Annotated in this window: 235 protein-coding genes, 2 tRNA genes and 3 pseudogenes (2 of these 240 only partly in view); 105 read left to right on the top strand and 135 right to left on the bottom strand. The window is 33.0% G+C overall.

Going from position 1 to position 230,686, the window contains the following annotated elements; genetic code table 11:
* The 3 genes from fmt to ACXGQW_RS08470 all read left to right on the top strand — a co-directional run.
* Positions 1-312, top strand: the end of a protein-coding gene (fmt, locus tag ACXGQW_RS08480) for a methionyl-tRNA formyltransferase (protein WP_457821930.1). 633 nt of this gene lie to the left of the window's left edge; only the last 312 of its 945 coding nucleotides appear in the window; the start codon falls outside the window, past its left edge; it ends in the stop codon at positions 310-312.
* Between the two features lie 163 nt (positions 313-475).
* Positions 476-748, top strand: a complete 273-nt coding sequence (locus tag ACXGQW_RS08475) for an HU family DNA-binding protein (protein WP_457821928.1) — start codon at positions 476-478, stop codon at positions 746-748.
* Between the two features lie 91 nt (positions 749-839).
* On the top strand, positions 840-1,397 hold the full coding sequence (locus ACXGQW_RS08470; protein ID WP_457821926.1) for a YqgE/AlgH family protein: 558 nt from the start codon (positions 840-842) through the stop codon (positions 1,395-1,397).
* On the opposite strand, the gene ACXGQW_RS08465 is transcribed toward ACXGQW_RS08470, so the two are convergent.
* The 3 genes from ACXGQW_RS08465 to ACXGQW_RS08455 all read right to left on the bottom strand — a co-directional run bounded on the left by ACXGQW_RS08465 (position 1,394) and on the right by ACXGQW_RS08455 (position 3,416).
* On the bottom strand, positions 1,394-2,203 hold the full coding sequence (locus ACXGQW_RS08465) for an aminotransferase class IV (protein WP_457821924.1): 810 nt from the start codon (positions 2,201-2,203) through the stop codon (positions 1,394-1,396). The two genes, ACXGQW_RS08470 and ACXGQW_RS08465, sit on opposite strands and share 4 nt — an antisense overlap.
* Positions 2,204-2,289: 86 nt before the next feature.
* Positions 2,290-2,673 (bottom strand): START-like domain-containing protein, encoded by a 384-nt coding sequence (locus tag ACXGQW_RS08460; protein ID WP_457824197.1) that lies wholly within the window; start codon positions 2,671-2,673, stop codon positions 2,290-2,292.
* 68 nt (positions 2,674-2,741) lie between these two features.
* Positions 2,742-3,416, bottom strand: a complete 675-nt coding sequence (locus tag ACXGQW_RS08455) for a DUF4294 domain-containing protein (RefSeq protein WP_457821922.1) — start codon at positions 3,414-3,416, stop codon at positions 2,742-2,744.
* 263 nt (positions 3,417-3,679) lie between these two features.
* On the opposite strand from ACXGQW_RS08455, the gene ACXGQW_RS08450 reads away from it, so the two are divergent.
* Positions 3,680-4,789 (top strand): M42 family metallopeptidase, encoded by a 1,110-nt coding sequence (locus tag ACXGQW_RS08450; protein ID WP_457821920.1) that lies wholly within the window; start codon positions 3,680-3,682, stop codon positions 4,787-4,789.
* Between the two features lie 74 nt (positions 4,790-4,863).
* On the opposite strand, the gene ACXGQW_RS08445 is transcribed toward ACXGQW_RS08450, so the two are convergent.
* Genes ACXGQW_RS08445 through ACXGQW_RS08435 form a run of 3 tightly spaced genes read right to left on the bottom strand, consistent with a single transcriptional unit; the run spans position 4,864 to position 8,694 of the window.
* On the bottom strand, positions 4,864-6,291 hold the full coding sequence (locus ACXGQW_RS08445; RefSeq protein WP_457821918.1) for a CCA tRNA nucleotidyltransferase: 1,428 nt from the start codon (positions 6,289-6,291) through the stop codon (positions 4,864-4,866).
* Entirely contained in the window at positions 6,291-6,827 is a 537-nt protein-coding gene (locus ACXGQW_RS08440; protein WP_457821916.1) for an L-threonylcarbamoyladenylate synthase, read from the bottom strand. Before ACXGQW_RS08440 ends, ACXGQW_RS08445 begins: the two co-directional genes overlap by 1 nt.
* Positions 6,828-6,861: 34 nt before the next feature.
* Positions 6,862-8,694: an ABC transporter ATP-binding protein gene (locus tag ACXGQW_RS08435; protein WP_457821915.1), complete on the bottom strand. Its 1,833-nt coding sequence runs from the start codon at positions 8,692-8,694 to the stop codon at positions 6,862-6,864.
* 568 nt (positions 8,695-9,262) lie between these two features.
* On the opposite strand from ACXGQW_RS08435, the gene ACXGQW_RS08430 reads away from it, so the two are divergent.
* Both ACXGQW_RS08430 and ACXGQW_RS08425 read left to right on the top strand, forming a co-directional pair.
* Complete coding sequence (locus tag ACXGQW_RS08430; protein WP_457821913.1) at positions 9,263-10,270, top strand: glycosyltransferase family 2 protein; 1,008 nt, start codon at positions 9,263-9,265, stop codon at positions 10,268-10,270.
* Complete coding sequence (locus tag ACXGQW_RS08425) at positions 10,267-11,253, top strand: hypothetical protein (protein ID WP_457821911.1); 987 nt, start codon at positions 10,267-10,269, stop codon at positions 11,251-11,253. The genes ACXGQW_RS08430 and ACXGQW_RS08425 overlap by 4 nt, the downstream gene beginning before the upstream one ends.
* A gap of 447 nt (positions 11,254-11,700) precedes the next feature.
* Here the strand turns inward: ACXGQW_RS08425 and ACXGQW_RS08420 are convergent, their stop codons facing one another.
* The 3 genes and pseudogenes from ACXGQW_RS08420 to ACXGQW_RS08410 all read right to left on the bottom strand — a co-directional run bounded on the left by ACXGQW_RS08420 (position 11,701) and on the right by ACXGQW_RS08410 (position 15,173).
* A complete protein-coding gene (locus ACXGQW_RS08420) occupies positions 11,701-12,903 on the bottom strand; it encodes an IS256 family transposase (protein WP_457821909.1) in 1,203 nt (400 codons plus the stop codon).
* Positions 12,904-13,019: 116 nt separating this feature from the next.
* Positions 13,020-14,175, bottom strand: a pseudogene (locus tag ACXGQW_RS08415) (IS256 family transposase).
* A 116-nt stretch (positions 14,176-14,291) separates the two neighbouring features.
* A complete protein-coding gene (locus ACXGQW_RS08410; RefSeq protein ID WP_457821907.1) occupies positions 14,292-15,173 on the bottom strand; it encodes a glycosyltransferase family 2 protein in 882 nt (293 codons plus the stop codon).
* 102 nt (positions 15,174-15,275) lie between these two features.
* Here ACXGQW_RS08410 and ACXGQW_RS08405 point away from each other — a divergent pair, with 102 nt between their 5' ends.
* Positions 15,276-16,289 (top strand): hypothetical protein, encoded by a 1,014-nt coding sequence (locus ACXGQW_RS08405; RefSeq protein WP_457821906.1) that lies wholly within the window; start codon positions 15,276-15,278, stop codon positions 16,287-16,289.
* Between the two features lie 2 nt (positions 16,290-16,291).
* Positions 16,292-17,152: a glycosyltransferase family 2 protein gene (locus ACXGQW_RS08400; protein ID WP_457821904.1), complete on the top strand. Its 861-nt coding sequence runs from the start codon at positions 16,292-16,294 to the stop codon at positions 17,150-17,152.
* Positions 17,153-17,647: 495 nt separating this feature from the next.
* Here ACXGQW_RS08400 and ACXGQW_RS08395 read toward each other — a convergent pair whose 3' ends face one another.
* Positions 17,648-18,379 (bottom strand): glycosyltransferase family A protein, encoded by a 732-nt coding sequence (locus tag ACXGQW_RS08395; RefSeq protein WP_457821902.1) that lies wholly within the window; start codon positions 18,377-18,379, stop codon positions 17,648-17,650.
* Positions 18,376-19,116: a glycosyltransferase domain-containing protein gene (locus ACXGQW_RS08390; RefSeq protein ID WP_457821900.1), complete on the bottom strand. Its 741-nt coding sequence runs from the start codon at positions 19,114-19,116 to the stop codon at positions 18,376-18,378. Before ACXGQW_RS08390 ends, ACXGQW_RS08395 begins: the two co-directional genes overlap by 4 nt.
* A gap of 102 nt (positions 19,117-19,218) precedes the next feature.
* Between ACXGQW_RS08390 and ACXGQW_RS08385 the strand changes: the two genes are divergently transcribed.
* The 3 genes from ACXGQW_RS08385 to ACXGQW_RS08375 are packed head-to-tail and all read left to right on the top strand — an operon-like array spanning position 19,219 to position 22,480.
* Positions 19,219-20,127, top strand: a complete 909-nt coding sequence (locus tag ACXGQW_RS08385; RefSeq protein WP_457821898.1) for a glycosyltransferase family 2 protein — start codon at positions 19,219-19,221, stop codon at positions 20,125-20,127.
* An 11-nt stretch (positions 20,128-20,138) separates the two neighbouring features.
* Positions 20,139-21,716, top strand: a complete 1,578-nt coding sequence (locus ACXGQW_RS08380; RefSeq protein WP_457821896.1) for a DUF5672 family protein — start codon at positions 20,139-20,141, stop codon at positions 21,714-21,716.
* Entirely contained in the window at positions 21,716-22,480 is a 765-nt protein-coding gene (locus ACXGQW_RS08375) for a lipopolysaccharide kinase InaA family protein (RefSeq protein ID WP_457821894.1), read from the top strand. The genes ACXGQW_RS08380 and ACXGQW_RS08375 overlap by 1 nt, the downstream gene beginning before the upstream one ends.
* Here the strand turns inward: ACXGQW_RS08375 and ACXGQW_RS08370 are convergent.
* Together ACXGQW_RS08370 and ACXGQW_RS08365 are read right to left on the bottom strand one after the other, a co-directional pair.
* On the bottom strand, positions 22,477-23,586 hold the full coding sequence (locus ACXGQW_RS08370; protein ID WP_457821892.1) for a glycosyltransferase family 9 protein: 1,110 nt from the start codon (positions 23,584-23,586) through the stop codon (positions 22,477-22,479). The genes ACXGQW_RS08375 and ACXGQW_RS08370 overlap by 4 nt on opposite strands.
* Before the next feature lies 1 nt (position 23,587).
* On the bottom strand, positions 23,588-24,460 hold the full coding sequence (locus ACXGQW_RS08365; protein WP_457821890.1) for an ATP-grasp fold amidoligase family protein: 873 nt from the start codon (positions 24,458-24,460) through the stop codon (positions 23,588-23,590).
* A gap of 138 nt (positions 24,461-24,598) precedes the next feature.
* Between ACXGQW_RS08365 and ACXGQW_RS08360 the strand changes: the two genes are divergently transcribed.
* The 12 genes from ACXGQW_RS08360 (at position 24,599) to ACXGQW_RS08305 (ending at position 33,708) form a co-directional block, all read left to right on the top strand.
* On the top strand, positions 24,599-25,411 hold the full coding sequence (locus tag ACXGQW_RS08360) for a zinc-binding alcohol dehydrogenase (RefSeq protein WP_457821888.1): 813 nt from the start codon (positions 24,599-24,601) through the stop codon (positions 25,409-25,411).
* Between the two features lie 42 nt (positions 25,412-25,453).
* Positions 25,454-26,284: a glycosyltransferase family 2 protein gene (locus ACXGQW_RS08355; RefSeq protein ID WP_457821886.1), complete on the top strand. Its 831-nt coding sequence runs from the start codon at positions 25,454-25,456 to the stop codon at positions 26,282-26,284.
* Position 26,285: 1 nt separating this feature from the next.
* Positions 26,286-26,702, top strand: coding sequence for a Holliday junction resolvase RuvX (ruvX, locus tag ACXGQW_RS08350; protein WP_457821884.1), 417 nt, complete (start codon positions 26,286-26,288; stop codon positions 26,700-26,702).
* A 4-nt stretch (positions 26,703-26,706) separates the two neighbouring features.
* The gene (gene rfbA / locus ACXGQW_RS08345; RefSeq protein ID WP_457821882.1) at positions 26,707-27,582 is read left to right on the top strand and encodes a glucose-1-phosphate thymidylyltransferase RfbA; all 876 of its coding nucleotides are present in this window, start codon (positions 26,707-26,709) and stop codon (positions 27,580-27,582) included.
* Positions 27,582-28,154 carry a dTDP-4-dehydrorhamnose 3,5-epimerase gene (rfbC, locus tag ACXGQW_RS08340; protein ID WP_457821880.1) on the top strand — a complete coding sequence of 191 codons (573 nt, stop codon included), beginning with the start codon at positions 27,582-27,584 and terminating at the stop codon, positions 28,152-28,154. The genes rfbA and rfbC overlap by 1 nt, the downstream gene beginning before the upstream one ends.
* Positions 28,147-29,004, top strand: a complete 858-nt coding sequence (gene rfbD, locus ACXGQW_RS08335) for a dTDP-4-dehydrorhamnose reductase (protein WP_457821878.1) — start codon at positions 28,147-28,149, stop codon at positions 29,002-29,004. Before rfbC ends, rfbD begins: the two co-directional genes overlap by 8 nt.
* The gene (gene rfbB, locus ACXGQW_RS08330) at positions 29,001-30,014 is read left to right on the top strand and encodes a dTDP-glucose 4,6-dehydratase (protein ID WP_457821876.1); all 1,014 of its coding nucleotides are present in this window, start codon (positions 29,001-29,003) and stop codon (positions 30,012-30,014) included. The genes rfbD and rfbB overlap by 4 nt, the downstream gene beginning before the upstream one ends.
* A 30-nt stretch (positions 30,015-30,044) precedes the next feature.
* Positions 30,045-31,028 carry a type I phosphomannose isomerase catalytic subunit gene (locus ACXGQW_RS08325; protein ID WP_457821874.1) on the top strand — a complete coding sequence of 328 codons (984 nt, stop codon included), beginning with the start codon at positions 30,045-30,047 and terminating at the stop codon, positions 31,026-31,028.
* Positions 31,029-31,127: 99 nt separating this feature from the next.
* Complete coding sequence (gene def, locus ACXGQW_RS08320; protein WP_457821873.1) at positions 31,128-31,715, top strand: peptide deformylase; 588 nt, start codon at positions 31,128-31,130, stop codon at positions 31,713-31,715.
* A gap of 18 nt (positions 31,716-31,733) precedes the next feature.
* Positions 31,734-32,165 carry a DUF5606 family protein gene (locus tag ACXGQW_RS08315; RefSeq protein ID WP_457821871.1) on the top strand — a complete coding sequence of 144 codons (432 nt, stop codon included), beginning with the start codon at positions 31,734-31,736 and terminating at the stop codon, positions 32,163-32,165.
* Positions 32,166-32,246: 81 nt separating this feature from the next.
* Positions 32,247-33,026: a nucleoside triphosphate pyrophosphohydrolase gene (gene mazG, locus ACXGQW_RS08310; RefSeq protein ID WP_457821870.1), complete on the top strand. Its 780-nt coding sequence runs from the start codon at positions 32,247-32,249 to the stop codon at positions 33,024-33,026.
* Positions 33,027-33,150: 124 nt separating this feature from the next.
* Positions 33,151-33,708 carry an acyl-CoA thioesterase gene (locus ACXGQW_RS08305; protein ID WP_457821868.1) on the top strand — a complete coding sequence of 186 codons (558 nt, stop codon included), beginning with the start codon at positions 33,151-33,153 and terminating at the stop codon, positions 33,706-33,708.
* Positions 33,709-33,753: 45 nt separating this feature from the next.
* Here ACXGQW_RS08305 and carA read toward each other — a convergent pair whose 3' ends face one another.
* The 37 genes from carA to rpsL form a co-directional block, all read right to left on the bottom strand.
* Positions 33,754-34,851: a glutamine-hydrolyzing carbamoyl-phosphate synthase small subunit gene (carA, locus tag ACXGQW_RS08300; RefSeq protein ID WP_457821866.1), complete on the bottom strand. Its 1,098-nt coding sequence runs from the start codon at positions 34,849-34,851 to the stop codon at positions 33,754-33,756.
* Between the two features lie 147 nt (positions 34,852-34,998).
* A complete protein-coding gene (rplQ, locus tag ACXGQW_RS08295) occupies positions 34,999-35,469 on the bottom strand; it encodes a 50S ribosomal protein L17 (RefSeq protein WP_457821864.1) in 471 nt (156 codons plus the stop codon).
* 63 nt (positions 35,470-35,532) lie between these two features.
* Complete coding sequence (locus tag ACXGQW_RS08290) at positions 35,533-36,525, bottom strand: DNA-directed RNA polymerase subunit alpha (RefSeq protein WP_457821862.1); 993 nt, start codon at positions 36,523-36,525, stop codon at positions 35,533-35,535.
* 20 nt (positions 36,526-36,545) lie between these two features.
* A complete protein-coding gene (rpsD, locus tag ACXGQW_RS08285; protein WP_457821860.1) occupies positions 36,546-37,151 on the bottom strand; it encodes a 30S ribosomal protein S4 in 606 nt (201 codons plus the stop codon).
* A 90-nt stretch (positions 37,152-37,241) separates the two neighbouring features.
* A complete protein-coding gene (gene rpsK / locus ACXGQW_RS08280; protein ID WP_068827418.1) occupies positions 37,242-37,634 on the bottom strand; it encodes a 30S ribosomal protein S11 in 393 nt (130 codons plus the stop codon).
* Between the two features lie 7 nt (positions 37,635-37,641).
* Positions 37,642-38,007 carry a 30S ribosomal protein S13 gene (gene rpsM / locus ACXGQW_RS08275; RefSeq protein ID WP_457821857.1) on the bottom strand — a complete coding sequence of 122 codons (366 nt, stop codon included), beginning with the start codon at positions 38,005-38,007 and terminating at the stop codon, positions 37,642-37,644.
* Between the two features lie 2 nt (positions 38,008-38,009).
* Positions 38,010-38,126: a type B 50S ribosomal protein L36 gene (gene ykgO / locus ACXGQW_RS08270; RefSeq protein ID WP_013621733.1), complete on the bottom strand. Its 117-nt coding sequence runs from the start codon at positions 38,124-38,126 to the stop codon at positions 38,010-38,012.
* Between the two features lie 10 nt (positions 38,127-38,136).
* Entirely contained in the window at positions 38,137-38,352 is a 216-nt protein-coding gene (infA, locus tag ACXGQW_RS08265; protein WP_010137062.1) for a translation initiation factor IF-1, read from the bottom strand.
* A 2-nt stretch (positions 38,353-38,354) separates the two neighbouring features.
* A complete protein-coding gene (gene secY / locus ACXGQW_RS08260; RefSeq protein WP_457821854.1) occupies positions 38,355-39,689 on the bottom strand; it encodes a preprotein translocase subunit SecY in 1,335 nt (444 codons plus the stop codon).
* Positions 39,690-39,703: 14 nt separating this feature from the next.
* Positions 39,704-40,153 carry a 50S ribosomal protein L15 gene (gene rplO, locus ACXGQW_RS08255; protein WP_457821852.1) on the bottom strand — a complete coding sequence of 150 codons (450 nt, stop codon included), beginning with the start codon at positions 40,151-40,153 and terminating at the stop codon, positions 39,704-39,706.
* An 11-nt stretch (positions 40,154-40,164) separates the two neighbouring features.
* Positions 40,165-40,347, bottom strand: a complete 183-nt coding sequence (gene rpmD, locus ACXGQW_RS08250; RefSeq protein WP_457821850.1) for a 50S ribosomal protein L30 — start codon at positions 40,345-40,347, stop codon at positions 40,165-40,167.
* Positions 40,348-40,358: 11 nt separating this feature from the next.
* The gene (rpsE, locus tag ACXGQW_RS08245; RefSeq protein ID WP_457824196.1) at positions 40,359-40,883 is read right to left on the bottom strand and encodes a 30S ribosomal protein S5; all 525 of its coding nucleotides are present in this window, start codon (positions 40,881-40,883) and stop codon (positions 40,359-40,361) included.
* A 9-nt stretch (positions 40,884-40,892) separates the two neighbouring features.
* A complete protein-coding gene (gene rplR, locus ACXGQW_RS08240) occupies positions 40,893-41,246 on the bottom strand; it encodes a 50S ribosomal protein L18 (RefSeq protein WP_457821849.1) in 354 nt (117 codons plus the stop codon).
* Between the two features lie 11 nt (positions 41,247-41,257).
* A complete protein-coding gene (gene rplF, locus ACXGQW_RS08235) occupies positions 41,258-41,803 on the bottom strand; it encodes a 50S ribosomal protein L6 (protein ID WP_457821847.1) in 546 nt (181 codons plus the stop codon).
* 13 nt (positions 41,804-41,816) lie between these two features.
* Complete coding sequence (rpsH, locus tag ACXGQW_RS08230; protein WP_457821845.1) at positions 41,817-42,215, bottom strand: 30S ribosomal protein S8; 399 nt, start codon at positions 42,213-42,215, stop codon at positions 41,817-41,819.
* 73 nt (positions 42,216-42,288) lie between these two features.
* Positions 42,289-42,558, bottom strand: a complete 270-nt coding sequence (gene rpsN, locus ACXGQW_RS08225; protein WP_457821843.1) for a 30S ribosomal protein S14 — start codon at positions 42,556-42,558, stop codon at positions 42,289-42,291.
* 2 nt (positions 42,559-42,560) lie between these two features.
* Positions 42,561-43,112 carry a 50S ribosomal protein L5 gene (gene rplE / locus ACXGQW_RS08220; protein ID WP_457821841.1) on the bottom strand — a complete coding sequence of 184 codons (552 nt, stop codon included), beginning with the start codon at positions 43,110-43,112 and terminating at the stop codon, positions 42,561-42,563.
* Position 43,113: 1 nt separating this feature from the next.
* Positions 43,114-43,422 (bottom strand): 50S ribosomal protein L24, encoded by a 309-nt coding sequence (rplX, locus tag ACXGQW_RS08215; RefSeq protein WP_457821839.1) that lies wholly within the window; start codon positions 43,420-43,422, stop codon positions 43,114-43,116.
* A 12-nt stretch (positions 43,423-43,434) separates the two neighbouring features.
* On the bottom strand, positions 43,435-43,803 hold the full coding sequence (gene rplN, locus ACXGQW_RS08210) for a 50S ribosomal protein L14 (RefSeq protein WP_347180700.1): 369 nt from the start codon (positions 43,801-43,803) through the stop codon (positions 43,435-43,437).
* 1 nt (position 43,804) lies between these two features.
* Positions 43,805-44,062 carry a 30S ribosomal protein S17 gene (gene rpsQ / locus ACXGQW_RS08205; protein WP_457821837.1) on the bottom strand — a complete coding sequence of 86 codons (258 nt, stop codon included), beginning with the start codon at positions 44,060-44,062 and terminating at the stop codon, positions 43,805-43,807.
* Between the two features lie 12 nt (positions 44,063-44,074).
* Positions 44,075-44,260: a 50S ribosomal protein L29 gene (gene rpmC, locus ACXGQW_RS08200; RefSeq protein WP_167188604.1), complete on the bottom strand. Its 186-nt coding sequence runs from the start codon at positions 44,258-44,260 to the stop codon at positions 44,075-44,077.
* 11 nt (positions 44,261-44,271) lie between these two features.
* On the bottom strand, positions 44,272-44,700 hold the full coding sequence (rplP, locus tag ACXGQW_RS08195) for a 50S ribosomal protein L16 (protein WP_457821835.1): 429 nt from the start codon (positions 44,698-44,700) through the stop codon (positions 44,272-44,274).
* Between the two features lie 26 nt (positions 44,701-44,726).
* Positions 44,727-45,446 (bottom strand): 30S ribosomal protein S3, encoded by a 720-nt coding sequence (gene rpsC, locus ACXGQW_RS08190; protein ID WP_457821833.1) that lies wholly within the window; start codon positions 45,444-45,446, stop codon positions 44,727-44,729.
* Between the two features lie 12 nt (positions 45,447-45,458).
* Positions 45,459-45,866, bottom strand: coding sequence for a 50S ribosomal protein L22 (rplV, locus tag ACXGQW_RS08185; protein ID WP_457821832.1), 408 nt, complete (start codon positions 45,864-45,866; stop codon positions 45,459-45,461).
* Positions 45,867-45,872: 6 nt separating this feature from the next.
* Positions 45,873-46,154: a 30S ribosomal protein S19 gene (rpsS, locus tag ACXGQW_RS08180; RefSeq protein WP_457821830.1), complete on the bottom strand. Its 282-nt coding sequence runs from the start codon at positions 46,152-46,154 to the stop codon at positions 45,873-45,875.
* Between the two features lie 6 nt (positions 46,155-46,160).
* Complete coding sequence (rplB, locus tag ACXGQW_RS08175) at positions 46,161-46,988, bottom strand: 50S ribosomal protein L2 (RefSeq protein WP_457821828.1); 828 nt, start codon at positions 46,986-46,988, stop codon at positions 46,161-46,163.
* 24 nt (positions 46,989-47,012) lie between these two features.
* Complete coding sequence (gene rplW, locus ACXGQW_RS08170) at positions 47,013-47,303, bottom strand: 50S ribosomal protein L23 (protein ID WP_457821827.1); 291 nt, start codon at positions 47,301-47,303, stop codon at positions 47,013-47,015.
* A gap of 9 nt (positions 47,304-47,312) precedes the next feature.
* Positions 47,313-47,942 (bottom strand): 50S ribosomal protein L4, encoded by a 630-nt coding sequence (gene rplD, locus ACXGQW_RS08165; RefSeq protein WP_457821825.1) that lies wholly within the window; start codon positions 47,940-47,942, stop codon positions 47,313-47,315.
* Entirely contained in the window at positions 47,942-48,556 is a 615-nt protein-coding gene (gene rplC / locus ACXGQW_RS08160) for a 50S ribosomal protein L3 (RefSeq protein ID WP_457821823.1), read from the bottom strand. The genes rplD and rplC overlap by 1 nt, the downstream gene beginning before the upstream one ends.
* 308 nt (positions 48,557-48,864) lie before the next feature.
* A complete protein-coding gene (gene pdeM / locus ACXGQW_RS08155; RefSeq protein WP_457821821.1) occupies positions 48,865-49,512 on the bottom strand; it encodes a ligase-associated DNA damage response endonuclease PdeM in 648 nt (215 codons plus the stop codon).
* Positions 49,513-49,580: 68 nt separating this feature from the next.
* Positions 49,581-52,040, bottom strand: coding sequence for a ligase-associated DNA damage response DEXH box helicase (locus ACXGQW_RS08150; protein WP_457821819.1), 2,460 nt, complete (start codon positions 52,038-52,040; stop codon positions 49,581-49,583).
* 123 nt (positions 52,041-52,163) lie between these two features.
* Positions 52,164-53,747, bottom strand: coding sequence for an ATP-dependent DNA ligase (locus ACXGQW_RS08145; RefSeq protein WP_457821817.1), 1,584 nt, complete (start codon positions 53,745-53,747; stop codon positions 52,164-52,166).
* 42 nt (positions 53,748-53,789) lie between these two features.
* The gene (locus ACXGQW_RS08140) at positions 53,790-54,797 is read right to left on the bottom strand and encodes a ligase-associated DNA damage response exonuclease (protein WP_457821816.1); all 1,008 of its coding nucleotides are present in this window, start codon (positions 54,795-54,797) and stop codon (positions 53,790-53,792) included.
* A 329-nt stretch (positions 54,798-55,126) separates the two neighbouring features.
* The gene (gene rpsJ, locus ACXGQW_RS08135; protein ID WP_010137088.1) at positions 55,127-55,432 is read right to left on the bottom strand and encodes a 30S ribosomal protein S10; all 306 of its coding nucleotides are present in this window, start codon (positions 55,430-55,432) and stop codon (positions 55,127-55,129) included.
* 17 nt (positions 55,433-55,449) lie between these two features.
* Positions 55,450-57,573, bottom strand: coding sequence for an elongation factor G (gene fusA, locus ACXGQW_RS08130; RefSeq protein ID WP_457821814.1), 2,124 nt, complete (start codon positions 57,571-57,573; stop codon positions 55,450-55,452).
* 5 nt (positions 57,574-57,578) lie between these two features.
* Positions 57,579-58,058: a 30S ribosomal protein S7 gene (gene rpsG / locus ACXGQW_RS08125; RefSeq protein ID WP_457821812.1), complete on the bottom strand. Its 480-nt coding sequence runs from the start codon at positions 58,056-58,058 to the stop codon at positions 57,579-57,581.
* A gap of 29 nt (positions 58,059-58,087) precedes the next feature.
* The gene (rpsL, locus tag ACXGQW_RS08120) at positions 58,088-58,462 is read right to left on the bottom strand and encodes a 30S ribosomal protein S12 (protein ID WP_068827466.1); all 375 of its coding nucleotides are present in this window, start codon (positions 58,460-58,462) and stop codon (positions 58,088-58,090) included.
* Between the two features lie 271 nt (positions 58,463-58,733).
* Here rpsL and ACXGQW_RS08115 point away from each other — a divergent pair, with 271 nt between their 5' ends.
* From ACXGQW_RS08115 to ACXGQW_RS08090, 6 genes are all read left to right on the top strand, one after another.
* Positions 58,734-60,284 carry a hypothetical protein gene (locus tag ACXGQW_RS08115; RefSeq protein WP_457821810.1) on the top strand — a complete coding sequence of 517 codons (1,551 nt, stop codon included), beginning with the start codon at positions 58,734-58,736 and terminating at the stop codon, positions 60,282-60,284.
* 20 nt (positions 60,285-60,304) lie between these two features.
* Entirely contained in the window at positions 60,305-61,045 is a 741-nt protein-coding gene (rlmB, locus tag ACXGQW_RS08110; RefSeq protein ID WP_457821808.1) for a 23S rRNA (guanosine(2251)-2'-O)-methyltransferase RlmB, read from the top strand.
* Between the two features lie 93 nt (positions 61,046-61,138).
* Positions 61,139-61,738 carry a PhnA domain-containing protein gene (locus ACXGQW_RS08105; protein ID WP_457821807.1) on the top strand — a complete coding sequence of 200 codons (600 nt, stop codon included), beginning with the start codon at positions 61,139-61,141 and terminating at the stop codon, positions 61,736-61,738.
* Between the two features lie 14 nt (positions 61,739-61,752).
* Positions 61,753-62,709 (top strand): RluA family pseudouridine synthase, encoded by a 957-nt coding sequence (locus ACXGQW_RS08100; RefSeq protein ID WP_457821805.1) that lies wholly within the window; start codon positions 61,753-61,755, stop codon positions 62,707-62,709.
* Positions 62,710-62,801: 92 nt separating this feature from the next.
* Entirely contained in the window at positions 62,802-63,677 is an 876-nt protein-coding gene (locus tag ACXGQW_RS08095) for a cupin-like domain-containing protein (protein WP_457821804.1), read from the top strand.
* Between the two features lie 273 nt (positions 63,678-63,950).
* Positions 63,951-65,357: an FAD-dependent oxidoreductase gene (locus ACXGQW_RS08090; RefSeq protein WP_457821802.1), complete on the top strand. Its 1,407-nt coding sequence runs from the start codon at positions 63,951-63,953 to the stop codon at positions 65,355-65,357.
* 104 nt (positions 65,358-65,461) lie between these two features.
* Here ACXGQW_RS08090 and ACXGQW_RS08085 read toward each other — a convergent pair whose 3' ends face one another.
* The 7 genes from ACXGQW_RS08085 to ACXGQW_RS08055 form a co-directional block, all read right to left on the bottom strand.
* Positions 65,462-66,571, bottom strand: coding sequence for a DUF5777 family beta-barrel protein (locus ACXGQW_RS08085; protein ID WP_457821800.1), 1,110 nt, complete (start codon positions 66,569-66,571; stop codon positions 65,462-65,464).
* A gap of 4 nt (positions 66,572-66,575) precedes the next feature.
* Positions 66,576-67,121 carry a YceI family protein gene (locus ACXGQW_RS08080; RefSeq protein ID WP_457821798.1) on the bottom strand — a complete coding sequence of 182 codons (546 nt, stop codon included), beginning with the start codon at positions 67,119-67,121 and terminating at the stop codon, positions 66,576-66,578.
* Positions 67,122-67,225: 104 nt separating this feature from the next.
* Positions 67,226-67,771 carry a YceI family protein gene (locus tag ACXGQW_RS08075; protein ID WP_457821796.1) on the bottom strand — a complete coding sequence of 182 codons (546 nt, stop codon included), beginning with the start codon at positions 67,769-67,771 and terminating at the stop codon, positions 67,226-67,228.
* Between the two features lie 10 nt (positions 67,772-67,781).
* On the bottom strand, positions 67,782-68,201 hold the full coding sequence (locus ACXGQW_RS08070; protein ID WP_457821795.1) for an OB-fold protein: 420 nt from the start codon (positions 68,199-68,201) through the stop codon (positions 67,782-67,784).
* Between the two features lie 12 nt (positions 68,202-68,213).
* Positions 68,214-68,567 carry a c-type cytochrome gene (locus ACXGQW_RS08065; RefSeq protein ID WP_457821793.1) on the bottom strand — a complete coding sequence of 118 codons (354 nt, stop codon included), beginning with the start codon at positions 68,565-68,567 and terminating at the stop codon, positions 68,214-68,216.
* A 52-nt stretch (positions 68,568-68,619) separates the two neighbouring features.
* On the bottom strand, positions 68,620-69,516 hold the full coding sequence (locus ACXGQW_RS08060) for a COG4315 family predicted lipoprotein (RefSeq protein ID WP_457821791.1): 897 nt from the start codon (positions 69,514-69,516) through the stop codon (positions 68,620-68,622).
* Positions 69,517-69,989: 473 nt separating this feature from the next.
* The gene (locus ACXGQW_RS08055; RefSeq protein WP_457821789.1) at positions 69,990-71,084 is read right to left on the bottom strand and encodes a LytTR family transcriptional regulator DNA-binding domain-containing protein; all 1,095 of its coding nucleotides are present in this window, start codon (positions 71,082-71,084) and stop codon (positions 69,990-69,992) included.
* Between the two features lie 187 nt (positions 71,085-71,271).
* On the opposite strand from ACXGQW_RS08055, the gene ACXGQW_RS08050 reads away from it, so the two are divergent.
* Genes ACXGQW_RS08050 through ACXGQW_RS08040 form a run of 3 tightly spaced genes read left to right on the top strand, consistent with a single transcriptional unit; the run spans position 71,272 to position 73,130 of the window.
* Complete coding sequence (locus tag ACXGQW_RS08050; RefSeq protein WP_457821787.1) at positions 71,272-71,691, top strand: OB-fold protein; 420 nt, start codon at positions 71,272-71,274, stop codon at positions 71,689-71,691.
* 7 nt (positions 71,692-71,698) lie between these two features.
* Positions 71,699-72,247 carry a YceI family protein gene (locus tag ACXGQW_RS08045; protein WP_457821785.1) on the top strand — a complete coding sequence of 183 codons (549 nt, stop codon included), beginning with the start codon at positions 71,699-71,701 and terminating at the stop codon, positions 72,245-72,247.
* Positions 72,237-73,130, top strand: coding sequence for a DUF5777 family beta-barrel protein (locus ACXGQW_RS08040; protein WP_457821783.1), 894 nt, complete (start codon positions 72,237-72,239; stop codon positions 73,128-73,130). Before ACXGQW_RS08045 ends, ACXGQW_RS08040 begins: the two co-directional genes overlap by 11 nt.
* Before the next feature lie 209 nt (positions 73,131-73,339).
* Here ACXGQW_RS08040 and ACXGQW_RS08035 read toward each other — a convergent pair whose 3' ends face one another.
* From ACXGQW_RS08035 to ACXGQW_RS08020, 4 genes are all read right to left on the bottom strand, one after another.
* On the bottom strand, positions 73,340-73,933 hold the full coding sequence (locus tag ACXGQW_RS08035) for a Crp/Fnr family transcriptional regulator (RefSeq protein ID WP_457821781.1): 594 nt from the start codon (positions 73,931-73,933) through the stop codon (positions 73,340-73,342).
* Between the two features lie 87 nt (positions 73,934-74,020).
* Positions 74,021-75,298, bottom strand: a complete 1,278-nt coding sequence (locus ACXGQW_RS08030) for a hypothetical protein (RefSeq protein WP_457821779.1) — start codon at positions 75,296-75,298, stop codon at positions 74,021-74,023.
* A gap of 201 nt (positions 75,299-75,499) precedes the next feature.
* Positions 75,500-75,585 (bottom strand) — tRNA-Leu (locus ACXGQW_RS08025).
* Between the two features lie 30 nt (positions 75,586-75,615).
* Positions 75,616-75,701, bottom strand: a tRNA-Leu gene (locus tag ACXGQW_RS08020).
* Positions 75,702-75,942: 241 nt separating this feature from the next.
* On the opposite strand from ACXGQW_RS08020, the gene cyoE reads away from it, so the two are divergent.
* The 10 genes from cyoE to mgtE all read left to right on the top strand — a co-directional run bounded on the left by cyoE (position 75,943) and on the right by mgtE (position 83,108).
* On the top strand, positions 75,943-76,839 hold the full coding sequence (cyoE, locus tag ACXGQW_RS08015; RefSeq protein ID WP_457821777.1) for a heme o synthase: 897 nt from the start codon (positions 75,943-75,945) through the stop codon (positions 76,837-76,839).
* A 1-nt stretch (position 76,840) separates the two neighbouring features.
* A complete protein-coding gene (locus ACXGQW_RS08010) occupies positions 76,841-77,428 on the top strand; it encodes a cytochrome c oxidase subunit 3 (protein WP_457821775.1) in 588 nt (195 codons plus the stop codon).
* A 63-nt stretch (positions 77,429-77,491) separates the two neighbouring features.
* Positions 77,492-78,466 carry a cytochrome c oxidase subunit 3 gene (locus ACXGQW_RS08005; protein WP_457821773.1) on the top strand — a complete coding sequence of 325 codons (975 nt, stop codon included), beginning with the start codon at positions 77,492-77,494 and terminating at the stop codon, positions 78,464-78,466.
* Positions 78,467-78,498: 32 nt separating this feature from the next.
* A complete protein-coding gene (locus ACXGQW_RS08000) occupies positions 78,499-78,843 on the top strand; it encodes a cytochrome C oxidase subunit IV family protein (RefSeq protein ID WP_457821771.1) in 345 nt (114 codons plus the stop codon).
* Between the two features lie 77 nt (positions 78,844-78,920).
* Complete coding sequence (locus ACXGQW_RS07995; RefSeq protein WP_457821769.1) at positions 78,921-79,571, top strand: hypothetical protein; 651 nt, start codon at positions 78,921-78,923, stop codon at positions 79,569-79,571.
* The gene (locus tag ACXGQW_RS07990) at positions 79,561-80,256 is read left to right on the top strand and encodes an SCO family protein (protein ID WP_457821767.1); all 696 of its coding nucleotides are present in this window, start codon (positions 79,561-79,563) and stop codon (positions 80,254-80,256) included. The genes ACXGQW_RS07995 and ACXGQW_RS07990 overlap by 11 nt, the downstream gene beginning before the upstream one ends.
* A gap of 4 nt (positions 80,257-80,260) precedes the next feature.
* On the top strand, positions 80,261-80,773 hold the full coding sequence (locus ACXGQW_RS07985; RefSeq protein ID WP_457821765.1) for a DUF420 domain-containing protein: 513 nt from the start codon (positions 80,261-80,263) through the stop codon (positions 80,771-80,773).
* Positions 80,774-80,846: 73 nt separating this feature from the next.
* Complete coding sequence (locus ACXGQW_RS07980) at positions 80,847-80,990, top strand: hypothetical protein (RefSeq protein WP_457821763.1); 144 nt, start codon at positions 80,847-80,849, stop codon at positions 80,988-80,990.
* 2 nt (positions 80,991-80,992) lie between these two features.
* Positions 80,993-81,778 carry a 16S rRNA (adenine(1518)-N(6)/adenine(1519)-N(6))-dimethyltransferase RsmA gene (gene rsmA, locus ACXGQW_RS07975; RefSeq protein WP_457821761.1) on the top strand — a complete coding sequence of 262 codons (786 nt, stop codon included), beginning with the start codon at positions 80,993-80,995 and terminating at the stop codon, positions 81,776-81,778.
* Positions 81,759-83,108, top strand: a complete 1,350-nt coding sequence (gene mgtE, locus ACXGQW_RS07970) for a magnesium transporter (RefSeq protein ID WP_457821759.1) — start codon at positions 81,759-81,761, stop codon at positions 83,106-83,108. The genes rsmA and mgtE overlap by 20 nt, the downstream gene beginning before the upstream one ends.
* A gap of 186 nt (positions 83,109-83,294) precedes the next feature.
* On the opposite strand, the pseudogene ACXGQW_RS07965 reads toward mgtE, so the two are convergent.
* The 7 genes and pseudogenes from ACXGQW_RS07965 to ACXGQW_RS07935 form a co-directional block, all read right to left on the bottom strand.
* Positions 83,295-83,881 (bottom strand): annotated as a pseudogene (locus ACXGQW_RS07965) (IS982 family transposase).
* 456 nt (positions 83,882-84,337) lie between these two features.
* Positions 84,338-85,465, bottom strand: a complete 1,128-nt coding sequence (locus ACXGQW_RS07960; protein WP_457821757.1) for an aspartate aminotransferase family protein — start codon at positions 85,463-85,465, stop codon at positions 84,338-84,340.
* A gap of 87 nt (positions 85,466-85,552) precedes the next feature.
* A complete protein-coding gene (argC, locus tag ACXGQW_RS07955; RefSeq protein WP_457821755.1) occupies positions 85,553-86,530 on the bottom strand; it encodes an N-acetyl-gamma-glutamyl-phosphate reductase in 978 nt (325 codons plus the stop codon).
* A gap of 93 nt (positions 86,531-86,623) precedes the next feature.
* The gene (locus ACXGQW_RS07950) at positions 86,624-87,820 is read right to left on the bottom strand and encodes an argininosuccinate synthase (protein ID WP_457821753.1); all 1,197 of its coding nucleotides are present in this window, start codon (positions 87,818-87,820) and stop codon (positions 86,624-86,626) included.
* Between the two features lie 196 nt (positions 87,821-88,016).
* Positions 88,017-88,631, bottom strand: a complete 615-nt coding sequence (locus tag ACXGQW_RS07945; RefSeq protein ID WP_457821751.1) for a GNAT family N-acetyltransferase — start codon at positions 88,629-88,631, stop codon at positions 88,017-88,019.
* 413 nt (positions 88,632-89,044) lie between these two features.
* Positions 89,045-90,658 (bottom strand): mechanosensitive ion channel family protein, encoded by a 1,614-nt coding sequence (locus tag ACXGQW_RS07940; RefSeq protein WP_457821749.1) that lies wholly within the window; start codon positions 90,656-90,658, stop codon positions 89,045-89,047.
* A gap of 234 nt (positions 90,659-90,892) precedes the next feature.
* Positions 90,893-92,947: a YgiQ family radical SAM protein gene (locus ACXGQW_RS07935; protein WP_457821747.1), complete on the bottom strand. Its 2,055-nt coding sequence runs from the start codon at positions 92,945-92,947 to the stop codon at positions 90,893-90,895.
* Between the two features lie 149 nt (positions 92,948-93,096).
* Here ACXGQW_RS07935 and ACXGQW_RS07930 point away from each other — a divergent pair, with 149 nt between their 5' ends.
* Positions 93,097-93,516 (top strand): hypothetical protein, encoded by a 420-nt coding sequence (locus tag ACXGQW_RS07930; protein ID WP_457821745.1) that lies wholly within the window; start codon positions 93,097-93,099, stop codon positions 93,514-93,516.
* A 64-nt stretch (positions 93,517-93,580) separates the two neighbouring features.
* Here ACXGQW_RS07930 and ACXGQW_RS07925 read toward each other — a convergent pair whose 3' ends face one another.
* The 3 genes from ACXGQW_RS07925 to abc-f all read right to left on the bottom strand — a co-directional run bounded on the left by ACXGQW_RS07925 (position 93,581) and on the right by abc-f (position 97,779).
* Positions 93,581-94,621, bottom strand: coding sequence for a glucosaminidase domain-containing protein (locus ACXGQW_RS07925; RefSeq protein ID WP_457821743.1), 1,041 nt, complete (start codon positions 94,619-94,621; stop codon positions 93,581-93,583).
* Positions 94,618-95,535, bottom strand: a complete 918-nt coding sequence (locus ACXGQW_RS07920) for a 1-aminocyclopropane-1-carboxylate deaminase/D-cysteine desulfhydrase (RefSeq protein ID WP_457821741.1) — start codon at positions 95,533-95,535, stop codon at positions 94,618-94,620. Before ACXGQW_RS07920 ends, ACXGQW_RS07925 begins: the two co-directional genes overlap by 4 nt.
* 324 nt (positions 95,536-95,859) lie before the next feature.
* Positions 95,860-97,779, bottom strand: coding sequence for a ribosomal protection-like ABC-F family protein (gene abc-f / locus ACXGQW_RS07915; RefSeq protein WP_457821739.1), 1,920 nt, complete (start codon positions 97,777-97,779; stop codon positions 95,860-95,862).
* A gap of 119 nt (positions 97,780-97,898) precedes the next feature.
* Between abc-f and ACXGQW_RS07910 the strand changes: the two genes are divergently transcribed.
* A complete protein-coding gene (locus ACXGQW_RS07910) occupies positions 97,899-98,288 on the top strand; it encodes a DUF983 domain-containing protein (protein WP_457821737.1) in 390 nt (129 codons plus the stop codon).
* Here ACXGQW_RS07910 and ACXGQW_RS07905 read toward each other — a convergent pair.
* Complete coding sequence (locus ACXGQW_RS07905) at positions 98,260-99,321, bottom strand: NAD(P)/FAD-dependent oxidoreductase (protein ID WP_457821735.1); 1,062 nt, start codon at positions 99,319-99,321, stop codon at positions 98,260-98,262. The genes ACXGQW_RS07910 and ACXGQW_RS07905 overlap by 29 nt on opposite strands.
* A gap of 57 nt (positions 99,322-99,378) precedes the next feature.
* Here ACXGQW_RS07905 and ACXGQW_RS07900 point away from each other — a divergent pair, with 57 nt between their 5' ends.
* Positions 99,379-100,485: a LacI family DNA-binding transcriptional regulator gene (locus ACXGQW_RS07900; protein WP_457821733.1), complete on the top strand. Its 1,107-nt coding sequence runs from the start codon at positions 99,379-99,381 to the stop codon at positions 100,483-100,485.
* Between the two features lie 91 nt (positions 100,486-100,576).
* Entirely contained in the window at positions 100,577-101,719 is a 1,143-nt protein-coding gene (locus ACXGQW_RS07895; RefSeq protein ID WP_457821731.1) for a sialate O-acetylesterase, read from the top strand.
* Between the two features lie 183 nt (positions 101,720-101,902).
* On the opposite strand, the gene ACXGQW_RS07890 is transcribed toward ACXGQW_RS07895, so the two are convergent.
* The 25 genes from ACXGQW_RS07890 to mraZ all read right to left on the bottom strand — a co-directional run bounded on the left by ACXGQW_RS07890 (position 101,903) and on the right by mraZ (position 127,554).
* Positions 101,903-102,352 carry a GatB/YqeY domain-containing protein gene (locus ACXGQW_RS07890; protein WP_457821729.1) on the bottom strand — a complete coding sequence of 150 codons (450 nt, stop codon included), beginning with the start codon at positions 102,350-102,352 and terminating at the stop codon, positions 101,903-101,905.
* 375 nt (positions 102,353-102,727) lie between these two features.
* Complete coding sequence (locus ACXGQW_RS07885) at positions 102,728-103,063, bottom strand: hypothetical protein (protein ID WP_457821727.1); 336 nt, start codon at positions 103,061-103,063, stop codon at positions 102,728-102,730.
* Between the two features lie 830 nt (positions 103,064-103,893).
* Positions 103,894-104,436, bottom strand: coding sequence for a DUF6705 family protein (locus ACXGQW_RS07880; RefSeq protein ID WP_457821725.1), 543 nt, complete (start codon positions 104,434-104,436; stop codon positions 103,894-103,896).
* A gap of 911 nt (positions 104,437-105,347) precedes the next feature.
* Positions 105,348-105,941 carry a hypothetical protein gene (locus tag ACXGQW_RS07875; RefSeq protein WP_457821723.1) on the bottom strand — a complete coding sequence of 198 codons (594 nt, stop codon included), beginning with the start codon at positions 105,939-105,941 and terminating at the stop codon, positions 105,348-105,350.
* On the bottom strand, positions 105,932-106,402 hold the full coding sequence (locus ACXGQW_RS07870; RefSeq protein ID WP_457821721.1) for a hypothetical protein: 471 nt from the start codon (positions 106,400-106,402) through the stop codon (positions 105,932-105,934). Before ACXGQW_RS07870 ends, ACXGQW_RS07875 begins: the two co-directional genes overlap by 10 nt.
* 14 nt (positions 106,403-106,416) lie before the next feature.
* Positions 106,417-106,905: a hypothetical protein gene (locus ACXGQW_RS07865; RefSeq protein ID WP_457821719.1), complete on the bottom strand. Its 489-nt coding sequence runs from the start codon at positions 106,903-106,905 to the stop codon at positions 106,417-106,419.
* A 422-nt stretch (positions 106,906-107,327) separates the two neighbouring features.
* Positions 107,328-107,606, bottom strand: coding sequence for a T9SS type A sorting domain-containing protein (locus tag ACXGQW_RS07860; RefSeq protein WP_457821717.1), 279 nt, complete (start codon positions 107,604-107,606; stop codon positions 107,328-107,330).
* 433 nt (positions 107,607-108,039) lie between these two features.
* Positions 108,040-108,591, bottom strand: a complete 552-nt coding sequence (locus tag ACXGQW_RS07855; protein WP_457821716.1) for a hypothetical protein — start codon at positions 108,589-108,591, stop codon at positions 108,040-108,042.
* A gap of 8 nt (positions 108,592-108,599) precedes the next feature.
* Complete coding sequence (locus ACXGQW_RS07850; RefSeq protein WP_457821714.1) at positions 108,600-109,409, bottom strand: M23 family metallopeptidase; 810 nt, start codon at positions 109,407-109,409, stop codon at positions 108,600-108,602.
* Positions 109,384-109,833, bottom strand: coding sequence for a T9SS type A sorting domain-containing protein (locus tag ACXGQW_RS07845; protein ID WP_457821712.1), 450 nt, complete (start codon positions 109,831-109,833; stop codon positions 109,384-109,386). The genes ACXGQW_RS07850 and ACXGQW_RS07845 overlap by 26 nt, the downstream gene beginning before the upstream one ends.
* Before the next feature lie 280 nt (positions 109,834-110,113).
* The gene (locus ACXGQW_RS07840; protein WP_457821710.1) at positions 110,114-110,737 is read right to left on the bottom strand and encodes a hypothetical protein; all 624 of its coding nucleotides are present in this window, start codon (positions 110,735-110,737) and stop codon (positions 110,114-110,116) included.
* A gap of 284 nt (positions 110,738-111,021) precedes the next feature.
* Complete coding sequence (locus tag ACXGQW_RS07835) at positions 111,022-111,384, bottom strand: hypothetical protein (protein WP_457821708.1); 363 nt, start codon at positions 111,382-111,384, stop codon at positions 111,022-111,024.
* A 352-nt stretch (positions 111,385-111,736) separates the two neighbouring features.
* Positions 111,737-113,950, bottom strand: a complete 2,214-nt coding sequence (gene ftsZ / locus ACXGQW_RS07830) for a cell division protein FtsZ (protein ID WP_457821706.1) — start codon at positions 113,948-113,950, stop codon at positions 111,737-111,739.
* A 25-nt stretch (positions 113,951-113,975) separates the two neighbouring features.
* Positions 113,976-115,358, bottom strand: coding sequence for a cell division protein FtsA (ftsA, locus tag ACXGQW_RS07825; protein ID WP_457821704.1), 1,383 nt, complete (start codon positions 115,356-115,358; stop codon positions 113,976-113,978).
* Positions 115,359-115,365: 7 nt separating this feature from the next.
* On the bottom strand, positions 115,366-116,085 hold the full coding sequence (locus ACXGQW_RS07820; RefSeq protein WP_457821702.1) for a cell division protein FtsQ/DivIB: 720 nt from the start codon (positions 116,083-116,085) through the stop codon (positions 115,366-115,368).
* On the bottom strand, positions 116,082-117,425 hold the full coding sequence (gene murC, locus ACXGQW_RS07815) for a UDP-N-acetylmuramate--L-alanine ligase (protein WP_457821700.1): 1,344 nt from the start codon (positions 117,423-117,425) through the stop codon (positions 116,082-116,084). Before murC ends, ACXGQW_RS07820 begins: the two co-directional genes overlap by 4 nt.
* Positions 117,416-118,513 carry an undecaprenyldiphospho-muramoylpentapeptide beta-N-acetylglucosaminyltransferase gene (gene murG, locus ACXGQW_RS07810; protein WP_457821698.1) on the bottom strand — a complete coding sequence of 366 codons (1,098 nt, stop codon included), beginning with the start codon at positions 118,511-118,513 and terminating at the stop codon, positions 117,416-117,418. Before murG ends, murC begins: the two co-directional genes overlap by 10 nt.
* Entirely contained in the window at positions 118,513-119,733 is a 1,221-nt protein-coding gene (locus ACXGQW_RS07805; RefSeq protein ID WP_457821696.1) for an FtsW/RodA/SpoVE family cell cycle protein, read from the bottom strand. The genes murG and ACXGQW_RS07805 overlap by 1 nt, the downstream gene beginning before the upstream one ends.
* 118 nt (positions 119,734-119,851) lie before the next feature.
* Positions 119,852-121,186, bottom strand: coding sequence for a UDP-N-acetylmuramoyl-L-alanine--D-glutamate ligase (gene murD, locus ACXGQW_RS07800; RefSeq protein WP_457821694.1), 1,335 nt, complete (start codon positions 121,184-121,186; stop codon positions 119,852-119,854).
* Positions 121,187-122,401, bottom strand: a complete 1,215-nt coding sequence (gene mraY / locus ACXGQW_RS07795) for a phospho-N-acetylmuramoyl-pentapeptide-transferase (RefSeq protein WP_457821692.1) — start codon at positions 122,399-122,401, stop codon at positions 121,187-121,189.
* Positions 122,401-123,867, bottom strand: a complete 1,467-nt coding sequence (locus tag ACXGQW_RS07790) for a UDP-N-acetylmuramoyl-L-alanyl-D-glutamate--2,6-diaminopimelate ligase (protein WP_457821690.1) — start codon at positions 123,865-123,867, stop codon at positions 122,401-122,403. Before ACXGQW_RS07790 ends, mraY begins: the two co-directional genes overlap by 1 nt.
* Before the next feature lie 2 nt (positions 123,868-123,869).
* Positions 123,870-125,864, bottom strand: a complete 1,995-nt coding sequence (locus tag ACXGQW_RS07785; protein ID WP_457821688.1) for a penicillin-binding transpeptidase domain-containing protein — start codon at positions 125,862-125,864, stop codon at positions 123,870-123,872.
* 4 nt (positions 125,865-125,868) lie between these two features.
* Positions 125,869-126,195, bottom strand: coding sequence for an FtsL-like putative cell division protein (locus ACXGQW_RS07780; RefSeq protein ID WP_457821686.1), 327 nt, complete (start codon positions 126,193-126,195; stop codon positions 125,869-125,871).
* Positions 126,192-127,094 carry a 16S rRNA (cytosine(1402)-N(4))-methyltransferase RsmH gene (gene rsmH / locus ACXGQW_RS07775; protein ID WP_457821684.1) on the bottom strand — a complete coding sequence of 301 codons (903 nt, stop codon included), beginning with the start codon at positions 127,092-127,094 and terminating at the stop codon, positions 126,192-126,194. Before rsmH ends, ACXGQW_RS07780 begins: the two co-directional genes overlap by 4 nt.
* Positions 127,081-127,554: a division/cell wall cluster transcriptional repressor MraZ gene (gene mraZ, locus ACXGQW_RS07770; protein ID WP_457821682.1), complete on the bottom strand. Its 474-nt coding sequence runs from the start codon at positions 127,552-127,554 to the stop codon at positions 127,081-127,083. The genes rsmH and mraZ overlap by 14 nt, the downstream gene beginning before the upstream one ends.
* A gap of 225 nt (positions 127,555-127,779) precedes the next feature.
* Here mraZ and ACXGQW_RS07765 point away from each other — a divergent pair, with 225 nt between their 5' ends.
* From ACXGQW_RS07765 to ACXGQW_RS07755, 3 genes are read left to right on the top strand one after another with little or no spacing between them, the layout of a single operon-like run.
* Positions 127,780-128,544: an alpha/beta fold hydrolase gene (locus ACXGQW_RS07765; RefSeq protein ID WP_457821681.1), complete on the top strand. Its 765-nt coding sequence runs from the start codon at positions 127,780-127,782 to the stop codon at positions 128,542-128,544.
* A gap of 2 nt (positions 128,545-128,546) precedes the next feature.
* On the top strand, positions 128,547-129,161 hold the full coding sequence (gene yihA / locus ACXGQW_RS07760) for a ribosome biogenesis GTP-binding protein YihA/YsxC (protein ID WP_457821679.1): 615 nt from the start codon (positions 128,547-128,549) through the stop codon (positions 129,159-129,161).
* Between the two features lie 13 nt (positions 129,162-129,174).
* Entirely contained in the window at positions 129,175-129,861 is a 687-nt protein-coding gene (locus ACXGQW_RS07755) for an RluA family pseudouridine synthase (protein WP_457821677.1), read from the top strand.
* 226 nt (positions 129,862-130,087) lie between these two features.
* On the opposite strand, the gene ACXGQW_RS07750 is transcribed toward ACXGQW_RS07755, so the two are convergent.
* Entirely contained in the window at positions 130,088-130,501 is a 414-nt protein-coding gene (locus ACXGQW_RS07750; RefSeq protein WP_457821675.1) for a BrxA/BrxB family bacilliredoxin, read from the bottom strand.
* Between the two features lie 200 nt (positions 130,502-130,701).
* Between ACXGQW_RS07750 and ACXGQW_RS07745 the strand changes: the two genes are divergently transcribed.
* The 10 genes from ACXGQW_RS07745 to ACXGQW_RS07700 all read left to right on the top strand — a co-directional run bounded on the left by ACXGQW_RS07745 (position 130,702) and on the right by ACXGQW_RS07700 (position 142,033).
* A complete protein-coding gene (locus ACXGQW_RS07745; protein ID WP_457821673.1) occupies positions 130,702-131,442 on the top strand; it encodes a TerB family tellurite resistance protein in 741 nt (246 codons plus the stop codon).
* A 145-nt stretch (positions 131,443-131,587) separates the two neighbouring features.
* Positions 131,588-132,412, top strand: a complete 825-nt coding sequence (locus ACXGQW_RS07740) for a type IV pili methyl-accepting chemotaxis transducer N-terminal domain-containing protein (protein WP_457821671.1) — start codon at positions 131,588-131,590, stop codon at positions 132,410-132,412.
* 28 nt (positions 132,413-132,440) lie between these two features.
* On the top strand, positions 132,441-133,271 hold the full coding sequence (locus tag ACXGQW_RS07735; protein WP_457821669.1) for a hypothetical protein: 831 nt from the start codon (positions 132,441-132,443) through the stop codon (positions 133,269-133,271).
* Between the two features lie 191 nt (positions 133,272-133,462).
* Entirely contained in the window at positions 133,463-134,293 is an 831-nt protein-coding gene (locus ACXGQW_RS07730; RefSeq protein WP_457821667.1) for a type IV pili methyl-accepting chemotaxis transducer N-terminal domain-containing protein, read from the top strand.
* Positions 134,294-134,620: 327 nt separating this feature from the next.
* A complete protein-coding gene (locus ACXGQW_RS07725) occupies positions 134,621-135,448 on the top strand; it encodes a hypothetical protein (protein ID WP_457821665.1) in 828 nt (275 codons plus the stop codon).
* Positions 135,449-135,707: 259 nt separating this feature from the next.
* The gene (locus ACXGQW_RS07720; protein ID WP_457821663.1) at positions 135,708-136,529 is read left to right on the top strand and encodes a hypothetical protein; all 822 of its coding nucleotides are present in this window, start codon (positions 135,708-135,710) and stop codon (positions 136,527-136,529) included.
* Positions 136,530-136,541: 12 nt separating this feature from the next.
* Positions 136,542-137,402, top strand: coding sequence for a hypothetical protein (locus ACXGQW_RS07715; protein WP_457821661.1), 861 nt, complete (start codon positions 136,542-136,544; stop codon positions 137,400-137,402).
* Positions 137,403-137,550: 148 nt separating this feature from the next.
* On the top strand, positions 137,551-140,955 hold the full coding sequence (gene ileS, locus ACXGQW_RS07710; protein ID WP_457821659.1) for an isoleucine--tRNA ligase: 3,405 nt from the start codon (positions 137,551-137,553) through the stop codon (positions 140,953-140,955).
* Positions 140,956-140,960: 5 nt separating this feature from the next.
* Positions 140,961-141,347 carry a TraR/DksA family transcriptional regulator gene (locus ACXGQW_RS07705; protein WP_457821657.1) on the top strand — a complete coding sequence of 129 codons (387 nt, stop codon included), beginning with the start codon at positions 140,961-140,963 and terminating at the stop codon, positions 141,345-141,347.
* Positions 141,348-141,433: 86 nt separating this feature from the next.
* Positions 141,434-142,033, top strand: a complete 600-nt coding sequence (locus ACXGQW_RS07700; protein WP_457821655.1) for a lipoprotein signal peptidase — start codon at positions 141,434-141,436, stop codon at positions 142,031-142,033.
* An 8-nt stretch (positions 142,034-142,041) separates the two neighbouring features.
* Here the strand turns inward: ACXGQW_RS07700 and ACXGQW_RS07695 are convergent, their stop codons facing one another.
* The 4 genes from ACXGQW_RS07695 to ACXGQW_RS07680 all read right to left on the bottom strand — a co-directional run bounded on the left by ACXGQW_RS07695 (position 142,042) and on the right by ACXGQW_RS07680 (position 146,056).
* Complete coding sequence (locus ACXGQW_RS07695; RefSeq protein ID WP_457821653.1) at positions 142,042-142,719, bottom strand: hypothetical protein; 678 nt, start codon at positions 142,717-142,719, stop codon at positions 142,042-142,044.
* Between the two features lie 15 nt (positions 142,720-142,734).
* Complete coding sequence (locus ACXGQW_RS07690; protein WP_457821651.1) at positions 142,735-143,403, bottom strand: MIP/aquaporin family protein; 669 nt, start codon at positions 143,401-143,403, stop codon at positions 142,735-142,737.
* A 130-nt stretch (positions 143,404-143,533) separates the two neighbouring features.
* Positions 143,534-145,078 (bottom strand): glycine--tRNA ligase, encoded by a 1,545-nt coding sequence (locus ACXGQW_RS07685; RefSeq protein WP_457821649.1) that lies wholly within the window; start codon positions 145,076-145,078, stop codon positions 143,534-143,536.
* A gap of 63 nt (positions 145,079-145,141) precedes the next feature.
* Complete coding sequence (locus tag ACXGQW_RS07680) at positions 145,142-146,056, bottom strand: hypothetical protein (protein WP_457821647.1); 915 nt, start codon at positions 146,054-146,056, stop codon at positions 145,142-145,144.
* A 65-nt stretch (positions 146,057-146,121) separates the two neighbouring features.
* Here ACXGQW_RS07680 and ACXGQW_RS07675 point away from each other — a divergent pair, with 65 nt between their 5' ends.
* From ACXGQW_RS07675 to ACXGQW_RS07665, 3 genes are all read left to right on the top strand, one after another.
* A complete protein-coding gene (locus ACXGQW_RS07675; RefSeq protein ID WP_457821645.1) occupies positions 146,122-146,808 on the top strand; it encodes a ComF family protein in 687 nt (228 codons plus the stop codon).
* 63 nt (positions 146,809-146,871) lie between these two features.
* Positions 146,872-148,422: an Ig-like domain-containing protein gene (locus ACXGQW_RS07670; protein ID WP_457821643.1), complete on the top strand. Its 1,551-nt coding sequence runs from the start codon at positions 146,872-146,874 to the stop codon at positions 148,420-148,422.
* Between the two features lie 58 nt (positions 148,423-148,480).
* The gene (locus ACXGQW_RS07665) at positions 148,481-149,347 is read left to right on the top strand and encodes a hypothetical protein (RefSeq protein WP_457821641.1); all 867 of its coding nucleotides are present in this window, start codon (positions 148,481-148,483) and stop codon (positions 149,345-149,347) included.
* A 40-nt stretch (positions 149,348-149,387) separates the two neighbouring features.
* On the opposite strand, the gene ACXGQW_RS07660 is transcribed toward ACXGQW_RS07665, so the two are convergent.
* Complete coding sequence (locus tag ACXGQW_RS07660; RefSeq protein WP_457821640.1) at positions 149,388-149,852, bottom strand: DinB family protein; 465 nt, start codon at positions 149,850-149,852, stop codon at positions 149,388-149,390.
* A 51-nt stretch (positions 149,853-149,903) separates the two neighbouring features.
* Between ACXGQW_RS07660 and ACXGQW_RS07655 the strand changes: the two genes are divergently transcribed.
* Entirely contained in the window at positions 149,904-150,251 is a 348-nt protein-coding gene (locus ACXGQW_RS07655) for an arsenate reductase family protein (RefSeq protein WP_457821638.1), read from the top strand.
* Between the two features lie 46 nt (positions 150,252-150,297).
* Here the strand turns inward: ACXGQW_RS07655 and ACXGQW_RS07650 are convergent, their stop codons facing one another.
* Entirely contained in the window at positions 150,298-150,726 is a 429-nt protein-coding gene (locus ACXGQW_RS07650) for an OsmC family protein (RefSeq protein WP_457821636.1), read from the bottom strand.
* A gap of 142 nt (positions 150,727-150,868) precedes the next feature.
* On the opposite strand from ACXGQW_RS07650, the gene ACXGQW_RS07645 reads away from it, so the two are divergent.
* Genes ACXGQW_RS07645 through ACXGQW_RS07625 form a run of 5 tightly spaced genes read left to right on the top strand, consistent with a single transcriptional unit; the run spans position 150,869 to position 156,054 of the window.
* Positions 150,869-152,146 carry a replication-associated recombination protein A gene (locus tag ACXGQW_RS07645; RefSeq protein ID WP_457821634.1) on the top strand — a complete coding sequence of 426 codons (1,278 nt, stop codon included), beginning with the start codon at positions 150,869-150,871 and terminating at the stop codon, positions 152,144-152,146.
* Positions 152,143-153,120 carry a GNAT family N-acetyltransferase gene (locus ACXGQW_RS07640; protein ID WP_457821632.1) on the top strand — a complete coding sequence of 326 codons (978 nt, stop codon included), beginning with the start codon at positions 152,143-152,145 and terminating at the stop codon, positions 153,118-153,120. Before ACXGQW_RS07645 ends, ACXGQW_RS07640 begins: the two co-directional genes overlap by 4 nt.
* Positions 153,117-154,217, top strand: a complete 1,101-nt coding sequence (locus tag ACXGQW_RS07635; RefSeq protein WP_457821630.1) for a DegT/DnrJ/EryC1/StrS family aminotransferase — start codon at positions 153,117-153,119, stop codon at positions 154,215-154,217. The genes ACXGQW_RS07640 and ACXGQW_RS07635 overlap by 4 nt, the downstream gene beginning before the upstream one ends.
* Positions 154,218-154,790: a DapH/DapD/GlmU-related protein gene (locus ACXGQW_RS07630; protein WP_457821628.1), complete on the top strand. Its 573-nt coding sequence runs from the start codon at positions 154,218-154,220 to the stop codon at positions 154,788-154,790. It begins immediately after the preceding gene.
* Positions 154,783-156,054 carry an O-antigen translocase gene (locus ACXGQW_RS07625; protein ID WP_457821626.1) on the top strand — a complete coding sequence of 424 codons (1,272 nt, stop codon included), beginning with the start codon at positions 154,783-154,785 and terminating at the stop codon, positions 156,052-156,054. Before ACXGQW_RS07630 ends, ACXGQW_RS07625 begins: the two co-directional genes overlap by 8 nt.
* Here ACXGQW_RS07625 and ACXGQW_RS07620 read toward each other — a convergent pair.
* Positions 156,035-156,925, bottom strand: a complete 891-nt coding sequence (locus ACXGQW_RS07620; RefSeq protein ID WP_457821624.1) for a glycosyltransferase family 2 protein — start codon at positions 156,923-156,925, stop codon at positions 156,035-156,037. The genes ACXGQW_RS07625 and ACXGQW_RS07620 overlap by 20 nt on opposite strands.
* 290 nt (positions 156,926-157,215) lie before the next feature.
* Between ACXGQW_RS07620 and ACXGQW_RS07615 the strand changes: the two are divergent.
* Together ACXGQW_RS07615 and ACXGQW_RS07610 are read left to right on the top strand one after the other, a co-directional pair.
* A pseudogene (locus tag ACXGQW_RS07615) lies at positions 157,216-157,416 on the top strand (glycosyltransferase); the annotation flags it as partial.
* Between the two features lie 25 nt (positions 157,417-157,441).
* Positions 157,442-157,837: a sugar 3,4-ketoisomerase gene (locus tag ACXGQW_RS07610; protein ID WP_457821622.1), complete on the top strand. Its 396-nt coding sequence runs from the start codon at positions 157,442-157,444 to the stop codon at positions 157,835-157,837.
* On the opposite strand, the gene ACXGQW_RS07605 is transcribed toward ACXGQW_RS07610, so the two are convergent.
* Positions 157,827-159,140, bottom strand: a complete 1,314-nt coding sequence (locus ACXGQW_RS07605; RefSeq protein WP_457821620.1) for a polysaccharide deacetylase family protein — start codon at positions 159,138-159,140, stop codon at positions 157,827-157,829. The genes ACXGQW_RS07610 and ACXGQW_RS07605 overlap by 11 nt on opposite strands.
* Positions 159,141-159,142: 2 nt before the next feature.
* Entirely contained in the window at positions 159,143-159,841 is a 699-nt protein-coding gene (radC, locus tag ACXGQW_RS07600; protein WP_457821619.1) for a RadC family protein, read from the bottom strand.
* Between the two features lie 59 nt (positions 159,842-159,900).
* Between radC and trkA the strand changes: the two genes are divergently transcribed.
* From trkA to ACXGQW_RS07580, 4 genes are all read left to right on the top strand, one after another.
* Positions 159,901-161,247 (top strand): Trk system potassium transporter TrkA, encoded by a 1,347-nt coding sequence (gene trkA / locus ACXGQW_RS07595; RefSeq protein WP_457821617.1) that lies wholly within the window; start codon positions 159,901-159,903, stop codon positions 161,245-161,247.
* 4 nt (positions 161,248-161,251) lie between these two features.
* Entirely contained in the window at positions 161,252-162,751 is a 1,500-nt protein-coding gene (locus ACXGQW_RS07590; protein WP_457821615.1) for a TrkH family potassium uptake protein, read from the top strand.
* 77 nt (positions 162,752-162,828) lie between these two features.
* On the top strand, positions 162,829-163,005 hold the full coding sequence (locus ACXGQW_RS07585) for a CPXCG motif-containing cysteine-rich protein (protein WP_457821613.1): 177 nt from the start codon (positions 162,829-162,831) through the stop codon (positions 163,003-163,005).
* A 30-nt stretch (positions 163,006-163,035) separates the two neighbouring features.
* The gene (locus tag ACXGQW_RS07580) at positions 163,036-163,746 is read left to right on the top strand and encodes a pirin family protein (RefSeq protein ID WP_457821611.1); all 711 of its coding nucleotides are present in this window, start codon (positions 163,036-163,038) and stop codon (positions 163,744-163,746) included.
* A gap of 55 nt (positions 163,747-163,801) precedes the next feature.
* On the opposite strand, the gene ACXGQW_RS07575 is transcribed toward ACXGQW_RS07580, so the two are convergent.
* A complete protein-coding gene (locus tag ACXGQW_RS07575) occupies positions 163,802-164,731 on the bottom strand; it encodes a malate dehydrogenase (protein WP_457821609.1) in 930 nt (309 codons plus the stop codon).
* Positions 164,732-165,057: 326 nt separating this feature from the next.
* Between ACXGQW_RS07575 and ACXGQW_RS07570 the strand changes: the two genes are divergently transcribed.
* Positions 165,058-166,074, top strand: coding sequence for a DUF6588 family protein (locus ACXGQW_RS07570; protein WP_457821607.1), 1,017 nt, complete (start codon positions 165,058-165,060; stop codon positions 166,072-166,074).
* 31 nt (positions 166,075-166,105) lie between these two features.
* Complete coding sequence (locus ACXGQW_RS07565) at positions 166,106-166,669, top strand: hypothetical protein (RefSeq protein ID WP_457821605.1); 564 nt, start codon at positions 166,106-166,108, stop codon at positions 166,667-166,669.
* 89 nt (positions 166,670-166,758) lie between these two features.
* Here ACXGQW_RS07565 and gyrB read toward each other — a convergent pair whose 3' ends face one another.
* Positions 166,759-168,696, bottom strand: a complete 1,938-nt coding sequence (gene gyrB / locus ACXGQW_RS07560) for a DNA topoisomerase (ATP-hydrolyzing) subunit B (protein ID WP_457821603.1) — start codon at positions 168,694-168,696, stop codon at positions 166,759-166,761.
* A 456-nt stretch (positions 168,697-169,152) separates the two neighbouring features.
* On the opposite strand from gyrB, the gene ACXGQW_RS07555 reads away from it, so the two are divergent.
* Together ACXGQW_RS07555 and ACXGQW_RS07550 are read left to right on the top strand one after the other, a co-directional pair.
* Positions 169,153-170,604: an SLC13 family permease gene (locus ACXGQW_RS07555; protein WP_457821601.1), complete on the top strand. Its 1,452-nt coding sequence runs from the start codon at positions 169,153-169,155 to the stop codon at positions 170,602-170,604.
* A 20-nt stretch (positions 170,605-170,624) separates the two neighbouring features.
* Entirely contained in the window at positions 170,625-171,866 is a 1,242-nt protein-coding gene (locus ACXGQW_RS07550; protein ID WP_457821599.1) for a porin, read from the top strand.
* Positions 171,867-172,002: 136 nt separating this feature from the next.
* Here the strand turns inward: ACXGQW_RS07550 and ACXGQW_RS07545 are convergent, their stop codons facing one another.
* Both ACXGQW_RS07545 and ACXGQW_RS07540 read right to left on the bottom strand, forming a co-directional pair.
* Positions 172,003-172,611 carry a DUF4254 domain-containing protein gene (locus ACXGQW_RS07545; protein ID WP_457821597.1) on the bottom strand — a complete coding sequence of 203 codons (609 nt, stop codon included), beginning with the start codon at positions 172,609-172,611 and terminating at the stop codon, positions 172,003-172,005.
* A gap of 1 nt (position 172,612) precedes the next feature.
* Complete coding sequence (locus tag ACXGQW_RS07540; protein ID WP_457821595.1) at positions 172,613-173,404, bottom strand: hypothetical protein; 792 nt, start codon at positions 173,402-173,404, stop codon at positions 172,613-172,615.
* Positions 173,405-173,521: 117 nt separating this feature from the next.
* Here ACXGQW_RS07540 and ACXGQW_RS07535 point away from each other — a divergent pair, with 117 nt between their 5' ends.
* The 5 genes from ACXGQW_RS07535 (at position 173,522) to ACXGQW_RS07515 (ending at position 179,691) form a co-directional block, all read left to right on the top strand.
* Complete coding sequence (locus tag ACXGQW_RS07535; RefSeq protein ID WP_457821594.1) at positions 173,522-174,103, top strand: thymidine kinase; 582 nt, start codon at positions 173,522-173,524, stop codon at positions 174,101-174,103.
* A 2-nt stretch (positions 174,104-174,105) separates the two neighbouring features.
* The gene (gene alr, locus ACXGQW_RS07530) at positions 174,106-175,212 is read left to right on the top strand and encodes an alanine racemase (protein ID WP_457821592.1); all 1,107 of its coding nucleotides are present in this window, start codon (positions 174,106-174,108) and stop codon (positions 175,210-175,212) included.
* Between the two features lie 71 nt (positions 175,213-175,283).
* Complete coding sequence (gene aspS / locus ACXGQW_RS07525) at positions 175,284-177,041, top strand: aspartate--tRNA ligase (RefSeq protein ID WP_457821590.1); 1,758 nt, start codon at positions 175,284-175,286, stop codon at positions 177,039-177,041.
* 56 nt (positions 177,042-177,097) lie between these two features.
* Positions 177,098-177,616: a ferritin gene (locus ACXGQW_RS07520; protein WP_457821588.1), complete on the top strand. Its 519-nt coding sequence runs from the start codon at positions 177,098-177,100 to the stop codon at positions 177,614-177,616.
* A gap of 278 nt (positions 177,617-177,894) precedes the next feature.
* Positions 177,895-179,691, top strand: coding sequence for a chloride channel protein (locus tag ACXGQW_RS07515; protein WP_457821586.1), 1,797 nt, complete (start codon positions 177,895-177,897; stop codon positions 179,689-179,691).
* Here the strand turns inward: ACXGQW_RS07515 and glpQ are convergent.
* Positions 179,672-180,679: a glycerophosphodiester phosphodiesterase gene (glpQ, locus tag ACXGQW_RS07510; protein ID WP_457821584.1), complete on the bottom strand. Its 1,008-nt coding sequence runs from the start codon at positions 180,677-180,679 to the stop codon at positions 179,672-179,674. The two genes, ACXGQW_RS07515 and glpQ, sit on opposite strands and share 20 nt — an antisense overlap.
* A 63-nt stretch (positions 180,680-180,742) precedes the next feature.
* Between glpQ and ACXGQW_RS07505 the strand changes: the two genes are divergently transcribed.
* Positions 180,743-180,973, top strand: a complete 231-nt coding sequence (locus ACXGQW_RS07505) for a hypothetical protein (protein WP_457821582.1) — start codon at positions 180,743-180,745, stop codon at positions 180,971-180,973.
* A 54-nt stretch (positions 180,974-181,027) separates the two neighbouring features.
* Here the strand turns inward: ACXGQW_RS07505 and ACXGQW_RS07500 are convergent, their stop codons facing one another.
* Entirely contained in the window at positions 181,028-181,471 is a 444-nt protein-coding gene (locus ACXGQW_RS07500; protein ID WP_457821580.1) for a nucleoside deaminase, read from the bottom strand.
* A gap of 87 nt (positions 181,472-181,558) precedes the next feature.
* On the opposite strand from ACXGQW_RS07500, the gene ACXGQW_RS07495 reads away from it, so the two are divergent.
* Entirely contained in the window at positions 181,559-183,334 is a 1,776-nt protein-coding gene (locus ACXGQW_RS07495; RefSeq protein ID WP_457821578.1) for a 1-deoxy-D-xylulose-5-phosphate synthase, read from the top strand.
* The gene (locus ACXGQW_RS07490) at positions 183,334-184,401 is read left to right on the top strand and encodes a DUF3078 domain-containing protein (RefSeq protein ID WP_457821576.1); all 1,068 of its coding nucleotides are present in this window, start codon (positions 183,334-183,336) and stop codon (positions 184,399-184,401) included. The genes ACXGQW_RS07495 and ACXGQW_RS07490 overlap by 1 nt, the downstream gene beginning before the upstream one ends.
* 5 nt (positions 184,402-184,406) lie before the next feature.
* Here ACXGQW_RS07490 and ACXGQW_RS07485 read toward each other — a convergent pair whose 3' ends face one another.
* Genes ACXGQW_RS07485 through ACXGQW_RS07465 form a run of 5 tightly spaced genes read right to left on the bottom strand, consistent with a single transcriptional unit; the run spans position 184,407 to position 195,971 of the window.
* The gene (locus tag ACXGQW_RS07485; RefSeq protein WP_457821574.1) at positions 184,407-187,094 is read right to left on the bottom strand and encodes a T9SS type A sorting domain-containing protein; all 2,688 of its coding nucleotides are present in this window, start codon (positions 187,092-187,094) and stop codon (positions 184,407-184,409) included.
* A 6-nt stretch (positions 187,095-187,100) separates the two neighbouring features.
* On the bottom strand, positions 187,101-189,896 hold the full coding sequence (locus ACXGQW_RS07480; RefSeq protein ID WP_457821572.1) for a T9SS type A sorting domain-containing protein: 2,796 nt from the start codon (positions 189,894-189,896) through the stop codon (positions 187,101-187,103).
* Positions 189,897-189,926: 30 nt separating this feature from the next.
* Entirely contained in the window at positions 189,927-191,267 is a 1,341-nt protein-coding gene (locus tag ACXGQW_RS07475; protein WP_457821571.1) for a deoxyguanosinetriphosphate triphosphohydrolase, read from the bottom strand.
* A 2-nt stretch (positions 191,268-191,269) separates the two neighbouring features.
* Positions 191,270-192,964: a hypothetical protein gene (locus ACXGQW_RS07470; RefSeq protein WP_457821569.1), complete on the bottom strand. Its 1,695-nt coding sequence runs from the start codon at positions 192,962-192,964 to the stop codon at positions 191,270-191,272.
* Positions 192,954-195,971 carry a tetratricopeptide repeat protein gene (locus tag ACXGQW_RS07465; protein WP_457821567.1) on the bottom strand — a complete coding sequence of 1,006 codons (3,018 nt, stop codon included), beginning with the start codon at positions 195,969-195,971 and terminating at the stop codon, positions 192,954-192,956. The genes ACXGQW_RS07470 and ACXGQW_RS07465 overlap by 11 nt, the downstream gene beginning before the upstream one ends.
* Before the next feature lie 161 nt (positions 195,972-196,132).
* On the opposite strand from ACXGQW_RS07465, the gene ACXGQW_RS07460 reads away from it, so the two are divergent.
* Positions 196,133-196,819 carry a cell division ATP-binding protein FtsE gene (locus ACXGQW_RS07460; RefSeq protein ID WP_457821565.1) on the top strand — a complete coding sequence of 229 codons (687 nt, stop codon included), beginning with the start codon at positions 196,133-196,135 and terminating at the stop codon, positions 196,817-196,819.
* Here the strand turns inward: ACXGQW_RS07460 and ACXGQW_RS07455 are convergent.
* Entirely contained in the window at positions 196,812-197,948 is a 1,137-nt protein-coding gene (locus tag ACXGQW_RS07455) for a hypothetical protein (RefSeq protein ID WP_457821563.1), read from the bottom strand. The genes ACXGQW_RS07460 and ACXGQW_RS07455 overlap by 8 nt on opposite strands.
* A 68-nt stretch (positions 197,949-198,016) precedes the next feature.
* Between ACXGQW_RS07455 and ACXGQW_RS07450 the strand changes: the two genes are divergently transcribed.
* Positions 198,017-199,108 (top strand): glycosyltransferase, encoded by a 1,092-nt coding sequence (locus ACXGQW_RS07450; RefSeq protein WP_457821561.1) that lies wholly within the window; start codon positions 198,017-198,019, stop codon positions 199,106-199,108.
* Here ACXGQW_RS07450 and ACXGQW_RS07445 read toward each other — a convergent pair.
* The 3 genes from ACXGQW_RS07445 to dnaG are packed head-to-tail and all read right to left on the bottom strand — an operon-like array spanning position 199,105 to position 202,624.
* Positions 199,105-199,992, bottom strand: a complete 888-nt coding sequence (locus ACXGQW_RS07445) for a glycosyltransferase family 2 protein (RefSeq protein WP_457821559.1) — start codon at positions 199,990-199,992, stop codon at positions 199,105-199,107. The genes ACXGQW_RS07450 and ACXGQW_RS07445 overlap by 4 nt on opposite strands.
* A gap of 11 nt (positions 199,993-200,003) precedes the next feature.
* Positions 200,004-200,519, bottom strand: coding sequence for a mechanosensitive ion channel domain-containing protein (locus ACXGQW_RS07440; protein WP_457821557.1), 516 nt, complete (start codon positions 200,517-200,519; stop codon positions 200,004-200,006).
* A gap of 17 nt (positions 200,520-200,536) precedes the next feature.
* A complete protein-coding gene (dnaG, locus tag ACXGQW_RS07435; RefSeq protein ID WP_457821555.1) occupies positions 200,537-202,624 on the bottom strand; it encodes a DNA primase in 2,088 nt (695 codons plus the stop codon).
* A gap of 219 nt (positions 202,625-202,843) precedes the next feature.
* Between dnaG and ACXGQW_RS07430 the strand changes: the two genes are divergently transcribed.
* Positions 202,844-203,296 (top strand): DUF3575 domain-containing protein, encoded by a 453-nt coding sequence (locus ACXGQW_RS07430; RefSeq protein ID WP_457821553.1) that lies wholly within the window; start codon positions 202,844-202,846, stop codon positions 203,294-203,296.
* Positions 203,297-203,399: 103 nt separating this feature from the next.
* Here ACXGQW_RS07430 and ACXGQW_RS07425 read toward each other — a convergent pair whose 3' ends face one another.
* The 3 genes from ACXGQW_RS07425 to clpP all read right to left on the bottom strand — a co-directional run bounded on the left by ACXGQW_RS07425 (position 203,400) and on the right by clpP (position 206,644).
* A complete protein-coding gene (locus ACXGQW_RS07425) occupies positions 203,400-204,602 on the bottom strand; it encodes an IS256 family transposase (protein ID WP_457821179.1) in 1,203 nt (400 codons plus the stop codon).
* Between the two features lie 106 nt (positions 204,603-204,708).
* Positions 204,709-205,941, bottom strand: coding sequence for an ATP-dependent Clp protease ATP-binding subunit ClpX (gene clpX / locus ACXGQW_RS07420; RefSeq protein ID WP_457821551.1), 1,233 nt, complete (start codon positions 205,939-205,941; stop codon positions 204,709-204,711).
* A 40-nt stretch (positions 205,942-205,981) separates the two neighbouring features.
* On the bottom strand, positions 205,982-206,644 hold the full coding sequence (gene clpP / locus ACXGQW_RS07415; RefSeq protein WP_457821549.1) for an ATP-dependent Clp endopeptidase proteolytic subunit ClpP: 663 nt from the start codon (positions 206,642-206,644) through the stop codon (positions 205,982-205,984).
* 150 nt (positions 206,645-206,794) lie between these two features.
* On the opposite strand from clpP, the gene ACXGQW_RS07410 reads away from it, so the two are divergent.
* The gene (locus ACXGQW_RS07410; RefSeq protein WP_457821547.1) at positions 206,795-207,385 is read left to right on the top strand and encodes a hypothetical protein; all 591 of its coding nucleotides are present in this window, start codon (positions 206,795-206,797) and stop codon (positions 207,383-207,385) included.
* A gap of 69 nt (positions 207,386-207,454) precedes the next feature.
* Entirely contained in the window at positions 207,455-208,792 is a 1,338-nt protein-coding gene (locus ACXGQW_RS07405) for a DEAD/DEAH box helicase (RefSeq protein WP_457821546.1), read from the top strand.
* A 33-nt stretch (positions 208,793-208,825) separates the two neighbouring features.
* On the opposite strand, the gene ACXGQW_RS07400 is transcribed toward ACXGQW_RS07405, so the two are convergent.
* The 4 genes from ACXGQW_RS07400 to ACXGQW_RS07385 all read right to left on the bottom strand — a co-directional run bounded on the left by ACXGQW_RS07400 (position 208,826) and on the right by ACXGQW_RS07385 (position 212,891).
* Complete coding sequence (locus tag ACXGQW_RS07400; protein WP_457821544.1) at positions 208,826-209,269, bottom strand: GreA/GreB family elongation factor; 444 nt, start codon at positions 209,267-209,269, stop codon at positions 208,826-208,828.
* A gap of 3 nt (positions 209,270-209,272) precedes the next feature.
* On the bottom strand, positions 209,273-210,367 hold the full coding sequence (gene dinB / locus ACXGQW_RS07395; RefSeq protein WP_457821542.1) for a DNA polymerase IV: 1,095 nt from the start codon (positions 210,365-210,367) through the stop codon (positions 209,273-209,275).
* An 80-nt stretch (positions 210,368-210,447) separates the two neighbouring features.
* Positions 210,448-211,791, bottom strand: coding sequence for an NADP-specific glutamate dehydrogenase (gdhA, locus tag ACXGQW_RS07390; protein ID WP_457821540.1), 1,344 nt, complete (start codon positions 211,789-211,791; stop codon positions 210,448-210,450).
* A 215-nt stretch (positions 211,792-212,006) separates the two neighbouring features.
* A complete protein-coding gene (locus ACXGQW_RS07385) occupies positions 212,007-212,891 on the bottom strand; it encodes a DUF5777 family beta-barrel protein (RefSeq protein WP_457821538.1) in 885 nt (294 codons plus the stop codon).
* Between the two features lie 69 nt (positions 212,892-212,960).
* On the opposite strand from ACXGQW_RS07385, the gene ACXGQW_RS07380 reads away from it, so the two are divergent.
* From ACXGQW_RS07380 to ACXGQW_RS07350, 7 genes are all read left to right on the top strand, one after another.
* Complete coding sequence (locus ACXGQW_RS07380; RefSeq protein WP_457821536.1) at positions 212,961-213,368, top strand: hypothetical protein; 408 nt, start codon at positions 212,961-212,963, stop codon at positions 213,366-213,368.
* A 1-nt stretch (position 213,369) separates the two neighbouring features.
* A complete protein-coding gene (locus tag ACXGQW_RS07375; protein WP_457821534.1) occupies positions 213,370-213,918 on the top strand; it encodes a YceI family protein in 549 nt (182 codons plus the stop codon).
* A 36-nt stretch (positions 213,919-213,954) separates the two neighbouring features.
* Complete coding sequence (locus ACXGQW_RS07370) at positions 213,955-215,478, top strand: hypothetical protein (RefSeq protein WP_457821532.1); 1,524 nt, start codon at positions 213,955-213,957, stop codon at positions 215,476-215,478.
* A gap of 53 nt (positions 215,479-215,531) precedes the next feature.
* Complete coding sequence (gene pheS, locus ACXGQW_RS07365; RefSeq protein ID WP_457821530.1) at positions 215,532-216,551, top strand: phenylalanine--tRNA ligase subunit alpha; 1,020 nt, start codon at positions 215,532-215,534, stop codon at positions 216,549-216,551.
* Between the two features lie 50 nt (positions 216,552-216,601).
* Positions 216,602-217,168, top strand: a complete 567-nt coding sequence (locus ACXGQW_RS07360) for a Crp/Fnr family transcriptional regulator (protein ID WP_457821528.1) — start codon at positions 216,602-216,604, stop codon at positions 217,166-217,168.
* A 69-nt stretch (positions 217,169-217,237) separates the two neighbouring features.
* The gene (locus tag ACXGQW_RS07355) at positions 217,238-217,981 is read left to right on the top strand and encodes an SDR family NAD(P)-dependent oxidoreductase (RefSeq protein WP_457821526.1); all 744 of its coding nucleotides are present in this window, start codon (positions 217,238-217,240) and stop codon (positions 217,979-217,981) included.
* A 99-nt stretch (positions 217,982-218,080) separates the two neighbouring features.
* Positions 218,081-218,485, top strand: a complete 405-nt coding sequence (locus ACXGQW_RS07350; protein ID WP_457821524.1) for a hypothetical protein — start codon at positions 218,081-218,083, stop codon at positions 218,483-218,485.
* 4 nt (positions 218,486-218,489) lie between these two features.
* Here the strand turns inward: ACXGQW_RS07350 and ACXGQW_RS07345 are convergent, their stop codons facing one another.
* Positions 218,490-219,485, bottom strand: a complete 996-nt coding sequence (locus tag ACXGQW_RS07345) for an NAD(P)H-dependent glycerol-3-phosphate dehydrogenase (RefSeq protein ID WP_457821523.1) — start codon at positions 219,483-219,485, stop codon at positions 218,490-218,492.
* Between the two features lie 117 nt (positions 219,486-219,602).
* Here ACXGQW_RS07345 and ACXGQW_RS07340 point away from each other — a divergent pair, with 117 nt between their 5' ends.
* Genes ACXGQW_RS07340 through ACXGQW_RS07330 form a run of 3 tightly spaced genes read left to right on the top strand, consistent with a single transcriptional unit; the run spans position 219,603 to position 223,053 of the window.
* The gene (locus ACXGQW_RS07340) at positions 219,603-220,748 is read left to right on the top strand and encodes a methionine aminotransferase (protein ID WP_457821521.1); all 1,146 of its coding nucleotides are present in this window, start codon (positions 219,603-219,605) and stop codon (positions 220,746-220,748) included.
* Positions 220,733-221,506: an amidohydrolase gene (locus ACXGQW_RS07335; RefSeq protein ID WP_457821519.1), complete on the top strand. Its 774-nt coding sequence runs from the start codon at positions 220,733-220,735 to the stop codon at positions 221,504-221,506. Before ACXGQW_RS07340 ends, ACXGQW_RS07335 begins: the two co-directional genes overlap by 16 nt.
* Before the next feature lie 32 nt (positions 221,507-221,538).
* On the top strand, positions 221,539-223,053 hold the full coding sequence (locus ACXGQW_RS07330; RefSeq protein ID WP_457821517.1) for a RagB/SusD family nutrient uptake outer membrane protein: 1,515 nt from the start codon (positions 221,539-221,541) through the stop codon (positions 223,051-223,053).
* 66 nt (positions 223,054-223,119) lie between these two features.
* Here the strand turns inward: ACXGQW_RS07330 and ACXGQW_RS07325 are convergent, their stop codons facing one another.
* The 4 genes from ACXGQW_RS07325 to ACXGQW_RS07310 form a co-directional block, all read right to left on the bottom strand.
* Positions 223,120-224,310, bottom strand: a complete 1,191-nt coding sequence (locus tag ACXGQW_RS07325) for a hypothetical protein (protein ID WP_457821515.1) — start codon at positions 224,308-224,310, stop codon at positions 223,120-223,122.
* 132 nt (positions 224,311-224,442) lie between these two features.
* Positions 224,443-225,201, bottom strand: a complete 759-nt coding sequence (locus ACXGQW_RS07320) for a lysophospholipid acyltransferase family protein (protein ID WP_457821513.1) — start codon at positions 225,199-225,201, stop codon at positions 224,443-224,445.
* An 11-nt stretch (positions 225,202-225,212) separates the two neighbouring features.
* Positions 225,213-225,641 (bottom strand): hypothetical protein, encoded by a 429-nt coding sequence (locus ACXGQW_RS07315; protein WP_457821511.1) that lies wholly within the window; start codon positions 225,639-225,641, stop codon positions 225,213-225,215.
* Complete coding sequence (locus ACXGQW_RS07310) at positions 225,638-226,336, bottom strand: DUF6973 domain-containing protein (RefSeq protein WP_457821509.1); 699 nt, start codon at positions 226,334-226,336, stop codon at positions 225,638-225,640. The genes ACXGQW_RS07315 and ACXGQW_RS07310 overlap by 4 nt, the downstream gene beginning before the upstream one ends.
* A 63-nt stretch (positions 226,337-226,399) precedes the next feature.
* Here ACXGQW_RS07310 and ACXGQW_RS07305 point away from each other — a divergent pair, with 63 nt between their 5' ends.
* The 3 genes from ACXGQW_RS07305 to ACXGQW_RS07295 are packed head-to-tail and all read left to right on the top strand — an operon-like array spanning position 226,400 to position 229,167.
* Entirely contained in the window at positions 226,400-227,842 is a 1,443-nt protein-coding gene (locus tag ACXGQW_RS07305) for an oligosaccharide flippase family protein (protein ID WP_457821507.1), read from the top strand.
* A gap of 10 nt (positions 227,843-227,852) precedes the next feature.
* Positions 227,853-228,287, top strand: coding sequence for a dUTP diphosphatase (gene dut / locus ACXGQW_RS07300; RefSeq protein WP_457821505.1), 435 nt, complete (start codon positions 227,853-227,855; stop codon positions 228,285-228,287).
* A gap of 7 nt (positions 228,288-228,294) precedes the next feature.
* Entirely contained in the window at positions 228,295-229,167 is an 873-nt protein-coding gene (locus ACXGQW_RS07295) for a DMT family transporter (RefSeq protein ID WP_457821503.1), read from the top strand.
* Here ACXGQW_RS07295 and dprA read toward each other — a convergent pair.
* The gene (gene dprA / locus ACXGQW_RS07290; protein WP_457821501.1) at positions 229,154-230,254 is read right to left on the bottom strand and encodes a DNA-processing protein DprA; all 1,101 of its coding nucleotides are present in this window, start codon (positions 230,252-230,254) and stop codon (positions 229,154-229,156) included. The two genes, ACXGQW_RS07295 and dprA, sit on opposite strands and share 14 nt — an antisense overlap.
* A gap of 93 nt (positions 230,255-230,347) precedes the next feature.
* Here dprA and ACXGQW_RS07285 point away from each other — a divergent pair, with 93 nt between their 5' ends.
* On the top strand, positions 230,348-230,686 hold the 5' end (the start) of the coding sequence (locus ACXGQW_RS07285; protein ID WP_457821499.1) for an HU domain-containing protein. It continues 588 nt past the right edge of the window; only the first 339 of its 927 coding nucleotides appear in the window; it begins with the start codon at positions 230,348-230,350; its stop codon lies beyond the right edge, outside the window.

The following is a 230,686-nucleotide window of genomic DNA, read 5'->3' as shown; positions in this document are numbered from 1 at the left end:
AGAATAGATTGGAATCAACGTTCTGAAACAATTTTTAATCACATTAGAGGCTTAAACCCTTATCCTGCTGCATGGACAACGTTATTTAATAATCACGAAGAAATCACGGTAAAACTTTATGATTGTGAGATGATTCATGAAACTCATCAATTAAAACCTGGAAGCATTGTTACGGATAAAAAAACCATTAAAATTGCTACGAAAGACGGATATATTAAGGTAAATAAGCTAAAACTAGCTGGTAAAAAGCTAATGGACAGTGTTAGTTTATTAAACGGCTACTCGTTTGACACCCACGCAAACGTACAGTAAACGCTAACACTGTTAATAAAGCAATATTTAACACGTTTCTTTATTAACAAAATAAAAAAGTTATTAACATTCTATTGCTTTTAAGTCCTAGAGAGTTGCATAAGCTATTATTACTTATATATTTGTTTAACAAATAAACTTATATAACTTAATAATAGTAATTATGAACAAATCAGATTTAATTGATGCTATCGCTGCTGATGCAGGAATTTCTAAAACTGCTGCTAAGGCTGCATTAGAATCAGTAACTAACAATGTAACTTCTACTTTAAAAGAAGGAGGAAAAGTTTCTTTAATCGGATGGGGTACTTGGTCTGTATCTAAAAGACCAGCTCGTGAAGGAAGAAACCCTCAAACAGGAGCTACTATCCAAATTGCTGAGAAAAACATCGTTAAGTTTAAGCCAGGTGCAGGTTTATCAGATGCAGTAAACTAATAAAGAATATTTATTCTATTTAAAAACCCCTTTTATCAAGGGGTTTTTTTTATGCTTTTTTTTTCATAGATTTATTTAAATGCTAGAAATTATGGGAATTTTACAACCATCAAAAGGAAAATTATTAATTGCCGAACCTTCTATTTTGGGGGATATCTCTTTTAATAGGTCTATTGTGTTACTTACGGAACATTCAAAAGATAGTTCTATTGGTTTTATAATGAATAAACCTCTAGGCTATAGCTTAAATGATTTGGTTCCAGAAGTGGATTGTGATTTTAAAGTGTATCAAGGAGGTCCTGTGGAGCAAGATAATCTTTACTTTATCCACAAAATCCCAAACTTGCTTCCTAACAGTATTGAGGTTACTAATGGTATTTATTGGGGTGGAGATTTTAGCGCACTCTCTAATCTATTAAACGAAGGACTTGTAAAAAATGAGGACATCAGATTCTTTTTAGGGTACTCTGGATGGGGACAAGGTCAATTAAATCAGGAACTAAAAAGCGAATCTTGGTTGGTGAGCGAAAACAACCACCTAAATATTTTTAATATTCATCCAAAAAATTTATGGAAAGATCATTTAATGGAAATGGGTGGCAAATATCAAATATGGGCAAATGCTCCTAAAAACCCTAGCCTAAACTAAGCAAGCAGTGCTTTTATTTTTAAAGAAATATTAGTATCAAAATGCTTCTTTCTGTATTTAGTGATTGGCTGAACACCAACGATAACGTTGGATAAGAAAACTTCATCTGCTTTCTGAATTGCAAACGGAGATATGGAAACTTCTTCCACCTCAAATGCTCCACTTTTTTCAATTACCTCTATAATATTTTTACGCATCACCCCTTTAATACATCCATCAGACAAGGGAGGAGTAGATATCACGTTGCCTTTTACTATAAAAATATTTCCATTGGTAAATTCCACTACGTTTTTGTTAGTATTTAACAAAACACAGTTATCTAAATTATTTTCCTTAGCATAAATACCTGCCAATACATTATTGATTTTGTTATTCGTTTTTATGGTAGATAATAAATTGGGATTGATCATAAAATCTTTGTACAAATCTACCTCATAAGTATCTTTAACAACCACGGCTACTTTTTTAACCTCAACTATGTAAGAAATTTTGTTCTCTTCGGGTGTATACAAACCCTTGGCATCCCTGTAAACCGTAAACTTCACTCTGTTTTCGTCTCCCTTATTTGCGTTAATTGTTTTTAATATTTCTGCTTCAAAAAACTCCAAGGTAAATTCCATTGGAATCTCCATTCTCAACATACGCATAGAAGCCATTAATCTAAAATAATGATCTTCACAATAAACAACCGCTTCATCTTCAATTTTAACGGTTTCAAACAAAGCATCTCCATAGGAAAAACCTCTGTTGTTATATGCTATTTGATGATTGTTTTCTGAGATTATACTTCCGTTGTAATTAATCATTTCTCTTAAATTTTATGCTGGCAAAAATACAATAAAAAAAGCTTTGATTTTCATCAAAGCTTTTTCACATTTTTAGTTTTTATCTTTTAAGCACCAATAATATGCTTTAATTCTGCAATTTGATTTTCCCATAACATTTTAGCCTCATCCATCTCATCCTCTTCCGCAAAATCTGTAATAATTAGCGATACATCTTTGGTTAATGCATCTACCTGAATCTTAAATTCAAAGTACGCATCATCATCCTCATCCTCAACCCAATGAAATTTAGCTCTTTCATCGTTTTTGTAAGTTAATAACTTTGCTTGCTCTTCACTATCATCCCAAATAAAAGTAAACATCTCTCCTCTAGAATTCACGTTATCTGCAAACCACTCTCCTAATCCTGACGGTGTTGCAAAATATTGATACAACATAGAAGGTGAAGCATGTATAGGAAATTCTAACTGATATTTCTCTTTGGTCATAATGGCTTAAATTTTGATGAGTGGCAAAGTAATATTTTTTTGTTTATCACAAAAAAATATATTACATTATTTTAGTTCTTTTTTTCAATCTCAATTAACTTGTTTGGGTAAACCCTATTTGCCGTTTTTAGAACTGAGGGCATCCTTTCCAAATCGCCATCTTGGAAAGCGTGCTGTAATATATTTTCTATCATATAATCTTCCATTTCGCTTTCTGGATGATATTCTAAGTCCAAATCGATTTTAAATAAACTAGCCGAAATTCTGTAGATAAAAGCTTTGAAATTCCCTCTTTTGTCTTGCACATGTTCATTCACCGTGGAACCTGTGAGTCTATGGATTAGTTTAATTAAAATTCTGCCTTCTGTTTTGGTTAACTTTTTAACGTCGTTGGCAAATTCGTTTTCAAAGTATTTTTGTTTTCTTTTTACGTAGCGTTTTCTTTTTCTTTTAGACTTTATTAGATAAATGGTATCATTTAAAGCCTCTATCTTATTTTTGGCCAAAACCGCATATGGATAGGCTCTGTAAGTTTTTTTCTTAAACCATTGGTAATACCTCCTATCGTAGTTTGTTTTAAACTTGGGCTTGGGAAAAAGTACTACAGTATCTAAAGAAATAGTACCGTTGGGATCTGTAACCAAATAGTAATCCTTATATTTTTTCTCTAACTGCTCCCAAGTATTTTCTTGAGAAAAAGCCATTAGAGAAAAAAGACACAATAGAATAGAAATCTTTTTTTTCATTACACTACGCTTCACGTCATCAAAAATACATAAATAACATTTGAGCTGTGTTTTTAAGTTTTAATCCAATTGCAAGATGTTGACTAGTAAAGAAACGTTCAAGATTCTAAAGCTTGTACTACAACCTGATCCGTGAGCAATGTTATTCATCATCAATTTATTTAATGCTTTTTTGCTGTCACATATCAACTAAAAACCACAAAAGACATACATTACATCTAAAATCAAAATAGTATTTTTGAACAACATTAAACAGATATATAATGAGCGACAATACAATTTTAAATCAAAAATCTCTAGATTTTTTAGAGCAGTACTTAAATAATGCTTCACCAACAGGTTACGAGAGCAAGGGTCAAGAAATATGGATGGACTATTTAAAACCCTATGTGGATGAATTTATTACAGATTCATACGGAACTGCTGTAGGTGTTATCAATCCAAAAGCAGACTATAAAGTTGTGATAGAGGGACATTCTGATGAAATTGCATGGTATGTGAACTATATCACAGACAATGGACTAATTCACGTGATTAGAAACGGTGGTAGTGACCATATTATTGCTCCGTCTAAAAGAGTAAATATCCATACAAAAAAAGGAATTGTTAGAGGAGTTTTTGGATGGCCTGCTATACATACCCGATTAAAAGGAGCTAAAGAAGATACTCCTAAAATAGAAAATATTACTATTGATGTAGGTTGCGAAACTAAAGAAGAGGTGTTGGCTTTAGGGGTGCACGTAGGTTGCGTTATTACTTATCCGGATACTTTTGAAATACTGAACGAAAACAAATTTATTTGTAGAGCTTTAGACAATAGAATGGGTGGATTTATGATTGCTGAAGTTGCTAGGTTAATTAAAGAAAACAATATCGATTTGCCTTTCGCTCTATACGTTACCAATTCTGTTCAAGAGGAAATCGGATTACGTGGTGCAGAAATGATTACCCAAACTATTAAGCCTAATGTAGCCATAGTAACGGATGTTTGTCATGACACGACTACTCCTATGATTAAAAAATCTGCTGAAGGAGATACTCAAATTGGAAATGGCCCCGTGATTTCTTACGCTCCTGCCATTCAGCATAATGTAAGAGAATTAATTATTGATACTGCTGAAAAAAACGATATTCCTTTCCAAAGGCACGCTTCGTCTAGAGCAACGGGAACAGATACAGATGCGTTTGCTTACAGCAATGGAGGTGTTCCTTCTGCCTTGATTTCTTTGCCTTTAAGATATATGCATACCACTGTAGAAATGGTTCACAAAAGTGATGTTGAAAACGTGATTAAATTAATTTTTGAAAGTGTTAAAAAAATTAAGAATGGTGACGATTTTAGCTATTTTAAAAAAGAGAGCTATACTATCTAAACCCTAAATTTTAATGGTTAAAAAGAGGTTTACAATTAATTGAATTGTGAACCTCTTTTTTTCTGAGTATAGAATTATACCTTAGGAGATAAACCCAATTTTTCTGCCCTTTTGAGCATTAGATCAAAAGCTTCATTATAATCATTGGTAATGATACCGTCTAGAATTGACTCCTTGATGTAATCTTTAATCTGTCCTATTTCCTTACAAGGTTTAAGATCAAAAGTCTTCATAATAATTTCACCAGTAATGGGAGGTTCAAAATTACGAACCCTATCTCTTTCCTCTACCTCTTTTATTTTGTCTCTAACAATTTTAAAATTGTTATGGTAACGCTTAAACTTCTTTGAATTTTTTGTGGTAATGTCAGCCTCACATAGTATCATCAAATTGTCAATATCTTCACCTGCATCAAACACCAAACGCCTTACTGCAGAATCTGTAACTTCAGAAGCCAACACAATAGGTCTTGAACTTAATAAAACCATTTTCTGAACAAACTTCATTTTGTTGTTCAAAGGTAATTTTAGTCTTTTAAAAAGCTTAAAAACCATTTTAGATCCTACAAATTCGTGATTATGAAACGTCCATCCTACTTTTTTAGAAAAACGCTTAGTTGGTGCCTTGCCTATATCGTGTAACAAAGCAGCCCATCTTAACCAAACATCTTCTGTATTTTTAGCTATGTTATCTACTACTTCTAAAGTATGATAAAAATTGTCTTTATGTTTTTGACCTTCAACTTCTTGAACTCCTTTTAAGTTGGTTAGTTCTGGTAGTATTTGATGTAATAACCCTGATTCTTCTAAATGTAAAAACCCTATAGAAGGTATAGGAGATTCCAAAATTTTATGAATTTCTACCATCACCCTTTCTCTAGTGATGATCTCTAATCTCTTAGCATTTTTACTAATAGCATCTAGAGACTCTTTCTCGATAGTAAAGTTTAACTGTGTCGCAAAACGTATTGCTCTCATCATCCTTAAAGGATCATCAGAGTAGGTAATATCTGGATTTAAAGGGGTGCGAATTATTTTTGATTGCAAATCGTTAACACCGTTAAAAGGGTCCAACAATCTACCTAGCGAATTTTCATTTAAGGATATCGCCAAAGCGTTAATTGTAAAATCTCGTCTCTCTTGATCATCCTGTAAACTCCCTGCTTCTACTTCGGGATTTCTACTATCTTCGGTATAAGATTCTTTTCTCGCTCCTACAAATTCAACCTCAATTTCCTGAAAACGCAACATGGCCGTACCATAGGTTTTAAACACCTGAACTTTGGGTTTGTTGGGTAACAATTCTGCCACTTTTAGTGCTAATTCTATTCCACTACCTATTGCAACAACATCTATATCCTTTGCCTCTCCTCTCTCTAAAATAAAATCTCGGACAAAACCTCCAATTACATACGCATCTACATTTAGCAAATTAGATGCTTTAGTAATGTATTCAAATATTGGATGTTGTATTGCAGATTTATAATTCTCTAGAATTTGCATTAAGGTCTAATTACGGTTACCTGATTGTTGTTTGTGACCTTGATAATAGTCGAGGATTTTTCACAAATTTTATCGTGATGCAAATCTACTATATAATCTACAGCTTGCAAAATACGACTATCTATTTCCGAAAATTGTTTGGGAGTTGGCTCTCCGCTTATATTTGCAGAGGTAGAAATTATAGGTTTCCCGTACTCTTCTATCATGTTTTTACAAAAATCATCCGAAGCAATTCTTATGGCAATGGTATTGTCTTTTCCTATGGCATTTTTAGCAATCCCTATTGGGCTGTCATATACAATGGTGGTAGGTCTAGTCGCTTTTTCTAATATTTCAATGGCATTACTAGGCACCTTATCTATGTACTTTTTTAGCATGTCTAAAGAAGACACTAAAATCACCAGACTTTTGGTCTCTTCCCTTTGTTTTATCGCATAGATTTTGGCCACAGATTTGGCATCTGTTGCATCGCACCCTATTCCCCAAACAGTGTCCGTGGGATAAAGAAACACCCTATAATTAACCGCTGCTTCCATAAAAATCTTAAGTAACTATCTATAGATTTGTAATTTAGTTTACCTCGAGGGATTGGAGGTTTACCAGATTAGTATACATTCCCCCCATGGCGATTAATTCGTCATGAGTACCTTTCTCTACAATTCTGCCTTTACTCATGACAACAATTAAATCAGCGTTCTTGACAGTAGAAAGCCTATGAGCTATTACTAAAGAAGTTCTGTTTTTCATCATCTTCTCCAATGCATCTTGCACCACTTTCTCTGACTCAGTATCCAATGCAGATGTGGCCTCGTCTAAAATCATAATAGGAGGGTTCTTCATAACAGCTCTTGCTATTGCTATTCTTTGTCTTTGCCCTCCAGAAAGCATTCCCCCTCCGTCCCCAACAGGGCTATCGTAGCCTTGAGGAAATTCAGAAATAAAATTATGAGCATTTGCTATTTTAGCTGCATTTATAATATCTTCATCGCTTGCCTCTACCCCTAAAGAAATGTTGTTTTTTATAGAATCATTAAACAAAATTGAATCTTGAGCCACAATTCCCATTTGCTCTCTCAGTGACTTTGTGGTAATCTCCTTGATATTTATACCGTCAAATGTTATACTTCCTTCATTTACATCGTAAAACCTAGTTATAAGATTGGCTAAAGTAGATTTTCCACTACCTGATTCACCAACCAAGGCTATAGTTTTACCTTTAGGTAGGGTTAAGTTAAAATCTCTCAACACAAAATCTTCTTTATACTTGAAAGAAATATTATTAAATTTTATTTCGGAGTTAAACCCATTGATTTCTTTAGCATCGGGAATGTCTTTCAAAGGATTGAAAGCATCCAAAATAAACTGAACTCTCTCTGATGCTGCATTCCCTCCTTGTATTGCATGACTAGCTTTCGCTATTGCTTTTGCCGGAGTTAAAATTTGGTATGCAAGAGCTATGTATGTGATAAACGTTGCTCCTGTTAAAGATTTGTCTATTAAAACTAGGGTTCCACCGTAAACAAAAATAATCGAAATGGAAATAATTCCCAAAAACTCGCTCAGAGGTCCTGCCATTGACATTCTAGAGCCTATAACGTTATTCATTACATTAATCTCTTCTGCCTGTTCGTTGAATTTCTCCTTGAAGTAATTTTCTGCTGTAAAATTTTTAATGATTTTTATACCTCCCAATGTTTCCTCTATTCTAGACAACAACCCTCCTTCCATAGCAAAAACATTTCCTGAAATATTCTTAATCGTTTTACCCAACCTAGAAATCATGAATCCAGATATAGGCAAAAAAATCAATACAAATATTGTCAATTTCCAACTAATCCATACCATTGCTCCTAAGGTGAAAATTAAAGTTAGCGGCTCCCTACCCAGCATCGTTATCGCACTCATAAAAGAGCTTTTTATAGTTGTTATATCAGCTGTCATTCTAGCCATCAAATCACCCTTTTTTTCTCCAGAAAAAAAGGCCACATTCAAAGCTGTTACTTTTCTGTAAACATCATTTCGTAAATCTTTTAAAACTCCGTTATTTAAGTAAGTCATATAAACCATCGATAGATAGGCAAAAAAGTTTTTAAAGAAAAATGCTAGGATCATAAAAAACATCATCCATAATAATGTACTCAGCGGGCCCTTTAATTCGGTATTATGGGTTATAAAGTAGTTCAAGTAGTCCTCTAGAGTACCTTTGCTCAAATCACTTATACCACTTATATCTGGTTTGACATATATTGTTTCGTTCTCTTTAAATAATACATTCATCACTGGCATTAGGGAAAGCATTGACAGCGCTGAAAAAAAGGAGTATAAAAAATTAAAAAAAATACTTGCTCCGAAGTAAGATTTATAAGGAATTAGGTACTTTGCAAATCTCTTGAGGTTTTTCATGTTTTTAACTATACTGAATATAAAGAAATGCTAAGATAATTATTTTTAGGTAAGACCTGTTGCTAAGCCGTAGGGATTTGATATTTTTGAAAAGTAAATAAAAAAACAATTATCAAAACTTCCCTCTTTAAAACAAAAGAACGTTTTGAATTCTTTGTAAGAAAAACAAACACGCAGTCAATTGGAATGAATTGGTTCTATTACTTAGAAATAATGAGTTTATAACAATAACAGAAAACAACTAATTTGGGATAAAATTAACAATGCAATAAAAAAAGGAAAACTTTTGAACGTTTTGTACACTAAAAAGTATTGATTAAAAAAAATTAACATTTAGAACTGCTACATACTAAAACCTAAAGTTCTTTTTAATATTCTAGGTAAATAGATAACACACTTCTACTACCTACTTTCTATAGGAGATTATAATTTATATTCTAGAAAATAATATTATCTTGAACTTAAGTCAAATTACGTAATCAATAACAAACTTTAATTAACACCAAATCTCTCAGCAATTATTCCTTAAATATAGAAAAATCTCTCAAAAAAGTTAGACAGTTTAAATATGATATCGAACCCAACCGTAACTATATGTTGTATGACATATAATCAAGAAAATTACATATTAAAAGCCCTCGAAGGTTTTACTAAGCAAATTACTTCTTTTGATGTTGAAATCATTGTTCACGACGATAATTCCACAGATAGCACAAGAGAAATTATAGAGAAATACTGTTCTATCGACGCTAGAATCACAACTATTTTCCAAAAAGAAAACAAATACTCAAAAAAAGAGAGAATTACTTATAAGTATTTGTTTCCAAAATGCAGAGGTAAATATATTGCTTTGTGTGATGGTGATGATTACTGGACTGATCCATTAAAACTACAAAAGCAAGTAGATTTTTTGAAAAAAAACAAAGGCTATGGAATAGTAGGAACTAGAATGATTACACTGTTTCAGAAACAGAAAAAGTACGTTGATTGGCAACATCCTAAAAACAAAAAACACAATTTAGATGTTTCTGATCTGATTGATGGTAATTTTATCTACGCTTCTTCTGCCCTATTTAAAAATGATTTTACAATTGAAGAGTGGTGGAATTTATTCCCCTTCGGAGACTGGCCTTTGTATATTAATCAAATAAAAAATAGAAAAATAAAAATTTTAGACGAGAATATGGGTGTGTACCGCGTTCATGAAAATGGAATACACTCTGGAATATCTAGACTAAAACAACATCACAAAGAAATTGAGTGTTTGTCTATATTTATGCAATTCTCCAATCACAGTTCTGATTTAAAAAATCTGATGATGAAGTCAATAGAGAAAAAAACCGATTTATTGTTTGATGATTTAACTACAGAAAACAACAAGTTAGCTAAGATGATTAAATCATTAGAAACCAAACAAAACAATTTGGAACTTGAACTACAAAATCAAATTTCGTTGAGTAACAGTATTAGTGAAAAACGTGACGAATTAGAAGCAAAATTAATATCCATAAAAAAAACGATTACTTACAAAACCATTCTAAAGCTAGAGGTGTTGATAAGAAAACACAAAATATGAAAAAGAAAGTATTATTTGGTTCGCCAAACCATTTCGGAATGTATAAACGTGTCTTAAAAGACTTCGAATTAAACAATTATCTCGTCACGTCAATATGCATTAAAGATTGGCCAGAAAAGAAAGAAAGCAAAAAAATGTTTAATCTATTCTACAAAACAAAAAAAAACAACATACTTTGTAATAGCGAAAAAGATATAATCGATCTTTTAGATACTTTCCCTAACAAGTATTTTGACTATGTTTTTTTTATAAGACCCGACTACTACAGTAACGAAGTAATTAATAAAGCCATTTCAAAATCTAATTTTAGCTTGGCATACCAGTGGGATGGTTTAGATAGGTTTCCTAGAATTCACCAGAAAATAGCTTTATTTGATAAATTTCTTGTTTTTGATGATGATGATTACATGAAATATATCGGAAAATATGAAAACCTGAGCGTCGGTGGAAATTATTATTTCCAGTACGATAAAGATGTACCTAAAGCAAAAGAAAAAATTGATATTTTTTATTTAGGGGCCTTTGTTGAAAAAAGAAATGAAGATATGATGAAAATATACAGTATCTTAAAAGACAAAAAACTGAATATAAAAATTATACTTTGTCAGATACCTGAGATACCTAAAAATATTGAGAAATACGGCAATAAAGATATTCAATTTGTAAATCATATTATAGATTATAAAGAAAATATAAGTTTAACTAAGTCTACGAAAATAATAATTGATTTGTTAATACAAGAACACAAAGGCTTATCCTATCGATTCTTTGAGGCAATTCATTATGGTAAAAAAATAATAACAACTAACTCATCGGTGAAGAAAAACGATTTTTATCATCCCAATAATATCTTTATTTTCGAAGATAGAGACAATATTGAGGATGACCTAATTTCTTTTATCAATTTACCTTACGTAAAAATTGACAATGAAACTTCAAAAAAATATTCTTTTATAAATTGGTTTGAATCTTTTGTGAAATAATCTAAAAAAAGCTGTTGTATAAACTCAGAACGACAGCTTTATATATATACTTGATGCTAGAAAATTACGGTATTTATAGAAACTCAAATTAAGAGAGTCCAGAAATGACTGAGATAAGCAGCTTATCAAAGCAACAGAATGAAAACTATTTACATTATTCAGATAAGAAATCTAAAATAAAATAATCTAAATTCTGATATAACCTAGACAAATAATTCTTTTTAGAAGAATTACTGCTGAGGGAATAAATAGAATGCTGGAGCGGGAATTTGCAGTCCAAAAAACAACGAATCTGTGGAAGAACTTAAGAGAATCAATTAAGAACGTTATTTCAACACTGCATTGATTGCTATCTATTTTTTTCTAGACACTGTCCCTTAATTTGTATAAATCATGGACAGTATCCAATATTTTGTGTAAACAAAAATTCTACGGGGTTTAACTTTTTTAAAGCTGAACCCTTTTTTCAAATATAGTTAAGAACTGGTTAAGAATTAGTCCCCAATTGTGAATTGGCTGGGTCCATTTCTTAGTAATTTGCATCAAAGATAAATAAACTGATTTTTTCAAGGCATCGTCTGTTGGGAAGCTCATTTTGTTTTTAGTGTATTTTCTAATTTTGCCATTAAGATTTTCAATTAGATTGGTAGTGTAAATTATTTTTCTGATTTCTAAAGGGAAATCAAAGAACACGGTAAGTTCCTCCCAATTGTTACGCCAAGATTGTACTGCATAAGGATATTTATCATTCCATTTTTCAGCAAACTGGTCTAATTCGGCTTTAGCCATTTCTTTATTAGGAGCATTGTAAATATGCTTCATATCTCCTGTAAAAGCTTTTTTGTCTTTCCAAACCACATAACGTGCACTGTTACGAATTTGATGAACCACACAGATTTGAGTATCTGCTGTTGGAAACACATTTTTAATGGATTGTGTGAATCCGTTGAGATTATCGGTAACAGTTACCAAAATATCTTCAACCCCTCTAGCCTTTAAATCAGTAAGTACTCCTTGCCAAAAAGCGGCAGATTCATTCATTCCTAACCACATTCCTAATAGTTCTTTGTGGCCTTCTCTGTTGAGCCCTACGGCTAAGTAAATAGTTTTGTTAACAACCTTTCCTCCTTGACGAACTTTAAATACAATTCCATCCATCCAAACTATGCAATAAACAGACTCTAAAGGCTTGTTTTGCCATTCTAATACTTCTTGATTGATTCTGTCTGTGATAATAGATATAGATGATGTGGAGAGCTTATAGCCATAAATTTGATAAAGTTCATCTTCAATATCAGAAACACTCATACCTTTTGCATAAAGCGAAATCACGATATTTTCTATAGACAGTGAAGTGCTTTTGTGTTTAGGAACCACAATAGGTTCAAAATCACTATTGCGATCACGTGGAACTTTAATCTCGCTTTGACCGAAGCGGTTCTTTACTTTTTTTGTAGTGCTACCATTGCGAGCATTAGTATTGCTGCGTTTACCATTTTTGGGATAGCCTAAATGAGCATCCATCTCTCCTTGAAGCATAGCTTCTAAAGCGGCACTGTGTAATTCATTTAATAAATTACTTAAATCGTCTTCTGTTTTTAGGCCTTTTAATAGACCACTTTGTGAAAATTGATTTTTTAAATCATCCATAATAAAACTGTGTGTTATAAAATTAATCAAAAAATTAGGCGGGGTTTTAAAACCCCGCCTAATTTCTGTTTACACAGTTTTTTGGACACTACCAAATCATGAATAGGGTTTAGTTTTTACAGCTGAATCCTGTTTTCAAATATAGCTAAAAATTGATTTAGGATAACTCCCCAATTTCTAATCGGTATGGTTCATTTTTTAATTGACTCTCTCAAAGCAAAAAAGACAGATTTTAATACTGCATCATCTTTTGGGTATGAAAGTTTTTTTTGTTATATTTTATGATTTTTCCATTAAGATTCTCGATTAAATTCGTTGCATAAACAATCTTTCTAATCTCCACAGGAAAATCAAAAAACACCGTCAACTCATCCTAGTTATTTCCCTAATTTTTAATAGTATGTAAATACTTTGCGATCCATTTTTATTTAACTGTTTGCAGCTCTTTTGGTAGGAGAAGTGAAATTTCCCTCATATTTTTTGTACATTCTTTTCTATCCTTCCATACTAGATGTTTGAAAGAGTTTCTGATTTGATGTACTACACATATTTGTATGACTGATTCTGGGAATACTGTTCAATGGTATCGGTAAAACTATTAAGATTATCTGTAGCGGTAATTTAGAACATCTTGGATTCCTCTAGCTTTGATATCAGTTAAAATAGTCACCAATAAAGCAGAAAATTCGTTTTTACTATCAGTTCCAAGTCTTACAACTATGTAAATAGTTTTGTTTACAATTTTATTGTTTTATCTAACCTTGAATACAATTCCATCCATGCAAACAATTAGACAGTATGGTTCTAAAGGTCTGTTTTTCCATGCGACTATATCTAAATTTATTTTATCTATGATTCTAGAAATAGTAGAGCTAGAAACGTTAAAATCATAAAGTTCTAAAATTCGTTGTTCAATATTTGACACAGACATTATTTGGTATAAAAACTAATGATTATGTTTTCTACTCCATCTAAAGTGTTTTTACCTTTTTTAACAGTCATTGAGTTAAAATTTCAATCTCTATACTATAAGAACTGAAATCTCTGATTCGCCTAGAGTAGTCTTTATCTTCTTTTTAGAATATCCATTACGAACATTATCTCCAAGACTAGACTTGGTGTTTGTTCTAACAAAAATGAGTATCTAATTCTCCTTCTAGCATTTTTCAATATCTCGTTTTCAAATTCTTACTAAAGGTTGCTCAAATCATCTCCTGTTTTAAACAGCTTTAAAAAGTCGTCGTTTAATGTATCTTTTTTGGGTTCATAAATATGAAAATTAAAAGTTAATAAAAAAATAAGTTTTGAAAATGTTCGAAACCTATTTCTAAAACTTACACTCTTAGAGATAGAGTGCTATTTTCTAGCTAGACAATCACATCTAAAATTTAAAGTGACATCCTTTTGAAAAGAAGTTTCAGTCTCGTAATTATTTTAAGACAGGGGGTTCTTTTTATTACTTTTTTATGCTCGATATACAACGAATAAACATCAAAATTAGCTTTTTTTATGCCATTTAGAAATGTAGCTCTGTGTTTATACGGAAATTCCTTTTTAATTATGTCCGTTATTATGAGCATATACTTTTCAAAATGTTTGTTATACACATAATCGTATGTCCATTTCGACCTGTCCTTTTGTAGTATCGTCTTGCTCATCGATATCTCATGCCTTCTGTAATAAAACAATATTTTTTCTAACTTCACTACTCTTGAATTTTTGTCTAAAAGTTGTAACCAAAACTCCCAGTCTTCGTAGCCATATACCATGTTAACGTCGTAACCACTCGTTTGCGAGAAATAATCTCCTCTTTTATACATTGCTGTACAAAAAATACAATTGCCATAAAATAAGTAATTATAACTGTAGACGGGTAATTCCCAAAATCCGCTTTCATAATCAAAAAGCTCAGCATTACAGTATACTAACTTAGTTGACGCGTCTTTTATAAATTCCTCTACAGCCAAACTCAAATATTCTTCGTGAATTTTATCATCCGAATCCAGAGGTAGTATATATTCTCCGGATGCTTTTGACACACCTATATTTCTTGCATTAGAAAGCCCTTTGTTTCCTATTGTGAATAGCTTGAACCTTGAATCTATTTTTATAAAATCTTTAACAATTTGTTCCGAATTATCAGTAGATCCATCATTGATTATAATACATTCCCAGTTTCGATATGTTTGATTTAACACGGATTCTAAGGTTTCTATTACATAATCTTCTTGATTATAACAAGGTACTATCACAGAAACAACATTTTTCATCGAGATTGTTTTTATTTTCAAATATAATTCTATATTGTGACATTTTAAACAAAAAAAAACAACTATTTAACTACTAACTTAAAAATTGTTTTAACTCGAATAATGAAAAAAAAAATCCTTCTAGCTAAACACGAATACTCTGATATTTACAAAAATATTACATGGGAGTTTGAACAAAATAATTATGAAGTGTTCCATTTACTTTTCAAAAATTATATACCGAAAAAACACAAATCACTAAAAATTCGGTTGATTAAATTATATCGAAAGAACATATTAAAGGACCCTAACTATAAATATCAGCTTATTTCAAAATACTATGAAGAAATTTTTTTAATACTACTTAGTCAATTTTCCGAAAACCACTTTGACTATTCTTTAGTTATTAGAGCAGATCTATATACCGAAAAAACAATTCAAGAAATTTGCAGAGTTACTAATTACAACATTGCTTACCATTGGGATGGCATAGACAGATTTCCAGACATACACACTCGTATTTCCTATTTTGACAAATTTTACGTTTTTGAAAAAAGAGATTTAGACAATTATAGAGATTTGTATGACAACATGGACATCACTACTAATTTCTATTTTGAACACAACAAACCGAACAAAATTTACGAACAACTAGACGTTTTTTACATAGGTGCTTATGTACAAAATCGTTGGAGTAACATTGAGTATATTTGTGAAAAGTTAACTAATTATAACCTAACTATAAAAGTACTTATTAGCGAAAAAAAAACAGAAATTGCAAATAAACATAAAAACAAACACATTTCTTTTTTAAACCAACTAATACCTTATCATGAAACGCTGGCAATGTCTAAAGCTAGTAACGTCATTCTGGACTTTACTATTAAAGGAGATAATGGACATAACGGATACTCATTAAGGTTTTTCGAAGCCTTGATACACGAAAACAAAGTTATTACTGATAATAAAAACGTTATTAATGCTGATTTCTATAAATCTGAAAACATCTTTATCATAGATCATGATGATATTCAAAACTTAGAAAATTTTATAAAATCACCTTATCAAACTGTTTCTGAAAAAATTAAGCATAAATACAGTTTTATAAATTGGTTTGAAACTAAACTACCTAATTAATTATGACAGACAATTTGATTTCAATAATAATACCCTGCTATAATCAAGCTGAATTTTTAAATGAAACATGTGACTCTTTAAAAAGCCAAAGCTACCCCCACTGGGAAGCCATTATTATAAATGATGGTTCTACAGACGATACTAATATTTTATCAAAAGAAATTTGTAGACACGACAATAGGTTTAGATATATTGAACAAGAAAACAAAGGTTTAAGTGCTGCGAGAAATGTAGGAATTAATATATGCGATGGAGAGTACATTCTTTTTTTAGATTCTGATGATTTGATAACTACTGATAAACTAGAAAAATCTATTTTTTTTTTCAGGAACGAAAAAAGCGACATCGTTATTTCAAATTTTTTGAGATTCAACTCAAAAAATAAAAAAGAGAAAAAAAGCCGATTTAATCTTAATGACTACACCCTAGATTTTAATTCTATATTACTAAAATGGGATTTAAGTTTTACTATACCTATACACTGCGCTATTTTTTCTAAAGAAATTATAGGATCGGTTAGATTTAATGAAAATTTAAGAGCGAAGGAGGATTGGTTGTTTTGGATAAATATAACAAAAAAGAATCCATTGATTTTTTTTTATGATCGTAAAGACGCATTGTACCGAGCTCATAACAATAACATGAGTAAGAATGATCCATTGATGTTTAAAAACAATCAGATAGCTAACATATATATATATGATAGTATAGAAACAAACCAGAAAAGGGAGTTTTTTAACAGGATTAATAACGAGTTAACAACTCAAAGAAAAAAATTTCTAGCTTTCAAACAAAACTCATTTCCAAGAGTAATTTTACATCGACTAAAAAAAGCTTTAAAATTTGTATTCAACTCGTATTAGTAATTAGTTGGTCGCTTTTTAGAGTTATGCTAACATCTTTTCTTTAGTCAAAAATTAATTACATCAACTATAGAATCTGGCTCTAATACCTCCTCATAATCTGATACTTTTTTGATACTATCTTATTACTACATTGCTTACAGAATGAGTTTAAAATTACAATTTAGTAAGTCGAGATGAACACTATGTTTAGAAAATAGACGTTTCCAAGCTCTTTTTTTTGATTCTGTTATGGTGATTACGATTAATTCCTGTTTGTAACTGATATAAAAAAGTTTTTCTTCAAGGTAGAACGTTTAATCTGACTTCTTTTATTTTTCAAAATTCATATAAACGTAATAAAACACACGTAAAACGAAGTTTATTAATTTTGTTACTATTCCAAAAAGTTGTATAAATTTCACCAACTGATATTAAAACTTAAAATCAGTTCCAACTTTAATAGCTTTACTTTTGCGAGCGCACCATCTAAATCTATCACTCCGTTGTTGTTTTTTACGGCTTTACTAATTCCCAGCTAAAATTCAAATGAGTCCTACTGTGACTCTTAAAAAAATCTTTTTGCCTTAGTAATTCTAACTTTTTATTAAATAGTTTTTTATTTACTGAAGTATCTCTAACTAAAAAATGTTGCTTATTGGTAACAGATATTTTGTGTTCCTTTAAGATTACAGGATACCTTCTGATTTTCCTGAACTTAGTTTTCAGTTTTTTTTGCAATAATCTAAAATAAATATCCTCGTAGCCATAATTTCCGCAAAACTCTTCATCTACTCCTAATGATTTATAAAAAACACTTTTAGTAGTAAAAAAAATGTTAGGAGCACTATTAATTTTAGCACCTTCTTTTTGTCTTCTAAAAGTATATATTTTATTGGGTAATCTTAGTCTTAGCAAATGCCTAACACAGTCTTCAGTAAAAAAATGATCAAAATCTGTTAGAATTATTTTTGAAGATTTAGCCAAAGTCACTCCTAAATTCCTAGCTCCCCCTTGATTCCACCTGATATCAGAAGTAATTCTAACTAAGGAGTAATTTATTTTTTCCGTATTAATATTAATGCTTTTAGGAGAACAATCATCCACAAAAATAAAGTGTATTTTATCTAAAATGTCACTTGCAAAATTTTCGTAATATTCAATGAATTTCATCATGTGGTCCGTAGAATAATTTTCTATGTAAAAAGGAACTACATAACTTATTTCAACTTTGTCGTGATTACTCATTTAATTATATTTAATGTTTTTTTTAATTTAAATTCAATAATTTTCCTCCAATAATTCTTCCTATTGGTCCCTAGATTATAAAAATACTGATTCCCCTTACGCAAGTCTCCTTTGAATACATATCTTTTAAAATTATTCTTCCATCTCACATAATCAAAACTTAATTGATCTCTTTTACTCATAGTAGAAACCATATACCACCACTGATTCATCAACGCTACAACATTATTATCATGATGTTCCCTTAACAACACTCCTGCAAAAATTAACCCGTAGTTTTTTGGAAAGCCTTCTTTACAAATAAAATTTATTTGCTTCTTCATTATTTCGGGGTCATCTTTGAACTTATTTTTCTTTTTACCTAGTGCCAAAATAGCTTTATACTCTTCGTATATGCAATCCCTTTTATCAGATGCTTGGTTGTGATCAAAAACTCCCATTTTATAACCTTTCATCTCTTTAACTGCACTTATCATGCTACCTATTATCAAATAATTGCTATCAATGTAAACACTAAAATCATAATCCTCTAAATATAAGTGTGGTAAAATTTTTATGTGTCTGTTTCTCAAAGAGTCTGATTTCATATCAAGATTATTAGGCTTTACCCCTTTCCATGGTTTGGGTACTTTGCTCAGATCGTCTGTAAAGCATACATAATCAACACCCAATTCTTCTTTTTGAGGAACAAAACCGTAGTTCTCGCCAAAAGCTGCTGTATAAACAACTATTTTCATGATTGTAAAAATTTATTTCATAAAAATAGAATTTATTTCATTTGTTTACTCTTATTAAATTGTTTCTTTTATCTAAATTTGTTTTGATTTTAAAAAAAATGAATGAAAAATATTGATGTTAGTATTATATCTGTCAACTTCAATAACAGCATCTTAACCTTAGATTTTATTCAATCTGTTATAGAACACACCCCCTCTTCAATCGGAATCGAATTTATAATTGTGGATAATTGTTCTAGTGTTAAAGAATATGAACTACTCCTTACTTTACTTTCAGATTTAAACTACAATGTAACATTATTAAAAAGCAATATTAATCTCGGATTCGGAGGTGGAAATATGCTTGGTACCCAAAAAGCAAATGGTAAATATTTGGCATACATCAATAATGATATTGTTTTTACAGAAGATTGCTTTTCTTCTCTAATCAATTTTTTTTCAAAGAATCCCGTATCTGGTGTATGTACACCCCAACAGTACAACATTCAAAATACTCCCGTCAGTTGTTTTGACTATTTTCATGGAATCAGAAAAGAATTGCTTGGGAGAAAACTCGTAGAAATCACAAGTAGACACCCTAAAAGACGTAGCGAACATTACACTGAAAACCTGTCTGTAGACTTTATACAAGGATGCTTCATGTTTTTTAGAGCGAACGTGTTTTCTGAAGTAGGGGGATTTGACACCAACTTATTTCTTTATTATGAAGAAATGGACATTTGCTATCGCATTAAAAAAATAGGTTTTACTAGCAACTTGGTTCCTGAAACAAGCTTTAAGCATTTGCATAAGGCTAGTACCTCAACGAATTCTTCAATCCAAAAAGAATTTAAAATTTCCAAACTGTATATTAGTAGAAAAAATCATTGGTACGTAAAACATTTTTTCTTGAAAACACTAATGTTTATCAAAATAATCTTTAAACCTAAATATTGGAGTATCGGGATTGCTATAATCACAGGAAAGTATCTTGAAAACTCTCTCAAACAAAAACAAACAATCCGTTTTTAATCCACTTTTACATGAAAAGCTCTTTAGTAATATCTACGTACAATTGGCATAAAGCTCTAGAACTTGTTTTTAATAGCATCCTAAGACAATCTATTATGCCAAATGAAATTTTAATAGCTGACGATGGATCTACTGACGAAACAAGGGATTTAGTTAACAAATACAAGAAACTTTTTTCAATCCCGTTAAAACATGTTTGGCATGAGGATAAAGGATTTAGAAAAGCTATAATCTTAAACAAAGCTATTGTAAAATCTGAAGGGAACTATATTATTCAAGTGGACGGAGATTGTATTTTACATGAAAAGTTTATAGAAGATCATTTGAGTAACTTAAAAAAAGGTTCGTATTTATTTGGTTCAAGAGTTAATATAAAAAGTGATGCTGTTAGTAATTTGTTTATCAACAAACAAATTAAATTTAAGCCTATTTCAAAACTTATCAAAAACAGAACAAGAGCCATACATTCTAACTTATTAAGTAAGGCATTTTTAAATACTGATATTGTATCTCCTAAGTATAGAGGATGTAATACTTCATTCTTTAAAACTGACTTTGAAGCTGTTAATGGATATAACGAGGACTTTAAAGGCTGGGGACGTGAGGACTCTGAATTGGCAGTAAGATTTCATAATTATGGTCTATCTGGAAAAAGACTAAGGTACTGTGGTATAGTGTACCATATATACCACAAAGAAACGCCTAGAAACAATCTTGCAATTAACGATAAAATTGAAGAAGAAACCAGAATAAAAAGTAATAGTTGGACGTCGAATGGATGTGATAAGTACTTGCCATACAGTAACAAAACAGAACAAGTTTGTGTTGTAATTCCAGTATACACAACTGATTTAAGCGATATTGAGCAAATTTCTTTAAATCAGTGCATAAAAACGTTAAATAATTACGATATTATTTTTGCTGCCCCAAATCATCTAGATTGTTCCCCCATTAATATTGATAACCACGTATTGATCGAAAAATTTGATAATTCTTATTTTGATGGAATTTTAGGATACAATAAAATGCTACTTAGCCATGAATTTTACTCTCGATTTTCAGCCTATAACTACATGCTAATATATCAATTAGATTGCTATGTTTTTAGTGATAGATTGCTATATTGGTGCGATAAAAACTATGACTACATTGGTGCTCCTTGGATGGCTAGCAAAAATAATACTTTCAAACAATTATTCTCTAGGTTCGACAGTCATCAAAAGAAAAGAAGGTCTAAAATTTTCTTTAATGTTGGTAATGGTGGTTTCTCATTAAGAAAAACGAAAACATTTATTAAAATTACACACGAATTTAAAGACACCATCAACTCAGAACTAAAAAGAGATCCAAAGGATTATAAATTAATGGAAGACGTATTTTGGTCTTTCAAAGCCCCTAAATTGTTTAAAAAATATAGAATCCCTAAGTATACCAAGGCTATAAAATTTGCCGTTGACAGAAAACCCAAACTAGCAATAAACCTAAATGAAGGTAGATTACCTTTTGGTTGTCATGGTATAAATAAACCTAAAGTTATTAATTTCTGGAAAGAAGTTATTCCTGAAATGAGGTATTTAAAAAGCAAATAATGCATTGTACTATAAGTTTTAAATTTGACGAATATCGTAAAGAGTTAAATCATATTATCCATAATTTTGACACGTTTGGAAAAAATTATGGAAACCAAAACAGAAACTCTCTCAAACTTTTTGATTTAGATGGTGATGTTATTAACGTAAAGTCGTTTAAAGTTCCTAATCTAATTAATCAATTAGTCTATAGGTTTGTACGAAAAAGTAAAGCCCAAAGAAGTTATGAATATGCTAATAAACTAACAAAATTGGACATAGGAACTCCAGAACCTATCGCTTTTTTTGAATTTAAATCTATTTTCTTTTTAAAAAAAAGCTACTACATCAGTCAGCATTTAAATTACGATTTAACTTATAGAGAATTAACTACCAATTTGGATTATCCTAATCATGAAGCTATTTTGCGTGCTTTTACTCGTTTTACATTTAATTTGCACCAAAAAGGAATTCACTTTTTGGACCATTCTCCTGGAAATACGTTGATAAAGAAAAATTTAAATAACGTTTATGACTTTTACTTGGTCGATCTAAACAGAATGGAGTTCAAAGAATTAGATTTTGAAACAAGAATGAAAAATTTTGCGCGCTTAACTAAAGAACAAAGTCTCATTAAAATAATGGCTAATGAATATGCTATCGTTAGCGGTAATGATGAAAATGTAATTTACACAACAATGAATAATTATGTAACTGAATTTCAAAATCAATTTAAAAGAAAAAAAGAAATGAAGAGAAAATTAAAATTTTGGAAAAACAACTAGTGAACTTTTATAGAGTCACTAATTTTATAATTTTCCATGTCTGCTTTATTGATAAAGTCAACAAACTTTCCCACATCATTTAAAAACAAATCAGGAGTAAATAGTTTATAGTATTTTTCTACATTATCTTTTAACTCACTTTTACTCACTCCTTCTAACTCTTTTATATTATAGTCTTTAATATGTGCTGTGATATGGAATTTACCATCCTCATAAGTATTCCAACTCTCTTTATTTATCCATGGAGAAAAAATAATATAAGAAGGCTTGCTTAGTGCTTTAGCGATATTTATAGCACCTCCATCATTTCCTATAATTGCATCACAAAAACTCATTAACACAATAAATTCTCGCAAGTTTTTACCCAACAAATCAAAATATATTTTTTGTTGGGTAGTTTCTTTACAATTATTATAAACCATTTTTGCTTGCTCTAATTGATTTGGAATATAATTAAACAACAAATTACAATCCAAAGTATCTGCTATGGTATCTACAACTTGTGACATGTATTTTAATGGATACGTTTTATTAGCTGCACTACCAATAATACTTACCATAAATGTTTTTTTAGATTTATCTAAATTGTGTTTTTCCAATATTTTATCAACACTCTTTTTTTCATTATCTGTAACTGCAATCTTAGGATAACAGGTATAATCAATATCTACACCTAGGGGCGTTAATAAACTCACCCTTTCTTCTATTGTTAATCCCATATTAGTTTTAGCTAATGTAGATTTCGTAATAGATGTTGAATATAAAAAGCTCGAATACGATTTTTTATAAGAAATTCTTGTTTTAGCTCCCGATAAAAAACTTAAAATAGCCGTACCAATTTTAGCATAAACATCTATAACAGCATTGTATTTTTCTTTCCTTAAAAAAAAACTAAATTTTAAGAAATTTATAGGCTTAGAATCTTCTATAGAATTAAAAAAAACAAGTTTATCTATATAAGCATTATTCAGTACAACATCTTTAGTTTTCGCGTGAATTAAATAATGAATTATCGCATTTGGGTATTGTTTTTTAATTTGCTCACATAGCATAGAACTAACCAAAACATCCCCGATCATTTTTTGCTGGATAACTAAAACTTTCATTTTATACTTTTTTAGGAATTACAAGTAAATCACCAATAATCTTATTATACTTATATGGATAAAACCAAGACCTACCATCTCTTGGGTAAAAAGTCATTTCACCAAAAATGGTTTTTCCTTCAATAGCATACAAATCTACTCTAACAAAAGGAAAACCTTCGGATAATTTAGCAGCTATTTCTATCATTTCATTAAAATTTATTGGTTTTTCTATTTCGTACGTTGTTAAAGGTGAAGCTCCTTTTGTAAACTCTTGTTTTATCCAATTCATATCATAAAAACATCTTGTCTTGGTAGATTCTGAATAAGAATCAATTCTTACATAAGTTGGGACACCATTAAAACAATAAAATTTATAATCCGTTGGAGATTTTCCGTTTTCAGACAAAAAAGGTTCTGCCATTAACCTAGGCTTAACATTTTTATAAGCCCACTCCAAACCACCTCTATAGTATTGATTTTTCATCATCCATTTTTTTAACAAAAATCTCGCTCGTAACTTGTTTAGTTTACTTTTATCAGAAACTATCAAATTAAACCCACAACCATGTACTCCTTTAATAACAAATTGATTTGGTAATTCTTTAAAATCCACTAAAGAAGATTTTTCATAAACTTTTATCGTTTCATTTAAAATATGCTCTCCCACTTTTTCTCTCACATAATCTTTAACCGAATACTTATCCACGAGTAGTGTTAATATTTCTAGATGATAAAAAACCTTATACCACTGTATTTTTTCATTAAAATCTTTTAAATCATCATAATCTAATTGTTTTCCTGAATAATATTCGTGATAATATCTTACATAAGTTTTTTGATGTAAAAACTTACATTTTTTAACTATGGTAACCCAAAAACGTCTAAATTTCAATTGCAAAAGATTTTTATTAAAATAATTACTTAAACTTAAATAATTAATTTTCTGTAGAATTCTGATTCGATATAAATATAAGTGGGTATTTTTGACTAATAATTAGTTGGACTAAACAGAACTAAGTTAAAAAACATTATGAAACTTAAAGAAATCCCTAAGTCTTTAATAGAAACAATTAAGATACTTTTACTGTCTAAAGAAAGGATTAAACAACGAAAAAATACTATACCTATTATTGTTTCTTTCACAACTATCGAAAGTAGACTTTCTAAGGTTCATATTACACTAAGAAGTCTTTTAAACCAAACAGCCAGTCCCGAAAAAATTCTTCTTTGGGTTAATAGCGATCTAAAAAATAAAATCCCTAAACAATTATTAAATCTAACAGGAGATATTTTTGAAATAAAATTTACTCATTTACATTGTTCTCATAAAAAACTAATACATACGATAGAACAATATCCCACAAGGGTAATTATCACTTGCGATGATGATTTTATATATAATGCCAAGTGGTTGGAAACTACGTATAAAGAACATCTAAAGTTCCCTAATTATATCATTGGTAATCAAACTCGAAACATTTTATACGACGAAAATGGTCAATTACTAAACTATAAAAACTGGAAACATAGAATAAAAAATCCAAATCCTAAATTAATTTTACCCATTGGAGCCAACGGAGTATTATATCCTCCAAACGTACTTTATAAAGAACTAAACAATGAAAAACTTTTTTTAAAACTTGCACCAAAGGCAGATGATTTATGGTTCAAATCTATGTCTCTCATTAACAACATTTTATCCATACAATCTCAAAACCCTCCTCCAGCTCCAATTCCTATAATTGGTACTCAGTGGGTTTCATTAAAAAAAGAAAATGTTGACAAAGATTTAAACAAAAAGCAATGGATTAATTTAACCAATCATTTTAGTTTGAAATTTTAATTATCTTACTTTTGCTTGCAAAATATTAATCAACTAATTAATATGAATAAAACAACTATCTCTGTTATCATCAGTACCTATAATGCACCTAAATGGTTAGCTAAAACACTATGGGGTTATAATCAGCAAACAACTAAAAATTTTGAATTAATAATTGCTGACGATGGTTCTAAACAAGAAACCATTGATTTGATAGAACAAATAATTAATGAGGTAGATTATAAAATTAAACATGTGTGGCATGAAGATAATGGCTTTCAAAAATCTCAAATATTAAATAAGGCTATACTAGCATGCGAAACTGATTATATTTTGATGTCGGATGGAGATTGTATTCCAATGCCTAATTTTGTAGAAACACATATAAACAAAAGAGAAGATGGTGCATTTTTATCTGGAGGATATCATAAACTTCCCATGAAATTATCTAAATTAATCACTAAAGAAGATATTGAAAAAGGAAACTGTTTTGATAAAAAGTGGCTAAAAGAGAAAGGAATGAAAAGTTCTTTTAAAAACAACAAAATTAATGCATCAATAGCAAAAAGTAAATTTTTAAATTTTGTTACCCCTACCACTCCAAGTTGGAATGGTCATAATTCTTCTGGATGGAAAAAAGACATCGTAACTGTGAACGGTTTTGATGAACGAATGCAATATGGTGGACAAGATAGAGAATTGGGAGAAAGATTAGTAAACCTGGGTGTAAAACCCATACAAATTAGATATAATACTGTTTGCCTTCATTTAGATCACCCTAGAGGATATGCAACGCAAGAGTCCATCAATAAAAACTTAGGAATTAGAAAAGAAACAAAAGAACAAAAGAAAAGTTATACTGAATTTGGGATTAACAAATCTAAAAACCAATAATATGTCTAAAATACTAGCTATTGATTATGGTACTAAAAAGACCGGTTTGGCAATCACAGACGACTCTACCACCTTTGCTTTTGGTCTGGATACCATCGAGACAAAACAATTGATTCCCTATTTACAAACCATCGTTAAAAAAGAAAGTATTAGTACATTTGTTATTGGAGAGCCTAAACAAATGAATGGGCTCGCTAGTGAATCTGAAATATACATTCAGGAATTTATCCAAAAATGCAAAGCGACATTTGGACATATTACACTAACTAGAGTTGACGAACGTTTTACTTCTAAATTAGCTTTTGATGCTATGATAAGTGGTGGATTAAAAAAGAAGCAAAGACAAAACAAACAATTGGTTGACAAAATAAGTGCAACTATTATTTTACAAACATATTTAGACAACATTAAAGCTTAAAGTTATGAAAGGAATTATACTTGCTGGTGGATCTGGAACAAGATTATACCCATTAACCAAAGCAACCTCTAAACAATTATTGGCTATTTATGATAAACCTATGATTTATTACCCACTATCGGTTTTAATGCTTGCGGGTATCAAAGAAATTTTGATTATTACAACACCTGAGGATCAAGATAGGTTTATAAATCTTTTAGGCGATGGTAAACAAATAGGTATTTCTATTAAATATGCCATTCAACCAAAACCCGAAGGTCTGGCTCAAGCATTTATCATAGGTAAAGAATTTATTGGAACCGATGATGTAGCTCTCATATTGGGAGATAATATATTTTATGGCCCTAAGTTTTCTTCTTTGTTACACAGTTCTATCCATTGTGCCACTGAAAATAATTGCGCAACTGTTTTTGGATATTACGTGAGTGATCCAGATAGGTATGGTGTAGTTGAATTTGACAATGATAACAACGCTTTGAGTATAGAAGAAAAACCCAAGAAACCTAAAAGTAATTATGCTGTTTCTGGTCTTTATTTTTACCCTAATAGTGTAGTGAAAATTGCCGAAAAAATTAAGCCTAGTGAGCGTGGAGAGTTGGAAATTACGTCAATTAACCAAGCATATTTAGAACAACGTAAGTTAAATGTACAAGTAATGGGGAGAGGCTATGCTTGGCTTGATACAGGTACACACGAATCTATGTTGGAAGCTTCTAACTTTATACACACCATAGAAAAAAGGCAAGGTTTAAAAATAGCTTGTATAGAAGAGATTGCCTATGAAGAAGGTTATATTAATAAAGAACAACTTATCAAACTTGGTAAAGAAATGCACAAAAACGAATACGGACAATATTTAATTAGGAGAGCTAAAAGATAATGAACTATACGAGAACAAAAATACATGATGTAATTGTATGTGAACCCAAAGTATTTGGAGATCATAGAGGTTATTTTATGGAATCATTTAAAGAAGATACTCTTAAAGAGTTTTTAGGTTATAAAATAAAATTTTGTCAAGACAATGAATCTAGTTCTTCTAAAGGAGTCTTAAGAGGTCTACACTATCAAATCAACGGCTTTGAACAAACAAAATTGGTAAGAGTTATTCATGGGGCTGTAATAGACGTAGCTGTGGATATTCGTAAGGGTTCTCCTACTTTCGGTCAACATGTAGCTGTAGAACTATCCGCCGAGAATAAAAAGCAATTGTTAGTACCAAAGGGTTTTGCTCATGGATTTATCGTATTAAGTGATACAGCCATATTTAGCTATAAAGTAGATGCTCCATATAGTTTTGAAAATGAAAGAGGAATTGCTTACAACGATAAAAGCTTAAATATAGATTGGAAATTAGACCAAACTGATTTTATACTATCCGAAAAAGATACTCAAAATCCATCGTTGCAAAATGCTGAATTATTAGATTACAATACAAATTACTATGAATAATATTCTCGTAACTGGTGCTAATGGGCAGCTAGGTTCAGAAATACGATATTTGTCTGAACAATATCAACACAATTTTATTTTTACAGATGCTGAAACGTTAGATATTACAGATTTAAACGCTATCAAAACGTTTTGTGAGCTTAAAGAAATTGATGTTATCATAAATTGTGCGGCTTATACAGCTGTTGACAAAGCAGAGGAGGAAATCGATATCTGTAACGCAGTTAACAATACAGCTACCCACAACTTAAGTATTACTGCCAAGGAATTAAGCATTAAATTAATTCACACATCTACAGATTACGTGTTCAATGGTGTCAATCACAAAGGGTTTACAGAGGATGATATTCCAAACCCCATCAATGTTTATGGAAAAACCAAATGGTTGGGAGAACAGGCTATGATTAAAAATAATCCGAACAATTCTATCATCATTAGAACCTCTTGGGTATACTCTACCTTTGGAAACAACTTTGTAAAGACTATGCTAAAATTGGCACAAAATAGAGACCAATTAACCATTATAGCAGATCAAATTGGAACTCCTACTTATGCTTATGATTTGGCTAAAACTATTCTAGATATTCTACCAAACATCAACAATAGAGAGGTGGAGGTGTATCACTATGCTAACGAAGGAGTTTGTAGTTGGTATGATTTTGCTTTTGAAATTTTTAGTCAAACCAAAACCAATTGCAAAGTTTTACCTATTCAAACAAAAGACTACCCTACTGCTGCTGAAAGACCACTTTTCAGTTTAATGAACAAAAATAAAATAAAAAAAACCTTTGATATTGAAATTCTTCATTGGAAACAATCTTTATCGAATTGTTTAAGCAAATTATCATGAAAACAATACTTGTAACAGGAACCGCAGGATTTATTGGTTCAAACTTTATATATCACTTTATAGAATCTCACCCTAATTATAAATTAATCAGTTTAGACAAACTAACCTATGCTGGTAATTTGGAAAACTTGAAAGATCTAGAAAATCACCCAAGACATACTTTTATCAAAGGGGATATTTGCGATAGAAATCTTATCGAAAGAATATTTACACAAAATGATATTCAAGGGGTGATTCATTTTGCTGCTGAGTCTCATGTAGATAACTCTATCAGTAATCCAGGAGTTTTTATAGAAACTAATGTAAACGGAACATTTACCTTGATAGATGTGGCTTACAAACATTGGATGGATAAACCATTTACCTTTAAAAGTGGATACGAAAACTGTGTGTTTTTACATGTTTCTACGGATGAAGTGTATGGAACGTTAGGAGAAACTGGTTTATTTACAGAAACTACTCCATATGCTCCCAACTCTCCTTACAGTGCCTCTAAGGCAAGTAGCGATATGTTAGTTCGTAGCTATCATCATACTTATGGTATGAATACAGTCATCACTAACTGTTCTAACAACTATGGTCCGCAGCAACATGATGAAAAGCTCATACCCACCGTGATTAGAAAAGCATTAGATAATGAAATTATTCCTATTTATGGAGATGGTAAAAACATTAGAGATTGGTTATATGTTTTAGACCATTGCAAAGGGATTGATTTAGCTTACCACCGTGGTGTTTCTGGAGAAGTTTATAACATTGGAGGGAGAAACGAAAGAAATAACAATTACATAGCCGATAAAATTTGTGAAATTCTAGATCAATTGAAACCCAAGAAGGAAGGGAGCTATAAAGATTTGATTGATTACGTAGAAGACAGAGCAGGTCACGACAGACGTTATGCGATTGATGCTACAAAAATAGAAACTCAATTGCACTGGAAAGCAAATGAAAATTTTGAATCTGGAATTATCAAAACAATTGAATGGTACTTAGAAAAATACAATTCGTGATAATTATAAACTGCTAACATATCTACAATTTTGAACAAGAAAAAGTTATACCCGCTAAAGTTCAACTCCATTTTTTTTGAAAAAATTTGGGGAGGTCATAAAATAAAAGAAACATTAAAAAAAGATTTTGGAAAATTATCAAATTGTGGAGAAAGTTGGGAGTTATCTGGAGAAAAAAGTAACATATCTGTTGTTAAAAATGGACCCTTGGCGGGAACTCTGTTAACCGATTTAATCAAATTATACGGGAAAGACCTATTAGGTAATGGGGCTTTTAACAGTTCTGAATTCCCTCTTTTAATTAAGTTTATAGATGCCGATGAAGACTTGTCTGTACAGGTACATCCCAATGATGAAATTGCTCAAGTGAGACATGCCTCTAGAGGTAAGACAGAAATGTGGTATGTAATTGATGCAGATGAAGAAACTAGTTTAATTAGCGGGTTTAATAAAAAAACCAACCAAATAGAATTCTTAGACAAACTATCCAATAATACCTTACCTGAAATACTGAATAGGGAGCTTGTTAAAAAAGATGACGTGTTTTTTCTACCAGCAGGTAGAATTCATACTATAGGTAAAGGTTCTTTAATTTTGGAAATACAGCAAAGTTCGGATATTACCTACAGAATTTATGATTTTGACAGAATTGGTTTGGATGGAAAAAAACGTAAATTACATATCCAAGAATCTTTAGACGTCATTGATTATGACTTTCATAGCAACTATAAGACCAGATACCAAAATAGTTCAAATGAAAGAATTCAATTGACTAACTGTGAGTATTTTGTTGTAAACAAACTCAATATCAACAAAACATTGGTTTTGAAAAGTCCTAATGAAAAAAGTTTTACAGTGTATATAAGTATCAAAGGCCATTCGAAAATAATGGTAAATAACGAAGAATATCATCTACATGAAAATGAACTAATTTTGATACCTGCGTGTATAAAGGAATACGAATTTGTACCTGCTTCATCTGAAGCAACTATCATTGAAACTTATATTCCGTAAAACTACAAGGAGTAAAGTTTGTTTTTTTTTGTTTGAGAAATCTTAACTCTATAAAATCAATTCTTTGTACTTTTGCTCTTCGAAATTCAGCATACTATTATGATATTACCAGTTGTAGCTTACGGAGATCCTGTACTTAGAAAAGTAGCTAAAGAAGTAGATAGAGACTATCCTGATCTTTCCAAATTGATTGCAAACATGTGGGAAACTATGGAAAACGCTAATGGTTTGGGTATTGCTGCTCCTCAGATTGGTAAATCCTTGCGTTTATTTGTTATTGATGCTACTCCATTTGCTGAGGACGAAGATATTACGCCAGAAGAAAAGGAAACATTGCTATCTTTCAGAAAAGTATTTATCAACGCTAAAATAGAATCTGAAGAAGGTGATGAATGGGCTTTTGAGGAAGGCTGTTTGAGTATTCCTGAAATAAAGGAAGATGTTTGGAGAAATGAAATTATTCATGTTACTTATCAAGATGAAAATTTTGAAACACATAAGGCCACGTATACAGGCTTAGCTGCTCGCGTATTCCAACATGAATACGATCATATTGAAGGGGTCTTATTTACAGATAAATTATCTTCCCTAAAAAAGAGATTAATTAAGAAAAAATTAGAAAACATAGCCAAAGGAAAAATAGGTGCCGATTACAGAATGAAATACTTTAATGTAAAAGGTAAATAACATCAAAATATATTTAAAATGAGTTTAACAAAAGTAATTGCTATTTCTGGAAAACCAGGATTGTACGAAATTTTAGGACAAACAAAAGGAGGTTTTATTACAACTTCTTTGCTAGATGGAAAAAAGACTCCCATTAAAAACACTCAGAATGTAAGTGTTTTAAGTGATATTGGAATTTATACTTACGAAACCGAAGCTGCTTTGGGAAGTGTATTTTTATCTATTCACGAAAAATACGAAGGGAAAGAGGCTATAAGCCATAAAGCATCTAATGCAGAATTAACCTCTTTATTCAGCGAAATTCTACCTGAATATGATGAAGAACGTGTGTATGTTTCCAACATCAAAAAAGTAGTTCAATGGTATAATATTTTAATCAACGCTGAGTTTGATTTTGAAACCATTAAAGAGGATATTAAAAAATTAGAGGAAGCACAATCTGCTCAATAATTTATTATCAACAATTATTTATAAAAGAGTTATAATATCTAGTTTTATAGATAATTATAACTCTTTTTACTTTTTAGCTGTATGAATTCTAGACAACAACAATTAAAAGCCATAGACAGACTCTTAACTATTATGGATGAATTGAGAGAACAATGCCCGTGGGATAAAAAACAAACCTTGGAATCATTAAGACATTTGACCATTGAAGAAACCTACGAGTTAGCAGATGCCATTCTATCTAATGATTTAGAAGAAATTAAAAAGGAACTAGGTGATTTATTGCTACACATTGCCTTTTACGCCAAAATAGGAAGCGAAAAAAACAGTTTTGATATTGCCGATGTTGCCAACACCATTTGCGATAAATTAATTCATAGGCATCCTCATATTTATGGAGATGTTGAGGTGAAAGATGAAGAAGAAGTTAAGAGAAATTGGGAGCAGTTAAAATTAAAGGAAAAAGGCAATCAATCTATTTTACAAGGAGTTCCTAACGCTCTACCTGCCCTAGTAAAAGCAAATAGAATTCAAGAAAAGGTAGCTGCGGTTGGTTTTGACTGGGAAAAACCCGAGCAAGTTTGGGAAAAGGTGCAAGAAGAACTTTCGGAACTAAATGAAGAAATAAAAAATAATGATAAGGACAAAATAGAAGCTGAATTTGGAGATGTTTTGTTCTCTATGGTAAACTACGCTAGACATATTGGAATCAACCCTGAAAACGCATTAGAAAGAACGAACAAAAAATTCAAAAAGCGTTTTAACTATCTAGAAAAGCAAACTATCAAAAAGGGAATTGATCTCAATCAGTTAACCTTAAATGAAATGGACGTTTTTTGGGAAGAAGCTAAAAAATTTGACTAATTTTTGTAATTATTAAACACAAACAAAGTCTAATCCGCATAAATTAAATTATATGTAAAAATTACAAGTGGCTTTAGTGACCACTATTATATACGTATTTTTACAAGTAACAAAACTAGAGAATATGTCAGAAAATATAAAAAGCCCACAAGAGTCAGCCGTTGAGATTACGGAACTAATGAAACCCATTAACTCTAACTTTAGTGGAAAAATACACGGAGGCTATATTTTAAACCTTATGGATCAAATAGCCTTTGCTTGTGCTTCTAAATATTCGGGTAAATATTGTGTTACAGCATCTGTGAATACGGTAGATTTTAAAAATCCTGTAAATGTAGGTGAGTTTTTAACTTTAAAAGCTAGAGTTAATTATGTAGGTAATACTTCTATGACAGTAGGAATAAAAGTAATTTCAGAGAACATACAAACTGGTGAACAAAAACACTGTAATTCCTCATATTTTGTAATGGTTGCCAAAACGGAAGAAGGTAATAACGTAAAAGTACCCAAGCTTAAGTTAACAACATCCGAAGATGTAAGACGTTTTGTAAGATCCAAAAGCAGATTAGAAACCAATAAACAGCGTAAACAAGCCTTTAGTAAAGAAGTCTTTAACTATGAGGAACATTTAGAAGAGTTGAAAGGGTACAATGTGTATGTTGATCCTTCTTTAGCATCATAAAACAAAAAAACCATTTCTGAATAGAAATGGTTTTTTTATATATTATTACTTCAAGTTTTCGATAAATTGATCGAATAAGTAAGAAGCATCATGCGGTCCAGGGTTTGCCTCCGGATGATATTGTACGGAAAACACTTTTTTATCCTTAATAGCGATACCTGCAACAGTATTATCATTTAAATGTATGTGCGTAATTTCTACGTTTTTGTTAGCTTCAACATCTTCCCTACTCACATTAAAACCGTGATTTTGAGAAGTAATTTCACCTTTACCTGTAATTAGGTTTTTTATCGGATGGTTAATTCCTCTATGTCCATTGTGCATTTTATAAGTAGAAATACCTTGAGAAAGCGCAATAATTTGATGACCTAAACAAATCCCAAATAACGGTAGATTTTTATCAATGATAGTTTTAGCTACGCTCTGTGCAGATTTTAAAGGTTCTGGATCTCCAGGCCCATTAGAAAGAAAATACCCATTTGGACTAAATTCAGCCATTTCTTCGAAGCTAGCAGTGCAAGGAAACACCTTAATATAACAATCTCTCTTTGCTAAACTTCTTAAGATATTAGTTTTAATTCCCAAATCTAAAGCAGAAACTTTGTAGGTAGCATTTTCATCACCATAAAAATAAGGTTCTTTAGTTGAAACTATTGAAGAAAGGTCTAAACCTTTCATACTTGGAGCCTCAGCTAATTGAGCTTTTAAATCCTTGATGTTATCAACCTCTGTTGATATAATGGCATTCATCGCTCCGTTTTCACGGATATAACTTACAACCGCTCTTGTATCCACATCTGTGATGGAAATAAGCCCATGTTCTTTAAAATAATCCTCTAGAGAACCATCTGCTCTATCTCTTGAATATTCGTAACTAAAATTTCTACAAACTAAACCAGCAATCTTTATCCCTTCAGACTCAACTTCATCTTTATTAATACCGTAATTACCAATGTGAGCATTAGTCGTTACCATAATTTGACCGAAGTAAGAGGGATCTGTAAAAATTTCTTGATAACCAGTCATACCAGTGTTATAACAAATTTCTCCTATAGTTGTCCCATCAATACCCACAGACTTACCTTCAAAAATAGTTCCGTCCTCTAATAGTAAAATTGCTTTCTTTAATTCTTTGTACTTCATAAAAGTTGTTTTTGTTGTTGGGTGGAGGTTTGTCACCTTAGCTTTCAACAAAGAATGATTGTAAAAATATTTTTGCAAATATAAAAAAAGGATAAACTATTAAATAGTTTATCCTTTATATATTTTACTAGAAGTAAATCATTTTGATTACTCTTCAGTAGATTCTGTTGATTCTGCTGCTTCAACTTGCGGAGCATCAGCTTTTTTCTTAGATCTACGAGTAGTCTTTTTCTTCTTAGCACCATTAGGGTTGTAAATTTCGTTGTAATCAACTAACTCTACCATTGCCATAGGAGCATTATCTCCTTGACGATTTCCTAATTTGATAATACGAACGTATCCACCAGGTCTATCTGCAACTTTAACAGAAATTTGTTGAAACAATTCTGTTACCGCAAATTTGTTTTTTAAGTAAGAAAAAACAATTCTTCTGTTGTGAGTAGTATCTGCTTTAGATTTTGTGATGATTGGCTCAACATACTGACGTAAAGCTTTAGCTTTAGCTACAGTTGTGTTGATTCTTTTATGTTCAATTAAAGAACATGCCATGTTTGCCAACATCGCATTTCTATGCGCTGTTTTTCTACCTAAGTGGTTAAATTTTTTACCGTGTCTCATAATAAAATGATTTTAGCTTTCATCTTGCATCTACTCTTTTGAGGAGCAAAATATGAAAGGGGTTTAGTCTTTGTCTAATTTATATTTACTTAAATCCATTCCGAAATGTAAATTTTTAACATTTACCAATTCGTCTAACTCTGTTAAAGATTTTTTACCAAAGTTTCTGAACTTCATTAAGTCGTTTTTATTGAATGATACCAAGTCACCTAAAGTTTCAACTTCAGCAGCTTTTAAACAGTTCAATGCTCTTACAGATAAATCCATGTCAACTAACTTAGTCTTCAATAATTGTCTCATGTGTAAAGACTCCTCATCGTAAGTTTCTGTTCTTGCAATTTCATCTGCCTCTAAAGTGATACGCTCATCAGAGAATAACATAAAGTGGTGGATTAAAATTTTAGCAGCCTCAGTTAATGCATCTTTTGGGTTGATAGAACCATCAGTAACTACGTCAAAAACTAATTTTTCGTAATCTGTTTTTTGCTCTACACGGTAATTTTCTACAGCGTACTTCACATTCTTTATAGGAGTGTAAATAGAATCTGTAAAAATAGTACCCATTGGTACATTAATCTTTTTGTTTTCTTCAGCTGGAACAAATCCTCTTCCCTTTTCAATAGTTATATCAAAACTTACAGATACAGAACTATCTAAGTTACAAATAACTAAATCTGGGTTCAAAACTTGAAATCCTGAAGTAAACTTTTGTATATCACCAGCTGTGATTTGATTCTGACCTGAAACAGATACTGAAACAGTCTCTTTGTCAGTGTCTTCTATCTGTTGCTTAAAACGTACTTGTTTTAAGTTTAGAATGATTTCAGTAACATCTTCAACAACACCTTCTACAGTTGAGAATTCATGCTCAACTCCTTCTATGCGTAAAGATGTAATAGCGAAACCTTCTAAAGAAGACAATAATACTCTTCTCAAAGCATTACCTACTGTTAAACCAAAACCTGGTTCTAACGGTCTGAATTCGAACTTACCTTCAAAGTCGGTAGACTCGATCATGATAACTTTATCTGGTTTCTGAAAATTTAATATTGCCATAGCTAACTGGTGTCTATTTATTATTTCGAGTATAACTCGACGATTAATTGCTCTTTGATGTTTTCTGGAATCTGAAGTCTTTCGGGTACTGCAACAAACGTACCAGTTTTTGTATCAGAATTCCAAGTTAACCACTCGTAAACAGCAGAAGAAGCAGCCAAACTACTTTCAATTACAGTAAGTGATTTAGATTTTTCTCTTACACCAACAACATCACCAGGTTTCAATTGGTAAGAAGGAATGTTAAGGATTTCTCCGTTAACAGTAATATGTCTGTGAGATACCAATTGACGTGCTCCACTTCTAGAATTAGACAATCCCATACGGAATACTGTGTTATCTAAACGAGACTCACATAATTGTAATAATACCTCACCAGTAATACCTTTACTAGAAGAAGCTTTTTTAAATAAATTAGAGAATTGACGCTCTAAGATACCATAAGTATACTTTGCTTTTTGTTTTTCTTGCAACTGTAAAGAATATTCAGAACGTTTTGCTCTTTTCTTCGCTAACCCGTGTTGTCCCGGTGCGTAGTTACGTTTTTCAAAAGACTTGTCATCTCCAAAAATAGCTTCACCAAACTTACGTGCTATTTTGGTTTTTGGTCCATTATATTTTGCCATAGTAAATAAATTAAAAAAAATTGGCAGTTATGAATTAAGGCTTAGTCCTTCGATAACTTTCAATTGCCAATTTTTATTGTTAAAAATTAATTAGATTCTTCTTCTCTTAGGAGGACGACATCCGTTGTGTGGTAATGGAGTAACATCAATAATTTCTGATACTTCAATTCCTGCATTGTGGATAGTACGGATAGCAGATTCTCTACCATTTCCTGGTCCTTTTACGTAAACTTTAACTTTACGTAATCCTGCTTCGTGTGCTACAGCAGCACAATCTTCAGCAGCTGTCTGTGCAGCGTAAGGAGTGTTCTTTTTAGACCCACGGAATCCCATTTTACCTGCAGATGACCATGAGATTACATCTCCTTTTTTATTTGTTAAAGAAATGATGATGTTGTTAAATGAAGCTGTAATGTGCGCTTCACCAACAGACTCAACAATAACTTTACGCTTTTTAGCGGTCTTTGTATTAGATTTAGCCATAACTTAATTATTTCTTTTTGTTCGCTACAGTTTTACGTTTACCCTTTCTTGTTCTAGAGTTGTTTTTTGTTCTTTGACCTCTTAAAGGTAATCCAGCTCTGTGACGGATTCCTCTAAAACATCCAATATCCATTAAACGTTTGATGTTTAATTGAATTTCTGAACGTAACTCACCTTCGATAGTGAAAGTACCTGCTTGTTCACGAATCGCTCCGATTTGAGCATCAGTCCAATCTTGAACTTTGATGTTCTCATCTACTCCAGCGTTTGCTAAAATCTCTTTAGCTCTAGTTCTACCAATTCCAAAAATATAAGTTAACGCGATAACACCACGTTTGTTCTTTGGAATGTCAATACCTGAAATTCTTGCCATAACTAACCTTGTCTTTGTTTGAATCTAGGATTCTTTTTATTGATTACATATAATCTGCCTTTTCTACGCACAATTTTGCACTCGGCACTTCTCTTTTTTATTGATGCTCTAACTTTCATCGTATGATATTTAGTATCTATAAGTAATTCGAGCCTTCGATAAATCGTAAGGACTCATTTCTAACTTAACTTTATCTCCTGGCAATAGTTTAATATAATGCATACGCATTTTACCAGAAATATGTGCAGTTACAATATGACCATTCTCTAATTCAACTCTAAACATTGCATTAGATAAAGCCTCTGTAATTGTACCGTCTTGTTGTATTGACGCTTGTTTTGCCATAATTAAATTGTCGCTCTTCTTTTAGTTCCTGTTTTCATTAACCCATCATAGTGTCTGTTTAACAAGTACGAATTAATTTGTTGGATAGTGTCTATTGCAACACCTACCATAATAATTAAAGAAGTACCTCCATAAAACAGAGCCCAATTTTGTTGAACACCAAAATGAACAACAATGGCTGGGAAAACAGCCAGCAAAGCTAAGAAAATAGATCCAGGTAACGTAATTTTTGACAAAATACTATCTAATTTTTCTGCGGTCTCAGTACCTGGGCGGGTTCCCGGTATAAATCCTCCACTTTTTTTAAGGTCATCAGCCATTTTATTTGTAGGAATTGTAATTGCTGTGTAGAAATAACTAAACACAATAATCAATAAACAAAATAAAATATTATAACCCCATCCATTAAAATCAGATAAAGCATTGAATACTGTTTGTAAAGTTCCATCAGAATTTCTAGCAATTAAACCTGGCACAAACATAATTGCTTGAGCAAATATAATTGGCATTACTCCGGCAGAATTTAACTTTAAAGGAATATACTGTCTTGCTCCTTGAGCATCATCTATAGTTCCTACAACAGTACGTCTTGCATACTGAACTGCTATTTTACGTACAGCTGTTACTAATAATATAGTTGCTAAAATAATAGCTAACCACACAATTATTTCTAAAAGAATCATCATGAAACCTCCAGAACCAGCCGCATACTTAGCCGTAAGCTCTTGCATAAATGCTGCAGGGAATCTTGCGATAATACCAATCATAATTAATAATGAAATACCATTACCAATTCCTTTTTCAGTAATTCTTTCCCCTAACCACATAGCAAAAACTGTTCCTGCAGTTAATAAGATCATTGAAGAAATCCAGAACATTCCACCTTGTCCCAATAAATATGCCTCTTGAGGTATACCTAAGGTTGGTAAACTTGTTAAATAAGCTCCTCCTTGTACGATGGTAATTCCAATGGTTAACCAACGAGTAATTTGATTGATCTTATTTCTTCCGCTTTCACCATCCTTTTGTAGTTTTTGTAAATATGGTACCGCAATACCCATTAACTGAACAACAATAGATGCTGATATGTATGGCATAATCCCAAGAGCCATGATTGAAGCTCTTGAGAATGCACCACCTGTAAATGCGCTTAGTAAACCTAAAAGACCGTCAGAAGTTTTACTCCCTAACGCTGTCAATTGCTGAGGATCTATACCCGGTAATGTTACCTGAGCCATAAATCTGTAAACTGCCATTAACCCTAGAGTTAACAAAATTTTACCTTTTAACTCATCTATAGACCAAATGTCTTTTATAGTTTGAATAAATTTCTTCATTTACTTAACAATAATTATAAAGTTACAGCTTCACCACCAGCAGCTTCAATAGCAGCTTTTGCAGATCCTGTAAATTTGTGAGCAGTTACGTTTAATTTAGCTTTAAGTTCTCCACCACCCAATATCTTTACTAGGTCGTTTTTACCAGCCAAACCATTTTCAATCAATATAGTTAAGTCTACTGTATCTGTAACTTTACCATTCTCTACTAAAGTTTGTAACTTGTCTAAATTGATACCATTGTATTCCTTACGGTTAACATTAGTAAATCCAAACTTAGGTACTCTTCTTTGTAATGGCATTTGACCCCCTTCGAATCCTATTTTTCTAGAATATCCTGAACGAGATTTTGCACCCTTGTGTCCTCTTGTAGCAGTACCTCCGTGACCAGAACCTTCACCTCTAGCAATACGTTTACCACTTTTAACAGAACCCTTAGCAGGTTTTAAATTGTTTAAACTCATCTTTTTATAACTTATTTAATTTCTTCAACAGAAATTAAGTGTTTAACTTTATTAACCATTCCTACTATTGCTGGAGAAGCATCGTGTTCTACAACCTTTCCAATCTTAGTTAAACCTAACGCTATTAAAGTTCTTTTTTGAACTTGCGTACGGTTGATTTGGCTCTTTACTTGTGTTAATTTAATTTTTCCCATGGTATCCAATATTAACCGTTAAATACTTTGTCTAAAGAAACACCTCTTTCCTTTGCAACTTGCTCTGGACTTCTTAATTGTAATAAAGCATCAAAAGTTGCTTTTACAACGTTATGAGGGTTAGATGATCCTTGAGACTTAGATAGTACATCGTGTACACCTACTGACTCTAATACCGCACGTACAGCTCCACCAGCAATAACTCCGGTACCGTGTGATGCAGGTAGTAATAATACCTTAGATCCACCAAATTTACCTTTTTGTTCGTGAGGTAAAGTTGCGTTGATTAATGGAATACGAACTAAGCTTTTCTTAGCTTCTTCTACAGCCTTAGCTATTGCAGACGCAACATCTAAAGATTTACCAGATCCGTAACCTACAACTCCTTCTCCGTTTCCTACTACTACAATAGCAGAAAACCCAAAAGTACGTCCACCTTTAGTAACTTTAGTTACACGGTTTACAGCTACTAAGCGATCTGTTAACTCTAATCCGCTTGGCTTAACTCTTTCTACGTTTTTATATCCTTGCATAATATAATTTTCTTAAAATTTTAAACCAGCTTCTCTAGCTGCTTCAGCTAATGCTTTAACTCTACCATGGTATAAATAACCATTTCTATCGAATGCAACAGTTTCTACACCTGCAGCAGATGCTTTCTCAGCAATTGATTTACCTACTAACGCAGCCACTTCAATTTTAGATCCTTTTGCATCGATTCCTTTATCTCTTGACGAAACTGAAGCTAATGTTACTCCTTGGTTATCGTCAACTAATTGAGCGTAAATTTCTTTGTTACTTCTAAATACAGACAATCTTGGTTTAGATGCTGTACCTGTAGAAATTTTTCTAATTCTACGCTTAATTCTTTGTCTTCTTTCAAGCTTTGATAATGCCATAATGCTATAAATTATGCAGATTTACCTGCTTTTCTTCTTAATTCTTCACCTACAAACTTAATTCCTTTTCCTTTGTACGGTTCAGGCTTACGGAAAGAACGAATCTTTGCTGCTACTTGACCTACCAACTGCTTATCAAAAGAAGTAAGTTTAACGATTGGGTTTTTCCCTTTTTCAGAAATAGTTTCGATATTAACCTCTGGAGCAATACTCAACACTATGTTGTGTGAGAAACCAATTGCTAAATCTAAAACTTGTCCTTGGTTAGAAGCTCTGTACCCAACCCCTACTAATTCTAATTCTTTAGTCCATCCATTAGATACACCTTCAATCATGTTATTGATTAAAGCTCTGTATAAACCATGTTTAGCTCTATGAGATTTAGATTCAGTTGGACGTTCTAATACTAAAGATCCTTCTTCTTCTTTAATTGTGATACCATCGGTAATCACTTGAGATAACTCTCCTAATTTTCCTTTTACAATAACTGTGTCTCCGTTAATAGTAACAGTAACACCAGCTGGAATTGCGATTGGGCTTTTTCCTATTCTTGACATACTATTCTATTTTTTAGTAAACGTGACAAATTACTTCACCACCAATGTTTTGACTTTTAGCTTGCTTTGATGTCATAACTCCCTTAGAAGTTGAAACGATAGCAATACCTAATCCGTTTAATACACGAGGTAAATCTTCAACACCAACGTACTTACGTAATCCTGGAGTAGAGATACGCTCTATCTTTTTGATTACTGATTCGTTAGTAATTTGGTTATATTTCAAAGCTATTTTGATAGTACCTTGTGCAGTACCTTCTTCAAATTTGTAACTTAAAATATATCCTTGGTCAAATAAGATCTCAGTGATTGCTTTTTTAACCTTTGATGCAGGAACCTCCACTACTCTGTGTCCTGCTAAATAAGCATTTCTTACTCTTGTTAAGTAATCTGCTATTGGATCTGTATACATAATTATTTGTATTGGTTTAGATTATCACCCCGAAACCAGTTCGGGGCTAGCATCTAAATTAATTCTTAAAATTTTACCAACTTGCTTTTGTAACACCTGGGATTAACCCTTGGTTAGCCATTTCACGAAAAGTAACACGAGAAAGTCCAAATTGTCTCATATAACCTTTTGGTCTTCCTGTAATCTTACAACGATTGTGTTGACGAATTGGAGAAGCGTTTTTTGGTAACTTCTGTAATCCTTCGTAATCACCAGCTTCTTTTAAAGCTTTACGTTTTTCAGCGTATTTAGCAACTGTTTTAGCTCTTTTTCTCTCGCGAGCTTTCATTGATTCTTTAGCCATGACTAGTTCTTTTTAAATGGTAAACCTAATTCAGTTAGTAATGATTTAGCTTCTTTATCAGTAGCAGCAGATGTTACAAAAGTAATATCCATACCACCAATCTTTTTCACTTGATCAATATTGATTTCAGGGAAAATAATTTGCTCAGTAATTCCTAAGTTATAGTTTCCTCTTCCGTCAAAACCAGTAGCTTTAATACCGTTAAAATCTCTTACACGTGGCAATGAAGCTGTAATTAATCTGTCTAAGAATTCGTACATTTTGATTCCACGCAAAGTAACTCTTGCCCCAATTGGCATTCCTTTACGTAGTTTAAATGTTGCGATATCTTTTTTAGATAAAGTTGCAACAGCTTTTTGTCCAGAAATAGTCGTTAACTCTTCTACAGCGTACTCTACTAATTTCTTGTCTGCAATAGCAGCACCAACACCTTTAGAGATTACAATTTTCTCTAATTTTGGTACTTGCATAATATTGCTATATCCGTACTCTTCAGTTAAGGCAGCCTTAATTCTGTCAGTGTACTCTTGTTTAAGTCTTGGAATATAACTCATATTAAATAGCTTTTTCTGATTTTTTAGAAAAACGTACTTTTTTACCATCTTCTACTCTGTAACCAACTTTAGTAATGTTTCCATCTTCTAAAATAGCTAAGTTAGAAATTGGCAAAGCAGCCTCTTTCTTTACAATTCCACCTTGAGGGTTTTGTGCGCTTGGTTTAGTGTGCTTAGAAACTAAGTTTACACCTTCTACAATTGCTTTGTTTTTAGCAGTAATAATTGTTACTACTTTCCCTTCTTTACCTTTGTGATCTCCAGCAATAACTCTTACCGTATCTCCTGATTTAATTTTAATCTTTGCCATTGTTTACAAATATTAAAGCACCTCAGGTGCTAATGATACAATTTTCATGAATTGTTTATCACGAAGTTCTCTTGCTACAGGTCCAAATACACGTGTTCCAGACATTTCTCCAGTCGCATTTAACAATACACATGCATTGTCATCAAAACGAATGTAAGAACCGTCTTTTCTTCTTACTTCTTTAGAAGTACGAACAACCACAGCTTTAAATACTTGACCTTTTTTTGCGCTACCATTTGGAGTTGATGACTTTACAGTTACAACAATTTTATCTCCTATAGATGCATAACGCTTTCCTGTTCCTCCTAAAACACGGATCACTAAGACCTCTTTAGCTCCAGTGTTATCTGCTACGTTTAATCTTGATTCTGTTTGTAACATACTATTTCGCTCTTTCTAGGATTTCTACTAATCTCCAACGTTTAGATTTACTTAAAGGTCTTGTTTCCATGATTCTTACAGTATCTCCTTCGTTACAGTCGTTTTGCTCATCGTGTGCAACGTACTTCTTCGTATTCAATACGAACTTTCCGTACATTGGGTGTTTTACTTTCTTTACCTCGGCAACAACAATAGACTTGTCCATTTTGTTACTAGATACAACACCAATTCTTTCTTTTCTAAGATTTCTATTCTCCATCTTGTAAAATACTTATTGTCTGTTAGTTAACTCAGTAGCTACTCTTGCTACAGTTTTTCTAAGCGCTCTTAACTCTAAAGGATTCTCTAACGGAGAAATAGCATGAGCCATCTTAAGATCAGTATAGCTCTTTTTAAGAGAAACTAATTTCTCTTGTAAGTCTGCAACTGATAATTCTTTAATTTCTGATTGTTTCATTCTATTAGATATTAAGCGTTATCATAATCTCTCGCAACAACGAACTTAGTTTTAACTGGCATTTTTTGAGCTGTTAAGCGTAATGCTTCTTTAGCTACATCGTGAGGTACACCTCCGATTTCAAACAATATTCTACCAGGTTTTACTACCGCTACGAAATATTCAGGAGCACCTTTACCTTTACCCATACGAACCTCTAAAGGCTTTTTAGTAATAGGCTTGTCTGGAAAAATTTTAATCCATAACTGACCCTCTCTTTTCATATAACGTGTCGCAGCAATACGACCTGCTTCTATTTGTCTTGAAGTAATTAAGGCTTGTTCTAAAGATTTAATTCCAAACATACCGAAAGCAAGTTGGTTTCCTCTTTGAGAATTTCCTTTTAAATTACCTTTACCTTTCTGTACCTTACGGTACTTTACTCTTTTAGGCTGTAACATTTCTAAATTCTAATTTTTGTGAAAAATTATTTTCTTCTACGAGGTCCTTTCTTACCTGAATTGTTTCCACCTTTTCCTCCTGACTTTTTAGCCAAACCTACTAATGGAGATAATTCACGTTTTCCGTATACCTCACCTTTCATGATCCACACTTTAACCCCGATTCTACCGTAAGTTGTATGTGCTTCAACTAAAGCATAATCAATATCAGCTCTAAAAGTAGATAAAGGAATTCTACCTTCTTTATAGTGCTCAGAACGTGCCATTTCAGCACCATTTAAACGACCTGAAATTTGGATTTTAATCCCTTCAGCATTCATACGCATAGTTCCTGCAATAGCCATTTTAATTGCACGTCTGTAAGAAATTCTATTTTCTATTTGACGAGCAACACTTGCCGCTACTAATTGCGCATCCAATTCTGGACGTTTAATTTCAAAAATATTGATTTGTACTTCGTTTCCAGTCAATTTCTTTAACTCCTCTTTTAACTTGTCTACCTCTTGTCCACCTTTTCCGATAATGATACCAGGTCTAGCAGTAGTGATAGTAACGGTTACAAGTTTAAGAGTACGTTCAATAATTATTCTAGAAACACTAGCTTTATATAATCTTGCGTTTAAGTACTTTCTTATTTTATTGTCTTCAGCAATTTTATCTCCGTAGTCATTACCTCCGTACCAGTTTGAGTCCCATCCTCTGATGATTCCTAAACGATTTCCTATTGGATTAGTCTTTTGTCCCATTTCTACTTATGATTATTTGCTTTCAACATTTTTACTTCCCAACACAATTGTAACGTGGTTAGAACGCTTACGAATTCTATGTGCACGACCTTGTGGAGCTGGTCTTAATCTCTTTAACATTGCTGCAGAATCTACAGTAATTGTTTTAACATATAAATTAGCCTCTTCTATACTCGCGTCTTCGTTTTTAGCTTGCCAGTTAGCAATCGCTGATAACAATAATTTCTCTACGTTTATAGATGCTTCTTTAGAGCTAAATTTCAAGATTTGTAAAGCTTTTTCAACCTCTACTCCTCTTACTAAATCAGCCACCAATCTCATTTTTCTTGGTGATGTAGGACAACCAGTCAATTTAGCGAAAGCAACATCTTTCTTTGCTTCCTTGATCTGTTTTGCCATATTATGTTTACGAACTCCCATATCCTACTATTTTTTTCCTTTGTTTTTCCTGTCTGCACCGTGACCTCTAAAGGTACGTGTTGGTGAAAACTCTCCTAATTTATGACCTACCATGTTTTCAGTAACATATACTGGTACAAATGTTCTTCCGTTGTGAACTCCAATAGTTTGTCCAACGAAATCTGGAGTAATCATAGAAGCTCTTGACCAAGTCTTGATTACTTCTTTGCTTCCTGCCTCAGCATTAGCAATAACTCTTTTCTCAAGTTTATGAAAAATGAAAGGTCCTTTCTTTAATGAACGTGCCATGTCTTCTTATTTTTTTCTACGTTCTAAAATATACTTATTACTCGCTTTTGTCTTAGATCTAGTCTTGTATCCTTTAGCAGGTATACCATTTCTTGATCTTGGGTGACCTCCTGAAGAACGTCCTTCACCACCTCCCATTGGGTGATCAACTGGGTTCATTCTTACAGCGTTTGTTCTTGGTCTTCTACCTAACCATCTTGATCTACCAGCTTTACCAGAAACTAGTAATTGGTGATCTGAGTTGGAAACAACTCCGATAGTAGCGATACAAGTCAACAAGATCAATCTTGTTTCCCCTGACGGTAATTTAACAGTAGCATACTTTCCTTCTTTTGCCATTAACTGTGCAAAAGAACCTGCAGAACGAGCCATTACAGCTCCTTGACCTGGTCTTAATTCAATACAACAAATTGTTGTACCTAAAGGAATGTTTGCTAATGGCATTGCATTACCAACATCTGGAGTAACAGCCTCTTGACCGCTAACGATAGTCTGTCCAACCTGTAAACCAGCTTGTGCAATTACATATCTCTTTTCTCCATCAGTATATTCTACTAATGCAATAAAAGCAGTACGGTTTGGATCGTACTCTATTGTTTTAACAGTTGCTTCAACTCCGAATTTATCTCTACTAAAATCGATAATACGGTATCTCTGCTTATGACCACCACCTACGTAGCGCATTGTCATTCTACCACTGTTGTTTCGACCTCCAGATCTTTTTTTCGGTGCCAATAATGACTTTTCCGGCTTATCAGTAGTAATAGCGTCGAACCCATTTACTACTCTAAAACGCTGACCTGGTGTGATTGGTTTTAATTTTCTAACTGACATGTTAAAATTTAAAATTATTTATAATTAAATATTGTTATAAAAATCAATATTCTCTCCTTCAGCTACCTCTACGATAGCTTTTTTATATGCAGAAATTTTCGACTCAACTACACCTTTTTTGGTGAATTTTGTCGAACGTTTTACTGGATATACCATTGTTCTTACTTTCTCAACAGAAACTCCATAAGTAGCTTCAATAGCTTCTTTAATTTCTATCTTGTTAGCTTTCATATTTACAACGAAAGTATAACGATTTAATAATTCGCTATCTTTTGTTGCTTTTTCTGTAATAATAGGCTTAATTAAAATACTCATATCGGCACCCTATTTACTTAAATTAGCTTCAATATCTGCAATTGCACCTTCTAATAAAACTACTTTACCAGCATTCAATACTTTGTAAGTGTTTAATTCCGAGGAAGTTACAACATCAGACCCTTTTAAATTTCGTGAAGACAAATATACATTATTATTTGAATCACCCAAGACAAATAGAGATTTTTTATTCTCTAACTCTAAAGCTTTCAATACATTAACGAATTCTTTTGTTTTTGGAGCTTCAAAATTGAAGTCTTCTAAAACAATGATATTTGACTCTTTTGCTTGCAAACTAAAAGCAGATTTTCTTGCCAATCTCTTTAAGTTCTTGTTCAATTTGAAAGAATAATCTCTGTTTCTTGGTCCAAAAACTCTACCCCCTCCTCTAAAAACTGGAGATTTGATAGAACCTGCACGAGCAGTACCTGTCCCTTTTTGTTTCTTGATTTTTCTTGTAGACCCAGCAATCTCAGCTCTTTCTTTAGCTTTGTGAGTACCTTGCCTTTTGTTTGCCAAGTGTTGCTTTACATCTAAGTAAACCGCATGATCATTTGGCTCTATAGCGAATACCGCATCAGATAACTCTACCTGACGTCCTGTATCTTTTCCTGTATAATCTAAAACTGATACTTTCATTATTTCTCGATAGTTATGTATGAGTTCTTAGCTCCAGGAATACATCCTTTTACTACGATTAAGTTCTTGTCAGCAACAACTTTTAAAACTCTTAAGTTTTCAACTTTAACTTTATCTCCTCCCATTCTACCTGCCATTCGCATTCCTTTGAACACTCTTGCAGGGTAAGATGCAGCACCGATAGAACCTGGAGCTCTTAAACGGTTATGTTGACCGTGAGTTGCTTGACCAACTCCTGCGAATCCATGACGTTTTACAACCCCTTGGAAACCTTTACCTTTAGAAATTCCTGATACATCAACGAATTCCCCTTCAATGAAAAGATCTACACCAACTGTATCTCCTAAATTTAACTCCTCGTCAAAACTAAACTCAACAACTTTTCTCTTAGCAGTCGTACCAGCTTTTGCAAAGTGACCTTGCAACGCTTTAGTGGTATTCTTGTCAGATTTGTCATCGAAACCTAATTGGATAGCAGAATAACCATCTACTTCCTCAGTTCTGACTTGGGTAACTACACACGGACCAGCTTGAATTACAGTACAAGGAATGTTTTTCCCGTTCTCATCAAAAATGCTAGTCATTCCGATTTTTTTTCCTATTAACCCAGACATGATTAAAAATTAATTATTAATTGATTTGTTTTTTTCCCTTCTTATTTAGATGCTTTGTTGTTAGCTAAAAAAAACTCAAGAAAACACAAACTAGTCCTTATGAACCTACATTTGTGTTATGTTTTTCGTTCGAACAACATCAAAACACCTCCTAAAAAAGGACTGCAAAGATAGTATTTTTTATTTAACTTACTAATTCACAGAGAGAAGATTTAATACATTTTTGGAAAACTATTCTTTTAGAAAAAAAGAAACAGTTAAAATAATGAGATATACTATTTGAGAATTGTTCTTTTATAAAATTAGAATCAAATTTTAAAGATGTTATCCTCCGTAAAGGCAAAAGAAACACCTTCAACTAGTTCGCAATTGGTGTTTAAACCTGAAAAAAGACTAAAAGCAGGTAAAACAAGTTGATTTTTATTTAAGTGAAAACAGGGAAGCTTGATTTTTTGTCTCGCTTTTAATTTTAGCCAAACTCCAGGATGCGTATGCCCTGATACAGAAAACTCATCATTTTTCACATCACTCTCATCATGAACAAAGCATAAACCATTCAAGTCCAAACTAGCACTAACAGAAAACTTTAAGTCTCGATAAAAAGACCTATTCAATTTATCGTGATTTCCTAGAATCAACAACTTATCTATATTTTCATATTTATTCAACCAATTAGAAAACAACTCAATATTAGAATTGTAGTCTGCATGAAACAAATCTCCTACTACAATTAGTTTTCGGATAGAAAAATGATGTATAAGCTGTTCTAATCTCTCTAAATCCCTATGCAACACTTCATCAGAAATTGGGATTCCATTTTGTCTAAAGTGTGCTGTTTTACCAATGTGAATATCAGATAGAATTAAAGCTTGTTGATCTTCCCAATAAATTACTCTCTGATTGGTTAGTGTTAGCTTAGTGTTACCAAATTCAATTTCTTTTGTGGAGATGTTCATTAATGTGAGTCTTTTTAATGAGAAGCTTAGAGTTAGGAGTTTACCATCAGAATTCTAAATTCTAAAGGTTAAAGATACTTATAATGCTGCATTTGTAACCTTTCAATACGATCACTTAATTTTTCGTTAGTCATCGTATCTCTTAAGCTATCTACTTTTATAGGAAAGCTCAACGGTGTATATCCTTTTGCTTTTTTTAGGATGATTTTGCTATTGGCAATTCTGTTAAAAGCTTTTCTTAATCGAACTTCTTCTAGTTGTTCGTTAAACACTTCGGTATAAGCTTGACGCAACAATAAATTATCGGGTTCAAAATCTTCTAGTACCCTAAAAATTAACCCCGAAGAAGACTGCAAACTTTTATGTGTTTTTTGTGTTCCCGGATGTGTTTGCGTAACTAAGCCTGCCGTAACTGCAATGTCTCTAAATTTTCTCCCTGCCATTTCAGATGCATTGATGCTCGCAATCGCATCTTCCATCAAATTTTCTTTCGTTAAAATTTCGTGTAAATTTTCTTCAGAAACTGGTATTTCTTGATCGCTTAATAAATCAAATCCGTAATCATTCATAGCGATGGTAAATGTAATCGGTTGAATTTGACTAATTCTATAAGCTATAATTGAGGCCATAATTTCGTGCACCAGTCTTCCCTCAAAAGGATAAAAGAACAAATGACAACCCTCTCTAGTTTCTATTTTTTCCACTAAAAATTCGTCCGATTTTGGAATATGTGAGTTCAAATCTTGAGTAGTCAATAAAGGATTTAAAAATTTTAGTTCTCGTTCTCTCACTCCTGGACTTAAAGCGTTATTTAATTTCATTCGTAAATGATGACTTAGGTAAGAGGTTAATGGCAATCGGCCTCCCTTCCAACTTGGTGTCGTTGCTTTTTTAGATTTGCTTTTCCTAACATACACCGTCATATCTTTTATGTGTGCAACTTCCAACACTCTACCTGCTAACACAAAAGGTGTTCCCTTTTTTAGCTTAGAGATAAAATATTCTTCTATCATTCCTATAAAACCTCCTTTTAAGAACTTTACTCTTAGCATTGCATCACTTACAATGGTACCAATATTCATTCTATGTAACATGCTGATTCTTCTACTCACCACTTTATACAACCCAGAAGCTTCGTCCAATACCACTTTATGAAACTCCTCGTAAGATTTTAACGCATTTCCTCCTTGAGTAATAAATTGCATTGCCCAATTAAAATCTTCTTGGGTTAAGAAATGAAAGGCATGCGTGTTTTTAATTAGCTCATGTACTTTTTGTTTATCAAAACCCTCTCCAACTGCTAAGGTTACTAAAAACTGCACCAACACATCATATGTTAACACCATGGGGGTTCTTGACTCCACATCTGTCTGTTTTACAGCTTCTTTAAGTGCGGAAACTTCAATTAACTGCAACAAGTGCGTAGGTACGCAGTACACTTTAGAAACTTCGTAAGGAGAATGGCCACTTCTTCCTGCTCGCTGCATAAAACGTGCAATCCCTTTTGCTGAGCCGATTTGAATAACACAATCTACAGGTTTAAAATCTACTCCTAAGTCTAAAGACGAAGTACAAACTACTACTTTTAACCAACCTTGATTGATCGCATCTTCTATCCAGTTTCTGAGTTTTGCATCTATAGAACCATGATGAATAGCGATTTGGCCTGCCAAATCAGGGTCAGCATTTAGCAGCAATTGATACCATAGTTCAGCTTGATTTCGAGTATTGGTAAACACCAATGTGGTATTATTTTCATAAATCACGTTAATTACTTTATCCACCAGCTTCCCTCCCAAATGTCCTGCCCACGGTAAAAGCTCTACTTCATCTGGCAATAAAGAAATAATTTCTAATTTTTTCTTTTCTTTAGAAGTAATGATGATTGTTTTTATTGTATCGTCTGGAACTAATACTTGCTTTGCTTCTTCCAAATTTCCGATGGTTGCAGAAATCCCCCAAACTCTTATGTCTTTAGATAGTGATCTCAACCTAGCCAAAGCTAACTCTGTTAACACCCCTCTTTTAGTTGCCAGCAATTCGTGCCACTCGTCTATCACCACACAGTTGATATTTTTAAACCAACGTGAGTTGTTTTTTTGAGAGAACAGTAAATGCATCGTTTCTGGAGTTGTTAGCAAAATATCTGGCATATTCCTTTCTTGCTTTCTTCTATCAGATTGTGAGGTGTCTCCATTTCTTACAGCCGCTTCCCAATCCAACCCAATTTCATCAATCGCAGTTTGCATTGCTTTTTGCAAGTCTTTTGCTAGTGACCTCAGCGGACTAATCCACAAAAGTTTAATTCCTTTTTTATAAGCTTCTGGTCTATTTAAAAAGTCAATCACAACCGCTATAAACATGGCATAAGTTTTCCCAAAACCTGTTGGAGCCACCACCAATCCATTAAAATTTTGAGCATATTTTTTCCACGCTTTTAACTGAAAATCGAAGGGAGAGAATTGTTTGGACTCTAGCCACTCGCTTACAATTTTATAACCATCTGTATTCTCTATTTTTTTGGTCATTGGTTTTCCTTTTAGGGAGATGAGAAGTTACGTTTTAGAAATTCAGAATTTTTTGTAATTATTTTGCTATTATATTTACGACTCGTTACTTCACACTTTGTACTTCGTACTTTTCACTCAGTACTAATTAATCAACGCTTTCACACTCTCAATAGTATCAATATCCTTTACCGTCTTGTCTTTACGCCATCTTTTAATTCTTGGAAAACGCAAGGCTACTCCAGACTTATGTCGATTGCTTAGCGCTATGCCTTCAAAGGCAATCTCGAACACCAATTCTGGTGTTACGGTTCTTACAGGACCAAATTTTTCTATTGCATTCTTATTGACCCATCTACTCACTTCTGTTATCTCAACATCTGTTAACCCCGAATAAGCTTTCGCTACTGTAACTAACGAGCCATCTTCTTTTTTTACAGCAAAGGTGTAATCGGTATATTTTGAACTTCTACGTCCGCTCCCTTTTTGCGCATAAATCATTACCACGTCAATAGTCAAAGGATCCACTTTCCACTTCCACCAATCTCCCTTTTTTCTTCCTGTATAATATTCAGAATTTTTATGTTTCAGCATCAAACCTTCTGCTTTCAATTCTCTAGAGTTATCTCTTATCTGATTCAACAAACTCCATTGGTCTACCTCTACCAATTCTGATAGTTTAATGTGCTGAGCTTTATTATTTTTAAAAACAGATACTAGCTTTTGTCTTCTTAACGATAACGATTGTTGCCGGATATCTTCTCCTTCAAATTCCATCATATCATAAGCGTAAAAACCCACAGGTACTTCCTCTAATAGCTTTTTAGATACTGTTTTTCGATTCAATCGTTTTTGCAGATCGTTAAAGAACAATACATCATTATCTTTAATCGCTAAAATTTCTCCATCAATCACAAAATCACCTTTCCAAGTTGCTAAAGCTTCTGTTAATTCTGGAAATTGATTCGTTACCAACTCTTCTCCTCTGCTCCAAATATAAACCTCGTTGTTTCTTTTGATAATTTGCCCTCGAATGCCATCCCACTTATACTCTACTTGCCAATCACTAATATTTCCTAAATCATCTAACTCTTTTTCCAAAGCATAGGCCAAACAAAATGGATAAGGCTTTGAGTTATCATAATTAATATGATTTCCTTGCAACAGTTCTTCAAAAGTAATTTCATTTACATTCCATTGTCCAATAATGCTATGCATCAGTTTGCTATCGTCTATTCCTGTTAGTTTCACCAGTGCATTTACCAATGTTTTTTTAGATACTCCAATCCTGAAGCTCCCTCCTATTAATTTGTTAAATATCAATCTATCTTGCACATTAAGCCCCTTCCAGGCTCGTAATACGTATGCTTTTTTCTCTTCTTCTGTTTTAGATTTTAGTGCAATCAACTCACTCATCCATTCATGCAACGGCTTTTCAACTAGCTCGGTAGGCTCTGGTAATAGTAAAGCTATTACTTCTCCTAAATCTCCTACAGCTGCGTAGCTTTCTAAAAAGAGCCATTCTGGCAACCGAGTAATCTCCATGCACCATATTTTCATCAATGATGTTTTTACTGGTCTTGGGGGTCTTTTTCCCGTAAATAATGCAACCATCCACAACTTATCTTTATCGCTCGCAGTATTAAAATACTGAACCAATGCTTCAATTTTAGCATTGGTTTTATTTGTAATTTCAATTGTGCTTATTAGTTGCGAGAATTCTTTCATTTTAGTTGTATGGCGATTAGTACGTTAAAGCCGTATTGTTTGTTACTCTTTAGTGTTGGCTTCTTCCTTTTCTAACTCACTTTCTCCGTACTCAGTTGTCAAATCTTCCGCATCAATACCTATTTCGTTCAAATATTTAGAGAATATGTTTTTTGCTCCGTGGGTTACGTACACCTTTTCCGCTTCGGATGCTTTTACTGCTTTTATCAATCCATCCCAATCTGCATGATCGCTTACTGGAAAACCTGCATCTACTCCTTTCCAACGTTTGTTCCCTCTTATTTGCATCCATCCTGAGCAGATAGCAGTTGCTGCATTAGGTACACGTTTTAGCATTTTACTTCCTAAAAGTCCCGGTGGCATCACAATGATTTTTCCTTGAACATCATTCTTTTTAAAATGTGCATCTAACGCAATTGTTTTTGGCAATTCAACACCAGCCGTTTTTATAGCATTATTGGTATGGTGTATTGCATTATGTACATATATATCATCTACACCTTGTAGCAAGTTCATAATTCTTTGTGCTTTCCCCAAGGAGTACCCAAACAAAACACTAGTTCTATTATTCTTCTGATTCTGCAGTACCCAGTTTACCAATTGGGCTTTTAATTCAGCTTCTGGCAACCATTTGTATATAGGCAATCCAAAGGTGCTTTCTGTAATAAATTCATGACATTTTACAGATTCGAAAGGAATGGTTAGTCCATCTTCTTTTACTTTATAATCTCCTGTAAACACCAACACTTTTCCTTTGTATTCTAATCGAATTTGTGCTGAACCAATGATATGTCCTGCTGGATGAAAACTTACTTTTACTCCGTTAATGTTTATGGGTTGATTGTATTTTAGACTTTCCACAGAAATATCTATGCCTATACGGTGTTGTAAAACAGGTTTAGTGTGATGATGACATAAGTAGTGCTTCATCCCCCAACGTGCGTGATCTGCATGCGCATGGGAAATAATTGCATAATCTACAGGATACCACGGGTCTAAATAAAAGTTACCAGGCACGCAGTAAATCCCTTTTTGTGTGAATTTTACCATATTCTAATATTAACATAATTGTAGTAGATATTCCTTTAATGTCATAGGTTATATAGTATTTATAGGGAATCAAAATAATTCGACAGGATGTGATGTCAATTCTAGCTTTGAATTTTACAAAAAAAACCCAATCCTACACCCTTGATAAATAGACAATTAAAAACAAATAAAGGTCAATTTAGCCCTGGAAACTCAACAAGAAATGTTTGATTTTTCCTTTTGTCTATCAACTAAACTTCATGCTTACAAACAACAAAAAGTCCTACCAGAAAACTGATAGGACTTTATATTTAAAAATGTGTTCTGCTGAAGATTGTTCAGCAATTCTATCACACCTTGATTTCTACTTCTACTCCAGAAGGTAATTCTAACTTCATTAAAGCATCAATAGTCTTAGATGAAGAACTATAGATATCTAATAATCTTTTGTATGAAGATAATTGGAATTGCTCTCTAGATTTTTTGTTTACGTGTGGAGAACGTAATACAGTAAAAATCTTTTTATTTGTTGGTAAAGGGATTGGTCCGTTTACAACAGCACCAGTAGACTTTACCGTCTTTACGATTTTCTCAGCAGATTTATCTACCAAGTTGTAGTCGTAAGACTTTAATTTTATTCTGATTTTTTGACTCATTTTCTAATGTTTTAAAATTATGCTTTAGAAGCAGCAATTACATCCTCTGATACATTTTTAGGGGTCTCAGCGTAGTGAGAGAACGACATTGTAGACGTTGCTCTACCTGAAGATAACGTACGTAATGTTGTTACATATCCGAACATTTCTGATAAAGGAACTTCAGCTTTTACCACTTTAGCACCTCCACGGTCACTCATATCGTTTACTTGACCTCTACGTCTGTTTAAGTCACCAACGATATCTCCCATGTTTTCTTCTGGAGTTAATACTTCTAACAACATGATTGGCTCTAAAATAACAGCACCTGCAGCTTTTGCACAAGCTTTGTATCCCATTTTAGCAGCTAATTCAAATGACAATGCATCAGAATCTACTGGGTGGAAAGAACCATCAATTAACCTAACTTTTAATGAATCCATTACGAATCCAGCTAAAGGTCCATTTTGCATAGACTCTTTGAATCCTTTTTCTACAGCAGGAATAAATTCCTTAGGAATACGTCCTCCTTTGATTTCATCAACGAATTGTAATCCTGAACCTTCGAAATCTTCATCAACAGGTCCCATTTCAAACACAATATCACCAAACTTACCACGTCCACCAGATTGCTTTTTATAAACTTCTCTGTGTTCTGTAGATCTTGTTACAGCTTCTTTGTACTCTACTTGAGGTTCACCTTGATTTACCTCTACCTTGAACTCACGTTTCATACGGTCAACCAATACCTCTAAGTGTAATTCTCCCATTCCTGAGATTACAGTTTGACCTGAAGCTTCGTCAGTTTTAACAGTAAACGTTGGATCTTCTTCTGCTAATTTAGCTAAAGCCAATCCCATTTTATCAACATCACCTTTTGTCTTAGGCTCAATAGAAATACCAATTACTGGATCTGGGAAATCCATAGATTCCAATACAATTGGGGCATCTAAAGAAGACATTGTGTCTCCAGTCTTAATATCTTTAAAACCTACAGCAGCTCCGATATCTCCAGCTTCGATAAAATCGATTGCTTTTTGCTCGTTAGCGTGCATTTGGTAAATACGAGAAATACGCTCTTTTTTACCTGAACGGTTATTTAAAATATAAGAACCTGCATCTAATCTTCCTGAATAAGCACGGAAGAAAGCTAAACGTCCTACGAAAGGATCTGTAGCAATTTTAAATGCCAATGCAGAGAAAGAATCTTTTGCATCTGGTTTTCTAGTAGTTTCTTCTTCTGTGTTAGGGTCTGTACCTACAATACTATCTCTATCTAATGGAGATGGTAAGTAACGACAAACAGCATCTAACAAGAACTGAACTCCTTTGTTTTTAAAAGAAGATCCACAGATCATAGGTATGATAGCCATATCCATTACCGCAGCTCTTAAAGCAGCATGTACTTCTTCTTCTGTAATAGAGTTTTCATCTTCCATGAACTTCTCTAATAATTCCTCATCGTAAGAAGCAACTTCTTCGATTAATTTAGCACGCGCTTCAGCAGCTTCATCTACTAAATCTTCAGGAATATCCACAACATCAAAAGTAGCTCCTTTAGTTTCGTCGTGCCATATAATTGCACGGTTCTTAACTAAATCTACTACTCCTCTAAAGTCAGACTCTTCTCCAATTGGTAATACAATCTCAACAGCGTTAGAACCTAACATCTCTTTAACTTGCTTACAAACGTTTGCAAAGTTAGATCCCTGACGGTCCATTTTGTTTACAAAACCAATACGAGGTACTCTATAGTTATCTGCTAATCTCCAGTTAGTTTCAGACTGAGGCTCAACACCATCAACTGCACTAAATAAGAATACCAAACCATCTAATACACGTAAAGAACGGTTTACCTCAACTGTAAAGTCAACGTGACCTGGAGTATCGATAATATTAAAATGGTAACCTTTAGCATCTGCTGTCGGTTGTCCATTTTCTACTGGGAACTCCCATGTACAAGTTGTTGCAGCAGAAGTAATCGTAATCCCTCTTTCTTGCTCTTGTTCCATCCAGTCCATAGTAGCTGCACCATCGTGAACTTCTCCAATTTTGTGAGAAACTCCTGTATAGTACAATATACGTTCTGTTGTAGTGGTTTTTCCTGCATCAATATGCGCAGCAATACCAATATTTCTAGTTAATTTTAAATCTCTAGCCATTTCTATTAAAATCTAAAGTGTGAAAATGCTTTGTTAGCTTCTGCCATCTTGTGAACATCCACTCTCTTTTTAACAGCAGCTCCTTCTTCTTTTGCAGCAGCTAATACTTCTGCAGCCAATTTTTGAGCCATAGTTTTTTCATTTCTCTTTCTAGAGTAAGAAATTAACCATTTCATTGCCATAGATACCTTACGGTCTGGTCTAATTGGCATTGGAATTTGAAAAGTAGCACCACCTACACGACGGCTACGTACTTCTACTTGAGGCATTACGTTAGATAATGCATCTTTCCATATTTCTAATGAAGATTTCTCTTCATCTTCTCCTTTTTTGTTTTCTACAATCTCTAATGCATCGTAAAAAATCTTGAACGCTGTAGATTTCTTTCCGTCCCACATTAAGTTATTTACAAAACGTGTTACCAACTGATCGTTAAATTTTGGATCCGGTAAAAGAACTCTCTTTTTTGCTCTTCTTTTTCTCATGTTTTCTTAAGAATTTAAAAGATTATAGATTATTTCTTTGGACGCTTAGTTCCATACTTAGATCTACGTTGGGTTCTACCCTCAACACCAGCAGTATCTAAAGCTCCACGTACTACGTGGTACTTAACCCCTGGTAAATCTTTTACTCTTCCTCCCCTTACTAATACTATCGAGTGCTCTTGTAGGTTATGTCCTTCTCCTGGGATGTAAGCGTTTATCTCATTACCGTTAGTTAATCTAACACGCGCTACTTTACGCATCGCTGAGTTAGGTTTTTTAGGTGTTGTGGTATAAACACGTGTACATACTCCACGACGTTGTGGACATGCCTTCAAAGCAGCCGATTTACTCTTCTTAGTAACTTGGGCTCTTCCTTTTCTAACTAATTGTTGAATAGTTGGCATAAATTAATATATATATAACGTTTTAATATTTTCCCTTGGAATTCTCTCCAAGGGCTTGCAAAAGTAATAATTTTTTCTAATTAATCAAATATCAAGGAGTTAATTTTATTTAAGCCTTTCTTTTTTATTTTTTTTACGAGGAAAACAAAACAGATATTTTAACGTTAAAGATGTTTATTTACCAAATCAGAATTGTTACATCGAAACATTTCTAGTAGCTTTGATTTATATGAGGTTTCTAAATCTTTTTAGTTTTTTTACTTGCTTGTTTTTGTGCATCATTATATGTTCTTCACAAGAAAAAAAAGACATCTACATTATTAAGGATAGCTTAAACTATTCCTTTGCAACAAATAAAACTGATGATTTTGATGTCTTAAAAAAAGAATTGACCCTCAAAGGATATTTTTTTTACAACGTAAGGAGCTTCGAAAAAGATAGCATCAATCGTCATATCGTTGATCCTGGACAGGACACAAAGACTATTGCAATTAATAACAGTAGCGAAGAAATTGCTCTTGCAACAAAATCTAATGAGGAAAAAATTTATATTGAACCTAACTCCGTTGTCACCTTTTTAGAACAACTGACTGCCGAATTTGACAATGCGGGACAAAATTTTACTCAAGTAAAGTTCATCAATCAAAAACTAATCAATGATACACTGTTTTGCGATCTGAGTATTCATCAATCTAAAAAAAGATATGTTGACAAAGTTGTGGTTAAAGGTTATACCAAATTCTCCAAACGTTTTAAGAAAAGATACATTTACTCAAAAAAAGTTTTTAGTAAGGAGTTGCTAAAAGAAACAGAAAACAAAATCAACCAATTGAGTTTTGTGAAAAACAAACAGAAGCCAGCTGTACTATTCACCAAAGATTCTACGCATTTGTACTTATACCTAGATAGAGTAAAAGCCAACAAATTGGATGCACTTATTGGTTTTAGCAATCAGGAAGGAGAAAGCAGAATTCAATTCAATGGTTATGTTGATATTTCTCTCACAAATGTGCTTCACAAAGGGGAAACGTTTGCTTTTAAATGGAACAATTCTGGCCAAGATCAACAAGAAATAGGTTTATCCATTAACAATCCTTACATTTTTGGTAGTCCTTTAAATGTAAAGTTTGATTTGAACATTTTTAGACAAGACAGTTCTTTTGTAAATACCAAACAACTTATCAATATAAGCTACAAGCCTCACTACAAACACAACATAGGTGTGTACTACCAAAAAGAACAATCTACTTCTATTGATGATATTACCCAACAATATGATAAAGATATCGTAGGACTGCATTATCTCTTTAAAGAGGTTAACAATTGGAGAATTCCCAAATCTAAAGTAGAATTGACTTTAGGTTACGGTAATAGAAAAACTGAAATTACAAGCAAGCAACAAATTATAGAGTCTGACCTTATCTATAATTTTGAGTTAAACACCAACAACCACATTTATACTCAAAACAGAAATGCTTATTTGAGATCGCCCAATAAAACGATTAACGAATTGTATAGAGTAGGTGGAGCCACCAGCATGAGAGGTTTTTTGGAACAAAGTATTATTAGTGATCTTTACAATTACACCAATATTGAATACCGATATTTTAACAACCCTATTAGTTACTTGTATGCTTTTAGTGACATTGGTTATTTTAAGAATTTAAGTGACGAAAGCAACTTACTGAGCTTTGGTTTGGGCTACACGCTGGGTACTCCCTCTGGCCTCTTAAAAATTAGTTATGCAGTTGGAAAAAGCCAAGAAACTAACTTTAATTTAAGTAACGGATTGTTTCACATCAACTTTGTGACCATCTTCTAGCTTTTAACTACATTTGCAGCATGGAAAAACAAACTTCAAAAATTTTTGGTATTAGAGCCATTATAGAAGCTATAAACGCTGGTAATTCAATCGATAAAGTTTTTTTACAAAAGGACGTAAACGGACCTTTAATGATTGAGCTAAAACAGCTAATTAAAGAAAATAATATAACCTCTAGCATTGTTCCTGTGGAGAAATTGGACAGAATGTCTAGAGATAATAACCATCAGGGAGCTGGTGCTTTAATTGCTCCTGTTCCTTTTTACGATTTAGATGCTTTAATTACATCCACTATAGAAAAAGGAGAAACTCCTCTTTTTGTGTTGCTCGATCAAATTTCTGATGTAAGAAACTTTGGGGCTATTATTCGTACTGCAGAATGTACAGGTGTGCATGGAATTATTATTCCTAAAACAGGTAATGCACCTATCAATGGAGAAACTGTTAAAACCTCTGCAGGTGCTGCCTTTAACGTTCCTGTGTGTAAAGTAGACCACATTAAAGATGCTATTTTTATGTTACAAGCTGCTGATATAAAAATAGTTTGCGCTACCGAAAAAACAGACGATACTATTTTTGATATCGACTTTAACCAACCTACGGCAATTGTCATGGGGTCCGAAGATAGAGGTATCAACCCATCTATTCTTAAAATTGCAGATACTAAGGCAAAGCTTCCATTATTAGGAAAAATAGGTTCTCTAAATGTATCTGTTGCTTGTGGTGCTTTTTTATACGAAACCGTGAGACAAAGAAGATAAATAACCTTAGATCTGTCTCACAATACAATATCGATACATTATGATTATCTAAGCCAGGTATCGATTACTCAAACAAACGAATCAACAACTCATATGAACATTAGAGAAGAGTTAGAACAACGAAGCGGAAATCAATGTGAACTTTGTAGTTCTACGAATCCTCTTGAAGAGATTAGATTAAAACCAAGTTTAAACGATACTTTAGATACCAATATTTTAGTTTGTGATGTTTGTAAGAGTCAAATAAATCATTCAGAAAACATGGACACCAACCATTGGAGATGTTTGAACGATGCTATGTGGAGTGAGCACAAAGCAGTACAAATTACTGCGTGGAGAATGTTACATCGATTGAAGGGAGAAGGTTGGCCTCAAGACCTACTAGATATGATGTATTTAGAGGAAACCGATTTGCGTTTTGCTGAAGCCACAGGAGATCATTTAAATGATGATGAAAAAATAATCCACAAAGATTGCAATGGTGCTATACTCGAAGCTGGCGATATGGTAACCATGACCAAAGACAAAGTGGTAAAAGGTACGGGTAGTTTTACGATTAAAAGAGGTACTCCCATCAGAAATATTTCTTTGGTTCATGATAATAAAGACCAAATAGAAGGAAGGGTGAATGGGTCTAGCATTGTGATTTTAACAAAATATGTTAAAAAATCGGGAGCCGACCAGCAGTCTTAATAACCGTTAGTAAAATGCCCATTTCCCGAGAATATTTTAAGCAGCAAATTGCAAGCGTCACTACTCCGCTACCAGGTAGCGTTCCAATGCCTACAGAATATAAGTTATCCGTAAAAAAGAAATACGAAGGATACCCTATTATCGATTTTTTTTTAGAAGTAGTCCCTCGATCAACTAGAGATATTTGGGTCACTAAAATTAAAAATCAAACCTTGCTTGTTAACGGAAAACCTGCAAAAGAAAATACGCTTTTAAAAGCAGGCTATGTTACACAGCATACTTCTTCTCCAAAAACAGAACCAGCTGTGGCGACTAAAATCGACCTACTTTTTTGTGACGATGATATCCTAATCATCAACAAACCTGCTCCATTACCTATGCATCCGAGCGGAAGGTTTAACAGAAACTCTTTAACAGAAATTTTAAAACTAGCTTTTCCTAACGAAGATTTTAAAATTATACATAGACTAGATGCCAACACTACAGGCATTGTTGTATTGGGTAGAAATAAAGAAATTGTGCATCAAATTGGAGAACAATTTGAAAGTAAGCAAACTCAAAAAAAATACTTGGCACTGGTAGAAGGAATTCCTGCCGAGAATTATTTTAACACTAACAGCAAAATAAGTACCGAGAAAACTGCTGGAGGAGGAAGAACCTCCTCTTTAACAGGTGTTGATGCGTTTACGGAATTTAAAGTTTTAAAACGCAATACTCGCACAAATCAAACCTTATTAGAGGTGACTCCGCACACAGGCAGAACGAATCAAATTAGACTTCACTTAGCCCAATTAGGACATCCTATTATTGGAGATAAGGGATATAAAAACCCCGATTACTTTAAAAACAATCCCTTAACCTACCCGACAGATTCTTTATTTTTACATGCTTGGAAACTAAGTTTTAAATTTCGAAAACAGAACTTTAAGATTAATACCGACATTCCAAAAAAGTTTCAAAACAACTTCTAGATTGATTACAATCAACCGTTTAGACATTGACTTTCAGCACTCCATCTTATAATTTTATTTGACATTTAATTCACTTTAAAATTGTTTATACCATGGAGCTGAATCTTGAATCAATAGACGTTGTTAATCACATTAGTAAAAAAGAGTTTGTAGAAAATTACTATAAAAAACAAAAACCTGTTGTGGTTAAAGGATTTTCTAAACAATGGCCTGCGTACAGTAAATGGAATCTAGATTACATAAAAAGTGTGGCAGGTAATAAATCTGTTCCTTTGTATGATGACAGACCTACTGATGCTTCTAGAAAATTTAACAGCCCGCATGCTTACATGAAAATGAATAAGTATATTGATTTGATTAAAAGAAAGCCGACTAAATATCGAATTTTTCTGTGGAATATTTTAAAAGAAATACCTGGTTTACGAGAGGATTTTAATTATCCTGACCTTGGCGTTAACTTTTTAAAAAGTCTTCCTACACTTTTTTTTGGCGGATACAATTCCTATACTTTTATGCACTATGACATAGATTTGGCTAATATTTTTCACTTTCATTTTGAAGGTAAAAAGGAATGTATTTTGTTTGACCAAAAGCAATCTAAATACATGTACAAAGTTCCAAACTCTCTAATTGCGCATCGAGGAATTGATTTTTCTAATCCTGATCTTGACAAGTGGCCTGCGTTAAAAAATGCAAAAGGATACATTGCCAACTTAGAACATGGAGATATGTTGTACATTCCTGAAGGATATTGGCATCACATGAAATACATTACTCCGGGCTTTTCTATGAGCTTACGAAGTTTAGCTACACATCCAAAAAATTTAGCACACGCGCTTTATAATTTTGCTGTGATGATACCTTTAGAAAACATCATGAGAAAAACTTTGGGTGAAAAATGGATGGGTTGGAAAAATAAAAAGGCAAAAGAAGATACTAACGAATATATAGATAACATCGCTGTGTAGTCAAATTCAGAAGCTATATCAACAAGCATCAATCATTTAAGAGTAACAAAACCCTTAACTTACAGTATAAATACTGTTACTGGTTTTGTTACTCTTTTTTTACAGTTATTATCAATATCAAATCACTCGCCCAATCATTAAAAGTTTTACTCATAACAACGTTTATAAAATAAAGTATAGGCTTAATATGTATGTACTCCAATAGTTTATTATCGTACTATCTGTAAAAAGCTTAATTTACTAACGACTAAAAATTCAAATACAAAAAGAAAAATGAACGACATTATATTATATGGTGCAGATTGGTGCCCAGATTGCAAAAGAGCTAAAGACTATTTAAATAACAACAACGTAAAATACGACTTTATTGATGTTGATTTAAACAAAGAAGCTACACAAAAAGTTGAAGAAATTAACAATGGTAAAAGAATTATTCCAACCGTTATTATTAACAAAAAGCCTTACACCAATCCTGATAACGCTACCCTAGCCAATGTCTTAGGAATTAATAATAAAGAACAACTTACCCTCTTTGGTGCAGATTGGTGTCCTGATTGTAAAAGAGCCAAATCATACTTAAAAGACAATGGTGTTAACTTTCAGTTTATTGATGTAGATAAACACGATTGGGCCACAGAAAAAGTTGAGGAGATTAATGAAGGTAAAAGAATTATTCCTACCATCATTTTAAACGACAAACCCTACACCAACCCCAACAACGCAAAACTAAAAGAGCTACTAGATATTGATGATAATAAAGAACATAAAGTTTATGACAGTATTATTATTGGCGGAGGTGCAGCAGGTTTAACCACCGCAATTTATGCACAAAGAGATAGGTTTGACACTTTGATTTTAGAAAAGAAGAACATTGGAGGTAACGCATTTTTAACACAAAAAATTGAAAACTACCCTGGGTTTAACGAAATATCTGGACCCAAATTAATGGAGCGTATGGAAGATCAGGCAAAAACATACGGTGCAGAGATTAGAACAGGGGAAGAAGTTTCAGACATTACTAAAAAAGGAAACTTGTTTGAGTTAACCACCATTATGGGAACTTACTTAACAAAAACAGTAGTGTTATCCACAGGTTCGACATATAGAAAATTAGGAATTCCAAACGAAAACGATTTGATAGGTTCTGGAGTACATTTTTGTGCTACTTGCGATGGTTCTTTTTATAGAGACAAAGAAGTGATTGTTGTTGGAGGCGGAAATTCTGCTTTAGAGGAGGGAATATTTTTAGCTGGATTCTGTAAAAAAGTAATCATCATCAATCGTTCTCCAGAATTTAAAGCTTCCAAAACCTACGTAGAAAAATTAGATACTATTGACAATATTGAAGTTTATACAGACCATACTCCTATTGAATTTATTAAAAATGAAGAGGAATTGTTTAAAGGGATTAAAGTAGAAAACAATGATAGCGAAGAGCAAAAAGAAATTATTGCTGATGGAGCTTTTATATTTATTGGGTTAATTCCAAACACCAAAAACTTTAAAGGTTTGGTAGATTTAAATGACAAAGGTTTTGTGACTACCAAAAATTTAGCAGAAACCTCTAAAGAAGGAATATTTGCTGCCGGAGATTGTAGAGAAGGTGCTATTGCTCAAGTTGCAGCCGCTACAGGAGAGGGAGTTTTAGCTAGTTATGGTATTAAGAGTTTTTTGAAATAACGTAAACACACCAAATATTAAACAGGACTTATCTAATTAAGAGAAGTCCTGTTTTTTTTATACACTCGTATATATTGCGGTATTATATTTAGTGGAATAATTATCTATTTTTTTTTGCGCTGTTTCTTTTTAGATTGGAACGCTCTAGAAATATTAAAGCCCAAATGCACATCTCCTTTAAAAAAATTATCCGTGCTTTCTGTGATAAAACTTTTTTCTATCATGGTGATTGAGTTCGATAAAATAATTTGGAACACATGTCCTCCCGTTTCAATATCAACCCCAAAAGCAATAGAATCTGTTGCATCAATAGATGTTGATGGATTTAAATTATGATGATACTCAAAATTTAACGAGGTTCTTTTTGTGAGTTTTATTCTACCTCCAGTACCTATCGCAAAAATATCGTGAGGATCACTACTCACCAACACCGAATTTTTATGAATATAGGAAGGTGTCAATTGCAAAGAAAAATTAGAGCTAAATTTTCTTGCAATCAACAACTGAGAAACATACGTTAGTTTTTGATTAAAACTCAGTTCTTTTCCTGGTTCAAAGTCTTTAATACTTCTATAAGCAACACTCCCAAAAACGGATAAAGAAATAGGCATTCCTCTTTTTCCAACTTCTTGTTTTAGCAATTTATACTTAGCAAAACCATCAAATGTTTTTTCGTAGCTACTCCTCCCCAACCCAATCATTAAACGATCAGTAATTCCTCTTTCTAAAGCAAAACGAATATTGGACTGGTCTAGGCCGTATAATTCATCAAAACCTAAATTTACCCTCCCAAAACGGTGAGAAATCACAAATTCTAAAATTCCTTTTTTTCTATTTTCTATGGAATGTCCATTTAAAATTCTAGTACCCTTAAACGTAGCTGCAACATATGCTTTTGTTGTAGGGCTTTCCTTTTCCAAAATTTCTAACAACGCAAAAGCATCACCTGAGTCATCGTTTTTTAATTGTAAAGTCTTTTCTACAGGTTCGTTTTTTAGCACCTCCAACAATTCCTTAACGGATTGATCTTCTTTTTTCTTTTGAACACTGTATTTTACAGGCTCCTCTTCCATAAAAATATCCGACAAGCTCAATACCGTATCTTTTTTAGACTTAGGAGCTTCTTTTTCTAAAAGATCTACCAGATCATCTTGCGCATGGGCGTTAGATATAGTTATAGCGAACAAAATGAGTAGAATTGTATACTTTTTCATTTTTCTACTTTTTATAAGGTTTGTGATTTAGTTCAAAAGAAACTAAGACTGTTTTCGCAATGTTATTGGTAACTGCCGAGGGGATATCTATTTGATAATCTGCAATGGTCAACGGAAACTCCCCTTTTAACTCAACTCCCTCGTCAAATTTTATTAGAACCGCATTTACTTCTACCTGTTGTGTTACTCCATGCATGGTCATTTTCCCCTGAACCGTTACTTCATGTTCTCCGTTTTCAAGATCTTTTGCATTGGGCAACAACCCTTTAAAAATGGCTTTCGGATATGTATCCGATTCCACATAATTTTCGTTGAAGTGCTCTTGCATTAGCGCTTTCTCAAAATAAAAGGACTTCATTAATATTGAAATGGCAATGGTACCAGTATTGCTATCTAAAACACTTAACACTTGATTGTTTTCTGCTTTGATATCTTCTACAGGTGTACTTGAAAAAAAAGATACTTGACCTTGTTTGGTTAAATATTTGCTTTGTGCCTTAGCTGCAATTGTTGTGAACAAAAGGCTGAGTATGATATATGTATATTTCATGATATGTTTTATTGATGGTTAAAAATGTCTTTTACTTAAAGTAGATGTTATCCATAGCTTGTTAAAGTGCTTTTTTTGCACTACCTAATTGGCAATACTGATAACTATTTAAGGTAAGGTTTGTAAATAGACTCAAAAGAAACCTCTACCGTTTTAGCAATATTATTGCTTACCACGGTTGGGATATGAATATCAAAATCTGAAACTAATAACGGAAAGACTCCTTTTATCATAAGATTCCCTTTCCACTCTGCAAGAGTCGCTGCAATCTCAATATCTTTTGTAACTCCGTGGATGGTAATTTTACCAATAATGTAAACCTCTTTTGCTCCTGAATTAATTGGTGAGTAGTCTTCTATTTTTCCTCTAAAAATAGCTTTGGGGTATTTGTCTGATTCCACAAAGTTTTCATTAAAATGCTCTTGCATTAGTGATTTTTCGAACATAAAAGATTTCATTAAAATAGCAATCGCTACACTCCCATCTTTCGTATCTATAACACTTAACACCTGATTATTATCTGCTTTGATGTCTTCTATCATTGTACTAGAAAAAAAAGACACATATCCTTGTTTGGTCAAATACTTCCCTTGCGCATTGGATACTAAAGCCATCAAGAAAAAGCCAAAGATTAAATAAGTTGTTTTCATAGTTTTTGTTTTAGTTGTTGATGACACATCGTACCAATACCACATCCATTAAATATCCTGTGCAAACTCCTTTAATAGTTACCTTAGAACCTTCTTGTAATGTGGCAAATTTTTGATTTTCGGTTTCTGACAAATAGCACATTACATTTCCTATGGCTGCTTGGGCAGATAGTGTTACAATTCCTTTATTTTTGTGTTCGGATTTTTCTAAAATAGTTCCAGTAACTTCCACAATCTGCTCTAAATATTTTGTGTTTGCCAGCGTTTCGTTAGTTTCAAAATCATTCAAAACAATATCCGATGTAGCAATAACAGTTGCTTCTGTTTCTTCTATATTTTTATGTGGCTTGTGGTACATTTTAAGTCCTACTATTAAGATCACAACAGAAACCGATAAAATTATTAGAACTATTATTTTCGTTTTTTTCATCATTCTCTTTTTTTAATTGTTTTGGGCTCCATTGTCAATCCAGCAACGTATCAAAGCTATTTCGTCGTCCGATAGTGAACCGTTTAAAGGCATTCTCCTACTCACCACCTGTCTTCTTATATTACTAGCGTTACGATTAATACTGCTGAAACTCGTTAAAACCGGAAATTGAGTTCTATGACATGGCAAACAATTATTATCTATGATGGGTTTAATACTTGTAGCAAATGAGGTATTGGGATTGCAATTAACATCTTGTTCAATAACAGCAAAATCATTCTCTTGTACATGATTCTCACAAGCAATACTCAAAAAAAGTACAAGTAAAAGAACACCTATATTTCTATTTTTAAAAATTAATGGCATGGATCTATTTTTATAAAGAGAGACTATGTATAGTCTCTCTTTTGTTATATCATTAATAGTCATAATCTTCGTTACCAGCCTCATCATTATTTGTTTGAGTAGATGTTGGACCAACAGCAGCAGCAGTTGTGGCAGCTACCGTATTAGTATTAACAATTGGCCATACTCCGCTAACTCCTTTTGCATCTCCTCTTTCTGTATCGCTTCCAAAATAATACAAAGGCCAACCTTTGTAGGTTATTTGGCTACGTCCATGAACCGTAATTTTTCCAAAATCACTTTTATCGAAAACACTTGGAACCTCATCTAAGTCCAATGAAATAATTGGCCATGTAGCGTTGTTAGAAAAGTCTTGCCTAGTATAGTTGTTGGTGTCTTTTTTATCGTTGGCAAACAAGTAAATAGTTCTACCTGTAGCACTAGTCATATAAAATGTTAGTTCATCTGAACCCGATAATTTTGCTTGACCATACATTACTGAGTAATTAGGCTTAGCTACAAACCAATTATTCCCCACCTTATCTCCTTTGGTGTCCCCTGCAACATCATCACTAGCAAAATAATACAAAGGCCAGCCCTTATAAGTGGTTTGCTTATCGCCATCTGTTCTTGTAATTGTTCCAAAATCTGATACATTTAAACCTTCATCTAATTTTAGGTCGTTTGTATAAAAAACAGGCCAAGCTGCTTTACAACCGTTAGTGCATTCAGAAATTTCTTTAGTATCCTTAGAGAAGAAATAAAGAGACATTCCTTTATCGTCTGTTAATATACTCCCGTGCGTAGTATTGCTTGCTAACTTAACAGTGCTTTGTTCATTGTCTTGCCCTGATCCGCTATCAACTTGATCTGTATTTGTCTCCGTAGCCGTTTCAATATTTGAATCGTCATTGCTACAACTAACTAATAATGTGATTGAAGTGAATAATAATAAAACTGATTTTTTCATTTTTTTGTTTTTATAAGATTATGGTGCAAATATCTATCAGCAAGCATCTTACAAACGAAACAACCTTAGTCAAGGGGAAAAAAAGAAGTTAAAAAGGAAAAAAAAGGATTAAATAAATCGTACACTTTCTGATGATTTCAATCGTGTATATGAATTCTAAAGAAAAAAGATCGCATCCTTAAGATAACCAACAGTATATGGGCTGTTTTAAAACACAAAAACAAATAAGTTTTTACTTTATAATTTTTAGACCTGTAAAACGGTTAAGCCTTTAAGCGAAGAAAAGATTTTAGCAAACAAGGTGTGTTGCTCAACCAAACTACAAATCGTTTATCATTATATAGCTATAATTGGATAAATAACTAAGGTTTTTATTTGAGTGAGCTAGATTTATATATTAAACATTCTGTAAGAATTACACAATATCAGTTACGTGGTTGTTCCAAATTTATATCCACACAAAAAAGCTCTTTTTATATATTTAGCCATTGCCTAAACTCTGAGGCTTTGTTTTTGCTAATGATAATTTCTACATCAGCATCATCTACAACAATTTTAAGCTGGCTATTTCCGTACTTAATAATTTTTTTGATGGAAGTTATACTAATAATAAACTGCCTATTGGCTCTAAAAAAAAGTAACGTATTCAAGGTAGCATATAAATCATCCAAACTAGCGTTGGTTGTAGATTTTTTACCTTGTGAGGACACCACATAAGTTATGGTGTTTTCCGTATATATATAAGCAATGTTATCAATATCAATAGGAACTAATTCGTTTCTAATATGGGTTAGAATTCTTTTTTTACTAACGTCATTTACCAATTCTGATTTATTTACAACCTCTTTTTCTTGAACAACTTTTTGCTGGTAATTCACCAAATCTGCATTTAGCTTAGATAAGTTGATTAACTCACTTTCTAAGCTACTATTTTTTTGCTCTAATTGTTTTTCATAATAACTACCAATCATTCTAACTGCAAAAAAAGATGACAGAATAAAAAATGTTCCCATCAATAAAAAAATGGTGAAAAAACTTTGCCTTAACTTACTTACTTCCATACCCAAGGCATCCAAATCTAAATAGGCAGCAACTATTAAATCTGAATTAGTTACAGGTGAAATATGAATAATTTCAGAATCTGTTACTTTTCTTTTTTGTTTGTGTTTTATCAGCAAGTCATATAAGTGGTCCGAACTGTCCTCTTCTTTTAAGGAGTTTAGCAATGATTGGTTAGAATTTACTTTTTGACCAATTTGAGTAATATCGGGGTGACAAACTTGTTTTCCAGACCAATCGAAAACACTCACAAACGAAGACTGATTTTTGCCCTGCTCTAAAGTTTTTTGTACCGCTTGAGATACCTTTTCTTTTTCTATACCTGATTCTAATTGAAAGTAAATTAGTTTGGAGATTTCCTGACATTCTCTCTTACTAGACTCTAATTGCAACTCTATAAGTTGATTGGCACTCACCTTAACGAAATACTTGATGCTTATAGATGCTATTAGTAAAAAAATAACAGAAATAGAAACAAAGGTTAAAAAGTATAATTTATCTTTTCTCATGTAGAGATGCGTTGTTTTTAAGTTCTAACTATTAATAAACATCTAATGTAATATTTTTTTTAAGAGGTGTTTTTATAAATTCAGCTATGTTTTATTCCTTTTTAAGCTATTTTTTTCCTTTTCACACTTTTTTAATTCTGTATATTCCTAAATACTTGTTTCTTTGTAGTGAAGTGCAACACAAACCATGATTCATAAAAAGTTTTACATAATTTTTGCTACTCTAATCCTTCTGATGAGTCTCTACTTTATTTTTAGTGTAAATAAAGTTTACCGTGTTGACACTAGAAATTTAAAGACAGACAGTATTCTAAAAGCTACTGACCTAACTTATTCTTTTATTGATAACGAAATCATCGCAAACAAAAAGTTTAAGTCCAAAATTTTAGAAATAGAAGGTACTATAAAAGAGATTTCTTTTAAAAACAATAGACACACAATAATTATATACGGCACTGCCAATGACAATCATGTTATTTGCGATATGAAAAATAATTCCAACCAAAGCATTTCATCTATAGATATTCATAAAAGTATTAAAATTAAAGGCCTTTGTAAAGGTTTCTTAAAAGATGTTATTGTTTTAAACTGTATGGTCATCAACTAAATAAGCTATGTATAAAATTATAATTCCACTACTTTTACTCATTGCGCTCACAGGTTTTAAACCCAAAACCAATAAAGTAATTACCCGACAAGGACAAGTTTCCTTTTTTTCCTATACTACTGCCGAAAATATTGAAGCTAAAAACAATCAGGTTTTGAGTATCCTTGATTTGGATAACAGTCAAATAGCAATCAGTATGCTGATGAATACTTTTGTTTTTAAAAAATCTTTAATGCATGAGCATTTTAACGAAAGTTACATTGAATCCGATTTGTATCCAAAAGCTACATTTGAAGGCAAAATTGTAGATTTTGACATCACTAAAGAGGGTACACAAACAAAAATTATCAAAGGGCAATTAACCATAAGAAATATTACCAAAGATATTGATATCAAAACCAAAATAAACAAGGTAAACGGAATGTATTTCGTTACTGGCAGTTTTAAGATTGCTGTTAAAGATTTTGATATTAAAATCCCATCCATTGTAGCTCCAAATATTGCCAAAGTTATTTCTACTGAATTTAGATTTGAATACCTGCCTTATGAAAAATAATGTAAACCATTTGTTATTATTCTTTTTGTGCATTGGAGTTTATACCAACTCTAATGCACAGACCTTGTTGGAAACGTTGGATAATGAATACCCTAAATCAACACAATACGAGTTGGCTACTTTTAAAACAACACGATTGGCCATTGGGCAATCAGTAGAAAACAGAAAGCAAGGAGTACTACAGTTAATGACAATGCACAGGTTTTGGAACCTTCCTAACTCTAATATTCAAAGTTTTATTGCAGACCGATGGAACGCAAGGTTTGGTTTAGAATATGGAATTTCGGACCGTTTAACCATAGGTGGAGGATGGAGTAGTTTTGAAAAAATTTCTGACACCTATTTAAAATACAGACTTATCCGCCAAATAAAAAACAAAAATAACTCCGTAAGTGTTACTTTATTTCAAAATGCATCTTTTACAGAAAAGGGTTCTACGCTAAATAAATCTGGGAGTTTAGATAACTTAAATAAACGTTTAGCCTATACTTCTCAAGTATTAATTGCACACAAGTTTAATACCAATTTTTCTGCACAAATATCACCTACGTTTGTCCATAAACTAACTCCTAACAACGCAAATCCAAACAACACTTTTGCCCTAGGGATTGGGGGTAGATACAAAGTTAAACCCCATGTATCTTTTGTGTCAGAATATTATTACGTGGCAAATCCGTTAAAATCTGTTGACACCTATGGAGCTTTTGCATTAGGCGTTAATTGGGATGTGAGATTTTTAATACTACAATTTCAAATGACCAACTCATTTAGTATGGTGGAGGATAGGTTTATTACTCAAACTCAAAAGAATTTTAATTTTAAAGACGGTAATTTGTTTTTTGGGTTTAATGCTATTTTTACGATTCATACCCAAAAAAAATAATATTTTAGAGCTATTCCGACTTAAAAAATCACATCAATTTGAGTGAAATTATGTAAATAATTTACACCCAAACTGCGTTTTTTAATTAAGTAGAATTAGATTTACAAATACAATTTTATATCAAACTCAATATAAAATGAAGTCAGAAGAATAAAATTCGGTAGTAATTTTGTGAATTAAGTGAGTTCTTATCACTCTAAATTAAGTATTTAAAAAGCTACATATCCTGTAAAGTATTGTTTTTTTACTTTACTAAAAGTTTCTGGGGCCATTGCTAGATAGTTTGCTAATAGTTTTTGAGGAACCTCAAGCAATAATCTATTTGAGTTTGGGTCAGTATCCATAAAAATTCTAAATCTATCTGCGGCATTTTTATGTTGTAACAATAAAGTTCTGTTTTCTCTATTTACAAAAATCTGTTCTATAGACTTCATATAAACAAAGCACCATAAGTATTCTTTCATCAACTTCTCAAAATCAATCTTTTTGAAATAAACTAAGATTACATCAGTAATAGCTTCTTGTATTTCATCAGAAGGGCTCTCATTCGCGTAACTTTTCAAGCTGTTAAAAGCCATTCCTTGTAACTTAACGTCTACTGTATGAACACCTTCGTTCATAATCACATATTGATGAACAATTCCTTTTTTTACAAAGTTTATATTGGCTTCTACATTTGTTTCTTTAAGAATTAACTCTCCTTTTTTATATTTTTTTTCATGTAAAATATTATCTAATGGCTGAAACTGATCTTTGGTAATCCCGAATTGTTTCTGTAAAATTTCATATAAAAAAGTATTCATATATAGAGTGTTTAACAAAATAAATGAGGAATAATAAACTTTTTTAAGCTACAAAACAAAGATACCTAAAAATAAAGCAATTATATTTTAAGGATTTAAAATAAACCTGATTTTTTTATCTTCTAAAGATTCTATTTTCTCCATATTTTCTGCACTAATAACCCCTGTTAGAGTTACAGACTTAAAGCCAACCTCTGCATTATTAATAAAACCATCTAGCAATCTTCCTATCTGATCTTCTTTCATACTAGAAATAGCAATAGTATTAAAGGAAGTGGAACTAGACAAATTAAGATTCTCTATTTCTGTTTTAGAATTAACCGAAAAAAGTCTAAACGTTGACAAACCTCCAAAGTCAACCTCTTCCACACTATTTCCAATGATTGTTATATCACTAGTAATATTACTATTTATTTTACTAAACACAACACTACTCAATTCATTATTATTTACAGCCAACATTTTTATGGTTCCTTCAAGATTAGGAAAATTTAATGCCTTTAATACCGGATTACCAGTTATGTTATAAACCGGAGCTCTTGCCTCTAATTCCGGAAAATCTTTAATCCCTACTTTCTTAAACTTAGGAAGTAATATTTCTTCAAGTAATTCATTTTCCATGATAATTAATGGTCCTGACATATATTCTATTTCAGGACACGATAATGAGGATATTCTTGAACGTAAGAGACGAATTGATGTTAATTCTGATAATGAATCAAAGTTCATTTTCTCTAAAGCTAAATTATCAGAAAAATCTAGTGACCCATTCATAAATTCAAGTTTTTCTGCATTTATTTCCCTTAAACTCTCATTATCTCTTACTTGAAGCCCTCCAAAATCAATGCTCTTTAAATTTGGTAATGAAAAAGCTAAAAGACTATTACATGAGAACAAAGTTATTCTTCCTACCGAATTTTTCAGATTATCTAGATTAATCGTTTCTAAAAGTGATAATCTTGAAATGGATATAGCACTCGATTCAGATAAGTTTCTTAAATCTACGGTTTTAAGAACATCACTATTAGAAATAGTTATGTTGTTAAATACTTCATTCAAATCCGGAAATGCGATACTTTCTAATTTTTCGTTTCTTGAAACTAGAATACTTACAGCTTTTTCTAACCCTTTGACGTTTAAAGTGGTTAGATTTTTTGTGTTTTGAACTAAAATGGTATTGGTGTTTCTTCCAATATCATTTTTAATCATTTCAGCTGCTTGTTCGTTGGTAATATCCCCACTAAAAACAACAGTTGATAATCCTTCTGAAATTAATTCTGTAGTACTGATAGTACGATCTTTACTGCACGAGATTATAAGCACAGAAACACACATCACATATAAAGACTTTATATAAAGTTTCATCATCATCTTTTTTTTTTGATGTGTAAATTTAAAACAAGCAACGTCAAGTTTTCTTAAGTTAAATTAAGAAATTGATTCTTGTCATTTTCGTTAAATTCAAAGAAGATATTTTATTTTATTCAAAAAACTGAAGGAGATTAATAAATATATTAGTGTAATTAGAAATCAAAAAAGCCTCATCGAAAATTCGATGAGGCTTTGTACTCAAGATGGGACTTGAACCCATACGGGCATTTCTGCCCACTGGATTTTAAGTCCAGCGTGTCTACCAATTCCACCACTTGAGCGTGTGTAAACTAATGCTTTAAAAAACTTTGTACTCAAGATGGGACTTGAACCCATACGGGCATTTCTGCCCACTGGATTTTAAGTCCAGCGTGTCTACCAATTCCACCACTTGAGCATTCAGTTTACACTAAATATTTGGTATATAAATATCTTAAATTAAGAGCTTTTACATTCTTACAAATGCGAGTGCAAATATATAAGTTATTAATGTTCCCCAAAAACTTTTTTTGCTTTTTTTTAAAATTATTTTTACCCTCCCTAAAATCAATTAAATACAAATAATAAATTAATTTGTAAGTTCAATTTCCACATTAATTTAATCCCTATCTTTGCAAAAATTTAGAATCAAATACTAAATGTCAAATTCTGATAATTCTTTAGAAAGTAAAAACTCTTTTTTAGGAGATTTTAAACAGCTTACTAAGTTTGGACTTTCTTTAAGTGTTGTTTTTTCTGCTATTGCGGGTTATTTGTTGGCTATAGATACTATTAATTACACAACCGTTACGCTCCTAGGGATTGGTGGTTATTTAATGGTAGGAGCTTCAAATGCATTTAATCAAATTATAGAGAAAGACGTGGATAAGTTGATGAAGCGTACTCAAGACAGACCTCTACCTACAGGAAGATACAACACTACTACTGCAATGATTATTGCCGTTAGTTTTACTGTAATTGGCTTGAGTATTTTGTACATCATCAACGAAAAAACAGCCCTTTTCGGAGCCATATCCATATTTTTATATACTTGTGCTTACACACCGCTCAAAGGGATTACTCCTTTGGCCGTTTTTATAGGGGCTTTTCCTGGTGCTATTCCGTTTATGCTGGGGTGGGTTGCTGCAACGGACCAATTTGGTATAGAAGCTGGAATTTTATTTATGATTCAATTTTTTTGGCAATTCCCTCATTTTTGGGCCATAGGCTGGTTAGGTCACGATGAATATTTAAAAGCGGGATACAATTTACTTCCAATGGGAAGAAGAGACCGAAAAGCAGTCGTTCAAATTATTATATACACTATCATGTTATTATTTGCTTCTATTATTCCCGTGTTTGGAAAAACTGGAGCCTTATATATCTATCCTACTACTGCCTTAATTATATTTTTGTGCGGATGTGTTATTCTTTATTATGCCATTCAATTGTACAAAGATTTGAGTAGAGATACTGCTAAAAAATTGATGCTAGCGAGTGTTTTTTATATTACAGCTATCCAAATTATTTACATCATAGATAAATTCCTTCATTAATATGAACAATACCATAAACGTAGATCAAGAGTTAAAAACAGGAAGAAAAAAAGCCGCAAAACCCATGCTATGGATATCATTAGTGAGTATGACTATGATGTTTGCGGGTTTGGTGAGTGCTTATGTAATTAGTAGTAACAGAGAAGATTGGGTTTCTTTTGATTTGCCCCCTGCATTGGTCACAAGTACAATATTTATTGTTATTAGTAGTATTACCGTACAACTAGCCGTGTTTTTTGGTAAGAAAGATAAAAAAAGTGCAACATCTGTTTTTTTGATCACCACCTTATTGTTAGCAATAGCTTTTGTTGTTTCTCAGTTTAGCGGATTTAACGAATTAAAAGAATCAGGATTATTTTTTACAGGACCCAAGAGTTTAATCTCTTCTTCCATGTTAATGGTAATTGTATTTGCCCACTTATTACATATTTTTGTAGCCATCATTGTTTTGGTTGTAATGCTGGTTAAACAATTATTAGGTAAATATAACAATGGCAACACTTTAGGACTCGAATTAGGTAGTATTTTCTGGCACTTTTTAGATTTACTATGGATTATACTATTTTTATTCTTTTATTTTAATACTTAATCTAAATTTATAAATTTGCCATTCGAAAGAAAACGGAACTAAACAATAACAACAATAACACTTATGAAAGCAACAACTGCTGATCAGAACACAAACGTATGGGAAGGTGGAGCTACTAGACCTATGGGTGCTAGTTATGGAAAAATGATGATGTGGTTCTTCATTTTGTCTGATGCCTTAACTTTTGCAGGATTTTTAGCTGCTTACGGATTTACTCGTTACAAATTCATAGATATCTGGCCAATTGCAGATGAAGTATTTACTCACTTTCCGTTTTTTCACGGAACGTACCCAATGTACTACGTTGCATTAATGACGTTTATTTTAATATTCTCGTCTGTAACTATGGTATTGGCGGTTGATGCTGGTCATCAAATGAAAAAAAACAAAGTAATTGCTTACATGTTTTTAACAATTATTGGTGGTTTTGTCTTTGTAGGTTCTCAGGCATGGGAATGGAAAAACTTTATCAACGGTGAGTTTGGAGCTGTTCAGTTACAAGATGGTAAAATTATTCAATTTGTAAATCAAGAGGGAAAACAAATTGCTTTAGAAGATTTTGCAACTCCTGATAATACACAAGTAGAACACACCCGTGAAAACGGTTTGTGGTTTGAAAAAGGAGAAACTACTTATGAATATACAACCAACGGAATTATTGAGTCTTTCAAGAAAAACCCAGAAGTTGGAATTCGTTTAGAAAAGATAAACCCAGAGACAAAGCAAAAAATTGTAATCTTAGACAAAGCAGAAGCTTTAAAGTTTTTAGAAAAGTCTACGAGAGTGGTAAGAGGAGCAAATTTAGAAGTGAATGAATATGGTTCTAGCCAATTTGCAGATTTCTTTTTCTTTATCACAGGATTTCACGGATTTCACGTTTGTTCTGGTATCATACTAAACATTATCATTTTTATGAACGTGTTATTGGGTACTTACGAAAGAAGAGGACATTACGAAATGGTAGAAAAAGTTGGTTTATACTGGCACTTTGTAGATTTAGTTTGGGTATTTGTATTTACATTCTTCTACTTAGTTTAATTTTAAAAAAAAGGCAAAAGCATAATTATATTATGGGACAACACGAATCAAACACTAAATTAATCTGGAAAGTATTCGGATTCTTATCATTAGTAACTATTATAGAGGTAATTTTAGGTATTATTAAACCTCACAGTTTACATTACACAAATGTTTTAGGTACTTCTATCTTAAACTGGATTTTTATTATTCTAACCATTGTTAAAGCAGCGGGTATTATGTGGTATTTTATGCACCTAAACCACGAGCGTAAAAACTTTGTGAATTCTATCATCATTCCATTAATGATTTTGATTCCTTACTTAGTAACATTACTATTAATTGAAGGAACCTATGTACACAACACATTAGCACCTTTTATTAACTGGAAATACTAATTCAAAAGAATTACTAAATAACATAAAAAAAGGTGGATGATATATCCACCTTTTTTAGTATCCAAAACTTATATATTATGAACAAAAAAATCATATTATCACTTCTGTTTTTTGGGCCTTTAGCTTTTTTTATATTTCTATCGCTAGGAGAAGTAAATTTTAAACCTTGCGAAGTATATAAAACCGATGTAGTAGATGTTGCCGAATTTAACAAGAGTAATATCTCTTTTAAGGACAACATCAACGTCATTACATTTTTAGGAAACAAACCCAACAAAATGGAAACTCAGGTATTTAACATCAACGAAGTTGTTTTTAAAAAATTGGCGAAATACAAAAAGTTTCAACTCATCTCTTTTTATCATTCCAACACCTCGGAAATCAATATCATAAAATCTAGATTAGAAAAAACAGCAGGTGACAAATTTTCTAAATGGCACTTTATCAACCTAGACTCTCTTCAAACTAATAAAATTTACAATTCGTTAAAAGCAGATGAAACATTAAATAGTAATTTAGCGTCTGACAAAGCTTTTATTATAGACAAGAAAAATCAGCAAAGAGGTAGAACAGATGATGATAAAATGGGTGAACAGGTGTACGCTTACGATATGTTATCGGTAAACGATTTAAAAAACAAACTATTAACAGATACTGAAAATGTTTTTTACGAACAAGAAGTATCTACTACCTCCAGAAAAGAAAGATTAGGAAAAGATGAAAAATAAGCCATTCTCTTATATAGGTATTGCCTTTATTATATTGCTATTTGGTGTGTTTGTAGTAAGAAACTACAAACATCATATGAGCCCTAGAAACACAAGGCTAAATCATGTTGCTGAAAAACTTCCAGCATCTAGCGGACTGGAATATTTGGTAATTAATAACAAGGCTAAAAAAATGCCTGAATTCAACTTTACCAATCAAAATAATCAGATGATTAGTAACATTGATTACAAGGGTAAAGTTTTTGTAGTTGAATTTTTCTTTACCACATGCCCTACTATTTGTCCGGTAATGAATAAAAACATGCTTACGCTTGAAAAAGATTACGGACATAGAGATGATTTTGGTATTGCCTCTTTTACTATTAATCCTAGTATAGATACTCCTATAAAACTCAAAAAATACGCAGAAGATTATGGTGTGACTAGCCTAAACTGGCATTTTTTAACTGGAGACAGAGAAGTACTACATCAAATGGCTAACAAGGGTTTAAATATTTTTGCAGGTATCAACCCAAATGTGGCAGGTGGTTTTGAGCATCAAGGTTTTTTTGCTTTGGTAGATAAAAACGGATATTTGAGGTCCCGAAAAGATCCATACGGAAATCCAAAAATTTTCTACCAAGGCTTAGATATCAAAGAAGTCGACTTGTTGAGAGAAGATATTAAATTACTATTAGAAGAATAACAAAATGGAAACAACTAGAAACTATAAAAAATTAATCACCATTTTATCTATCGCAATCCCAGTTGCTGTAGCAGTATTGTTTGGAGTTAAAATAGATATTGAATTGCCCATTTTTTTACCTCCTATTTATGCAACAGTAAATGGTATTACAGCGCTGCTTTTGGTGGCTGCTGTAGTAGCTATAAAGAAGGGGAACATCAAGGTTCATGAAACTTTTATCAAATCAGCTTTGGTTTGTTCTGCTTTATTTTTAGTGATGTATGTGTTGTATCACATGACTAGTGACTCTACAAAATTTGGAGGAGAAGGATTTATAAAATACGTCTACTACTTTATTTTAATTTCACATATTATCCTTTCTATTGGAGTAATTCCATTAGTCTTAACAACCTTTGTGAGAGGATTGAATAGAGAAGATGAGAAACACAGAAAAATAGCTAAAATCACGTTTCCCATATGGTTGTATGTAGCCGTTACGGGAGTAATTGTTTATGTAATGATTAACCCATATTATTAAAATGATAAAGTTACCATTCACATCTATTTTTTTCTTTTTTTTACTGAGCGTAAACAGCTACAGCCAATGTGCTATGTGCAAGGCCGTAGTAGAAAACGGAGATAGTAGCCTAGCAAAAGGTTTAAACGATGGAATTGTTACTTTAATGATTATACCTTATATTTTGGTTGCCCTTGTAGCTTTTGCTATTTGGAGATACTACAAAAAAAACAAGTAAATATGTCAGTAAGAGCCAAAAAACACCTAGGTCAACACTTTTTAACCGATGAAAGTATTGCCCAACAAATTGCTGATATATTGTCAGAAAAAGGATATCAAAACGTTTTAGAAATAGGTCCTGGAATGGGGGTGATGACCAAGTATCTTCTAGAAAAAAACTATACTACTCACGTGGTAGAAATAGATGATGAATCCGTAGAATACCTACAAGCCAACTATCTACATTTAGGTCCAAGAATATACAATACTGATTTTTTAAAGGTAAATCTCAACGAATTATTCAAAGGAGAACAATACGCTATTATTGGTAATTTTCCTTATAATATATCCACTCAAATAGTTTTTAAAACAATAGAGAATAGAGACTTAATTCCAGAATTCGGAGGAATGTTCCAAAAAGAAGTGGCGGAAAGAATATGCGCGCAACCAGGGAGCAAAATTTATGGAATTACTTCTGTATTAACCCAAGCGTATTACGATACCGAATATTTATTTACAGTGCCTCCTAGCGTGTTTAACCCTCCTCCAAGAGTAGATTCTGGAGTGATGTTTATGAGGCGTAAAGAGAACTTAACTTTGAGTGTTGCCGACAAACTTTTTAAGCACGTCGTAAAAACGGCTTTTAATCAACGAAGAAAAATGCTGCGTAGTAGTCTAAAAAGTTTAAATCTATCAGATAATTTACGAGCCCAAGAATTATTTAGCAAAAGACCTGAACAAATTTCGGTACAAGGTTTTATTGAACTAACATCATTAATAGAAAAAGATGAAATTTCAAATCAATAAAGAATTTACAGCGCATGTATCTAATCTTGTAGAAAGAGAAGATACTCTTCAGATTATTGAAATTTTCAAAGATATTCACTATGCCGATTTAGCTGAATTTTTTGAGGAAGTCTCTTCAGAAACCGCTATCTATATTATTAAAACACTTGACACAGATAAGACTTCTGATGCCATTGTTGAACTTGATGAAGATGTTAGGGAAGCTATCTTAAAAGGACTTTCTTCTGATGAAATTGCTAAGGAGGTGGACGAACTAGATTCTGATGATGCAGCTGATGTTCTCTCGGAACTTTCTGAAGATCAAAAAGAGGAAGTTATCTCCAAAATTGAAGATGTTGAGCATGCCAAAGACATTGTAGATCTTTTGCGTTATGATGAAAATACGGCTGGAGGATTAATGGGTAAAGAGTTGATAAAAGTAAAGCAACACTGGACCAATATGCGAGGTATTAAAGAAATGCGTTTGCAGGCCGAAGAAGTCGAAAAAGTTTACACCGTTTATGTGGTCGACGAAAATGATGTTTTAAAAGGTAGACTTTCTTTAAAAAGCTTATTGACTACTTCTACCAAAACCTTAGTCAACGATATTTATTCCCCTTCTATCACCTCTGTAAAAGTGGATGACAAAGCAGAAGATGTTGCCAAAGTAATGCAAAAATATGATTTGGTAGTGGTAGCTGTTGTTGATGAAATGCAGCGTTTGGTAGGTCAAATTACCATTGATGATGTGGTAGATATTATTATAGACGAAGCCAAGGAGGATTACCAAATGGCTGCCGGAATTACTGATGATGTTGAGGCTAGTGATTCTATTTTGGAATTAACCAGAGCCAGGCTTCCCTGGCTGGTACTAGGACTTTTTGGAGGTTTGGGAGCTGCAGCTATTATGGGCGGTTTTGAAGAGACTTTAAGCACTTTTCCTATCCTATTCTTTTTTACACCTTTAATTGCTGCCATGGCGGGTAATGTTGGAGTTCAGTCCTCTGCCATTATCGTGCAAGGTTTAGCCAACGACAATATAAAAGGAAGCCTCTGGGACAGACTTTTAAAAGAAGTGGGATTGAGTTTAATCAACGGAATTGTATTGGGCTGTCTAGTGATGGGATACGGATTTATTCAGAATTTTGAAATATTAACCAGCGTTACCATCGCTATCTCTTTAGTAATTGTGATTATTATTGCAGCTCTGATTGGTACTTTTGTGCCTATCATACTCCATAAGAGAGGTATTGACCCTGCCTTGGCTACTGGACCATTCATTACAACTAGCAATGATATTTTTGGAATCTTTATCTACTTTATGATTGCTAAAATGATTTTGCCTATTTAGTTCTCGATACATTTACTTTGCTACGCTCCATAAACACTCGAACTGACAATAAACCTCCTGTCACTATGAGTGATTCTTAGAATACAATTGAAAGAATTGTATCGAGAAGTTGACTTATAAGTACCATTTTTAACGCTTGCTATTACGTTGTACCTTGTAAATAAACTTAACTGACGTGAGTTCGATTTAACTTATACCGATATTAGGTGAAAAATCTTGAATTTTAATACTAGGCCTTTTATCAAGAAACGAATAAGCGGTTAATCCTGCAATCAAGTTGCCTAAAAAGTTATCGAAAGATCGGTGTCTTGAATGTTCTATTTGACATATATTTTTTAAGACATCATTTACAGATTCTATAATAGCTCTTTTTCTTAGGTATACTTTATCCATAAATCCATAGCTTTCTTTTTCATATTTTTCCTTAGTTTGGTGACTAGGTGAATACCATCTACAAACATTTTATCAAATAAATCCTTTCCTAAATAACCTTTATCACCATATATTTTTCCAAATAATTTATTGTGAAAACTTTTATTTTTTAAGGGACATCGATCATCAACATTGGATTTAATAATCAGAAAATCAACAACTTAACCTTCATTATTGCAGATTAGATCTAGTTTAAATCCGTAGAACCAACCTAAAGTTTCATAGCTTTTCTCGGCGATACCTTTAAACACTCTGTGTTGTTTTTCTCTCTTGCAATGGCATACTTTCAAAGCTGTAGAATCAATGAAAGAAATACCAGAGCAGTCTCCTAATTCAAACATTTTAAGATAAACAGCTAAAGCTTGTATCACTTTTTTTGTAGTTCAACAAATCAATTATAAGAAACTAATTCGGGGAAGAAATCCCTCATATGTTTACAAACATAATACAGATAGAAATGCTTTAGGTTACGATGCGATTTTAGATGAAAAATGACCATAATAGTCATCACTTCGCTTTTAGTCATTTTAGACTTTCTGTTTCGTTTTTAGGTTGTGATAGATCAGGAATACTATTTTTTGCTAAAATAGCCTTGAATTCTTTCATAAAGTCGTCTAGTTTACAGAAAATTTCAATAATTTTAATGTCAGAAATCATGAGCAGAATAAATTTAGTTTATTGGAATTCAGTACTTTAATTTACTAAATATTCTGCTTTTTTCACCTAAAATATTACCGTTTCTTAAGTGAACTCACATTAATAATGTATCTGGTTTCACATAATTTATTTCTTTTTCGCTACAACAATTCTCTCAACGCATTTATAAACACGTCAATGTCTGCTTTGGTGACATTTAATGGTGGTAATATTCTTAACAAATTTTTATTCATAGCACCACCCGTAAAAATTTTATAATCGTAGATCAATTTTTTTCTTAGCTCGGCCACTTCATAGGTCAACTCCAAACCTAACATCAATCCTTCTCCCTTTAATTGTTTTACGTTTGGTAGGTTAGAGACTTGCTCTTTAAAATACGTATTTATTTCTGTTACATTTTGCATCAGGTTTTCTTCTTTCATCACATCTAGCACAGCAATTCCCGCCGCACAAGCCAGATGAGAACCTCCAAAAGTAGTTCCTAACATTCCATACCAAGAGGCAATTGATTTGTGAATTAACACTCCTCCTATGGGAAATCCGTTCCCCATTCCTTTTGCCATTGGAATGATATCTGCAACAACTCCATGATGTTGATGTGCAAAGAATTTACCAGAACGTCCGTAACCAGACTGAACCTCATCTAAAATTAGGCAAACATTGTTATCTGTGGTAATTTTTCTTAATTCTTGTAAAAATTCAGTAGTGGGCATATCTAATCCTCCTACACCCTGTATGGGCTCTACAATTACAGAGGAAACATCTCCTTTAGCTATTTCAGCTTCTACTGATTCAATATCATTTAGTGATAAAATAGTTACAGGATTGTGCGCATTGATGGGAGCTATAATCTTCGGATTGTCCGTAATTGAAACAGCTCCAGAAGTACGACCGTGAAAACCGTTTTTAAAAGCAATAATTCTTGATTTTTGATTATGAAAAGATGCTACTTTAATCGCATTTTCATTAGCTTCTGCTCCTGTAGAACAGAAAAACAATTCGTAATCGTCTCCGCAACCCGATAATTCTCCTAATTTATCTGCTAACTCTTGTTGTAAAGGGTTTTGGATGGCATTAGAGTAAAAACCTATATTGCTCAACTGGTTTTCTAGGGCACTCTTATATTTTGGATGTGTATGACCTATAGAGATCACTCCGTGACCTCCATATAAATCTAAATACTTATCTCCTTTATCATCCCAAACATAAGCCCCTTTTGCTTTTACAGGAGTTACGTTATATAATGGGTATACGTCAAATAATTTCATTTTTTTTGGTTTTAGCCTTTAGTACATGACTATTGGCAGTTTATCATCTCGACTCCACTCGATGACCTTGTAAACACCACAATGTGGTTAAAATCCACTTCCTTTTAAATTCAATCCTAAAGTTTCCTCAAAACCAAACATTAAATTCATATTCTGAATGGCTTGTCCTGAAGCTCCCTTTAATAAATTATCTATAGCAGCATAAATCAATATTTGATTTCCGTGTTTAATCAAAGAAATCGCACATTTATTGGTATTCACTACTTGTTTCATATTCACAGGGGCATCAGTAATGTGTACAAAAGGTGCATCTGCATAATAGTTTGTAAAAATCTTTTTTGCTTCTTCTAAAGTACCTTCAAATTCTGTGTAAACAGAAGCAAAAATACCTCTACTAAAGTTTCCTCTGTTGGGTATAAACAATAACTCCCCAGCCTTAGCACCTTGCAGAGCTTCTAAAGTTTCTCCTATTTCTCCTAAATGCTGATGCGTAAAAGGTTTGTAAACAGAGAAATTATTATCACGCCAAGGAAAATGAGAAGTAGCACTTGGAGATACTCCGGCCCCTGTTGCCCCTGTTGTTGCATTGATATGTATGGTATTCTGTAATTTTTTAGCTGCAGCTAAAGGCAATAATGCAAACTGAATACAAGTAGCAAAACAACCAGGGTTTGCTATGTAATTTGCTTTTTTAATCGCTTCTCTACTCACTTCTGGCAATCCGTACACAAAATCTTTTCCTTCAAAAGTTGCATCATCATTTAATCTAAAGTCGTTGCTTAAGTCAATAATTTTAGTGGCTTTAGAAAAAGTATTGTTTTGTAAAAACGCGGTTGAGTTTCCATGACCTAAACATAAAAACAATACATCTACTTCTGGATTGATAGTATCTGTAAAGCTTTGTTCAGTATCACCTAACAAATCTGCGTGTACTTTATACAATTTATTTCCTGCATTAGAAGTACTGTATACAAAATCAAGCGTTAATTCTGGATGATTTACAATCAACCTAATTAATTCTCCTGCTGTGTAACCTGCTCCTCCTACTATTCCTGCTTTAATCATATTGTTTTGGCTTTTGGCCTTCTAGCCCATGGCTATTGGCTATTATTAATGTTTGTATAGACTAATAGCTTAATGCTAAAAGTCAATAACAAACTATGCATCTAACAAATCTTTATTTACGTGATAAAATATTTTGTTTTGCATTCCGTATATTTTGATAAACCCTTTGGCATCTTGAGAAGACCAAGCGTTGTTCTCTTCTCCATAATCTGCAAACCCTGAAGCCATTAAATCGTACTCAGAATTAATCCCTGTAACCACAAAATGATAAGGTCGTAACGTTACATAAACATCTCCTGAAACTGTTTTTTGAGAATCTTCTAAAAATTGCTCTATATTTCTCATCAACGGCTCTAAATACTGTCCGTCATGGAAAAATGTCCCGTAAGTCGTTGCCAAACCTTCTTTGGTTAGTTGTTGCGCTTTAGATAGGGTGTGTTTTTCTAATAAGTGATGCGCTTTAATGATAACCGTTGCAGCAGCAGCCTCAAAACCAACACGTCCTTTAATTCCAACAATCGTATCTCCAACATGAATATCTCTACCGATGGCAAACTGAGTAGCAACATCCTCTAACTTTAAAATGTTATTCACAGGAGTGTCTTTTACGCCGTTAAAGGCCACTAACTGTCCTTTGTCAAAAGTTAAAGTCACCTCTTCCTCGTCATTTCGTTGTAATTGACTTGGATAAGCTTCACTTGGTAAAGCTTTTTGAGATTTTAAAGTTTCTACACCTCCCACAGAAGTTCCCCAAATACCTTTATTGATAGAGTATTTAGATTTTTCCCAGTTCATATCTACTCCATGTTTTTTTAAGTATTCGATCTCTTCTTGACGAGCCAATTTTAAATCTCGTATAGGAGTAATAATTTCTATTTCTGGAGCAATAGTTTGAAAAATCATATCAAAACGAACCTGATCGTTACCAGCTCCTGTAGAACCATGTGCAATATATTTTGCTCCTAAAGACTTTGCATATTTTACAACTTCAATAGACTGAAAAACACGCTCTGCAGATACTGACAATGGATACGTATTGTTTTTTAACACATTACCATACACCATGTATTTAATTGCTTTATCGTAATACTGCTCAATAATATCTTTATTAGCATGAGAAGTTACTCCCATTTCGTAAGCTTTTCTCTCTACAACTTCTAGTTCTTCTTTAGTGAAACCACCAGTGTTTACTAATACAGAATGTACTTCCAGCTTTAATTCATTAATTAAATATTTTACACAGTAAGAAGTATCTAAACCTCCACTATATGCCAATACTACCTTGTCCATGATATTTATATTGCTTGCAGTTAAACAACTACAGATTATACGATTAATTACAGTCCGCAAAAATACAGAATGTTAGTGAGATAATAAAGTAGAGTTTGTATTTACTCGTTAAGTAGAAAAAATCGTAATATTATTTTTTCTTCGAGAATTTTACGATAACATAAAAGAGGATATTACTGGCTAAGCAGTTCTTTATCTATTTTTTTCTAAAGAATTTGGCTTTGAGCTTTGATAGTTTGCTTTTAAACTCAAAACTAGGCTCTTTCAGCTTCTCTTTTTTTACAGGAACTTCTTTAGGATCGTGAAGCATTCCTGTACACAAACACATTTTGCGCTCGTTACGCATCAAGATGTCGTAATTTTTACAAGATTTACACCCGTTCCAAAACGCATCATCTTGCGTCAATTCAGAAAAAGTAACGGGTTTGTACCCTAATTCGTAGTTAATCTTCATCACTGCCAAACCTGTGGTAATTCCAAAAATCTTGGCATCTGGGTATTTTTTTTTGGAGTGCTCAAAAACTTTTGATTTGATTTTTTTTGCCAATCCTTGATTTCTATAATCTGGATGTACAATTAAACCTGAATGAACTACGTAAGATTTATTTTCCCAAGTTTCTATATAACAAAAACCAGCAAACTTGTCTCCGTCTAATGCGATAACAGCATCTCCACTTTCTAACTTTTTTTCTATGTACTCTGGAGTTCGTTTAGCAATACCTGTCCCTCTTACTTTCGCAGAACTTTCAATAGTATCACATATAATGTTAGCGTATTTAAAGTGAGATTTGTTAGCAGATATAATTTTCATTATTGTGTTGTTAAAATTTTAAGTGTCGAATTAGTGATTATAATTGAAATGATTTGAATACTCTGAAATTACAGACTATTCCCTAATTCGTCGCTTATGGATAAACACAAAAGCAGTATCGCAAGTAGCACTACTTGGATTTGATGAAAACAATATTTTAACTGCCTGATGCATAGTTACAAAAAATAGGCTGCAAAAATACAATTATAAATTTATATAGAGAAAATATTCTTTTAAAAAGAAAATCGCTGTTGAGTAACCAGCTCAACAGCGAAAAATAATCAACATGAATATAATTAACGAAATTAATTATGAAACAATGATTTTAACAAAACAAAATCCATCTATTACCAATATACTCAAATATAATAATATTTTTTATGAAATTGATAAAAAATAAATCATAAAATTATTTATTTCATAAAATCACTATCTATTCTACCAAAAATTTCTTTGATTCTATTAGCATCTATATTGTATTTCATATCAATGTCCTGATCTTTAGGAAATTGTTCAACCATAATGGTTTGCGAAGGAAAAGCAAAGTCCACTCCTAGCTCAGCAGCCAGTTTTATAATTGCTATATGCAATCTGTGTTTAGAAGATTGTTCTACTCCCCATTCTAAAGATAAAAAATAGGTATTTAGTAGTATTTCTAATGCAGAATCTGCAAAACCAGTAAATTCTACATTGTAAGATCTTGTAAGGGTTTCTGGATGAGTTTCAATAATTTTTCTAACACCCACTACAAATGCTTCAATCAATTCAGGTGGAGTATCATATCTTATTCCTAATTTGGTTTGATATCTTCTATACTGTCTCAGTCCTTTATTATTAATCACAATCTCCGATAACTTGCTGTTAGGAATGGTAAAAATAGAAGTGTCTACTGCTCTTATTCTTGTTGATCTAAAACCTACCTCTTCCACAGTACCTTCTACACCTCCTCCTTCTATCCAATCACCAATTTGAAATGGCTTGTCTAGAAAAATCATGAATGTTCCAATCAAATTCTTAACAGTGTCTTGTGATGCCAATGCCACTGCCAAACCTCCTATAGAAGCACCTGCAATTACCGTTGTGGTATTCACTCCAAAAATGGTTAACATCTTTAAAACTCCTACAAAAACAACCACTACTTTTAACAATCTACTCAAAATAGGTGCTAACTGGTCATCCAACTTACTGTCTGTTTTTGCCGTGTACGAGACATAAACTTCTATAACCACGCTTACAACTTCAAGAAAAACATAAATCCATAGGACTATTTGTCCTATTTCTAGTCCTTTGATTAAAAAAGAATTGACATCTATGTTAAATTGTAGAACGGGGACATAGATTTCTATCAAGTAAAAAACGATAAGCAGCGCTGAGGGTCTCGACACTTTATCTAAAGTTTTACTCAACGAGTCGTGAGCAAAACGCATAAAGAAATTTTCTATCTTTTTTAGAGTAAAGAATATCACTTTGTTAAGTATCCAGAACATCACGGTTCCAAGTATCACAAAAATGATAACTCCCAAATATTGCCACAATTCAATTCCTAAAACTTTTTTATGACCTACGCTTGGAATGATGCTTTTTATAAATTCTGTTCCTACGGGAAAAACTTTTCTGTATATCTTATTGATTTTACTACTAGTCTCGTTACTGTAGTACCATTTGTTATTTATTTTTTCCAAGTACACCTCTGGCAATTGACTTGGGAACAATACGTATTGATCCCTAATTTCATAAGTGGAAATCGTGTCTCTATGCTTAGGATTTGTTGGCAGAGCCCCCATATCAACCTTTAAACCTTTACCATCTAAAATTTGCTTTATTTTGATGGCTATTTTTTGAGCTTCTTTATCTTCTCTCCCATGAATAACTTTAGCAGCTTTATTAGCATCGTAACTTTCTGGCTGTAAAAAATGTAGATGTGTAAAAATTGTATGGTAGGGACTAGATAAATTTACTTCCTTGTTTTTTTCTTGACCATAAAAAAGGTGAGTCAGCAAAAGAAAAATTAACAGTATCTTTTTCATCTTATTCGTTTAGTTGTTTCGTAATCTTTTTCAAAAATAGCCTATTCGTAGGATAGTATGAATTTTATTTTTTGCCAATAAAAAAAGCTCTCAATATTAAATACTGAGAGCTTCAAACTAACTAATTTTTTAATCAATTATCCATCATATGATTAAAACTAGCTACTAAATTCAATCCGTAATAGTAGCCAATCTTTAGACTTTCCTTTAGGTAAAAGGTTTAAACCATAAAAATTATCTTCTTCTTTTAGGCTTCTTTCTTCTATGCGATGCTTGCTTTTTATTGCTATCACCTCCAACTTGCTTATCTCTATCTAACACACTTACAAAGCCATCTTGATTTCTTTTCCCTCTAGTAGGTTTAGATTTTTTCTTTTTGATTCCCTTGGGAACATCTACAGCATCATCAAACGTATTTTTAGGCTTAAAATCTTTTTTGTAACCGTCATTACTTCCTCTAGACAACAGTTTATTTAACAAATCGTGTCTTCCTATTTTGGTTAACGATTTGCGTATCCAAGCTTGATTTTCTTTTTTGTACCAAAAGAAAAATCTGTGTTGCTCCTCTTTTTCTTTAGCAGTTTTTGGTGTATCCATTTTCTCTAAAGTGTATGGATGATATCCACTATAATAAATCACCGTAGCAACAGTCATCGGTGTAGGTGTAAATCCCTGTACCTGCTCTAACTGAAATCCCATGTCCTTAGTTTCTGCAGCCATGTTTGCCATGTCCTCTAAATCTGATTGTGGATGGCTAGAGATAAAATACGGAATCAATTGTAAATTTAATTTTTTACGGAGATTGATTTTATCGAACAACTTTTTAAAGTCGTGAAAGTTAGAAAAAGAGGGCTTTCTCATCAACTTTAAAACCTTATCAGAAGTATGTTCTGGTGCTACTTTTAATCGTCCAGATACGTGGTGTGTAATTACTTCTTCTGTATAATCCTCTAATTCTTTTGGGTCTGCATTTTTATTAAAATCCGGCACTAACATATCGTAACGAATACCAGAACCAATAAATGATTTTTTTACTTTAGGGTGTTTGTCTACAGACTGATAAATATCTGTTAAAGGAGCATGAGAAGTATCTAAGTTAGAACATATAACTGGATTGATACAAGAGGGAGCTACACACTTATCACATATTTCTTGAACCTTTCCTTTCATTTGATACATGTTTGCAGAAGGTCCTCCAATATCAGAAAGATATCCTTTAAAATCTTTCATATTTGCCACTTGATCTACCTCTTTTAAAATAGACTCTTTACTTCTACTCGCTATAAATTTCCCTTGATGCGCTGAAATGGTGCAAAAACTACACCCTCCAAAACACCCTCTGTGTGTATTAATGGAAAATTTAATCATTTCAAAGGCAGGAATAGGTCCACGCTTATTGTACTTTGGATGTGGTAAACGCGTATAAGGTAAATCAAAAGAAGCATCAATTTCCTTCTCCAACATGGTTGGGTATGGCGGATTGATGACTAAAACCTCATCTCCTACATCTTGTAAAATTCTACCTCCATAAGTTTTATTGGACTCTTGTTCTATGGTTTTAAAATTGGCTGCGAACGTTTTTTTATCTGCCAGACATGCTTCGTGGGAGCTTAGTCTTTTATCTGTCCAATTTTTATTTTTTTGTAAAGACTCGCTCTTAGGCTGTAAATAAGCCGTTTGTTTAATGGTTTTAAGAGAACTAAACGGAACTCCTTTTTGCATTAGAGTAACAATTTCCTTTAGAGGTTGTTCGCCCATTCCATAAACTAAAATATCTGCTCCAGATTCTTTTAAAATACTAGGCTTTAACTTGTCAGACCAATAATCATAATGCGTTACACGTCTCAAAGAGGCTTCTATTCCACCAATTAAAATAGGGGTATCCGGAAATTTTTCCTTTAGTATTTTGCTGTAAACGGTAGTTGCATAATCTGGTCTAAAACCTATATCTCCATTAGGAGTATAAGCATCTTTATCTCTTTTACGCTTACTCGCTGTATAGTTACTTACCATAGAATCCATCACACCCGATGTAACTCCAAAAAACAATTTTGGTTGTCCAAGTTTGGTAAAGTCTTGTAAGTTATCCGTAACACTGGGTTGTGGCACAATGGCAACTCGCAATCCGTAACTCTCTAATAAGCGACCAATAACGGCAGGTCCAAACGAGGGATGATCTACGTAGGCATCTCCACTAAATAGAATCACATCTAATTCATCCCATCCTCTAACCTTGCATTCTTTCTTAGTAGTTGGTAGCCAGCTTGATAATCTTAACTCTTGTTCCATAAGGCAAAGATACAGGTAAAAAGTTAAACGGTTGTTGATAAAACTAAACCTTACTTATTCATATTGATTAAAAAAGTTTATCGACGTCAAAACTTTTTTTAATTCTAAAGGTCTAACTATAAAGTTCTTAATTATAAAACCCAACACTTATGAAAAAATTATTATTATTTGCCGTTATGTTTATTGGTTTGTCTATCAATGCTCAAAAAAAGCAGACTCAAAGACCAGATTTTACCGTTGAGCAAAAAGTTCAGCTAATGATTAAAAAAATGTCAATTCATTTAGATTTGGAAGCCCATCAAATAAATAAAATTAAACCCCTCATTACAGCCAAAATAAATAAAATGGATGCTTTAAAAGAGGAACATAAAGCAAGCAAAAAACAGCTAACTAGTGATGAAAAATTTGAGTTAGCTATGAATAAACTGGAAGATGAGGCCAAACTTTATCAACAAATGGGTAAAATATTAAGCAATAAACAATTTGAGACTTGGAAAATAATGCACGCAAAACACGGTAACAAAAGAAAAGGTTCACACAAAAAAAGCAAACATTGTTCACAAGTATAAATTAAATAAGAGCTGCTATTTCAACTAAAATAGCAGCTCTTGTTTTTTAAAAACCAAATTATTTCTATTTAACTCTTAGCTCCTGACCTATAGATAGCTCGTTACCTTTTAACTGATTCAAGCGTTTTAATTCTTTAACGGTTACGTCATACTTTTTTGAGATGGCATACAACGTTTCTTTAGGCTTTACTAAATGGTAATTTTTTCTATTCGCATCGCTTCTCAACTTTAACTCATCTCCTTCATGTATTGTGTTATCTGTAAGATTATTTAAAGCCTTTAACTCTTCTACAGAAATCTCATATTGTCTAGAAATTCCGTATAAGGTATCATCATCATCTACAGTATGTACTCCTTTTCTGTTAATTTTTTTTCTACGTTTAGTCTCATCTTTTAATTCTTGTACAACTTCTTTGACCTCTACTTTTTGAGTCATTTCAGCCGTATTTACTTTTCCTTTGAGCACCAATTCGTCATACTTGTACAACTTGTACTTTTCTATATAGCTGATTAGTTTGTTGGGGTATTTGGGGTCTGTGGCGTAACCTGCTTTTTTTAGACCTTTTGCCCACCCTTTGTAATCATCTTTTTTTAACTTGAACAAACTAGCGTACCTAAATCTTGTGGTTAAAAACAAAGAGTGATCTTGGTAAGAGGTAGCAGGATAGGTATACTTTCTAAAACATTCTCCTTTGGCATCATCATCGTGGTAAACCCTGCCTCCTTTCCAACCTTTGTGGCACTTAATCCCAAAATGATTGTTTGATTTTGAAGACAACTCACTTCTTCCGCTTCCGGATTCTAAAATACCTTGTGCTAAAGTAATACTTGCAGGGATGTTAAACTTTCTCATTTCTTCTATCGCCAACGGTGCGTACTGCTTAACGTAAGTTAGCGTGGTACTATTCAACTTACTTTTTGCGGATTTTTTTGTGACCACCACTACTTTTTCCACTTCCTTGACAACCTCTTTGGTAGGAACCACCTTTATTTCTTTGTGCGTAGCAACAACCGCTGGTTTTTTATGTTTTGATGTAACAACTTTTTTATTAGAGCCACAAGCACATAACAATAGTAAAGCAATGACAGTTAATCTTTTTATCATAAAATAATGGCTTTGTTCTTTAATTTTAATTGCGTGTTTATTCCTTGTATACCTTGTAATCCTCCTGTGTGTATTGCCAAAACACTGCTTCCTTTCACAAACTGATTATTTTTAATCATCTCCAAAACTCCAAACATCATTTTACCCGTATATATAGGATCCAAAGGAATATCCGTATCTTCTTTAAATTGGTTGATAAAATTAACTAATTCATCGGATACTTTCCCATATCCTTTAAAATGATAGTCCGAAACTATGTGCCAATTCTGTTTATTGGGTTGTAAGTTATTGATTTCGTCTTTTATCCAATCTCCTTTTAGAGCTGGAAAAACTAGCACTTGCTGATTTTTATTGGAGCTATTAATAATACCTGTAACAGTTCCACCAGTACCCATTGCGCAGGCAATATGCGAAAACTCACGGTCTTCATTTGTTAAAATTTCTTCACACCCTTTAATGGCTAACTCATTCGTTCCACCTTCTGGAATGATGTAACTTTCAGGATATTCTTTAATTATTTTTTCTATAAACTCCTCTTCTTTCTTATGTTGATACTCTTTTCTAGAAACAAATTTGAACTCCATTCCCAATTCAAAAGATTGTTTTAGTGTAGGATTCTGAGATAATGTTTTTCTTAAATCCTCTCCCAATTCTTCCCCTCGGATGATTCCCACAGTTTTAAAACCGTATTCTTTTCCCGCAGCAGCAGTTGCTAAAATATGATTGGAATAAGCTCCTCCAAAAGTAACGAGGCAACGCGTTGACATAGCTTTTGCCTGAATAATATTGTACTTTAATTTTCGGTATTTATTTCCTGAAATATATGGATGCAGTAAATCTTCTCTCTTTACATACAGTTCTAATCCTTTTTCTTGTAGAATTGGTAATTGAATTTGTATGTTTTTAGAGGTCATTAATTGTTAGTTATTATTTCGTTAATTGATTTACGATGTTTACTGCCACGTCATTTCTAGTAAAATCATTGAAATTTGATGTAACTTATTTTTGTATCGTGAAGCATTTATATTTTAGAACTACATTAAACTGATTAGTTCTCGATACATTTTTCTTCCGCTACGCTTCAAAAAATACTCAAACAGACACAAACACAAGTAAAGTTACAACTTAATACATTTTGTCTCTTAATTCGATTATAGTGAGGATGAAATACTAAAACAAGTTAGATATTACAAATATGCCAAATTGCTACTTGCATACTGTCAATTGTTCATTGCTAATTACCCTTCCCTTTCAGAAATTTCTTCATCTAACTCAAAAAGCTCCTCCATACAGGCATCCAACTCATCCTTTTTTGCTTGATATTTCTCAAAAAAAGTTCCATCAGCAGCATATTTTTCATAATCCTCAGCCAATTGATCATCCAACTTTTTTATCTCTTTCTCTAAATCAGCAATCGTACGTTCTATTTTGCTATACCTGTTCTTTATCTTTTTTAATTCTTTCTCTTCTTCTCTACTTAATTTTCCGGTTTTTTTCTCCGTAGATTTTTCCGAAGCTACTACTGTTTTCATCTCGGCAGCACGCATATCTTCTAGTTTATGCTCCTCCAAAAAGAAATCTAAATCCCCTAAATATTCCTTAATTAATTTATCTTTAAAATAGTAGACTTTTTCTGTTAAGCCTTGTAAAAAATCACGATCGTGCGATACTAGAATTAAAGTCCCTTCAAAGTTTTTTAATGCTTGTTTCAAAACATTTTTGGAAGCGATGTCTAAGTGATTTGTAGGCTCATCCATAATTAAAACATTGAACGGCTCCAATAACATTTTACATAACGCTAAACGATTTCGTTCTCCTCCAGAAAGCACTTTTACCTTTTTATCTACGTCATCTCCTTTGAACAAAAACGAACCCAACATATCTCGTACCTTGGCTCTGTTTCCGTCATTGGCCGCACTTTCCATAGTATCTAACAAAGTAATTTCGCCATCTAGATGCTCTGCTTGGTTTTGTGCAAAATACCCGATTTCTACATTATGCCCTAGCTTAAGGTGTCCTTCGTAATCTGTGTCACCTATCATCATTTTAGCTAAGGTTGACTTTCCTTGTCCATTTTGCCCAACAAATGCAATTTTTGAACCACGCTCTATCGATATTTCAACATTTGAAAGCACTTGTTTGTTACCGTAGTTTTTGGATAAATTTTCTGCTTCAACCACAACTTTACCTGGCTCTTTAGATAATGGAAAACGAACATTCATTACCGCATTATCTTCCCCATCTACCTCAATACGCTGAACCTTATCTAGCTGTTTTATTAGAGATTGTGCTAAAGATGCTTTGGTCGCTTTGTAACGAAAACGTTCTATCAACTCTTCTTTTGCCTTAATCTCTTTTTCCTGATTTTTTTGTGCCTGTAACTGTTTTTCTCTAATCTCGTCTCTTAACAACAAGAACTGAGAATAGGCTTTTTTATAATCGTAAATCTGTCCTAAAGAAATTTCTATGGTTCTGTTGGTTACATTATCTAAAAACATTTTATCGTGAGACACCAATACCACTGCACCGGCATAACCTCTTAAAAAATTTTCTAACCAAATAATAGATTCAATATCTAGGTGGTTGGTAGGCTCATCCAACAACAAAATATCATTTTGCTGTAATAATAACTTAGCCAATTCAATACGCATTCTCCAACCTCCAGAAAAAGTATCAGTAAGCTTTTGAAAGTCTTCTCTCTGAAAACCTAATCCTTGTAATATTTTTTCTGTTTCTCCTTGATAATTATACCCTCCTAACAACTCATATCTGGTAGTTTTCTCTTCTAGATCGTGAATTAAAGTATTGTAATATTCACTTTCATAATCAGTACGTTCGGCTAATTCTGCATTAATTTTCTCTATCTCTGCTTCTATCTTTTTAATTTCTTCAAAAGCTTGATATGCTTCCTCCAAAATAGTTCGACCAGGAATAAAATCGATATCCTGACGTAAGAAGCCTATTTGTATCTCTTTATCAAAAGCTAAAGTTCCTCCATCACTAGGAATGTCTTTGGATAGAACCTTTAGTAGCGTAGATTTCCCAGCTCCATTTTTCCCTACCAATCCTACTCTATCTCCTTTTTCTAGCTTAAAAGTGATTCCAGAAAAAAGATCAGTTCCGTTAAAAGTAATTGTTAAATTATGTGCGTTAACCATGTGTAACTTATGTTGCTTATATAAAAAAATACGGAGTATATTTGCCTAGCGCATTCACCTCCCAAAATAATCTTTAAAGTATTTAGAGATATTGCGAAAATACCATAAAATAAAGAACCATGTCTACAAAAAAAAGTAAACTGTACAGTATATTTAATTCCAAATGTCCACAATGTAGAGAAGGTGAATTTTTTGAAAACAAATTATCTTTTAATTTATTAAAAACTACAAAAACCAAAGACCACTGCCCAAACTGTAATTTAAAGTTTATGCGTGAACCTTCTTTTTTTTACGGAGCTATGTACGTGGGTTACGGTATAAGCGTTGCCTTAGCTATTGCCTTTTACATCGTTAGTGCCACCTTCTTTAACCTAAGCATTAAAGAAAGCTTAGTAGTAATCACAGTAGGTTTGGTTTTATTATCTCCATGGTCTTTAAGACTTGCAAGAGTCATCTGGATTCATTTGTTTATTAAATATGCTAAGAATCCTGAGAATAGAATTCAATAAACCTTTCGATACTTAATTCCTTATCTAAAGGCTCGTTGTTCTCTATATGGCGATACAATTTTTTGGCTGCCGTAGGAGCAATCATCACTCCACGGGTTCCCATTCCATTAAATACAATTAAGTTTTTATGTACAGGATGCATCCCTAACAAAGGCCTTCTATCTTTTACTGTAGGTCTTATTCCTCCAAATTGCTCTAATACCTCATAAGGGACGTTAATCATCGAATCTAGTTTTTCTAATAATTCTTTTCGCCCCTCAGGTGTGGGGTTTAAAGTTTTATCATTCCAATTAAAAGTAGCTCCTACCCAATAAACATCATCGGCCATAGGCAGCACAAATAGTGCAGATTTTATTTGTTGCGTTAACTTTAATGCTGGTGATTTGATAAACAACATTTCTCCTTTGGTTCCTGTTAAGGGCAAATACTTAAAAAAGGGGTTTTCTTTCAAACCGTACCCTTCTGCAAACACAATTTTTTGAGCTATGATATCTCCAAAAGTAACATTATCTAGAGTTACTTTTAATTCCTCGTACACAAATGGTATTTCTAAAAACTGATTTTTATTTTTTAAGTAGGCCTTGTAATCGTTTAACACATCTTTTACCAAAACCCTTCCTGTGCCTTTTACTTGTCCAAAACCTTCAAAATAGTTAATTCCTTTAATTGGATCTTTTATAATTTTAGGATTCATATGTTTCTCCAACAAAGGATGATCGCAAGCCATAAACCAATTATTCTGATCTTCTACCGATTTAAAAACTTTTAAGGTTTCAAAAAAGGATAAATAATCATTATCAAGCCTTTTAGATACATCATTGTAAAACGGAAATAAATTCGCCAGTTGCTCATCGGCATTCCATACGGGTGTAAAACGTTTGAGAATTAAGGGATTAAAAACCCCTGCTGCCACACGAGACGATACTTGAGAAGCATCATCAATCACTACAAAAGAGTGCCCATGATCCTCTAATTGTTTGACCATAGCCAATCCTGCCAGTCCAAAACCTACGACGATATAATCTACTTTCATACTTGCAAATTTACGATTTTAAGAAATCGTGAGATATTAAATTCCAACTTATTAATTATGAGTATATTTGCTACTCAAACGTATCAACCCTCTACTTTTTTTCAAGAATATCTACTTATGAAGAAAAAACTAACCATTAAAGACATTGCTAAAGAACTAAAAGTATCCATATCTACGGTTTCTAAAGCTTTAAATGATAGTCATGAGATTGCTGATATTACCAAGAAACGTATTCAAGCCTATGCTAAGGAAAACAACTACAAGCCTAACTTTAACGCCCTTAGCTTAAAAAACAAAAAAACAAAAACCATTGCAGTTTTAATTCCTAACATGCTTAAATACATTTATGCACAAGTTTTTAATGGAATAGAACAGGTTGCCAACGAACTTGGATATAAAATAATCACCTGCGTGTCTAACGAAAAAACTACCAAGGAAATTGAAATATTAGAGATGTTATCTAACGGTAGTATTGATGGTTTTATAATTTCTCCAGCTTTAGAAACAAGCATCTCTAAAGATTATCAGCATTTTCAAAACGTAATAGATGAGGGGTTTCCTATTGTGATGTTTGATAGAATTCCCAAAGAATTAGAATGTGACAAAGTAACCATTAAAAACCACAAAGCTACGTTTAATGCTGTGGAACATTTAAAAAACACGGGGTGTCAAAATATTGCTTTTGTTTCTACTCACAAAAAATTAACGAGTACAAAAAAAAGAAAGAAGGGATACTTAAAAGCTTTAGAAGAATTCAACTTACCTATTAACGATGATATTGTAGTTGACTTGACAGACATTAACTATAAAGAATACGAAAAAGCCTTAACTCCAATTTTAGAAGGGCATAAAGTAGATGGAGTAATTACTACGAATGAAGCTACAGGTATTGCCGTGCAAAAAGTAGCTCAGAAACTAGGGTATAAAATTCCGGAAAATTTTTCCGTGATTGCTTTTTCTAATGGAATTTTAGCGAGACACGCTAGCCCGCAAATGACCACTATAAGTCAGCATGGGGAGAAAATGGGAGCAAAAGCTGCCAAATTATTAATTCAGCGAATTAAGGAGGAGCAGGAAAATCCTACGTACGAAACAAAAATTATTAAGACCGACTTGGTAATGAGATCTTCAACAAAAAAGTTTTTAAAGCTGAATTATAAGTAATCTTTACTGCCGAACAACTAAATATTACTATTGAACACATAAAAACTGCGGTTTCTACAGATATTTGCCGTTACAATATTAATATTAGACCATGATTAGATTATTACCCGTTATTTTTGCGTTTTTTGCATGTACTTTAACACATGCACAATCAACAGCTAAAAACATTAATGTTATTTTTCTTGCTGGCCAATCCAATATGGTTGGGTATGGAGTATATGATGACTTAACTCAAGCAGATAAAAATAGAGTTGATGCAGTAGCCAGTAGAGTAACCGTGAGCAAACAAGTTCAGAATCTGAATGTTTTTTCTGCTCCCTTAGGTATCAACAAGCCTTGGCAACCTACCATTAAAATAACTAGATTTGGACCAGAATTATTTTCTGCTATAAAATTAGCAGAAGACAATCCAACTGAAGAGTATTTATTTATAAAAACAGCATGGGGAGGTTCTTCTTTATATGGAGCATGGAGTAACAATTGGACTCAAGAGAAAGCAGAATTTATAGAATCAGGTAGCATCAAAAGAACAACTCAGTTCTACCAATTGCATACGCAACATATTCAAGATGCATTGAAAAAAATAACCGATGCAGGTAACACTTACACCATTTTAGGGATGTTTTGGATGCAAGGGGAAAATGATGCTCTAAAAATTGAAGCTATTAATAGTTACGAGGCAAATTTAACGAGCTTTATTAATGCTTATAGAACTACTTTTAATCTTCCTAATATGCCATTCATAGCAGGTCAAATAAACTCTAGATATGGAGTTTCTGGAGGAGCTGCAACGATTAGACAAGCGTTTTTAAATGTAGAAGCAGCTATGGATGATGTTAAAATTATAAGAACTGTTGCGGATCCTACATTAACATGGGCAGACTACCCTAAAGTGGACGATAACGTTCATTACAACAACGAGGGGCAAAAACGTTTAGGAACTGAATTTGCTAATCAATTGGTACAGTCTAGCTCAACTCTTTCTGTTAAAGAAAACAACCGCGATTTTCAAAAAAAAAATCCCTTTAAATTAACTACAAATTCTAATAGTTTTTCAATAACAAATTTAAAAGATGCTACAATTAGCGTTTACACTTTTAATGGAGAAAAACTATCAGAATACTCGCTTAGCAAAGAGGGGAATTTTGTTTCTGACAACTATAATCCGGGGATTTATCTGATTTCCATTAAAAAAGGAAACGATTTATTTTCAACAAAAATAGTTCTTAATTAAGAACTTCTTTATCATAATTATCCATCAGAAAAAACAGGATTTGACTAAATTCAAATCCTGTTTTTTTGTGGGCTTTTCTAAAAAACTACTTATTGCAGTATTCTATTGAATCAGCTACAAGTTTGTTTTTAATGTAGGTTATACTCATAATGATTGAACATCAATTTTGACCTCAACCTCTTCCTACGATAACAACTGTTTTACTACTGCTGAAATTGTTTTTCCGTCAGCTTTACCAGCTAGTTCTTTAGAAGCCATTCCCATAACTTTCCCCATGTCTTTCATAGAAACTGCTCCTGTTTTGGCTATTAGATTTGCCACTACTGTTTTTATTTCTTCTTCACTTAATTGCGCTGGCAAGAATTGAGTGATAATTGCTGCTTGGGCTAATTCTGGCTCAGCTAAGTCTGCCCTACCTTGTTCTGTATATAAAGCTGCAGAGTCCTTACGTTGTTTTACCAACTTCTGTAATAGCTTTATTTCCGATTCTTCCGAAATTTCTTCTTTAGCTCCACTCTCCGTTTGTGCTAATAAAATAGCCGATTTTATAGCTCTTAAAGATTCTAAGGCAACTGTATCTTTAGCTTTCATGGCTTCCTTCATTTTAACCATGATGTTTTTTGATAAACTCATTATTATTTCTTTTTGATAATTGACACGCTAAAATATTAAAATAAGAACTGACTGATGTTTTTTAAATTGTCAATTTTTCATATTTGTTTGCAAATAGTCATAACTGTTAACTGTCTAAAATAAAAAATCCAGTTTCAGAGCTGGATTTTTTAATCTGCATTATCATATAAATCAAGTCGTTTTTTCTGACATAAACCACATTTGAATTGTTCTAATTTTTCTTAGAGATTGACACAGCCACTATTACAGTCTCTGTCGTAATTACTCGGATTGCAAATCCGAGGTGACTGGGTGCTTTTGTTACCAAAAGAAAAACACCGTCAATTCTTTAAGACATAAAAGATCTAAAGCTTAAAAACTTTAGATCTCAAATTTTTAATTCGGAGAGAAATTTTTAGCTAAATAGAAGGTTTGCCAACTATTATCTTGCGATGATTTAATTTTTAGCTTATTATTATCAAACTCAAACAAATAACAAATATATTCAGTACTTATATGACTCCCTGATGATATAACTCCAATTTTAGAAGAGTTAAAATTACCGCCTATCTCACAATCTTCAGAAACATAATACTTTTCATATCCTACTTGATTACGATTTGTAAACAAAATGAAATCACCCGTATTCTTAAAAAGTAACACAATTTTATTACCTGGTCCAGAACTCCAATAATTATCTATTAGTTTGCTTTGAGAAGTTTGAGAATTCATGTTTTGGATTGTCAACAATGTCATTAAGCAAATTATGCGTTTTAGATATTTCACTTTTTAATTTTTATAATATAGAATAGAAAAAGAGCTATTACAATTAAGCAAGTTAAGATTACTCTTCCTTTTTTCTTTTCTTTATTTGTTAAGGTTATTTTTTTTATATAATCAAAATTTATAACATACGGAGATATGATACCTCCTATAATTATAGCAGAAGTTATAGTAATTAATATTTTACTGAATTTTAATTTTACACTAAGTAAATCAGCTAATATTATAACTATATACAATACTAACAAACACACACATAGTGATGCTTCAAAACCAAATTGGTCTTTCACAAATTTATCAGGGAGAGCTCCATTTTTAGCCGTCTTAAAGGAAGATTTGTAAATTGAATACATCAAATATTTGAAAAACAAACTCATATTGTTAAATTATAAAATTTCTTGTATCAATCCTAAGACACCACTTCCTGAATCGCACAATCTATTGATTCTTTTAATTTCTTCGCAGCATCTTTAAACGCTCTGTCTATTATTTTTTCTCATTTTCATCTTTATATAATTCTTCTAACATCAATAATAAGTTTAAAATCAGTCGCTTCGGATTTGCAATCCGAATACACACACTGGCAAGATAAAGCTGATATTCCTGTTTTCGTTAAACGTTCTAAACTCTTGTAATTATCTCAGTAGAATATAATCATTGTAAAAGGTTTGTATCCTTCTGTTTTTACTAGATTCCGATAAGTAATCCTTAGTCATCTCGGATTATAAATCTGGGACGACTAATGATTACTTATCAATAAATTTCGAGTTTTATTATAACTAAAAATTATCAAATGTAACATCTTTACTTATTCTCCTTAAGTAAAGTTTTGTTGGTACTATCGTATTCTCACCGAAAGCATAAGTAGGATTGTACATATAAACCAATGCTAAATCATCCTCGACAATCTCCATTTCAAACCTAGTAACGTATGGTCTAGCTCCAGAAATAAATAAAACTACATCCTTGTCAATCCAAGAAGTACCTGCCTCAGTAAAATCCCAATCATCTAGGCTGTTGATATCCTTTATTGAGTTGTCACGCAATGAATAATAAGTAAATGTTCTATACATATCGAAATAATTTGTTCCATATGGATCCTTAGTTTTTTTAGTATCAATGATGATTCGTAGGGTTTGCCTAGCATCTTCGTATTCCCACGTACCAACTAAATGTCCTGTTATTTTGGGAGATGATTTATAATAGTTGTTTCCTTGTTCGTGATTGGGAAGTCCACTATAATTGTCAATTATATAAGTTCTTTCTTGTGAGAAACAAGACATGGAAATCGTTAATAATAATAATATATATATTGCTTTCATAATCTATTTACATTTTTCTTTTTTAACTTCATCGTCAATTTTTCACCTAAATTTATCAACGTCAGCAATAATTTACAAGTAGTCTTTTCTTGTTCCTCTTTGCTAGTTTCTTGTGCGGTTTTTGGTCTTAAAACTAAGGACATAGGAGGGGTTATTTCTTTCCAAGCGTCAATATTCATCTACATCTGCTAGTAAGTAAGCCCATTATAAGTTTGTTTACTAAAATTCATTCCTAGTATTTGATAGTTTAAATCTGGATATTTGGTATAGTATTCGTTTTTATATGAAGTTAAAATTAGGCAAAAGAAATTGTTACTTATAATTTAAACCACATTCGAACCAATCTAATTTCTCTTAGATATTGACACCGTCACCATTATAATCGCTACCACAATTATTCGGATTGCAAATCCGAAGTGACTGGAGCTTTTGGCATACTTTAAAACCTTTTCGTAATCATCTCCGTCTACACATTTTTACAATTTCTCTACGGGTATTTTCAAACAATCCTTTGGCTGTACGTGGAATATCTCTTAAAGCTACTTTCTCTAGATCTTTTTTCTTACAACCAACAACAATTATTAGCAACAAACCAAATAATATAATCTTATGTTTCGTGTTTATTTAATTTTTACGGACAACCCATTGCTTCTCTTAAGCATCTATCAAATAAGATTTTATCTTTAAATATAATTCAGCTACTTGAGCGGTATTAGATATTTTACTCAACTCATCCAGAGTATTTATCCTTTTCCTCACCGGAAAGATTATCTAAATATACATTCGTACTTTCAGCTCTCCATATGCAAATCGAAAAACCTGAAGAATATCTTTCTCTATTGTGTCCAAATAAGGGTTTATCTAGTCCTTCCAAAATAATAATGAGTTGCACTATGCTAATGAAAAAAACTTTATTGTTTTACAAGTATAGTTAGTTTCGTCGGTAAAATCTGATTTTCAATCCCAGTACTACAATAATTTGGATCAGATGCCCATGGTGCATTAGGAGATAGGAAAAAATACAATTTTGTAGGATCCTGATTTTTATACCTAACGAAGATTTCACCTGACTGCCCACAGCTACTAGATCTACCTTTATAACCAAACAAATACCAAGTATTGTCTTTGGTAAAGTAATCTCCCTCGCATATTAGCTTGCTTGTGCGAGGTATACCAAAGGTATTCTCTGTGATATTATTTGATGCATTTGTAATTTTATATCTTAATACTAAGATGTCTATTCTAAATTCATCTGTGTTGATTGTCTCTTTTTGTATATTTACAAATAATTTATTATCACCAAAGGTACCTTTCCAACTTCCAACATATGTATCTAAAAGGTGATTTATATCCTTAACATAACAATTGTCTTCCTCCTCGATATCACTATTATACAATTCTTCCAAAGGAATGATGCATTGGCAGTATGAATTACTAACACCAATTAAGCTGACTGTAGCAACTACTATTAGTCTCAAAAATTTGATTTTGTTTATTATTTGCATGGTACCTCGTTTTTAACGTCTTTTATTTTGTTATTATTATCTCTCATTGGAGTAATCTTTTGTATAATATTGTCTTCACTCTTCTTATACAAGGAAATATTATTGGGGTCTAAACCCATCTTTTTTTCCAAAAATTTGTAAAACGCCTTTTCTATAGATTTACCAGCCGATTTATACCTCGTACTTCTCCTGAAGTCTCTGTTTAAGTCCTCAAAATTATATTTTAAATCCGAATAATTTGGAATATTATTTATATCACCAGAATATCTTAAATCATAACTCCCCGTGCTAGAAAGCATTCCTACACCTACTTCATTGATATCAATATCTTTATTTAATCTAGCTTGATTTATAAGTAATATTAAGTTGTAGACATCTCTCGGAGAAAACATTCGTATAGGTACAAACATTTTCAATCCATCTCCTGTATCTATAGGATCGTTCAAGTGGGTATGATTCATATAAATTACATTAACTAAATTCCCGTATTTAAAGAATGCCCTCCTCGTTTATCAGAAGCACGCAAATCGATAATAGAATCCTCGCTTCCATCTCTATTTCTTCTTACTTTATATCCTACTTCCTTACTTGATGAAAAATTTTCATCAGTAGCTAATTCTCTATCTTTCCTAGATAGCTTTTCATTATTGTTATGTTTCTTTATTGCTTCACAAGGAGTTTTTGGCTTATGATCTTCTGGCTCCTCGGGGTCAGGATTTTCTCGGCAACCATTATCTACAACATTTGGATTATCTAAAAAAACTTGACTGCTCTGTTTTGGTGTTGTTTGAGCAAACATTTCTTCAGGTTTCTGAGAAACAGAAACAAATTGCACCTTGCTACAAGGATTGGGACTAGGACTTTCAGGTCCAGAACCACTATCAATAGGCCCGTTATTATCACAATCACCGTCGCACGTGCATGGGTCGTAGTTGACTCCCTCGCATTCAGCAACGTCATCCAAAGGATTTGTGTCTAAACCAATGTCATTAATATTATTCGAACCTCCATCGTCTAAGGGTTCTTTTCGATGTCGCCAAGGTAGATCGTCTTTGGTACTGTGACAACTTCTACCGAAATTACAACCATGACTATTAGAACCTCCATAGTCATTAGAATCACCATGCCATTGTTCTGAGTTACGGCCTGAGTCTGGTGACGTTGGCCCTCTACTGATGGAGTTAGAAGGCCCAGTATAATTGTCGTAATCATCAAAACTTTCTCCTCCAAAACAAAATAAAGGATCACATGAACAATCGAAACAATCATCACTCCACTCATCATTTTAAGCATATCCATTATTTACAAAAAGCATAGTACCTATTAAAAATAGAGAAAATAAATGCCTTAATTTAAATATGTTTTTCATTTTTTTTTTAGCTTATTTTATTGTTTAACTACTATTCTAGTATGCACTTTGCTGTCCGTAATTACTTTAACTACATACATACCGTTGGGTAAGTCACTTGCATTTACTGTGTAAGTTTGATTACCTGCTTGTAGTTGCTTCCCATGCTCTACGATTTTGGTTTGTCCGTTGTTAATCCCTGTTAGTTTAACTTGAATAGTTTCTGCTTGTTCCAATTCAAAATTAATGTACAACTGATTTTCAAAAGGAACTGGATATAATTTGATAAACTCGTGCTTTTGCTCTGCTAAGGCCACCAATTTTTTCTTGTTCCTCTCTGCTAATTTCTTTTGCAGTCTTTGGTCTTAAGACTAAAGACGTAGGAAGAGCTATTTCTTTCCAAACGTCAATATATGCATCTACATCTGCTAGTAAGTATGTAAGCCCATTATAAGTTTGTTTCTCTTGGATATTGACATATCACTATTATAATCGCTGCCATAATTATTTGGATTATAAACTCGAAGTGACCGGGTAACACTTTAAAACACAAAAAACCAAAAAACTAATCTTAGGCTTTTGCTATAAAGCCATTATAAATGGTAATTAAACTTTTGTCTATCTTATTCTCTTCGTAAATACTCTACAAACGTTAATATTACGCTAAACTAAATGAGAATATGTGTGGAGATTGGCTATAATACAATTGGTTATTGAATAAACTTATAACAAAACTAGCAAGAAAAACATTTAAGGCATAACTACAAACTCTATTTTAGTTATCAACCTTGTATTTTTATCAAATTTTATTAATAGAAAATTTTCGTGATTTAAAAAGGTATTAGAAGAGTTAGGGTTTAACTGAAAGATTATAGAATTCTCTTTGTTAATATTAAAATTCTCTAAAGAATCTATCGTTCCCCCTAGTTTAACACTTTTACCCAGAATAGAAATCTGAATATTATCCGACAGGACATTGATACTCGATATTTCATAACCTGATGGATAATTATATTCTGATGGATAAGAATGAAATAGGAAATTTATTTTTAAATCATTAGAAAAAACTTCCCTATAGTTATCGGGAATATTTGTTTCAGAATATTGAAAGTTAGTATTGAATAAATTATTTAGACTTTGATGCAAACCTTTGGTATCATTAATTGAACTAAGAGCTACATTGTTTATCTTAATACTACTATAATCTTCAAGTGTTAATAAATTCCTATTAACCTGAGATTCAACACATGACGAAAACAAAATCATCATTACAAATATTCTATTTAAAATTATTTTTTTCATCTTATTTATTAATTACAATTAGTAGTTGGATTCCCTTCTGAATCAAAAGTTGTTGTTAAATAGTTCTCTGGATTTATGGTATTACCATTACTATCTTTCATTTTTATATGCAAATGAGATTCAGCATATCCATCCTCTATGGCCTCTTTCAAATTTCCAGAATCTCCTTGATATCCTATAATATCACCAGCATTAATAGCCCCACTAACCCTGCCAGATTTTTGCAAATGAAAATATTGTATTGAAACTGACTCCCCATCTATAACAGCTGTTTGATAAACAATCCAACCTGCACTAGTGTAATAGCTACTTATTGAAGTCGCAGTTCCATCAAACATGGCGTAAATAGGATCTCCATATTCTGATTTAATATCTAAACCTCCATGAAACTTAGTCCCACCTGATCTTGTGTAACCATATCTACCTCCACTAATTCCTGAATTAGTTTGCGGAGCTATCTCAGGATTTTTTATAGGATCTCCTTCGCACGGTTCTGGTTCTGGTTCTGGTTCTTCGTCACATGAATTGTCACAGGTACAATCCCAATTATCGCCTTCGCATGGCCCATCTTCCTGTGATATACATGAATTATCGCAAGTACAGTCCCAATTACCACCTTCGCATGGTCCACAGAAAACATCATCGCAAGAACAACTAATACACTCTTCTTCTTCCTCTTCTTCCTCACAATTCACACAACCCAAATCCACAGGATCTAACTCTTCACACCAAGCGGGTTCACACTCACAATCAAAACAATCTTCATCATCTTCTTTATCTTGTGTATATCCATTATTTACAAAGAGCATAGTACTCATTAAAAATAGATAAAACAAATGTCTCAGTATAAATATATTTATCATTTTTCTTAGCTTGCATTATTGTTTTAACTACTATTCTAGTATGTACTTTGCTATCTGTAATTACTTTAACTATATACAACCCATTGGGTAAGTCACTTGTATTTACTGTATAAGTTTGGTTACCTGCTTGTAGTTGCTTGCCATGTTCTACAATCTTAGTTTGTCCGTTGTTAATCCCTGTTAGTTTAACTTGAATGGTTTCTGCTTGTTCTAATTTAAAATTAATGTACAACTGGTTCTCAAAAGGAACTGGGTATAACTTAATAAACTCGTGCTTTTGCTCTGCTAAGGCCACCAATTTTCTTGTTTCTCTTTGCTGATTTCTTTTGCAGTCTTTGGTCTTAAGACTAAAGACGTAGGAGGAGCTATTTCTTTCCAAACGTCAATATATGCATCTACATCTGCTAGTAAGTATGTAAGCCCATTATACGTTTATTTGCTAAAATCCATCCTAACATTTGGTAGGCTGAATTTGGATATTTAGGATGGTATTAGTTTCAATATGAAATCAAAATCAGGTAAAAGTGAATTGTTGTTTTCTAATTTAAACTACATAAGACTCATCCCAAATTCCCTTAGAGATTGACACACTCACTGTTATGGTCACTATCGTAGTTATTCGGATGAAAATCCGAAGTGACTAATAAACAATCCTTGATCTAATTGCTAATAGAACTGTCGAGCTTTTTGGGAGTAGGTCGAGGTGAATACAAAGTATCTCGACTTGTTCCTATTTCAATTAATCGCTTTGCTGCACCTCTGATTCTAGTAAAATACAGACCTGAAAATCTAAAGGCATTCGAATGAGTTAAATACCAACTATTTTTAAAGTATTTAACGTATAACATAGGATATTCTTTATAAACTACCGTTTCAAAGCATCCATATCTAACAGAATCAACTTTCAAAACAAAACTATTCTTATTCTGCGGAAAAATTATATCTAAACGATAAGGATAAATTTTAATCAAACCATCTTCTTCTATTAAAGTTTCAGTATTGATAGAATCTCTTTTATAAAATTGACCGTCTATAGTTATTTCAAAATTATCTTTTACCTCAGAATAAAAAAACAAATGAAATGCGTTCTCATCAATATTGAATTTTTCTAATGAAAAAATCATTTTTGAATTGTTGGCTGTTTCATTAACGTAGTAGTGATAAATTATGTTTACTCCACATTCGCTTTGTCTGTCGTTTATGCTCTGAGAGAAAGTATAAGTTCCGAATATTATTGCAAAAATAATACTGAATTTGAGATTATATATTGCAGTTATTTTCATTTTCTTCTTTTGTTTTATATTTTCCCAGTCGCTCAGTCGCTTCGGATTTGCAATCCGAATACACACGCTGGCAAGATAATACTGATATTCCTGTTTTCGTTAAACGTTCTAAACTCTTGTAATTATCTCAATAGAATATGAATATTATAAAAGGTTCGCATCCTTCTGTTTTTACTAGATTTCGATAAGTAATCCTTAGTCATTTCGGATTACAAATTCGAGGTAACTAATAATTTTCATTTGAAAAATTACTTAAAAAAACACCCTACAATTACTGTCACGTTTTATAAAGGGATCAAACTAATATCACACGTATTATCACTTTTTTTAGCATAGATTTTCTTAACATACTTTTGATAGCCTTCTGCTTTGATAATCACTATAATCAAAGCTCCTTTATCAAAATCTAAGGAAAATTCTCCACTACTATCCGTGGGTAATTTAATTCTTTCAAAATCTGCATAACTATCATCTCTACTACCATCCCATTTCCAACATTCAACCTTTAGTTCTGATTCTTTTAGAACTACGCGTTCATTAGTAAACTTATCTTTAATTGTTCCTTTTATAGATAGGTTATTTACATCCTTTTTAGAACATGAAACCATAAAACTTAACATCGTTAACATTAATAATAAATTTCTCATAATGTTTACTTTTTTATTCTTCACAACCTTTAACATGATTTGTAATTTGATTTTTAAATAAATTCATTGTTTCTTCTGAGTCTTGAATGTTATTCAGTCACTTCGGATTCGCAATCCGAATGCCGTTATAGAAAACCATCTAGACTTACACTCAAAATAAAGATTTAGACCTATATAACTGCATAATTACCCTTATAGGTATAAAATTTATAGACCTCAATAAGTATCAGCCAACATAAAAAACATAACCTTGAGTAAAAATCGCCAATAGTATGACCAAGATGTAAAAAATCAGCCTAAAACAAAAAAATCCAGCTTTAAAGCTGGATTTATCATGTAAAACAAGTAGCTATTAATCTACGTTGTCGTGTAAAAATGAGTTGTTTTTTCTAATTGTCAACTCATTATCATCACTTACATCGATGGAGGTTCTAGAAATATTATTCACGTCTTTCTTGTCATGTAATTCTAAACCTAATCTTTTATAGGCTGGCTCTTTTTCTATATCATCGATAATATCTTCGTTAAAAGCCGTGTTTTTGAATCTATGACTGTATTTCTTAAATGTATTCTTTCTTTTTTCAGCACTCTTTTGAAGTTCGGAAATCGTTAAATTTAAAGGAGAAACTTGCTCTTCTTCTTCCGAAATAGATACTTGTTTCTCAACAATTTTTGTCTTTGATTCGAACTTAATTTCCTCGGCATCATTAACTACAATATCTTTAATATTTCTTTTAATATTGGGTGATGATGAATTTTTAATGGTTGGCTGAACATCAAACTCTTCTAATGTATATCTTTTGATTGTTGAGGGAGATGACAAAGCCTCATCTGAATTTATTAACTTCGTTTCTTGTTTTGTCTCTGTAACGCTTAACTTTTCATCTGTTATTTCTTCATCCTCTTCTAAAAGAAAAACTGTTCTTTCTTCTGAATGTTCGTGCTTTACTTCAATATGTTCTAGCCCTTCTTCTCTTGTTTCCAGAACAACTTCTTGCTCGCCAGCTACGGGTAAATCAAAAACACCTATAACCTCTTCTTCTAATTGATGTTTTGTAGTTGTAGGTTCAACTGTTTCAGCATCGAAAACCAATATATCTCTAATATCAGCAACCTCAGATGTATCTCTAACCTCCTCTGCATGATTTACTGGTAGATCGAAAACATTTACTTCTGATGGAGTCTCGTCCTCAACAGCAGAAAATAAATCTGGGGTAATATCATTAATAATAAAATCATCTTCCGAAATTTCTGCCAAGTTTTCTTGTTCTAACTTTACCCCCTCCAAATTCACTTCTTCTAATTCTTCAGAAGTAGTTTCTTCTACTGACAAGCTGGTTTCATGCGACTCATTGTTTGTTTTATCTTTAGAAACTGATGTTCGCTGAGGTTTGAAAAAATCAGGTTCCTCTTCTAATAATTGATGAACCACTTTCTTTGGTGCTACAGGTTCTTCCTCTATGATGCGAGTCATTTGAGGCCTAACCACTGTCTCCTCATCTTCGAACTTGTAATGGGCGGTTTGCTCTGTATTTAGTGTATGGTAAACTTTTTTTATTTCTGTATTGGTGATTTCTCTTTGTTGGTCAATAGCAAATCCAGTGGCAACTACCGTAACAGCAATAGCATCTTGTAAATCCTCATCTTCACCAACCCCCATAATGATGTTGGCTTCGTAACCTGCTTCTTCTTGGATAAAATCACTTATTTCTCCTATTTCATCCAAAGTAACTTCATCTGTCCCCGATACAATTAGCAACAATACATTCTTGGCTCCTGTAATTTTGTTATCATTCAACAAAGGAGAATCCAAAGCTTTCATAATCGCATTTTGCGCTCTATTTTCCCCAGTTTCTTTTGCGGATCCCATAATAGCGGTTCCACTATTGGATAATACTGTTTTAGCATCGTGTAAATCTATATTTTGTTTATAGTGATGTGTAATTACCTCAGCAATCCCTCTAGAGGCAGTGGATAAAACTTCATCAGCCTTAGAAAAACCAGCTTTAAATCCTAAGTTTCCATATACCTCTCTTAACTTGTTGTTGTTGATAACAATTAAAGAATCTACATTTTTTCTTAATTCGTCAATTCCCTTTTGCGCTTGTTTAGAACGCATTCTCCCTTCGAATTGAAATGGCATCGTAACAATACCAACGGTTAAAATATCCATGTTTTTCGCTACTCCAGCAATAATTGGAGCTGCTCCTGTACCCGTACCACCTCCCATACCAGCAGTAATAAATACCATTTTTGTTTGAGAAGTTAGCATTTCCTCAATTTCTTTTACACTTTCTCTAGCGGCTTTTTCACCAACTTCAGGATTTGCTCCTGCTCCCAAACCAGAAGTTAATCCTGCTCCTAATTGTATTTTGTTAGGCACAGCGCTGTTTTCTAAAGCTTGTGCATCCGTATTACAAATCACAAAGTCTACTCCTTTGATATCTTGAGTAAACATGTGGTTTACAGCATTACTTCCACCTCCTCCAACTCCAATCACTTTAATAGAGTTAGACTGAGATTTTGGCATGTCAAATGTTACGTTATTAAATGTGGTATCACTCATAATTATGGGATTTTATGGGTATCTATTATTCTGCTTCGTTTAAAAAATCTTTTAATCCTGAGGTAAATCTCTCAAAAAATGATTTTTTTGAATTTTTTATTTCTTCTTTTCTAGGAGTCTCTTCCACTTCTTCTGCCTCTTCACTATTCAGTTCTGACTCGATAGGGTGTTGCGCTGCTTCTACTTTCTCAAATACAGGTACTTCGGGTTCTGGTGTAGGCTCTACAATCTCCTCAACCTCTTCTGGTAGTCTTTCCAGCCCCTCCATTAGCAATCCAACTGCGGTTGCAAAAACTGGACTTGATAGCGCTTCATCAGACCCTCCTGCCAAGTGTTCGTTAGGATATCCTATACGAGTATCCATCCCCGTAATATATTCTACTAACTGTTTTAAATGCTTTACCTGTGCACCTCCACCAGTTAATACAATTCCTGCTATTAGCTTTCCGTTCTGCGTGTCGTGACCGTAGTTTTTTATCTCTAAATAAGCTTGTTCGATAATTTCTGTAATGCGAGCATGTATCACTTGAGACAGACTTTTTAGAGTAATTTCTTTAGGTTCTCTACCTCTTAACCCTGGAATAGAAACAATTTCGTTATCCTTATTTTCTCCAGGCCAAGCAGAACCAAATTTTACTTTTAACAACTCTGCTTGTTTTTCTATAATAGAAAATCCTTCTTTGATATCTTCTGTGATGACATTCCCCCCAAAAGGTATTACTGCCGTATGACGAATAATTCCGTCTTTAAAAATAGCTAAGTCCGTAGTTCCACCTCCTATGTCAATCAAAGCAACTCCTGCTTCCTTTTCTTCGTTGCTCAATACAGCTTCTGCAGATGCTAAAGGTTCCAATGTAATAGCAGACAAACCTAAACCTGCATTAGTTACACATCTACCAATATTTTTAATTTGAGAAACCTGACCCACTACTACGTGAAAATTAGCCTCTAATCTACCTCCATACATTCCAATAGGTTCAGTGATATCAGCCTGGCTATCCACCTTGTACTCTTGAGGTAATACATGGATAATTTCCTCTCCTGGAAGCATTACCAATTTATGAACTTGATTGATTAAATTATCAATATCAGCCTCATCAATTACTTCTTCCGCATCTTGCCTTGTGATGTAATCGCTATGGTGTATACTTCTAATATGATGTCCTGCTATTCCTACAGTAACCGTATCTATTTTTAATCCGGATACGTTTTCTGCTTCTTCAACAGCTTGTTGGATGGACTGTATGGTTTGGGTAATATTATTAACTACACCTCGCTTGACTCCTAAGCTCTTTGCTTTTCCAATTCCCAAAACTTCAATTTTACCATACTCGTTCTCACGACCTATCATGGCTACAATTTTGGTGGTCCCAATATCTAATCCTATAGCAATACGGTTATTCTCCATCTTTTACTTATTTTGAGCAAACAACTTGATTGTTGTACTGTAAATCTATTTTTTTAAAAGTGCTAGACAAGCTATCTTTTTCCATATAGCTATAGAACACTTTTAGGTTTTTTAATTTTGCTTGGGTACGATTCAAATCTCCTAACAAAACACGTTGTTTGTTAACTCTAGTTTGTAACCAATATCCTTCTTTGTCTTTTTTTACGTAAACAACCGTTTTTCTTAAAAATTCATCCTTGTAAATAGCTAACATCAACGGATAAATTTCCCCTGTTTTGATATAATTGTTGGTGTTATCTACAATTGGAACTCTTGCAGAAAAATGATTAGACAGTGGCATTTCTTTTCCTTGCTTATCCAAATATACAATATCATAGGTTGTAAACATTCTAGCAATAGGTTTTCTCTGCTTAATATTTACTTGTATATCTCCTAACACCCCCACAGAAACTTCTGACACTGAAACCATTGGATGCTCCTGAACTTTTTTTTCCAATTCAGGTAAATGTATTAATGATTTTGGTTGATTTGTAACGTGTTTGCCGTTTTGTATTAACAAGTTATCAACCATTTTATGGGTTAAAAACAAATTATCTTCGTTACTAAAAAACACTTTTACATGATCGGTAATAAGTCTTGCTTCGTTTCTTCGAGAGGTAAAGCTTAACACCAATAATATCAATGTTAAAAAAAGAACTGTTTTTATGTACACAAAATACTTTTTCATACAGTTGCTATTTGCTTTGTTATTTGTTCTATCAATACTCCAATATCTCCCGCTCCCAGCATTACAACCACAGAAGCCTCCGTATTTTTAACACTACCAATCACCTCTTCTTTAGTCTGCAGAGATTTGTTTGGGTTTTCTATTTTAGAGAGTAACCGTGCCGAATCAACTCCTGCTATAGGCAATTCTCTTGCTGGGTAAATATCTAATAAAACCACCTCATCAAATCGGGCTAAGCTCTTAGCGAAATCATCAATAAAATCTCTAGTTCTCGTGAATAAATGTGGCTGAAAAACTGCCAAAACTTTTTGGTTCGGATACATTTCTCTCACCGCATTTTCCACAGCATCTATTTCTGTAGGGTGATGTGCATAATCGTCAATCAACACAAAATCATCTTCTTTAATTTTAAAAGAAAATCGTCTTTTAACTCCTTTGTAGGAATTCAATGCTTTTTTAATATCCTCCAATCCAACTCCATGTTTCTCTGCCATCGCAATAGAAACTAGAGCATTTGACACATTGTGTCTACCAGGAAGATGAAAAACGACATCGTTTACAAATCCTGTGGGTGTCTTGACATCAAAAACAAAAGACCCCTTTTCAATTTTTACGTTTTTAGCTTCATAATCCGCTTCTTGCTCAACTGCGTACGTAAGCCCTTTGATAGGTAAACCTTTCTTTACTATTAAAGTATCTGACACCTGATTAGCAAAATCTTTGAATGAAGCCTCCAAAGCTTCTTTTTCTCCGTAAATATCCAAATGATCTGCATCCATGTTAGTGATACATGCTACGTTAGGAGATAACTCCAAAAATGATCTATCGAATTCATCTGCTTCTACCACAGATATTTTGTCCTGTCCTAAAATCAAATTTGAGCTATAGTTTTCCGTAATCCCTCCCAAAAATGAGGTAGCTCCCGTTCCACACACATGCATAATATGTCCTAAAATAGAGGATGTGGTTGTTTTACCATGGGTACCTGCTACTGCATAGCAAACCGTACTTTTAGTGATTTCACCCAAAATAGCAGCCCTCTTCAACACCTTATAATCATTCTCTTTAAAAAAGTTTAATAATTTGCTTGTTTTTGGAATTGCAGGGGTATATACCACCAATGTATGTTTTGGATTTAGAAATGCGTTGGGAATGGTACAAATTTCATCCTTAAAAGTGATAGATACATCTTGATTTTTTAAAGTATCCGTGACTGTAGAGGGAGTTTTGTCGTAACCCGCTACTTGCTTGCCATTTTTCGTGAAATAGCTTGCAATGGCACTCATCCCAATACCTCCGATGCCTACAAAATATATATGCTGTACCTCTCTTAGTTCCACTTGGCTATTTTTTCTATTTCTTCTACAATTTCTAAAGTGGCATTAGGCTTGGCCAATGCTTTTATATTCTTTGAAAACAGTGCTGCTTTATCGTCATTCTGCAACATCATTCTTATTTTATCTACAAACTGGTCTTTATCAATTTCTTTTAATAAAATAGCTGCATCTTTGTCAGCCACAGCAGCTGCATTTTTAGTTTGATGATCTTCTGCCACGTTAGGAGAAGGGATAAAAATAACAGGTTTCCCTACAATACACAATTCTGACACAGAACTTGCTCCTGCTCTAGATACAATAATATCTGCAGCAGCATAGGCCAAATCCATTTTTGATAAATAGGCATGGGTTTGTACCCCCTCCAAATCATTATGTTTTTGATATTCTTCTATATAAAACTTACCCGTTTGCCAAATAATTTGTAGTTGCTGTTTTTGCAAATCTGCTACATTTTCTTCAATCATTTGGTTAATAGCTCTAGCTCCCAAACTACCTCCTAAAACAAGTAATGTTTTTTTAGTAGCATCCAATCCATAAAAAGCCAAAGCTTCTTCTCTCTTAGAAGTTATAGTCAGCAAATCTTGCCTCACAGGATTCCCTGTAAACACAATTTTATTTTTTGGGAAGTATTTCTCTAAACCATCATAAGCCACACAAATTCTATTTACTTTTTTTGATAAAATTTTATTGGTAATACCTGCGTACGAATTCTGTTCTTGAATTAAAGTCGGAATTCGTTTTCCAGCAGCTACATGCAAAACAGGACCGCTAGCAAAACCACCTGTACCTATCACAACATCAGGTTTAAACTTGCTAACTATTTTTCTAGCTCTAAAAATACTGCTCACTAACTTTAGTGGAAACATTAAATTCTTCGCTGTTAAATTTCTTTGCAAACCAGCAATCCAAAGACCTTTTATTTTATAACCCGCTTGAGGCACTTTTTCCATCTCCATTTTATCCTGAGCTCCTACAAATAAAAATTCAGCATTAGGATAACGCTTTTTTAGTTCGTTAGCAATGGCAATCGCAGGATAGATATGACCTCCTGTACCTCCTCCACTAATTAATATTTTTTTTATTTTTTCCATTACGCTTCTTCTAACTCTTGCTTAGGATATATATTCTCCAGAGGATCTTCTCCTTTTATTTCTAATTCTTCTTCTGTAACTTCTTTAGATGCCGTAACACTTAACACCATACCTACTGCTAAACACGTCATCCAAATTGAGGTACCTCCACTACTAATTAACGGAAGTGTTTGTCCGGTAACAGGACCTAAATTAGTAGCTACCATCATATTAATTACCGATTGAAAAACGATGGGAAACCCCACACCTACTACTAATAATTTTCCGAACACAGTTCCTGCTCTTTTGGTAGCAACATATAGCCTAAAAGTGAGCATAAAATACGCAAACAACACCATACAAGCTCCTATCAAACCATACTCTTCTACAATAATCGCAAATATAAAATCAGAAGAAGATTGTGGTAAAAAATTTTTTTGTACACTTTTTCCTGGCCCCTTACCTGTTAAACCTCCTGTGGCAATGGCTATTTTTGCATTCTCTACCTGATAGCCCTCTTTTGAATCCTTATCAGAAAAAGATTCTATTCTACTCATCCAAGTATCCACTCTATTGGGCATTAAACCCGGAAAAGCTTTTGCCGTTAAAACAAACAAAAGTAAAAACAGCATTCCTGCACTTATAATTCCTCCTAAATATTTAATAGGATATCCTCCTACAAAACACAAAATCATCACCATCATAAACACAATAGCTGTGGTAGAAAAGTTGGCTGGTAAAATAAACATCAATACTAAGGAAATAGGCAACCAAAGCTTAAATAAACTTTCTTTAAAATTAATTTGAACATCTTTATGCTTTGCCAGATATCTCGCAGTATATACCATAATTACCAAGCCTGCGAGTGTCGAAGTTTGAAAACCTACTCCTATAATAGGAATCCTTATCCACCTTGCCGCATTGGCACCTCCAATAGTTGTTCCTTGTGCCAGCGTTACGATTAACAATACAATAACTAGCGGAATCATCGCCACTGAAACACCACTAAAATACCTGTAAGGGGTTCTATGAATAAAGAACATAATTCCGAAACCCATTAGTAACAATACAGCATGTTTTATGAGTATCCCTACAGTTGTACCATTACCCGCAACATATACCAAATTGGTACTAGCGCTATACACTGGCATAAAAGAGAATAGTGCCAATACTGCCACCAATGCCCAGATGAACAAATCTCCTTTAATGTATGATTTTATGTAGGGTAACAATTTTGCCATTTTTATTTTTTTTGATACTCAAACGCTCAATAGTATCTCTTGATTCTTTTGTTTTCTTAAGACAACTCTAAACCCAATTTTACAGACTTAAAAAATCACTAGAATTGACAGTTTTTTTTTATAAACTTCTTACTGCATCTTTAAATTTTCTACCTCTGTCTTCGTAGTTCTCAAACAAATCAAAACTCGCACATGCTGGGGACAACAACACACTGTCTCCTTTATCAGCCAATTTGTAGGCAATCTTTACAGCATCATCTGCTGTTTCCACCTCTTCAATAAAATCTACTATATTTTCAAAAGCATGCTTGATTTTAGTATTGTCCAATCCCAAGCAAATAATCGCTTTTACTTTTTCTCTTACCAAAGGAAATAATTCAGAATAATCGTTCCCTTTATCCACTCCGCCTACAATCCAAACTGTTGGAGCTGTCATACATTCTAAAGCGTAAAATGTTGCATTTACATTGGTTGCTTTGGAATCGTTTATATACTGAACTCCGTTTACTTTTATCACGTTTTCTAGTCTGTGTTCAGCTCCTTCAAAACTTTCCAGAGACTCTAAAATTGTTTTTTTTCTAGCCTTTAATAATTGTGCAGCTAAGGAAGCTGCCATTGCATTTTTTGTGTTGTGTTTACCTTGCATTGATAATTTTGAAATGCTCATTCTTAATTCTTCTTTATTAATGTTTAATACAATATCTCTTTGGTCTACATAGGCACCGTATGCTTGTTTTTTAGTGATAGAGAACGGCACTAATGTAGCTTTGGGTTGATGTAATTTTATTCCTGCAACCACCACAGGATCATCGGCATCGTATATTAAATAATCTGATGCTTTTTGATTTTTTGTAATTCTAAATTTTGATGCGATATACTTATCAAAATCATAGTCGTATCTATCTAAATGATCTGGAGTTATGTTGGTGATGATAGCGATATGAGGTCTAAACGATTCAATTCCATCTAGCTGAAAACTACTTAACTCCAAAACGTATTTCTTATAATCGTTTTCTGCAACTTGTCTTGCATAACTATCTCCAATATTACCTCCCATTCCAACATGATAGCCTGCTTCTTTTAAAAGATGATAGGTTAGCATTGTTGTGGTGGTTTTTCCATTAGAACCTGTGATTCCAATAATTTTTGCCTCACAATACTGTCCTGCAAATTCGATTTCTGAGATTACAGGAATACCAGCCGCTACAATTTTTTCGATCAAAGGAATGTGATCTGGAATTCCTGGACTTTTCACTACCACGTCAGCATTCATAATAAAAGCATCCGTGTGTTTACCAGATTCAAAATCAACATTGATATTCTCTAGACTCTTTGAGTAATCGGGTTTGATGTTAGAAGCATCGCTCACAAAAACATCCATTCCTAGCTTTTTAGCTAAAATGGCTGTTCCTACTCCGCTTTCTCCAGCTCCTAAAACCACAACTCTTTTCATTTATCTCATTTTTAGGGTTACGATAGACAATACTGCTAACAAAATACCCACAATTAAAAATCTAGAAACTATCTTACTCTCGTGTAAACCTTTCTTTTGATAATGATGATGCAGAGGTGCCATTAAGAACACCCTTCTACCTTCTCCGTATTTTTTTCGGGTATACTTGAACCAAGCCACTTGAATAATTACAGACATATTTTCTGCAAAAAAGATTCCTGCCAAAATGGGAATTAATAGTTCTTTTCTAACCGCAATTGCTATCACAGCGATAACACCTCCTATGGTTAAACTTCCTGTATCCCCCATAAAAACTTGAGCCGGATAGGTATTGTACCACAAAAACCCTATCAAAGCTCCTGCAAAAGCACTGATATAAACAGTCATTTCTCCAGAATTAGGGATATACATTACGTTTAGATAATCCGAGAAGATGATGTTTCCAGATACCCAAGCAAAAATACCTAGCACCAATACAATAATGGCGGAGGAACCCGCTGCCAAACCATCGATACCATCAGTTAAGTTAGCTCCATTAGAAACTCCAGTTACAATAAAAATGACCACAGGGATAAATATAATCCAAGCATAATCGGCTGCTCCATCTCCTAACCATGTTAGTACAGAAGCATAATCAAATTCGTTGTCTTTTAAAAAGGGAATGGTTGTTTTTACTGATTTGTGTGCTTTACCAAATAAGTAAGTATTCGCTACTTTCTCGGAGAAAGGTAATTCCTCTTTCATGGTTACAGAGGAATGAAAATACAACATCACCCCCACAAACAATCCTAACCCTACTTGACCTAAAACTTTAAACTTACCTTTAAGTCCTTCTTTATCTTTTTTAAATACTTTGATGTAGTCATCTAAAAACCCAATCGCACCCATCCACAAGGTGGTTACAATCAAAATAAAAATGTAAACATTATCTAGTTTGGCAAATAAGAAAACGGGAATTAACGTAGCAAGTATGATAATTACTCCTCCCATAGTTGGAGTCCCTGCTTTTTGAATTTGACCTGCCAAACCCAAATCTCTTACCGTTTCTCCTATTTGGAGTTTGCGGAGGTAGTTAATTAAACTTTTCCCGTAAACCGTAGACAACAGCAACGATAAAATAAAAGCCAATGCGGACCTAAATGTGATGAACTGAAACAAACTTGCTCCGGTTAATTGATATTCGTTTTCTAAAAAGTTAAACAGATAGTACAGCATTATTTATTTAATATTTTAAAAGTTTCTACTAGCGTGTCTTTATCGTTAAAATAGGTTCTCTTTCCGTGTATTTCTTGATAAGTTTCATGCCCTTTACCCGCTACCAAAACGACATCTCCTTTACCTGCCATTTTACAAGCCACCTTAATAGCCTGTTTTCTATCTACAATGGTTAAAACCTTTACCTGCTCTTTGGATTGGATACCCATCTCCATATCCCTCAATATAACCTCAGGATCTTCCGTTCTAGGATTGTCAGATGTTAGCACCACCTGATGACTCAATGCAGCTGCAATGGAAGCCATTTTGGGTCTTTTTGTTTTGTCTCTATCGCCTCCACAACCTACTACTGTAATAATTTTTGAAGTAGACTGTGCTACATCTTGAATTGTAGTTAGTATATTTTTTAAAGCATCAGGAGTGTGTGCATAATCCACTACACTTACAACTCCTGTTTCCGATACCTGATATTGGAATCTACCATCTACACTTTTCAATTGACTCAAAGCTGTTAGCAAATCCATATCCGATACCTCTAGTTCCTTTGCTACTCCATAAATAGCTCCAATATTAGAAGCATTAAAGCCACCTACCAATTGCACCCAAACCTCTTGTTGATTGATTTGCAATAACATTCCAGAAAAACTTTTTTCTAGAACTTTTATTTTATAGTCTGCCCATGTTTTTTGAGCGTATGTTTTTTTAATCGCTTTGGTGTTTTGTAACATGATTTGCCCGTTTTTATCATCTGCGTTTGTTAGTGCAAATGCATGCTTTGGCAAATCATCAAAAAAAGCCTTCTTCACATCTCTGTACTCACTAAATGTTTTATGGTAATCTAAATGATCATGTGAGATATTGGTGTAAACTCCTCCGTTAAAATCCAATCCATGAGTTCTAGATTGATGGATACCATGAGAGCTTACTTCCATAAAACAATATGCAACTCCCTCTGACACCATTTGAGCCAAATACTGATTGATTGCCAGTGAATCTGGTGTGGTATGAGTAGCAGGAAAAACTTGTTTATTCACAACAACTTTAACTGTAGATAACAACCCTGCTTTGTAACCTAACGAGTCAAATAATTGATATAGCAAACTGGCAACGGTAGTTTTACCATTGGTTCCTGTCACTCCTATCAACTTTATTTTTTTTGAAGGATGATGATAAAAATTTGCAGAAATAGTAGCTAAAGCTATATCTGCATTCTCTACCATTAAGTACACAACAGAACTTAAAAGCTCTTCTGGCAAAACTTCACACACAATAACACTAGCTCCTAGAGCTATCGCCTTGCTTATAAAAGAATGCCCATCTACATGCACCCCTTTTTGAGCTACAAAAAGTGTGTTTTCTGCTACTTTTCTAGAATCAAAAGCGACAGAAGAAATATTCAATGACTGTTGATCCCAATGAACATTCCTTAACACCTTAACGTCTTGTACAATACTTTTAAGCTCCATGGTTAATACAATATTACATTTTGCCCTCTTTTGACCCCAACACCTTGTTTGATAGATTGATTATCCACAAAACTCAAGTGTCCTTTTAGCGCAACTTTTAAGCCCTTATTCTCTAATAAAGACACCGCATCCATTACAGACATACCCTTTACATTAGGCATTAAATTTTGAGTGTCTAAATTTTCTTTTTGATATTGTTCGTGTTCATCTTCAATAGTTGCCAGTAAAGGATTTTCGTAAGTAATTTTCTCTTCTTGTAACTCGCTTGCGTATATTTTCTGAGCAATAGCTTTGAACACTGGTGCGGCTACTGTAGCCCCGTAATACCCTTTTTTCTTATTAGGTTTGTTAACCACTACAATACAAGAGTATTTAGGATTGTCTGCGGGAAAAAAACCAGCAAAAGATGATACATACTGAGTATTTCCTGTCCAATATTCCGTTTGGCAAGTCCCCGTCTTTCCTGCCATGGAAAAATTAGGAGCATATAATTTTTCTCCAGTACCTCTTTTTACTACATTTTCTAATATCGTTCGTATTTTATTGATGTTTTGTTCAGAAGCTATCTTGTTATTAATGATTACTGGTTCAAATGTTTTTTCTACCTCCCCATTGTTTCTGAGTTCTTTAATAAACCTTGGTTTTACCATTACTCCGTTGTTGGCTATTGCGTTGTAAAATGTAATTAGCTGTAATGCTGTAACTTTAACACCGTAGCCCCATGCCATCCAAGGTAGAGAAAGCCCATTCCAACTTTTTGGATCTCCTCTTTTTACATATTTAGGACTAGGTATAAATGGTTTCCCTTCCCCTTTGATTGGCAAACCTATTTTATCTCCAAATCCTAGTTTATGAATACCATCTACAAATTGTTGAGGATTTTTTTTGTAGTTCTCCATCACCATTTTAGCAATTCCTACATTAGAAGACACTTCTATGGCTCTAGCTAAAGATATTTTTCCATATCCTCCTCTATGAGAATCTATAATAGATTTTCCATAAACTTTAATTCTCCCTTTTTCAGTATCCACCACATCTCCTGTATCTACTTTTTTATCTTCCAATCCCACTAACAAACTTGCTAGCTTAAAAGTAGAACCTGGTTCTTGAGCTTCGTATATTGCATAATTTCGTTTTTCGTAATAACCACCATGCATTCCATTCCTTCCTAAATTGGCAATTGCCCTTACTTCGCCTGTCTTGCTTTCCATGACTACTACACAACCGTGGTCTGCTTCAAATTTTTCTAACTGCTCCAACAAAGCATGATGTGCCACATCCTGAATATTGACATCAATGGTTGTAATTACATCACTCCCATCTTGAGGTTCTTGTTCGTTTTTATCGTTAATAGGTTTCCATTGTCCTTTGGCTATTTTTTGCTTTTTCCTCCAACCATGTTGCTCTTTTAAATATCCTATATAGGCACCTTCTACCCCCACATTCCCTCTATAATCTGCGTAGCCTACCGTTCTTACACCCATTTCCCCCAAGGGTCTTGCTCTTACGTTTTTCTGCTCGGTAATTAAGCCTCCTCTATATTGACCTAAATTTAAAATTGGAAAGTTTTTTAATCTAGCATAGTCTATATATCCTAGGTTTCTAGCTAGCAGTAAATATCTATTATTACGTCTTTTTGCTTTTCTTAAGTACTTTCTGTAATGAGATGATGACTTACCTAATAACGCAGAAAGTGAATCGCTTAGAGCATTGATATTTTCTTCAAAAACATGGTTTTTAATGGTAACCATATCCAGTCTTACAGTATACTTAGACATCGTGGTTGCTAACAAATTTCCACCAGTTGCATATATGTTTCCTCTATTGGCAAAAATGGTATCTGTTTTGATTGTTCTTTGCTTAGAAATTTTTCTGTAGTAAGCTCCTTCTGCTGATTGTATATACCCCACACGTATAGCTAAGACACCAAAAAGCACAGTTAGTAGCAACACTAACCAACCTAGCCTGTCAACGATATTTTTACCTGTGGTGCTCAATATTTTAATTTATAATTTTTGCAACTATTTTAACGGGTGGCTCCTTTGAAGGCTCCAAATCTTGATCCTCCACTTTTCGTCTTATCGTAGATTCCATTTTTAGATAAGTTACCTTAGTGGCACTATCTACATACTCAGCTTTTAGTACTCTAATTTTTTTAGTCAAGGCTGCAATTTTCATCACTTTCTCATCTGTTTGATGTGCACATGTAATCATTACAATCGACATCCCCAATACAGAAAAAATGACTCTCCAATTTTTAAAAGAATTTCCTTTGGTTAGAAAATCTCCTTTTAAAACACTCGTAAAAAATTCGCCGACTCCAATCATTGCTGCTTTAGTTTGGCTATTCTTAATTTTGCACTACGAGCCCTGTTGTTTATTTTTATCTCTTCTTTTGTGGGTAGAATTAACTTTCCAACCTTTTCCATCGGAACGCTATAGTTTCCATAAAAATCTTTTTCAGGTTCTCCCTCAAACAATCCTTTTTGTATAAATCTCTTCACCAATCTATCTTCTAAAGAATGATAAGAAATAACACTCAATCTCCCATCTTCCTTTAATATATCTGGAATTTGAGATAAAAACTCCTTTAATACCTCCAATTCTTCATTTACCTCAATTCTTAATGCTTGAAAAATTTGAGCTAATATTTTGTGTTCTTTGGCTTTCGGTAAAAATTGAGCCAACATATCTTTTAATTCAAAACTTGTATTGATTCTTTTTTCTTCTCTAGCTTCTACAATTACTTTTGCCATCGCTCTACCGTTCCTCAATTCACCGTATTGAAACAAAAGATTAGCAATATCTTCTTGAGCATACTGATTGATGATATGATAAGCACTTATCTCGGATTTTTGATCCATTCGCATATCTAGCTTTGCATCAAATCGCGTAGAAAAACCTCTTTTAGCTTCATCAAATTGATGAGATGAAACTCCAAAATCTCCTAACACACCATCCACTTTTTTAACCCCGTAAAACCTCAAAAACCTTTGAATGTACCTAAAATTTTGAGGAATAAGTGTAAAGCGTTCATCGTCTATCTCATTTAAGTGCGCATCTGGATCTTGGTCAAAAGCAAATAATTTTCCGTGTTCGCCTAAACGAGATAAAATTTCTCTTGAATGACCTCCACCTCCAAATGTTACATCCACATAAACTCCATCTTGCTTTATTTCTAAAGCATCGATACTCTCGTGCAACAAAACTGGGTTATGATAACTCATCTTCTTCTATATTTAAACCTCCCATTACCTGCTCGGCCAATTCTGCAAAATCATCAACAGCTCCATTAATTGCATCTTCATACAAATCTTTATCCCATATTTCTATGATAGAAATTGAAGTTGACAAGACTACCTCTTTTTTAATTTTTGAAAACCCTAACAAATCCTTTGGCAGTAACAACCTACCAGAAGCATCTAGCTCTATACTTTTAACCCCAGCAGTAAACAACCTCACAAAATCATTGTTCTTTTTCACAAATCGATTCAGTTTGGAAATTTTTGCCATTACTTTGTTCCATTCCTGCATAGGATACAACTCTAAGCAGGGTTGAAAAACAGACCTTTTTAACACGAAACCTTCGTGTGCAACACCCTCCAACTGTTTTTTTAAACCAGAAGAAAGCATTACTCGACCTTTAGCATCGGTTTTACACTCGTATGTTCCTATTAATGAATTCACTTTTGTCTATTGTTTTCCAAAAATATAAAATATTTTACCACTTTCTACCACAAACCCCCACATTGTTAATAAGTTTTAACACAACCGTTTAAACACCTTACTTTTTTAAATATCAAACAGTTAAAATCCAAAAATCATAAGCCTTAGCTATCTTTGACTTTCTAAGGTTTTTTATCAAAAAAAGTTTACATTTGTGCCCAAACCAAAGCCGAGAGAATATTAAGCATGGAATATAACGTTAAGACAGAAGGGGAGTTTAAGTACATTGAAGCCGGAGAAGGTAAAACATTAATCGTTTTACATGGTTTGATGGGAACTCTTGATGATTTTGGGGGATTGGTAAAGCATTTCTCAAAAAAGGGCTATAGAGTATTAGTCCCTGAGCTACCTATATACACGCTTCCTATCATTAAAACTAACGTTAAAAATTTGGCCAAATTTGTTAAGAGCTTTATGGAATTTAAAAATGTTCCGAAAGCTACATTAATTGGTAATTCTTTGGGAGGACACGTTTGTCTTTACATTACTAAAAACTTTCCAGAACTAGTAAACTCACTAGTTTTAACTGGAAGCTCTGGTTTATACGAAAAAGCAATGGGTGACACCTACCCAAAAAGAGGTGACTACGATTATATTAAAGCTAAGGCGGAAGCTGTTTTTTACGATCCTAAAACGGCTACCAAAAAGATGGTAGACGATTTGTTTAAAATTGTTAACGACAGAAACTGCGCTATAAGAATATTAGCGTTAGCCAAGAGTGCCATAAGACATAATATGGGTAAAGATTTACCTAATATGAGTCTACCTACCTGTCTGATATGGGGAAAGCAAGATGATGTGACTCCTCCAGATGTAGCCGAAGAATTTAACGAATTAATGCCAAACTCTGAGTTGTTTTGGGTAGATAAATGTGGACACGCTCCTATGATGGAACATCCAGATTTATTTAATGAGATTGTTGATGCTTGGTTTCAGAAAAACAACATATAACCATGCAGGTCAAAACTGCTGAATTTGTCGTAAGCAATTCTGAGGTCTCAAAATGCCCTACAGAAAAACTCCCAGAATATGCGTTTATTGGAAGATCTAACGTAGGTAAGTCTTCTTTAATTAATATGCTTACTGATAGAAATAAATTAGCCAAAACTTCTAGCACCCCAGGTAAAACTCAACTTATCAATCATTTCAAAATCAATCAAAACTGGTTTTTAGTAGATCTTCCTGGTTATGGTTATGCTAGAGTCTCAAAAACTATCAAGAAAGAATTTCAAAGTTTTATTACAGATTACTTTAAACAGAGAAAGGAACTTGTCTGTACTTTTGTTTTGATAGACTCTAGACACACTCCTCAAAAGATTGACATTGACTTTATGGTTTTTTTAGCGGAAAATGAAATTCCGTTTGCTATTATTTTCACCAAAACAGATAAATTAAAACCCAAAGCTATTTCTCAAAACATAGCTAAGTACAAAGAAGGAATGTTAAAAAATAATTGGGCATATTTTCCTACTTATTTCACATCCTCTTCAAGTAATAGAAGTGGTAAAGAAGAAATTTTGCACTTTATAGATAGTATCAACAAAGATTTTTACGCAGGAAACTTATAATCACTTTTAAGTTATGCATTCTAACAAAAAGAACTTACAGATACTTTTTGAAGACAATCACATCATTGTAATTAACAAAAGGTCTGGTGATATTACGCAAGGCGATAAAACAGGAGATACCCCACTCAACGAAATTGTTAAAGCCTATATTAAAGACAAGTACAACAAACCCGGGAACGTATATCTGGGTACTGTACATAGATTAGACAGACCCACTTCTGGCATTGTAATTTTTGCAAAAACCTCTAAAGCTTTGGAAAGGTTAAATAAAGATTTAAGGGATAAAAAAATCAAAAAGACTTATTGGGCGGTAGTTAATAAAAGTGATATTCCTAAGCAACAAACGCTAAATCATTACTTGGTCAAGAATTCTAAAAACAACAAGTCTAGCATTTGTAAACCTGACACGAATGGAGCAAAACAAGCCATTTTGCATTATACGCTGATAAAAAAACTAGACAACTTCCAGCTTTTGGAAATTGCTTTAGAGACGGGAAGACACCATCAAATAAGGGTACAGCTCTCATCATTAGGATGTACTATTAAGGGAGATTTAAAATACGGAGCCAAAAGAAGCAATAAAGACGGTAGTATTCATTTGCATGCTAGAAAACTCACATTCACGCACCCTGTAAAAAAGGAGATCATCGACATAACAGCTCCTACCCCTGAAGATGCTATTTGGAATGCTTGTTATTAAAAAATATTTAATTGTTAAATTTACTCCAAACCAAACAAGGCTCAGTTAGACAAGACACATTAGCTTGAATAAGACTTCAAAGAATTTTTCGGACAATTATCTTTAGCTAAAATTCAATTAAGGTATTAATAGTGTATTTCAGTTATAATTAGCTACCTATGTAAAAACAAAAATCTCTTTATCCATGGATAAAGAGATTTTTGTTTTTAAAAAAGCTTAACGATCACTAAGAACAATACTCGTCGTAAGCTCCTGATAAGTTAGCTGCTATTGCCTCAGCAGAATGTCCTTCAATATGATGACGTTCTAACATATGCACTAATTGTCCATCTTTAAACAAAGCTACTGCGGGAGATGATGGAGGAAATGGTATCATAAATTCTCTAGCTTTCTGAACAGCAGAGCCATCTACACCAGCAAATACAGTACCTAAACTAGTAGGCAATTTTGCATTTTGTAACGAAGCAATCACCCCCGGACGAGCAGTACCCGCTGCGCAACCGCAAACAGAATTTACTACAACCAACGCAGTTCCTTCTTTTGATAAAAATGATTCTACATCTGAGGCAGACTTTAAAGCCTCTACACCAGACTGTACTAATTGAGCCTCCATTGGAGCCGTTAATTCTTGTGGATACATATTTATATAATTTATATTTCTTATTGAATGTTACTGCAAATTTAGTCAATAAACATTCCATTTCCTTACCTAATGACATTTAAACAGTTATTACCTAAAATTCTAAACAAACTTCTTGCAAAACCATGACAATACTACAGCCTACAAATAAGGCAAGGTTATTGAGCCCTACACAGTTATTACAAATAAAAATATTATTGATGAAAAAATTTGCAAACTGGATTGGAGCAGGAATTGGATGGGCTGCGGCCGGACCTATGGGAGCTGCATTAGGTTATCTTATAGGTTCTGTTATAAAAAAAGCTACTACAGATTATGATGAATTTAATCATCCAGAAAATTATGCCAAACAGCAAACACAAAATGGAGATTTTGAAATTAGCTTATTGTTTCTTTCGGCAGAAGTCATTAAAGCAGATGGAAAAATTTTAAGAGAGGAGTTGGATTATGTTAGAAATTACTTTGTAAAGATTTATGGAAAAGAGAGAGCCAATAACGCTTTTAAATTATTTAAGGGTATTGTTAACGATAACTCTATCAACTTAAACCAAGTTTGCGCTCAAATAAACGAGAAAATGTCTTTGGAATCCAGAAATCAATTAATTCATTTCTTGTTCTCTATAGCCAAATCCGATGGCAACGTATCTAAGAGTGAAATAGTTAAAATTGAAATGATTGCGGGACTACTAGGCATCAGTAATAGATCTTTCAATTCTATAAAAGCTATGTTTTACGATAGTTCGGAATCTGCCTACGAAATTCTTGAAATCTCGCCCGATGCGAGTCACGAAGAGGTCAAAAAATCATATCGTCGTTTGGTCAAATTACATCATCCTGATAAAATAAGAAATCTTGGGGAGGAACACATAAAAGTGGCACAAGAAAAATTTCAAAAAATTCAGCAAGCTTACGAAACCATTAAAAAAGAAAGAGATATTTAACACAAATATCTCTTTCTTTTTTTTAGCCTAAATACATCATATGTACCAAAAGTAGCCAAAAACACGTCCCTATATGTTATAAACGCAGTTTTAGCAAAAAGCTGATTGAGTATTTTTGTACCGTACAATCCCCAACAAGTATATTATGAAGACAAAAACACTACTATTTTTATTAATCACATTTTTAAGTACTAATCTTTTCTCTCAGAAAACCCAATATTTATCTCAGGCAGTTAACTTAGCTGGTAAACAGAGAATGCTTGGACAAAGAATGGCTAAAGACAAGCTATATATGGAAGCTAATACAAAAAGTAAAGCTGCTGAAAAGGAAATGGAAGCTGCTATTGCTGCTTTTGAATATGGTGTTAAATATTTAAAAACTTTTGCCCCCACCAAAACTATTAGATATAAGGTAGACGTACAAGAGTTTGCTTTTAACACTTACAGAGAATTAATTACAGCAACTACCAAAAAATCCATGAAACAAGTAGTTGAGTGCAACACTCTTTTCTTAGCTATTTGTGATGATGTAGTAACAGGTCTAATTGACTACTCTAAAACTAGACCTAATAACGATAAAAACAAAAATTACGTTCTACAAAATATAGCCAAGGCAACAGGTGCCTCAGGTAAACTAAGATATTTAACACAAAGATTAACTCTATATTACGCTCTAAATTCTTTTGATGTAAAAAAAGTAACTCCTGAACAAATACACACCATAGTACAGACCATGGAAAGAAACTTAAACTATTTGACTGTTTTAGAGTTTAATACCTTAGAAATAGATGACTCCTTAAGTGAGGTTTTGTACTACTGGAATAAGTTAAAATCTGTAATTTATAAAGATGGAAAAGTGGTGATGAAATCTAAGAAAATAAGCATAGAAGAGCTGTATGATTTATGCAACACCGTTTTAGCAAAAGCGAATGCGACTACAAAAATGTACGCCGATCTAAATAAATCTTAAAACCTATTCTCTTCTAAAAATTATTGACATGAAAAAAATATTTTTTACCCTATTATTTACCATTATTAGTTCAAGTGTTTTTTCCCAGAGAGCAATCACAAAATCTCAGGCTATAAATATTATCTCTAAACAAGCCATGCTTTCTCAAAGAATGGCAAAAAGTAAAGTTTATAAAACGCAAAGAGTAAATATTACTCGATTGAATACTGAACTAAACTCATCTGTTATCCTTTTTGAAAAAAACATTAAAACACTTACTAAAGCCAAACTCCCTACTGAAATTCAGAAAAAAATAAATAGGTTAGATTTGCTATGGGTTGGTTACAAAGCTAATATTAGAAGTTTTACCTCAACAGCTAATTCCAAAACAAGTACCTACAGTGATATTGTTTTAACCGAATGTAACGAGATTTACTCAGACTTAGTAGCATCCTCTAAAATAAACAAATCGTATCCTTTTAATTCTAACAACGACAAGTTCACGGAAGCTGTTATAAAAAATAATAACATCAGGTATTTATCCCAGCAACTTGCTTTTTACTACGTTACTTATTACTACAAGGTGAGCAAATATGACAATGCTGCTTTTTCAGAAATCATTAACAAAATTGATAACTGTGTAAAGGCCTGCTTAGCTATTAAAAATGTTAACATTCAAATTGCTGAAAAAACCGATGAAGTTGAATTTACATGGAAAACAATGAAAGATGAACTTAGTGCTATTTTACAGAATAAGTTTATCAGCACACATAGTTCTCCGTCTCCAGAGGCTATCTATCAAAAATGTGATAAGTTGCTTTCGGATGCTGATAAGCTGTCTAGAGCATATAAAACTGTAAATGATTTAGAAAACAATTAACATCTTACCATTTAATTTTTTAAAAAGCACAGATTAAAATCTGTGCTTTTTTTTTACATACTTATTCAAATTAGTGATTTACTAAATATTAGTTAATACTTAGATATGATTACGTAGATTTAACATAGTAATCATCTGAAATACGTAGCAAACTACGTATATTTGTTCTTGAGTATTATAAAACATAAAAAATGAAAACGTTGAAACACTTATTGACAGCTTTAATTTTAGTAACAAGTATTAAAAATTATTCTCAAAAAAAATTACATCTGTCAGAAGCAGTAAATATTGCAGGAAAACAAAGAATGTTATGCCAAAGAATGGCCAAAGCCAAGGTATATATTAAAGCCAGCAAAAAAACAAAATTAGCAGACCAAGAGTTAGAAAAATCGATGATTGCCTTTCAAAATGGAATTGAAATACTACGAGAATTTGCTCCTGACGACAATATCAAGTATAAAATAGACATGCAAGAGTTTACTTTTAAAACTTTTAAAAAGCAACTAACCAAAAACAACAAAAAAGCATTAAGAGAGGTAATTGCAACCAACACCTTATTTTTACAACAATGTGATGACGTTGTAACTAGTATCATCAACTATTCTAAAACGCAAACTAACAACAACGACAGGAACGAAAAATACGTTTTAGAAAACATTGCCAAAGCTACTGGAGCTTCTGGTAAATTAAGGTATCTAACCCAAAGACTAACTCTCTATTACGCAATCAACGCTTACGAGTTTGACAAGGTAACTTCAGACCAAATTGATGAAATTGTTAGAACCATGGAAAGAAATTTAAACTATTTAACCGTATTAGAATTCAACACCCTTGAAATTGATGATTCTTTGAGTGAAGTATTGTACTATTGGAATGAATTAAAAAAATCTTTATACAGAGATGGAAAAATAGACTTGAATTCTAAAAAAGTACAACCAGAAGAACTTTTTGATCTTTGCAACACTATTTTGAACAAAGCAAATACCACAACTAAAATGTATGCTGATTTGAATAAGTCTTAAACGAAACATTCTTTTTCTATTTACAAAAAAATATTCACAGTTTTACTGTGAATATTTTTTTTATGTAAACAAATTAGCGCTATTGTTAAAACACCCTTAACATTAAGAACTGCTAAAAAACATACTTTCGCAATCGCTTTACACCTTCAAAAACATCATGTATACAGGTTTCAATACTCATAAATATTCTTTGCCCATAACAAATAAATTGCACTTTATAAATCTATTTGTTTTTAAAAACTGAAAGTTACCATATTAAGAAACGACCAAATTCTCAGAATCGTACTCACTAATAACCCATAGATAGAAAAACAAATAAACTTTATAATGAAATACTTAAAATACTTACTACCCTTATTCTTGAGCTTGTTGATTTCCTCAGTTTCTACTGCTCAATCTAAAAAATTCAACTACTTAGATGCTATTAATATTGCTGATAAACAAAGAACTTTGATACAACAAATGGCAAAAGATAAACTTTTTATTGAAGTCAATAAAAAGTCTAACGAATCTGAAAAAGACATGAAAAATGCCATAACAGAATTTGAGTTGGCTATTGAAATACTAAAAGATTTTGCTCCTAATGACAACGTTAAATATAAAATTGAAATCGAAGAACTTACCTTTAAGACTTACAAAATGTTTTTGCTAGAAACCACTAAAAAATCTATGAACGAAGTGATATCTATGAACACTTTATTTCTAAAGATTTGTGATGAGGTTTTTGAAAACTTTCTTAAGCATTCAGGCGAAAATCAAAAAAACAAAAAAGACAGTTCATCCTTTAAAAACATCAATAAATTAGCCAATGCTTCTGGTACCGTTAGATACTTAACCCAAAGATTATCTTTTTATTATGCCATCAATTACTATGAAATAAAAACTATTTACCCTGATGAGATAAACACCATAATTAAACGTGTTGACAACGCACTAAATTTCATGACAATATCTGAATTTAACACGCTAGACATTGATGATTCTCTCAGTAAGGTTTTATATTATTGGAGTAGTTTAAAAGTAAAAATGGCTAATAGTGGTTTTGATAAAAATGGCTTGAGCAAAATAGATCCTGAAAAACTATATGATTTGTCGGACGTTGTATTGATGAAAGCCAACCCAATAACAAAAATGTATTTAGAAATCGCTAGATAAAAATGCCTTTATCAGGAATTAATTAAAGTCCTATTTATTGGGTTGTTGTTTATTAAACTCGTTTGTTTTTTAGATAAATTAATAACATTTTACACCTAAAATTCTTGTCGATATAGCACTAAAAATGTTTTTTTTTTAGACTTATGTTAAATTTTCTTTTTTATCTAATACTATTTTACATACTTTTATGACTATAATTGTTAGAATAGACTAAATATTTAACTATTTTTGTAGGCTCTAACAAAAAAACTCATCAAGTATGAAAAAAGTTTTAAGTATTTTATTATTCTTTGCCTTTTTGCTCTCCTACTCCCAGCAAAGAATTACAATACCTCAAGCAATAAATATAATCAGTAAACAATCCATGCTATCGCAAAGAATGGCAAAAGATAAAATTTACACTGATAATACTAAAGGTGAAGATACACAAAGAGGCCTAATTTCTTCTGTGGTACAATTCGAGAATAACTTAAGTAGTTTAAAAGGAATGTCTCTACCTGACGATATTCAAAAAGAAATTACTCACATAGAATTGCTTTGGATTGGTTACAAACAAAGTATTATGGATGAGCAAGGTGATTCCAATGATGAAATTATGGATTACAACAATGTGGTACTTACTGTTACAGAAACTGTTTTTTCTAAGCTTTTAGACATTGCAAAAAAAGAAAATTCTTATCCGTACAACACTAACGATTCTAAATTTGGCGAAGCTTACATAGCGGCTAACAATCTTAAACATACTGCTCAAAGACTAGCTCTATATTACACGGCTTACTTTTACAAAATTTCAAAATACGACAATCCTGTCTTTGAGAAAATTGTGTCAGATATCGAATCTCAAGTGACAAGTATTTTAGACATCAAAAATAAAAATGTCGAATACGCAGACAACACCGATAAAATAGATACTGAATGGAAAAATATAAAGTCTATTTTAGAAGATGTTAGAAATAAAAAATTTATAAGTGTACATACTTCACCTAAACCAGAAGTTATTTACGAAGGAAGTAATAAATTGCTAAAATATTCAGATTTATTAAGTAGAACTTATAAAGCTGTAAACGAAATAAACAATTAAACTATATATCAAATGAAGAACATATATTTACTATTAATTCTTGCAGTATTTGCATTACCAACACAGGGTTTTTCTCAAAAAGGAAAGACTAACACTCAACCAAAAGACCCTATTACATTGGCTGATGCAATGGAAATTGCCATTAGACAAAAGACATTATGTCAAAGAATGGCTAAGGACAAATTGTATATTGAGGCAAAGAAAAACAAATCTAAAGCTGACAAAGAATTAGATAGAACTATTGAAGAATTTTTACAAGGTATAGAGGTTTTAAAAACATATACTCCTACTGAAGACATCAAATTAAAAGTTGCTGTGCAGGAATATACTTTTGAAACTTATAAGGCTACAATTTTAAAGACTTCTAAAAAGTCAATGCAAAAAATCATTAGAACAAATACTTTGTTCTTAAATATTTGTGATGATTTAGTAAGAGAATTAAGTAACTATTCTAAAAAAGTCAACCCAAGATTATCTAAGAGAAATAGATACGCTAGACAGCAGATTGATAATATCACGAGAATTTCAGGTACAATTTCTTACTCTACGCAAAGACTTGCTTTGTATTATGGTATGAATAGTTTTGAGATTCATGAAGTTCCTGCTAAAGATTTATTAAAAATTATGGGAACTATCTCTAATGCATTAAAAAGATTGACTGTATCTGAATTCAACACTGTTGAAATTGATGACTCTTTGAGTGAATTAATTTACTACTGGTCTAAATTAAGAAGCCAAATGACAACAAGAGGTACAAAACTAAAAATTACTACCGAGGATTTTGCTGAAACGGAATTGTTTGAAGCTACCAACACGGTTTTAGACAAAGCGAATGAAGTAACAAGACTTTATGCTGAGCTAAACAAATTATAATATATAGTTTACTAGATAAAAGCAGAGATTCTAAAAATTTAGAATCTCTGCTTTTTTGTTTCAAATACCCTGTGCTAAATAGCTCACTCGGTTGTTATTCATCAATTAAAAATGTAATTTCGCAGACCTAATTGAATAGTCAATAACCATGAGTGCAAATTTTAAGGAACACAAAGGATTAAGCTTAACAAAAATAGCCTCTGAAACATTAAAGTTTTGGGATGAAAACAACATCTTTCAAAAGAGTATTGATGCGAGAGAGGATAGCAAACCTTATGTTTTTTTTGAAGGGCCTCCTTCTGCTAACGGATTGCCTGGAATTCATCACGTGTTGGGTAGAACCATTAAAGATGTATATCCTAGATTTAAAACCATGAAAGGTTTTAAAGTGCAACGTAAAGCGGGTTGGGACACGCATGGTTTGCCTGTTGAATTGGGAGTTGAAAAAGAACTTGGGATTACTAAGGAGGACATTGGAACTAAAATTTCTATCGAAGAATACAATACTGCTTGTAAAAAGGCAGTAATGAAATATACTGATATCTGGAACAACCTAACTCAACGAATTGGTTATTGGGTAGATATGGAAGATCCTTATATTACTTACAAACCCAAATACATGGAATCCGTATGGTGGTTGTTAGGTCAGATTTACAAAAAGAATTTAATCTATAAAGGGTATACCATTCAGCCATATTCTCCCAAAGCGGGTACAGGTTTGAGTTCTCATGAAGTCAATCAACCTGGATGTTATCAAGACGTAACTGATACTACTATTGTTGCCCAGTTTAAAACCATCAAAGAGACTTTACCAGAACGCTTACAAAGCTTAAATGAAGTACATATTTTGGCATGGACAACTACTCCATGGACATTACCAAGTAACACGGCCTTGACCGTAGGTCCTAAAATTGAATATGTCTTAGTTAAATCATATAATCAATACACAAAATTACCTGTCAACGTAATTTTAGCTAAAAACCTAGTTTCAAAGCAATTTTCCAAAAAATTCATCGCTGTAGATAATCAAGAAGAACTAGATGCTTTTAATACAGATGATAAAAAAATACCGTACCTAGTTACAGAATCATTTACAGGTAAAGAATTAGAAGGCATAAAGTATGAACAATTGCTCCCTTGGGCTACTCCTTACGAAAATGCCAAAAACGCATTTAGAGTAATTACAGGTGACTTTGTAACCACAGAAGACGGTACCGGAATTGTTCACACCGCTCCTACTTTTGGTGCTGATGATGCTTTTGTAGCTAAAAATGCCACACCTGAAGTGCCACCTATGTTGGTTTTAGATGAAAATGAAAACCCAGTTCCTTTAGTTGATTTACAAGGAAAATTCACCGAACATGTAGGTCCACATACTGGCAAATATGTTAAGAATGAATATTACAATGATGGTGAGGCTCCAGAAAAATCTGTTGACGTAGAAATTGCCATTCAATTAAAAGAAGAAAACAAAGCTTTTAATGTAGAAAAATACAAACACAGCTATCCGCACTGTTGGAGAACTGACAAACCTGTGTTGTACTACCCTTTAGATTCTTGGTTTATAAAGGTTACAGACGTAAAAAAACGTATGTTCGAATTGAACGAAACCATAAACTGGAAGCCAGAATCTACAGGTACAGGACGTTTTGGTAATTGGTTGCAAAATGCAAACGATTGGAATCTATCTCGTTCTCGTTATTGGGGAATTCCTCTGCCTATATGGAGAACAGAAGATGGTACTGAAGAGATAATTATCAGTTCTGTAGCAGAACTAAAACAAGAAATAGAAAAAGCAAAAGCAGCGGGTATAGAAAATCCAACTAGTTTTGATGCTTTTGAGGTAGGCAATATGTCTGATGAAAATTATGACAATATTGATTTACATAAAAACATAGTAGATGCTATTACTTTGGTATCCTCCACTGGGCAGCCGATGAAACGTGAATCTGATTTGGTTGATGTTTGGTTCGACTCTGGGGCTATGCCATATGCACAACAACACTATCCTTTTGAAAATAAAGAGCTCATTGATAATAAAGAGTTTTATCCAGCAGACTTTATTGCGGAAGGAGTAGATCAAACTCGTGGGTGGTTTTATACTTTACATGCTATTAGTACCATGGTTTTTGATAGTGTTGCCTATAAAAATGTAGTGTCTAATGGATTGGTTTTAGACAAGCACGGTAAAAAAATGTCTAAACGTTTAGGAAATGGTATAGATCCATTCGAAACAATGGATAAGTACGGCCCTGATGCTACACGTTGGTACATGATATCCAATGCTAATCCTTGGGACAACTTGAAATTTGACGTAGAAGGTATTGATGAAGTGAGACGTAAGTTTTTTGGAACCCTTTACAACACCTATTCCTTCTTTACATTATATGCCAATATCGATGGGTTTACATATAAAGAAGCTGATATAAAACTGGAGAAGAGACCAGAAATTGATAGATGGATTTTATCTGAATTGAATACATTAATTCAAAAAGTAGATAAGTTTTACAACGAATACGAAGCAACAAAAGCAACTAGAGAAATTCAAAATTTTGTTACAGAAAATTTATCTAACTGGTTTGTTAGATTAAGTAGAAGACGTTTTTGGAAAGGTGACTACGGTACAGATAAAATATCTGCCTATCAAACGTTATACACATGTATGTTAACGGTTTCCAAACTAGCGGCCCCTGTGGCTCCTTTCTTTATGGATAATTTATATAAAGACTTGATTTCTGCTACTCAAAAAGAAAGCTTTGAATCTGTTCACTTATCAACCTTTCCTAAGGCAGATACTACTGCGATTGATGAGGATTTAGAACGTAAAATGCAGAAAGCGCAGCAAATATCATCCATGGTGTTGTCTTTACGTAAAAAGGAAATGATTAAGGTACGTCAGCCGCTACAAAAAATTATGATTCCTGTTTTAGACAATCAACAAAAAACAGATATCAAAGCAGTTGAAAATTTAATATTATCAGAAGTAAACGTTAAAGAAATTGAACTTTTAGATGATGCTTCAGGAGTATTAGTAAAAAACATCAAACCTAATTTTAAAGTATTAGGACCGCGTTTTGGTAAAAATATGCGATTTGTTGGAGCTGCCATACAAAAACTCACACAAGAAGATATTACTAAATTGGAGTCTGAAGGGAAAATTTCTATTGAAATTGAAGAAAATTTAGTAGATTTATCCATTCACGAAGTGGAAATAAGTTCACAAGACATTGAAGGTTGGTTGGTGATTAATCAAGGAGGCTTAACAGTTGCTTTGGATGTAACTATCTCAGAAGAGTTAAAGAACGAAGGGATTGCAAGAGAGCTTGTCAATAGAGTTCAAAATCTCCGTAAAGATTCTGGTTTAGAAGTCACAGATAAAATTAAATTATCTATTGGTAGCGAATCAACTTTGGAGAAAGCCGTTAAGGTAAATGAAGATTATATTAAAAGTGAAACCTTAACTAGTGAATTAGAATTTGTATCTAAAGTTGATGAAGGCTTAGAGATTGAATTTGACGAAATTAAAAGTAAAATATTTATACATAAAATATAAAAGTCATGGCAACAGACGAAAGAGTAGTATATAGTGATGCTGATTTAGCTGAATTTAAGGATATTATTTTAGCTAAAATTGAGAAAGCTAAAAAGGATTTAGAAATTTTAAAAAGTTCCTATAAAAACGGTAGCTCCAACAATACAGACGACACTTCTCCTCAGTTTAAGGCTTTTGAAGAAGGATCTGAAACCATGTCTAAAGAAGCCAATGTACAGCTAGCTATTAGACAGGAAAAGTTTATACGAGACCTTAAAAACGCACTCTTACGTATAGAAAATAAAACTTATGGAATATGTCGTGCCACTGGTAAATTAATTCAAAAAGAGCGTTTAAAATTGGTTCCTCATGCTACATTAAGTATCGAAGCTAAAAAAGCTGAGAGAAAATAATTATTGATGCAGTACGACCTTTAAATTTATACTTTAAAAGTTTGTAACCCGTTAAGGATTACAAACTTTTATTTTTGACATCTACTATGAATACCAAAAAGTCTATCATTCTTATCATCGTCATTTTGCTAATCGATCAGATTAGTAAAATATATATCAAAACTAATTTTAGACTTGGAGAAGAAATTGTTGTTTTTGATTGGTTCAGAATTCATTTTATAGAAAATAATGGAGCTGCTTGGGGTACCGAACTAGGGGGCAAAACAGGTAAGCTCGTTTTAACTTTATTTAGATTATGTGCTATTGTCGGAATAGGTATATGGTTGAAAAATGCTATTAAGGACAATAGTCATAATTTGTTAATTATTGCCATCTCCCTTATTTTTTGTGGAGCCTTAGGTAATATTATAGACTCCGTTAGCTATGGCCTACTTTTTACTGAATCCACCCCTAATAACTTAGCTATTGTAGACCCTTCAAATGGTTACAACAATTTGTTTTATGGTAAAGTTGTTGATATGTTATACTTTCCTATCTGGCAAGGAATTGCTCCTAAATGGGTTCCTTTTATAGGAGGAAAATACTTTACCTTTTTTAATGCCATATTTAACATTGCGGATGCTGCTATTTCTATTGGAGTGATGATTTTATTATTCTTTAGTAAAAAAGTATTTCCTAAGAAATAAACTGCAACTTATCTAATTTCAATCCTTTCAGACTGCAATTCATCGTTTAAATAATATTCAAAAAACCATGCATTGTTTTGCTTTAAAAGCACTCCATTCAAATTGTTTCGTTTAGCTATTAAAACGTCATCTTGCGAGGTTAACAAGCAGGTTAATTCTATATCTGTGTTTTCTTTAGAAACTAAAACCCACGTCTTATCTGTTTTTTTCTTAAAACTGTAAATACTTTTTTGTTTTAAAGATTCTAATCCCTTTACAGTTACTTGTTTTTTTTCTGATGATACAGTTGCTAATGTTTCATTCTTGATACTCTTTAAAGCCTTATCCAAAGCTTCGTTGTAAGATCTTGAAACCTCCAATAATCTACTTTTACCCTCTTTACTTTTAATGACTAAGTTTTTGTTACAATCATTAATCAAAACCCATAATGATTGGCTTCGCGCTTTACTCTTTTTATCTAAAGAGATAATGTATGCTGAACATTTGTCAAAGTTCTCTGGTAACTCATCATCATAATAAGTGGTAAAACCCTCTTTTTCAAAAAACTCTTTTGCATTTCTATTTAACTTGTATTGATTTTTTCTTACTTGAAAAGAAAATTTCTTTGGAACAATTACATACTTCTTTTGAGCATTCGCAAAACACGTAATCATCACCAACAACCCTACTAAAAAACTTTTTTTCATGATACTCTTTTTATATTAACATTCACCGTCACAACAATTGTCATCTTTGATTAACTTACAGCTTACTACAGCTGTGATTGCCCCCAGAACAGGAGCTAGCATATACACCCAAAGATCATCAAATTTAAAAGACAACAAAGCTGGAGTTAGTGATCTTACAGGATTCATAGATGCATTGGTAATAGGGCCTGCAAAAAGTGCTTCTAACATAACAACTCCTCCTATGGCAAAACCTGCCATAATCCCTACTTCTTTAGACCCCGTGGATACATTGATAATTACTAACATTAAGAAAAATGTCAACAAAAATTCTATAACAAAACCTCTAAAAGGATCTATAAGCTCTGAGAGATGCGTCCCTCCTAACAGATCACTCATAGGAAATAAAAAAGCTAATAACCCACTAGCCAATAACCCTCCCAAAAATTGCGAAACTGCATATTTGGGAACCTCTTTCCAATCAAATTTTTTGGCAAAAGCAAAAGCTATGGAAACCGCAGGATTTAAATGGGCTCCAGAAATATCACCTAAAGCATAAATCATCGCTATTACCACAAATCCCCAAGTGATTCCTATTCCAACGTGACCTACCGCTCCTCCAGTAACTTCGTTAATAGTCATTGCTCCGCATCCACAAAAAATAAGTGTAAATGTGCCTATGAATTCTGCTATATATTTTTTCATGTCATCAAACTTTAGAGTTGCAAAAATAAAATATAAACACTTTAATTGTGTAAAGTAAACATTAATGTTATCTACAAAAAGAGGGAGTAGTTAAATGAACCACTCCCTCTGTTTACAATCTGTAATTTTATTATTTAGCTTTATTTAACCAAACCCCCATATTTACCTCAGCATCTATGATGGATTTTAAATCTGCAATAGCAACCCTTTTTTGCTCCATGGTATCTCTGTGTCTTATTGTTACTGTTTGATCTTCTTTTGTTTGATAATCTACAGCAATACAAAATGGGGTACCGTTAGCATCTTGACGACGATAACGACGACCTATCGCATCTTTTTCATCGTAAGCAATATTAAAGTCAAATTTTAAAGCGTCAAAGATATCTTTAGCTATTTCTGGTAAACCATCTTTTTTAACCAGAGGTAAAATAGCAGCTTTATTTGGGGCTACAACAGCAGGTAATTTTAAAACTGTTCTCGTATTTCCATCTTCTAATTCTTCTTCTTTTAATGAATTAGAAAAAACGGCTAAAAACAATCTATCTAAACCAACGGAAGTCTCCACTACATATGGAGTATAATTTTCGTTAATTTCGTTATCAAAATACTGTATTTTTTTACCTGAGTGTTCTTGATGAGCTTTCAAATCAAAATCTGTACGAGAATGAATCCCTTCCAATTCTTTAAATCCGAAAGGAAACTTAAATTCGATATCCGCAGCAGAATCTGCATAATGAGCCAATTTATCATGATCGTGGAAACGATAATTATCCATTCCTAGTCCTAAAGATAAGTGCCATTTTAAACGAGATTCTTTCCATGTTTCATACCACTCCTTTTGAGTTCCAGGACGTACGAAAAACTGCATTTCCATTTGTTCAAATTCTCTTTGACGGAAAATAAACTGACGTGCCACTATTTCGTTACGAAAAGCTTTACCTGTTTGCGCAATCCCAAAAGGAATTTTCATTCGTCCTGTTTTTTGTACATTTAGGAAGTTTACAAAAATTCCTTGAGCCGTTTCTGGACGTAAATACAAATCCGTAGCATGTTCTGCAGAAGCTCCTAGTTTGGTTCCAAACATTAAGTTAAACTGTTTAACGTCTGTCCAATTTTTAGACCCTGATAAAGGACAGGCAATTCCCAACTCTTCTATAAGGGCTTTCATATCTGCCAAATCTTCCTTTTCTAAAGACTGTCCCATTCTAGATAATATAGCAGCTCCTTTGGCCTTGTAATCTAAAACTCTTGGATTGGTCTCTAAAAATTGTTGTTTATCAAAAGAATCTCCGAAACGCTTCGCAGCTTTTTTTACTTCCTTTTCTATTTTATCGTCGTACTTAGCCACGTAATCTTCAATCAAAACGTCGGCTCTGTATCTTTTTTTAGAATCTTTGTTATCTATCAAAGGATCGTTAAAAGCATCAACATGTCCTGAGGCCTTCCATGTAGTTGGGTGCATAAATATTGCAGCATCTAAACCTACAATATTATCGTGCATTTGTACCATGGCCTTCCACCAATAATCACGTAGGTTTTTCTTTAACTCAACGCCATTTTGTGCATAATCATAAACTGCACTTAAACCGTCGTATACCTCACTTGATTGAAACACATATCCATACTCTTTGGCATGTGATATTACCTTTTTAAATTGATCTTCTTGTTTTGCCATTTCGCAAAAATATAAAAGCTTTTTGTATTACTATTATTCTAGGTTAAAAACTGTTTGATTTATTTAAAAAACACCCAAAAAGCCATTTTTTAACTCAAAGGACTCTTTAGCCAACAACCCATCATTGCTGTAAAACTCTAGAGTATATACTCCTTTACTCAACGTGTTATCCTGTAAGGAAATAATATCGCTCACAGGCATTGTTTCTCCGTTCAGAACAACCCTTGTACCGTCGGTAAACTTTTTTGATACATCATTGTATAAAAACTCTCCGTTGGTTATTATTGTTACCCCTTTATTGTCTTTTAACACATAATAAATATCACACTCAGTATCTGCCAAAGCCTTATTATTTAAGATGTTGTATTTTACTTGAATACCATTAACGTTCTTGGAACGATTCGTTTGCTTAACTTTTCCCGTTTTTTTCTCTTCAACAGCGAACACCTCAACTTTAGCGATTTGAATTTTAGTTGCCTCAGAAAGTTTTACTGATAATTCTTTGCTCTGTAACTTTTCTGCGTTTAACTCTGATTTGGTTACCGCTATGGTTACCATCAAGCTATCGTTAAGCGTTTTAATAGAATCTATAGTTTTGTAGAGTAGTTGGTTATTTAATTTTACAGATTCTAATTTGTTTCTTAAAAGTTGTAAGTCTTTGAAACTACTTTTTTCCGATGTTACAAGTGACCTTTTTAGAGATATGATTTCTGATTTAGATTTTTTTAGTTCTTTTCTAATCTTCTTCAACTTATCGTTAGCTTGATTAAAGTCCTTTGTAATCGCTATATTTTGCTCTTGATTGGAATTTAAATCTTTAATAGTAAGTTCCAAATCCTTTTCTAGAGCATTTTTTTCAGCTAAGACTTCTTCCTTAAAAATTTTATTTTCTGTATTAAGGTTATAGATACAGATAACAGCACCTACGATTATTAGTAACAAAACACCAATAATAATTTCTTTTGATTTTTTCATCATCTTAATTGTTTAAACAGTTCCGATTAACTTTCTTAAAAATATTGGTTATTTTTAAAACAAAAGCCATGAATTTACTTAAAGATATGAGAGATCTTTTTGTTCCTTACCGATGTACACATTGTAAAGAGATTGTAAATCAAAATAAAGTTTTTTTATGTGCATCTTGTTTTTTAGAATTAGAAGAAACCTCATTTACAAATTACAGGAACAACCCGTTAGAAAAATTGTTTTGGGGGCATGTAGACATCGTTAAAGCAAGTTCAATCTACTTCTACCACAAAAATAGTCCTATTCAGACTCTGCTAAAAAGTTTGAAATACGGTGGACTAGAATCATTTGGCTTGTTTGCTGCAAAAAACATCATCAGTAATCCTGAATTTGATACTTTTTCTGCTGATATTGATTGTATTACGATTATACCGCTACATCCCAAAAAACAAAAAAAGAGAGGATATAATCAGGTAGAAGTTTTTGGAAAAAAGATTGCGGACTATACAAATAAGCCTTTTTATAAAGATCTGTTGCTCAAAATCAAGAATACCAAATCTCAAACCACTCAAAACAAAGAATTGAGAATTGAGAATGTAAAAAACTCTTTTACTGTAAATCCTAAATACAATCTCAAAAATCAAAACATACTGTTGATTGACGATGTCCTTACCACGGGAGCAACGTTGATTTCATGCTCTAAGGCTTTAAACAAATCCTTTGATGTTAATATCTCAATTATTACAATTGCCTGTGTGGTTTAATCAGATAAAAAATAGTTTCTTTGTGCTATTCTTATGAAGCATTTACTTAAAATAACCACATTCATGTTATTTACCATACTCTGCAGCTGTGCAAGAATTGGTAGTCCTGATGGTGGACCTAAAGACAGCATTCCCCCTGTTATGGCTATTGCCAAACCCATGAACAAAACAACTTTGTTTAATGATAAAAAAATTGTTATTTACTTTGACGAGTACGTAAAGTTTAAAAACCTGAATCGCCAGCTAATTATTTCTCCACCGATGGAGAAAAAGCCAATTATAAAACCTGAAGCAGGAGTCTCTAAAAAAATAAGTATCGAATTTTTAGACCCGCTTGCAAAAAACACTACTTATACCATTAATTTTGGTAATAGCATTATTGATAATAATGAGGGGAACGAGTTGGGTAGATTTTCCTACGTTTTTAGTACTGGTCCTTTATTAGATTCTCTTAGTATTTCTGGAAATATTAGTGACCCCTATGAGAATAAGGATATTGAAGATGTTAGTATTCTTGCTTATAAAAATGCAAATGATACAATCATCGGAAATTATACGCCCAACTATTTATCTAATACTTTAAAGAGCAGTAATTATTCCTTAGAAAATTTATCTGAAGCCGATTACAAGATAATAGCTATTGAGGATAATAACAATAATTACAAGTATGATAAAGGATATGAAAAAATAGGTTTCCTCAATAAAACTATTGGTTTAAAGTCTGCCCTAGACTCTGTTAATTTTGTTTTATTTAAAGAGTCAAAACCTGCAAAAGTTTTTAACCCTACACAGACAAAAGGGAATCAAATCATTATCGGTTTTCAAGGGAATAAAAATCCTATACTAGAGGTTAAAGACAAAATAACCAACAAATACTTTGTTAGTAAATCTGTGGATAAAGATTCTATGTATTTGTGGTTTAAGCAACTTCCAAAAGATTCAATTACCATTTTAGCTAAGATAGATACAATTGCAAAAAAATTCACTATTGCCCCTCGTGAGCTGCAACAAGACACACTACTCATAAAAAATGAGACAAACAGTATACTTCATCCTCAAGATTCTGTTAAAATTTCATACAACAATCCCGTTATTGAGTTTAAGAAAGACAGTATTGTGTTATTAGAAAACGATTCAATTCCGACGAAATACTTTATCTCTAATTTTCCTGAAAAACATTATTTAAATGTATCTTTTAAAAGAAAAAAAGAGACCAATTACACCTTAAAAGTCAATCAAACAGCTTTTAAAGATTTTTTGAATAATTACAACCAAAAAGAAACCATCAAATTCAACACACTAAATGCTGAGGAATATGGGGAGATCATTTTAAACTTGAAAAATCCTAAGAAAACATCATTAATTATTCAATTGATGAACTCCACAAAAAAAAGAATTTACACTCAATTTGCATCTACCTCCCAAACGGTAAACTTTAAAAACATAGAGCCTGACGAGTATAATGTTAGGATTATCAAAGACTTAAATAAAGACTCAATTTATAACTCGGGCAACTTTGAAAATAGATTACAACCTGAAGAAGTTTTAAACGTTAAAAAGAATATAAAACTGAGGGCTAATTCAGAAATAATAGAAATTATATCTATCGATTGACCGTTGTCTACATTTTTTTTTTATTTTTGGAATACTAACCTTTAATCAAAACACTAAGTTGAAAAAGATATATATACTTATTGCTGTCATTTTATTCTCTTCCATAGACGATGCAAATGCACAAAGAAGGAGAAGACGTACTAGAAGAAGTAACTCTAATGTAAGAATACAGCACGAAGTTGGAGGAAACGTAGGAATCTCTAACTTTCAGGGAGACTTCTCTGGTGACGGACCTGCTGATGGACAGATCTTGGTAAATGGTTTTACCATCAATGCTACCCACTCTGCTCACCTTGTCCCTGCAAGAAGAACAAGAAACAATGGTGGATTTGCTAAGCACCTGGTATTAAAAACAAATTTAGGGTACACCAAAGGGTCTTATGATAATTTGGGAATAAGTACGGGTAACGAACGTTTGGATAAAAATGGAGATCCATCTCAAGTGGATAGTGATGTATTATTAGGAAGACTGTCTTCAGAGGCAAGTATTATAACTTTAGGAACTCAGTTAGAATTTTACTTTAAGGATATGATCACTTATCTTCACAGAAGTTCAAGAAGGCGTTACAGTCGACGAGGTAGGTCTGGAGGTAGAGGTAACGTTTACTTAGGTGTTGGTTTTGGTGTAAATTATGTTAGTTCAGATGCTGAGTACTCACTTGCTGGAACTAACGTGGGTAACAACAACGGATTACCTGATAATTATGATGCCTCCGTAATTGGAGGGATTGACGAAGCTGTATTCTCAGGTAATTTTGCCGTAGGTTACAGATACAAATTAAACCCAACGATGGACCTAGTTGGAGAAATTAAATTTAACCAGTATTTTTCAGACAGAATAGATGCTGTAGAACCTGTTGTTGGTAATGATACTAATGATTACAATACCAATATTACTGTTGGTGTTATATATCATTTATTTTAAACAGGTATTTATAAAAATTTATCACAAAAAAAGCTAGTTTTTAAACTAGCTTTTTTTGTGATAACACAACTCCTAAATGAACACCCTCGTGAAAATTGTTGAAATCAATCGCTTTCTCTATGCTATCTAATTCAACCTTTACACTTGTTGTATACCCGCTATAACCTTCGAAACACCCATTACTATAGTCTTTAGCCAGTTTTTGAGGCAACTCAATAAATTGATTTTTTATATACTCCCACTCTTTTTCGTCAATAATTAAATTATGAGCATCAGTACCTTTTTTATAGCTATTGATTAGTTCATCAGAAACCAAGGCTTTCAGTCCAGATAATTTGTAACATAGTAACTGTTGTGTAACTAGTAAATGCCCAATATTCCATCCAATATGATTGTTATGTCCTTTTGGAATTTTATTAATCTGTTCTAAGGTTAAATCTTCAATTAATTTTAAAGTTAACTCTCTACCTTTAATTAAAATATCTATTTGTTTTTCTATATTCATCTTTACTGTCTATTTTTGATATTTAGTAAAGATAAAACTCCCTTTTGCATTATGAAAAAAATATATTATTTAAAAACCTGCGATACTTGCAAAAAAATCTTGAGTGAACTGAATTTGGATCAAGTCGAACTTCAAGAAATCAAATCTAATCCTATTACGCAGGAGCAACTGGAAGAACTTTACAACAAGACTTTGTCATATGAAGCTTTATTTAATAAAAGAGCTAAACTGTATAGAGAATTAGATTTAAAAAACAAAAACCTAACTGAAGAAGACTACAAAAAATATATTTTAAGCGAGTATACTTTTTTGAAAAGACCTGTAGCTATGATTGACAATGAAATTTTTGTAGGAAACAGCAAAAAAACCGTTGAAAGTCTAAAGACCAATCTCAAATAGCAGTCGACTCTATAATTATAATGCTTATTATTAACCTATTTACAATTTATAACTGCTTTGGAAAGTAGTTAATTTCTGTATTTATCACTGCAAATTGACGAAACATTTCCATAACACCGCAATAAGTATCTACGGATAGCGTAACTGCTTTTTCAATTTTCTTTTGATTTAGATTATCACCATAAAAATTAAATTTCACGAAAACTTTGTTATAAAATTTAGGATGTTCTTCTGTTAGTTCGGCCTCAACATCGATATCAAAATGATCGACATCAATCCTCATTTTTTCAATCAAAGAAGCAATATCAATACCCGAGCAACCTGCCAAGGCAGACAACATTAATGCCTTTGGACGCAATCCTTTTCCCTGTCCTCCTACTTCTTCAGATCCATCAATTAATACATTTCCTCCTGGTCCTTGAGATTCAAAATGCACTCCATCTTTCCAGTTTAATTTTATTTTTTGCGTTGCCATATACTTTTTTAGTTCAAAATTGAATTTCCAAAATTAAATGATTTCAGGTTGATGACCATATTTAACACAAAGTTATTTAAACAATTGTGTCACTTAACGAATAAACAATAGTAAATAGCCAATAATCAATTATATTTACTTTATGAATCCACCATTGGCTGAACGTATACGCCCAAAAAAATTAGAAGATTACATAAGTCAGCAACATCTTGTTGGTAAGACAGGTGTGCTTACACAACATATTCGCAATGGTTATATTCCTTCGCTTATTCTGTGGGGACCTCCAGGAATTGGAAAAACAACGTTAGCTAACATCATTGCAGAAACTTCCAAAAGACCTTTCTTTACTTTGAGTGCTATCAATTCTGGGGTGAAAGACGTAAGAGAGGTTATTGATAAAGCCAAGAAAAGTGGAGGGTTGTTTACTACGAAAAATCCTATTTTATTTATTGATGAAATTCATCGATTTAGCAAATCACAACAAGATTCTTTACTAGCTGCTGTAGAAAAAGGATGGATTACATTAATTGGGGCGACTACAGAGAACCCTAGTTTTGAAGTGATTCCTGCCTTACTATCAAGATGCCAAGTGTACATCTTAAATCCTTTTGATAAAAAGGATATGCAAGCCTTACTTCAAAGAGCCATACAAGAGGATGAATTGATTGCTGATAAAAAGGTAAATCTTAAAGAAATTGATGCTTTGTTACAAGTTTCCAGCGGAGATGCTAGAAAATTGTTAAACATTTTTGAGTTGATTGTGACTTCAGAAAAAGAAGGAGTGACAATTACCAATGATTTGGTATTGGAAAAGGTACAGCGTAATGTAGTACGCTACGATAAAACTGGAGAACAACATTACGATATAGTTTCTGCTTTCATCAAATCAATTAGAGGATCAGACCCAAATGCAGCAGTTTATTGGCTTGCACGAATGGTTGAAGGAGGAGAAGATGTGAAATTTATCGCCAGAAGAATGTTAATTTCTGCTTCGGAAGATATAGGAAATGCAAATCCCACCGCATTAATCATGGCAACCAATACTTTTCAAGCAGTGGCCACTATTGGATACCCTGAGGCTAGAATTCTATTAAGCCAATGTGCTATTTACTTAGCTAACTCAGCAAAAAGTAATGCAAGCTATGAGGCTATTAACAAAGCCATTCAAGTCGTAAAACAAACAGGTGATTTGCCGGTACCTTTACATTTGAGAAACGCCCCTACAAAATTGATGAAAGACATGAATTACGGCAAAGAATATAAGTACGCTCATACATACAATGGTAATTTTGTGAAACAAGAGTTTATGCCAGATGATTTGCAGGGTGCTTCTATTTACAATCCAGGGGTCAATGCTAGGGAAAATGAATTTAGAAAAGTGATGAACGATAGATGGGGAGATAAATACAAAATGAAATGAAAAATTTAAAATGTATAAAATATTCATCCGATAAGAAAGAAGCATGGAATGCTTTTTTAGCAGGTTCTAAAAACGGAACTTTTTTGTTTAACAGAGATTTTATGGAATATCATTCAGATCGTTTTGAGGACTTTTCTTTAATGATATATCATGAGCAAAAGCTAGTTGCCTTATTTCCTGCAAATATAAAAAATGATGTGGTTTACTCTCATCAAGGTCTTAGTTACGGAGGCTTATTGTTAAACGTGAATGAGAAATACAAAAAAACAATTTTTATCTTTAAAGAGATATTAACCTTTCTTCAAAATTCCAAAATATCCGTAGTAGAAATTAAAGAAATACCTTCCATTTATACTACTTATCCAAGCGATGAAATTTTACATTTGTTATTCTTATGTAAAGCCGTTTTAACCAGACGAGATGGACTATCTGTAATAGATGTACAAAACGACTTCAAATTTTCTAGAGATCGAAAAGCTGGAATTTCCAGAGGAATTAAATCAAAATTAGAGATTAAAGAAGTATTTGAGTTCAATGAGTTTTGGAACGAAGTGTTAATTCCTAATTTGACGCAAAAACACGGAGTAAAACCTGTACATACCTTAGATGAAATTACTGAATTGAGGAAAAAATTCCCTAAAAACATAAGACAATTTAACGTGTATCAAAATCATAAAATTATAGCGGGAACTACTATTTTTGAGACTCAAAAAGTAGCTCATTCTCAATATATTTCAGCAAAAATTAATAAAAATGAAACAGGAAGTTTAGATTTATTGCACAACCATTTAATTACGGAAGTATTTAGCCATAAGAACTATTTTGATTTCGGAATATCCAATGAGCAAGGGGGAAAAAAAATTAACGAAGGTTTGCAATATTGGAAAGAAAGTTTTGGAGCTAGAATGATTACTCAGGATTTTTACAGAGCTGAAACTAAGAATCACAAACTGTTAAACGATGTACTAAAATGATCAAATTTTTAGATTTACATAAAATCAATTCACCTTACGGAAAAGAATATCGCCAATCGTTTGAGGCTTTTTTACATTCAGGATGGTATGTAAACGGAAAACAAGTTTCAGATTTTGAGAAAAATTTCTCTAACTACTGTGGTGTAAAATATTGTGTGGGTGTAGCCAATGGTCTGGATGCCCTAAAATTAATATTTAGAGCCTATATAGAGAGCGGTAAGCTGAATAGGGGAGACGAAATTATTGTACCAGCAAATACTTATATCGCTTCTATTTTGTCAATTTCTGAAGTAGGTTTAACTCCTGTATTGGTTGATGCTGATATTAACACCTACAATATTGATGTGAAATTAATTCAGCAAAAAATAACCAAAAAAACCAAAGCTATTTTAGTCGTTCATCTATACGGACAATTAGTAGCAATGGAAACAATTGCTAAAATTGCCAAAAATGAAAACTTACTAGTTTTTGAGGATGCTGCTCAAGCACACGGATCTGAGGATGAAACTGGAAATAAAGCCGGAAGTTTTTCGGATGCTGCTGGCTTTAGTTTTTATCCAAGTAAAAACTTAGGAGCTTTAGGAGACGGAGGTGCTGTAGTGACTCATGATAAAAAAATTGCCGATTTAATTAAAATATTAGCCAATTACGGATCCTCTAAAAAATACTACAATTCTCATAAGGGAATGAATAGTAGATTGGACGAATTACAAGCTGCATTTTTAAACATAAAATTGCCACAATTAGATTCAGATAATGAATACAGAAGAAAAGTGGCCAAAAGATATTTATCCGGAATCAACAATCCTAAAATTCAATTACCAAAATACAATAACTCCAAAAATCATGTGTTTCATGTTTTTGCTATTCTTTGTAATCGAAGAGATGATTTACAAGCATATTTAATCAATAATGGGGTTGAGACTATGATTCATTACCCTGTTCCTCCACATTTGCAAGAAGCATACATAGAATTAAAGAGCGAGTATTATCCTATTTCCGAAAAAATACATCAACAAGAACTTAGCTTACCTATAAGTCCCGTAATTTCCATAGAGGATGTCGACAACGTTATTAACTTAATAAATAGATTTTAGTTGAAAGCAAAATTACTTTACTACTTGTTTGTTCTACCCAGAATTATTAAATACAAATTATTATCTGATAATATTGTAACAGACAACTCTGTCATACAACATTGCCCTTGTCTATTTAGCGGAAAAGGAATTATTAAAATAGGAAGAAGCACTGTGTTGGGAATAAAATCGTCTCCTCATTTTTATTCTCACTATTCTTATTTTGAAGCAAGGAGTCTTGAGTCCGAAATTATCATTGGGAATCATGTTTTCATTAATAATAACTGCTCTATAGTTGTTGATAAGAGTTCGGTAGAAATTAAAGATAAAGTGTTAATCGGAACTAATTGTAATATTATGGATTCTGATTTTCATAATTTACATCCTGAAAAAAGACATCAAAATACTCAAAAAACCCAAAAAGTAACTATTCATAAAAATGTTTTTATAGGCAACAATGTTACTATTTTAAAAGGAGTTAGTATAGGAGAAAATAGTGTAATTGGAGCAAATTCTGTAGTAAGTAAAAGTATTCCTGAAAACGTAATTGCCTTAGGAAATCCTTGTAGAATCCTAAAAAAAATAGATGTCTAATTTCTTTAAACATACTTTGGTCAAAGTCTTTACGCTGAACGGAATATCAGTCTTAATCAAAATGATTGTTAGCTTTCTTTCGGCAAAATTATATGCTATATTTTTAGGGCCAGAGGGATTCGCCATAATGGGAAATTTTAAGAATTTTTCTGCTTCTATAAAAACTTTTTCAACTATTGGATTTGATAACGGTATTGTCTCTTTAGTAAGCAAAGCAAAAGAGAATCATCAAGCATTACAAAAAATATATGCAACTGCTTTTTACTCAAGACTTATTGGAAGTATGTTTATCTCAATTATTCTATTCTTATTACCAAACTATATAAATACTTTATTATTTGAGGGTCAAAATATTAAAACTGTTATCTACTTATTCGCTACAGTATTACCGTTTTACGCAATTAACAATTTATTACTTTCTATCTTAAACGGGCTAGGCAGATTTAACAAGCTTATTTTTATCAATATATTATCTACTATCGTAGGTTTTATAATTTTGATCCCTTCAGTTTTTTATTTAAAAACTAATGGTGTATTCTACTACTTATCAATTGTAGAATCTATTATTATAGTGGTAACATTACTGTTTTTGCGCAATGAAAAGGTAGTTTTTTCTATTAAAAATTTTGATCAAAAAATAATTTATAAATTGCTGAGTTTTTCCTTGATGACGCTGACAAGTGCCATAATTGTTCCAGGCAGTAATTTGTTTATAAGAGATTTAATTATTGAGAATTTAAGCACTTTACAAGCGGGTTACTGGGAGTCTTTAAACGTAATTTCTGGATATTATATGTTGATAATTACTTCTACTATTTCTATCTATTATTTACCGAAAATATCAAGAGTTAAAACCATTAAAGGCTTTAACAAAGAATATAAAAATTATTTAAAAGTATTTGGAAGTGGTTTTGTTCTGATGGGAATCATCATATTCGGTTTTAGAAATAGTATAATATCACTAATTTTAACAAAAGAATTTCAACCCGTATCAGATTTGTTAATTTATCAACTAACGGCTGATTTCTTTAAACTGGTCGTACTTTTTTTTGGATATAAAATGATTGCGGATAGAGATGTTAAAAGGTACATCATTGTAGAAGTCCTTTTTTATGCTGTATACATTTCACTAAGTTTTTTAGCTGCAAATAAACTGCAAAACACCAAATACGTAGTTATTTCTTATATGATTAGCTATATAACTATTTTGATTTTGATGATTAGCTTCTACAAAAAACATCTATTTAAGAAATCATTATTTTAAAATATGTTTTAAAGAGAAGAATCACGTATAACATTAAATATCTAAAATTAAAAGTCTTTATAGCCCACCTAGATTGCTTGTAGATTCTCTTTGTGAGAGCTTGATACTCCTGTTTAGTTACGTTTAAATTATAAGCTTTCTTTAAGATAAGGTAAAAACTAGTATGTAATTTTTTAGTATGCTCACTTCTAACGAAAAAACCATTTCCCAAAGAATTGGTCAAGTGTCTTTTTTTAATGAGAATTTTTTCGGTAAATACTATCTTGTAATTTCTAGCAACTCTTAACCAATAATCCAAATCCTCAAAATATAATTCTTCATCATATCCTCTAAGCTTTACAAATACGTCTCTTTTATATAAACCTGTAACACTGCACATATAGGCTGAATCAGACAATAAGTACTGATAAAAATTGATGCTCAACGCTTTATTTATTCTTTTGATCATTTCTTCATCATAAAAAACTGAAATTAATTTTCCCGATTCATCTATCAACTTAGCATTTCCAAAGACAAGACCTACTTCATCATCGTTAGGTGACAAGTACGTTTTCACCAATTTCTCTATACAATCTGGAGCTAATATATCATCTGCTGCCAAATCCATTAAATAAAATCCAGATGTTTCTTTAAAAGCGTGATTAAAAGACTTGGTAAGTCCCAAGTTTTTTGAATTTTTTATAAATTTTGATTCGGGATTTTTACGCAACCAATTGTTTATGACTTCGATAGAATTATCGGAGCTAAAATCATCGACAATTACCAATTCTATGTTAGTATAAGTTTGGTTTTTAACGGAGTCTAATGTTTCTTCTACATAATTTTGATGGTTATAACACGTGCAGATTATTGACACTAGCGGGTTGCTCATAGGTTCTTTTAAATAATTATCTTTGGTTTAAAGATATTGGATTAATGCAGAAAAAGAAAGAAAAAACCGTTTGTTTGGTCGTACATTATTTGGCTCTTGAAGGTTTGGCTAGAGCTGCATCGAATTTTGCCTATAACTCCTAACGGAATAGTTTTTTTTGATTAATATCCACCAGAAATACTTTGTTTACTTACGTTAAAATACTAATTGATATACAAGATTTTCAAATCAGAAAATATCAATTTTATCGACAAATTAAATAGGTTTATCTTTTTTTATATGGCTGCCCTGTAATTTCTTATGATTGTTTATCTGGACCCTCAGAAATTATTAATCATCAAAAAAATGGACTATTAGTGAAAAATCAAAGCATAGAAGAATTGTCTAACGCAATTAGCCTTTTTTGCGAAAATAATGAGTTGAGAAATTATTGTAAATCTAACACTAAAGAAAGCGTAAAAAAAATTAGCTTTGATAACATAGGAGCGTAATGGAAAAAACTAATAGACCACATTAATGAATAACATAGAATTTGTAACCATTCCAAAAATATCAGACCCTAGAGGTAACTTAGCTGTAATTGAAGGAACTACTATTCCTTTCGATATCAAAAGAGTTTATTATCTATTTGATGTCCCTTCGGATTCTTATCGCGGTGGGCATGCACACAAAAAACAGTTCGAATTATTAATTCCTATTAGCGGTAGCTTTTGTGTGGAAGTAGATAATGGTATTGAAAAAAAGAAAATTATGCTGAACAAGCCCACCAAAGGCCTGCTCATAAAATCTATGGTTTGGAGAGAATTGAGTGATTTTTCTAGTGGAGCAATTTGTTTGGTGATAAATTCTGGATTGTTTGATGAATCAGATTACATTAGAGACTACCAAGAGTTTGCAAAGTCTAAGATTTAACGCTTTTTACTACCTCTTCGTAAAAATTCTCCCAATATTTCCAATCTCCGTAGTTTGAGAGACATTCGTTGTGAAAAACAGAAACTAAGGTTCCGTTTACTTGCCTAACCATGTTCGAAATATGATTTATTCTAATCAAAGCCTGTTTTGGACTCAGTTGCAAATTAAAACGTAATATGTTATCAGAAAAAGCGCATGAATACACTTTTAAGGGAGTCTGTATTTCAAAGTCTAAGTCGTAAAAGTAAAAAGGAGTACAAGTACTTGCTCTAAAACCTATTTCATCCAAATAACCCATAGAATAATCTTCGGTAATGTCTAAATCTATTAATTTTTGATAGGTTTCAGGCAATTTGTTCCTTACCAAGTGTTGGCGAGACAACTTGGTTGGCGTATTAATAATACCTCCCAATCTGTTACTTTCTCTATTTAGTTTATCCTCATCATCCATCGTAAAATATGATGCCAACAACCCCACTCTAGCGTAATCTGCAATAGATTTTATCAGCAGAAAGTACTTCCTTTTTGTAAAGTTTACGTTGTTATCGTAAGTGGTGTAGTTACTTATCAAGAAGAAAAAAATAGTCTTGACATCGTGTTTCTTTTGCAACGATATAATTTTATCAAAAGTATGATATGGATCTTCCTTAATTTTTAGCACAACCGCCAATCTCATCCACGCATATAAAAATTTAAGCGTAAAAAAATCATAAATTCCCCCTATAGCGTTCCTTATAAGTCCTTTAGATTTATACAGAAAAGTTTGGCTTACGCTAAACACCGAAACATAACTATACTTATTAGGCTGATGCACAAATTCTTCATTCTGATCTTTTAAATACTTTAACAATTTGTAAGCCCAAACATCAATAATGGGTTTATCTAAAAAATTGTGCTTGTAAGCCAAACTTTCGTTGGCAGGATAACAATCATTTTTATCTAAAACGCAAGGTAAATATTCTTCGTATCTACTTAACAAATAAAAGCTTGCAGAGAAGATGTCAAAAGGAATGACCGATTTTTTACCTGTTCCAAAAAAGCAAGGAGTACTATCCCACTGCGATACTGTTATTTCAACATCGTTAATTCCCTGCTCTTGCAACAAACCATGACTCTGAATAAAAAACTCATTCCCCAAAGGAGATTTTCCGTAACTCATTTTTAAACTATCATGAGCTACGAATTCTTCGATGGTTGAGGTAAATTGAATGGGTATATTTAATACACGCACAAAAATGTGCCTAAAAATATAACTTAACCTAGGTGTTATTTTTTGCGTGTAAATAAGTAGTTCATCTGCCATGGTTAAAGTATTCCCTCGTCTGCAAAGCTAAAATAAGCTTTTTGCGTGATTATCAAATGGTCTAAAACTTTTATATCTAACAGGGCTGCAGCGTTTTTAATTTTTTGCGTTAATTGTTTGTCTGCGCTACTAGGATTTATTTTTCCAGAGGGGTGATTATGTCCTAAGACCATTGCTGTGGAAAGGAGTTCTAAACTTTTTTTAAAAACCAATCTTAAATCCACCATGGTACCCGTAAGTCCTCCTTTGCTAATCAACTGCCTATCTATTACCTTATTATTATTGTTTAAGTGTAAAATCCAAAATTCCTCATGTGGTAAATCTCCCATAATAGGATTTAAAATTTCAAAGGCATCTTTACTACAGCTAATTTTGGGAATGGATAAAGCTGCTGCCAAACGTCTTCGTTTCCCCACTTCTAAAGCAGTTACAATACTAATAGCTTTGGCTTCTCCAACTCCATTGAATTTGCATAATTCAGCAATGCTTGCTCTGGCCAGTTCGTTAAAGTTATTTTTAAAATGAGTTAAAATTCTTTTGGACAGCTGAACTGCAGATTCTTTTCTATTTCCAGAACCAATTAAAATTGCCACTAACTCAGCATCACTGAGTGCTTGTGCTCCTTTTACCAACAATTTTTCTCTAGGCCTATCTTCTTCTTTCCAATCCTTAATTGTAAATGATTTTATATCTTCTTTCATAGCATTTATTTGTTAAGACATAGTATTAAATATAATATATTTGTAGCAAATACATGGGTATGAAAATTATTATAGCTGGAGCAGGAGAAATAGGATATCACTTAGCAAAATTGTTGTCTATGGAGGCACATGATATTTATGTGATTGACGAAAATATTCAACGCTTGAATCATCTTAATTCGCATATTGATGTGTTTACCAAAAAAGGTGATGCAGCCTCTATAAAAATACTGAAAGAAGTAGGTATCGCAGAAGCGGATTTACTTGTTGCCGTTACGGAATCTCAAAATACCAATTTAACTATTGCAGGAATTGGTAAAAAGTTAGGAGTTAAGAAAACTATTGCTAGAATATCAAACACAGAATACTTGACTAGTGATGAAATTAATTTTTCTGATGTCGGTATCGATTATATGATTTCTCCAGAGGAATTGGCTGCCAACGAGATAGAAACCTTAATTAAAGAAACTGCTTTTAATGATAAATTTGAATTTGAAAAAGGAGAATTAAGTGTTTTAGGAGCCAAGCTTTCCGCAGAATCTTCTATTGTAAAGTCCACCGTTCAAGAAATAAACTCTAGGTACGATTTCGAATTTATAGTCATCGCCGTAAAAAGAGAAGGATCAAATGAAATCATCATACCTAGAGGAAATACTATTTTTATGCCTCTAGACCAAGTTTACTTCTCTGTACCCAGAGAAAGTTTGACTAAAATACACCTTTTGGTAGATCAAGAGAAAGTTGGAATTAGAGACGTGATGATTATTGGTGGAGGTAGAATAGGCCAAAAAGTAGCCAAAAGGCTTTGTGATAAAAACTTACGTGTTAAATTAATTGAAAAGGACAGAGAAAAATGTTTTGATTTGTCTGATGATTTAAAGAACACCTTGGTTATTAATGGTGATGGTAGGGATATTGAGTTGTTGGAAGAGGAATCTTTAAACAATATGGATGCGTTTATTTCTGTTTCTGGTAGTTCAGAAACCAACATCATGACTAGTTTAGTGGCAAAATCTAGAGGAGTCATCAAAACAATTGCGTTGGTAGAAAACATGAATTACATGGATATTTCTCAAACTATTGGAGTAGATACCTTAATTAATAAAAAAGTGTTAGCAGCTAGTGCTATTTTTAGACATGTTCGTAAAGGTAGAGTTTTGGCATTGGCCAATTTACACAACGTAGAAGCTGAAGTATTGGAGTTTTTTGTGAGAAGAAATACTAAAATTACCGAACAAAAAATTAAAGATTTAGACTTACCTGAAAACTCAGTTTTAGGTGGTGTGGTTAGAGCCGGTAAGGCTTTAATGACTTTCGGTGATTTTACTATATTGCCAGGAGACAGAGCAATTGTATTTTGTTTACCCGATGCCATTGGAAAAGTAGAAATGTTCTTTAATAACTAAGTTTATGAAAGGTATTAATTATAAAATCATAGCTAGCTTTTTGGGATTGACTTCTATGATGAATGGCTTTTTTATGCTATTGTCTGAACCTTTCAGCTGGTATTACCATGAAAAAGCAAGTTTCGGAATTCTATCGGCAGGTGTGTTAACGATTTCCATTGGTTTTTTACTTTGGTTTTTTAATAGAAACGCTCCAAAAGACATTCAAAAAAGAGATGGATATTTAATTGTTACGCTCGGTTGGCTAATGTTAACATTTACAGGAAGCTTACCTTATTTGTTTACAGGTACCATTACCTCTTTTCCAGATGCTATTTTCGAAACTATTTCTGGCTATTCTACCACGGGAGCCTCAGTACTAACGGATATAGAAAGTGTTGCCAAAGGAATCCTTTTTTGGAGAAGTGCAACGCATTGGATTGGTGGAATGGGAATTATTGTTTTAACCGTAGCTATCCTCCCATTGTTAGGTATTGGAGGAATGCAATTATTTGTTGCCGAGGCTCCAGGACCTTCTACAGATAAACTTCATCCTAGAATTACGCAAACCGCTAAACGCTTATGGTTGATTTATTTTAGTTTTACCATGACAGAATTTTTGCTGTTAAAAATAGCTGGAATGTCTTGGTTCGATGCTATTAATCATGCCATGGCTACGCTGAGCACAGGTGGGTTTTCTACTAAAAACGCAAGTATAGCTTATTGGAATGACAGCCCTCTAATTCAGTATATTTTGATTGTGTTTATGTTTATTGCAGGAGCTAATTTTGTATTGAGCTACTTTGCACTCAAAGGAAAAATCTCCAAGATTTTTAAAGACGAAGAGTTTAAGTACTATTTTTTACTTACCGTTGGTGTTACTTTTATCATCACTATATTAATTGTTTGGTTTCAAGATCCTATTTTAAAAACTGCGATTTATCATCCTAAACCTTTGGGAGATTTTGAGAGTGGTTTTAGACATGCTGCTTTTCAAGTAGTGAGTGTCTTAACAACTACTGGTTTTGTGTCTGCAGATTTTACTATGTGGAATTATCTAGCCACTGCTTTAATGTTTTCTCTATTTTTTATAGGGGGTTCGGCGGGATCTACCAGTGGAGGTGTAAAAGTGGTTCGTCATGTAATCATGATTAAAAACTCTTTATTAGAATTAAAAAAACAGTTACATCCAAATGCTATCATCTCAGTAAGGTATAATGGAGATAGAGTGTCTAGAACCATCATTTTCAATATTCTTTCTTTCTTTATCATTTACATGTTAATTTTTATCCTTAGCACTATTATTTTAGCATTTTTGGGCTTAGATTTTTTGTCTGCTGTGGGAGCTGCTGCCTCTTGCTTAGGAAATATAGGCCCAGCTTTAGGCTCAGTAAGTCCTGTAGATAATTTTGCTCACCTCTCTGATGCAGCTACTTTATTCTGCTCATTTCTAATGCTTATTGGGAGGCTAGAATTATTTACGGTTCTAATTGTGCTAACTCCCTATTTCTGGAAAAGTAACTAGATAGACTTATTTTTAATAACTTTAATAGCAATCACAAATTACCTATATTTAATAAATTAAGTAATTTGTGGTAAAAAATGGAATACAATTTTACCTGTCCGTACTGTTGGGAAAATATAGATATGTTATTAGAGTTCACCGTAAGTGAAACTTACATACAAGATTGTGAAATTTGTTGTAATCCCATAGAAATAGAAACCAAATGGGAGGATGATAGTTTGATTAGTGTCACAGTTCATCCCATTGGTCAATAACAATTCTTAAATTTTAAACATCATACTTAAATGAAATTAACACTACACAAAGCGGGAACCAGAGGATATGTTAATCACAACTGGTTACAAAGCAATCACACCTTTAGTTTTGCAAGTTATCAAAATAGAGAAAGGATGAATTTTGGTGTTTTACGCGTGATTAATGATGATAAAGTTGCTGGAGGAAAAGGTTTTGGAACTCATCCGCATAACAACATGGAAATTGTTTCTATTCCCCTTTCTGGAGATTTGGAACACAAAGATTCTATAGGAACACATGGCGTTATTAAAGAGGGTGATATTCAGGTAATGAGTGCAGGGACAGGTGTGGAACATAGCGAATTTAACAAGAATACGGATATTCCTGTTGAATTTTTGCAAATTTGGCTATTCCCAAATAAAAAAAATGTTGAACCTAGATACGACCAACAATCCATCAAGGAGCTTGAAAAACAAAACGAATTTTATCAAATATTATCACCCAATCAAAACGACCAAGGTGTTTGGATTCATCAAGATGCTTATTTTCATATGGGTAAATTTGATGGAGATACAGAAGCCATTTATGACTTAAAAAACAAACAAAATGGGCTTTATGTATTTGTTCTATATGGCGAATTAAGTGTAGCTGATCAAAATTTGATAAGTAGAGATGGTTTAGGTATTGAAAATACAGATACTTTACAATTTAGATTTAAAACAAATACGTATATACTCTTAATGGAAGTCCCTATGATGTAATAAAAAAATCCAAGTTTTGACTTGGATTTTTTTATTTATTGGTAGAAATCGATCACTATAAGTCAGCTAAAAGGCTATTTGTTTTTCTCACAGCAGCAGCAGACTCAGCAAACTGAACTTTCTCCTCTTTATTTAATTCAATTTCTACAACCTCTTCAAGACCGTTTTTACCTAAAATACAAGGAACTCCAATACAAATATCAGATTCTCCATATTCTCCTTCTAAATACACAGAACAAGGAAATAATTTCTTAGCATCGGTCGCAATAGCTTGCACCATAGCCGATACAGCAGCCCCAGGAGCATACCAAGCAGAAGTTCCCAACATTTTAGTTAAAGTAGCTCCCCCTACTTTAGTAGCAGCCGCAATTTCATCTAATTTATCTTGCTTTAAGAATCTTGAAACACGCATAGAATTTCTTGTTGCCAAACGTGTTAAAGGTATCATTCCCGTATCAGAGTGTCCACCGATAACAATTCCATCAACATCAGATAACGGTGCTTTTAACGCCTCTGCCAATCTGTATTTAAATCTTCCTGAATCCAAGGCTCCACCCATTCCTATAATTCTGTGTTTAGGAATATTTAACTGTGTTTTAGCTAAGTATGTCATCGTATCCATAGGATTAGAAACCACGATAATGATAGCTTCAGGAGAGTGTTCTAAAATACTAGTCGCTACTGTCTTTACGATTCCTGCATTAATCCCTATCAATTCTTCACGTGTCATTCCGGGTTTTCTAGGAATCCCAGAGGTAATAACGGCAACATCCGACCCCGAGGTCTTGGAATAATCATTTGTAGAGCCCACTATTTTAGTATCAAAACTATTTAATGATGCTGTCTGCATCAAATCCATAGCTTTACCCTCTGCATAATTTTCTTTGATATCTACGATGACAACTTCAGAAGCAAAATCTTTAATGGCAATATATTCTGCACAAGAGGCTCCAACGGCTCCTGCTCCAACTACTGTTACTTTCATTTTATATTATTTTTATTGATGATTAAATTCTACACTCTAAAATTAGGTTTTAGATTGCGTTACTTATATGATTAAAGTCACTTTAAAGGGTTAATTTAACAAATAATAAAGAGTTTTTATTCTAATCTTACTTAAATAATTGAACTATTTAAACATCAACTACTTAACATTCATTAATAGATATGTGATGTATATAATTTTATTATCTTTGTTCCTGACGATTGTAGTAACACCTAACTAATGTTAAAACTCATGTTGAATTTAAAACTATAATCAGTTCAGCTATTAAAACAATCAAACTAAACATCATACAAACTATCAAAATTATGAAGAAAACTAAATTGACAATTTTGTCTATGTTCATCGGTGCAGTTTCTTTTGCACAGGATATTGACGTAGCTACAGTTCTTGAGAGTGGTACATCAGATACTCAGAGATTATTGAGAGGTTATTTAGAACCCGCTGCAGTTGGATTTGGATATGGTATGAGCTCTGGATGGAACACCACAGCAAAACCTCACAAATTATTAGGATTTGACTTAAGTGTAAACGCAAGTTTATCTCAAGTTCCTTCTAGCGGAGAGTCTTTCTCTTTTAATAATAACGATTATAATAGAATTAAACTAGATGCAGTAAGCAACAATGGTGCGACTTCTGCAGATTTACCCTCTATTTTTGGTGCTACAGAATTATCTGAGAGACCAACCTTAGAGTTTCTAGATGAAGATGGTAACAGAGTAACCACCCTTTCTGCACTTCCAGGACTTGGTTTAGACGATGAATTAGGGATCAATGCAGTACCTGCGGCTTCTTTACAATTAGGTGTAGGATTGATTAAGAATACCGAACTTAAGTTAAGATACATTCCTTCTGTTGAAGAGGATGAATATGAATTTTCTTCTTACGGAGTGGGAGTTTTACACAGTATTAAGCAATGGATTCCTGGAATTAAAGCCTTACCTTTTCAATTGTCTGGTTTTGTAGGATATAATGAGGTAAAATCTAAGTATTTATTTAATTTTGATGAAAATCCTTCTCAAGCCTTTGAGCTAGAAACTAGCTCTTGGACTTACCAAGTATTAGCTTCTAAAAAATTACTATTCCTTACAGTATATGGAGGTATTGGATACACTTCATACGAAACTGACATTAATGTTTTAGGTAACTTTGAGTTAACAGATGGTTCTATTTTAACTGACCCTGTGAAACTAAATTACTCAGGGGGTTCTACTCGTGGAAACGTAGGTTTAACCTTAAAATTATTAGTTTTAAAAATTAACGTAGATTATACTTTGCAAGAATATAATACACTTAGTGCAACCGTAGGTTTCACGATTAGATAAATAGAAATTTAAACAACTAAATACAAACAAAATGAAATTATCAAAATTATTTAAAGTAGGTGCATTTGTTTTTGCTTCTACATTAGCTTTAACAAGCTGTGACGAAGAAACTGAATTTGCAGTAGGACAAGTTTTCGAAACTGAAATATCTGTAAAAAATGCTAGCGGTACAGAAATTACAACCGAAGCTAAAGATATCAATATTAAAGATATTTTGGAAGAAGGAGACAAAATCAAAGATTTAGAATTGGTTGCCGTTGGCATCTCTTTAGAAACTGAGGAAACCGCTGAAGATGACGAGAAAGAAAATCAAGATATCATATATACTGGTGGAGCTGATGACTTCAAAAATGCTGTGTTCGAAGTAATTGTTGGAGGTGAAACCGTAAGTACATTTAGAGGAGGTAGTGCAATTACAGTTTCTGCGGGTCAGGTACAAGAATTTATATTTACAAACGCTTTAGCGATTCAATCACTTTTAACTGGTGACGAAATTTCTGCGATAGTAAAAATCTCAAATATCAGTGAGATTAGTGATCCTAACTTTCAGTTTAACGTAAGATTAGATGTAAGAGCTGTTGCTACTGCTGACTAATCTGTTAGATTTACCAATTAAAAAAGAGAGGGGCTAATATTTTAGCCCCTCTCTTTTTGTATTTAACTCAATTTTAAAGAGTATTAGTATTAAGCATCTATGTTAGCATACTTAGCATTTTTCTCTATAAACTCTCTACGAGGTGGTACTTCGTCTCCCATTAACATAGAAAAAACTCTATCAGCTTCTGCTTCACTATCAATGGTTACTTTTCTTAAAGTCCTGAATTCAGGATTCATCGTGGTGTCCCATAATTGTTCAGCATTCATTTCTCCTAAACCTTTGTAACGTTGGATTGCAGCAGAACCTCCTAGCTTTAGGTTAATCATATCACGTTGGTCATCATCCCAAGCATACTCTTTTTTAGCTCCTTTTTTAACTAAGTAAAGTGGTGGAGTAGCAATATATACAAAACCTTGCTCTACCATTTCTCTCATGTATCTAAAAAAGAATGTTAAAATTAAAGTAGCAATGTGAGATCCATCCACGTCGGCATCACACATAATTACTACTTTGTGATAACGTAATTTAGATAAATTTAAAGCTCTCGGATCTTCTTCCGTACCAATCGTAACTCCTAGAGCAGTAAACATGTTTTTGATTTCTTCGTTCTCAAAAACTTTATGTTGCATCGCTTTCTCTACGTTTAAGATTTTTCCTCTCAAAGGTAAAATAGCTTGAAACTCACGATCACGTCCTTGTTTGGCTGTTCCTCCTGCGGAATCTCCCTCAACCAAAAATATTTCACATTTTTCTGGATCAGTTTCGGAGCAGTCTGATAATTTACCTGGTAAACCACCAATAGACATCACTGTTTTACGCTGAACCATTTCACGTGCCTTCGTAGCGGCATGACGGGCTTGCGCTGCCAAAATTACTTTCTGTACAATAGTTTTAGCATCATCAGGATTCTCTTCTAAATAATCCGTTAACATTTCTGAGACTGCTTGACTTACCGCAGCAGAAACCTCACGGTTTCCTAATTTAGTTTTGGTTTGACCCTCGAATTGAGGTTCTTGAACTTTAACAGAAACAATAGCTGTTAAACCTTCTCTAAAATCGTCACCCGAAATATCAAATTTTAACTTGGTTAGCATCCCAGAAGCATCTGCATATTTTTTTAACGTAGATGTCAACCCTCTACGGAAACCAGACAAATGAGTACCACCTTCGTGCGTATTGATATTGTTTACGTAAGAGTGTAAGTTTTCTGAGTAAGAAGTGTTGTAAACCATGGCAACCTCAACAGGAATTCCATTCTTTTCACCCTCCATAGCAATAACTCCAGCTGTTAATTGCTCACGAGTACTATCCAAATACTTTACAAATTCTGATAAACCTTCATTAGAATGGAATGCTTCAGAAACAAAATTTCCTTCATCATCTTTAGTCCTTTTATCTGTAAGCGTAACGGTAATTCCCTTATTAAGGTAAGCCAACTCACGCATACGAGCCGCTAAAGTATCGTAGTTATATTCTGTAGTTTGCTGAAATATGGATTTATCTGGCGTAAACGTTACAGTAGTTCCTGTTTTATCGGACTCCCCAACCGTTTTTACCGGGTATACTGCTTTTCCTCGCTCGTACTCTTGTTCCCAAACTTTTCCTTCTCTATATACAGTGGCTTTTACATGATCTGATAGCGCATTCACACAAGAAACTCCTACCCCGTGTAATCCTCCAGACACCTTGTAAGAATCTTTATCAAACTTACCTCCTGCTCCAATTTTAGTCATAACAACCTCTAGAGCAGAAACTCCCTCTTTTTTGTGCATTCCCACAGGAATACCACGTCCGTTATCTTCTACCGTAACTGAGTTGTCCTCGTTAATTGCCACAGAAATAACGTCACAATGACCTGCCAAGGCTTCATCAATAGAGTTATCTACTACTTCATATACCAAATGGTGTAATCCTCTTACTCCAACATCTCCAATGTACATGGACGGTCGCATTCTTACATGCTCCATTCCTTCTAATGCCTGAATGCTATCCGCAGAATACTGCGGTTGTGTGTTTTCACTCATATTATTATAGGTGTATTAATTTTAAATTCAAAACCTATCAAATATAAAAAATTAGATACTCAAAATTGAAATTTTACTTAAAAAAACGCTTTTCCCACACATAACATAAAATGCCTTAAAACGCATTTAAAGTGGCTTATTTTAGAAATTAGCTGTTTTATCTGTTTATTTTTTTCTCTAAAAACAAACGAGTGGCTTAAACTTCATTCTTAAATCCTTTACATAGCTAGAGATACAACTCCTAAGCTATTGATTTATTTGATTACGTTTTAGAATTATGTAACGAATATTTTATTTCGATCTATATAACACAATGATATATCTAAAACACTCCCATTATTTCACAAAAACATAGGAAAGGTTGTCTATCTGCGAAATACCTAAATCTATGATTAAAATCATATATTTTATTGGTCTTTCTGATGAATTTTATAGTGTAACATTAAACACTTTTTTATGTCAGATTCAAGGTCAGCTTCGATAAGAAAATACTCTAGAATACAACATATGGTAAACTTCCAAGGAAGAATTATCAATTTTTTACTGAGTATTTTACTAGCATTTGGGGGAACTTATTTTCTACAATCTCCCGCTTTAGACACTCCACAGGTATACGTGCTTTTTTTGCTAATCCTATCTGTTTGCTTGTGGGTTACAGAGGCAGTTCCTCCCTTTACCGTTGGACTCCTCATTTTTGGTTTTCTCGTCTTTGCTCTAGGTAAATATTATCATGATATAGACCCCTCTACTTCCAATAAAATAGTCCAAAAATATGTACAAACTTGGTCCAACTCAGTTATTTGGTTGATGCTTGGTGGATTTTTTATGGCAGAGGCTATGCAAAAGGTTGGACTAGATAAAACTATTTTTAAACTCACCATTAAGCAATTTGGAACCAAACCTAGATTTGTCTTATTAGGGATTATGTTGGTAACTGCTATTTTTTCTATGATTATGAGTAATACAGCTACTACAGCCATGATGATTGCTTCTGTACTACCTTTTTTAAAAACGTTGCCTAAAGATGCTAAAATTACCAAAGCTTTACTCATCGGAATTCCTGCTGCGGCTTCGCTTGGAGGTATGGGAACAATTATAGGTTCTCCTCCAAATGCAGTTGCTGTCGATGGTTTGTTGCAGAACGGAATTAAATTTGGTTTTTTAGAGTGGATGATGATTGGTTTTCCCGTAGCTATCATACTGGTATTGATATTTTGGTTTGTTTTAATTAGCAAATTTATTCCTAGAGTTTCTACCATCGATCTTGGGTTTTTAGGAGATGGAGAACCCGAAGAAGGATCTACGGAGAAAATCTTTTTACTGAAGAAAAAATTTGTTTTAGGGGTTTTAGTTGTCACCATGTTATTATGGCTTACAGGTAAACTTCACGGAATTTCGGCCTCAACAGTTTCTATGCTACCTATTATGCTACTAACCATGTTTAGAATCGTGAATTCCGAAGATGTTAGGAAACTGCCATGGGATACTTTAATGCTTGTTGCAGGTGGACTGTCTTTGGGGCTCGCTATTAAAGAAACTGGTTTGGCTGCCTATTATGTTGGCTTAATTAATGAATTTCATCTTAACGAATATGTAATGATTAGTGTGTTTGCTTTGATTACGGTGATTTTATCAAACTTTATGAGTAACACGGCTACTACCACAATTTTAATTCCTATTGCAATTATTTTAGCTACTAACAACCCTATTATTCTTCCATTAGTTATTGGTTTTAGTGCTTCAACTGCACTGTTCTTTCCAATTTCTACACCTCCAAATGCCATTGCATTTAGTACAGGACTTATAGAGCAAAAGGATTTTAGATTCGGAGGTTTAATTGCTGGTTTGCTTGGACCTATCATCGTTGTATTAGTAATCTTAGGATTTCAGTTAGCGGGACTTATTTAAGGATAACACAATAAATATTCATGAAAAAATTTAAACAACTCTTTTTGAGTATCGTAGTGTTAAATACCGTTTTATTTGCTCAGGGGAAACCAAAAGTTAAATGGAATATAACTACCCAATTTTGGGCAAGATACTCTGAGTTAAATAACGGAACGACCATTAACGGAGAAGCTACAGACACTTACACTGATATATCTATTCGTAGATTAAGAATACCTGTCACTTCTCAAATAACTCCTAAAATATACGGATATGCAATGTTTGGTGGTAACAACTTTAATCATCAGTCTAGAAATTTTCCATTGCAAGTATTGGATTTATACGTTGAATATGCCTTTTCTAAAAAACTGGAAGTGGGTATGGGAAAATCTGGTTGGCAAGGCTTAGATAGATGGAACGTACGTTCTTCAAAATCTTTAATGGGATTAGATTCTCCTCTATTTTCTTTAACCACAGTTAATAAAGATGATGATTTAGGTCGTAATTTAAGTATTTGGTTTAAAGGTCAAATCGTAAAATTTGATTATAGATTTGTAATATCCAACCCAATTACTGTTAGCAAAGCTCCTGTACAGGGCATAGTAGATTATGCCAATAATAGACCTCGAAAAAGAGTTTCATCTTATATTAAATATCAGTTTTTTGAAGAAGAATCTAATAAATCCGCTTACCAGACAGGTACTTATATCAACAAAAAGAAGGTGTTTAATATTGGTTTTGGAGGACAATTTCAAGGAAGTGCTTTTGCCGATGGTGACGTTTTGTTAGCAACAACCAAAGTATACGACATGAAAACTTGGGCTGTAGATTCGTTTTTAAGCTTACCGTTGGCTGGAGATAAAGGCATCACAGCCTACCTAGGTTACTACAATTTAAACTTTGGAACCAATTACATTAGAAACGTAGATGCTAACGGATCTATTTTTGACAGCGGGTCTGGAACTACCTTTAATGGTGATGGTAACGGATTTCCGATGATGGGTACTGGTACCACCATTTACACCCAATTTGGATACGCATTTCCAATACACAAGCAGATTGTCGCTCAGCCTAATATAGCCATTCAGTATTCAGATTTTGATGCTTTGAATCAGGAAATGATTGTGTACGACTTTACCATCAACTTGTTTTTAAACGGAATGGGTCATCGAAATAAATTAAGCTTGGGATATCAATACAGGCCTGTTTTTGATACTATAAATTTAAAAGAAATGGATAGAAAAGGGATGACTGTTCTAAAGTATCAAATTACCTTAAAATAAAAATAGTTGTTTTTTTATAGTTGTGTTCAAGGAAACGGCCAGGTACTCATAGAGGATTTGGCTGTTTTCTACAACAATACCTAACCATAAAAAAAGCTGAGAGGATATCTCAGCTTTTTACATTCAAATTCAAACTCTATTTTTTGTTATACAACATCGGGTTTAACTCGTCGTCATTATACATTTTCATTTGCTTGTATACTTTCATATACTTATCTCCGTTTTCTATATCTATTATCAAATCATCAATAGCAGTAGACAAATCCACTCTCTGTTCTAACAGGATATTCAATTTAGCTTGGCAAGCGTTTTTATGAGCTTCGGAAGCGGATTCTCTTGTTGCTTCTTCGTTCATATGATAGATTTTTAAAGCCAAAATAGACAGCCTATCGATAGCCCATGCAGGACTTTCTGAATTAATTTTAGCTCCATCGCTAGGTTTTACATCAGCATACTTCTGTAAAAAGTAACTATCTATGTACTCCACCATATCTGTTCTATCTTGGTTAGAAGCATCTATTTTTCTTTTTAGTGCCAAGGCCTCAGTAGGATTTATTTCTGGCAATCTAATAATATCTTCGTAATGCCATTGAACTGTATCAATCCAACATTTTCTGTATAATAAATGCTCTAAAGTACTAGCTTCGTAAACATTGTTAAAAGGTTGATCTACATCATCAATTAGGTGATATTTAGCTATTACAGCATCAAATATTTTATTAAAGTTTTGTGCTTTTAAACTCATCTTAATTAAATTTTCTTTCTATTAACATTAAAAGTCTTTCTTCAAAAACTTCTTTTCCGTTCCAATTATACTCTTTTTTTATCATTCTAATTAATGATAAGGCTTCTTTTTCTGTGGACATCGTGTTTAGCTGCGAAATTACTCTATTAAAATCTTCTTGACTATTTTCAAATAAGTTTTTTACAAAGGCAATTCTATCGTTTAAATCTATTTGCAAATTTTTCTGCTGCATAATAGCGTCGTTAATAGATTTTTTGGGTACAACTCTTTCAGCGTTCTCAAATATATCCGTGGCAACATCCAAGGATACCGTACTTCCAAACTCCTGCTCTAAAGAAGATTTTAGTTCATCTGTCACATCGTTTTCTTTGGTTTTAACCTCATCAGATTCTATTTTGGAAAACAAATCTTCTGCCTCGTCATAAGTCGTTTTTTCTGGGGTTTTTTCTTCCACCATTGGTTTAGATTCTTTTAAAGCTACTTCTATTTCTTCAGGTTCAGCCGGCACAGACTCTATGGTTATTTCTTCTATAATTTCGTGATTTTTAGTTTCTCCTAAACCATCATCAACATTTTCTGCTTCTTGTGTTTCAAATGTTTCTTCAATCAGCTCTTCTTTTGTTTTACGATTTAATGGAGTTTCCTCAATATACTTTTCTATAAAGGTCAATACTGCTAGTTTTTCATAAACCTCATAGGCTTTATCTTTTAAAACTTTAACATCGTCTCCTCTCTTTAATTTTAATATATCGTGAGCCAGGCTCATCAATTCTGCTTCCAACTTTTTTTGCATTATCCGTAATCTAAATTTGGGTTAGAGTGTAAAGTTTTATTTTGATAAATTTGTATCACTTATCTATTAGCTAAAATAACGAATAGAAGTAAATACTAAACTCAATAAAACTACAAAATGTTTCTTGAAAACACTGTAAATCGCAAAGAACAATTTGGATGGATTGAAGTCATCTGTGGATCCATGTTTTCTGGTAAAACAGAAGAATTAATCCGAAGATTAAAGCGTGCACAAATTGCCAAACAGCGAATAGAAATTTTTAAACCCGATATCGATCATAGATACGATGACGAGTATGTAGTTTCTCATGATGAAAATCAAATTAGATCTACTCCTGTTCCCGCAGCGGCCAATATCCGCTTACTTGCTAATGAGGTGGATGTTGTTGGAATTGATGAAGCTCAGTTTTTCGATCACGAAATTGTAAATGTTTGTAACGACTTAGCTAACAAGGGGGTTAGAGTAATTGTGGCTGGTTTGGATATGGATTTTAATGGAAAGCCTTTCGGGCCGATGCCTAATTTAATGGCTACTGCGGAATATGTAACTAAAGTCCATGCTATTTGTACCAAAACAGGAAATTTGGCACACTTTAGTCATCGAAAAACAAAGGAGACAAAACAGGTGGTAATTGGAGAACACGAAGCCTACGAACCTTTAAGTCGCTCTGCTTATTATAAAGAAAAAAACAATCAGTAACTATGGAAAATCATCATGTTACTAAGCTTGAGATTGATTTAACTGCTCTAAAACACAATTACCACTATCTTAGAAATAAAACGGCAAAAAAAACAAAAACTTTGGGGGTTGTTAAGGCTTTTGCTTATGGATTAGAAGCAGAGACCATTGCGGCAACATTAGAAAAAGAAGGTATTGACTATTTTGGGGTTGCTTATGCCAACGAAGGAATTGCTTTAAGAAAAAAAGGAATTAAAACTCCTATTTTGGTTTTGCATGCACAACCTGCAAATTATGCATTGTTAGTAGACTATTCTTTAGAACCTAACTTATATTCTTTGCACACTTTAAAAGCTTTTATTGCATTTGCCATTCAAAATAACATACGCGAATACCCTGTTCATTTAAAATTTAATTCTGGCCTAAACAGATTAGGTTTTAATGCTGACGAAACTTCGGAAGTGATTCGTCTAATTAGCGGAACAAAGAGTATCAAAGTTACTTCAGTAATGTCTCACATTGCTGCAAGTGAAGACTTAGATAAAAAGGAATTTACAGAAAAACAAATTACAACTTTTAACAACATCATTACGCAGCTACAAGATAACTTGAGCGACCGTTTTACGATTCATATGAGTAACACCTCGGGGACAATTAACTACCCAAACGCACATTTCGACATGGTTCGTTTAGGAATAGGATTGTACGGTTTTGGAAATGATGGAAACGAAACTAAAAAGTTAAAAAACGTAGCTACCTTAAAATCTATCATTTCGCAAATAAGGTTAGTAAACAAAGGAGAAATCGTTAGTTACAACATGGCTTTTACAGCCGAAAAAGAAGAAAAAATAGCGGTGATTCCCATAGGTCATGCAGACGGATTTTCTAGACCTATGGGTTGCGGAAATGGTTATGTAAACATCAACGGACAAAAAGCCTATACGGTAGGTAATGTTTGTATGGATATGATATTGGTTAACGTTACCAATATCAATTGCAAGGAAGGTGATGAGGTGATTATTTTTGACAACCAAAAAACGGTAGAAGAATTTGCTACGATTTGCAACACTATTTCTTATGAAATACTAACCGCTATTTCACAAAGAATTAGAAGAGTTTTTGCTGAGTAATCTCAATCTCTTTTACCTTTCAGAGCTCAAATTAAAAAAGTAAATTAGCCCCTTTAAAACAAAGCATTAAAATGTACAGAAGTCATACTAACGGAGAGTTAAGAATTGAAAACGCAGGTCAAGAAGTTACCTTGGCAGGTTGGGTTCAAAAATCTAGAGATAAAGGATTTATGATTTGGGTAGATTTACGTGATAGATACGGAATTACTCAATTAATTTTTGATGAAGAGAGAACAGAATCTTCTGTGATTGAAAAAGCAAAAACGTTAGGACGTGAATTTGTGATTCAAATTAAAGGAACGGTTATAGAGCGTGAATCTAAAAACAAAAATATTGCTACTGGTGAAGTAGAAATACTAGTAAGCGACCTTGACATACTCAACGAGGCTAATTTACCTCCATTTACAATTGAAGATGATACCGATGGTGGTGAAGATATCCGTATGAAATACAGATATTTAGACATCCGTAGAAATCCTGTAAAAAACAACTTAATCTTTCGTAGTAAAGTAACGCAAGAGGTTCGTAATTATTTATCTAATCAAGATTTTATAGAAGTAGAAACTCCTTATTTAATTAAATCTACACCAGAAGGTGCAAGGGATTTTATCGTTCCTTCAAGAATGAATCAAGGTGAGTTTTACGCATTACCTCAATCACCACAAACCTTTAAACAGTTGCTGATGGTGGGTGGAATGGATAAATACTTCCAAATTGTTAAATGCTTCCGAGATGAAGATTTACGCGCTGATAGACAGCCAGAGTTTACTCAGATTGATTGTGAATTGGCTTTTGTAGAACAAGAAGACATTTTAAATGTTTTTGAGGGAATGACTCGTCATTTACTAAAAAAGGTGAACAATGTAGAAATTGGAGATTTTCCAAGAATGACATTTGAACATGCCATGAAAACTTATGGAAACGATAAGCCAGACATTCGTTTTGGGATGGAGTTTGGTGAATTAAACAGCGTAGCTCAGCAGAAAGAATTTAAAGTATTTAACGATGCTGAATTAGTAGTGGGAATTGCCGTTCCTGGTGCAGCTAGTTACACTCGTAAAGAAATTGATAAATTAATTGACTGGGTTAAACGTCCGCAAGTAGGTGCTTTGGGAATGGTTTACGTTAAGTGCAACGAAGACGGTACTTTTAAATCTTCTGTAGATAAATTTTACAATCAAGATGATTTAGCCGCTTGGGCAAAAGCCACAGGTGCTAAAGCTGGAGATTTAATTTGTGTATTGTCTGGACCCGCCAACAAAACTAGAGCGCAACTTTCTGCTTTGCGTATGGAGATGGCCGAACGTTTGGGATTAAGAAAATCTAACGAATTTGCTCCGTTATGGGTTGTGGACTTTCCTTTGTTGGAATGGGATGAGGAGACTGAAAGATACCATGCCATGCACCACCCTTTTACAAGTCCAAAACCAGAAGATATTGCTTTGCTAGATACAGATCCAGGAAAAGTAAGGGCCAACGCTTACGATTTGGTCTTAAATGGTAACGAAATTGGAGGAGGTTCTATTAGAATTCACGATAAAGAAACGCAAGCTTTGATGTTTAAACACTTAGGATTTACACCTGAAGAAGCTAAAGAACAGTTTGGGTTCTTAATGAATGCTTTTGAATACGGAGCACCACCACACGGAGGATTAGCCTTTGGTTTAGATAGGTTGGTAGCCATTTTAGGAGGACAAGAAACCATTAGAGATTTTATTGCCTTCCCTAAAAACAACTCAGGACGTGACGTAATGATTAATGCTCCTGCTGCTGTTACTGATGAAGTTTTATCTGAAGTAAATATAAATATTACGGTACCAAAAGAATAACTTTGATTTAAAAATTAGACTTATTAATTTTAAGTAACCTTAAAAACAAAAATACTATGTTATCACAAACGATAGAAGATGCTCTGAATAAACAAATAAAATTAGAAGCCAATGCATCTATGAAATATTTAGCAATGGCTACATGGGCAGAAGTAATTGGTTATAATGGAGTTGCAGGATTTTTCTACAATCAATCCGAAGAGGAAAGAGTACACATGTTAAAAATTGTAAAATTTGTTAACGAACGTGGTGGAACAGCTAGTATCCCCAGTTTAGATGCCCCAAAAAGTACTTTTAAAGATTTGCACGAATTATTCAGTTTGTTTTTAGAGAGCGAAGAAACTGTTACAGAAAGTATCAATCATTTAGTTTTTCAAACTTTAGATGAAAAAAATTACACAGTACACAACTTTTTACAATGGTATGTGGCAGAACAAGCGGAGGAAGAAGCTTTAGCCAGAACCATCTTAGACAAACTAAAAATTATTGGAGATGATAAAAGTGGTACTTACTTATTTGATAAGGATATCGAAAGTATTGTTGCGCAAACAGAAATCAACTCAAACGAAGCCTAATTTATTTAGATTTATTTAAAACAATTTGTATATTTGCACTGATTATTAAATACTTAATCAGTGCAAATTCTTTATAAAATAGATTCTAATCACATAACAGAGTCCTTAAACCCCACGTGTCAGCTTTCTTACTGTTGTAAAGACAAAAAGAAAAAATGCTGTAAAAAATACAAAAAGAAAGGTAAAAGCCATTGCAAAAAATGTCCAATACAAGCTTAGTCTTTCTTTTAATACTCCCCTAATAAATAGTATCTTAGCCGTTCCTAAAATTATTTAGAATGCCCAAGAAAAAAAACATATTAAATCAATTTTTAATATGGAAATACAAACATATTTCACCTGAAAATTTTTTATACATCCTAAGTATAATTGTTGGGTTCTTGGCAGGTATTGGTGCTGTTACTTTAAAAAATTTAACACATACCATTTTCGTCATTCTAGATACGGGTTTTATAAAAAAATACCATGTTGGTTTTTATTTTATCTTTCCAATTGTAGGTTTAGGACTTACCCTGTTGGTTGTTAAATATATAATTAGAAAAAAAATTGGACACGGTATTCCTTCAACGCTGTATGCTATTTCCAAAAGAGAAGCCATTATGCACCGTTACCAAATGTGGGCATCTGTTTTAACAGCTCCGCTTACAGTCGGTTTTGGAGGTTCTGTAGGGTTAGAAGGCCCTACTGTGGCAACAGGATCTGCTTTAGGATCTAACTTTGCTAGACTATTCCATTTAGATCAAAGATCTAGAACACTATTGGTTGGATGTGCTGCTGCTGGAGCCATGGCATCCATTTTTAAAGCTCCTATTGCTGCCATTGTATTTGCTGTTGAAATTTTTAGTTTAGAACTAACGATGGTGTCTATGGTACCTTTGCTCCTTGCTTCTATATCTGCAGTAATTACTTCTTACTTGTTTTTGGGTGATGAAATTTTATTACACTTCGAAATCCAAGACAACTTTGACCTTAACGATGTTATTTTTTACATTATACTAGGAATAGGATGCTCTATAACTTCTATTTACTTTACTAAAGTATACTTTTGGACTCACGATTTTTTTAAAAAAATAGAAAACCCATGGTACAAACTTTTACTAGGAGGTAGTTTAATTGGAGTCATTGTTTATTTTATTCCTCCCTTGTTTGGAGAGGGGTTTGATACCATTAACAGTGTACTAAGAGGTGATGCTTCTAACATTCTAAAAAATAACATTTTTCATACTGAAGCTGATACCATATGGATGGTTGTTGGTTTGTTGGTAGGATTGATTGTTTTTAAAGTGATTGCTATGGCACTTACTTTTGGTGCTGGTGGAATTGGAGGGGTTTTTGCTCCTACATTGTTTATTGGTAGTTTGGCAGGTTATGTGGTAGCAGTTATTGTAAATCATTTTAAAATAGTAAGTCATACTGTTTCGCAAAGTAATTTTGCTATGGTGGGAATGGCCGGGCTTATGGCAGGTGTATTGCATGCCCCCCTTACGGCTATTTTCTTAATCGCAGAAATTACGGGCGGTTACGATTTGTTTATTCCTTTGATGATTGTATCTTCTATCTCTTTCTTAATCACCAAAAAGTTTATTCCTCATAACATCTACGCTTCTGAATTGGCTAAGAAAGGTCAGTTAATGACTCATGATAAGGACAAAAATGTTCTAATGATGATGAATATTGACAAGGTGGTAGAAAAAGACTTTATCAAAACGAAACCTTCTATGACTTTGGGAGAACTTGTTCATAAAGCCATCGTAAAATCTAAAAGAAATAACTTCCCTGTGGTTAACAAAGACAAAGAGTTAATAGGGGTTCTACATATGGACGACATTAGACCTATCATGTTTAATACCGAGTTGTATGAAAACACAGTAGTGGCAGATTTAATGGTAGCTCCTGTGGAAGTGATTGACTACGATAACGATTCTATGGAAGTGATTATGGATAAATTTAAAATATCTTCCGCTTGGAATTTGCCAATCATTAAAGATGGTAAATACCATGGCTTTATATCAAAATCTAGATTACTTAACGTGTACAGAAGAAAGTTAATTATGGCTAGTGATTCTTTTTCTTAAAGTAATTAATCGCTAAATCTGGATGGTCTGTAAAAATCCCATCTACTTTTAATTCAACTGCCTTAGCTAACAATTCTTCAAAAGAATTGAAACCAATAACATCATCTACTCTAAAAGTAAAAGCATGTACTTTCAAATCTTTATTGTGTGCTAAAGTTACTAGTTCAGAAAATCCTAAGATATCTACACCGTCATCTCCTGCAATCATTTGCTTGTACCAAGGACCAATACCATCTGCATAGGTAGCTATTTGATTTATTATTTCTCCAGCCGATTTGTTTTTAAAAGGCTCATCCAAATAACCTATTTCTAGTAACTGAACTAAAAACAGTTCAGACTTAAATTTTTCTCTAATCTTCCTCAGCTCATCAGCATCAAAACATTGTACCACACATTTGTCGTGTTTGGTTGAATAACCATATTCTTTTAATATAGACAGCACAATTTTTGAAATATCTTTTTGATGGGTTTTGTGAAACTGAGGCTCTTTAATTTCTACGTAAATCCCTACATCTTTATGCATAGATTTATTTAAACCTTGAATAAGTTCTAGCTCTTCTTGAAGCGTATGCAAATAAAACTTTGATTTATGTATGGGAAACCTTTGATTATAATATACTTGGTTAGTCGCTGCATTGAATCTTTCTGTAACGAATAATTTTTGTAATTCTTGCCAAGTAAAATCTACTACGTAATATTTACCATCCTCCCTACATCTACTAGGATAAATCTGTTTTACGTTGGTAGTTGTTTCTAAATGGATGTCATGAATCACTACAGGAACGTCATCCTTAGACAATACAACATCTTGTTCAATATAATCAGGATTCATTCCAAAAGCCAATGCTTTGGCAGGCAAAGTATGTTCTGGCAAATAACCAGAAGCTCCTCTATGCGCAATTACTACTATATGATCTTTTTTAATATTGTTACAAGAATTTAAACAAAGAGCAATAATAACCAATGCTATATATTTAATTATTTTCATCTGAATGATTTACATAATTAAAATCAAATTAGGTAATTTTACTACAAAATTTAAAATATCAATATGAAGATATTATTAAAAATTCTTTTGGGAATTGTTTTTATTTTATGGATTCTAGGGGCTTTCTTTCATTTAACAGATAATCCCGCTAGTCCAAAATTTATAGGTTTGGGAGTGATTATATTAACCTTAGTTTTAATGCCCTTATTTATTTACCACAGGTACAAGGACAAAGATTTAAGTAAATATTCTTTAAAACACAACGACCCCAACGCTAGTAAAATAGAAAATTAGACCATTTGTTTTTATTGATGAATTCGGTCGTTTAAGCGACTCGTAATAATCATGCTATCCTCGTTTCGATAAAAAGAAAATTTTCAGCAGCTCAGCACATTCTTCTTTCATGATTCCGGAAACTACTTTTGTTTTCGGGTGCAATAGAGTATTTAAATGAGAGTATCCTCTTTGCACATCACTTGCTCCATAAACAATTTTGCCTATTTGAGTCCAATAACTTGCCCCCGCACACATCTGACACGGCTCTAAGGTTACATACAAAACACAACTTTGCAAATACTTACCCCCCAAAAAACCAGAAGCTGCTGTAAAAGCCTGCATTTCTGCATGTGCAGTTACATCATTTAATTGCTCAGTTAAATTGTGTCCTCTTCCAATAATTTGATCGTTCATTACAATTACTGCTCCCACAGGAACCTCTCCTTTCTCGTAAGCTAAATAAGCCTCATTCAAAGCTTTTTTCATAAAATACTCGTCATCAAAAGGATTTATCATCACTAAACTTATTTAGAAGCTCTCACGAAACTACTTTATTGCAAGATAAGTTGCAAGTACAAATCTCAAAATTGTAATTTTGTAATCGTGAAAAATATTCTAGATACTATAAACTCTCCGCAAGACTTAAAAAGGCTTAACATTTCAGAACTCGAGCAACTCGCGCAAGAGTTGCGAGATTTTATCATCAACATTGTATCTACTAAAGAAGGACATTTGGGTGCTAGTTTGGGAGTTGTAGAACTTACCATTGCCATACATTACGTTTTTAACACTCCCCACGATAAATTAATTTGGGATGTTGGTCATCAGGCATATGGGCACAAAATTTTAACGGGAAGACGAGATAATTTTGAAACCAACAGGAGATTAAACGGAATTTCTGGATTTCCTAATATTTTTGAAAGCGAATATGACTCTTTCGGAACTGGACACTCTTCAACTTCAATTTCGGCAGTTTTAGGAATGGCTATGGCTGCATATATTAAAGGGAATTTTAAACAACAGCACATTGCTGTAATTGGTGATGCCTCAATTGCCTCTGGAATGGCATTTGAAGCTTTAAATCATGCTGGGGTTACCAAAGCAAATTTGTTAGTGATTCTAAACGACAACGCTATTGGAATTGATCCTAGTATTGGGGCCTTAAAAAACTACTTTACCGAAACCAAAAAAGGTACCAGAACCGATAGGGATAACATTTTTGAAGCCTTGAACTTTGATTACTCGGGTCCTATTGACGGACACAACATGACCAAAGTGGTGGCTGAATTACAAAGACTAAAAAACACTGCTGGTCCAAAACTTTTACATCTTGTTACAACAAAAGGTAAAGGTTTAAAAAAAGCAGAAGAAGATCAAATAACTTATCACGCACCCGGTAAATTTGATGCCAAGACGGGAGATAGAATCGTAAAAAAATTAGAGAACACCCCTCCTAAATATCAAGATGTTTTTGGACATACTATTATTGAATTGGCTAAAAAAAACAAAAAAATTGTGGGAATTACTCCTGCTATGCCTACAGGTAGTTCTCTTAAATACATGATCGCTGAAATGCCTGATAGGGCTTTTGATGTTGGTATTGCAGAGCAACATGCAGTTACGCTGGCCGCAGGAATGGCTAAAGAAGGTCTGATGCCTTTTTGCAATATCTATTCTACTTTTTTGCAAAGAGCCTACGACCAAGTAATTCACGATGTTGCCATACAAAAACTACCCGTTATATTTTGCTTGGATAGAGCTGGATTGGTGGGTAATGACGGTGCCACGCATCACGGGGTGTTTGATATTGCTTTTTTAAACTGTATTCCTAACATGACCATCTATGCTCCAATGGACGAGATAGATTTAAGGAATATAATGTACACAGCTCAGTTAGGTTTAGATTTGCCAATTGCTATTAGGTATCCACGAGGAAATGGCGTAACTATTGATTGGCAACAACCCTTTAATAAAATTGAGTTTGGGAAAATGAAAGCCTTGCAAAACGGTTCTACAACTGCCGTAATCAGTTTGGGGACTATAGGTAATTTAGTTCATACTGCTATGGAGCATTTTTCTGTTTCAGAAAAAAATCAAGTGGGTCATTACAATCTTCAATTTGTAAAACCTTTAGATGTAAAATTATTGGACTCTATATTGGAGAACTATCAGAGTGTTGTTACTATTGAAGATGGGGTTCTAAGTGGTGGAATTGGCTCTATTATTGCCAACATCATCACAGAAAAAAAATGCACTACCAAAATAATAAAACTAGGAATAGAGGATTGTTTTATTGAGCATGGTAAAACGGAGGAACTAAGAAAAATTGCTAAAATTGATTTGAATACAATTTCTGAAACTATATTATCAACGCTGTAATGTTTTTTTCTAACTATACTTTTAAATCTTATCAATCGTACTTGAGTTTGTTATGCTTTCTAACAAGTTTTCATTTATTTGCCAATCCAATAGTAAAAGATACTATCCCTACTCCAAAGTTTATTAAAAATGCACGAAAGGTTTTTACAAGTAAAGACAGCATCATAGCTGCAGAAAAGATAAAGCCTGTTATTAAAAAAATTAGCGAAAAGAAAAAAGACAGTATAGAAACTATTATTAAAGAAAGTATTAGAACTAATTACTGGATTATAAAACACAAGCCTGGAATATTATTTACGCAAACATCGTTCGTCAATTGGACCAAAGGGGGAAATAATACCATTGCAGGAATCGCCTCTTTTAAAGGGGATTACAACTATAAGAAAGGACAATTATTTTGGAGGAACGGAATTTTGATTAGATATGGTATCGCCAAGGAAAACGGGGTTAATTACACTCAAAAAACGGATGATATTATAGACATTAAATCCTCGGTTGGATATAAAAACAACGTTACCTCTAAGTGGTATTACTCAGGTGAATACAGCTTAACCACTCAGTTTGCAAATGGATTTAAAGGTAATGACAGAACTACGGTTATATCTACTTTTTTTGCCCCTGCACGTATGCGTTTGGGTATTGGGGCTGTGTACACAGATGAAGAGGATAATTTCAAGATTCACCTATCTCCGTTAACCAATCAGATAACTTTTGTTTTAGATAAAGAACTTTCCGACAGAGGAGCTTTTGGAGTCGAAAGAGGAGAAAAAATTAACTTTGAATTGGGTACATTAATTAAAATTGAGTACAAAACTTTGTTGATGAAAAATATTGATTTTTCGATTAAAAGTTCGTTCTATTCAGATTATATCAACCGATATGGAAATATTGATAGTGACATAGAATTGAATTTAGAAATGAAAGTAAATCAATATATTCAGTCAAGGATCAGTTCTCATTTTTTATATGATGATGATGCCAAAATTGTACAAGATGATGGTACTCAAGTAGGTCCAAGACCTCAATTAAAACAAATATTGGGAGTTGGTGTTACCTATACTTTCTAACACCTTTAGTTATCCGTAATCACTATTTTTTTGTTGATGCTTTCGTTTTTATAGATGGCTTTAACAACGTAAACTCCCATAGACAAACCAGTACTTAAATTAAAACTAGCACTAGTCACCTTAATATTTTTCTTATAAAGTAATTTTCCAGAAATATTATAGATATTTACCTTTAAATCCTCGTTTTGTTCCAAGTTATTAAAGACAATACGGGATCCTTTATTTGTTATAAATATTGAGTTGTTTAATTCTTTTTCGTTAGTAGAAAGAGTGTTTGAAGTGAATGTACCTGTGAATAAACCTCTTCCGTAGGTAGATGCCACTACTGTATTGTCAGATGTTCGTAAATCAAATTTGGTAACTCTCACATTTGACATTCCATTAAAAGATTGCTGCCAATTGGGGGATTCGCTTGTAAAATTACTAGTACTCCAAACTCCCATATTGGTTCCTATAATCACTTCCTCTTTTTCATCAGGATTCATTATAACCGCTTTTACAGGAATATCAGGAAAGTTTCCTTCTTTAGAAACCCAAGTTACACCACCGTTCTCCGTATAATATATGTTGTTTACACCGTAATTATGCAGTGTAACAATAATTTCATCTTCGTTGTTCCCAAAATCAATATCAGAAATAGAACCTGCGTTTATCTCGTTGCTCAAGTCGATATTTTCCCATGTAGGGGTGTCTGTATTTAAATGGGTTACTTTTAAAACAGAAGCTCCCTCCGTACCTACAAACACTGTAGAGCTAGCAGTTGTAAAAGGAGATACTTTTATAGCCGTTGGTCTCTCAAATAATTTTGAATCCGAAAAGTTCTTTCTTTCGGGTTCCCCCCTTAAATCCGTGTATCTAGAAATTCTTACAAAATTACCAACCGTCCCATTTGTATATAGAATATCTAAGTTATCATCCAAATCAGCAGTATTTGCAAAGTCTCCAGAATTTTCATCACTAACTATGGCTATTTGATCTGATGGGCTACTAAATGGAATAGGATAAGATGCATAAAAATTCCCTACAAACGATACAATTAAGTATTCATTGTCCTTGTCTATAAATGTTTGAAACCCATCTCCTCCAAAAATGTCTACAAAAGAATTCACCCCATTAGTAGCTTCAAAAGAAAGTAGGGAACCATTGTCTTGCGCACCTCCTAAAAGGAATTCGCTATTTTTATCCTGACTTATCGCTGCTGAATAAAACTGAGTGATGTTGTAGTTTTTATTTCTTTCTACTATGTTTTCTAAATTGGGTGCGTTGGCTAAATTGGCACAATAGTAGATTCCTCCATCATTGGCAAACACTCCTTTATTGCTATCCAAAATATTAAATGCAACGGCATGCTGGTCTGGGTGTACTAAAGAAATATCTAAATTTGGTAAATTATTTGAATTGGACCATTTGGAAATTTGACTCCAAGAAGCACCAGAGTTGCTTGACCTAAATAAATTGATTCCTCCAGCGTACAGAATAGCATCATCCGTAGGATCTACCTCTAAGGTTAAATTATAAAATCCTTGATCTCTAGCGAAATCATTGGCATCAATATCAGTATCAATGTCATTAGGTTTGGCTATTGATACAAAATTATTTCCATCCGTAGTTTTTATCAACTCCACATTTGAACTATTATTAGTTGAGGCAAGCGCATAAATAGTATTTGCGTTTATTTTAGAAACTGCTAATTCAACTCTTCCACCGTTTGTAAAAGAATACTTTTCCATAAAGTTGACACCGTTTGTACTTCTAAAAATTTTTCCGCCCCCTCTTCCAAAAATGTTCTGTTTGGTACCAAACCATAAAGAATTATCTGCTGCAATCTCAACATCACTAAAAACGTAAGGAACCCCTTCTGGTGTAAGAAAACTAATTTTATCAAAAGAACTTTCATTTACTTTCCACCAACCCAAGCTACTAAAAGCTACTGGATCAATATCGAATTTACCATCCAAAGAAAAGTATACTTCTGTGGTTCCTGCATTGTCCCAAGCTAAAATTTGAGTGACCACATAAGGTCTCAAAGATTCATCTTGCTCTAGGTTTACGGACAGCAGCTGAGACCAAGTAGTTCCACCATTCTGAGTTATCCAAATTCCATTTCCCACTCCATCGTCTCCAGTGTAAGCTTCTCCTGTACCAATGTACCAGATGTTTGAATCATTTGGATCTATGGCAAAACAAGAAATAGACAAATTCTCATCAACTCCAACTTGAGACCAAACTGAATCTTCATCAGTTACGTCATTATTCATCCATAAGCCACCAGAAACTCCTCCTGCATAAACTCTTTTACCTGTAATGTCAGTAGGATCATAAAAAACAACCCTAGTTCTACCTGCAATGTTATCTGGACCTCTCTCTACCCAAGCCATTTCAGCGTTCTGACCAGGTACTTTAGAAAATTTTATTGATGATTTTTTCCTATGGTTCTTGACCTCTAAAATATTTTCTGGATGTGTTTTTCCTGTATTAGGATTTATCTCTAACAAGTACTGTTCATCAAAATACCGATTGGGAGGAATTCCGAGTTTCTTTCTTTCCTTTTTAGATAGCTTTAATCTCTCTTGTATTGGATGATTTTTAATCAAAGCAACGTAAGACTCCTTTGCATTGTCTTTTTTGAAATAATTAACGAAAACTAATAAGCTAATTACTAAAACAACAAAAATGGATATTCTTTTTTTCACAATATTCTAATTGTTTATAATTATTTTTTTTGAGAAACGCTCACCACTAAACGAAACATTTAGAATATAAATCCCCGAACTTAGACTAGAGGCATCAAGTTTGTTGTTAGATATCAATCCACCTAAAATTTGTTCTTTAACCAAGCTTCCGTTTACATTATACAAAGTAACACTAAACATTTCAATTTCATCTCTGTCTACTTCAAACACTATATCTCCGTTTTCTGCAACAGTCTTCACTTTTATTTTGTTCTCCAAACTATTGTCTTCAGATGTCTCTTCAGATGTCTCTTCAGTTTCTTCCTCAGGAACCCGCTCTTCCCTAGTAGCATCAAATTTCCCCGTAAACAGTCCTCTTCCGTAAGTTGAGGCAATTACTGTATTATCTGCTGTTCGCATTTCAAATTTAGTAATTCTTACACTTGACATTCCGTTGAAAGACTGAAACCATTTCGGTTCATCGCTCGTAAATTCTTGTGTAGCCCAAACTCCCATATTAGTTCCAACAATAACCTCGTCGGGTCTTTCAGGATTCATTAAAATCGTCTTTACAGGTATGTCAGGGAAATTTCCATCTTTTTCGGTCCAAGTTGTACCACCATCTGTAGTGTAATAAATATTGTTAACACCATAGTTGTGTAGCGTTACCATAATTTCATTTTCATCCTTTCCCAGTTCAATATCGGATATAGATCCTATATTAATTCTATTGTTCAAATCAATATTTTCCCATGTTGGACTATTGGTGTTCGCATTAGTTACTTTGAGAATAGAGGCTCCTTCAGTACCCACAAATAACGTTGAAGCATTTGTCATATAAGGTGAAACTTTAATAGCAGTAGGGGCTTCGGTAAATAAAGGACTTAGTAGTAATTCTCTTCTCGGGTTTGTCAACAAGTTTTCGAATCTAAATATCCCTGGACTTCCGTTAAGTATACCTCCACTAAAATATCTGGAACCATCCGTGTACAACAAATCCAAGTTATCATCTAAATCAGCAATATTTGCAAAACTTCCTGTTCTTTGATCCGAACTAATTTCTACAATATCATCGGGACTTGTCAAAGGAAGAGGATACAGAGAGTATACGTTATTGACAAAAGACACAATTAAATACTCCGAATCCTTATCAATAAAATTTTGAATTCCATCTCCACCAAATAAATCTATAAAAGAATTCACTCCATTACTCGTAGTAAGTCTTACATTTCTGGTACTCAAACGCTCTACTCCACCATATAAAGAACCGTTGTCCTGCGTTCCTCCCAAAAAAAATTCATCATTTACATCCTGACTAATATCTGCGGAATAAAACTGAGTAATATTGTAGTTGTTATTTCTGCTTACTACGTTATCAGAACTGGCAGCCGCTGCTAAATTATCACAATAATAAATACCTCCATCGTTAGCAAAAACTCCTTTATTAGAATTTGATGGATTAAAAGCTACTGCATGTTGATCTGCGTGGACCTGCGACACTTCCAAATTTCTCAAATTATTATTATTAGACCATTTAGATATTTGCTGCCAGGAATTTCCTCCGTTCGCAGACCTAAATAGATCTATACCACCTGCATATAAAATATTGTCGTCGTTTGGATCTATCTCTAGTGTAAGATTATAAAACCCTTGACCTCTGGCAAAATCGTTAGCTGGAATATCTAAATCCACATCATTAGGTCTAGCTATAGAGATAAAAGTATTACCATCCGTAGTTTTGACTAACTCCACACTTTGGCTGTTATTTGTTGAAGCCAAGGCATATACCACATTGGGGTTCTGCTTGGATACGGTTAGTTCTACTCGGTTAGCGTTATTAAAAGAATACTTTTCTTCAAAACTAATTCCATTTGTACTTCTGTAAATTTTACCTCCTCCGTGTCCAAATATGTTGGTTCTAACACCAACCCAAATTGAATTGTCTTGAGCGATTTCCAAGTCACTAAAAACTTTGGGGGTACCATTATCATTGGAAAAAGAAATTCTGTTAGGGGATAAATTTTCAAATTTCCACCAGCCTATTTGAGCGAAACCTACAGCATCAATATCAAATTTGGCTCCCAGAGAATAAAACACTTCCGTACTCCCATTCTTGTTCCATGCTAGTATTTGAGTGACTACATAGGGCCTAAATCGTTCGTCTTCTGTTAAATCAATTGACAAAATCTGTCTCCACGTACTTCCTCCGTTATTTGTTACCCAAATACCATTTCCTACTCCATCATCTCCTGTATAAACTTCTCCTGTACCTACGTACCATGTGTCTGAATCGTTAGGATCAATAGCATAACAAGAGATTGCCAAATTTTCATCAATCCCAATTTGTGTCCAAGAAGAATTTTCATCCTCAATGTTATTATTCACCCATAAACCTCCAGAAACTCCCCCTGCAAACACTCTTTTACCTGTACTGTCATTAGGGTCATAAAATACGACTCTTGTCCTTCCTCCAATATTATTGGGTCCTCTTTCTGTCCAAGACATTTCAGAACTTTGCCCTGGGACTCTTGAGAAAAATGCAGAGGGTTTGTGTAGTTGTTCTTTTAATTTTAAAAGATGCTCCGGATGCGTTTTTCCATCTCTAGGGTCCATCTCCAATAAATACTGCTCATCAAAATATTTATTGGGAGGTATTCCTAACTTTTTTCGTTCCTTTTTTGTCAGCCTCAGTCTTTCCCTTATCGGATGATTTTTAGATAGCGTTAAGTACTCTTTTTTTGAAACATGAGATTGGTCGTAAACAACCATCATTGTGATTACGGATACAACAAGTAATAATCCTAGCAGTAGTCTTTTCTTCATAAAGGTAATTCTCAAATATTAAATGGGTAACTAAATAATTACCCCACTAATTTTTTTATGAGTTAAAATGGCAAAGCTATCAGACATTCCTGCCACATAGGAACAGATACTCATAATACGTTTGTATAGGCTCTTTGACTCACTTTTAAACTCATTGGGTAACATCATTAAAATTAGTTGGTCGTAATTAGATGCTTTTCCTAAATAATTATTGTTAATAGCATTGATAAATACCTCCAATAAGTCGGCAATTACTTTGTAACCTGCTACTTCTTTTTCTACAACACTACGACTATTGTAGATTTTATCTACACTCAGTTTAATAATATCATTAATTTGCGCTTCGTACTGACATTTGTCCAATAAAGATTTTTCAAACTCTCCAGCTAAAATTGACTTTTCATTACTCATGAAAATATCAACTGCCTCAGTGATCAAAGTACTTATAGCTAACGCTCTAAGATAGCTTACTCTGTCCTTTTTTAAGGACAATGAACGGTATTTTTTTATATTTATTTTGTCTTGAATCAGTTTTTTTAGGTATTCTAAAGCAAATTCTTCATCAATCAGCCCCAAATTTATTCCGTCTTCAAAATCAATAATGGTGTAGCAAATATCATCTGCTGCTTCTACTAAATAAGCCAAAGGATGTCTATGGTAAGCCATATCTTCTCCCGTTCTCATTACTCTCAGACCCAAAGAATCTGCCACGTCCATAAACTTTTCTTTTTCTGATTGAAAAAAGCCAAACTTTTTATCTACAATATGCTGCGTAGGTTTTTTAGGTAAGGATTCTTTAGGATATTTCATAAAAGTTCCCAACGTTGCGTAAGAAAGTCTTAAGCCATCTTTTACACCACCGTTATCTTCTGTTAATATTTTAAAACCGTTGGCATTTCCTTCAAAATCAACCAAATCTTGCCATTGCTTTTTTGATAAATCCTCTTTATATTTTTTTCCGTTTCCAGAATTAAAATATTCTCCTATGGATTTTTCTCCACTGTGCCCAAAGGGTGGATTCCCAATATCGTGTGACAAAGCTGCTGCTGCTACAATGGCTCCAAAATCGTTAAACGTGTATCCTAGCTCTTTTAAGTAAGGATGTTTTTTTAACACTTGCTGCCCTACCAATCTACCCAAAGATCTACCCACTACAGAAACCTCCATACTATGTGTTAGTCTCGTGTGAACAAAATCTGTGTCAGATAGAGGAATTACTTGTGTCTTGTCCTGTAAGCTTCTAAATGCTGAAGAAAATACAATTCTATCAAAATCTACATCAAAACCCAGTCTTGTTTCGTCTTGATCTTTTCTAAATCTACCATCTATGTCTCCAGCTCTTTTAAGAGATAATAATTGTTCCCAGTGCATATTTAAAATTTATAAGAAAATCCGGCTACTGCCTGAAATCCTTGTACTTGATAATTGGTAAACGTCTCATAATTTCTATTTAGTAAATTATAAATATTTAAATGAGCGTTTAATTTTTTACTGATTTGATATCCTCCTTTGATACTGATGTCCACAAAACCATCAACATCAATAGTCTGGTTGTTTACAAAATCTTTTCTTGTTCCCATGATATCTATTCCTAATTGACCAAACCATTTTTTATATTCGTAATTGGCATAGGTTTTAATATTAATGTTTGGCAAATTCCAAGCTTCTGAAACCTTGTCAGTTTGATAGCTCTGGAATGCTGCATTCAAACCTCCTCTTAAATGTTTGATAATATCAGCTTCTATATTCCCTCTAATTCCAAACACCTTAATATCATCGTAAACGACGCTAAAGGTATTTCCAAACTGATATGCGTTTTGCAACAAAGGTAGACTAGTGTTATTTACAAACAAAGCCTTGTTATTTTGAACACTATAATTCAGTTCCGTGTTATATGATATTGAGTGACTCAATTCTCCTTGTAAACCTGCAAATAATTTAACAGGAACATCCGTTACTCCAATATTTAGTGTAGGAGATACAAAAGCATTTTGCTGCACTAAAGAAGCGTAGCTATGCTGTTTAAAATCACTCTCAATCCCCCCTTTAAAAATCATTATATTTTTAATGATAGGAACTGTAGTCACAATGCTTGGTAAAAAGAAAAAATTTGTTTTTGATGCTTCTGAGTTCATATTCAACACTAAATTTAATGCTGCATCAATCTTAAAATTTTCTGCAATGTAGGTATAAGATGGATTTGCTGATAAATTGATAAAGCTATAAGCAACGTTGGAATTATCTACATAATTTTGAGAAAATGAACCATTTAAATATTCAAACTTAACCTTAGTCTCTACCCAATTTTTAAACAAAGACTTACTAAGTATGGTCTCTACGCTCAGTTGTGTTTCAGTCGTTCCAAATTCATCAGAAAAAAATTGTACGGAAGGCATTAAGCTTTTTACAATTCCTTTTTTGTAGTCGATAGTTCCATTAAAATTTATAGTGTGATAAACTTGACCAAAATCTGTGTTTTGAAAAGATGTGGGAGTTGTAATTGAAGGACTTAAGCCATACCAGTTGATAGCGTTTCTATCGTAGTTAGCCTCCGCTTTCCAATCGTATTTTTTTAGATTTTTACCTACATGCAAATTAAGATGGGTACGTATACTGGTGTTATCTACCCTATCATCGTCAATACCGTTTTGTTTGTTAAAATTAAACAGGTTAAACCCGTAGTTCAATCGTTTATAAGCTTTGGGCTGTATTAGTGCTTCTAGCTCTGTATTTCCATACAAACCAGCAGCAGCATATATGTAATTACGATAATTTTTAGCTTTCTTATTTTCTATTTCTAAATAAGTAGCTTTTTTGATTGTTGGATTAAAATCAGACTCAACTTTTTTAGGTGTTATTTTATAAGTTACAGGAGCTTTTTTAAACTCTTTCTTTACTTTAGGATTGGTTTTTAGCTTGAACACATCAGAGAGCGTTGGATTAAATGAAAATTCCACCACTACATCCTCTGTTTTTTCTATTTCTTCCTGCTCTTTTTGAGCGTATACACTTGTAACTCCCAATAAAAGAGCTAGCAACGTCCAATGTTTTTTTAGATTACAATTCATTTTCAACATCTTTAGATTCATCCTCTTTTAAAGCAGATTTTTGAGAGTCATACCTTTTTAACAAATCGTTTGCTTTGGTGGTAATATCTTTAAATTCTTGTGCATTTTCTAGTACGTTATTCAATATAAAAATGGCTTGAAAATTATCGTTGAGTTCGTGAAAATTCTGTGCCATTAATAACAGCCCCTTAACACCCCAATATTTATAATTCTGATACTTACTGGCTAATAGTTGAACCTGAGTATTTGACTTTTCATAATTCTTATCTAAATGCAACCATAATGCTTTGTAATAATTGGCTTCTGCCAATATTACTTCTCTACCTAGAGTCTCTAATTTTTTATAATACGCTTTTGCTTTGTCTAACTGATTCGTTTCCACAGCACTCTTAGCACCAAATACATAAGCATCGTATAACGCTTGTTCTGAACTTTTCGGATTTTCTAATACTTTTTGGGTGTATGCTAGTGTTTGCTTATACTCTTTATTCACAAAATAATACTTCATTAAATTACTTTGCGCATAAATAATGTTTTGCTCACTCGAAGCCTCTTTTTCTAAACTTATGAGCAGTGGTTTGGCTAAATCCCACCCCTTATCTTCTAAATAGATTTGAGACAATCTGTTGGTAGAAATCTCGGTATACTCATTCATATTTTTCTCTAGCACTGCTTTGTAATGCGGTATAGACTTTTGTTTGCTACCTGTTGCGTAGTACGATTGTGCCAGATAAAAATGAACGGTTAGCGCATAGATTCCGTTGGGAAAATTGATTAAATATTTTTTTGCGCTCGTAATGGCCTCTTCCAATTTATTCTCTAAAAACCTACTTTCTACCGCTGCAAACATCGTTTTATCAATATCTAAGTCAGAAACATTTACAAACTCTAATTCTTTAACCCATGCAGCGTACAATGCTACTTGGTCTATCTCCTTGTAAACTTGCTCAGCAACTTTTACAGCTTGTACAGCTTCACTTGTCCCTGGATATTTTTCTACCACTTTTTTTAGCGTTTGAATTGAATTCTGATTTTTTCCTAGGTTAAAATACAACGATCCTTTTTTTAGCATGGCTTTGGCCACCAAAGGGCTTTTGGAATAATCATTTATCAAAACATCGTAAGTCTCTAAAGCCAAGCCTAGCTGATTTTGTTTTACGTACAAATTTGCCAATTGGCTATACGAATCGTCTATATAAGCTGAATTTTTATATTGGGACTGTAACTCTTTTAACGCGCTTATTTTTTGATTACTTCTCCCTAAGAATCCATAGGATAATGCTTTTTGGTAGGTTGCATAATCTGCCTGACTACTATTCGTTTCAATTACTCGATTATAATATTCAAGAGCTTTCCAATAATCTTTATTTACGTAATAGCAATCTCCTATTCGTAATATTGCGTTTGTTTTTTTAGCCTCATTCGTCCCTAAACTTTCGTATCTCTTAAAATTTTCGAGCGCTTCATTATATTTTTTTTGTTGAAATAAACTATAACCGTATCCGTACATTGCATTAGGATATTCCTCTAATTGTGAAATATTATTTTTATTTAAAAATGCTGCATAGTAATAAGATGCCTCTTCGTAATTACTGAGTTCGGTATATGCTTCTGCTTTCCAAAAAAGTGCTTTATTTTTTAAGGTTTCATCTTTTTGCAAATTGCCTACTTGCGTAAAATAAGTTAATGCTTCTTTGTATTTAAAATCGGTATATAATTCCAATCCCTTATATAGCAATATTTGTTGATATTGCTTGTCTTGAGCCAAGTTTTGAGCGTTGTAATAAGCAATAGCCTCATCATAATTTTTAAACTGTAAATAAGCATTTACGATTAATCCTTTAATTTCAGTGGCTTCTTTAGCGTTAGGATATTGATCTACAAAACGCTGTAATACCTCCGAACTACTTTTGTACGGGTTCCCAATATCATAACTCAATTTTGCGTAATTTAAATAAGCATCTTGTTGCACGTCTGCATCAAAACTCATTTCCGAAGCATTTTTAAAAGCGTTTAAAGCCTGTGTTTTTTTACCTAGCTTTAGATAACAATCTGCTAAATGGTAATGAGCATTCTGAGCAACTTCGCTTTTTTCGGTAGTGATTTTATTAAAATTCTCAATGGCTAGCTTATAATTTTGTTGCTGATAATAGGCAAATCCCAAAAAGTAGTAATCGGTTCCTGTAAAGTTATTTCTTCTCCCTTTGAATAAAGATAGATGCTCAACTGCTTTCTCATAATCCTGTAAATGAAAATAACTTTCTCCTATAATTTTCGCAATTTCAGATTTTTCAAAACCAATGGCATTATCAAAATTGGATTGTCCTAGTTTAACCACCTCATCATATTCTTTTTTTTGATAAAGAATGACCATGGTCTGGTAATCTATCTCTCTTTTAAATTTGGAGACTCCTTTGATTTTGTTAAAGTTATTTAAGGCCGTATCGTAATCTTTTGTTTGAATAGCAATATTTGCCAAGTAATAATTAGATTCTTCTTGATATTTTCCTGTGTAAGATAATGCTAGTAGATGCTGCTTAGCCGCAGCATAATTTTCGGCTCTATAATTCGCAAATGCCGTCTTATAATGGTAGTCCGATTCTTCTGAATCGCTCAATGCTTTTAAGTCAATTTTATCAAACCATTTTAAGGCTGTACTTGTATATTTTTTATCAAAAAAATAGTTTGCCACAGCTAACCTTAATGTGGTCGTATGAATTGAATGAGGATTTTTTTCTAAAAACAACTCCACATCAGTAACTGCTTTTTTTTCCTTTAATTTAATATTAACTAGCAGCTGATAAACATCTAAGTTCTTATAGTTAGTCTCTTTGTCTTCTATTTTATTAAAGTACAATTTTGACAAAGCATAATTCTCGTTTTCAAACGCCAAAACTCCTTTAGCATACCACTTTAGAAAATGATTTCCTTCATTGCTGTTTTGAGCAGATACTGACAAACAAAAAAACACAACTAATGCAAAGATGATGTTTACTTGCTTCTTCATAAAATTGTCTTTTAATTTTTAAACCTTAAAAATAAATAATATACCCATCATATAACGGAAACAAATGGTATTTATTTAAAGAACAAAACGCTAATTGTTAGTAGCTTGATTATTTTATGATTCCCCTATTTTTAAATATGTTTGTAAAAACTATTTAACTCATGTCTCAAACTGTTTTACAATTAAAAGATGCCAACATATTTCAAGACAATATTTTAATTTTAAAAAATGTTGATTTTGAATTGAACGCTGGAGAATTCTTTTATTTAATTGGAAAAACAGGTAGCGGAAAAAGTAGTTTACTAAAAATTCTTTATGGTGATTTGCCTCTTAACAACGGTATTGGCGAAGTAGTGGGTTATGATTTACCTAGCTTAAAAGAAAAACATATTCCTTTTTTAAGACGAAAAATTGGGATTGTTTTTCAAGATTTTAAACTGTTGAACGATCGTAATATTTATGACAATTTACTTTTTGTTTTAAAAGCGACTGGCTGGAAAGACAAAAAGAAAATGGAAGTCAAAATAAACGAAGTTTTAAGCAAAGTAGGGTTGCAAGAAAAAGGCTATAAAATGCCGTTTCAAATATCTGGAGGAGAGCAACAAAGAATTGCGATTGCAAGAGCCCTTTTAAATGACCCCGATTTGATTATTGCTGACGAACCTACAGGAAATTTGGATCCTAAAACTTCTATGGAAGTTATGGAATTGCTTAATGAAATTCATCAAAGTGGCAAAACCATATTAATGGCTACACATGATTATTCTCTTATTTTAAAGTACCCGCAACGCACTTTTAAGGTTGAAAATGGAGAAATTTTTGAAGTGGTGCATCAAAAAACTATGTAGCGCACAACTCCATAATTTTTTTGGCATTTACATGCGTATCAAAATCCGCTAATGCTTCTTTTCGTTGGTTGCGCAATTCTTCTGTAAATTTGACTTTCATTAAAACTGCTAACTCGTTTCTCACTTGCCCAACTGTGTCGCACACACTACAAGTGTTTTCTAAACCTGTTTGCTTAACCATTAAAGTATTTGCAATAACAAATCTACTTTTAACCAATGCATTTAATAGTTTTAATTTTATTCCTGTAGCTTGATAAGTAAATAATAAATTAACCTTTGTTTTAGCAAACAAATGCGCTAGCGAATTTGGTTTCTCTAAGTAATTCATTTTTACATTGGATAAATCTTTTATTGCACTTTCTATGATTTTACTTCTTCTACTGCTTGCTATAATTAGCCTATAGGAAGTATTTTTCACAACTTCAACAGCCATCAAAGCTGACTTTACGTTGTCTGAAACTCTTAAGTCTCCGTGCCATAAAATAAAGTTTTCTTCTTTTTCAAAAGGAGTAAAATTCATCTCTGTAAAGACTGGAATATAAGTAGACTTATCTTGATATTTTTGATTGAAATACTGCTGTTCTAAAGGAGATATCGACAAAATGTGAGTTGCTAAATTTAATACAGACTCATATTTTTTCAACTTAAAAGATTCGATTAAATAAAAGAGTTTTTTAAATGTGTTTGACTCTGATTTATACAAACCTTTGTAATAATTATGCTCAATATTATGTACTCTAACTACTGTACAACAATTACTTAAACTTGGTAAAGATTCCGTTGTGTGTAACCCCTCAAAAATAATAGTTCCTCCTTTTTGTTGAAGTCTTTTGGTCAACAATTCGTTGTCTCTAGATTTGACAATGTATGGTTTCGTAGAAAAAAAGGAAGAATTAAAACTATTCCTTGGATAATAATAAACCTCAGTACAATACTGCTCCAAAACGGGTTGTTCTCCTCTCCCATATTCAAAAGTGTGTAATGTAATATCTACTTCTAAATCGCTCAAAGCCTTGAGTTTGTACAACACGTCTATGACCCCTCCATAATTTGCGGGATAAGGAACATCAAATGATACTATTTGAATGGATTTATATACTATTTTTGTTTTCTTTGCTTCAGTGCTCAAGGGACTGTTTTGAACTAAGATGTCATTTTTTTTAAAATTGCACAACTATTTTAAATTATATTTTAAAGGTGAATCAACAAACTAAAAATATTTGCATTATTACCTCATCTTTAGGAAGTGGCGGTGCAGAAAAGGTTGCTGCTATTCAATCTAAAATGTTAAAAGAAATAGGCTATGGAGTATTTGTTGTTTCTATTCTTGATGATATTCAATACCAATACGAGGGTACACTACTGAATTTGGGGATGGTAAAAAAAAGTGGCTCAGTTCTACCACTAAGACTCCATAAACTAAAAGTTTTACGTTCCTTTCTTAAGCAACATCAAATTTCTCTAATTATAGATCATCGATCTCGTAACCATCTGGTTAGAGAACTCTTACTTAAATATTTAGTTTTTAATCATTACAAAACTGTTTTTATCGTTCACAGTAACAACTTGTTAAAGTCATTTCCAAAGAACACGCATATAGTAAAGTTATTATATGCCACTTCCAATAAAATTGTATCTGTTTCAAAAGAAATTGAAAAAAACATAAGTACTACTTATCGCCTTAGCAATATTACCACCATATATAATGCCTTACCCAAAAAAGACTCTTTAGAAAACGATTCTGTTGAGCTTGAAAGTTACATTATATACTTTGGTAGGTTAGAGGAGCATTCTAAAAATTTGAGTTTCTTAATCAACGCTTACCATAAATCAATTTTACCTAAACAAAACATAAAATTATTAATACTTGGGGATGGGCCTGATAAGAACAGTTATGTTCAATTGGTATCTCAATTAAAACTAGAAGAGCTAATTGTATTCAAACCTTACCAATCGAACCCCATTAGCTATGTGAAAAAAGCTCTTTTTTCTGTACTTACAAGTAACTACGAGGGTTTCCCAATGTCTGTTATAGAGTCTTTGTCTGTTGGAACTCCAGTAGTGTCGGTGGACTGCAAATCTGGTCCCAAAGAGGTTATTGTACATGAGCATAACGGTTTGATAGTAAAGAAAGAACTCAACGAATTTATCAACGCGCTTGATAAAATGATTGGAAATAGAAAATTATTAAAATTGTGTCGCGAAAACGCTTCCGAGAGCGTTAACCATTTAAGCTATGAGCGTATAAAAGAACAGTGGACAGGAGTCATCAAGAATATTCTTTATTAAATCTTTATTCTTTTAGTTATATAAATAGGCATGTAAAGCTTAATCAAATCTTTGAAAGGTAAATTATTTAAAGATATTTTACTACGTAATTTTTTATACAACTCATCATTGTTGTATTCTTTACATATCAACATAATGGATAATCGATTCCTGTCTAAAACTTGATTGAAGTAACTACTTTTAGAATCAAAACTATCATAATCTTCAAATAGGTAACACTTCTTTAAATCAATTTTTTTTCTAGAGAGGCTATTATCAACTACTTTAATAAATACTGTATTTAAGCTATTTAAAGCAATTTTATATTTTAACCCAAGCCTGAACCAAAATTCGATATCCTCATAGTTAGAGTATTTAGTATCAAAACCTCCTTCTTTTAAAAAGACTTCTTTTTTAACAGCCAATGATGAACTATGCAGTATGGAGCTTTTTAAACTCGACTCAAAGTAATCAACCTTTAATATCTCTTTGTCATCAACTGAGTAGTCCTTGAGTTTTGTTTTTCCTTTGCTTAGCAGATGACTCTTAGTAGTATATATCGATAGTTTGGGGAATTTTTTTATTGAAGTATCAATACTTGATAAATGATTTTTTTTCCACAAGTCGTCTCCATCTAGAAAAACTAAATATTCGCTACAGGCTTTACTAGCACCGTAGTTTCGTGCGTAAGAAACCCCTTTGTTCTCTATATTGAAAAGCGTAATTCTATCGTCTTTAATTGTGGAGACCTCATTTGTGGAATTGTCTGTAGAACCGTCATTAATGATGATAACTTCAAAATCTTTAAAATCTTGATTGCAAACACTTAACACAGTTTCTTTAATATAATTCTCCTTGTTGTAAAGAGTTATAATTACTGAGAAACGTGGGTTTTCTAATTTCATACAATCTTTGGTTAGACTTTTTCCTCCGTACTTAATATTTCAATTCCTTTTTGCATAATTAAGGAGTTCGGAAAGGTAATTAACTGACCTTGATCTGTTTTGATAAAAAAATAGAACCCTGTAATATCCTTTACCTCACCTGTCAACTCAAAATCTTTATCTAAAATTCTAATTCTACTCCCAATTCTTACTGGATGATTAAAGAATAAAATAGCACTAGCCGTTAAGTTCGATAACAAAGACCACTGCGCAAAAAATCCAACTCCAAGCACTGCCAACACAGATGATATGAAAATTGAAATTTTATTAAAATCCACCCCCCATATTACTGCAAGCAAAGCTCCAAAAACAATGTACACAACCAAATAGGTAAGAATAAAAATAATTTTTCTTCTGTTGGCATCAATTGCTTTTACAAAACTAAATTTGTTCACTGCTCTTTTAATACTACTGATAATAATTACTATCAATAGAAAAATTATTGCGCTAAATAAAAGCTCATATTTAAAGGTTTCTAAATTCACCATGTGATTATAATTTTATGTTAAAGAACTCTGTGTAATTTCTCAAACAACAAAGCTTTTAACTGCGTATAACTCATTACTTCCTGCAAAGCTTCTATCCTTTTTTCTTCGATAGAAACTTCGGTCATTAATTCTTTTACTTTTTGTTCAATTAAAACCCTTCTGATATTTAAAATTGCATCTTGAACTAATTTTTGCAATACATCTGTTTTTTTAGTGACCTCAATTTCTTTAGACTCCCAGTCACTAAGCACATGATGTTCATCATCCATTAAAATACTAGTAACTTCTGAAGCGATTTCTTGATCCTCATGACTTGTCAATCTATCCAAAAGTAACTTTTCTTCTTGATTTAACTGATGACTTAATTCTCTAAATATTTTTTGAAACAACGGATTGGAAAACTCAATTTCATCATCCTGCAACTGCAAATACAATTCGTGAGCTACCGTGTTTGCATACTCCTCTTTTACCATCACCACCTTGCCTTTATCATCGTGTTCTTCTACCCAGTCAATAAAATTTACTTCGTGATTACCGTACAATAGCAAAATTTTAACAATTTCTCTTTCGTACAAATCTAGAGCGTTAATTTTATTGGTGCTTTTTACTACGGGACTAGTTACTACTTGTTGCGAAATCCCTTCTTGCGCAAGCATCATTTCATTATAAGCATCATCGTCTGGCATATCTCCTTGCGATGACTTTGCAACAGGTTTAGTTTCTCGTTGTGTATTAGATGAGGCTATTCTCATCCCTCCGTTATTATGATGAGTATTGGACTTTTTATCTGCTTCCCTTGCTTTTCTATCAAGCATTTGAGCCAACTCGTTAAACAAAACTGTTTCGGAAATATCCATCATACGGGCACATTCCTGTATATAAACTTCTTGCTTAATGCTATCTGGTATTTTAGAGATACTCAACACAATATCTCTTATCAAACCTGCCTTTTTTATAGGGTCGTTTTTAGCCTCTTCTAATAATAAAGAAACTTTAAAACTGATAAAATCTTGTTGATTATTTTCTAAATGATTTTTTAACTCTTGGGTTGTTTTTTTCTTAGCAAAAGAATCAGGATCTTCTCCATCAGGAAAAGTAACTACTTTTACATTCATACCCTGTTCCAAAATAAGGTCAATCCCTCTTACCGAGGCCCTCAAACCTGCTGCATCACCGTCAAAGAGAACTGTCATATTGGGAGTCAACCTTTTCACTAGCCGAATTTGATCTGGTGTTAAGGCCGTACCTGATGAAGCTACCACATTGGTAATGCCTTTTTGAAACAAAGAAATAACATCCGTATAACCTTCTACTAAATAACAATTATCATCTTTGGATATTGTTTTTTTTGATTGATACAAACCATACAATACACTACTCTTATGGTATATTTTGCTTTCTGGCGAGTTTAAATATTTGGCTGCCTTTTTATCGTTGGTTAAAATTCTACCTCCAAAACCCAACACACGTCCCCCCATGCTATGAATAGGAAACATTACGCGTCCCTTAAATCTGTCAAACTGCTTTCCTCCCTCTTTTACAATGGTAAGTCCAGTACTTTCCAAATATTCTAAATCGTATCCTTTATTTAAGGCCTCATCTGTAAATGCAGTCCAATCGTCTAAGCAGTAACCTAAGTGAAAAGTTTCAATCATTTCATTGCTAAAACCACGTTCTTTAAAATAGCTCAACCCAATGGCTTTTCCTTTTTGGGTATTTAACATGGTTTTGTGAAAGTAGTCTTGAGCGTATTTAGAAACCAAATACATGCTTTCTCTTTCGTCAGCAGCTTCTTTTTGCTCATCGGTCTGCTCTGTTTCCTCAATAACAATATTGTACTTATCTGCTAAATACCTAATAGCTTCTGGATACGAAAAATGTTCGTGCTCCATTAAAAAAGAAACTGCATTTCCTCCTTTACCCGTACTAAAATCTTTCCAGATTCCTTTAACAGGAGACACCATAAAAGACGGAGTTTTTTCGTCTACAAAAGGACTCAACCCTTTAAAACTACTTCCAGATTTTTTTAAGGCAACAAATTCTCCTATAACCTCTTCAACTCTAGCAGTTTCAAAAACACGATCTATGGTTTCTCTTGATATCAATTCTCAAAATATTTTAAACAAAGATAGTGATTGATTCATTAGGTGTCATAATAAGACTACTTAAACAAAATATCAATTTAAAAATTTATATTTTCGCTAAAAAAATTATGAAAAAAATTATTTTTATCGCTTTTTTTAATATTACCCACATTATTAAATGCCCAAGAAACTGAAAGCAATCAGTTTCCTAAAAATGAAATCAAACTAAATTCTCTTAATTTGATTCTCTTTGTAGGGCTTGACCTAACATATGAAAAAATCCTAAACGACGACACCTCTCTTGGTGTAGGATTTAATTATTTATTAAGTGATGACAACAGTGATAGCAAGTATGAATTAACTGGTTATTATAGAAACTATTTTAGTACTAAATTCAATCAAGGTTTTTTTGTCGAACTGTTTGCTCAATATGCAAAAAAAGAGTGTGATTTATACTTTTTTGATTTTAGTAATGGCAATAATGATAACAAAAAGCTTGATGCTGAAACTTTTTCTCCAGGTATCGCAATTGGTGGAAAATGGGTAACCAAAAAAGGCATTATTGGTGAAATTTTCCTTGGTGTAGGTAGAAACATACTAGAGGTAGAAGAAGAAATAAACGGAATTCGAGTTGATGTATCATCGGATGAAATTATCGTTAGAGCAGGTATTAGTATCGGTAAAAGATTTTAAACAAAACACCTCATCAGAAAACTGATGAGGTGTTTAAGAAATTAGGTTATAAGACAGTATCCAATATTTTGTGTAAACAAAAATTCTACGGGGTTTAACTTTTTTAAAGCTGAACCCTTTTTTCAAATATAGTTAAGAACTGGTTAAGAATTAGTCCCCAATTGTGAATTGGCTGGGTCCATTTCTTAGTAATTTGCATCAAAGATAAATAAACTGATTTTTTCAAGGCATCGTCTGTTGGGAAGCTCATTTTGTTTTTAGTGTATTTTCTAATTTTGCCATTAAGATTTTCAATTAGATTGGTGGTGTAAATTATTTTTCTGATTTCTAAAGGGAAATCAAAGAACACGGTAAGTTCCTCCCAATTGTTACGCCAAGATTGTACTGCATAAGGATATTTATCATTCCATTTTTCAGCAAACTGGTCTAATTCGGCTTTAGCCATTTCTTTATTAGGAGCATTGTAAATATGCTTCATGTCTCCTGTAAAAGCTTTTTTGTCTTTCCAAACCACATAACGTGCACTGTTACGAATTTGATGAACCACACAGATTTGAGTATCTGCTGTTGGAAACACATTTTTAATGGATTGTGTGAATCCGTTGAGATTATCGGTAACAGTTACCAAAATATCTTCAACCCCTCTAGCCTTTAAATCAGTAAGTACTCCTTGCCAAAAAGCGGCAGATTCATTCATTCCTAACCACATTCCTAATAGTTCTTTGTGGCCTTCTCTGTTGAGCCCTACGGCTAAGTAAATAGTTTTGTTAACAACCTTTCCTCCTTGACGAACTTTAAATACAATTCCATCCATCCAAACTACGCAATAAACAGACTCTAAAGGCTTGTTTTGCCATTCTAATACTTCTTGATTGATTCTGTCTGTGATGATAGATATAGATGATGTGGAGAGCTTATAGCCATAAATTTGATAAAGTTCATCTTCAATATCAGAAACACTCATACCTTTTGCATAAAGCGAGATTACGATATTTTCTATAGACAGTGAAGTGCTTTTGTGTTTAGGAACCACAACAGGTTCAAAATCACTATTGCGATCACGTGGAACTTTAATCTCGCTTTGACCGAAGCGGTTCTTTACTTTTTTTGTAGTGCTACCATTGCGAGCATTAGTGTTGCTGCGTTTACCATTTTTGGGATAGCCCAAATGAGCATCCATCTCTCCTTGAAGCATAGCTTCTAAAGCGGCACTGTGTAATTCATTCAATAAATTACTTAAATCGTCTTCTGTTTTTAGGCCTTTTAATAGACCACTTTGTAAAAATTGATTTTTTAAATCATCCATAATAAAACTGTGTGTTATAAAATTAATCAAAAAATTAGGCGGGGTTTTAAAACCCCGCCTAATTTCTGTTTACACAGTTTTTTGGATACTACCGGTTATAATATCGCTAACTAGCCGCTTTTAACTGTCTCAACATATTCTTACTCAATTTGCTTTCCGCATACTCTTTAGTTACTTCTATAGATGTTTCGTCGGAACTTGGCATTTCAAACATAGCATCTGTAAAAATAGCTTCGCACAGAGATCTCAGTCCTCTCGCCCCTAGTTTATATTCTAGAGCTTGATTTACAATATAATCCAAAGCTTCGTTATTGATAGAAAACTGAATACCATCCATCTCAAACAATTTAGTGTACTGTTTAATTAACGAATTTTTTGGCTCTGTTAGAATTGCTCTAAGTGTTTCTCTATCTAAAGGATTCATATAACTTAAAACGGGTAAACGACCTATAATTTCTGGAATCAACCCAAAGTTTTTTAAATCTGTAGGGATGATGTATTTTAGCAAGTTCTTTTCATCTATTCTATCTTCCGATAAAGAAGCTCCAAAACCTACTGCTTGCCTGTTTAAACGCTTGCTAATATTGCGTTGAATTCCAGCAAAAGCTCCACCTGCTATAAACAATATATCTTTAGTATTAACTTCTACAAACTTTTGGTCTGGATGTTTACGTCCTCCTTTGGGAGCTACGTTTACAACAGTCCCTTCTAACAATTTTAGCAAAGCTTGCTGAACACCTTCTCCAGAAACATCTCTTGTAATAGATGGATTGTCTCCTTTTCGAGCAATCTTATCTATTTCATCAATAAAAACAATTCCTCTCTCAGCACTTTCAACATCATAATCAGCAGCTTGCAATAATCTACTTAATATACTCTCTACATCTTCACCAACATACCCTGCTTGAGTTAGCACTGTAGCATCAACAATAGAAAAAGGCACATTTAACATTTTTGCAATGGTTTTGGCAATTAAAGTTTTACCTGTTCCAGTATCACCCACCAAAATCATATTACTTTTTTCTATCTCTACTTCTTCTTCAAGTGTATTTGGCTGAGTTAATCTTTTGTAGTGATTGTAAACCGCTACAGCCATCGTTCTTTTAGTTTGATCTTGACCTATAATATATTGATCTAAAAACGCTTTGATTTCTTTAGGTTTTTTAACCTCTAAATCTGAGTTCTTATCTGTATCATCACCTGCAATTTCTTCTGATAAAATTCCATGAGCTTGAGACACACAACTATCACATATATGTGCATCTACTCCAGCTATAAGTAAGTTTGTTTCTTCCTTCTTACGCCCACAAAAAGAGCATTCCATTCCTTCTTTTGACATTTCTTATCTTTTAATTTTATCTATAACTGCCTTAACCTAACTACTTGTTTCTTGATAAAATTTCATCAACCATCCCGTAAGCTTTAGCCTCTTCGGCTTTCATCCAGTAATCTCTATCAGAATCTTGTGCTACTTTATCAAACGGTTGTCCTGAGTGGCTAGAAATAATCGTGTAAAGTTCTTTCTTTAACTTGTTAATTTCTCTCACTGTTATTTCCATATCCGTAGCCTGTCCTTGTGCCCCTCCTAAAGGTTGGTGAATCATCACACGTGAGTGTGGTAAGGCAGATCTTTTTCCTTCTGCTCCTGCACACATCAACACAGCCCCCATACTTGCAGCCATACCTGTACAAATGGTAGCTACATCTGGTTTGATAAATTGCATCGTGTCATATATTCCTAAACCAGCGTATACACCTCCTCCTGGAGAGTTGATGTAAATAGATATATCTTTATTAGCATCTACCGATTCTAAAAACAACAGTTGTGCTTGGATAATGTTTGCCACCTGATCGTTAATTCCTGTTCCTAGAAAAATAATTCTATCCATCATTAATCTAGAAAAAACGTCCATTTGAGTAATGTTCAACTGACGTTCTTCCATAATGTATGGAGTTACAGAACTAACTATTTTATCGTAATGAGTGCTACTAATACCGTGATGTTTGGTAGCGTATTTTTCAAATTCTTTTCCGTAATTCATATATTGTGTTCTTAAGATTTACAAAAGTAAATATAGTAAAGTAAACTAAAACTAACATCGTAGTAAAAGTTGCTAATCTATAATATGTTTAAATGATTTTGTTATTTTTGTTATATTCAGACAACAACGATCACTATACCTTACTTTTTTATGAAAAAATTAATTTTTCTATTCGTCTTTATCAGTTTTTCTTTTTCTCAAGCACAAGATAATTCTACAGACGATAGTCAGTTTTCTTTGTCTCAACAGTTCGAGGAACTATACAGAAAATCAAGCACTTATCAAGAATACAAAGTAATCTCTATGGTTAAGTACAATCAGTTAAAGAGTAATGTTGTAGATTCTTTAAATGCTCAGATTAAATTGGTGGAAGAAAAAAACAATATCATCAACCGTAATAACAATGAGTTGAAAAACTTAAAGCAGGAGCTAATAGACACTAAAAAAGAACTTAAAGACTCTATTTCTTTAAAAGATAGTAGATCTATTTTTGGAATGAGTGTTGAAAAATCTGTTTTTTCATCTATTATTGTTCTTACGTATCTTATTTTAATCACTTTAACGATATTTTTTGCTTTTAAATACAGACAAAATATATCAAACACCAAAAAAGCTGTTTCTGATGTGAAAGCCTTGGAATTAGAATATGAAAATCATAAAAAATCTTCTCTAAAACGATTCCAAGAAGTAAATAGAAAACTTCAAGATGAATTAAATAAAAATTGGAAGAAAGAAAAATAAGGATTCCAATATTAACTAGTTCCTTGCACGTTGTTTTACCTATCTTTGCAGCAAGAAAACTAGGAACTTATGTCTTTTGAAAATTTAAACCTAAACAATCAACTTCGTAACGCCATAAATGATTTGGGCTATACGGAACCTACAAAAATACAGGAGCAAGCTTTTTCTTGTATTATGTCTGGTAGAGATGTTGTGGGTATTGCTCAAACGGGTACAGGTAAAACTTTTGCCTATTTAATGCCTATTTTGCGCATGCTTCCTTATTCTGAGCAAAAACATCCTAGAGTTTTAATTGTGGTTCCTACAAGGGAATTAGTAGTGCAGGTGTTAGATGCTTTAGACAAATTAACTCCTTATATTAATATTCGCTACGGTGGTATTTATGGAGGAGCCAACATCAACAAACAGAAAGAAATGATTTTTAACGGTTTAGATATTCTTGTATCTACACCCAGACGTGTGATCGATTTGGGAATGGCTGGAGCTTTAAAGTTAAAAGCCATTCAAAAGTTGGTAATTGATGAGGTTGATGAAATTTTTAATTTGGGGTTTAGACTTCAACTAGTAGATATTATCGACTTGGTGCCTAAAAAAAAGCAGACTATTTTATTTTCTGCAACCATGACAGATGAAGTAAATGAACTCATCAACAATTTTTTTAACAACCCCATTAACGTAGAAGCAGCGGCATCCGGTACAAGGTTGGAGAATATTGAACAAATGGCTTTTGAGGTTCCTAACTTTTATACCAAAATAAACTTACTAAATCATCTTTTGCAGGAAGATGAAGAGATGTCTCGTGTTTTGGTTTTTATCAAGCATAAATATTTAGCCGATTTGGTGTTTAACGAAATCCAAGGAATGGCAGAGTATCCCGAAGAGAATTTTGCGTTGATACATTCTAATAAAACTCAAAATTATCGTTTGCGCTCTGTAGAAAATTTTAAAGCTGGTAAACATCGAGTTCTAATCACTACAGATGTACTATCTAGAGGAATGGATATTCCAGGAGTTACTCATGTGATCAACTTTGATTTACCTAAGGAAGCAGAGGCTTATATGCACAGAATAGGTAGAACGGGTAGAGCAGAAAACGAAGGTTTTGCTATTTCGTTTGTTACCAATAGAGATGCGGAGATAGTTGCAGAAATAGAAACATTGATGGATTACGAAATTCCAAAATACGGGATGCCTGATGATGTGTATATAGAAAGTAGATTACTGGAAGAAGAAGTTGAAAAAGAAGATATTACCCCCTACCAAAAACTGGGTTCCAAAGAATTTGCTCCTGGACCTGCTTTTCACGAAAAATCTGAAAAAAATAGCAAAGTAAACCTAGGAGGTAGCTACAGAAGGGAGATTGCTAAAAAATATAAGAAACCTCAACGAAGAAGACCAAAAAAATAAAAAGACAGGAATCCATTTGAATCTTCATCCTTTTTAGATTACTTCTTGAACTTTAAATTTTTGCTGATTAAACACAAAGTCATCATTTACTTTTTTACCTAATAACTGTTTTCCGATAGGGGAATTTACAGAGACCACCATCACTTTGGTTTTATCGATTATTAGCTGGCCTATAGAGGTTGCTAAGAAGTAATAATGGTTATTTACTTTGACCAAACTACCCACAGCCACCGACTTTGAAAAACCGATAATTACTTTATTCAGTAAGTTTTTTTGAGATAATACCGTTTGATATTGCTGCCCCAATTTTTCCATTTCTAACTGTAGCATGGCACGACCTGTTTCGTGTTTATCCCCAGCAGAGCTTTTGGTCTCAGAATTCAAATCCGTTTTATAATTATTGATAGCTACTTGAATGTCTTCTAATTTTTTATTGACAACTTGTAAACAAGCTTGTTTTATTTTTTCTTTATCCATGTATTAAATATCCAATTTTAGTTGAATATATTGTTTTATATTTTTAGGCTCTTCATTGTTTAAATTAGAGATGGAGACCCCCAATAGTCGAACAGAGTTTTCTAGTTTTTGCTGAAATAATAGCTGTTCTACAATAGGTAATATTTCCGATTTTGAATGTATGTAGTGATTTATCGTTTTGCTTCTTGTCGTTTGTGTAAAATCGCTATACTTTATTTTTAAGGTAACCGTTTTCCCTTTCACGTTATTTTTAGCCAGTCTTTTTTCTATTTCCAAACAAATGCTTTCCAATTTTTCTAAAACAAAAACTTCCGAAGTCAAATTTTGCAAATACGTGTGCTCCGTACCGACAGACTTCCTTGTCCGGGTAGGTTTTACTGGACTATTGTGAATTCCTCTTACAATATTATAATAATGCTTTGCAGAACTTTTAAAGTGTTTTTCTAAAAAAGCCAAATCTTTACTTTTTAAATCGGCTCCTGTAAAAATTCCTAGCTGATACATTTTTTGAGTAGTTACTTTGCCCACCCCGTAAAATTTTCTAATCTGCAATTGCTCCAAAAAAGGAACTACCTCATCAGGCATAATTGTTTTTTGGCCATTAGGCTTATTAATATCCGAAGCTATTTTGGCCACAAATTTGTTGGGAGCAATTCCAGCCGATGCGTTCAATCCTGTCTTTTCTAGAATTTCTTCTCTAATCAATCTAGCCATTTTACTAGCCGATGTCATCTTTTTTTTATTCTCCGTTACATCCAAGTAGGCTTCATCTAAAGACAAAGGTTCAACCAAATCCGTATAACTATAAAAAATCTCTCTTACCTGTTGGGAAATTTCTCTATATCTTTCAAAATTGGACTTCACAAAAATTAAATGGGGACAAAGTTTTTTTGCCAAAGAACTTGACATGGCAGATTTTACACCAAACTTTCTGGCCTCATAACTAGCCGCTGCAATCACTCCTCTACTACCATCTCCGCCAACAGCAATAGCTTTCCCTCTAAGTTCTGGGTTGTCCAATTGAGCTACAGAAGCAAAAAAAGCATCCATATCTACATGGATTATTTTTCGAGTATCGATTGTAATAGTGTCTTCCAAATTAGTTAAATAGCTTCTACCAAAAATAAAAAAGCGCTACCTAAATAGATAGCGCTTTGTATAAATATATTTTGGAAAAATTAAATAACCCCTTGCGCTAACATGGCATCAGCAACTTTTACAAAACCTGCAACATTAGCTCCTTTTACATAGTTGATGTAACCATCCTCTTCCGTTCCGTATTTTTCGCAAGATTCATGAATATCTTCCATGATTTCTTTTAATTTTTTATCCACTTCTTCTCTCGTCCAATTAAATCTCAAAGCATTTTGGGTCATTTCTAAACCAGAAGTTGCAACACCACCTGCGTTTGATGCTTTCCCTGGAGCAAATAATATTTTTGCTTGATGAAATTCGTACACAGCCTCAGTATTACATGGCATATTTGCTCCCTCGCTTACAGCAATACAACCGTTTTTAATCAAAGTTAAGGCAGCATCCTTGTCCAATTCGTTTTGAGTAGCACATGGGAAAGCGATATCACATTTTTCTGACCAAGGCTTTTTATCCTCGTGATACGTAGCAGATTTGTACTGCTCTGCATATTCTGATATTCTTCCTCTTTTTACGTTTTTAAGTTCTTTAACAAAATCTAATTTCTCTTGAGTAATTCCATCTTTATCATAAATATAACCTGAGGAATCTGACAACGTAAGAACTTTAGCTCCCGATTGAATACATTTCTCTGCTGCATATTGAGCTACATTCCCAGATCCAGACACTAATACAGTTTTATCTTTAAGGCTTTCGTTCTTTGTTTTTAACATAGAAATTGCAAAATACACCGCTCCATACCCTGTTGCTTCGGGTCTAATTTGAGATCCTCCCCAAGACAATCCTTTACCAGTTAAAACTCCTGTAAACTCGTTTTTTAGTTTTTTATACATCCCAAACAAGAAACCTACTTCTCTCGCACCCACTCCAATATCTCCAGCAGGCACGTCTGTATCATGACCAATATGACGGAACAACTCACTCATAAAAGCATGACAGAAACGCATAATTTCATCATCCGACTTTCCCTTTGGATCAAAATCAGAACCCCCTTTTCCACCTCCCATTGGCAATGTGGTTAGCGCATTTTTAAATACTTGTTCAAAAGCTAAGAACTTTAAAACACTTTGATTTACTGTAGGATGAAATCTCAATCCTCCTTTATAAGGACCGATGGCAGAATTCATTTGAACTCTGTAACCTCTATTAATTTGAATTTCTCCGTCATCATCTACCCAACATACTCTAAATGAAACTAGTCTTTCTGGCTCTACCATTCTTAAAAGGATATTTTTTCCGAAATAAATATCATTTTTGCACACGTAAGGTATTACCGTTTCCGCAACCTCTTGAACTGCCTGTAAAAACTCTGGTTCATCACCGTTGCGAACCTTTACTAGTTCCATAAAATCTTTAACTCTATTGTCCATTTTCTAATTTTTTATTTAAATCTGTATTAATTTTTAGTTGAATCTTTAATTTTCATGCTTCCATATCACCTAGAAATTCCTTACTGATAACTTCCCATTACTTTAATAGCATTTGACATTTATCCCCACGGTGTTTCCATTACCAAAGTTTAAGATACTATTTTTTATGTTTCTTAGTTCGTAAAAAAACATCTTAACATAGTGAACGAAAAAGGCTATCTTTTTTTGCTAAAATTAAATGTTCTGTTGATGTTGAAACCGAAGAAAATATCTCCTTTAGACCAATCTCCCGTGGCTTGATTGATAAATGCGTTTTCAAACATTCCTTGCGCATTGCTAAAATGCAATTGAAAAACGTGTCCACCCGTTTCAATTTCCCACCCTAAGGAGAATACGTTGTTATAAATACTGTTGCTAGCTCTGTTTAAATGTAAACCATAATCTACAATAATCCCCATTCTTTTGGTAAGTAAATATCTACCACCAAAACCTAGAGCGTATTGAAGATTTTCTTGAGCATCATTATCAACCAATCCATCATGTAATACAGTCGGAATCAATTCTAAGGAGAGCTTCTCATTTATTTTACTAGCCATGATGATTTGATGGGCACTTCTCAACCTATTTTCAAATTTTAAACCAGGTAAACCATCTAATTCTTTATCCAACAGCGTATTGATGGCTCCAATATGATACCCTGCAACGGTAAGCGGAAATCCGTTTTTTTTCTGGCTGATAAGGTGGTATTTCAAACCAAAATCATAGGTTCTTTCAAACCTACTTCTAGAAAAACTAATATTTATTTTGTCCGTTAAACCGTAAACGAATTGTAATCTAGTGGAGGCAAAATCTAAACCAAATAAATCTTCTATTCCATTTTCTATAGTACCAAATCTATGCGCTACAATAAAATTCAAATGATTTTTAGGCACCAACTTAGGAGTCTCGAAATTCACCAGTTTATAACTTTTAAAGGTAGATGTTACTGTTGTTCGTTCCTTATCGCTTTCTTTTTCTAACTCATTTAACAAAGAATTTTGAGCTTGTGTATGACTCAAAAATAATAGGAATAAAATACTTGATATCGTGTTTTTCATCATTTAGTTTACATTAATTGTAATGAAGAGTCGTTAAAAGCAACTTAAGCTTAAACGATATTCCATATAATTATGAAAAAATTTGCCCTTATTTTATTTGTAAGCCTTGCTTTGGCTAATTGTTCTGATGATAGCACTTCTGACATTGACAATAGTAGCGTAACTAGTAATACTGAGAACAACGCAGATGTTGATACAGATAGCAGTAGCGATGACAACACCAATCAACAGCAAACAAGGCTTACTTACACCAACAATATTAAAACCATTATAGACAACAATTGTTTAGAATGTCACAGTTCTCCAGTAAGAAACGGTGCTCCCTTTAGTTTAACCACGTTTAACCAAGTGAGTAACAGAGCGGGCAGAATGCAGGTGAGAATGAATAGTGTGTCTAACCCAATGCCACAAAGAGGACTGATTGCATCTGATTTAAGAGCCATGTTCGATCAATGGATTACAGATGGTAAATTACAATAACATGAAAAACATACTAACCTCATTCGTTCTCTTATTTTTAATGGGAACGAATGTCTTTTTTGGACAGCAAAAAGTAAAAACAAACAACGCCCTTGTAAAGTTTGACGCTGCCAAATCTAATCTAGAACCTATTAAAGCCGAAAACAATAAGGTTAAACTTATTTTGGATACGAGCAATGGACAATTGGCCTGTTTAATGAATATTACTGATTTTGTTTTTAAAAATAAGTTGATGCAAGAGCATTTTAACGAAAACTATTTAGAAAGCGATAAATACCCAAAAGCCACTTTTATTGGTAACATAGAAAACTTTGACAAAACCAACTTTACCGAAAAATCGGAAATTAAAGTAAATGGTACCTTTAACATACATGGGGTACAAAAGAAGAAAAACATTCTTTTAAATATTGTACGAAAACACGATAAATATATTTTTAGTGGTGATTTTAATATTGATTTGAAAGATTTTAACATTAAGATTCCAACCATTATGTTCTATAAAATCACAGAAAATATTAAAGTTTCTATTGAGGCAGAATTGAATAAATAATAAGCTTTATATTGCTCGTTGTTGAAATTACACAGAATGAGCAAAAAACAAATTGCATTTAACTGGCTATTACTACTGTTTTTAGGATTGACTCTTAATTTTGCCAACCTAACCAATCCTTTAAAAGGAAGACATGCGTGGGCTAATGCCGATCATTACGCAATATCCCTAGGTTTTATCAACAATGGTTTCGATTTTTTTCATCCGGAAACTTTTTGTTTGAATCCTCAATTTTCTCCGCAACAAAAGACCAAATCTGACTTTTGGCAATATCCTCCCGAAAACCCTAAGGGTACTACTACTATAGATTTTCCTATTCATCATTACACTATTTCTTTGCTGATGAAAACTCTAGGAACAACCAAACCTATTGTGTACAGACTTTATACTTTAGCATTTTGTTTAATAGGCTTGTTTTTTTTGGGCAAAACTGTTTTTAATTACACACAGTCCTATAAATGGTCAATTTTTGTTCAATTATTCGTTTTACTAGCTCCCACATACACTTTTTATTCTAGTAGTTTTTTACCTTCGAGCATTGCTGTTTCTCTTTTATTTATAAGTAGTTCTTATTTTTCTTCCTATCTGTTAAAGCATGATATTAAAAAATATTTAATTGGAACGTTAATACTCACACTAGCTGCACTTACAAGATTTCCTTTTCTTATTTATTTCATAGGTTTTGTTTGCTTTCAAATTCTAAAAATTATCTTTTTTAGAAAAAAAACGTATCTAGAAATTATGATATCTCTTGCTGGTATTTCCATCGTTTTAGGATATTTTTTTTACAACAAATTTTATCTATTTCAACACTACGGATCTAACTTTTTAAGCTATCCTTTATATCCTACTTCTTTGTCAAACGTATATCATATTTTTGTGGATACTGTTTACCACGAAAGTTGGAGATACTTTACTCTTATACATTACTTAATCTTATTTTATTTTGCGTATCTCGTTCTAAAAAATAAGCTTCAGACTCTTGTAGATAGTCATCTGTATTTAGCTATTGTATCCTTAGGAGTAATTCTATATATGACACTGATGCTACGTCAGTTTGTTGCCCATGATTATTATTACTTAGATACCTTTTTACCCATCACTGTCTTTTGGATGATTGGAATCTACTTTTACATCCCAAAGCGTTTACTTTCACTAAAAACACTCACTCCTTTGCTGATGTTGGCTGTGGTTTTTAATTTTACCATTTACTACTTGGGTTATAAAGCAAGAAGTTGGGATCCCTTAGAAATCACCCGACAAAATTTTGTCAATGCAGATAAAACATTAGATAGTTTGAAAATACCAAGCTCGAGCAAACTTTTACTGTTAGATTCTTACAGCCCAAATCTCGCTTTTATCCATTTAAATAGAAAAGGGTTTTGTGTGATGGCCACAGAGCCTAAAATCATCAAAAAATCTTTGACCTGGGATTACGAATATATCATTACACAAAATTTTACATACAAAGACAAAATACTAGCCAACTACCCTAATTTTGAGCAAGAAACTAAAGTATTTTACTCCAATGATAAGTTTACCATTCATTTAAAAAAATAAGCATTACTCCAAATAGTTTCTTAAATTTGCAGTCTAATTTCTGAATAACAATTATGTTAGATAAAGTTAAAGAACTGATTGGTGAAGTAAATGATTTTAAAGCCACTACAAAAGAGGAACTAGAAGCATTTAGAATTAAATATATTGGTAAAAAAGGAATTTTAAATGATCTTTTTGCTGAGTTTAAAAACGTGGCTAACGATCAAAAAAAAGAATTTGGTCAGGCCTTAAACACTTTTAAGCAAGCTGCTGAAGGAAAGGTCAATCAAATAAAAGCATCTTTAGAAGATGCTCAGCTTAGCAACAATGCTCTTAATGACTTGACTAGACCGGCAGAGCCCTTAAATTTAGGTTCTCGCCATCCAATATCTATTGTTAAAAATCAGATCATCGATGTTTTTTCCAGAATTGGATTCACTGTATCAGAAGGGCCAGAAATTGAAGATGATTGGCACAACTTTACCGCATTAAATTTACCAGAATATCATCCTGCTCGTGATATGCAGGACACCTTTTTTATAGAACAAAATCCAGATATTTTATTGCGTACACACACCTCGTCTGTACAAACTAGATATATGGAAAATAACAAGCCTCCTATCAGAACTTTATCTCCTGGGAGAGTTTTTAGAAACGAAGATATTTCTGCTCGTGCACACTGTATCTTTCACCAAGTAGAAGGTTTGTATATTGATACGGATGTATCTTTTGCAGATTTAAAACAAACGTTACTTTATTTTACTAAAGAGATGTTTGGTAAATCTAAAATACGTTTGCGTCCTTCTTATTTCCCGTTTACAGAACCAAGTGCTGAGGTAGATATTTATTGGGGATTAGAAACTGAAACAGACTATAAAATAACCAAAGGAACAGGTTGGTTAGAAATTATGGGATGTGGAATGGTAGACCCTAACGTATTAAAAAATGCCAACATAGATCCTACCAAATATAGCGGATATGCATTTGGTATGGGAATAGAGCGTATTGCCATGTTATTGTATCAAATTCCAGATATTAGAATGTTTTATGAAAATGACGTTCGTTTTTTAGAGCAATTTAAATCTATCAATTAAATCATATAAAAGAGTTCATTAAAAATGAACTCTTTTTTTATTTTTAAAATGTGGAAAAACTCATCGAACTATTTAACGCAATAAAACCTTTATCTCAAAAAGAGATTGAAATACTTACCAGTAGATTGAATGTAGAAAGCATTGCTAAAAATACCGTTTTTTCTAAAAGAGGTGTTATCTGCAAAAAGCTAAGTTTTGTAGTTTCTGGTATTTTTAAGGTGACCAAAATAGACGAAAAAGGAAACAATTACATTCCCTACTTTATTACACAAAATCATTTTGCTGTAGATATCCATAGTTTTTCCAACAATTCAATTTCAGATGAGGAAATCACTTGTGTTAGTCACGCAGAAATTATTACAATTTCTAAAGATCATTTTCTTTTATTTGAAAAAGAAATTCCAAACTTTACTGCTATTATAAGCACCTTAAAAGAAAAAGCTTTAATAGAAAAAATAAAATTAAAATCCGAAATGCTTGTTGATAATGCTGTGACTAAATACAACAAATTATTAACTAGACATCCTGAAATTATTAAATACGTTTCTCAAAACGAAATTTCTCAACATTTAGGAATCACCCCTTACACTTTAAGTAGAATCAAATCTAAAAAATGATTTTTTGCCATTTGGCAAAACTTTAAATTTTCATCTTTACTAGTTTTATTTTATCAACTTAAATAGATTATGATAGATAAATTAAAAGGGAAAGTGGCTCTTGTCACAGGAGCCTCTAAAGGAATAGGAACTGCCATAGCCGAAACGTTTGCTAAAAATGGAGCCAGTGTAGTTATTAACTATAAAAGCGATGAAGAAAATGCTGTAAGGCTAGTCAACAAAATCACCAAACAAAACCAAAAAGCAATTGCTCTAAAAGCTGACATTACTAAGGTAGATGAAATTGAAATGCTTTTAAAAGAAACAAAGCAGTATTTTGGAAATATTGACATTTTGGTAAACAACGCAGGAGTTTATCTATTCGAATCCTTTGAAACAATTACTGAAGAGGAATACCACAGGCAATTTAACACCAATGTTTTTAGTGTACTCTTTACGACTCAAAAAGCTTTAAATTATTTTAACGCAAATGGAGCAAGCATTATCAATATTAGCTCTATCGCCACACAAAAGGCAACTCCAACTACCGTTTTATACACCGCTACCAAAGGAGCTGTAGATGCCATCACAGTTACACTATCCAAAGAATTAGCTGACAAAAACATTAGAGTAAATGCTATTCTGCCTGGCCCTACACATACAGAAGGAAACCCTATTAAAGATAGTGAAATGGGGAATTTTATTACTACACAAATTCCACTTGGAAGATTAGGGACGGCAGCGGATACTGCTCAAATGGCTTTATTTTTAGCTTCTGATGAATCCAACTGGATTACAGGTCAAAAAATTGGAGTATCTGGAGGGTTTGAATAAAATTGAGTTTGATAGTTATCCGTAGGTTTTATATTTCTTATTTTTGCGATCTAAATTTACAGCCTATACTTATCGTATAGGCTGACTTTATACTTTATCATGAAAAAAGATATTCAAATTCCAGCAGTAGAAAACGTTTTTATGGCCGTTGTAAAAGAGTATAACGAAGAATTTCAATGCGATGATTGGAATATTTATTTGGTAAATGATAAAGATGTAGACTTGGAAATGGCTATTATTGTTTCTAAGGGATATGATGAAGATCAATTGATAGAAACTTCTGTAATGAGAAAAACATTGCAAAAATTACCCGCTAAATCTTTTGCCAAAGTAGAATTAATTCAGCCCGATCTGTTTAAACTTACCAACTTTTTTAACACTACGTTTTTTGTAGGAAACACCATGTACGAGAAAAAGTTTGTGTTTGAGAGAAACACTATTAAAGAAGGTGCTTTAAGAGTAATCAAGCAAATGGGTACTAAAGAAGGTATTGTTGCTAAATAAAAAGTTAATCTAACTTTTCAGACAGTAATTTAAAAAACAATCTTGGACTTCTTCCCTCGTAAACCACGTGGTAAACTGCATCAATAATAGGAGTTTTTGCTCCGTTTACCTGATTAATTTCGTAAGCAGATTTTACAGCGTAATAACCTTCGGCAACCATTTTCATCTCCATCATAGCAGACTTTACAGTATATCCTTTTCCTATCATGTTTCCAAACATTCTGTTACGGCTAAAAGTAGAATAACCAGTTACCAACAAATCACCTAAATAGGCAGAATTGTTAATATTACGTTTCATTTTATGCACTTTTTTTATATAGCGCTTCATTTCTCTAACTGCATTGGACATTAAAACTGCTTGGTAATTATCTCCATATCCCAAGCCGTGAGCTATACCCGCAGCTATCGCATAAATATTTTTTAACATCGCAGCATATTCCGTTCCAATGATATCATCAGAAGTCTTGCAAAAAATGTAATGAGAGTTTAAGCACTCCGCCAATTCAATAGCTTTGCCCTCGTCCTGACAAGCCACCGTTAAATACGATAGTCTTTCCATAGCTACTTCCTCCGCATGAGAAGGCCCCGCTATCACACCTATATTTTCAAAAGGCACTTCATATTTTTCGTGCAAATGTTCTCCTACAATTAATCCCGTCTCTGGAACAATTCCTTTAATAGCAGAAAATATGGTTTTATCTTTGAGTGATATTTTCAATTTACCCAGTTCCGAATCTAAAAAAGCTGAAGGGATGGCAAAAATAAGCACATCAGCATCAGCTACCATTTCGTTAATATCATCGGATAAAAAAAGTTGAGACACTTTAAACTCTACCGATGTTAGGTAATTAGGGTTGTGTTTGTGCTCTTTAATATATTCTACTGCAGTTAAATTCCGCATATACCAACCTACAGTGCTCACTTTTTCACTCAACATCTTTACAATAGCCGTTGCCCAACTACCCCCTCCAAAAACCGCTATTTTTGTATCTTTTTTCATTAAAAGTATAACATTTCAATTCACCCAAAAATAAGATTTATTGATGGATTTGAACCTTAATTTAAAGATAAATCACAAATCAATCCTTATTTTTATCATATACAAAAACTTATCGCCTTGAATATCAAATCAAAACTAACCCATCTGCCTGAAAGCATATTTACCACTATGAGTGACTTGGCAAATAAACACCAAGCCATTAATTTATCACAGAGTTTTCCAAATTTTGAAACCTCTAAAAAGTTAAAAGATTTGGTCAACAAGGCAATGCTCCAAGGTCATAATCAATATGCACATATGAGAGGAGATTTGGAACTGAAGGAAGTGATTGCTCAAAAAATTTACAAAAGTTACGAAGCCGCATACGACGCTAATAATGAAATTACCATTACTGCTGGGGCAACAGAAGCATTGTTTAATGCCATCACGGCTTTTGTACATAAGGGTGATGAGGTGATAATTTTTAGACCTGCTTTTGACAGCTACGAACCTGTGGTAAAACTAAACGGAGGAATTCCTGTGGATGTTCAATTGCACTATCCTGACTACCAAATCAACTGGCAAGAAGTGGCATCTAAAATTACCTCTAAAACCAAAATGATTATTTTAAACAGCCCGTTAAACCCCACAGGAACTTTAATGAGCAAAGAAGATATGCTGGCTTTGGAAAAAATTGTTAGCGGCACCGATATTGTTGTTTTAAGTGATGAGGTCTATGAACACATGACTTACGATGGTTTAATTCATGAAAGCTCCTGTAAATATAGCACCTTAAAAAATCATAGTTTTATTATTGCTTCTTTTGGTAAAACGTTTCACAACACTGGATGGAAGATGGGCTACGCAGTAGCTAATAAATCACTGATGGATGAATTTGTAAAAGTTCACGAATTTAATGTTTATAGTATTAACACTCCTTTTCAAAAAGCCTTTGCTACTTTTATAAAAGACGAAAAAAACTACACGTACTTAAACCAATTTTATCAAAATAAAAGAGATCTATTTCTAAACGGAATCAAAAATTCTAAATTCACCTTTACCCCATCTAAAGGAACTTATTTTCAGTTATTAAAATATGATCATATCACTGATGAAAACGATGTTGATTTTGCTAGAAGACTTGTAACTCAGTTTAATATAGCTGCCATTCCAGTTTCTGTATTTAACACTCACAATTTAGACGAAAAAGTACTAAGATTCTGCTTTGCCAAAACAGATGAAACACTCATAAAAGCCTCCGAAATATTATGCAAAATTCACTAAACGTTACCCTAATGCAAACCGATATTCAATGGAAAGATAGCCAAGCCAATATGGTGTATTTGGACTCACAAATAAGTCCTTTAAAAACCGATTTAATTGTACTACCCGAAATGTTTAATACTGGCTTTTGCATGGATGCCAAAGACATTGCAGAGCCTATGGACGGTAACGTGGTTACATGGATGATTAAGAAGGCAAGGGAATTGAATTGTGCTATTTGCGGATCGGTGAGTGTTACAGAAAACAACAATTATTACAACAGATTTTTGTTTGTAACTCCCAAAGGAATTGAAGATTATTATGACAAAAAGCATTTATTCTCTTACGGAAAAGAGGACACGATTTACGCTGCAGGAAACACAATTACAACCATCAATTATAAAGGTTTTAAGATCAAACCGTTTATTTGTTACGACCTTAGGTTTCCCGTGTGGTCTAGAAATGTAGACAGTTACGATATTGCACTATACGTTGCCAACTGGCCCGCCAAACGAGCCTTTGCATGGAACAGCTTGTTAACAGCACGTGCTATAGAAAATATGAGTTATGTAATCGCTGTAAACAGAATTGGAATAGATGGTAATCACTTGAGGTATCAAGGAGATTCTAAAGTAATTGGCCCTTTGGGAGATGAGATTACAACTTGTAAAGATCAACCCACAATGAAACAAATTACGCTGAAAAAAGACTCCTTGATAGCCACTAGGAATCGGTTCAAATTCTTGGAAGACAGAGATTTTTTTAAATTTGACAGCTAACCCATTAGATATTATATTTGTAGAAAAAATTGATGAAAAAAATACTATCTATACTCTTTATATCTTTCTTTTTGTTTGGTTGTTCTGAAGATTCTGAAACTATGGACAATGTGGAAAAAGATGATAAAAATACTTTTACAGTAAATGGAAATTTATTTTCTAATTTCGAAACTGAGGTTAGCGCTATCGAACGAGAATACTTAATCAGCTTAACTAATGATGATAGTGCAATATTCATAGCTGTTACGGATACTATTGCAGGGAATTACGATTTTATCCAGGCTGAACTAGATGACAAGGATAGTTTGGTTTTTAGTTCAGACTTACTTTCAAATTCGAAACTTAGCACGGTTTCATATCTAACGGATAGCAAAGCGTATTTAAGTAGTAATAAAGGTAGCATCTCTGTTGCCAAGGATAGCAAATATCGCGTTTCTGCTAAGTTCGATATAACGTTATACAATATTCTCAATTCGGAAGATAGTATTGTCGTAAAAAATGGTTTTTTTGATTTTACTGAACCCATTGTTATAAAAACTGTTGCCCCGAACGAACCCACTTTTCCAGAAACTACCAAGGAAGAAATTCAGAACATATTACAAGGCTCGTATTATCAATTGAAGAAATTCACTCAACTCCAATTTTTATTGGATGCTACGTATACTAATCAAATAACAAATAGAAGGTTTGACAGTTACAATAAACATACGGTATCTCCTGACGATAATCTTCTAAATCAATTTTGGTCTGATATTTTTTCTTCCATCCGTTTTGCTAACGAAGTCATTGAATTCGCTCATAGAGCATATAAAGAAGATGAAGAATTAAACGCAGTAATTGCAGAAGCTAAAGCCATAAGGGCTTATGCATATTTCAATCTATTAAATTGGTTTGGAAACGCTCCAATCATTTTGGAAATCCCTAAAGGGATTAGTGAAACTGTATTGTCATTTTCAAACAGTACTGAAATTGAAGAACAAATTATTAGCGATTTAACATTTTCAGTGCAAAACTTAACAAGCTCGAATAACTCCGACAAAGTAAACTTAAACTTTGCAAATGTTCTTTTGTCCAAAGTCTATTTTAAACAAAATAAATATCAAAAAACCATAGATACTCTAAGTAAGCTGACCATAGGTGCTGACAATACTAATGTTTTTAGTTTGATGATTGCTGATGATGAATTAGTGAGCTTGTACGATTTATTTATTAATAATTCTAATTTGGATATTTCTAAGAATTCTGAAGTTTGGTTACTGTTGGCATCTTCTTACAATAGCTTAAATCAACAATCCAAAGCCTTACAATACATCGGCAAATTAAAAATGATTGACGACAATTTTGATTTGGATAAAATTCCTGAAGAACTTTGCAATCTATGGCTTTCAGAATCGAATAAAAATGGAAACAGATTTTATCTATTGAAAACTCTTGACAAAGCCAAAGAAACTTTGGATATAGAAGACTATCAGTTGATACTACCCATTCCTATAAATGAAATTGATTTAGATTTGGGTGTTGATGTAAAACAGAATCCTGGTTATTAAAATAATCGATAAAAAAAGCCTCTTTTAAAAGAAGCTTTTTTTATCGTAATAAATTAACACAAACATTTATTTTCTACTTAAATCTTTAGAAATTTCCATTAACATTTTAACTCCAATAGCATCCATAGGACTAGCCCCTCCTTTAGAGTTACCTCCTCCAACAACAATTTGAGGAACAGCAACTTTAGCCAACTCTCTTGCTACTCCAATTCTAGTTTGCATTTCAAATTCTGCTTTTTCTTTTGGTGTTAAACCTGCAGCAACTTTTAACTTATCCCCTTTGGCTTGTGCCTCTTTTAATGCCAATTCTGCTGCTGCATCTAACTTAGCCTTTTTCAAATTTTCTGCTGCAACTGCGGACTCTTTTTCTGCTCTAATAATGGCTTGAAGTTTTGCTGACTCTTCTCTTGCCTTGGTTTGAGCAATTAATTTTTCTCCTCTTGCTTTTTCAGTCAACGCTTCTTGCTGAGCTGTGATCAATTGCTGTTTTGCTGTAGCTTCATCGGAAGCCGCATCAATTTTAGCTTTTAACTTTTCATAAATTCTGTCTTCATAAGTAACCTCATCAATAGTGGCAACAGAGGCAACAATTCCATACTTCTGTATATCAGAAACTGTTCTTTTAATGCTTCCATCTTTGTTTAATTTCTCTCTAACCTCTATATAAGCTTTGGTACTTCCATCTTCTAGCTTGCGAGTTTTTGTTTCTGTGATAAGCAAAACCTGCCCATTGCGTAATTGATCTTGAAAGTAAGCATTTAATTGAGACTTACCTCCAGAATAATGGGCTTCTGAACTCATTCTCTGCGCACTATACGAAGCGGTTTGGTTTTGATAAGTTAACAAAGTAGTCGTCATTAAATTATTGATGTTGGTATAGGTTTTATGTAAGTCCAACATAGAATCTACCTTATTGGGCAAGTCCCATTTTACTGTGTGGGATAATAACGCGTTATCACCTTCAGAAAAAGTTCCTCTATACGGTTTTACAGAGTAATCTGCATCAGGAGAAGCTTTTTCATCCTTACTTGCTTGAATAGTTACATTATTTGGATAGGTGGTAACTTTAGAACCAAACCCACTAAAATATAAACCTGGATCAAATCTTACTTTTAATTCTCCTCCTAGAGTTTGAATGACTTGCCTCTCTCCAGCATCGTTCACACTAAAGGGATTAAAAAGAAACATTGCTAATACCAAAACCACAATAGGTATAATGATTTTGAAATTAATTTTTGAAATAACAGATTGTATCATATTAACTATTTTTTTTCCAAATATAGTTTCTTATTCCCAAAAAATTAGTCACTCAAACACATAACATTTGATAATAAAAACAAAGAGCTTCGAAAATCGAAGCTCTTTGTTTTTATTAGCGTAGGTAAGTAGCTAAATAATTTTACTCTTTATCTTTTGCTCAACCTCAGTAAATAAAGCTTCAAACTTTTTGTCTGAAACCTTAATAGGCTCGTGAGTTTCTATGGTCATTCTCACACCAATATTCATAGGAAACTGACCGTATTCCCACAATTTCCAAGAATTGTTAATAGTTACGGGTATCACTGTGGCAGTTGGAGCAAATTTAGTTAGAATTTTTAATCCGTTTTCAGAAAAACGTTTAGGCTTCCCATCTCTACTTCTCGTACCCTCCGGAAATATAATTCCAGCTCTATTGTGTTTTTTTAGATATTTAGCAAATGCTCCAATAGTAGATAATGCTTGTCTTGCATCTTTCCTATCAATCAAAGCAGATCCACCGTATTTTAAATTAAATGATACACTAGGAATCCCTTTTCCCAATTCCTTTTTAGAAATAAATTTAGGGTGTAGTTTTTTAAAAAACCATCCTAAAGGAGGAATTTCATGAGAACTTTGATGATTAGAAACAATAATATGAGGTGCCTTTTCATCAAAAGTGTAATGGTTTATAAACTTTACCCTTGTTCCTAATATATAAAGGGAAGCAACCAGGCATCCATTCAAAACATCTACTACCTTTTTATGAACAGTATATCCTCCTGCTTTTAGTGCTAACCACTGTAAAGGATGAAAAACACAAAGTAATAAACCGTAAACCAAATAAAAGATAACCGTTAGTGGGTAAGCGATTAGACTTTTACCGAAAGGCATTTTTTTATGCTTAGCCATTTTGGTAACTGTTAGTTAAACCATTGATTCCATGGAATTCTAGACAAAATCAAAACAAAAGCAATTCCGTAGAACACCATAAACTTTTTAAACTTTGCCTTATCCTCTGTAGTTTTCTTATGCTTAGACCATCCTATAGTAATTAATACAATGGAAATAATCATTACCAAAGGGTGTTCAATGGTAAACAATCGCAAATCCGCATCTTTCATCGCATTTCCCATTCCTATTGCCTTAGCTGATTTGTACCAAGGAGAGATATAATAAACTACCAAACCTATAAGTAATTGCGTGTGAGATAATATCAAAGCAATCAACCCTAGTTTTCTATCTCCGTTTTTAAATTGCTCATCTCTTTTTAAGCTCATTATTGCATTAAATACCACCATTGCTAATGCGATTAATACAAAAGCCGCTAAAATTGAATGTACTGTTTTCATTGTTTGTTATTTTGAAACAAATTTAACGAATTAGATTTATTATCTGTCATTAAAAAACGAGAGGTTGAAGGAACTAAGCATTTGGAATTTTCCCACAATCCAAAATATTTTTCTTTGGGAATTGCACGACCCAACGCATCTAAATAAACTCCGGAGCGAGTTTGGTATATCATTCTCATTTTACCTGTAACAACAGCTTGCTTTACGAGTTCTATCCTTTCTTTTTTTGATAATTTTTCTTTTTTATGTTTTTGATAAAGCTCCAACCCTATATTGTTATTATACAAATCCATTTCGCAACTCACCTTATCTGGAGTTGTATTGTCTTCTAGTTTGTGTTGCAAATGAAATTCGTAATTACCTTTTTCATGCTGCTTACCCAAACTCTTTGCAGATTTATAACCTATTTTTTCGGCCAAACTCCACATCCAAAAAGCGTGTTTAAAAGCATCTAATTGATTTCCAGCATGATGACTTCCCATATTTCCGACTTTAAGGATAGAATCGATGGTTTTGTTCACCTCCTTAGATACTTTGTACGCTTTTTTGGCCTTAAAAGGATGAAAATAAACCCAACACTTTTCGTGAGAACTTAGTTTTTTAAAAGCCTTGGTAGATTGCGCTTTTCCATTGTATGCAAAGCCCATCAACGACACCATCAAAATTAACGGAATGGAACGGGGTAACGAATTCATCTTACAATTGTTTTTAATCATTTCTATTAAAATAGAATATCTTTGCTTACAGAATTATACAATTTGAGCACATTAAAATCTTTTTTAAAAAACACTATTGTTTACGGAATTGCTGCCGTTTTGCCTAAGGCAATCAATGTATTTCTTGTAGGTTTTCACACCAAGAATCTTGCCAGTCCCGTAGAATTTAACGTAAACACAGAGTTTTTCGTATGGGCTGCTTATTTTAACGTTTTGCTAACATTTGGAATGGAAACTACGTTTTTTAAGTTCTATAATTCTGAAAAGGATAAAGACACCGTTTTAAGCACCAGCTTTACCGCTATTGCCTTTATGTGCTTTCTTGTGTTACTCCCTATGCTTTTTGCAGCAGAAACAATTTCGTCAATCCTTGGTTTTACAGAGGTACTTCATTTTAGAACTCTTATCAGCATCCTTTTATTTGATACCTTAATTGTAATTCCATTCGCTTACCTAAGAGTTAACAACAAAGCTTTTAAATACGCTTATTTTAGAATACTAAATATTACTATTTATGCGCTCCTAAACATTTTATTCTTGTGGTATTTACCAAAAATCAACAGGAATGATTTATTGGATTGGTACCCTACAAACTCAAATGTTGGATATATATTTTTAGCTACATTAATTGCGAGCACGTTAACATTTTTAATGGTGCTTCCTATGTTCCTAAAATTCAGACTAAGGATAAACAAACAACTGCTACTCAAAATGCTTTCTTATAGCTGGCCCATACTAGTTGCTGGCTTGGCCTACGTCACCAATGAAAATTTGGATAAACTTATTTTACCTAGATTTTTAAACAAAAGCATTGCAGGTGCTTATGCGGGTACCTATAAACTGGGAGTTTTTATGTCCTTATTTATCACAGCATTTAAATTAGGTGCCGAACCTTTCTTTTTTAATATTGCACATAAGAACAATGCAAAAGAAACTTATGCTATTATTTTAGAATGGTTTACCATTTTGGGAGCTCTTATTAGCCTAACTATTGTTGCTTATATCGATTTTTTTGCTGCTATTTTGCTCAAAAAACCTGAATATTTACAAACCTTAGATATTGTACCCATTATATTATTAGCTAATTTGCTATTGGGGATTTACAATAATTTGTCTGTTTGGTATAAAAATACTGCGCAAACAAAATTTGCTATGTATTTTTCCATACTAGGAGGAATCCTAACTGTGTTAGGTCTATTAATTTTCGTTCCTACTTACGGCTACATAGGAGCTGCGTGGGTTACCTTTGGGGTCTACGCAGTAATGATGATGTGCTCTTATATTCTAGGACAAAAACACTATAAAACACCATATAATATTGTAAAAATCGGAAGCTTATTGAGTTTGATTACAGTTTTATGTTTTACCTCATTTTACTTTTTCAGAGCCAATTTTTACATGAATACTTTGTTTATTTTAATAGCCGTAACTGCCATATTTATGACACAAAGAAAATTCATCTATCAAAACTTACTAAAACGTTAAATATATTTATATGAATATTGAAGTTATCAATAAATCTAAACACGATTTGCCCCAGTACGAAACCTCTGGTGCTGCAGGTTTAGACTTGAAAGCAAATATCGCTGACAGTATTTTTTTACAACCTCTTGAGAGAGCTATTGTAAAAACCGGATTGTTTATCGCTCTTCCTAAAGGTTACGAAGCTCAGGTAAGACCCAGGAGTGGACTCGCTGCTAAAAAGGGAATTACCGTACTAAATGCTCCAGGAACTGTGGATGCAGACTATAGAGGGGAGATAGGAGTAATTTTAGTAAACCTTTCTAATGAAGTTTTTGAAGTGACCGACGGAGAAAGAATAGCACAATTAGTGATTGCTAAGCACGAGCAAGCAGAATGGATTGAAGTAAGTGAATTAAACACTACAGACCGTGGAGAAGGTGGGTTTGGAAGCACAGGTGTTAAATAATTGATAGATGTCTAAAGAGTTTAAGAATATATTAGAATTAAACCTAGCACTTTTAATCATTGCTACGGCTGCTCCCTTGGGGAATTATATTTCTCTACCTCCAGAGATAGGTATTTGGTCTAGATGCCTATTTGCCTTTATTACCATCGGAATTTTTAGTGCTATAAAAGGAGTTGGTTTCACGTATAATTACAAGAAAGACACTTTATCTTTCGTCTTCTGTGCATTTATGCAAACTATTCATTGGGTAACTTACTTCTATGCGCTTCAAATGGCTGGTGCTGGTTTGGGTGTTATCTCGTTGTTTACCTTTCCTATTTTTACTACCTTACTAGAACCCATCATTTTAAGGACTAAATTTAATCCCAAGCATTTATTTTTGGCATTGTTAGTGATACTAGGTCTGTATATTTTAACTCCTGAATTTAATACTGGAAATCAAGTAACCACAGGTATTTTATTTGGAATATTTTCTGCTTTTTGTTTTGCTATCAGAAATATTTTAATGAAAAAACACGTAGGGAATTACCCTGCAGGTTTGCTCATGTTTTATCAAAACGGATGGGTCGTTGTCTTTTTAACACCTATGCTATTTTTATTAAACTTTGAAATGGCTAACTACAAAACTCAACTCCCATATTTGGTATTTTTAGGAGTAATTACTACAGCCATAGGCCACACTTACTTGGTTAAAACTTTTAAGTACTTTTCGGCAACAACAGCTTCGTTGCTCAGTTGTATCCAACCTTTATATGTTGTTATTTTAGCTTACTTTTTTTTAAACGAAAAACCAACACTATCAACCATTATAGGGGGAAGCATTATTGTTTCTGCCGTTGTATTAGAAAGTTTTATTTCTAATACAGCTAAGTCCTCTTAATTAATTTTCCTGGTAGCACATGAATCAGTCCTTTCATCTCTAATTGAAAAATACAATTAGAAATTTTATAAATAGGCAAATTCACTATTCGAGATATTTCATCAACGTATAACTGAGTTTGTTCCAAAGCATCGTATACCAACTTTTCATCACCAACTAAGTCTACAAATAACTGTGGCTGAACACTTACCTCAGTCTTTTTATTTTTTTCCCAACCCAATTCTAGTACCAAATCTTCTCCCGAAGTAATCAACGCTGCTTTGTGTTGTTTGATTAAAGCATTGCAACCTTTGCTATACAAATCTGTGGTTTTGCCTGGTACGGCAAAAACATCTTTGTTATAAGAATTGGCGATATCTGCCGTAACTAACGCTCCTCCTTTTTTTGCAGATTCCACAATAATGGTAGCTTGGCTCATCCCAGCAACAATTCTATTTCTTTTTAAAAAATTTTCTTTGTAGGGAGGTTCATCGTAACCGAATTCGGACAAAAACCCTCCGCTCTCTTTAATATCTTGATAATATTTTTTGTGCTCCTTAGGATAAAGCGTTCCAAAACCATGAGCCAATACTGCTAAAGTGGGTAACTCATGTTTTAAAGCCAACGTGTGTGCGCAAATATCTACCCCAAAGGCAAACCCACTTACAATTAAGGGTTGATATTCCTTTAAAGAAGTGATTAAATCATTACAAAAATCTCTACCATAAGAAGTCATATTTCTAGTTCCTACAATACTCAATATTTTTTTATGATGATTGATGACATCTCCCCCGTCGTGAAAAATAATTACAGGTGCATCTGCACAATTTAAAAGATAACTAGGGTAATTTTTATCCTTAAAATATAAACATTTCAAACCCTTAGCTATAGAAATACTCAACTCTCTTTGAGCCTGATCTAAAGACTCTTGAGTAAAAATTTTTCTAAAAACCGTTACATTAACATTAGGCTTTAGAACTCCTACTTGATGAGACTGAAATAAAGCGGTTGCGCTTCCATAAATATTTATCAATGATTTGGCTGTGACACTTCCCACTCCTTTGATAAATTGGAGTGACAAAGCGTATTGAATTTCCTTGGTATTCATAGCTTTTTTACTCAATAATATACAAAAATAAATTGTTCATAAATTATGTAAACGTTTTGCGTAATGGTTTTCAATTTTTGATATTTTAGCACTATGCAGTTATCAAAATACATCAGCGATTTACTATACAGATACGAGTGTGTAATGATTCCAAACTTTGGAGGATTTGTAAGCAATACTATTCCTAGTATGATTAATACCAATCACCAATTTACACCTCCTACAAAGAATATTTCTTTTAATGTAAACCTTCAACAAAATGATGGTTTGTTAATCAATCACATCGCAAAGTCGTTGCATATTTCTTTTGATACAGCTGCCAACCAAGTTCAAGAAGTTGTCAATCAATGGAAAAATGATTTGGAGACCAAATCCTTATCTCTTGATCAAATTGGTCGTTTTTCTATGGAAAATGAACAACTAGTTTTTGAA

It is taken from the genome of Wenyingzhuangia sp. IMCC45533 (assembly GCF_054111225.1).
Note: the sequence above shows the minus strand (reverse complement) of the source record. Positions and strands in the feature narration are given on the sequence as shown.

Coding starts and splice junctions, on each gene's coding strand:
- ACXGQW_RS07490 (WP_457821576.1), top strand. CDS start 183,334: ATGTTTTTTTCTAACTATACTTTTAAATCTTATCAATCGTACTTGAGT.
- rpsQ (WP_457821837.1), bottom strand. CDS start 44,062: ATGGAGAATAGAAATCTTAGAAAAGAAAGAATTGGTGTTGTATCTAGT.
- ACXGQW_RS07995 (WP_457821769.1), top strand. CDS start 78,921: ATGAACAAAAAAATCATATTATCACTTCTGTTTTTTGGGCCTTTAGCT.
- ACXGQW_RS07945 (WP_457821751.1), bottom strand. CDS start 88,631: ATGAAAATTATATCTGCTAACAAATCTCACTTTAAATACGCTAACATT.
- ACXGQW_RS07685 (WP_457821649.1), bottom strand. CDS start 145,078: ATGGCAAAACAAGAAGATCAATTTAAAAAGGTAATATCACATGCCAAA.
- ACXGQW_RS07295 (WP_457821503.1), top strand. CDS start 228,295: ATGTCTAAAGAGTTTAAGAATATATTAGAATTAAACCTAGCACTTTTA.
- ACXGQW_RS07705 (WP_457821657.1), top strand. CDS start 140,961: ATGGCAACAGACGAAAGAGTAGTATATAGTGATGCTGATTTAGCTGAA.
- ACXGQW_RS07585 (WP_457821613.1), top strand. CDS start 162,829: ATGGAATACAATTTTACCTGTCCGTACTGTTGGGAAAATATAGATATG.
- ACXGQW_RS08430 (WP_457821913.1), top strand. CDS start 9,263: ATGATATCGAACCCAACCGTAACTATATGTTGTATGACATATAATCAA.
- glpQ (WP_457821584.1), bottom strand. CDS start 180,679: ATGAAAATAATTAAATATATAGCATTGGTTATTATTGCTCTTTGTTTA.
- ACXGQW_RS07335 (WP_457821519.1), top strand. CDS start 220,733: ATGCAAAATTCACTAAACGTTACCCTAATGCAAACCGATATTCAATGG.
- ACXGQW_RS07350 (WP_457821524.1), top strand. CDS start 218,081: ATGAAAAAAGATATTCAAATTCCAGCAGTAGAAAACGTTTTTATGGCC.
- ACXGQW_RS07555 (WP_457821601.1), top strand. CDS start 169,153: ATGTCAGATTCAAGGTCAGCTTCGATAAGAAAATACTCTAGAATACAA.
- ACXGQW_RS07750 (WP_457821675.1), bottom strand. CDS start 130,501: ATGTATCCACAAGAATTAACGGCTCCAATGGAGGCTCAATTAGTACAG.
- ACXGQW_RS07920 (WP_457821741.1), bottom strand. CDS start 95,535: ATGACCTCTAAAAACATACAAATTCAATTACCAATTCTACAAGAAAAA.
- dprA (WP_457821501.1), bottom strand. CDS start 230,254: ATGAATACCAAGGAAATTCAATACGCTTTGTCACTCCAATTTATCAAA.
- ACXGQW_RS07550 (WP_457821599.1), top strand. CDS start 170,625: ATGAAAAAATTTAAACAACTCTTTTTGAGTATCGTAGTGTTAAATACC.
- ACXGQW_RS08290 (WP_457821862.1), bottom strand. CDS start 36,525: ATGGCAATATTAAATTTTCAGAAACCAGATAAAGTTATCATGATCGAG.
- rplV (WP_457821832.1), bottom strand. CDS start 45,866: ATGGGAGTTCGTAAACATAATATGGCAAAACAGATCAAGGAAGCAAAG.
- ACXGQW_RS07745 (WP_457821673.1), top strand. CDS start 130,702: ATGAAAAAATTTGCAAACTGGATTGGAGCAGGAATTGGATGGGCTGCG.
- ACXGQW_RS07500 (WP_457821580.1), bottom strand. CDS start 181,471: ATGATAAATCCTTTTGATGACGAGTATTTTATGAAAAAAGCTTTGAAT.
- ACXGQW_RS07590 (WP_457821615.1), top strand. CDS start 161,252: ATGAAAGGTATTAATTATAAAATCATAGCTAGCTTTTTGGGATTGACT.
- rplF (WP_457821847.1), bottom strand. CDS start 41,803: ATGTCAAGAATAGGAAAAAGCCCAATCGCAATTCCAGCTGGTGTTACT.
- ACXGQW_RS08085 (WP_457821800.1), bottom strand. CDS start 66,571: ATGAAAAAGTATACAATTCTACTCATTTTGTTCGCTATAACTATATCT.
- ACXGQW_RS07935 (WP_457821747.1), bottom strand. CDS start 92,947: ATGGAACAAGAGTTAAGATTATCAAGCTGGCTACCAACTACTAAGAAA.
- ACXGQW_RS07505 (WP_457821582.1), top strand. CDS start 180,743: ATGAAGATATTATTAAAAATTCTTTTGGGAATTGTTTTTATTTTATGG.
- alr (WP_457821592.1), top strand. CDS start 174,106: ATGGAAAATCATCATGTTACTAAGCTTGAGATTGATTTAACTGCTCTA.
- ACXGQW_RS08055 (WP_457821789.1), bottom strand. CDS start 71,084: ATGAGAAAAGATAAATTATACTTTTTAACCTTTGTTTCTATTTCTGTT.
- ACXGQW_RS07310 (WP_457821509.1), bottom strand. CDS start 226,336: ATGAATTCGTTACCCCGTTCCATTCCGTTAATTTTGATGGTGTCGTTG.
- ACXGQW_RS08355 (WP_457821886.1), top strand. CDS start 25,454: ATGAATAAAACAACTATCTCTGTTATCATCAGTACCTATAATGCACCT.
- rfbC (WP_457821880.1), top strand. CDS start 27,582: ATGAACTATACGAGAACAAAAATACATGATGTAATTGTATGTGAACCC.
- ACXGQW_RS08070 (WP_457821795.1), bottom strand. CDS start 68,201: ATGAAAAAAACGAAAATAATAGTTCTAATAATTTTATCGGTTTCTGTT.
- ACXGQW_RS08475 (WP_457821928.1), top strand. CDS start 476: ATGAACAAATCAGATTTAATTGATGCTATCGCTGCTGATGCAGGAATT.
- ACXGQW_RS07880 (WP_457821725.1), bottom strand. CDS start 104,436: ATGAAAGCAATATATATATTATTATTATTAACGATTTCCATGTCTTGT.
- ACXGQW_RS07695 (WP_457821653.1), bottom strand. CDS start 142,719: ATGAAAAAAAGTTTTTTAGTAGGGTTGTTGGTGATGATTACGTGTTTT.
- ACXGQW_RS07410 (WP_457821547.1), top strand. CDS start 206,795: ATGAAAAAATTAATTTTTCTATTCGTCTTTATCAGTTTTTCTTTTTCT.
- ACXGQW_RS07400 (WP_457821544.1), bottom strand. CDS start 209,269: ATGGATAAAGAAAAAATAAAACAAGCTTGTTTACAAGTTGTCAATAAA.
- rfbB (WP_457821876.1), top strand. CDS start 29,001: ATGAAAACAATACTTGTAACAGGAACCGCAGGATTTATTGGTTCAAAC.
- ACXGQW_RS07440 (WP_457821557.1), bottom strand. CDS start 200,519: ATGGTGAATTTAGAAACCTTTAAATATGAGCTTTTATTTAGCGCAATA.
- rpmD (WP_457821850.1), bottom strand. CDS start 40,347: ATGGGAAAAATTAAATTAACACAAGTAAAGAGCCAAATCAACCGTACG.
- ACXGQW_RS07730 (WP_457821667.1), top strand. CDS start 133,463: ATGAAAACGTTGAAACACTTATTGACAGCTTTAATTTTAGTAACAAGT.
- murD (WP_457821694.1), bottom strand. CDS start 121,186: ATGAAAAGAGTTGTGGTTTTAGGAGCTGGAGAAAGCGGAGTAGGAACA.
- ftsA (WP_457821704.1), bottom strand. CDS start 115,358: ATGGAGAATAACCGTATTGCTATAGGATTAGATATTGGGACCACCAAA.
- ACXGQW_RS07480 (WP_457821572.1), bottom strand. CDS start 189,896: ATGAAGAAAAGACTACTGCTAGGATTATTACTTGTTGTATCCGTAATC.
- rplP (WP_457821835.1), bottom strand. CDS start 44,700: ATGTTACAGCCTAAAAGAGTAAAGTACCGTAAGGTACAGAAAGGTAAA.
- abc-f (WP_457821739.1), bottom strand. CDS start 97,779: ATGGTTAACGCACATAATTTAACAATTACTTTTAACGGAACTGATCTT.
- ACXGQW_RS08395 (WP_457821902.1), bottom strand. CDS start 18,379: ATGAGTAATCACGACAAAGTTGAAATAAGTTATGTAGTTCCTTTTTAC.
- radC (WP_457821619.1), bottom strand. CDS start 159,841: ATGAAAGAAGATATAAAATCATTTACAATTAAGGATTGGAAAGAAGAA.
- gdhA (WP_457821540.1), bottom strand. CDS start 211,791: ATGGACAATAGAGTTAAAGATTTTATGGAACTAGTAAAGGTTCGCAAC.
- ACXGQW_RS08040 (WP_457821783.1), top strand. CDS start 72,237: ATGAAAAATAATGTAAACCATTTGTTATTATTCTTTTTGTGCATTGGA.
- ACXGQW_RS07540 (WP_457821595.1), bottom strand. CDS start 173,404: ATGCAAAAAAAGTTGGAAGCAGAATTGATGAGCCTGGCTCACGATATA.
- murG (WP_457821698.1), bottom strand. CDS start 118,513: ATGGAAAAAATAAAAAAAATATTAATTAGTGGAGGAGGTACAGGAGGT.
- rplD (WP_457821825.1), bottom strand. CDS start 47,942: ATGAAAGTATCAGTTTTAGATTATACAGGAAAAGATACAGGACGTCAG.
- ACXGQW_RS07570 (WP_457821607.1), top strand. CDS start 165,058: ATGAAGAAAACTAAATTGACAATTTTGTCTATGTTCATCGGTGCAGTT.
- ACXGQW_RS07655 (WP_457821638.1), top strand. CDS start 149,904: ATGAAAAAAATATATTATTTAAAAACCTGCGATACTTGCAAAAAAATC.
- rpsG (WP_457821812.1), bottom strand. CDS start 58,058: ATGAGAAAAAGAAGAGCAAAAAAGAGAGTTCTTTTACCGGATCCAAAA.
- rfbD (WP_457821878.1), top strand. CDS start 28,147: ATGAATAATATTCTCGTAACTGGTGCTAATGGGCAGCTAGGTTCAGAA.
- ACXGQW_RS07320 (WP_457821513.1), bottom strand. CDS start 225,201: ATGGCTAAGCATAAAAAAATGCCTTTCGGTAAAAGTCTAATCGCTTAC.
- rsmH (WP_457821684.1), bottom strand. CDS start 127,094: ATGAGTTATCATAACCCAGTTTTGTTGCACGAGAGTATCGATGCTTTA.
- ACXGQW_RS07575 (WP_457821609.1), bottom strand. CDS start 164,731: ATGAAAGTAACAGTAGTTGGAGCAGGAGCCGTTGGAGCCTCTTGTGCA.
- def (WP_457821873.1), top strand. CDS start 31,128: ATGATATTACCAGTTGTAGCTTACGGAGATCCTGTACTTAGAAAAGTA.
- pheS (WP_457821530.1), top strand. CDS start 215,532: ATGTTAGATAAAGTTAAAGAACTGATTGGTGAAGTAAATGATTTTAAA.
- ACXGQW_RS08420 (WP_457821909.1), bottom strand. CDS start 12,903: ATGGATGATTTAAAAAATCAATTTTCACAAAGTGGTCTATTAAAAGGC.
- ACXGQW_RS07375 (WP_457821534.1), top strand. CDS start 213,370: ATGAAAAACATACTAACCTCATTCGTTCTCTTATTTTTAATGGGAACG.
- ACXGQW_RS07890 (WP_457821729.1), bottom strand. CDS start 102,352: ATGAGTTTATCAAAAAACATCATGGTTAAAATGAAGGAAGCCATGAAA.
- ileS (WP_457821659.1), top strand. CDS start 137,551: ATGAGTGCAAATTTTAAGGAACACAAAGGATTAAGCTTAACAAAAATA.
- ACXGQW_RS08435 (WP_457821915.1), bottom strand. CDS start 8,694: ATGAAAAACCTCAAGAGATTTGCAAAGTACCTAATTCCTTATAAATCT.
- ACXGQW_RS08380 (WP_457821896.1), top strand. CDS start 20,139: ATGAAAAGCTCTTTAGTAATATCTACGTACAATTGGCATAAAGCTCTA.
- carA (WP_457821866.1), bottom strand. CDS start 34,851: ATGAAGTACAAAGAATTAAAGAAAGCAATTTTACTATTAGAGGACGGA.
- ACXGQW_RS07925 (WP_457821743.1), bottom strand. CDS start 94,621: ATGATAAAAAGATTAACTGTCATTGCTTTACTATTGTTATGTGCTTGT.
- ACXGQW_RS07885 (WP_457821727.1), bottom strand. CDS start 103,063: ATGAATTCTCAAACTTCTCAAAGCAAACTAATAGATAATTATTGGAGT.
- ACXGQW_RS07445 (WP_457821559.1), bottom strand. CDS start 199,992: ATGAAATTAGAAAACCCACGTTTCTCAGTAATTATAACTCTTTACAAC.
- rlmB (WP_457821808.1), top strand. CDS start 60,305: ATGGAAAAACAAACTTCAAAAATTTTTGGTATTAGAGCCATTATAGAA.
- ACXGQW_RS07670 (WP_457821643.1), top strand. CDS start 146,872: ATGTTATTTACCATACTCTGCAGCTGTGCAAGAATTGGTAGTCCTGAT.
- ACXGQW_RS07330 (WP_457821517.1), top strand. CDS start 221,539: ATGAAAAAAATACTATCTATACTCTTTATATCTTTCTTTTTGTTTGGT.
- ACXGQW_RS08445 (WP_457821918.1), bottom strand. CDS start 6,291: ATGCAAATTCTAGAGAATTATAAATCTGCAATACAACATCCAATATTT.
- yihA (WP_457821679.1), top strand. CDS start 128,547: ATGCAGGTCAAAACTGCTGAATTTGTCGTAAGCAATTCTGAGGTCTCA.
- ACXGQW_RS08405 (WP_457821906.1), top strand. CDS start 15,276: ATGAAAAAAAAAATCCTTCTAGCTAAACACGAATACTCTGATATTTAC.
- rpsC (WP_457821833.1), bottom strand. CDS start 45,446: ATGGGACAAAAGACTAATCCAATAGGAAATCGTTTAGGAATCATCAGA.
- rplB (WP_457821828.1), bottom strand. CDS start 46,988: ATGTCAGTTAGAAAATTAAAACCAATCACACCAGGTCAGCGTTTTAGA.
- secY (WP_457821854.1), bottom strand. CDS start 39,689: ATGAAGAAATTTATTCAAACTATAAAAGACATTTGGTCTATAGATGAG.
- ACXGQW_RS07835 (WP_457821708.1), bottom strand. CDS start 111,384: ATGAGAAATTTATTATTAATGTTAACGATGTTAAGTTTTATGGTTTCA.
- ACXGQW_RS08305 (WP_457821868.1), top strand. CDS start 33,151: ATGTCAGAAAATATAAAAAGCCCACAAGAGTCAGCCGTTGAGATTACG.
- ACXGQW_RS08375 (WP_457821894.1), top strand. CDS start 21,716: ATGCATTGTACTATAAGTTTTAAATTTGACGAATATCGTAAAGAGTTA.
- rpsL (WP_068827466.1), bottom strand. CDS start 58,462: ATGCCAACTATTCAACAATTAGTTAGAAAAGGAAGAGCCCAAGTTACT.
- dut (WP_457821505.1), top strand. CDS start 227,853: ATGAATATTGAAGTTATCAATAAATCTAAACACGATTTGCCCCAGTAC.
- rsmA (WP_457821761.1), top strand. CDS start 80,993: ATGTCAGTAAGAGCCAAAAAACACCTAGGTCAACACTTTTTAACCGAT.
- ACXGQW_RS07765 (WP_457821681.1), top strand. CDS start 127,780: ATGGAATATAACGTTAAGACAGAAGGGGAGTTTAAGTACATTGAAGCC.
- ACXGQW_RS07990 (WP_457821767.1), top strand. CDS start 79,561: ATGAAAAATAAGCCATTCTCTTATATAGGTATTGCCTTTATTATATTG.
- ACXGQW_RS07930 (WP_457821745.1), top strand. CDS start 93,097: ATGAAAAAATTATTATTATTTGCCGTTATGTTTATTGGTTTGTCTATC.
- rplW (WP_457821827.1), bottom strand. CDS start 47,303: ATGAGTATTTTAATTAAGCCTATTATTACAGAAAAAGCAACAAAAGAT.
- pdeM (WP_457821821.1), bottom strand. CDS start 49,512: ATGAACATCTCCACAAAAGAAATTGAATTTGGTAACACTAAGCTAACA.
- ACXGQW_RS07735 (WP_457821669.1), top strand. CDS start 132,441: ATGAAAAAAATATTTTTTACCCTATTATTTACCATTATTAGTTCAAGT.
- ACXGQW_RS07715 (WP_457821661.1), top strand. CDS start 136,542: ATGAAGAACATATATTTACTATTAATTCTTGCAGTATTTGCATTACCA.
- ACXGQW_RS07605 (WP_457821620.1), bottom strand. CDS start 159,140: ATGGCAGATGAACTACTTATTTACACGCAAAAAATAACACCTAGGTTA.
- ACXGQW_RS07900 (WP_457821733.1), top strand. CDS start 99,379: ATGAGTATATTTGCTACTCAAACGTATCAACCCTCTACTTTTTTTCAA.
- gyrB (WP_457821603.1), bottom strand. CDS start 168,696: ATGAGTGAAAACACACAACCGCAGTATTCTGCGGATAGCATTCAGGCA.
- infA (WP_010137062.1), bottom strand. CDS start 38,352: ATGGCAAAACAAGCGTCAATACAACAAGACGGTACAATTACAGAGGCT.
- ACXGQW_RS07355 (WP_457821526.1), top strand. CDS start 217,238: ATGATAGATAAATTAAAAGGGAAAGTGGCTCTTGTCACAGGAGCCTCT.
- ACXGQW_RS07905 (WP_457821735.1), bottom strand. CDS start 99,321: ATGAAAGTAGATTATATCGTCGTAGGTTTTGGACTGGCAGGATTGGCT.
- ACXGQW_RS07610 (WP_457821622.1), top strand. CDS start 157,442: ATGAATAACATAGAATTTGTAACCATTCCAAAAATATCAGACCCTAGA.
- ACXGQW_RS07620 (WP_457821624.1), bottom strand. CDS start 156,925: ATGAGCAACCCGCTAGTGTCAATAATCTGCACGTGTTATAACCATCAA.
- rplN (WP_347180700.1), bottom strand. CDS start 43,803: ATGTTACAAACAGAATCAAGATTAAACGTAGCAGATAACACTGGAGCT.
- aspS (WP_457821590.1), top strand. CDS start 175,284: ATGTACAGAAGTCATACTAACGGAGAGTTAAGAATTGAAAACGCAGGT.
- rpsJ (WP_010137088.1), bottom strand. CDS start 55,432: ATGAGTCAAAAAATCAGAATAAAATTAAAGTCTTACGACTACAACTTG.
- ACXGQW_RS08035 (WP_457821781.1), bottom strand. CDS start 73,933: ATGAATACTTTTTTATATGAAATTTTACAGAAACAATTCGGGATTACC.
- ACXGQW_RS08000 (WP_457821771.1), top strand. CDS start 78,499: ATGGGACAACACGAATCAAACACTAAATTAATCTGGAAAGTATTCGGA.
- ACXGQW_RS08425 (WP_457821911.1), top strand. CDS start 10,267: ATGAAAAAGAAAGTATTATTTGGTTCGCCAAACCATTTCGGAATGTAT.
- ACXGQW_RS07985 (WP_457821765.1), top strand. CDS start 80,261: ATGGAAACAACTAGAAACTATAAAAAATTAATCACCATTTTATCTATC.
- ACXGQW_RS07720 (WP_457821663.1), top strand. CDS start 135,708: ATGAAAAAAGTTTTAAGTATTTTATTATTCTTTGCCTTTTTGCTCTCC.
- ACXGQW_RS08095 (WP_457821804.1), top strand. CDS start 62,802: ATGGAGCTGAATCTTGAATCAATAGACGTTGTTAATCACATTAGTAAA.
- ACXGQW_RS07790 (WP_457821690.1), bottom strand. CDS start 123,867: ATGGAGCTTAAAAGTATTGTACAAGACGTTAAGGTGTTAAGGAATGTT.
- argC (WP_457821755.1), bottom strand. CDS start 86,530: ATGATTAAAGCAGGAATAGTAGGAGGAGCAGGTTACACAGCAGGAGAA.
- ACXGQW_RS07475 (WP_457821571.1), bottom strand. CDS start 191,267: ATGCACTGGGAACAATTATTATCTCTTAAAAGAGCTGGAGACATAGAT.
- ACXGQW_RS08045 (WP_457821785.1), top strand. CDS start 71,699: ATGTATAAAATTATAATTCCACTACTTTTACTCATTGCGCTCACAGGT.
- clpP (WP_457821549.1), bottom strand. CDS start 206,644: ATGAATTACGGAAAAGAATTTGAAAAATACGCTACCAAACATCACGGT.
- ACXGQW_RS07875 (WP_457821723.1), bottom strand. CDS start 105,941: ATGCAAATAATAAACAAAATCAAATTTTTGAGACTAATAGTAGTTGCT.
- ACXGQW_RS08140 (WP_457821816.1), bottom strand. CDS start 54,797: ATGGTAAAATTCACACAAAAAGGGATTTACTGCGTGCCTGGTAACTTT.
- ACXGQW_RS08050 (WP_457821787.1), top strand. CDS start 71,272: ATGATTCATAAAAAGTTTTACATAATTTTTGCTACTCTAATCCTTCTG.
- ACXGQW_RS07755 (WP_457821677.1), top strand. CDS start 129,175: ATGCATTCTAACAAAAAGAACTTACAGATACTTTTTGAAGACAATCAC.
- ACXGQW_RS08410 (WP_457821907.1), bottom strand. CDS start 15,173: ATGAAAAATGTTGTTTCTGTGATAGTACCTTGTTATAATCAAGAAGAT.
- ACXGQW_RS07700 (WP_457821655.1), top strand. CDS start 141,434: ATGAATACCAAAAAGTCTATCATTCTTATCATCGTCATTTTGCTAATC.
- rplC (WP_457821823.1), bottom strand. CDS start 48,556: ATGTCTGGGTTAATAGGAAAAAAAATCGGAATGACTAGCATTTTTGAT.
- ACXGQW_RS07625 (WP_457821626.1), top strand. CDS start 154,783: ATGTCTAATTTCTTTAAACATACTTTGGTCAAAGTCTTTACGCTGAAC.
- ykgO (WP_013621733.1), bottom strand. CDS start 38,126: ATGAAAGTTAGAGCATCAATAAAAAAGAGAAGTGCCGAGTGCAAAATT.
- trkA (WP_457821617.1), top strand. CDS start 159,901: ATGAAAATTATTATAGCTGGAGCAGGAGAAATAGGATATCACTTAGCA.
- ACXGQW_RS08105 (WP_457821807.1), top strand. CDS start 61,139: ATGAACATTAGAGAAGAGTTAGAACAACGAAGCGGAAATCAATGTGAA.
- ACXGQW_RS07465 (WP_457821567.1), bottom strand. CDS start 195,971: ATGAAGAAGCAAGTAAACATCATCTTTGCATTAGTTGTGTTTTTTTGT.
- ACXGQW_RS07855 (WP_457821716.1), bottom strand. CDS start 108,591: ATGAAAAAAATAATTTTAAATAGAATATTTGTAATGATGATTTTGTTT.
- ACXGQW_RS07660 (WP_457821640.1), bottom strand. CDS start 149,852: ATGAATATAGAAAAACAAATAGATATTTTAATTAAAGGTAGAGAGTTA.
- ACXGQW_RS08465 (WP_457821924.1), bottom strand. CDS start 2,203: ATGATTAATTACAACGGAAGTATAATCTCAGAAAACAATCATCAAATA.
- rplR (WP_457821849.1), bottom strand. CDS start 41,246: ATGGCATTATCAAAGCTTGAAAGAAGACAAAGAATTAAGCGTAGAATT.
- ACXGQW_RS08315 (WP_457821871.1), top strand. CDS start 31,734: ATGAGTTTAACAAAAGTAATTGCTATTTCTGGAAAACCAGGATTGTAC.
- ACXGQW_RS07725 (WP_457821665.1), top strand. CDS start 134,621: ATGAAATACTTAAAATACTTACTACCCTTATTCTTGAGCTTGTTGATT.
- rpsK (WP_068827418.1), bottom strand. CDS start 37,634: ATGGCTAAATCTAATACAAAGACCGCTAAAAAGCGTAAAGTTATTGTT.
- ACXGQW_RS07780 (WP_457821686.1), bottom strand. CDS start 126,195: ATGATTGGAGTCGGCGAATTTTTTACGAGTGTTTTAAAAGGAGATTTT.
- ACXGQW_RS08385 (WP_457821898.1), top strand. CDS start 19,219: ATGAAAAATATTGATGTTAGTATTATATCTGTCAACTTCAATAACAGC.
- ACXGQW_RS07645 (WP_457821634.1), top strand. CDS start 150,869: ATGAATCCACCATTGGCTGAACGTATACGCCCAAAAAAATTAGAAGAT.
- ACXGQW_RS07345 (WP_457821523.1), bottom strand. CDS start 219,485: ATGAAAAAAGATACAAAAATAGCGGTTTTTGGAGGGGGTAGTTGGGCA.
- ACXGQW_RS08030 (WP_457821779.1), bottom strand. CDS start 75,298: ATGAAACTTTATATAAAGTCTTTATATGTGATGTGTGTTTCTGTGCTT.
- ACXGQW_RS07325 (WP_457821515.1), bottom strand. CDS start 224,310: ATGATACAATCTGTTATTTCAAAAATTAATTTCAAAATCATTATACCT.
- ACXGQW_RS07515 (WP_457821586.1), top strand. CDS start 177,895: ATGCCCAAGAAAAAAAACATATTAAATCAATTTTTAATATGGAAATAC.
- ACXGQW_RS07895 (WP_457821731.1), top strand. CDS start 100,577: ATGATTAGATTATTACCCGTTATTTTTGCGTTTTTTGCATGTACTTTA.
- mgtE (WP_457821759.1), top strand. CDS start 81,759: ATGAAATTTCAAATCAATAAAGAATTTACAGCGCATGTATCTAATCTT.
- rpsS (WP_457821830.1), bottom strand. CDS start 46,154: ATGGCACGTTCATTAAAGAAAGGACCTTTCATTTTTCATAAACTTGAG.
- ACXGQW_RS07635 (WP_457821630.1), top strand. CDS start 153,117: ATGATCAAATTTTTAGATTTACATAAAATCAATTCACCTTACGGAAAA.
- ACXGQW_RS07850 (WP_457821714.1), bottom strand. CDS start 109,409: ATGAGTACTATGCTCTTTGTAAATAATGGATATACACAAGATAAAGAA.
- ACXGQW_RS08100 (WP_457821805.1), top strand. CDS start 61,753: ATGCCCATTTCCCGAGAATATTTTAAGCAGCAAATTGCAAGCGTCACT.
- ACXGQW_RS07470 (WP_457821569.1), bottom strand. CDS start 192,964: ATGAATTGTAATCTAAAAAAACATTGGACGTTGCTAGCTCTTTTATTG.
- ACXGQW_RS08060 (WP_457821791.1), bottom strand. CDS start 69,516: ATGAAAAAATCAGTTTTATTATTATTCACTTCAATCACATTATTAGTT.
- ACXGQW_RS08470 (WP_457821926.1), top strand. CDS start 840: ATGGGAATTTTACAACCATCAAAAGGAAAATTATTAATTGCCGAACCT.
- ruvX (WP_457821884.1), top strand. CDS start 26,286: ATGTCTAAAATACTAGCTATTGATTATGGTACTAAAAAGACCGGTTTG.
- ACXGQW_RS07520 (WP_457821588.1), top strand. CDS start 177,098: ATGTTATCACAAACGATAGAAGATGCTCTGAATAAACAAATAAAATTA.
- ACXGQW_RS08450 (WP_457821920.1), top strand. CDS start 3,680: ATGAGCGACAATACAATTTTAAATCAAAAATCTCTAGATTTTTTAGAG.
- rpmC (WP_167188604.1), bottom strand. CDS start 44,260: ATGAAACAATCAGAAATTAAAGAATTATCAGTTGCAGACTTACAAGAG.
- ACXGQW_RS07840 (WP_457821710.1), bottom strand. CDS start 110,737: ATGAAAATAACTGCAATATATAATCTCAAATTCAGTATTATTTTTGCA.
- mazG (WP_457821870.1), top strand. CDS start 32,247: ATGAATTCTAGACAACAACAATTAAAAGCCATAGACAGACTCTTAACT.
- rpsH (WP_457821845.1), bottom strand. CDS start 42,215: ATGTATACAGATCCAATAGCAGATTACTTAACAAGAGTAAGAAATGCT.
- ACXGQW_RS08440 (WP_457821916.1), bottom strand. CDS start 6,827: ATGGAAGCAGCGGTTAATTATAGGGTGTTTCTTTATCCCACGGACACT.
- ACXGQW_RS07640 (WP_457821632.1), top strand. CDS start 152,143: ATGAAAAATTTAAAATGTATAAAATATTCATCCGATAAGAAAGAAGCA.
- ACXGQW_RS08075 (WP_457821796.1), bottom strand. CDS start 67,771: ATGAAAACAACTTATTTAATCTTTGGCTTTTTCTTGATGGCTTTAGTA.
- ACXGQW_RS07960 (WP_457821757.1), bottom strand. CDS start 85,465: ATGAAATTATTTGACGTATACCCATTATATAACGTAACTCCTGTAAAA.
- rpsD (WP_457821860.1), bottom strand. CDS start 37,151: ATGGCAAAATATAATGGACCAAAAACCAAAATAGCACGTAAGTTTGGT.
- ACXGQW_RS07740 (WP_457821671.1), top strand. CDS start 131,588: ATGAAGACAAAAACACTACTATTTTTATTAATCACATTTTTAAGTACT.
- ACXGQW_RS07425 (WP_457821179.1), bottom strand. CDS start 204,602: ATGGATGATTTAAAAAATCAATTTTTACAAAGTGGTCTATTAAAAGGC.
- ACXGQW_RS08065 (WP_457821793.1), bottom strand. CDS start 68,567: ATGCCATTAATTTTTAAAAATAGAAATATAGGTGTTCTTTTACTTGTA.
- mraY (WP_457821692.1), bottom strand. CDS start 122,401: ATGCTGTACTATCTGTTTAACTTTTTAGAAAACGAATATCAATTAACC.
- ACXGQW_RS08400 (WP_457821904.1), top strand. CDS start 16,292: ATGACAGACAATTTGATTTCAATAATAATACCCTGCTATAATCAAGCT.
- ACXGQW_RS07910 (WP_457821737.1), top strand. CDS start 97,899: ATGTCTACAAAAAAAAGTAAACTGTACAGTATATTTAATTCCAAATGT.
- rplO (WP_457821852.1), bottom strand. CDS start 40,153: ATGAGTTTAAACAATTTAAAACCTGCTAAGGGTTCTGTTAAAAGTGGT.
- ACXGQW_RS07820 (WP_457821702.1), bottom strand. CDS start 116,085: ATGAAAAAGTATTTTGTGTACATAAAAACAGTTCTTTTTTTAACATTG.
- ACXGQW_RS08390 (WP_457821900.1), bottom strand. CDS start 19,116: ATGAAAATAGTTGTTTATACAGCAGCTTTTGGCGAGAACTACGGTTTT.
- ACXGQW_RS07380 (WP_457821536.1), top strand. CDS start 212,961: ATGAAAAAATTTGCCCTTATTTTATTTGTAAGCCTTGCTTTGGCTAAT.
- ACXGQW_RS07460 (WP_457821565.1), top strand. CDS start 196,133: ATGTCTCAAACTGTTTTACAATTAAAAGATGCCAACATATTTCAAGAC.
- ACXGQW_RS08455 (WP_457821922.1), bottom strand. CDS start 3,416: ATGAAAAAAAAGATTTCTATTCTATTGTGTCTTTTTTCTCTAATGGCT.
- ACXGQW_RS07680 (WP_457821647.1), bottom strand. CDS start 146,056: ATGATGAAAAAATCAAAAGAAATTATTATTGGTGTTTTGTTACTAATA.
- clpX (WP_457821551.1), bottom strand. CDS start 205,941: ATGTCAAAAGAAGGAATGGAATGCTCTTTTTGTGGGCGTAAGAAGGAA.
- ACXGQW_RS08370 (WP_457821892.1), bottom strand. CDS start 23,586: ATGAAAGTTTTAGTTATCCAGCAAAAAATGATCGGGGATGTTTTGGTT.
- ACXGQW_RS08145 (WP_457821817.1), bottom strand. CDS start 53,747: ATGAAAGAATTCTCGCAACTAATAAGCACAATTGAAATTACAAATAAA.
- ACXGQW_RS08150 (WP_457821819.1), bottom strand. CDS start 52,040: ATGACCAAAAAAATAGAGAATACAGATGGTTATAAAATTGTAAGCGAG.
- ACXGQW_RS08360 (WP_457821888.1), top strand. CDS start 24,599: ATGAAACTTAAAGAAATCCCTAAGTCTTTAATAGAAACAATTAAGATA.
- ACXGQW_RS07545 (WP_457821597.1), bottom strand. CDS start 172,611: ATGAGTTTAAAAGCACAAAACTTTAATAAAATATTTGATGCTGTAATA.
- ACXGQW_RS07315 (WP_457821511.1), bottom strand. CDS start 225,641: ATGAAAACAGTACATTCAATTTTAGCGGCTTTTGTATTAATCGCATTA.
- rpsM (WP_457821857.1), bottom strand. CDS start 38,007: ATGGCAAGAATTTCAGGTATTGACATTCCAAAGAACAAACGTGGTGTT.
- ACXGQW_RS07980 (WP_457821763.1), top strand. CDS start 80,847: ATGTGCAAGGCCGTAGTAGAAAACGGAGATAGTAGCCTAGCAAAAGGT.
- ACXGQW_RS08080 (WP_457821798.1), bottom strand. CDS start 67,121: ATGAAATATACATATATCATACTCAGCCTTTTGTTCACAACAATTGCA.
- ACXGQW_RS08005 (WP_457821773.1), top strand. CDS start 77,492: ATGAAAGCAACAACTGCTGATCAGAACACAAACGTATGGGAAGGTGGA.
- ACXGQW_RS07370 (WP_457821532.1), top strand. CDS start 213,955: ATGAGCAAAAAACAAATTGCATTTAACTGGCTATTACTACTGTTTTTA.
- ACXGQW_RS07950 (WP_457821753.1), bottom strand. CDS start 87,820: ATGGACAAGGTAGTATTGGCATATAGTGGAGGTTTAGATACTTCTTAC.
- ACXGQW_RS08010 (WP_457821775.1), top strand. CDS start 76,841: ATGAACAATACCATAAACGTAGATCAAGAGTTAAAAACAGGAAGAAAA.
- ACXGQW_RS07405 (WP_457821546.1), top strand. CDS start 207,455: ATGTCTTTTGAAAATTTAAACCTAAACAATCAACTTCGTAACGCCATA.
- rplQ (WP_457821864.1), bottom strand. CDS start 35,469: ATGAGACACGGTAAAAAATTTAACCACTTAGGTAGAAAAACAGCGCAT.
- rplX (WP_457821839.1), bottom strand. CDS start 43,422: ATGGCAAAGATTAAAATTAAATCAGGAGATACGGTAAGAGTTATTGCT.
- ACXGQW_RS07535 (WP_457821594.1), top strand. CDS start 173,522: ATGTTTCTTGAAAACACTGTAAATCGCAAAGAACAATTTGGATGGATT.
- rpsN (WP_457821843.1), bottom strand. CDS start 42,558: ATGGCTAAAGAATCAATGAAAGCTCGCGAGAGAAAAAGAGCTAAAACA.
- ACXGQW_RS07385 (WP_457821538.1), bottom strand. CDS start 212,891: ATGATGAAAAACACGATATCAAGTATTTTATTCCTATTATTTTTGAGT.
- ACXGQW_RS07580 (WP_457821611.1), top strand. CDS start 163,036: ATGAAATTAACACTACACAAAGCGGGAACCAGAGGATATGTTAATCAC.
- ACXGQW_RS07675 (WP_457821645.1), top strand. CDS start 146,122: ATGAATTTACTTAAAGATATGAGAGATCTTTTTGTTCCTTACCGATGT.
- ACXGQW_RS07650 (WP_457821636.1), bottom strand. CDS start 150,726: ATGGCAACGCAAAAAATAAAATTAAACTGGAAAGATGGAGTGCATTTT.
- ACXGQW_RS07940 (WP_457821749.1), bottom strand. CDS start 90,658: ATGAAAAAGATACTGTTAATTTTTCTTTTGCTGACTCACCTTTTTTAT.
- rfbA (WP_457821882.1), top strand. CDS start 26,707: ATGAAAGGAATTATACTTGCTGGTGGATCTGGAACAAGATTATACCCA.
- ACXGQW_RS07690 (WP_457821651.1), bottom strand. CDS start 143,403: ATGAAAAAATATATAGCAGAATTCATAGGCACATTTACACTTATTTTT.
- ACXGQW_RS07565 (WP_457821605.1), top strand. CDS start 166,106: ATGAAATTATCAAAATTATTTAAAGTAGGTGCATTTGTTTTTGCTTCT.
- ACXGQW_RS08090 (WP_457821802.1), top strand. CDS start 63,951: ATGAACGACATTATATTATATGGTGCAGATTGGTGCCCAGATTGCAAA.
- fusA (WP_457821814.1), bottom strand. CDS start 57,573: ATGGCTAGAGATTTAAAATTAACTAGAAATATTGGTATTGCTGCGCAT.
- ACXGQW_RS07870 (WP_457821721.1), bottom strand. CDS start 106,402: ATGAATCATACCCACTTGAACGATCCTATAGATACAGGAGATGGATTG.
- rplE (WP_457821841.1), bottom strand. CDS start 43,112: ATGAGTTATATTCCAAGACTTAAACAAGAGTACACTGACAGAATTAAG.
- ftsZ (WP_457821706.1), bottom strand. CDS start 113,950: ATGAGTGATACCACATTTAATAACGTAACATTTGACATGCCAAAATCT.
- cyoE (WP_457821777.1), top strand. CDS start 75,943: ATGTCAAATTCTGATAATTCTTTAGAAAGTAAAAACTCTTTTTTAGGA.
- ACXGQW_RS07805 (WP_457821696.1), bottom strand. CDS start 119,733: ATGGCAAAATTGTTACCCTACATAAAATCATACATTAAAGGAGATTTG.